The sequence below is a fragment of the Nocardia vulneris genome, assembly GCF_001613425.1.
GTDB lineage: Bacteria > Actinomycetota > Actinomycetes > Mycobacteriales > Mycobacteriaceae > Nocardia > Nocardia vulneris.
Genome location: NZ_BDCI01000008.1, coordinates 115,344 through 346,029, shown reverse-complemented (window position 1 = coordinate 346,029; position 230,686 = coordinate 115,344). Strand labels below are relative to the sequence as shown.

198 protein-coding genes, 5 tRNA genes and 1 other RNA gene (2 of these 204 only partly in view) are annotated in these 230,686 nt (G+C 68.1%); 104 read left to right on the top strand and 100 right to left on the bottom strand.

The features are described 5' to 3' along the window. A protein-coding gene (locus tag NVU01S_RS12780) for an SCO2522 family protein (protein WP_043677509.1) crosses the window boundary here: on the bottom strand, positions 1-571 show its 5' portion. It extends 443 nt beyond the left edge of the window; only the first 571 of its 1,014 coding nucleotides appear in the window; its start codon is at positions 569-571; the stop codon falls past the left edge of the window. Between the two features lie 249 nt (positions 572-820). Between NVU01S_RS12780 and NVU01S_RS12775 the strand changes: the two genes are divergently transcribed. From NVU01S_RS12775 to NVU01S_RS12760, 4 genes are all read left to right on the top strand, one after another. Further along, a complete protein-coding gene (locus tag NVU01S_RS12775) occupies positions 821-1,960 on the top strand; it encodes a Fic family protein (protein WP_043677511.1) in 1,140 nt (379 codons plus the stop codon). A gap of 70 nt (positions 1,961-2,030) precedes the next feature. After that, positions 2,031-2,732 carry a GntR family transcriptional regulator gene (locus NVU01S_RS12770; protein WP_052281069.1) on the top strand — a complete coding sequence of 234 codons (702 nt, stop codon included), beginning with the start codon at positions 2,031-2,033 and terminating at the stop codon, positions 2,730-2,732. A 46-nt stretch (positions 2,733-2,778) separates the two neighbouring features. Then, positions 2,779-4,491, top strand: coding sequence for an allophanate hydrolase (gene atzF, locus NVU01S_RS12765; protein ID WP_043677512.1), 1,713 nt, complete (start codon positions 2,779-2,781; stop codon positions 4,489-4,491). A 63-nt stretch (positions 4,492-4,554) separates the two neighbouring features. Beyond that, a complete protein-coding gene (locus tag NVU01S_RS12760) occupies positions 4,555-5,820 on the top strand; it encodes an FAD-dependent monooxygenase (protein ID WP_244467421.1) in 1,266 nt (421 codons plus the stop codon). Between the two features lie 5 nt (positions 5,821-5,825). On the opposite strand, the gene NVU01S_RS12755 is transcribed toward NVU01S_RS12760, so the two are convergent. From NVU01S_RS12755 to NVU01S_RS12740, 4 genes are all read right to left on the bottom strand, one after another. After that, positions 5,826-6,413: a TetR/AcrR family transcriptional regulator gene (locus tag NVU01S_RS12755; protein WP_043677623.1), complete on the bottom strand. Its 588-nt coding sequence runs from the start codon at positions 6,411-6,413 to the stop codon at positions 5,826-5,828. Beyond that, entirely contained in the window at positions 6,410-7,636 is a 1,227-nt protein-coding gene (locus tag NVU01S_RS12750; protein ID WP_043677516.1) for a cytochrome P450, read from the bottom strand. The genes NVU01S_RS12755 and NVU01S_RS12750 overlap by 4 nt, the downstream gene beginning before the upstream one ends. 783 nt (positions 7,637-8,419) lie before the next feature. Further along, positions 8,420-9,775 (bottom strand): serine hydrolase domain-containing protein, encoded by a 1,356-nt coding sequence (locus NVU01S_RS12745; protein WP_043677518.1) that lies wholly within the window; start codon positions 9,773-9,775, stop codon positions 8,420-8,422. 66 nt (positions 9,776-9,841) lie between these two features. Further along, positions 9,842-11,194, bottom strand: coding sequence for a serine hydrolase domain-containing protein (locus NVU01S_RS12740; RefSeq protein WP_043677520.1), 1,353 nt, complete (start codon positions 11,192-11,194; stop codon positions 9,842-9,844). Between the two features lie 310 nt (positions 11,195-11,504). On the opposite strand from NVU01S_RS12740, the gene NVU01S_RS12735 reads away from it, so the two are divergent. The 5 genes from NVU01S_RS12735 to NVU01S_RS12715 all read left to right on the top strand — a co-directional run bounded on the left by NVU01S_RS12735 (position 11,505) and on the right by NVU01S_RS12715 (position 17,787). Next, entirely contained in the window at positions 11,505-11,945 is a 441-nt protein-coding gene (locus NVU01S_RS12735; RefSeq protein ID WP_014981156.1) for a Fur family transcriptional regulator, read from the top strand. Between the two features lie 59 nt (positions 11,946-12,004). Further along, positions 12,005-13,492 (top strand): catalase, encoded by a 1,488-nt coding sequence (locus NVU01S_RS12730; protein ID WP_043677522.1) that lies wholly within the window; start codon positions 12,005-12,007, stop codon positions 13,490-13,492. 107 nt (positions 13,493-13,599) lie between these two features. Beyond that, complete coding sequence (gene bla / locus NVU01S_RS12725; RefSeq protein ID WP_043677525.1) at positions 13,600-14,520, top strand: class A beta-lactamase; 921 nt, start codon at positions 13,600-13,602, stop codon at positions 14,518-14,520. Between the two features lie 75 nt (positions 14,521-14,595). After that, the gene (locus tag NVU01S_RS12720) at positions 14,596-15,198 is read left to right on the top strand and encodes a TetR/AcrR family transcriptional regulator (protein ID WP_043677526.1); all 603 of its coding nucleotides are present in this window, start codon (positions 14,596-14,598) and stop codon (positions 15,196-15,198) included. A gap of 147 nt (positions 15,199-15,345) precedes the next feature. Next, positions 15,346-17,787: a beta-glucosidase family protein gene (locus NVU01S_RS12715; protein WP_043677624.1), complete on the top strand. Its 2,442-nt coding sequence runs from the start codon at positions 15,346-15,348 to the stop codon at positions 17,785-17,787. A gap of 45 nt (positions 17,788-17,832) precedes the next feature. Here the strand turns inward: NVU01S_RS12715 and NVU01S_RS12710 are convergent, their stop codons facing one another. From NVU01S_RS12710 to NVU01S_RS12700, 3 genes are all read right to left on the bottom strand, one after another. Further along, positions 17,833-18,867: an aspartate-semialdehyde dehydrogenase gene (locus NVU01S_RS12710; RefSeq protein WP_043677529.1), complete on the bottom strand. Its 1,035-nt coding sequence runs from the start codon at positions 18,865-18,867 to the stop codon at positions 17,833-17,835. Positions 18,868-18,870: 3 nt separating this feature from the next. Then, on the bottom strand, positions 18,871-20,136 hold the full coding sequence (locus NVU01S_RS12705) for an aspartate kinase (protein WP_014981150.1): 1,266 nt from the start codon (positions 20,134-20,136) through the stop codon (positions 18,871-18,873). 83 nt (positions 20,137-20,219) lie between these two features. Beyond that, positions 20,220-20,681: an SgcJ/EcaC family oxidoreductase gene (locus NVU01S_RS12700; protein ID WP_043677532.1), complete on the bottom strand. Its 462-nt coding sequence runs from the start codon at positions 20,679-20,681 to the stop codon at positions 20,220-20,222. A gap of 96 nt (positions 20,682-20,777) precedes the next feature. Between NVU01S_RS12700 and NVU01S_RS12695 the strand changes: the two genes are divergently transcribed. Next, positions 20,778-21,257, top strand: coding sequence for a MarR family winged helix-turn-helix transcriptional regulator (locus NVU01S_RS12695; protein ID WP_043677534.1), 480 nt, complete (start codon positions 20,778-20,780; stop codon positions 21,255-21,257). Between the two features lie 21 nt (positions 21,258-21,278). Then, on the top strand, positions 21,279-21,692 hold the full coding sequence (locus tag NVU01S_RS12690; protein WP_043677536.1) for a secondary thiamine-phosphate synthase enzyme YjbQ: 414 nt from the start codon (positions 21,279-21,281) through the stop codon (positions 21,690-21,692). A 59-nt stretch (positions 21,693-21,751) separates the two neighbouring features. Here NVU01S_RS12690 and NVU01S_RS12685 read toward each other — a convergent pair whose 3' ends face one another. Both NVU01S_RS12685 and NVU01S_RS45225 read right to left on the bottom strand, forming a co-directional pair. Then, positions 21,752-21,973: a hypothetical protein gene (locus tag NVU01S_RS12685; protein ID WP_043677538.1), complete on the bottom strand. Its 222-nt coding sequence runs from the start codon at positions 21,971-21,973 to the stop codon at positions 21,752-21,754. Between the two features lie 14 nt (positions 21,974-21,987). Continuing rightward, a complete protein-coding gene (locus tag NVU01S_RS45225) occupies positions 21,988-24,729 on the bottom strand; it encodes a helix-turn-helix transcriptional regulator (RefSeq protein WP_052281070.1) in 2,742 nt (913 codons plus the stop codon). Between the two features lie 160 nt (positions 24,730-24,889). Between NVU01S_RS45225 and NVU01S_RS12675 the strand changes: the two genes are divergently transcribed. Continuing rightward, positions 24,890-25,495, top strand: a complete 606-nt coding sequence (locus NVU01S_RS12675; RefSeq protein ID WP_043677628.1) for a dihydrofolate reductase family protein — start codon at positions 24,890-24,892, stop codon at positions 25,493-25,495. A 55-nt stretch (positions 25,496-25,550) separates the two neighbouring features. Here the strand turns inward: NVU01S_RS12675 and NVU01S_RS12670 are convergent, their stop codons facing one another. Together NVU01S_RS12670 and NVU01S_RS12665 are read right to left on the bottom strand one after the other, a co-directional pair. Beyond that, complete coding sequence (locus tag NVU01S_RS12670; protein ID WP_043677541.1) at positions 25,551-26,126, bottom strand: dihydrofolate reductase family protein; 576 nt, start codon at positions 26,124-26,126, stop codon at positions 25,551-25,553. Between the two features lie 28 nt (positions 26,127-26,154). Further along, positions 26,155-26,730, bottom strand: a complete 576-nt coding sequence (locus tag NVU01S_RS12665; protein WP_043677546.1) for a dihydrofolate reductase family protein — start codon at positions 26,728-26,730, stop codon at positions 26,155-26,157. A 58-nt stretch (positions 26,731-26,788) separates the two neighbouring features. On the opposite strand from NVU01S_RS12665, the gene NVU01S_RS12660 reads away from it, so the two are divergent. The 4 genes from NVU01S_RS12660 (at position 26,789) to NVU01S_RS12645 (ending at position 29,573) form a co-directional block, all read left to right on the top strand. Continuing rightward, the gene (locus NVU01S_RS12660; RefSeq protein WP_043677553.1) at positions 26,789-27,376 is read left to right on the top strand and encodes a TetR/AcrR family transcriptional regulator; all 588 of its coding nucleotides are present in this window, start codon (positions 26,789-26,791) and stop codon (positions 27,374-27,376) included. Between the two features lie 64 nt (positions 27,377-27,440). Then, entirely contained in the window at positions 27,441-27,626 is a 186-nt protein-coding gene (locus NVU01S_RS12655; RefSeq protein ID WP_043677557.1) for a DUF1918 domain-containing protein, read from the top strand. 174 nt (positions 27,627-27,800) lie between these two features. Next, the gene (locus NVU01S_RS12650; RefSeq protein WP_014981141.1) at positions 27,801-28,259 is read left to right on the top strand and encodes an SRPBCC family protein; all 459 of its coding nucleotides are present in this window, start codon (positions 27,801-27,803) and stop codon (positions 28,257-28,259) included. A 102-nt stretch (positions 28,260-28,361) separates the two neighbouring features. Then, entirely contained in the window at positions 28,362-29,573 is a 1,212-nt protein-coding gene (locus tag NVU01S_RS12645; RefSeq protein WP_043677629.1) for a low temperature requirement protein A, read from the top strand. On the opposite strand, the gene NVU01S_RS12640 is transcribed toward NVU01S_RS12645, so the two are convergent. From NVU01S_RS12640 to NVU01S_RS12625, 4 genes are all read right to left on the bottom strand, one after another. Beyond that, positions 29,551-30,393 (bottom strand): hypothetical protein, encoded by an 843-nt coding sequence (locus NVU01S_RS12640; RefSeq protein WP_043677560.1) that lies wholly within the window; start codon positions 30,391-30,393, stop codon positions 29,551-29,553. The genes NVU01S_RS12645 and NVU01S_RS12640 overlap by 23 nt on opposite strands. Before the next feature lie 81 nt (positions 30,394-30,474). Next, positions 30,475-32,103, bottom strand: a complete 1,629-nt coding sequence (locus NVU01S_RS12635; RefSeq protein WP_043677562.1) for a GMC oxidoreductase — start codon at positions 32,101-32,103, stop codon at positions 30,475-30,477. A 209-nt stretch (positions 32,104-32,312) separates the two neighbouring features. After that, the gene (locus NVU01S_RS12630) at positions 32,313-33,938 is read right to left on the bottom strand and encodes an alpha/beta hydrolase (protein WP_043677566.1); all 1,626 of its coding nucleotides are present in this window, start codon (positions 33,936-33,938) and stop codon (positions 32,313-32,315) included. An 81-nt stretch (positions 33,939-34,019) separates the two neighbouring features. Then, positions 34,020-34,787 carry a sulfite exporter TauE/SafE family protein gene (locus NVU01S_RS12625; protein WP_043677568.1) on the bottom strand — a complete coding sequence of 256 codons (768 nt, stop codon included), beginning with the start codon at positions 34,785-34,787 and terminating at the stop codon, positions 34,020-34,022. A gap of 238 nt (positions 34,788-35,025) precedes the next feature. Between NVU01S_RS12625 and leuA the strand changes: the two genes are divergently transcribed. Together leuA and NVU01S_RS12615 are read left to right on the top strand one after the other, a co-directional pair. Then, positions 35,026-36,819 carry a 2-isopropylmalate synthase gene (leuA, locus tag NVU01S_RS12620; RefSeq protein WP_043677570.1) on the top strand — a complete coding sequence of 598 codons (1,794 nt, stop codon included), beginning with the start codon at positions 35,026-35,028 and terminating at the stop codon, positions 36,817-36,819. Positions 36,820-37,117: 298 nt separating this feature from the next. After that, positions 37,118-38,779, top strand: coding sequence for a MinD/ParA family ATP-binding protein (locus NVU01S_RS12615; protein WP_244467423.1), 1,662 nt, complete (start codon positions 37,118-37,120; stop codon positions 38,777-38,779). A 61-nt stretch (positions 38,780-38,840) separates the two neighbouring features. Here the strand turns inward: NVU01S_RS12615 and NVU01S_RS12610 are convergent, their stop codons facing one another. Together NVU01S_RS12610 and NVU01S_RS12605 are read right to left on the bottom strand one after the other, a co-directional pair. After that, positions 38,841-40,100, bottom strand: a complete 1,260-nt coding sequence (locus NVU01S_RS12610) for a KasA/KasB family beta-ketoacyl-ACP synthase (RefSeq protein WP_043677574.1) — start codon at positions 40,098-40,100, stop codon at positions 38,841-38,843. A gap of 227 nt (positions 40,101-40,327) precedes the next feature. Next, complete coding sequence (locus tag NVU01S_RS12605) at positions 40,328-41,260, bottom strand: LysR family transcriptional regulator (protein WP_043677631.1); 933 nt, start codon at positions 41,258-41,260, stop codon at positions 40,328-40,330. Between the two features lie 136 nt (positions 41,261-41,396). On the opposite strand from NVU01S_RS12605, the gene NVU01S_RS12600 reads away from it, so the two are divergent. From NVU01S_RS12600 to NVU01S_RS12555, 10 genes are all read left to right on the top strand, one after another. Further along, on the top strand, positions 41,397-42,350 hold the full coding sequence (locus NVU01S_RS12600; protein WP_043677633.1) for an EamA family transporter: 954 nt from the start codon (positions 41,397-41,399) through the stop codon (positions 42,348-42,350). Positions 42,351-42,563: 213 nt separating this feature from the next. Next, a complete protein-coding gene (locus NVU01S_RS12595) occupies positions 42,564-44,339 on the top strand; it encodes a hydroxysqualene dehydroxylase (RefSeq protein ID WP_043677576.1) in 1,776 nt (591 codons plus the stop codon). Positions 44,340-44,400: 61 nt separating this feature from the next. Next, the gene (locus NVU01S_RS12590; RefSeq protein ID WP_244467424.1) at positions 44,401-45,036 is read left to right on the top strand and encodes a pyridoxamine 5'-phosphate oxidase family protein; all 636 of its coding nucleotides are present in this window, start codon (positions 44,401-44,403) and stop codon (positions 45,034-45,036) included. Between the two features lie 77 nt (positions 45,037-45,113). Further along, positions 45,114-46,352, top strand: a complete 1,239-nt coding sequence (locus NVU01S_RS12585; RefSeq protein WP_043677580.1) for a MurT ligase domain-containing protein — start codon at positions 45,114-45,116, stop codon at positions 46,350-46,352. Further along, positions 46,349-47,059 carry a type 1 glutamine amidotransferase gene (locus tag NVU01S_RS12580; protein WP_043677582.1) on the top strand — a complete coding sequence of 237 codons (711 nt, stop codon included), beginning with the start codon at positions 46,349-46,351 and terminating at the stop codon, positions 47,057-47,059. Before NVU01S_RS12585 ends, NVU01S_RS12580 begins: the two co-directional genes overlap by 4 nt. 173 nt (positions 47,060-47,232) lie before the next feature. Continuing rightward, positions 47,233-47,931, top strand: a complete 699-nt coding sequence (locus NVU01S_RS12575) for a DUF2637 domain-containing protein (protein WP_082032281.1) — start codon at positions 47,233-47,235, stop codon at positions 47,929-47,931. A 51-nt stretch (positions 47,932-47,982) separates the two neighbouring features. Next, positions 47,983-48,441: a hypothetical protein gene (locus NVU01S_RS12570; protein WP_043677584.1), complete on the top strand. Its 459-nt coding sequence runs from the start codon at positions 47,983-47,985 to the stop codon at positions 48,439-48,441. Positions 48,442-48,618: 177 nt separating this feature from the next. Continuing rightward, a complete protein-coding gene (locus NVU01S_RS12565; RefSeq protein ID WP_052281072.1) occupies positions 48,619-49,506 on the top strand; it encodes an ABC transporter permease in 888 nt (295 codons plus the stop codon). Further along, complete coding sequence (locus NVU01S_RS12560) at positions 49,503-50,570, top strand: taurine ABC transporter substrate-binding protein (protein ID WP_043677587.1); 1,068 nt, start codon at positions 49,503-49,505, stop codon at positions 50,568-50,570. The genes NVU01S_RS12565 and NVU01S_RS12560 overlap by 4 nt, the downstream gene beginning before the upstream one ends. Next, a complete protein-coding gene (locus NVU01S_RS12555; protein ID WP_052281073.1) occupies positions 50,567-51,367 on the top strand; it encodes an ABC transporter ATP-binding protein in 801 nt (266 codons plus the stop codon). Before NVU01S_RS12560 ends, NVU01S_RS12555 begins: the two co-directional genes overlap by 4 nt. A gap of 15 nt (positions 51,368-51,382) precedes the next feature. Here NVU01S_RS12555 and NVU01S_RS12550 read toward each other — a convergent pair whose 3' ends face one another. Genes NVU01S_RS12550 through NVU01S_RS12535 form a run of 4 tightly spaced genes read right to left on the bottom strand, consistent with a single transcriptional unit; the run spans position 51,383 to position 60,260 of the window. Beyond that, the gene (locus NVU01S_RS12550) at positions 51,383-52,441 is read right to left on the bottom strand and encodes a zinc-binding metallopeptidase family protein (protein ID WP_043677589.1); all 1,059 of its coding nucleotides are present in this window, start codon (positions 52,439-52,441) and stop codon (positions 51,383-51,385) included. 6 nt (positions 52,442-52,447) lie between these two features. Further along, the gene (locus NVU01S_RS12545; RefSeq protein WP_043677591.1) at positions 52,448-53,362 is read right to left on the bottom strand and encodes a transglutaminase family protein; all 915 of its coding nucleotides are present in this window, start codon (positions 53,360-53,362) and stop codon (positions 52,448-52,450) included. Next, on the bottom strand, positions 53,359-56,337 hold the full coding sequence (locus NVU01S_RS12540; protein WP_052281074.1) for a circularly permuted type 2 ATP-grasp protein: 2,979 nt from the start codon (positions 56,335-56,337) through the stop codon (positions 53,359-53,361). Before NVU01S_RS12540 ends, NVU01S_RS12545 begins: the two co-directional genes overlap by 4 nt. Positions 56,338-56,375: 38 nt before the next feature. Then, positions 56,376-60,260, bottom strand: a complete 3,885-nt coding sequence (locus NVU01S_RS12535) for a transglutaminase family protein (RefSeq protein WP_043677593.1) — start codon at positions 60,258-60,260, stop codon at positions 56,376-56,378. A gap of 172 nt (positions 60,261-60,432) precedes the next feature. Here NVU01S_RS12535 and NVU01S_RS12530 point away from each other — a divergent pair, with 172 nt between their 5' ends. After that, the gene (locus tag NVU01S_RS12530) at positions 60,433-60,639 is read left to right on the top strand and encodes a hypothetical protein (RefSeq protein WP_043677595.1); all 207 of its coding nucleotides are present in this window, start codon (positions 60,433-60,435) and stop codon (positions 60,637-60,639) included. Between the two features lie 21 nt (positions 60,640-60,660). Next, positions 60,661-61,305: a hypothetical protein gene (locus NVU01S_RS12525; RefSeq protein WP_043677599.1), complete on the top strand. Its 645-nt coding sequence runs from the start codon at positions 60,661-60,663 to the stop codon at positions 61,303-61,305. Here NVU01S_RS12525 and NVU01S_RS12520 read toward each other — a convergent pair whose 3' ends face one another. From NVU01S_RS12520 to NVU01S_RS12510, 3 genes are all read right to left on the bottom strand, one after another. Beyond that, positions 61,306-61,923 (bottom strand): LysE family translocator, encoded by a 618-nt coding sequence (locus NVU01S_RS12520; protein ID WP_043677601.1) that lies wholly within the window; start codon positions 61,921-61,923, stop codon positions 61,306-61,308. 92 nt (positions 61,924-62,015) lie between these two features. Then, entirely contained in the window at positions 62,016-62,624 is a 609-nt protein-coding gene (gene recR, locus NVU01S_RS12515) for a recombination mediator RecR (RefSeq protein ID WP_014981114.1), read from the bottom strand. 41 nt (positions 62,625-62,665) lie between these two features. Further along, positions 62,666-62,995, bottom strand: a complete 330-nt coding sequence (locus NVU01S_RS12510; protein ID WP_014981113.1) for a YbaB/EbfC family nucleoid-associated protein — start codon at positions 62,993-62,995, stop codon at positions 62,666-62,668. Positions 62,996-63,155: 160 nt separating this feature from the next. Between NVU01S_RS12510 and NVU01S_RS12505 the strand changes: the two genes are divergently transcribed. From NVU01S_RS12505 to NVU01S_RS12495, 3 genes are read left to right on the top strand one after another with little or no spacing between them, the layout of a single operon-like run. Then, on the top strand, positions 63,156-63,758 hold the full coding sequence (locus tag NVU01S_RS12505; RefSeq protein WP_244467425.1) for a hypothetical protein: 603 nt from the start codon (positions 63,156-63,158) through the stop codon (positions 63,756-63,758). Between the two features lie 57 nt (positions 63,759-63,815). Continuing rightward, positions 63,816-64,631 carry a MerR family transcriptional regulator gene (locus tag NVU01S_RS12500; RefSeq protein ID WP_043677607.1) on the top strand — a complete coding sequence of 272 codons (816 nt, stop codon included), beginning with the start codon at positions 63,816-63,818 and terminating at the stop codon, positions 64,629-64,631. 16 nt (positions 64,632-64,647) lie between these two features. Continuing rightward, positions 64,648-64,998 (top strand): VOC family protein, encoded by a 351-nt coding sequence (locus NVU01S_RS12495; RefSeq protein WP_043677609.1) that lies wholly within the window; start codon positions 64,648-64,650, stop codon positions 64,996-64,998. 82 nt (positions 64,999-65,080) lie between these two features. Here NVU01S_RS12495 and NVU01S_RS12490 read toward each other — a convergent pair whose 3' ends face one another. After that, on the bottom strand, positions 65,081-65,515 hold the full coding sequence (locus tag NVU01S_RS12490; protein ID WP_029894671.1) for an SRPBCC family protein: 435 nt from the start codon (positions 65,513-65,515) through the stop codon (positions 65,081-65,083). A 207-nt stretch (positions 65,516-65,722) separates the two neighbouring features. On the opposite strand from NVU01S_RS12490, the gene NVU01S_RS12485 reads away from it, so the two are divergent. After that, on the top strand, positions 65,723-67,165 hold the full coding sequence (locus NVU01S_RS12485) for an FAD-binding oxidoreductase (RefSeq protein WP_052281075.1): 1,443 nt from the start codon (positions 65,723-65,725) through the stop codon (positions 67,163-67,165). Beyond that, positions 67,162-68,478, top strand: coding sequence for a class I SAM-dependent methyltransferase (locus NVU01S_RS12480; RefSeq protein WP_043677612.1), 1,317 nt, complete (start codon positions 67,162-67,164; stop codon positions 68,476-68,478). The genes NVU01S_RS12485 and NVU01S_RS12480 overlap by 4 nt, the downstream gene beginning before the upstream one ends. Positions 68,479-68,535: 57 nt before the next feature. On the opposite strand, the gene NVU01S_RS12475 is transcribed toward NVU01S_RS12480, so the two are convergent. The 5 genes from NVU01S_RS12475 to NVU01S_RS45430 all read right to left on the bottom strand — a co-directional run bounded on the left by NVU01S_RS12475 (position 68,536) and on the right by NVU01S_RS45430 (position 80,550). Continuing rightward, the gene (locus NVU01S_RS12475; protein ID WP_043677614.1) at positions 68,536-72,093 is read right to left on the bottom strand and encodes a serine/threonine-protein kinase; all 3,558 of its coding nucleotides are present in this window, start codon (positions 72,091-72,093) and stop codon (positions 68,536-68,538) included. Positions 72,094-72,455: 362 nt separating this feature from the next. Next, positions 72,456-73,577, bottom strand: coding sequence for an esterase-like activity of phytase family protein (locus NVU01S_RS12470; RefSeq protein WP_043677650.1), 1,122 nt, complete (start codon positions 73,575-73,577; stop codon positions 72,456-72,458). 183 nt (positions 73,578-73,760) lie between these two features. After that, positions 73,761-75,896, bottom strand: coding sequence for a 3-hydroxyacyl-CoA dehydrogenase NAD-binding domain-containing protein (locus NVU01S_RS12465; protein ID WP_043677654.1), 2,136 nt, complete (start codon positions 75,894-75,896; stop codon positions 73,761-73,763). A 61-nt stretch (positions 75,897-75,957) separates the two neighbouring features. Continuing rightward, a complete protein-coding gene (locus NVU01S_RS12460; RefSeq protein WP_043677616.1) occupies positions 75,958-77,172 on the bottom strand; it encodes an acetyl-CoA C-acetyltransferase in 1,215 nt (404 codons plus the stop codon). Between the two features lie 291 nt (positions 77,173-77,463). After that, complete coding sequence (locus NVU01S_RS45430; RefSeq protein WP_373864195.1) at positions 77,464-80,550, bottom strand: DNA polymerase III subunit gamma and tau; 3,087 nt, start codon at positions 80,548-80,550, stop codon at positions 77,464-77,466. A gap of 442 nt (positions 80,551-80,992) precedes the next feature. Between NVU01S_RS45430 and NVU01S_RS12450 the strand changes: the two genes are divergently transcribed. The 6 genes from NVU01S_RS12450 (at position 80,993) to NVU01S_RS12425 (ending at position 88,820) form a co-directional block, all read left to right on the top strand. Next, on the top strand, positions 80,993-81,847 hold the full coding sequence (locus tag NVU01S_RS12450; protein WP_244467456.1) for a hypothetical protein: 855 nt from the start codon (positions 80,993-80,995) through the stop codon (positions 81,845-81,847). Between the two features lie 219 nt (positions 81,848-82,066). Beyond that, a complete protein-coding gene (locus NVU01S_RS12445; RefSeq protein WP_373864197.1) occupies positions 82,067-83,305 on the top strand; it encodes an ammonium transporter in 1,239 nt (412 codons plus the stop codon). A gap of 86 nt (positions 83,306-83,391) precedes the next feature. After that, positions 83,392-85,668, top strand: a complete 2,277-nt coding sequence (locus NVU01S_RS12440) for an MMPL family transporter (RefSeq protein WP_043678667.1) — start codon at positions 83,392-83,394, stop codon at positions 85,666-85,668. Further along, positions 85,665-86,342 carry a TetR/AcrR family transcriptional regulator gene (locus NVU01S_RS12435; RefSeq protein ID WP_043678668.1) on the top strand — a complete coding sequence of 226 codons (678 nt, stop codon included), beginning with the start codon at positions 85,665-85,667 and terminating at the stop codon, positions 86,340-86,342. Before NVU01S_RS12440 ends, NVU01S_RS12435 begins: the two co-directional genes overlap by 4 nt. A 104-nt stretch (positions 86,343-86,446) precedes the next feature. Next, entirely contained in the window at positions 86,447-87,154 is a 708-nt protein-coding gene (locus NVU01S_RS12430) for a DUF8020 domain-containing protein (RefSeq protein ID WP_043678670.1), read from the top strand. 376 nt (positions 87,155-87,530) lie between these two features. After that, positions 87,531-88,820 (top strand): ROK family transcriptional regulator, encoded by a 1,290-nt coding sequence (locus NVU01S_RS12425; RefSeq protein ID WP_043678673.1) that lies wholly within the window; start codon positions 87,531-87,533, stop codon positions 88,818-88,820. Between the two features lie 56 nt (positions 88,821-88,876). Here the strand turns inward: NVU01S_RS12425 and NVU01S_RS12420 are convergent, their stop codons facing one another. Continuing rightward, positions 88,877-90,496 carry a DUF2207 family protein gene (locus NVU01S_RS12420; RefSeq protein WP_043678675.1) on the bottom strand — a complete coding sequence of 540 codons (1,620 nt, stop codon included), beginning with the start codon at positions 90,494-90,496 and terminating at the stop codon, positions 88,877-88,879. A gap of 76 nt (positions 90,497-90,572) precedes the next feature. Here NVU01S_RS12420 and NVU01S_RS12415 point away from each other — a divergent pair, with 76 nt between their 5' ends. Continuing rightward, the gene (locus tag NVU01S_RS12415) at positions 90,573-91,745 is read left to right on the top strand and encodes a neutral zinc metallopeptidase (RefSeq protein WP_244467457.1); all 1,173 of its coding nucleotides are present in this window, start codon (positions 90,573-90,575) and stop codon (positions 91,743-91,745) included. 7 nt (positions 91,746-91,752) lie between these two features. Here the strand turns inward: NVU01S_RS12415 and NVU01S_RS12410 are convergent, their stop codons facing one another. After that, on the bottom strand, positions 91,753-92,085 hold the full coding sequence (locus tag NVU01S_RS12410) for a hypothetical protein (protein ID WP_043678679.1): 333 nt from the start codon (positions 92,083-92,085) through the stop codon (positions 91,753-91,755). A gap of 101 nt (positions 92,086-92,186) precedes the next feature. After that, positions 92,187-92,759, bottom strand: a complete 573-nt coding sequence (locus NVU01S_RS12405; protein ID WP_014981092.1) for an HhH-GPD-type base excision DNA repair protein — start codon at positions 92,757-92,759, stop codon at positions 92,187-92,189. A 237-nt stretch (positions 92,760-92,996) separates the two neighbouring features. On the opposite strand from NVU01S_RS12405, the gene NVU01S_RS12400 reads away from it, so the two are divergent. Further along, positions 92,997-93,803 carry a methyltransferase domain-containing protein gene (locus tag NVU01S_RS12400; protein WP_043678681.1) on the top strand — a complete coding sequence of 269 codons (807 nt, stop codon included), beginning with the start codon at positions 92,997-92,999 and terminating at the stop codon, positions 93,801-93,803. Positions 93,804-93,848: 45 nt separating this feature from the next. On the opposite strand, the gene NVU01S_RS12395 is transcribed toward NVU01S_RS12400, so the two are convergent. Both NVU01S_RS12395 and ffs read right to left on the bottom strand, forming a co-directional pair. Next, the gene (locus tag NVU01S_RS12395) at positions 93,849-95,138 is read right to left on the bottom strand and encodes an aspartate aminotransferase type Ic (RefSeq protein WP_043678683.1); all 1,290 of its coding nucleotides are present in this window, start codon (positions 95,136-95,138) and stop codon (positions 93,849-93,851) included. A 183-nt stretch (positions 95,139-95,321) separates the two neighbouring features. Continuing rightward, an RNA gene (gene ffs, locus NVU01S_RS12390) (signal recognition particle sRNA small type) lies at positions 95,322-95,416 on the bottom strand. Positions 95,417-95,554: 138 nt separating this feature from the next. Here ffs and NVU01S_RS12385 point away from each other — a divergent pair. After that, positions 95,555-95,642: transfer RNA gene (locus tag NVU01S_RS12385), tRNA-Ser, on the top strand. A gap of 64 nt (positions 95,643-95,706) precedes the next feature. On the opposite strand, the gene NVU01S_RS12380 is transcribed toward NVU01S_RS12385, so the two are convergent. Next, a complete protein-coding gene (locus tag NVU01S_RS12380) occupies positions 95,707-97,272 on the bottom strand; it encodes an outer membrane protein assembly factor BamB family protein (RefSeq protein WP_052281168.1) in 1,566 nt (521 codons plus the stop codon). 489 nt (positions 97,273-97,761) lie between these two features. On the opposite strand from NVU01S_RS12380, the gene NVU01S_RS12375 reads away from it, so the two are divergent. Next, positions 97,762-99,165 carry a lipase family protein gene (locus NVU01S_RS12375; protein ID WP_043678685.1) on the top strand — a complete coding sequence of 468 codons (1,404 nt, stop codon included), beginning with the start codon at positions 97,762-97,764 and terminating at the stop codon, positions 99,163-99,165. Between the two features lie 112 nt (positions 99,166-99,277). Next, on the top strand, positions 99,278-99,451 hold the full coding sequence (locus NVU01S_RS43325) for a hypothetical protein (RefSeq protein ID WP_156161866.1): 174 nt from the start codon (positions 99,278-99,280) through the stop codon (positions 99,449-99,451). 70 nt (positions 99,452-99,521) lie between these two features. Here NVU01S_RS43325 and NVU01S_RS12370 read toward each other — a convergent pair whose 3' ends face one another. The 4 genes from NVU01S_RS12370 to NVU01S_RS12355 form a co-directional block, all read right to left on the bottom strand. Continuing rightward, entirely contained in the window at positions 99,522-100,745 is a 1,224-nt protein-coding gene (locus NVU01S_RS12370) for a cytochrome P450 (RefSeq protein WP_082032345.1), read from the bottom strand. A 104-nt stretch (positions 100,746-100,849) separates the two neighbouring features. Further along, on the bottom strand, positions 100,850-101,860 hold the full coding sequence (locus NVU01S_RS12365) for a response regulator transcription factor (RefSeq protein WP_156161867.1): 1,011 nt from the start codon (positions 101,858-101,860) through the stop codon (positions 100,850-100,852). A 48-nt stretch (positions 101,861-101,908) separates the two neighbouring features. After that, positions 101,909-102,649 carry a class I SAM-dependent methyltransferase gene (locus NVU01S_RS12360; protein WP_043678689.1) on the bottom strand — a complete coding sequence of 247 codons (741 nt, stop codon included), beginning with the start codon at positions 102,647-102,649 and terminating at the stop codon, positions 101,909-101,911. Positions 102,650-102,871: 222 nt separating this feature from the next. After that, a complete protein-coding gene (locus NVU01S_RS12355) occupies positions 102,872-103,321 on the bottom strand; it encodes a nitroreductase/quinone reductase family protein (RefSeq protein WP_043678690.1) in 450 nt (149 codons plus the stop codon). An 89-nt stretch (positions 103,322-103,410) separates the two neighbouring features. Here NVU01S_RS12355 and NVU01S_RS12350 point away from each other — a divergent pair, with 89 nt between their 5' ends. Beyond that, positions 103,411-104,628, top strand: coding sequence for a saccharopine dehydrogenase family protein (locus NVU01S_RS12350; protein ID WP_043678692.1), 1,218 nt, complete (start codon positions 103,411-103,413; stop codon positions 104,626-104,628). Between the two features lie 126 nt (positions 104,629-104,754). After that, positions 104,755-105,264 carry an MmpS family transport accessory protein gene (locus NVU01S_RS12345; RefSeq protein ID WP_052281170.1) on the top strand — a complete coding sequence of 170 codons (510 nt, stop codon included), beginning with the start codon at positions 104,755-104,757 and terminating at the stop codon, positions 105,262-105,264. A 48-nt stretch (positions 105,265-105,312) separates the two neighbouring features. Here the strand turns inward: NVU01S_RS12345 and NVU01S_RS12340 are convergent, their stop codons facing one another. The 4 genes from NVU01S_RS12340 to NVU01S_RS44800 all read right to left on the bottom strand — a co-directional run bounded on the left by NVU01S_RS12340 (position 105,313) and on the right by NVU01S_RS44800 (position 111,187). Further along, complete coding sequence (locus NVU01S_RS12340; RefSeq protein ID WP_043678694.1) at positions 105,313-106,530, bottom strand: cytochrome P450 family protein; 1,218 nt, start codon at positions 106,528-106,530, stop codon at positions 105,313-105,315. Positions 106,531-106,540: 10 nt separating this feature from the next. Next, complete coding sequence (locus NVU01S_RS12335) at positions 106,541-107,824, bottom strand: cytochrome P450 (RefSeq protein WP_043678696.1); 1,284 nt, start codon at positions 107,822-107,824, stop codon at positions 106,541-106,543. 207 nt (positions 107,825-108,031) lie between these two features. Beyond that, on the bottom strand, positions 108,032-108,616 hold the full coding sequence (locus NVU01S_RS12330) for a TIGR03086 family metal-binding protein (protein WP_043678698.1): 585 nt from the start codon (positions 108,614-108,616) through the stop codon (positions 108,032-108,034). 84 nt (positions 108,617-108,700) lie between these two features. Beyond that, positions 108,701-111,187 (bottom strand): bifunctional serine/threonine-protein kinase/ABC transporter substrate-binding protein, encoded by a 2,487-nt coding sequence (locus tag NVU01S_RS44800; protein WP_052281171.1) that lies wholly within the window; start codon positions 111,185-111,187, stop codon positions 108,701-108,703. 1,001 nt (positions 111,188-112,188) lie between these two features. Here NVU01S_RS44800 and NVU01S_RS12320 point away from each other — a divergent pair. Beyond that, positions 112,189-112,674 (top strand): GNAT family N-acetyltransferase, encoded by a 486-nt coding sequence (locus NVU01S_RS12320; RefSeq protein WP_244467458.1) that lies wholly within the window; start codon positions 112,189-112,191, stop codon positions 112,672-112,674. A 184-nt stretch (positions 112,675-112,858) separates the two neighbouring features. Continuing rightward, on the top strand, positions 112,859-113,497 hold the full coding sequence (locus NVU01S_RS12315; RefSeq protein WP_244467459.1) for a class I SAM-dependent methyltransferase: 639 nt from the start codon (positions 112,859-112,861) through the stop codon (positions 113,495-113,497). Positions 113,498-114,003: 506 nt separating this feature from the next. On the opposite strand, the gene NVU01S_RS12310 is transcribed toward NVU01S_RS12315, so the two are convergent. From NVU01S_RS12310 to NVU01S_RS43320, 3 genes are all read right to left on the bottom strand, one after another. After that, positions 114,004-114,756, bottom strand: a complete 753-nt coding sequence (locus tag NVU01S_RS12310) for a DUF427 domain-containing protein (protein ID WP_043678738.1) — start codon at positions 114,754-114,756, stop codon at positions 114,004-114,006. A 305-nt stretch (positions 114,757-115,061) separates the two neighbouring features. Then, positions 115,062-116,720 (bottom strand): wax ester/triacylglycerol synthase domain-containing protein, encoded by a 1,659-nt coding sequence (locus NVU01S_RS12305; protein WP_052281172.1) that lies wholly within the window; start codon positions 116,718-116,720, stop codon positions 115,062-115,064. 120 nt (positions 116,721-116,840) lie between these two features. After that, positions 116,841-117,029, bottom strand: coding sequence for a hypothetical protein (locus NVU01S_RS43320; RefSeq protein WP_156161869.1), 189 nt, complete (start codon positions 117,027-117,029; stop codon positions 116,841-116,843). Between the two features lie 59 nt (positions 117,030-117,088). On the opposite strand from NVU01S_RS43320, the gene qcrB reads away from it, so the two are divergent. Continuing rightward, positions 117,089-118,747: a cytochrome bc1 complex cytochrome b subunit gene (gene qcrB, locus NVU01S_RS12300; protein WP_043678704.1), complete on the top strand. Its 1,659-nt coding sequence runs from the start codon at positions 117,089-117,091 to the stop codon at positions 118,745-118,747. A gap of 78 nt (positions 118,748-118,825) precedes the next feature. Here qcrB and NVU01S_RS42410 read toward each other — a convergent pair whose 3' ends face one another. Further along, on the bottom strand, positions 118,826-119,035 hold the full coding sequence (locus NVU01S_RS42410; RefSeq protein ID WP_014981068.1) for a DUF397 domain-containing protein: 210 nt from the start codon (positions 119,033-119,035) through the stop codon (positions 118,826-118,828). Between the two features lie 418 nt (positions 119,036-119,453). On the opposite strand from NVU01S_RS42410, the gene NVU01S_RS12295 reads away from it, so the two are divergent. From NVU01S_RS12295 to NVU01S_RS12285, 3 genes are read left to right on the top strand one after another with little or no spacing between them, the layout of a single operon-like run. Beyond that, complete coding sequence (locus NVU01S_RS12295; protein ID WP_043678744.1) at positions 119,454-119,939, top strand: DUF309 domain-containing protein; 486 nt, start codon at positions 119,454-119,456, stop codon at positions 119,937-119,939. Between the two features lie 48 nt (positions 119,940-119,987). Next, positions 119,988-120,905, top strand: a complete 918-nt coding sequence (gene gluQRS / locus NVU01S_RS12290) for a tRNA glutamyl-Q(34) synthetase GluQRS (protein WP_052281173.1) — start codon at positions 119,988-119,990, stop codon at positions 120,903-120,905. 47 nt (positions 120,906-120,952) lie between these two features. Further along, positions 120,953-121,669 carry an RDD family protein gene (locus NVU01S_RS12285; protein WP_043678707.1) on the top strand — a complete coding sequence of 239 codons (717 nt, stop codon included), beginning with the start codon at positions 120,953-120,955 and terminating at the stop codon, positions 121,667-121,669. Between the two features lie 70 nt (positions 121,670-121,739). Here the strand turns inward: NVU01S_RS12285 and NVU01S_RS12280 are convergent, their stop codons facing one another. Further along, entirely contained in the window at positions 121,740-122,267 is a 528-nt protein-coding gene (locus NVU01S_RS12280) for a DUF4190 domain-containing protein (protein ID WP_052281174.1), read from the bottom strand. Between the two features lie 29 nt (positions 122,268-122,296). On the opposite strand from NVU01S_RS12280, the gene NVU01S_RS12275 reads away from it, so the two are divergent. After that, positions 122,297-123,076 carry a queuosine precursor transporter gene (locus NVU01S_RS12275; protein ID WP_043678709.1) on the top strand — a complete coding sequence of 260 codons (780 nt, stop codon included), beginning with the start codon at positions 122,297-122,299 and terminating at the stop codon, positions 123,074-123,076. Between the two features lie 34 nt (positions 123,077-123,110). On the opposite strand, the gene tgt is transcribed toward NVU01S_RS12275, so the two are convergent. The 5 genes from tgt to NVU01S_RS12250 all read right to left on the bottom strand — a co-directional run bounded on the left by tgt (position 123,111) and on the right by NVU01S_RS12250 (position 129,505). Then, positions 123,111-124,355, bottom strand: a complete 1,245-nt coding sequence (tgt, locus tag NVU01S_RS12270) for a tRNA guanosine(34) transglycosylase Tgt (RefSeq protein WP_029894733.1) — start codon at positions 124,353-124,355, stop codon at positions 123,111-123,113. 176 nt (positions 124,356-124,531) lie between these two features. Beyond that, positions 124,532-126,451 carry an ABC transporter ATP-binding protein gene (locus NVU01S_RS12265; RefSeq protein WP_052281175.1) on the bottom strand — a complete coding sequence of 640 codons (1,920 nt, stop codon included), beginning with the start codon at positions 126,449-126,451 and terminating at the stop codon, positions 124,532-124,534. Beyond that, entirely contained in the window at positions 126,448-128,181 is a 1,734-nt protein-coding gene (locus tag NVU01S_RS12260; RefSeq protein ID WP_043678713.1) for an ABC transporter ATP-binding protein, read from the bottom strand. Before NVU01S_RS12260 ends, NVU01S_RS12265 begins: the two co-directional genes overlap by 4 nt. 162 nt (positions 128,182-128,343) lie before the next feature. After that, entirely contained in the window at positions 128,344-128,865 is a 522-nt protein-coding gene (locus NVU01S_RS12255; protein WP_043678715.1) for an RrF2 family transcriptional regulator, read from the bottom strand. A gap of 46 nt (positions 128,866-128,911) precedes the next feature. Continuing rightward, a complete protein-coding gene (locus NVU01S_RS12250) occupies positions 128,912-129,505 on the bottom strand; it encodes a TetR/AcrR family transcriptional regulator (protein WP_043678717.1) in 594 nt (197 codons plus the stop codon). Positions 129,506-129,706: 201 nt separating this feature from the next. On the opposite strand from NVU01S_RS12250, the gene NVU01S_RS12245 reads away from it, so the two are divergent. Together NVU01S_RS12245 and NVU01S_RS12240 are read left to right on the top strand one after the other, a co-directional pair. Beyond that, a complete protein-coding gene (locus NVU01S_RS12245) occupies positions 129,707-132,001 on the top strand; it encodes an MMPL family transporter (RefSeq protein ID WP_043678719.1) in 2,295 nt (764 codons plus the stop codon). A 202-nt stretch (positions 132,002-132,203) separates the two neighbouring features. Then, positions 132,204-134,498, top strand: coding sequence for an MMPL family transporter (locus tag NVU01S_RS12240; RefSeq protein WP_043678722.1), 2,295 nt, complete (start codon positions 132,204-132,206; stop codon positions 134,496-134,498). 51 nt (positions 134,499-134,549) lie between these two features. Here the strand turns inward: NVU01S_RS12240 and NVU01S_RS12235 are convergent, their stop codons facing one another. The 3 genes from NVU01S_RS12235 to NVU01S_RS12225 all read right to left on the bottom strand — a co-directional run bounded on the left by NVU01S_RS12235 (position 134,550) and on the right by NVU01S_RS12225 (position 135,464). After that, on the bottom strand, positions 134,550-134,804 hold the full coding sequence (locus NVU01S_RS12235; RefSeq protein WP_052281176.1) for a hypothetical protein: 255 nt from the start codon (positions 134,802-134,804) through the stop codon (positions 134,550-134,552). Positions 134,805-134,872: 68 nt separating this feature from the next. Next, on the bottom strand, positions 134,873-135,073 hold the full coding sequence (locus tag NVU01S_RS12230; RefSeq protein ID WP_029894749.1) for a hypothetical protein: 201 nt from the start codon (positions 135,071-135,073) through the stop codon (positions 134,873-134,875). Positions 135,074-135,263: 190 nt separating this feature from the next. Continuing rightward, complete coding sequence (locus NVU01S_RS12225; RefSeq protein WP_029894752.1) at positions 135,264-135,464, bottom strand: hypothetical protein; 201 nt, start codon at positions 135,462-135,464, stop codon at positions 135,264-135,266. A 149-nt stretch (positions 135,465-135,613) separates the two neighbouring features. Between NVU01S_RS12225 and NVU01S_RS12220 the strand changes: the two genes are divergently transcribed. Genes NVU01S_RS12220 through NVU01S_RS12205 form a run of 4 tightly spaced genes read left to right on the top strand, consistent with a single transcriptional unit; the run spans position 135,614 to position 137,345 of the window. Further along, complete coding sequence (locus tag NVU01S_RS12220) at positions 135,614-135,904, top strand: DUF6191 domain-containing protein (RefSeq protein WP_063048103.1); 291 nt, start codon at positions 135,614-135,616, stop codon at positions 135,902-135,904. A 48-nt stretch (positions 135,905-135,952) separates the two neighbouring features. Further along, positions 135,953-136,261, top strand: coding sequence for a hypothetical protein (locus NVU01S_RS12215; RefSeq protein WP_043681127.1), 309 nt, complete (start codon positions 135,953-135,955; stop codon positions 136,259-136,261). Position 136,262: 1 nt separating this feature from the next. After that, positions 136,263-136,880 carry a carboxymuconolactone decarboxylase family protein gene (locus NVU01S_RS12210; RefSeq protein ID WP_063048102.1) on the top strand — a complete coding sequence of 206 codons (618 nt, stop codon included), beginning with the start codon at positions 136,263-136,265 and terminating at the stop codon, positions 136,878-136,880. Between the two features lie 36 nt (positions 136,881-136,916). Then, positions 136,917-137,345 carry a hypothetical protein gene (locus NVU01S_RS12205; protein ID WP_156161960.1) on the top strand — a complete coding sequence of 143 codons (429 nt, stop codon included), beginning with the start codon at positions 136,917-136,919 and terminating at the stop codon, positions 137,343-137,345. An 8-nt stretch (positions 137,346-137,353) separates the two neighbouring features. Here NVU01S_RS12205 and NVU01S_RS12200 read toward each other — a convergent pair whose 3' ends face one another. Then, entirely contained in the window at positions 137,354-138,202 is an 849-nt protein-coding gene (locus NVU01S_RS12200; RefSeq protein ID WP_043681125.1) for an NAD(P)H-binding protein, read from the bottom strand. A gap of 62 nt (positions 138,203-138,264) precedes the next feature. On the opposite strand from NVU01S_RS12200, the gene NVU01S_RS12195 reads away from it, so the two are divergent. After that, a complete protein-coding gene (locus NVU01S_RS12195) occupies positions 138,265-138,666 on the top strand; it encodes a winged helix-turn-helix transcriptional regulator (RefSeq protein ID WP_043681124.1) in 402 nt (133 codons plus the stop codon). A gap of 151 nt (positions 138,667-138,817) precedes the next feature. On the opposite strand, the gene NVU01S_RS12190 is transcribed toward NVU01S_RS12195, so the two are convergent. Further along, positions 138,818-139,432 carry a class I SAM-dependent methyltransferase gene (locus NVU01S_RS12190; protein ID WP_043681122.1) on the bottom strand — a complete coding sequence of 205 codons (615 nt, stop codon included), beginning with the start codon at positions 139,430-139,432 and terminating at the stop codon, positions 138,818-138,820. 72 nt (positions 139,433-139,504) lie between these two features. Here NVU01S_RS12190 and NVU01S_RS12185 point away from each other — a divergent pair, with 72 nt between their 5' ends. Further along, the gene (locus NVU01S_RS12185) at positions 139,505-139,942 is read left to right on the top strand and encodes a helix-turn-helix domain-containing protein (RefSeq protein ID WP_043681121.1); all 438 of its coding nucleotides are present in this window, start codon (positions 139,505-139,507) and stop codon (positions 139,940-139,942) included. Between the two features lie 50 nt (positions 139,943-139,992). On the opposite strand, the gene NVU01S_RS12180 is transcribed toward NVU01S_RS12185, so the two are convergent. After that, complete coding sequence (locus NVU01S_RS12180) at positions 139,993-140,511, bottom strand: hypothetical protein (RefSeq protein ID WP_156161959.1); 519 nt, start codon at positions 140,509-140,511, stop codon at positions 139,993-139,995. 107 nt (positions 140,512-140,618) lie between these two features. Further along, positions 140,619-141,158, bottom strand: coding sequence for an NUDIX domain-containing protein (locus NVU01S_RS12175; protein ID WP_043681148.1), 540 nt, complete (start codon positions 141,156-141,158; stop codon positions 140,619-140,621). Between the two features lie 80 nt (positions 141,159-141,238). On the opposite strand from NVU01S_RS12175, the gene NVU01S_RS12170 reads away from it, so the two are divergent. The 3 genes from NVU01S_RS12170 (at position 141,239) to NVU01S_RS44795 (ending at position 142,309) form a co-directional block, all read left to right on the top strand. Continuing rightward, the gene (locus tag NVU01S_RS12170) at positions 141,239-141,523 is read left to right on the top strand and encodes a DUF427 domain-containing protein (RefSeq protein ID WP_043681119.1); all 285 of its coding nucleotides are present in this window, start codon (positions 141,239-141,241) and stop codon (positions 141,521-141,523) included. A 91-nt stretch (positions 141,524-141,614) separates the two neighbouring features. Continuing rightward, entirely contained in the window at positions 141,615-141,983 is a 369-nt protein-coding gene (locus NVU01S_RS12165) for a type II toxin-antitoxin system RelE/ParE family toxin (protein WP_043681118.1), read from the top strand. Positions 141,984-141,985: 2 nt separating this feature from the next. Then, positions 141,986-142,309 carry a helix-turn-helix domain-containing protein gene (locus NVU01S_RS44795; RefSeq protein ID WP_043681145.1) on the top strand — a complete coding sequence of 108 codons (324 nt, stop codon included), beginning with the start codon at positions 141,986-141,988 and terminating at the stop codon, positions 142,307-142,309. Positions 142,310-142,360: 51 nt separating this feature from the next. Here NVU01S_RS44795 and NVU01S_RS12155 read toward each other — a convergent pair. The 3 genes from NVU01S_RS12155 to NVU01S_RS12145 form a co-directional block, all read right to left on the bottom strand. After that, positions 142,361-142,451: transfer RNA gene (locus tag NVU01S_RS12155), tRNA-Ser, on the bottom strand. A gap of 61 nt (positions 142,452-142,512) precedes the next feature. Beyond that, complete coding sequence (locus tag NVU01S_RS12150; RefSeq protein WP_043681144.1) at positions 142,513-142,947, bottom strand: nucleoside deaminase; 435 nt, start codon at positions 142,945-142,947, stop codon at positions 142,513-142,515. Positions 142,948-142,981: 34 nt separating this feature from the next. Further along, on the bottom strand, positions 142,982-143,521 hold the full coding sequence (locus NVU01S_RS12145) for a tRNA adenosine deaminase-associated protein (protein WP_029894770.1): 540 nt from the start codon (positions 143,519-143,521) through the stop codon (positions 142,982-142,984). Here NVU01S_RS12145 and NVU01S_RS12140 point away from each other — a divergent pair. Continuing rightward, a complete protein-coding gene (locus tag NVU01S_RS12140; protein ID WP_209444891.1) occupies positions 143,520-144,530 on the top strand; it encodes a prephenate dehydrogenase in 1,011 nt (336 codons plus the stop codon). The two genes, NVU01S_RS12145 and NVU01S_RS12140, sit on opposite strands and share 2 nt — an antisense overlap. 42 nt (positions 144,531-144,572) lie before the next feature. Here NVU01S_RS12140 and NVU01S_RS12135 read toward each other — a convergent pair whose 3' ends face one another. The 5 genes from NVU01S_RS12135 to NVU01S_RS12115 form a co-directional block, all read right to left on the bottom strand. Further along, the gene (locus tag NVU01S_RS12135) at positions 144,573-145,190 is read right to left on the bottom strand and encodes a putative glycolipid-binding domain-containing protein (RefSeq protein ID WP_014981038.1); all 618 of its coding nucleotides are present in this window, start codon (positions 145,188-145,190) and stop codon (positions 144,573-144,575) included. Positions 145,191-145,242: 52 nt separating this feature from the next. Beyond that, entirely contained in the window at positions 145,243-147,123 is a 1,881-nt protein-coding gene (locus tag NVU01S_RS12130) for an ABC transporter ATP-binding protein (RefSeq protein ID WP_052281342.1), read from the bottom strand. Beyond that, complete coding sequence (locus NVU01S_RS12125; protein WP_043681112.1) at positions 147,120-149,009, bottom strand: ABC transporter ATP-binding protein; 1,890 nt, start codon at positions 149,007-149,009, stop codon at positions 147,120-147,122. The genes NVU01S_RS12130 and NVU01S_RS12125 overlap by 4 nt, the downstream gene beginning before the upstream one ends. Before the next feature lie 292 nt (positions 149,010-149,301). Continuing rightward, entirely contained in the window at positions 149,302-151,230 is a 1,929-nt protein-coding gene (fadD32, locus tag NVU01S_RS12120) for a long-chain-fatty-acid--AMP ligase FadD32 (RefSeq protein WP_043681141.1), read from the bottom strand. 106 nt (positions 151,231-151,336) lie between these two features. Next, positions 151,337-152,584 carry a KasA/KasB family beta-ketoacyl-ACP synthase gene (locus tag NVU01S_RS12115; RefSeq protein WP_014981034.1) on the bottom strand — a complete coding sequence of 416 codons (1,248 nt, stop codon included), beginning with the start codon at positions 152,582-152,584 and terminating at the stop codon, positions 151,337-151,339. A gap of 392 nt (positions 152,585-152,976) precedes the next feature. Between NVU01S_RS12115 and NVU01S_RS12110 the strand changes: the two genes are divergently transcribed. The 3 genes from NVU01S_RS12110 (at position 152,977) to NVU01S_RS12100 (ending at position 156,520) form a co-directional block, all read left to right on the top strand. After that, entirely contained in the window at positions 152,977-154,110 is a 1,134-nt protein-coding gene (locus NVU01S_RS12110; RefSeq protein ID WP_175068891.1) for a DNA cytosine methyltransferase, read from the top strand. A gap of 560 nt (positions 154,111-154,670) precedes the next feature. Next, positions 154,671-155,039 carry a very short patch repair endonuclease gene (locus NVU01S_RS12105; protein ID WP_029894786.1) on the top strand — a complete coding sequence of 123 codons (369 nt, stop codon included), beginning with the start codon at positions 154,671-154,673 and terminating at the stop codon, positions 155,037-155,039. A 752-nt stretch (positions 155,040-155,791) separates the two neighbouring features. After that, positions 155,792-156,520: a DUF998 domain-containing protein gene (locus tag NVU01S_RS12100; protein WP_063776067.1), complete on the top strand. Its 729-nt coding sequence runs from the start codon at positions 155,792-155,794 to the stop codon at positions 156,518-156,520. On the opposite strand, the gene NVU01S_RS12095 is transcribed toward NVU01S_RS12100, so the two are convergent. After that, positions 156,501-158,072: an esterase-like activity of phytase family protein gene (locus tag NVU01S_RS12095; RefSeq protein ID WP_307681704.1), complete on the bottom strand. Its 1,572-nt coding sequence runs from the start codon at positions 158,070-158,072 to the stop codon at positions 156,501-156,503. The genes NVU01S_RS12100 and NVU01S_RS12095 overlap by 20 nt on opposite strands. 127 nt (positions 158,073-158,199) lie before the next feature. On the opposite strand from NVU01S_RS12095, the gene NVU01S_RS12090 reads away from it, so the two are divergent. Further along, the gene (locus NVU01S_RS12090) at positions 158,200-158,592 is read left to right on the top strand and encodes a RidA family protein (protein WP_043681138.1); all 393 of its coding nucleotides are present in this window, start codon (positions 158,200-158,202) and stop codon (positions 158,590-158,592) included. A 62-nt stretch (positions 158,593-158,654) separates the two neighbouring features. After that, positions 158,655-159,386: a maleylpyruvate isomerase family mycothiol-dependent enzyme gene (locus tag NVU01S_RS12085; protein ID WP_043681104.1), complete on the top strand. Its 732-nt coding sequence runs from the start codon at positions 158,655-158,657 to the stop codon at positions 159,384-159,386. Positions 159,387-159,466: 80 nt separating this feature from the next. Here the strand turns inward: NVU01S_RS12085 and NVU01S_RS12080 are convergent, their stop codons facing one another. The 4 genes from NVU01S_RS12080 to NVU01S_RS12065 form a co-directional block, all read right to left on the bottom strand. Continuing rightward, complete coding sequence (locus NVU01S_RS12080; protein ID WP_043681100.1) at positions 159,467-160,417, bottom strand: Gfo/Idh/MocA family protein; 951 nt, start codon at positions 160,415-160,417, stop codon at positions 159,467-159,469. An 82-nt stretch (positions 160,418-160,499) separates the two neighbouring features. After that, positions 160,500-160,874 carry a hypothetical protein gene (locus NVU01S_RS12075; RefSeq protein ID WP_043681098.1) on the bottom strand — a complete coding sequence of 125 codons (375 nt, stop codon included), beginning with the start codon at positions 160,872-160,874 and terminating at the stop codon, positions 160,500-160,502. Positions 160,875-160,971: 97 nt separating this feature from the next. Beyond that, positions 160,972-161,319, bottom strand: coding sequence for a DoxX family protein (locus NVU01S_RS12070; protein ID WP_043681095.1), 348 nt, complete (start codon positions 161,317-161,319; stop codon positions 160,972-160,974). A 99-nt stretch (positions 161,320-161,418) separates the two neighbouring features. Further along, positions 161,419-162,498: a nitric oxide synthase oxygenase gene (locus tag NVU01S_RS12065; protein ID WP_156161961.1), complete on the bottom strand. Its 1,080-nt coding sequence runs from the start codon at positions 162,496-162,498 to the stop codon at positions 161,419-161,421. Between the two features lie 565 nt (positions 162,499-163,063). On the opposite strand from NVU01S_RS12065, the gene NVU01S_RS12060 reads away from it, so the two are divergent. Continuing rightward, positions 163,064-164,134, top strand: coding sequence for an alpha/beta hydrolase (locus tag NVU01S_RS12060; protein ID WP_043681136.1), 1,071 nt, complete (start codon positions 163,064-163,066; stop codon positions 164,132-164,134). Here NVU01S_RS12060 and hisC read toward each other — a convergent pair. Continuing rightward, positions 164,131-165,210 (bottom strand): histidinol-phosphate transaminase, encoded by a 1,080-nt coding sequence (hisC, locus tag NVU01S_RS12055; RefSeq protein WP_043681092.1) that lies wholly within the window; start codon positions 165,208-165,210, stop codon positions 164,131-164,133. The genes NVU01S_RS12060 and hisC overlap by 4 nt on opposite strands. Before the next feature lie 141 nt (positions 165,211-165,351). On the opposite strand from hisC, the gene NVU01S_RS12050 reads away from it, so the two are divergent. The 5 genes from NVU01S_RS12050 to NVU01S_RS12030 all read left to right on the top strand — a co-directional run bounded on the left by NVU01S_RS12050 (position 165,352) and on the right by NVU01S_RS12030 (position 167,680). Then, complete coding sequence (locus NVU01S_RS12050) at positions 165,352-166,077, top strand: dienelactone hydrolase family protein (protein ID WP_043681089.1); 726 nt, start codon at positions 165,352-165,354, stop codon at positions 166,075-166,077. Between the two features lie 91 nt (positions 166,078-166,168). Beyond that, positions 166,169-166,258, top strand: a tRNA-Ser gene (locus tag NVU01S_RS12045). A gap of 35 nt (positions 166,259-166,293) precedes the next feature. Continuing rightward, a tRNA-Arg gene (locus NVU01S_RS12040) sits at positions 166,294-166,366 on the top strand. Between the two features lie 385 nt (positions 166,367-166,751). Then, a complete protein-coding gene (locus NVU01S_RS12035; RefSeq protein WP_043681086.1) occupies positions 166,752-167,165 on the top strand; it encodes a hypothetical protein in 414 nt (137 codons plus the stop codon). Between the two features lie 305 nt (positions 167,166-167,470). Next, complete coding sequence (locus NVU01S_RS12030) at positions 167,471-167,680, top strand: hypothetical protein (RefSeq protein ID WP_043681083.1); 210 nt, start codon at positions 167,471-167,473, stop codon at positions 167,678-167,680. Between the two features lie 40 nt (positions 167,681-167,720). Here the strand turns inward: NVU01S_RS12030 and NVU01S_RS12025 are convergent, their stop codons facing one another. Genes NVU01S_RS12025 through NVU01S_RS12015 form a run of 3 tightly spaced genes read right to left on the bottom strand, consistent with a single transcriptional unit; the run spans position 167,721 to position 168,876 of the window. Further along, positions 167,721-167,978: a DUF4235 domain-containing protein gene (locus tag NVU01S_RS12025; protein ID WP_175068887.1), complete on the bottom strand. Its 258-nt coding sequence runs from the start codon at positions 167,976-167,978 to the stop codon at positions 167,721-167,723. Further along, positions 167,975-168,466, bottom strand: a complete 492-nt coding sequence (locus NVU01S_RS12020; RefSeq protein ID WP_052281341.1) for a DUF3618 domain-containing protein — start codon at positions 168,464-168,466, stop codon at positions 167,975-167,977. The genes NVU01S_RS12025 and NVU01S_RS12020 overlap by 4 nt, the downstream gene beginning before the upstream one ends. Further along, entirely contained in the window at positions 168,463-168,876 is a 414-nt protein-coding gene (locus NVU01S_RS12015) for a phage holin family protein (protein WP_043681080.1), read from the bottom strand. The genes NVU01S_RS12020 and NVU01S_RS12015 overlap by 4 nt, the downstream gene beginning before the upstream one ends. 222 nt (positions 168,877-169,098) lie before the next feature. Between NVU01S_RS12015 and NVU01S_RS12010 the strand changes: the two genes are divergently transcribed. Beyond that, positions 169,099-169,515, top strand: a complete 417-nt coding sequence (locus NVU01S_RS12010) for a hypothetical protein (protein WP_156161958.1) — start codon at positions 169,099-169,101, stop codon at positions 169,513-169,515. A 181-nt stretch (positions 169,516-169,696) separates the two neighbouring features. Here NVU01S_RS12010 and NVU01S_RS12005 read toward each other — a convergent pair. Both NVU01S_RS12005 and NVU01S_RS12000 read right to left on the bottom strand, forming a co-directional pair. Then, positions 169,697-169,781 (bottom strand) — tRNA-Ser (locus tag NVU01S_RS12005). A 24-nt stretch (positions 169,782-169,805) separates the two neighbouring features. Next, positions 169,806-170,306, bottom strand: a complete 501-nt coding sequence (locus NVU01S_RS12000) for a MarR family winged helix-turn-helix transcriptional regulator (protein WP_052281340.1) — start codon at positions 170,304-170,306, stop codon at positions 169,806-169,808. A 187-nt stretch (positions 170,307-170,493) separates the two neighbouring features. On the opposite strand from NVU01S_RS12000, the gene NVU01S_RS11995 reads away from it, so the two are divergent. Beyond that, entirely contained in the window at positions 170,494-171,483 is a 990-nt protein-coding gene (locus NVU01S_RS11995) for an NAD(P)H-quinone oxidoreductase (RefSeq protein ID WP_043681131.1), read from the top strand. 587 nt (positions 171,484-172,070) lie between these two features. Here NVU01S_RS11995 and NVU01S_RS11990 read toward each other — a convergent pair. Next, on the bottom strand, positions 172,071-173,273 hold the full coding sequence (locus NVU01S_RS11990; protein WP_029894056.1) for a cysteine desulfurase-like protein: 1,203 nt from the start codon (positions 173,271-173,273) through the stop codon (positions 172,071-172,073). 261 nt (positions 173,274-173,534) lie between these two features. Here NVU01S_RS11990 and NVU01S_RS11985 point away from each other — a divergent pair, with 261 nt between their 5' ends. The 7 genes from NVU01S_RS11985 (at position 173,535) to NVU01S_RS11955 (ending at position 179,968) form a co-directional block, all read left to right on the top strand. Beyond that, a complete protein-coding gene (locus tag NVU01S_RS11985; RefSeq protein WP_029894059.1) occupies positions 173,535-174,140 on the top strand; it encodes a bacterial proteasome activator family protein in 606 nt (201 codons plus the stop codon). 374 nt (positions 174,141-174,514) lie between these two features. Then, positions 174,515-175,342 (top strand): galactan export ABC transporter permease subunit Wzm/RfbD, encoded by an 828-nt coding sequence (wzm, locus tag NVU01S_RS11980; RefSeq protein WP_042255277.1) that lies wholly within the window; start codon positions 174,515-174,517, stop codon positions 175,340-175,342. Between the two features lie 10 nt (positions 175,343-175,352). Continuing rightward, positions 175,353-176,192 carry a galactan export ABC transporter ATP-binding subunit Wzt/RfbE gene (gene wzt / locus NVU01S_RS11975; protein ID WP_014981011.1) on the top strand — a complete coding sequence of 280 codons (840 nt, stop codon included), beginning with the start codon at positions 175,353-175,355 and terminating at the stop codon, positions 176,190-176,192. After that, a complete protein-coding gene (gene glfT1 / locus NVU01S_RS11970; RefSeq protein WP_244467529.1) occupies positions 176,189-177,235 on the top strand; it encodes a galactofuranosyltransferase GlfT1 in 1,047 nt (348 codons plus the stop codon). Before wzt ends, glfT1 begins: the two co-directional genes overlap by 4 nt. Positions 177,236-177,451: 216 nt before the next feature. Further along, positions 177,452-178,498, top strand: a complete 1,047-nt coding sequence (gene rsgA / locus NVU01S_RS11965; protein ID WP_043681411.1) for a ribosome small subunit-dependent GTPase A — start codon at positions 177,452-177,454, stop codon at positions 178,496-178,498. A 185-nt stretch (positions 178,499-178,683) separates the two neighbouring features. Then, a complete protein-coding gene (locus NVU01S_RS11960; RefSeq protein WP_043681414.1) occupies positions 178,684-179,535 on the top strand; it encodes an SDR family oxidoreductase in 852 nt (283 codons plus the stop codon). 127 nt (positions 179,536-179,662) lie between these two features. Beyond that, entirely contained in the window at positions 179,663-179,968 is a 306-nt protein-coding gene (locus tag NVU01S_RS11955; RefSeq protein WP_043681420.1) for a hypothetical protein, read from the top strand. Positions 179,969-180,051: 83 nt separating this feature from the next. Here the strand turns inward: NVU01S_RS11955 and NVU01S_RS11950 are convergent, their stop codons facing one another. Continuing rightward, entirely contained in the window at positions 180,052-181,953 is a 1,902-nt protein-coding gene (locus tag NVU01S_RS11950; protein WP_043681461.1) for a glycosyltransferase, read from the bottom strand. A 128-nt stretch (positions 181,954-182,081) separates the two neighbouring features. Beyond that, complete coding sequence (locus tag NVU01S_RS11945) at positions 182,082-182,624, bottom strand: GtrA family protein (protein WP_244467530.1); 543 nt, start codon at positions 182,622-182,624, stop codon at positions 182,082-182,084. A gap of 147 nt (positions 182,625-182,771) precedes the next feature. Here NVU01S_RS11945 and NVU01S_RS11940 point away from each other — a divergent pair, with 147 nt between their 5' ends. Continuing rightward, positions 182,772-183,764, top strand: coding sequence for a glycosyltransferase (locus NVU01S_RS11940; protein WP_014981004.1), 993 nt, complete (start codon positions 182,772-182,774; stop codon positions 183,762-183,764). Further along, positions 183,761-185,347: a DUF2142 domain-containing protein gene (locus NVU01S_RS11935; RefSeq protein ID WP_043681427.1), complete on the top strand. Its 1,587-nt coding sequence runs from the start codon at positions 183,761-183,763 to the stop codon at positions 185,345-185,347. The genes NVU01S_RS11940 and NVU01S_RS11935 overlap by 4 nt, the downstream gene beginning before the upstream one ends. A gap of 12 nt (positions 185,348-185,359) precedes the next feature. On the opposite strand, the gene rfbB is transcribed toward NVU01S_RS11935, so the two are convergent. Further along, the gene (rfbB, locus tag NVU01S_RS11930; protein ID WP_043681428.1) at positions 185,360-186,361 is read right to left on the bottom strand and encodes a dTDP-glucose 4,6-dehydratase; all 1,002 of its coding nucleotides are present in this window, start codon (positions 186,359-186,361) and stop codon (positions 185,360-185,362) included. 310 nt (positions 186,362-186,671) lie between these two features. On the opposite strand from rfbB, the gene NVU01S_RS11925 reads away from it, so the two are divergent. Both NVU01S_RS11925 and NVU01S_RS11920 read left to right on the top strand, forming a co-directional pair. Then, complete coding sequence (locus NVU01S_RS11925; RefSeq protein WP_043681429.1) at positions 186,672-187,394, top strand: DUF8020 domain-containing protein; 723 nt, start codon at positions 186,672-186,674, stop codon at positions 187,392-187,394. Between the two features lie 179 nt (positions 187,395-187,573). After that, positions 187,574-188,281: a DUF8020 domain-containing protein gene (locus tag NVU01S_RS11920; RefSeq protein WP_043681430.1), complete on the top strand. Its 708-nt coding sequence runs from the start codon at positions 187,574-187,576 to the stop codon at positions 188,279-188,281. 177 nt (positions 188,282-188,458) lie between these two features. Here the strand turns inward: NVU01S_RS11920 and NVU01S_RS11915 are convergent, their stop codons facing one another. Beyond that, entirely contained in the window at positions 188,459-189,451 is a 993-nt protein-coding gene (locus tag NVU01S_RS11915) for an alpha/beta hydrolase (protein ID WP_052281365.1), read from the bottom strand. 225 nt (positions 189,452-189,676) lie between these two features. On the opposite strand from NVU01S_RS11915, the gene rfbA reads away from it, so the two are divergent. Together rfbA and NVU01S_RS11905 are read left to right on the top strand one after the other, a co-directional pair. Next, the gene (gene rfbA / locus NVU01S_RS11910; RefSeq protein ID WP_043681433.1) at positions 189,677-190,549 is read left to right on the top strand and encodes a glucose-1-phosphate thymidylyltransferase RfbA; all 873 of its coding nucleotides are present in this window, start codon (positions 189,677-189,679) and stop codon (positions 190,547-190,549) included. A gap of 2 nt (positions 190,550-190,551) precedes the next feature. After that, positions 190,552-191,100 carry a dTDP-4-dehydrorhamnose 3,5-epimerase family protein gene (locus NVU01S_RS11905; protein ID WP_043681434.1) on the top strand — a complete coding sequence of 183 codons (549 nt, stop codon included), beginning with the start codon at positions 190,552-190,554 and terminating at the stop codon, positions 191,098-191,100. A gap of 65 nt (positions 191,101-191,165) precedes the next feature. Here NVU01S_RS11905 and NVU01S_RS11900 read toward each other — a convergent pair whose 3' ends face one another. Then, the gene (locus NVU01S_RS11900) at positions 191,166-192,629 is read right to left on the bottom strand and encodes an MFS transporter (RefSeq protein ID WP_043681435.1); all 1,464 of its coding nucleotides are present in this window, start codon (positions 192,627-192,629) and stop codon (positions 191,166-191,168) included. Between the two features lie 85 nt (positions 192,630-192,714). Here NVU01S_RS11900 and NVU01S_RS11895 point away from each other — a divergent pair, with 85 nt between their 5' ends. Further along, positions 192,715-193,140 (top strand): MarR family winged helix-turn-helix transcriptional regulator, encoded by a 426-nt coding sequence (locus tag NVU01S_RS11895; protein WP_043681436.1) that lies wholly within the window; start codon positions 192,715-192,717, stop codon positions 193,138-193,140. Between the two features lie 21 nt (positions 193,141-193,161). Here NVU01S_RS11895 and NVU01S_RS11890 read toward each other — a convergent pair whose 3' ends face one another. Both NVU01S_RS11890 and NVU01S_RS11885 read right to left on the bottom strand, forming a co-directional pair. After that, positions 193,162-194,043 (bottom strand): helix-turn-helix domain-containing protein, encoded by an 882-nt coding sequence (locus tag NVU01S_RS11890; RefSeq protein WP_043681438.1) that lies wholly within the window; start codon positions 194,041-194,043, stop codon positions 193,162-193,164. A 233-nt stretch (positions 194,044-194,276) separates the two neighbouring features. Next, positions 194,277-194,858: a DUF4282 domain-containing protein gene (locus tag NVU01S_RS11885; protein ID WP_043681440.1), complete on the bottom strand. Its 582-nt coding sequence runs from the start codon at positions 194,856-194,858 to the stop codon at positions 194,277-194,279. Positions 194,859-195,193: 335 nt separating this feature from the next. Here NVU01S_RS11885 and NVU01S_RS11880 point away from each other — a divergent pair, with 335 nt between their 5' ends. The 3 genes from NVU01S_RS11880 (at position 195,194) to NVU01S_RS11870 (ending at position 199,013) form a co-directional block, all read left to right on the top strand. Next, complete coding sequence (locus NVU01S_RS11880) at positions 195,194-195,676, top strand: hypothetical protein (RefSeq protein WP_014980992.1); 483 nt, start codon at positions 195,194-195,196, stop codon at positions 195,674-195,676. Positions 195,677-195,955: 279 nt separating this feature from the next. Then, entirely contained in the window at positions 195,956-198,142 is a 2,187-nt protein-coding gene (locus NVU01S_RS11875; protein WP_043681443.1) for a molybdopterin-dependent oxidoreductase, read from the top strand. A 238-nt stretch (positions 198,143-198,380) separates the two neighbouring features. Then, on the top strand, positions 198,381-199,013 hold the full coding sequence (locus tag NVU01S_RS11870) for a pyridoxamine 5'-phosphate oxidase family protein (protein ID WP_043681446.1): 633 nt from the start codon (positions 198,381-198,383) through the stop codon (positions 199,011-199,013). A gap of 12 nt (positions 199,014-199,025) precedes the next feature. Here the strand turns inward: NVU01S_RS11870 and NVU01S_RS11865 are convergent, their stop codons facing one another. After that, complete coding sequence (locus NVU01S_RS11865; RefSeq protein WP_082032436.1) at positions 199,026-199,481, bottom strand: GtrA family protein; 456 nt, start codon at positions 199,479-199,481, stop codon at positions 199,026-199,028. A gap of 162 nt (positions 199,482-199,643) precedes the next feature. On the opposite strand from NVU01S_RS11865, the gene dprE1 reads away from it, so the two are divergent. From dprE1 to NVU01S_RS44170, 6 genes are all read left to right on the top strand, one after another. Continuing rightward, the gene (gene dprE1 / locus NVU01S_RS11860; RefSeq protein WP_043681449.1) at positions 199,644-201,131 is read left to right on the top strand and encodes a decaprenylphosphoryl-beta-D-ribose oxidase; all 1,488 of its coding nucleotides are present in this window, start codon (positions 199,644-199,646) and stop codon (positions 201,129-201,131) included. Further along, positions 201,128-201,889 (top strand): decaprenylphospho-beta-D-erythro-pentofuranosid-2-ulose 2-reductase, encoded by a 762-nt coding sequence (gene dprE2 / locus NVU01S_RS11855; protein WP_043681452.1) that lies wholly within the window; start codon positions 201,128-201,130, stop codon positions 201,887-201,889. The genes dprE1 and dprE2 overlap by 4 nt, the downstream gene beginning before the upstream one ends. A gap of 313 nt (positions 201,890-202,202) precedes the next feature. Continuing rightward, positions 202,203-204,140 carry an arabinofuranosyltransferase gene (locus NVU01S_RS11850; RefSeq protein ID WP_373864196.1) on the top strand — a complete coding sequence of 646 codons (1,938 nt, stop codon included), beginning with the start codon at positions 202,203-202,205 and terminating at the stop codon, positions 204,138-204,140. Between the two features lie 126 nt (positions 204,141-204,266). Then, positions 204,267-206,135, top strand: coding sequence for a glycosyl transferase (locus NVU01S_RS11845; RefSeq protein WP_156522223.1), 1,869 nt, complete (start codon positions 204,267-204,269; stop codon positions 206,133-206,135). A gap of 40 nt (positions 206,136-206,175) precedes the next feature. Further along, complete coding sequence (locus NVU01S_RS11840) at positions 206,176-209,571, top strand: arabinosyltransferase domain-containing protein (protein ID WP_043680588.1); 3,396 nt, start codon at positions 206,176-206,178, stop codon at positions 209,569-209,571. A 136-nt stretch (positions 209,572-209,707) separates the two neighbouring features. Beyond that, positions 209,708-209,869, top strand: coding sequence for a hypothetical protein (locus NVU01S_RS44170; protein ID WP_167460256.1), 162 nt, complete (start codon positions 209,708-209,710; stop codon positions 209,867-209,869). A gap of 482 nt (positions 209,870-210,351) precedes the next feature. Here NVU01S_RS44170 and NVU01S_RS11835 read toward each other — a convergent pair whose 3' ends face one another. Beyond that, positions 210,352-213,699, bottom strand: coding sequence for an arabinosyltransferase domain-containing protein (locus NVU01S_RS11835; protein WP_043680591.1), 3,348 nt, complete (start codon positions 213,697-213,699; stop codon positions 210,352-210,354). A gap of 137 nt (positions 213,700-213,836) precedes the next feature. Between NVU01S_RS11835 and NVU01S_RS11830 the strand changes: the two genes are divergently transcribed. Further along, positions 213,837-214,334, top strand: coding sequence for a peptidylprolyl isomerase (locus NVU01S_RS11830; RefSeq protein ID WP_043680644.1), 498 nt, complete (start codon positions 213,837-213,839; stop codon positions 214,332-214,334). A 60-nt stretch (positions 214,335-214,394) separates the two neighbouring features. Here NVU01S_RS11830 and NVU01S_RS11825 read toward each other — a convergent pair whose 3' ends face one another. The 9 genes from NVU01S_RS11825 to NVU01S_RS11785 form a co-directional block, all read right to left on the bottom strand. Continuing rightward, the gene (locus NVU01S_RS11825; protein ID WP_043680594.1) at positions 214,395-215,939 is read right to left on the bottom strand and encodes an acyl-CoA carboxylase subunit beta; all 1,545 of its coding nucleotides are present in this window, start codon (positions 215,937-215,939) and stop codon (positions 214,395-214,397) included. Then, positions 215,936-221,305, bottom strand: a complete 5,370-nt coding sequence (pks13, locus tag NVU01S_RS11820) for a polyketide synthase Pks13 (RefSeq protein WP_043680597.1) — start codon at positions 221,303-221,305, stop codon at positions 215,936-215,938. The genes NVU01S_RS11825 and pks13 overlap by 4 nt, the downstream gene beginning before the upstream one ends. A 143-nt stretch (positions 221,306-221,448) precedes the next feature. After that, the gene (fadD32, locus tag NVU01S_RS11815; RefSeq protein ID WP_043680600.1) at positions 221,449-223,365 is read right to left on the bottom strand and encodes a long-chain-fatty-acid--AMP ligase FadD32; all 1,917 of its coding nucleotides are present in this window, start codon (positions 223,363-223,365) and stop codon (positions 221,449-221,451) included. A 194-nt stretch (positions 223,366-223,559) separates the two neighbouring features. After that, entirely contained in the window at positions 223,560-224,579 is a 1,020-nt protein-coding gene (locus NVU01S_RS11810; RefSeq protein ID WP_029894130.1) for an LLM class F420-dependent oxidoreductase, read from the bottom strand. Positions 224,580-224,767: 188 nt separating this feature from the next. Next, complete coding sequence (locus NVU01S_RS11805) at positions 224,768-225,754, bottom strand: cutinase family protein (RefSeq protein WP_043680604.1); 987 nt, start codon at positions 225,752-225,754, stop codon at positions 224,768-224,770. Next, entirely contained in the window at positions 225,751-226,287 is a 537-nt protein-coding gene (locus NVU01S_RS11800) for a DUF732 domain-containing protein (protein WP_043680607.1), read from the bottom strand. The genes NVU01S_RS11805 and NVU01S_RS11800 overlap by 4 nt, the downstream gene beginning before the upstream one ends. 101 nt (positions 226,288-226,388) lie before the next feature. Further along, the gene (locus tag NVU01S_RS11795) at positions 226,389-228,182 is read right to left on the bottom strand and encodes an alpha/beta hydrolase-fold protein (RefSeq protein ID WP_052281307.1); all 1,794 of its coding nucleotides are present in this window, start codon (positions 228,180-228,182) and stop codon (positions 226,389-226,391) included. A gap of 219 nt (positions 228,183-228,401) precedes the next feature. Then, complete coding sequence (locus NVU01S_RS11790; protein WP_373864194.1) at positions 228,402-229,436, bottom strand: alpha/beta hydrolase; 1,035 nt, start codon at positions 229,434-229,436, stop codon at positions 228,402-228,404. Between the two features lie 328 nt (positions 229,437-229,764). Further along, positions 229,765-230,686, bottom strand: the 3' portion of a protein-coding gene (locus tag NVU01S_RS11785; protein ID WP_373864193.1) for an alpha/beta hydrolase. It continues 98 nt past the right edge of the window; 922 of the gene's 1,020 nt are visible here — the last part of the coding sequence; its start codon lies beyond the right edge, outside the window; the stop codon is at positions 229,765-229,767.

Genomic DNA, 230,686 nt, shown 5'->3' with positions numbered 1-230,686 from the left:
TCGAATGCTCGCTGCGGCCGAACTCTTCCGCGGGCCGGAACGGCAGCATCCACCGGTGCTGCGGTTGTTCCCCCTCCGACGGGCGGCGGCCGTTGCACAACCAGCCGGACTCCGCGGTCGGCGGGCGACGCCCAGCCGATGACGAAACATCCGGCTCGGCAACGATACTCGCGGCGACCAGCTCCGCGAGGCTGATCGGCGCGCCCGATGGCTCGCCGTCATCGCGTGGAATCGCCGCCGCGCAGCCTGATTGGCGGGCCAGATAATCGATCCGCACGCCGGTTTCGTCCGCCGCGGTGAGCAACTTGCCGAGAATGTCGCGCGGATCGGCGTTGGGCGCGGTGTAGTCGTCGAGGAAATAGCAGGTACTCACCCGCACCCGGGAGCCGAATTCCGCCCGGGCGACGGCGATGAACGCCTCGACCAACGGGGCGATCCCGCGAAATCGGCGCAGCACCTGATCCATGTCGTGTGCGATCTGATGCACCGAGAAATGGCCGACCTCGAGCGAGAGCTGCGACAGCGGCACCTGCTCGATCCGGGCCTGTTCCCCGTGCTCGCGGTAGCCCATCACGACTCAGCACCCCATCGCGTCCCGGCGCGCACACGCCACCTCATCCAACCGGACCAGCCCCGTTCCCACGCCCGCCGACCCTAAAAGTGTGCGCCCCTTCCCACCCCCAGCCAACCCCCCGCGCACCGTTCTCGACATACGGAAGGACTGCCCTGGCCAGGCCACAGCGTCCTGTTGTCCCTAATTTTAAGACAGTTTGTAATTTCTGTCCTAAGATTAGAGACATCGAGACATGGAGGTGAGCCGTTGCTTTACACAACCCCCGAGCTGGACCCCACCGACCAGATCGTGCTCGCCGGAATCTACCGTCGTCGGGACAATCTGGCCTCGGCGATGCGGGTGCCGAAACGATGGCCCGGTTTGCTGCGCCGCAATCTCATGGCCCGCGCCATCCGGGGCTCGAACAGCATCGAGGGCTACCACGTCGAAACCGATGACGCGGCGGCTGCCGTCGACTACGAAGAGGCGCTGACCGCGGACGAACAGACCTTCGCCGAGATCCGCGGCTACCGGCAGGCCCTCGGCTATGTCCTCACCGTGGCGCAGGGCAGTGCGTCCGTCGACGAATCCACCATCAAGGCATTGCATTTCATGATGCTCGGCCACGATCTGTCCAAGAGCCCCGGCCAGTACCGCGCCGGAGCGATCTACGTGCGCGATGAATCCACCGGTGATGCGGTCTACGAGGGCCCGGGTTCAGCGATGGTTCCGGCGTTGATGGCCGAATTCGCGGACACGTTGGGAAACGAGACCGATCCGATCGTCGCTGGTGCGATGGCGCATCTGAATCTCGTGATGATCCATCCCTTTCGCGACGGCAACGGCCGAATGGCTCGCGCACTACAAACTCTCGTCGTCTCCCGCGGTGGTCTCGCCGAACCGACCTTTTGCAGTATCGAGGAATGGCTCGGCGTGAATACCGAGGACTACTACCGCATTCTGGCGATCACGGGTGCCGGCGTCTGGTCTCCGGCACGAGACGCCGGGCTGTGGCTGAAGTTCAACCTGCGTGCCCATGACATCCAAGCCCAAACGGTCGAGGGGCGACTACGGCGCACCGAACGCGCCTGGCTACGCCTCGATGAGCGGACCACCGAACTCAAACTGCCCGAAAGGGTTACCGACATCCTGTACGACGCGTTGATCGGGTTCCGCATCCGCAGGCACGGCTACCTCGTGCGCGCGGCGATCGATGAGCGCACCGCCTCGCGCGACTTCAAAGCCTTGACCGAGATCGGACTGCTGGCCGCGCGGGGCGAGACCCGCGCACGCCACTACGTCGCCGGCCCGAAGTTGCTGGAGCTCAGATCGGTCGTCCGGGCGGAGGTGCCGCGGCGGATCGTGGATCCGTATCCCAAGCTGCGGGCCGAGTTGTTGATGCTTTGAGGGCGGGGGGTTACGGGGTGCTTACTTGGGGTCATGTGGATGAAATGCGAGGTGGGTAGCGTATACAGGTATGTCGACACGGGCGGGAACGCTGGAGAGTGCGGGTGGGCGGGCGCTGCGGGATGTGGTGTATGTGGCGCTGCGCGGGGAGTTGATGAATGGGGACATCAGGTTCGGGGAGCGGCTGACCGAGCCGAAGCTGGCGGCGCGGTTCGGGATCTCACGGACACCGATTCGTGAGGCGTTGACCGTGCTCTGCGCGGACGGCCTGCTGCAACGCGAGGAGTTCGGGTTCAGCCCGGTGCGTCCGAGCATTCCGTTGATTCGCGACCTCTACGAGCTGCGAATCACGCTGGAGCTGGGCGGAATACAGCGTGCGCTGATGAATCCCACGGTGTCCCACGATCGTGCCCTGCTCGCGGCGGAACGCGATGCGTGGCTGGCACTGCGCGCCGACCCGCCGGCACAGGAACCGGGATTCGTGGTGCGCGACGAGGAATTCCACGTCACGCTGCTCACCGCCGCGGGCAACGCCGAAATGGTGCGGGCGCTGCAGGCGGTGAACTCCCGCATCCGGCACGTCCGGATGTACGACTTCATGGTCAACAACCGCATCGAGACCACCATCGCCGAGCACCTCGGCATCCTCGATGCCGTACTGGCCGAGGATCTTTCGCTCGCCTACCGGCTGCTGCACACACATATCGGCGCATCGCTCGACGTGGTCCTCGACCGCGTCACCCGAGCCATCGCCGCGATGGCCGCCGAATAGACCACGCCGAACCGGAATCCCACCAGCAGTGATCGGAGTCGACAGAATGACCACCGGCGACCCAGCCGAGACACCCACCGAACGCGTGGCCGCCGCCTACCAGCGGATCGCGGAGGTGGACCGGCCCGAGGTTTGGATCACGCTGCGCGACCAGCAGGCGGTCGCCGCCGAGGCGGCGGCGATCGAAGCGCGGCTGGCCGCGGGCGCGGCGCTGCCGCTGGCCGGTCTGCTGGTCGCGGTCAAGGACAATATCGATGTGGCTGGCCTGCCGACCACGGCGGCGTGCCCCGAATTCGCCTACACCGCACAGCACACCGCGTCGGCGATCGAACGGCTGGTCGCAGCGGGCGCGGTCGTGCTCGGCAAGACCAATCTCGACCAGTTCGCGACCGGTTTGGTCGGCACGCGCAGCCCGTACGGCGCGGTGCGCAACGCGCACGACCCGGCGCTGGTCTCCGGCGGGTCCAGTTCGGGTTCGGCGGTGGCCGTCGCGTTGGGCATCGCCGATCTCGGGATCGGTACCGACACCGCGGGTTCCGGCCGCGTGCCCGCGGCCTATCACGGAATCGTCGGCCTCAAAGCGACATTGGGCATCATTCCGGCGCACGGCGTGGTGCCCGCGTGCGCGGACTACGACGCGGTCACCGTCTTCGCCGACGATCTCGACACGGCAGTGGCGGCGGCCGCGGTGATGTGCGGGCCCGAGCCACGCGATCCGCGCAGTCGCCCCTGGCCTGCCGATGTCCGGTTGGCGGCACCGGCGGCGGCGCGCATCGCGGTACCGCGGGCCGCGGACCTCGTCGCACTGTGCGCACCGTATCGCGAGGCGTTCGCCAGAACTATCGCCGCCGCAGCCGATTCCGGTGCAAAGCTCGAAGAGGTCGACATCTCCGGCCTGCTCGAGGCCGCGCGGTTGCTCTACGACGGCGCGATCGTCGCCGAACGCCATGCCGCGGTCGGCGAGTTCCTGGCCACCGCGCCCGCCGGCGCGGACCCGACGGTCGCCGCGATCATCGAATCCGCCGGTGCGACAACGGGTCCGGGATTTGCCGCAGACCTCGACACGCTGGCACGCGCCCGTGCAGCCGCCGCCGAACTGCTGACGGACTACGACGCTCTGCTGCTGCCGACCACCACCGAGCATCCGAGTATCGCTGCGGTGCAGGCGGATCCGCTGGGTATCAACCGCCGCCTCGGCACCTACACGAACTTCTGCAACCTGCTCGATCTGGCGGCCGTGGCGGTGCCGGGCGCGCCCACCGCCGACGGCGCGCCGTTCGGCGTCATGCTGGTGACCGCCACGTTCGCCGATCAAGTCGGCATCGATCTGGCCGCCCGTCTGCTCGGCGCCGAATCGGCGCCACTGCTGATACAGAGCGGTGTCGAACTCGCCGTCTTCGGCGCGCACCTGCGCGGCCAACCGCTGCACTGGCAGCTCGAGCAGATCGGCGCGCGCTTCGCCGGAGACATCCGCACGACCGACGCCTACCGCCTGACCGCCTTGGACACCACACCGCCGAAACCCGGACTCGTGCGGCACGGCGCGGGCCTGGGCGCCCCCATCGTCGGCGAACTGTTCCGCGTCGCTACCGCCGGGCTGGGCGAGTTCCTGGCGGCCCTGCCCGCCCCCATGGCGCTGACCAGCATCGAACTGTCCGATGGCCGTTCGGTGATCGGTTTCGCGTGCACCTACGACGCCGCGCTCACCGGCACCGACATCACCGCGTTCGGCGGGTGGAAGGCCTATATCCAGCGCTGATCTCATCTGCACGCTCGTCTTGCACATTTGTACTAGACATATGTCTCAGCCTGCTGTAGACATATGTCTAAGACATTCGAGCAAGCAAGGGAACAGCAGATGAGCACCCACACCCAGCCCCGCGTCCTCGTCGCCGGCGGCGGCATCGGCGGCAATGCCGTTGCGTTGCAACTGCTTCGGTCCGGCATCCGGGCCACCGTGGTCGAGCGCGCCGCCGCACCGCGACCGGGCGGACAAGCGGTCGACCTGCGGGGGCCGAGCGCCGAGGTGGCCGAGCGGATGGGCCTGATGCCGGGCATCCGCGCCGTCCAGCTGGACGAGCGCGGCATGAAGTTCGTCGACGCCGCGGGCCGCGACGTCGTCCGGATGCCGACCGAGCTGTTCGACGGCAAGGGCGCCATCGCCGAAATCGAGATCACCCGTGGGGATTTGAATCAGGTCCTGCTCGACGCGCTGGCGGCCGAAGGCGGCGTGGACTACCGCTACGGCGAGTGGATCACCGATGTTCGCCAGGACGGAACCGGCGTCGACGTCACCTTCGCATCGGGCACGAGCGCCCGCTACGACGTGCTGATCGGCGCGGACGGTCTGCACTCGGCCACCCGCCGGATGGTGTTCGGCCCCGAGGAGCAGTTCTCCACCTATCTCGGCGGGTACATGTCCTTCTTCACCCTGCCCAGCGCCGCGGACGCGGAGGACCACTGGTTCACCATGCACTCGCTGGTCGGCGCGGCCAATATCGGACTGCGCCCGGACGCCGACCCGGCCACCTCGAAGGCGCTGATCACGGTGCGCATGCCGGCCGACCCCGCGCTGCGCCGCGATGTCGCGGCCCAGCAGGACCTGCTCCGGCGCAAGCTGGCGGGCGGCGGCTGGGAGGCGGCGCGGATCGCCGCGGCGATGCCGGAGGCGACCGACTTCTATTTCGACGAGCTGGCGCGCATCGATATGCCCGCCTGGTCGCAGGGCCGGGTCGTGCTGCTCGGCGACGCGGGCTACTGCGGCTCGCCCCTGTCCGGACAGGGCACCGCGATGGCGTTGCTCGGCGCCTACGTGCTGGCCGGTGAAATCTCCTCGCACGCCGCAGATCCCGAGCTGGCGCTGACCCGCTACGAGGAGGTGCTGCGCCCGTTCATCGCGAAGGCGCAGGAACTCGCCCCCGGCGGCCTGAAGGCCATGACGCCCCAGACCGCGTTGGGCATCCGCGCGGGCCAGACGCTCAGCAAACTGATGACCTCGAAGGTGCTGCGGCCGTTGATGATGAAGATGTTCACCAAGACCGAATCCTACGAGCTGCCCGACTACCCGGCACTCAGCACCGCCGGGTAGTCGGGTTACTCGACCACGGTCCGCTCGTCCAGCAGAAACGGCAGCACGAAGGTACGCAACATGATTCGCTCTTCGTCTGCACCGTCCCCGGGCAGTGTCAGCAGCGAGACCATGGCCCGGATCACCCACTGGCCGACGCGTTGCGCCGCCTTCGCGGGCAGGTCGGGGCGGAATCCGGACACGAAGTCAGCGGCTAGCGCGTCCAGCACGGCGGATGAATTCGACAGCTGCGCAACGATTCCGGCATTCTCCGCAGCGAACCATACTGCCAGGTGCGGGGTCTTGCGCACCTCCGCGAGCAAGGCGGTGAGCCCGTCGAGCAGGCGGTCCGCCGGGTCCGTCGCCGCCGGGCGGGCCGGATCACGCCACACCCGTTCGACCACCTGGCGCGCCTCGCGCCCGGCGAAGGCCACGTACAGCGCCTGGCGATTCTCGAAGTAGCGGTAGAGCGTCGCCCGCGAACACCCTGCGGCCTCGGCCACTTCGGCCATGCCGATACCGCTGACGCCCTTTTCGATGAACAGTGCGCGGACCGCGTCGAGGATGCGCTCACTCGCCAGTTCCGCGCGATCGTCCGACAGCCAGCCGCTCATGCCGCGCACCGGAACGCAAGGGTGGTCGGCCGCCGGACGTATGGTCCGGGCGCGTATTCGACCGAATCCCTGTCCACCACATAGTCGGGGAAGCGATCGAGCAGTTCCTCCAGCGCGACCCGGGCCTGCATACGGGCGACCGCGGCACCGAGGCAGTGGTGGGGTCCGTGGCCGAAGGTGAGGATGCGCTGCGGATTCCGCTCGATGTCGAGCTGGGCGGCGTCGGCGCCGAACGCTTGTTCGTCCCGGTTGGCGGAGCCGAAGACCAGGAGCACCTTGCGTCCGGCGGGAATCTCCTTGCCGCCCAGCTGAAGTGGCCGCGTCGCGGTGCGCGCCAGACACTGCACCGGCGCGGTGAGCCGGGCGAATTCCTCGATGGCCGTGCGGATCCGGTCCTTGTCCGCGACCAGCGCGGCCCGCTGGTCCGGATGTTGTTGCAGCAGTTGGACCGCACCCCCGAGCAGGCCTGTCGTGGTGTCGTTGCCCCCGGCCACCATGGTCCAGGTGTAGGCCAGGATCTGTACCAGGCCACGGACATCGGCATCGTCGGCCGCCATCCCCGCCTGTACGAGCAGCGACACCGTATCGTCGCCCGGATCGGTTCGGCGCCGCTTGATCAGCTCGGCGAAGTAGCCCATCATCGCCATCGAAGCGGGCATCGCCTGGGTACTCGCCCGATCGGTACTGCCCGCGACGACGGCGTCGGTCCAGCCGTCGAACCGGCCCCGGTCTGCGGCGGGCACGCCCAGGTAGTGCGCGACCACCATGCTCGGCAGCGGTTTGAACAGCCGCGCGACGATATCGCCGCCACCGTCGGCGGCGAGGCCGTCCAGCCGTTCGCGCACGAACTGCCGCACCACCGGCTCCACGTCGCACACCTGGCGCGGCGTGAAGCCCCGGGCGACGAGTTTGCGAAAGTCGGTGTGCTCGGGCGGATCCTGCATCACCAGCGGCGGATTGTCGGTGAGGCAGATCTGTTCCAGTTCGCCGTATTCCACGGTCAGTCCGTCGCGCGAGGAGTAGGTCGCGCTGTCGCGGGCGGCGGCGTACACGTGCTCATGGGTGGTCAGCACCCAGTAGTCGTCGGCCGGGCGGGCCGGCGGCACCACGTGGTGGACCGGATCCTGCTCGCGCAGTGCGGCATACATCGCCCAGGGCGAAAGCCAGGTGGGGCCGGAGCGCAACTCGAAGACCGGAGCCGGACGATACGCATCGATCAACATGTAGTGACGGTAAGACAAAATCGCAAAAGTGTCTAGAACAAGTTCCAGTCGCGCTGCCCGGACCGATCACCCTCCGAAACCGGTCCGGCCGCCCGTCCGACCCGGGACCGGCGCCTGCGCACCCCGTGGTTACCTTCGGCAGTGGCAACACCGAGTTGCCCGCCAGCTCCGGGAAGAGCCATCGAAGGCGTATGCCCGCGTCCCGAGTGGCCTACCGAGCCGGTCACCCCTCGTGGACCGGCCCGGCAGGCACTCTCAACCCCCGGGACCCGACCTGCCAACCCCTCGAAGACAGGTCGAGCCCCGTTCCCCACCCCCGGTGGTGGCTCTGCACCCCGTCAACCGGAGCACCCGGTGTATTCGGTGTGACTCAAACAATGCCGTCGGCGGCTTAGCACGCACTTAAGAACACCTTGTAGGGGAAAAATTGCAGGTGATGGTGCCGATACGGCGACGAATGTGCGGAGTTTGTAGCACGCGGTCCCGGATAGCCGATGATGGAGACAAGTGCGCCAAGGAGATTGGAACGACGATGGAAACCGTGGTGGTCTGGGTATTGGCCTGTGTGCTGTATTGGTGGGGTCTGCTGTAGCAGTCGGCCGGAAAGCCTGGTCCACCCGGACCAGGCCTACTACATGCGGTCGTAGGCGTTCGCGCCGAGACCGACGCGAGTTGCCGCGGTGCACCCTCCGCAGCAGGCTGCCCCTTCCACCGAACCACGTTGCCCCACCCACCCGCCGAGCGAACCCCTGACCGCACTGCGCCTAGCGGATCGAACGAGCGCTACCTGCGAATGCCGGGTGCGCCGGGGCCCAGGCAGACCATGATGGCGCAACCCGGCGCGGTGTCCCAGAATGGCGGCGCGAGTGGCGAATTCAGGCAGGACAGGACGTTGCAGCCGGGATAGGCGAACGGCCCCGCGCCGAAAACCGCCAGCACGAAGTTGAAGTCGACGAACTGGCCGGGGTTGAGCCGGATCGGCGGTTCGACGTACGGCCCCGGGTCGGGGATCGGCGGCTCGTGAAATGCCGCGAAGAGCCTGCGGAAGAACTCGTACGGCAGTTCCTGGGTGTTCTGGATTACGCCGGACAGACCGTACTGGCTGACGTTGCCGTAGAACCCCGTCCACACCACCGTGAGATCGAGACTCGGCATGATGAAGACGTTCTGCATGCCGAGTCCGGCCATCATGTACACATCGGACGGCAGAATGGCCGCGGACTCGGCGCAACCCGGCCCGAGCCAGAACAGATAGCCGTAGCAGCGGTTGGTCGCCGACGGTGTGCGCGCCTGCCGCAGATACTCCCGCGAGACGAGTTGCGTTGTGCCCCAGCGCCCGTCATTGCTGACGAGCAGTCCGAGCTTGGCGAAGTCGTTGGGCGGGATCATCAAGTGGGCGTAGCCGTAGGTATGTCCGGAACGGTCCCGCGCCCAGTAGTAGTCGCCGCGTTCGATGCCGAGCGGGTCGAACAGCTCGCGCTGCGCGAACTGCTGGAGCGGTTCGCCGATCGCCAGCTCCATGACGTAGGTGAGCAGATCGACGTTGCGCTGGCTGTAGCTGAAAACGGTGCCGGGCGGGTTGTCCAGCGGCACCCCCAACGCCTGCACCGCGCTGTTCGGATCGATCGGAATCACCGCGGTGGCACCCTCGGTCAGCACGCCGACCTTCATCCCCGAGGTCTCGGTGAGCAGATTCGCCACGGTGATCGAGCGATGCTCGGCATCGCCGAGGCCGGGCGGCAGGTACCGGTCTATGCGGGCGTCGATATCGAGCTTGCCCTGGTCCCAGGCGATTCCGGCGAGCAGCGAGACCACACTCTTCGTGGCACTCCAGATGTTCCACGCAGTATCACCGGTCTGCGCGTTCGTCGGCCCTTCGCCGATCAGGCAGTTGTGCCGGAACACCTGGACGTTCAACCGGTTTCGGGTGGCGGCGAACTGCAATGCGGCACTGAGCCGTTGCCGGTCCACGCCGACCTGCTCCGGTTCGGCCCTGGCGAAATCGCGACCGGACGACACCGCACAACTCGCCGTCTCCGATATCCGGTCAGGCGCCGCCTGCGCGCTCGCGACGACGCCGTGGCCCGCCACCAGCGATAGCGCAGCGAACCCGATCAGGAATCCACCGAATCGCCCCATGGACACGAGGTTATCGCGTGCGTCCAGGACAGACCCGGGAATGACGGATGCCGGCCGGGCCGAGATTCAGCGAATTCCTGGCGCACCGGGCCCGAGGCACAGCAGAATCGCACAGCCCGGCGCGGTATCCCAAAAGGGCGGAGCCAGTGGATAGTCCAGGCAGGAGAAGACGTTGCAGCCCGGATAGGCATTCGGGCCGATGCCGAACACCGCGAGCAGAATGTCCTCGTCGACGTAGGTCCGCGGGTCCAGCCGCACCGGCGGCTCGACGAACGGGCCGGGGTCGGGCAGGGGTCGATCATGGAAGGCGGCGAAGAGTTTCCGGAAGAATTCGTAGGGCAGCTCCGCCTGATTCTGCAGGGTGCCGGTCAATCCGCCGCTGCTCTTGTTGCCGAAGAAACCGGTCCAGACCACCGTCAGATCGAGGCTGGGGATGCCGAAGACGTTCTGCATGCCCAGCCCGTCCATCATGAAGATGTCTTCCGGCACGTTGTAGAGCGGTGCCGCGCACTCGGGCCCGAGCCAGAACAGGTAGCCGTAACATTCGTTCGGCTCGGAGGGCCGCAGTGCCGCGCGCAGGTACTCGGTCGAGACGATTTGCTGTGCGCCCCAACGCCCGTCGTTGCTCACCAGCAGGCCGAGCTTGGCGAAATCGTTCGGCGGGATCATCAGGTGCGCGTAGCCGTAGGTGTGCCCGGCACGATCCCGGGCCCAGTAGTAGTCGCCGCGTTCGATACCGAGCGGGTCGAACAGCTCGCGCTGCGCGAACTGCTGCAACGGCTCGCCCACCGCCAGCTCCATCACATAGGTGAGCAGGTCGACATTGCGCTGGCTGTACCGGAACGTGGTGCCCGGCGGGTGATCCAGCGGCATGCCCAAGGCCTGCACCGCGCTGTTCGGATCGATCGGGATCACGCCGGTGATGCCCTCGGTGAGCGCGCCGACCCGCATGCCCGAGGTTTCGGTGAGCAGATTTTCCACGGTGATCGAGCGATGCTCGGCGTCCCCGAGTCCCGCGGGCAGGTACCGGTCGATCGGCGCGTCGAGATCGAGTTCGCCTCGATCCCAAGCGATTCCCGCGAGCAGTGACACGATGCTCTTGGTGGAGCTCCAGATGTTCCACGCGACGTTGCCGGTCTGTGCGTTCGTCGGGCCTTCGCCGATCAGGCAGTTGTGCCGGAACACCTGCACGTTGAAACGGGCCCGGGTGGCGGCGAAGGTCAACGCGTCGGCGAGCCGATCGCGGTCCAGGCCGACCTGCTCGGGCTCGGCGCGGGCGAACTCGCGACCCGCCGACACCGCACAGCGCACGTCGCCGGACGCACGGTCCGGGGCCGCGTGCGCGGCGCCGGTGCACAGGTTCCCGGCCATCAGTGCCAGCGCGGCGAACCCGACCAGGAATCCACTGCATCGCCCCATGCGCACGAGGCTATCGCCGTACTCCCCCGGATCGGGACAGCCCGGCTCGGCGCGTCAGAAACCACAAACGCCGCCAGGTCCTACGACCTGGCGGCGCTGAGTCGCCGGACGCCACGCCAGCGTCACGACTCGTGTCGACGTCCCACAAGCGCCTCTCGGCGAGTGGTCGCACGCAGCGACAAAGGGTGAGGCCCGGGGCTGTCCGGACGCCGACAGTGGTGATCAACGACCACCGCCCCGGAAGTATTCCAGGCATGACGCACCCCTTCTTTTCTTGACTCATTCCAGAAAAGAGGGGAGTATCGGAGTCATGCACACCAACCACACCGACGCCAAGGCGCAGCTGCGCGCGGCCGGTCTGCGGGTCACCGCCCCGCGGATCGCGGTGTTGGACGCGGTCGCGGCCGCACCGCACACCGATGCGGATCGCGTGGCCGCCACCGTCCGGCAAGCGCTGGGTTCGGTCTCCACCCAGGCCGTCTACGACGTCCTGCGGGCCTGCGTACACGCCGGGATCCTGCGCCGGATCGAGCCCGCCGGATCGGCGGCGCTGTACGAGACCCGGACCGGAGACAACCATCACCACCTGGTGTGCCGCAGCTGCGGCACGGTCGTGGACATCGACTGTGTCGTGGGCGCAGCCCCGTGCCTGGAACCCGACGACGCACACGGGTTCGCGATCGACGAGGCAGAAGTCGTTTTCTGGGGTCTGTGCCCGCAATGCCGCACATCCACGCGGCAAGAATCCTGATCGAGTCCCGGGGGACAGCCCACCCCTGGGACATTCGCACCGACGAGGAGGCTTCGACCATGACCAAGCCGACAACGACGAACACCGGAACCCCGGTGGAGAGCGACAACGAATCGCTCACGGCGGGCACCCAGGGCCCGATCCTGCTGCACGATCACTACCTGATCGAGAAGCTCGCCCAGTTCAACCGGGAACGGGTGCCGGAGCGGATCGTGCACGCCAAGGGCGCGGGCGCCTACGGCGAGCTGGTCGTCACCAACGACGTCAGCCGCTATACCAAAGCCAAGCTGTTCCAGCCCGGCGCGCGCACCGAGTCCCTGGTCCGCTTCTCCACCGTCGCCGGTGAGCAGGGCAGCCCCGACACCTGGCGCGACCCACGGGGTTTCGCGGTGAAGTTCTACACCGAAGACGGCAACTACGATCTGGTCGGCAACAACACCCCGGTCTTCTTCATCAAGGACCCGATCAAGTTCCCCGACTTCATCCGTTCGCAGAAGCGCTTGCCCGGCAACGGACTTCGCGACCACAACATGCAGTGGGACTTCTGGACGCTGCGCCCCGAGACCGCGCACCAGGTGACCTGGCTGATGGGCGACCGCGGCATCCCGAAGACCTACCGGCACATGAACGGCTACGGCTCGCACACCTACCAGTGGATCAACGCCGCGGGCGAACGCTTCTGGGTGAAGTACCACTTCAAGACCGACCAGGGCGTCGACTACCTGACCCAGGCCGACGCCGACCGGATCGCCGGTGAGAACGCCGATTACCACCGCAAGGACCTGTGGGACGCGATCGAACGCGGCGAGTTCCCCAGCTGGACGCTGCACGTGCAGGTGATGCCGGTCGCCGAGGCCGAGAGCTACCGGTTCAACCCGTTCGACCTGACCAAGGTGTGGTCGCACAAGGACTACCCGCTGATCGAGGTCGGCAAGTGGACGCTGAACCGCAACCCGGCCAACTACTTCGTCGATATCGAGCAGGCCGCCTTCGAGCCGTCGAATGTCGTTCCCGGCATCGGCTATTCGCCCGACAAGATGCTGCTCGGCCGCGTGTTCGCCTATGCCGACGCGCACCGCTACCGGATCGGCACCAACTACGCGCAGCTGCCGCCGAACCTGCCGCGGGCCGCGCAGGTGAACTCCTACTCCAAGGAGGGCGCCATGCGGTACTTCTACAACGACGCGAATGTGCCGGTGTACGCGCCGAATTCGTTCGGCGGGCCGCACGCCGATCCGGCGCAGGCACCCGACGGCGGACTCTGGGACTTCGAACCGACCATGGTGCGAGCGGGCTACCTCGAGCACGCCGAAGACGGGGATTTCACCCAGCCGGGCACCCTGGTGCGCGAGGTCTTCAACGATGAGCAGCGGGATCGCCTGGTGAGCAACGTCGTCGGGCATGTGCTCGGCGGCGTGCAGGAGCCGGTGCTGAGCCGCGTCTTCGAGTACTGGACCAAGGTGGATCCCGAGATCGGCAAGCGGATCGAGGATGGGGTGCGCGCCGGGCTCGACGGCGCGCCGACACCGCCGCCCGCACAGGGCTGAGTGCCTGGTCGCGGGGTGCGCACATGCGCATCCCGCGACCATTTCCGCAGGTCAACCGGACCGCGGTCGCAGTTGCCGGATGATCACCCGCCTGCAAAAGTGGTGGGATGATTCGGTTCACACGTGATACCCGGGTGGCGCTGGCCGCCGCCGCGCTGGTCCTGCCGCTGCTGGCCGGCTGCGGCACCGATTCCCCTGCGGCACACACCGAATCATCCGCGGCGAGCACCGCGGCGGTCGCCCCCACCGCCGAACTGACCGCGCTGGAACAGCAGTACGACGCCCAGCTCGGGCTGTTCGCCGTCGACACCGGCAGCGGGAAGACGCTGACCAACCGCGCCGACCAGCGCATGCCCTTCCTGTCCACCTTCAAAGGACTCGCCGCGGGCGCGTTGCTGCAGGCACACCCGCTCGCCACCGGATACTTCGACAAGGTCGTGCATTTCACCGAAGCCGACCTGGTCACCTATTCGCCGGTCACCAGCACCAAGGTGGCCGAGGGCATGACCATCGCGCAGATCGCCGATGCCGCGATCACCCAGAGCGACAACACCGCGGGCAACCTGCTGCTGCGCGAACTCGGTGGGCCGCAAGGACTCACCGCCTTCCTGCGCACCCTCGGCGACCAGGTCAGCCGCCTCGACCGCTGGGAACCGGATCTCAACACCGCCCTGCCCGACGACGAACGCGACACCACCACCCCCGCCGCGCTGGCCGCCGACTACCGCGCCTTGGTCCTCGGCGACGCCCTGGGCGCTCCCGAACGCGAACAGCTCACCAAGTGGCTGAAGACGAACACCACCGGCGACAAGCGAATTCGCGCGGGCGTTCCGGCCGGCTGGACCACCGGTGACAAAACCGGCACCGGCGACTACGGCATGGCCAACGACGCCGCCGTCACCTGGCCCGACGGCGGCCGCGCACCCCTCGTCCTCGCCATCCAAACCCGCAAATCCACCAAAACAGCCGAACCCAGCAACGACCTGGTGGCTGCCGCCACGAAACTCGTCGTCGACAAGTTGCACTGACCGGCGGGTTCCGTGACCGGTTCGCCCGCGGTCGGGATCGAGGGCACAGCGCGACCGCCGGATTAGGCTCGGGCGGTGACTGAGGGACGTGGAGGTCGGGCGGCGCAGGCGGATCGGCGGCGGGAGGAGATTCTCGAGGCGGCGCGCGAGGTCATCGCGGAGCGGGGATATCGGGGGGCTTCGCTGGCGGCGGTGGCCGAGCGGGTGGGGCTGACGCAGCCCGGGCTGCTGCACTATTTTGCGAGCAAAGAAGAACTACTGGTCGCGGTGCTGGAGGCCAGGGATCGCTGGGATACCGCGGCGTTCCTGGCCGGGCCCGCGGCGGGTTCGCAGTTGTCCTCGATCGCGCAGTTGGTGGAGTACAACGCGATGCGGCCCGGGGTGGTGCAGACGTTCACGGCGCTCGCGGCCGAAAGCGTGACGGGACAGCATCCGGCCCGCGCCTACTTCGTCGAGCGGTACGCGAACGCCAGGGCGAAGGTCACCGAGCTGCTGCGAGCGGAATTCGGGGACCGACTCGCGGGCGGGCGCACTCCGGAACAGGTCGCGCCGCTGCTGCTCGCGGTGATGGACGGTTTGCAGACGCAATGGCTGCTCGACCCGCAGACTGTTGACATGGGTGATTCCTTTCGGGACTTCATCGCTCTGCTCGGACCGGGCGCCGACCCCGCAGACTGAGCAAAAGGTAACGAAATCATAACTTCACCTACTATGGATTAGGTGAGCATGGCGGCGGCGCCCGCCGCCCGCTCCGCCCGACGTGGCGACCGCCGACTGTTTCGCGACCGCCACGCGCATTGTCATTGCGAGACAGAGGAGTTCACCATGACCCAGCTCGACCCGGCCCGCGAGGAAGTCGTGGCGGCGGCCATCGGCAAACTCGACCTGGACGCGAAGGCCCGGCTGCTGATGGGGCAGGACATGTGGTCGTTGCCCGCCCTGCCGGAGATCGGGCTGCGTTCGCTGGTGATGTCGGACGGGCCGATCGGGGTGCGCGGGGTGCATTGGACGGCCGACGATCCCTCGATCGCGCTGCCCTCACCGACCGCGCTCGCCGCGAGCTGGGATCCGGAGCTGGCCCGGCGCGCGGGCAGGCTGCTCGCGCAGGAGGCGCGGCGCAAGAGCGTGCACGTGCTGCTCGCGCCCACGGTGAATCTGCACCGATCTCCGCTCGGCGGAAGGCATTTCGAGTGCTACTCGGAGGACCCGTTCCTCACCGGGCAGATCGGGACCGGGTACGTCCGCGGCGTGCAGGACGGCGGAATCGGCACCACCGTCAAACATTTCGTCGCCAACGACGCAGAGACCGACCGCTTCACCGTGAACAACGTGGTGTCCGCGCGCGCTCTGCGCGAGCTGTATCTGGCCCCGTTCGAGGCGATCGTCCGCGACGCGGGCCCGTGGGGCATCATGGCTGCGTACAACCGGGTGAACGGCCCGACCATGACCGAGCACCACGCACTACTCACCGGAATATTGCGCGGCGAATGGGGTTTCGACGGTTTCGTCGTCTCCGACTGGACCGCCGCCCGCGCGACGGTCCCGGCGATCACCGCCGGACTCGATGTCGCGATGCCGGGACCGCGGGGCGTGTACGGCGCGGCGCTGGCCGCGGCGGTGCGCAACGGCGAGGTCGCGGAGTCCGTGGTGGATGCCGCGGTACGCAACGTGCTGCGGCTGGCGGCGCGGGTCGGCCTGCTCGACGGGGCCGAGCCCGCGGTCACCGCGCTGCCGGACGAGATCGACGGCGTCGCGCTGGCACACGAAATCGCCGCTCGCGGTTTCGTTCTGGTGCGCAACGAGCCGGTCGGCGAACAGCCCGCGCTGCCTTTGGCGAAGGACGGCACGAAGGTGGCGCTGCTCGGGCTCGCCGCCCGCGACGCGCGCATCCTCGGCGGCGGCTCGGCGACCGTGTTCCCCGCCTCGGTGGTCTCCCCGCTCGACGGACTGACCGCGGCGCTGCCGCCCGGCGCCCTGACCTACGCGATCGGCGCCGCCCCGAGCGACGAACTCAGCGCCGCCGACCGCGGATTCGACCTGCGCGCCCGCATTTTCGACGCCGACGGCGCGCTGCTCGGCGAGAGTTCGCTGCCCAACGGCATGGTCAACTGGCTCGGCGAACTTCCCGACGGCGTCGCCTACGCCGACCTGCACACGGTCGAGGTACACGGCACCTTCACGCCCGAGGAGACCGGCGCGCACGCGTTCGGCACCAAGGGAATCGGCGATTTCCGGCTCACGGTCGGCGGGTCGGTGCTGTTCGACGGGGCCGAAACCCTCACCGGCTCCGATCCTTTCGAAGCTTTCTTCGGCACCCCCACCACGCGCGGCACCGTCGACCTCACGGCCGGGACGACGGTCGATGTGACGATGACGCACACCCCGATGAAGTTCGCCGACATGCCCATCCAGGCTGTCCTTTTCACGCTCGGGCACGCCGATCCCCGGCGCGACCCGGACGAATTGATCGACGAGGCCGTCGAGACGGCACGCAACGCCGACGTCGCGGTGGTCGTGGTCGCCACCACCGAGCAGGTGGAATCGGAGGGCTTCGATCGCACGAACCTGCGCCTGCCCGGCCGACAGGACGAGCTGGTGCGCCGCGTGGCCGAGGTCAACCCGCACACCGTGGTGGTCGTCAACGCCGGCTCACCGGTGGAAATGCCCTGGCGTGACCAGGTTTCGGCAGTGCTGCTGAGCTGGTTCCCCGGCCAGCAGGGCGGGGCGGCGCTGGCCGAGGTCCTGCTCGGCGGCACCGAACCGGGTGGACGGCTGCCGACCACCTGGCCGGTCGCCCTGGCCGATTGCCCGGTCGCCGAGGTCACGCCGACCGACGGCGAATTGGTCTACCGGGAGGATCTGTTCATCGGCTACCGCGCCTGGGAGCGGGCGGGCAGCACGCCGGCCTACCCGTTCGGGCACGGATTCGGTTACACCACATGGGAATACGAGTCGATCGAGCGGGAAGCGACGACGGTGACCGTGCGGCTGCGCAATACCGGCGCCCGCCGCGGCGGTGAGGTGGTGCAGGTCTACCTCGCGCCCGTCGCGGATTCGGTGGTCCGACCAGCCCGCTGGCTGGCGGGGTTCACGCGGGTGGAAGCCGATCCCGGCGAGCTGGTCGAGGCGCGAATCACCCTCCCGGACCGGGCCTTCCAGATCTGGGACGAGGACAGCGACACGTGGCGTCCGGTACCCGGTGTCTACCAGATCGAGGCAGGCCACTCGTTCGCCGAACGTCGGCTGACCACGCAGATCGAAGCGTAGGCGAACCGGTCCGCGGCCGTGCGCGAGCACGGCCGCGGCACCGGGTCAGCGATTGCTGAGCAGGACCTCGGCGATCTGAATGGTGTTGAGCGCAGCGCCCTTACGCAGGTTGTCGCCCGAGATGAACAGGGCCAGGCCACGGCCGTCCGGCACGCCGGGATCCTGCCGGATCCGGCCCACGAGCGAGTCGTCGGCGCCCGCCGCCTGCAACGGCGTCGGCACGTCGACCAGCTTGACGCCGGGCGCCTTGGCCAGGATCTCCTTGGCCTGCTCGACCGAGAGCGGCTGGTCGAATTCGGCGTTCACCGACAGCGAGTGCCCGGTGAACACCGGGACGCGCACGCAGGTGCCGCTCACCAAAAGGTCGGGGAGCCCGAGGATCTTGCGGCTCTCGTTGCGCAGCTTCTGGTCCTCGTCGGTCTCGCCGGAGCCGTCGTCGACGAGCGAACCGGCCAGCGGCAGCACGTTGAACGCGATGGGCGCGACGTACTTGTTCGGAGCCGGGAAGTCCAGGGCGCCGCCGTCGTGGGTCAGCTGCTCGGCGTCGTCGATCACCGCGCGCGCCTGCGTCGCGAGCTCTTCCACGCCGGCCAGGCCACTACCGGACACCGCCTGGTAGCTGGACACGATGAGGCGGCGCAGTCCCGCGATGTCGTGCAGCGGCTTCAGCACCGGCATCGCGGCCATGGTGGTGCAGTTCGGGTTCGCGATGATGCCCTTGGCCAGGTTGCGGGTCTGCTCCGGGTTGACCTCGCTCACCACCAGCGGCACATCGGGGTCCTTGCGGAACGCCGAGGAGTTGTCGATCACGGTGACGCCCGCGGCCGCGAACCGCGGGGCCTGCACGCGCGACATGGTGGCCCCGGCGGAGAACAGCGCGATATCGAGTCCGGCCGGATCGGCCAACTCGGTGTCCTCGACGACGATCTCGCCGCCACGCCACGGCAGCGTCTTACCCGCCGAACGCGACGAGGCGAAGAAACGCACCTCGTCGGCCGGGAAGTTGCGCTCTTCCAGCAGTTTTCGCATGACGGCGCCGACCTGACCGGTCGCGCCGACAACGCCTACTCGGATGCCCATGGCTTATCGTCCTGTTCCCGCGTGCACCACGGCGACCTCGTCGCCGCCCAGTTCGAAGGCCCGGTGCAGCACCTTGACGGCCTCGTCCAGTTCGGTGTCCTTGACCAGCACCGAGATCCGGATCTCGGAGGTGGAGATGAGATCGATGTTCACGCCCGCGTCGGCCAGCGCCTCGCAGAACTTGGCGGTGACGCCGGGGTGGCTCTTCATGCCCGCGCCGACCAGCGACACCTTGCCGATGTGGTCGTCGTAGAGCACCTGGGAGAAGCCGATCTCGTCCTGCTGCTTGGTGAGCATCTCGACGGCGCGCGCGCCGTCGGTCTTGGGCAGGGTGAAGGTGATGTCGGTCTTGCCGGTATCGATCTTGGAGATGTTCTGCAGCACCATGTCGATGTTGATCTCGGCGTCGGCGACCGCGCGGAACACCTTGGCGGCGTAGCCCGGCACGTCCGGCAGACCGACCACGGTCACCTTGGCCTCGCTGCGATCGTGCGCGACGCCCGTGAGGATTGCTTGCTCCAAGGGGATGTCCTCCATCGATCCGTAAACGTAGGTGCCCGGCTTGTCGGTATAGGACGAACGCACATGCACGGGCACGTTGTAGCGGCGCGCGTATTCGACGCAGCGCAGCATCAGCACCTTCGCGCCGCAGGCCGCGAGTTCCAGCATCTCCTCGTAGGAGACCTGCTCGAGCCGCTGCGCGTCCGGCACGATCCGCGGGTCGGCGGTGAAGACGCCGTCCACGTCGGTGTAGATCTCGCAGACGTCGGCTTCCAGCGCTGCGGCCAGCGCGACCGCGGTGGTGTCGGAACCGCCGCGGCCCAGCGTGGTGACGTCCTTGCTGTCCTGGCTGACGCCTTGGAAACCGGCGACGAGCACGATCTGTCCGTCGTCGAGCGCCTGGCGCAGCCGGCCCGGCGTCACGTCGATGATCTTGGCGTTGCCGTGCGCGCCGGTGGTGATCACGCCGGCCTGGGAGCCGGTGAACGAGCGAGCCTCGGCGCCGAGCGAGTGGATGGCCATCGCGACCAGCGCGTTGGAGATGCGCTCACCCGAGGTGAGCAGCATGTCCATTTCCCGCGCGGGCGGCGCGGGCGCGACCTGCTGGGCGAGGTCGAGCAGTTCGTCGGTGGTGTCACCCATGGCCGAGCAGACGACCACCACGTCGTGGCCCTGCTTCTTCGTCTCGACGATCCGTTCAGCGACGCGCCGGATACGCTCGGCGGTTGCCACCGAGGATCCTCCGTACTTCTGAACAACGAGAGCCACGACAGGGTCCTCCAAGATCGACAACCAGCTGCTAACAGCCACCCAGCGTACCGGCCGTGGTCCAGCGGATTGCCGCTACCTCCTCAGCCGGCCGCCGCGCGGGAGCCGGCGCGCTGGTCGGACTTGGTCGCGAACTTCGCGAGCAGCCAGTGATATCTGGTGTTCTGGAAGGCCGCGATCCGCCATTCGCCGTCGGCGCGCACCACGATCGTGGTCTGCACCTTGGTGTTGCGCAGCGTGCGCCGACGCCTCCCTTTGAGCACCGCCCCGCGCCCGTGCACCACCGCGACATCCGGGGTGAGGAAACGGAAACCGGTGATCTCCCCGTCCAGGCGGGTGTTCTTCAAGTACTTCTCGAAGACCGGGAGGTGGGACTCGTAGATCTCCCGGCGGCCCTTGCTGTGCGTGCCGAACCAGGTGACGTAATCGGCGTCCTCGGCGAAGACCGAAGCGAAGGCCGCGGCATCGCCCGCGCCCCACGCCTCGGCCTGACGGTCGAACAACGCGTGGATGGCGGCCTCGTCTGTGTGCTGCGTGCTGGACATCGCGAACTCCTCGAAAAACCTGACCAGTTCATTAACTGCGCCAATCAATAATTGAGTTAGTAAGATATTGCCTGAGTGAGACTAAGGTGTCAAGCCATGCCAGAGAACGCGGAATCCAAACGAGCCGAGCTGAGCGCGGCGCTGACCGTGGCCGCCCAGGTCAGCGCGACGGACGCGGTGATGATGCACCAGGCCGTCGCCGACAAAGCCGGGTTGCACGTGACGGATCTGCGCTGCTTGAACATGCTGCGACTGGGCGGCCCCGCGACCGCGGGTGAGCTGGCCGCCGCCGCCGGACTGACCACCGGTGCGATCACCCGGATGATCGACCGGCTGCTGCAGGCGGGGTATGTCCAGCGCGAACACGACGCACAGGACCGGCGCCGGGTGATCATCACCGCGGTCCCCGCCCGGATCGACGAGCTGGCGCCGCACTACGAACTGCTGGCACAGGAATTCGGCGCGGTGACCGCCGGCTACACGGACGAGCAACTGGAACTCTTGCTCGAACTGTTCGGACGGCTGCACGAGACCTCGGTTCGAGTCACCAAGGCCTTGCGCACCGCCGAGGACTGAGCGATGGCGCACGATGGAGTGATGAAGAGCACGGTATTAGCGGTGACCACCGGACGGACCGAGGTCGTGCAGGACATCACCGGCGAGTGCGCGTCGTTCGTGCGCGAAGCCTCCGGTGGCGGTGACGGACTGCTCAATGTGTTCGTGCCGCACGCAACGGCCGGGGTCGCGGTCATGGAACTCGGCGCGCGCAGCGACGACGATCTGCTCGCGGCGCTGCGCGAGCTGCTGCCCGCCGACGATCGCTGGCGGCACGCGCACGGATCGCGCGGACACGGACGCTCCCACGTGATGCCTGCCCTGATCGCGCCCTACGCCACGATCCCGGTGATCGACGGCGCGCTGGCCCTGGGCACCTGGCAGTCCGTCGCAGTGGTCGACCTGAATATCGACAACCCCGACCGCCAGGTGCGCCTGTCCTTCCTCAGCGACTAGGGCCTGTCTCGCAGTCCGGCCGGACCGCGGAAGCGCCAATGGGACTGCGCGACAGGGGCTTAGGCCCGGAAGAGGCGGAAGAAGCCGCGCACCTGCTCGACCAGCGACTCCGGCTGCTCCAGCGCGGCAAAGTAGCCGAGCGTTTGCGGCCGGGTCGCCTGGATCGCCGAGTACCCCCGGCCGGTGCGCTGCATCTCCTTCTCGGCCTCGAGGTTCGCCGACTCGGCGGGCGTCGGATCATCGAACACGCCCGCCGCGACGGAACCCAGGTTCAGGTGCACGCCGGCGCCGCGGCCTACCGGAGCCGGCGCAGCCCACGTTGCGGGTCGGCCGCGGACAGCCGGGCGAGTTCGGTGCGATTGGCCACGCCGAGTTTGGCGTAGACGTGCGCCAGGTGAGTCTTCACCGTGCCGCGCCCGATGAACAGACGCGCGGCGATATCGGGGTTCGACAGGCCGGCGACCGCGAGATCGACCACGGAACGTTCCATCGGGGTGAGGCTGGCCCAGCCCGACGCCGGGCGGTTGCGTTTGCCGCGTGCTTTGGTCGCGTAGTCGATGGCCGGTTCGAGTCCCATGGCGCGGCCACGTTCCCGTAACTCGGTCGAATCCGATACGGCGACAGCGGAATCCAGCAGTGATCGAGCGACCTCGGCGGACGGCCCAGGGGCCGAACCGGTGTCGGCGCGGGCCCGCTCGGCCGCACCGAGCAGCACCGCGGCCGAATCGGCGGTGCCCCGCCGCGCGAGGGCCACCGCGAGCGACTCCAGGCTCGTCGCGCAGCCGAGTACCAGGTCGTGTGCCGAACGGATCCGCAGCGCGTCGTGATGCAACCGCAGCGCCTGCTCGATATCGCTGTGGTGCAACAGGAATGCTTGCTGATCGAGCACCTCGGCGTGCACCGAGGGCAGTGCGCGCAGCATCGGTGTCGCGGCCAAGGCCTCGAGTAGCGCTGCGGCCGAATCGGTTTCGGCCGGGCTCGCACCTTCGGGCCGGTCCGGCGCGGCTTCCGCGCGCAACCGCAACGCGGTCGCCAGCACCACCTGGGTCCACGGCGTCAGCACCCCGTCGGCATCCGTGCCGGGCGTCCTTCCCTCCCGGCGGCACCACTCGATCGCCTCCTCCGGACGCCCCGCCGCCAGCGCCGCCAACGCGTGCACCCGCTCCCAGCCGGGCACGAACGGCGTCGCCTCCCCCTCGAGCAACCGATCGATCGGCTCGAGGGCCGCGGCCGCCGCGTCGAGTCGCCCCTGCCGCACCCGTATTTCGGCGAGCGCCGCCCGCGCCGAGCCCAGGTGATGGAAGTCGTGCAACGGGGCCGCGGTGGCGACGGCCTGCTCCGCGATCTCGGCGGCGCGAGTCAGCGCGCCCGACTGCGCGGTCGCGGTGGCCAGCCAGGTCAGTGCGAACGAGGCGAAGCCACGGTCGTTGCGCTTGCGCATGCCGACCAGCGCCGCGTCGAGTTGTTCGACGGCCGCGCGATATTCGTCGCGGAACAGGTGGATCAGGCCGGTCAGCGCTTGCATGGAGTCGGCTACAAACCCGTCCGCGGCGTGCGCGGCCTCCCGGTGCAGCGCTTCGGCGTCGGCGTAGGCCCGGTCCAGGTCGATACCGAGTTGCTCTACCGCGCACAGCGAGCGGGCCAGCCGACCGACCGGCTCGGCACCGATCTCGGCGGCCAATTCCGCTGCGGCACGGGCCGATTCGTATCCGACGAAACCGTAGACACCGGTGTCGCAGACCAGCGCCAACCCGGCCAGCACCCGCGCTTGCAGCTCGTCGCGCGCCCCGGCTCCGCGAGCGACGGCGGTGCGCAGCACCCGGACGCCCTCGAGGCCGCGCGGTTCGAGGTACCAGAACCAGGCCATCGCGGCGGCGAGCCTGCGCCCCGCGGTCGGATCGTCGCGATCCAATCCCCAGTCGAGAGCGGCACGAATGTTGGGCAGTTCCTCGGTGATTCGGGCCCGCCACGCGTCCTGATCGACGTGACGCACGGCTTCGGCCCCCTCGACCATTGTGAGGTAGGTCGCGAGGTGGCGGTCGCGCAGTTGTTCGGTTTCGGCGGCCTCGGCGAGGCGCTGCAACGCGTAATCCCTTACTACGCCGAGCATTCGGTAGCGAGCCACCGGGCCGGTGGTGTCGGCGGAAACCAGTGACTTGTCGATCAACCCGCGTAGCGTGCGCAGCGCACGGCCCGGCCGCTCGTCCAGCGCGACCACCGCCTCGGCGGCGAAGTCCGGCTCGAGCACCCCGAGCCTGCGGAACAGCACCCGCTCGTCGTCATCGAGCAGGTCGTGGCTCCAGCGCATGGATTCCGCGAGCGTCTGTTGCCGGAACGGCGCCGTGCGCGCGCCACCTTCGAGTACCGCGTACGGCTCGTGCAGCACGTCCGCGAGTTGTGGCAGCGACAACGTGCTCGCCCACCCCGCGGCCAGTTCGAGGGCGAGCGGCAGCCGGTCGAGCCGATCGCAGATCCGGCGAGCCGCGGTGCGCACCGGCGCCGACGCCTGCGCCGGTTGTACCCGTTCGAGCAACAGCGTCAACGCGTCCGCCAGCGCGAGGGCGGGCACCCGACGCACCTGCTCGCCGCGGACATCGAGCGGTGCGCGGCTGGTGGCGAGCACGCCGAGCCGTGGGCAGCGGCCGAGCAACCCGGTGACCAGCGCTGCGACAGCGGCGCCGAGCTGCTCGCAATTGTCCAGTACCAAGAGTGTTTCGCGGTCGGTCAGCCCGCGCGCCACCGTCGCGACCGGATCCGCGCCGACCGGCACCGGCACGCCGAGCGCCGCGGCGACTCGATACGCGACGGCGGCATCGTCGTGTTCGTCCTCCAGCGCGACCCAGCAGACGCCGTCCGGCCACGCGGCCGCGACGGTGCGGCAGACCCGCAGCGCGAGCCGGGTCTTGCCGCAGCCGCCGGGCCCGGCGAGGGTGACGACCCTGCCCGGCGCGACCACAGCGGTGATCGCCGCGAGTTCTTCGGTCCGGCCGACGAACGAGGACAGCTCGGCGGGAAGTGTGTCGATGGCGGCTGACATTGCGTCAGCAGTCTGACACGCCGGTCCGGCGGGTGCGAGCCACGAGCTGTGCCGTCCCGCCTTCCGGATATCGGCCAGCTGGCAGATGTTCCGCGGCCCGCGCGGCGGAAGTATTCATGCCAACGACGCGGACAGCGTCACAGACCAGAAGGAACAGACCATGACGAACACGGGAAACCGCCGGGTAGTCGCCAATATCACCCTCTCGCTGGACGGCCGGACCAACGGCCCGGGCGGCGACTACGACATGAGCTGGATCGTGCCGCACGCGGTGAGCGACACCGCGCGCGACCGAATGGTCCAGATGGCCGAGGCAGCCACCACCGCCCTGCTCGGCCGCAAGAACTACCAGGGTTTCGGCGGCTACTGGCCGGTCGTCGCCGCCGACGCGGACGCCGACCCGCGCGACCGCATGTTCGGCCAGTGGCTCGACAAGGTGGAGAAGGTCGTCTTCTCCAGCACGCTCACCGAGGCGGCGTGGCAGCATTCGCGGATCGCCGACACCGATCCCGCGGCGGCCGTCCGGCAGTTGCGTACCCAGCCCGGCGGCGACATCGTCGTGCTCGCCAGCAACAGCATCATCAAGGCGCTGCTCGCGGCGGACGAGGTCGACCGGATCACGATCACGCAGTGTCCCGAGGTGGCCGGTGGCGGCGCGCGCCTGTTCGAGGACGGCTTCCCCGCGACGAGCTGGGCGCTGACCGATCTGTCCAGCACCGAGACCGGCGCGCTGTACCTGATCTACGACCGGGTTCGCGGGGTGTGAACGGCCGAAGGGCGGTGGGCGCAGCGAAAAACGCTGGGCCACCGCCATTGTCGGGTCAAGCGCGGGTGAGCCAGGTGACCTGGTTGCCGTTGCCGAACTCGCGGCGGGCGGTCGGGGTGAACAGCGTCGGCTGGAACGCGCCGTCGAAGGCGCGCACGCCCTGACCCGCGACAACCGGGTAGCTCTTGATCACCAGCTCGTCGATCTCGGCGAGCAACGCGGCCGCCAGTTTGCCGCCGCCGGCCAGCCAAATGTCCTTGCCCTCTTCCTTTTTGAGCTGCTGAACCAGCGCGAGCGGGTCGGACTCGACCAATTCCACTGCGGGATCATCGATCCGGCCGAGCGTGCTCGACACCACGTACTGCCGCATATGGCCGTACGGGTTGGTGAGCCCCACGGCCAGGGCCGGTTCGTAGGTACCCCGGCCCATCACCAACGTGTCGAGCCGCTGGTTCGGCGCGTCGACGGCGACACCGAAGTGCGGCCGGGCGTGCGTGGGCAGGGTCTCGGGGTAGTCCTGTCCGATCCAGGCGATGAAGTCCTCGGGCAACGGATAGAAGCTGATGTCGCCGTCGGGTGCGGCGATGTAGCCGTCGAGCGACATGCCGACGAAGTAGGTGAGTTTTCGCATTACAGAGCCTCTTTCGTAGGAGGAGCGATCAGGCGCGGGTGAACCAGGTGACCTGTGCGCCGTTGTCGAATTTTTTGCGCCGGGCCGGGGTGAACAGCGTCGGCTGGAACGCACCGGCGAAGGCCGAGATCCCGCTGCCCGCGACCACCGGGTAGCTCTTGATGATCAGTTCATCGAGTTCGCCCAGCAGCTGCGCGGCGAGGCTGCCGCCGCCACACAACCAAATGTCGCCGCCCTCTTCCTTTTTGAGCCGTTGAACCAGCCCGAGCGGGTCGGACTCGACCAATTCCACTGCGGGATCATCGATCCGGCCGAGCGTGCTCGACACCACGTACTGCTTCAGATGGGCATACGGGCTGGTCATGCCCACGGCCAGGCCGGGTTCGTAGCTGCGGCGACCCATCAGCACGGTGTCGCACCGCGTGTTCGGTTCATCCACAGCCATGCCGACCTGCGACCGGAACCCGGTCGGGACGAACTCCGGGTACTCCGCGTTCAACCAGCGGCCCATCTCGTCGCTTTGCGGATAGAAGTCGTACTCCCCCGCCGGACCTGCGATGTAGCCGTCGAGTGACACGGCGACGTAGTAGACAAGCTTTCGCATTCCGGTACCACCTAAACTGTTGTACTCTCTTTGTAGTGGTCAGAATGTAGTACTACGGATGGAGTGGTGTCAAGTGCGGACCAACAACGAGCGCCGGCAGGCGCTGCTCGACGCGGCCATCGAGGTCCTGGCCAGGGACGGCGCACGCGGCCTCACCTTCCGCGCGGTGGACAAGGACGCCGGGGTGCCCGCGGGAACCGCGTCGAACTACTTCGCCAACCGCGACGATCTGCTCACCCAGGCCGGCGGTCGCTTCTACGAACGGCTGCAGCCGAGCGAGGCCACCATGGCCGAACTCGCCACGGGACCGCAGACCCGCGAGCACATCGTCACGTTGATGAAGGAGGTCGTGGGTCGTATCGAGGCTTTCCGCACCGGCTATCTCGCGCTGCTGGAGTTGCGCCTGGAGGCGACGCGGCGGCCCGAGCTGCGGGCGGTGCTCACCGAGCGGGTGCGCGCCGACATCGAGTTCAACGTGCGCAATCACCTCGACGCCGGCCTGCCCGGCGACGAAAAGTCGGTCCTACTGCTCTATCTCGCGTTGAACTGGCTGATCGTGGACCGGCTCACGCTGCCCGAGGTGTTCACCGAGGAGCAGAGCCAGGACCTCATCGAGGCGGCGGTGGATCGGGTCATCCGGGGCTGAGACCAAACGGTCGCAACGACCGGAAACCCGGTGAGCGCCGTCACACCCATTCGATAATGAGTCGATGATGGCGAAGGTCGGCGACCGGTTGCTCGTGCACGGACACGTGGTGGGGCGGGGTGATCGGCAAGGGGAGATCATCGAGGTGCGCGGCCCGGACGGGTCGCCGCCCTACCTCGTCCGCTACACCGACGGGCGCGAATCCCTGGTCTATCCGGGACCGGACGCGATCGTCGAACCGGCGGACTGACCACCCCCGAATCTTCCACGCGGAAGCTGTACACCGCGTAGTCGATCTTCACCTCGATCACATAAGTGCACGTCGCAGGTGTGCGCGAACCACCAATCCGTACCAGAAGGTTGACGGACCGAACCGTGCTGGAGAGAATCGGGCCGTTGTCCATCGGGGGTCGGAAGGTTTTTCATGCGCACCAGAACCGATATCCGATTCGTCGTCGACGCCGATTCCGCACAGGTACTCGATGCCCTGGCCGCCGTGGAAATGCTGCCGGAATGGTCGCCCGGATATACCGATGCCCGCGTCGCGTCCCGCGACGACGCGCGACGACCACTGCGGGTATTCGTGAAGACCGAAATCCTGGGCAGCTCCGATATGCAGGTACTGGAATACGATTGGGCCGAGGATCGGGTGTCCTGGCAGGTCACCGACAGCACCAGGAACGCGAAGGGCGGCGGCTTCTTCGAGATCTCCGAGGGCGCGGACGGCACCCGGGTCTGGTATCACGCGGAGATCTACTTACCCATCCCGGTGCCCGGCCTACTACTCAAGCGCACCGTGCGAAAGCTCAACGAGACCGCGGTGCAGAATTTCATCGAGTTTGCCGAACGGTTTCCGGAAACGGAAAACTTTCAAGCCGTATAGCCATGACGAATAACCACGCCCGCGTGCGCCCTGAGTGAAATCGCCGCCACGCGCGCCCCGCCTGACCGGCATCGACGGCGTCCGGGTGCGACGATGTGCACCATGATCGGTTCCAAACGGGTTCGGCTTCAGCCGGTGGCCGAGGGTGCGTCGGTGACACAACTCGAGCTGTTCTTCGACCTGGTGCTCGTATTCGCGTTCACCATGGTCACCGACCTGGCGGCGGAGGAGACCAGCGCGAAGAACCTGTTGCGCGCCTTCCTCGTGCTCGCCCTGATGTGGTGGCTGTGGATTGCCTACTCGTGGCTGGGCAACGTGATCCGCGCCGACGAAGGCTTCGCCAGGGTCGCGATGTTCACCGCGATGGGCGGTGCGTTTCTCGCCGCGCTCACCATCCCCGAGGCATTCCACGACATGGCGGGCGGCTGGTACGGCCCGCTGGTCTTCGCCATCGCGTACCTGGTCGTGCGGTTGGTGCACGTCTTCATGTTCTGGCTGGCCAGCGCGCAGGACGCGCAGTTGCGCAACCAGGTGCTGCGCTGGTCGCTCGGTTCGATCACGATCGGCACCACGCTGCTGGTGATCGCCGCGATGACCGAGGGCAGGGTGCAGATCGCGCTGTGGATCGCCGCGATCGCGGGCGACTATCTGTGGACCCTGCTCGCGGGCACCGACTGGCGGTTGAACTCGGCGAGCCATTTCGCCGAGCGATACGGACTGATCATCATCGTGGCGCTCGGCGAATCGATCGTCTCGATCGGCATCGGGGTGGCCGGGCTGCCGATCTCCTGGCCGATCGCGGTGGGCGCGCTGCTCGGCCTGGCCATCTCCGGACTGCTGTGGTGGACCTATTTCGACGTCGCCGCGCTGTCCATCGAACACGAGCTCAAACATGCCGACGGCGCCCGGCAGATCAAGATCGCGCGGGGCGCCTACACCTTCTGGCATTTCCCGATGATCGTCGGAATCATCGGGCTCTCACTGGGTTTGAAGAAGGTGCTCTACTACGTCGGGGACGCCTCGCATCACACGCTGAGCGACGCGCTCTACGGCATCCCGTTGTTCGCATTGTACGGCGGCGTGGTGCTGTACCTGGTCGCGCTGATCGGAGCGAAACACTATGCGACCGGAGCGATCAGCGTGCCGCGGGTGCTCACCGTGGTGCTGCTGCTCGCGCTGATCCCGCTCGCCGCGGCCCTGCCCGCATTGATCTCGCTGACCATGCTCTGCGCCGTGCTCGCGGCGCTCACCCTCTTCGAGACCGTGCGCTTCGCCCAGCCCCGCGACCAGATCAGGCACGGCGTACCTGACTGAGTTTGTGCGCGACCCCGTGTTCGGCCGCCGTCGGCCCATACGCCGACGGCGCCACCCGGACCCCGTCGCGCACCGCGTCGCGGATCTGATCGATGTTCTCCCGCAACACATCCGAGACGAGTTCGTCGGTGCGCGGATCGGCGAGCACCTGGAAGACGATGCGGAACGTGGTGTCGGCGATCAACCGGATGATCTCGTCGTGGAACGGGATGTAGCGCACCCGGCCGGCCTGCGGGTCCTTCTTGATCAGCTCGAGGATCATCTCGTCCATCTCGGCCCGGTTCTCCTCCAGCGCCGCCGCGATGTTGCGGGTGTAGTGGCCGGTGCGCAGCACGTGCGCCACCTCGTCCATCACCGCGATCGTCATCGGGCGCTTGATCACGTCCACGATGGTCGTCACGAACCGGTTGACCACCGCGGCGGTGATCCGGTCGCCGAAGATCCGGTCGGCGACGCGGCCGAGCCGGACCAGGATCACCACGATCCGCAGTAGCCGGAACCCGCGGAAGAACGGACTGGTCACCGGGATCATGCCGAGGACCTCGTACCAGTAGACGAACGGGAACGTCCACGGCCAGCCCGCCCGGCGCCAGCGCCACAGGAACTCGGCCGCGAAGATTCCGCAGATCGACCAGTCGACGAGCACGATCACCCGATGTGTCTGCGCGGCGACCGGGAAGAAGGTGATCCAGACGACCAGCACCACCGAGACGATCGCCAGCGCGAGCATCACGAAATCGGTCCACAGCGCGGGCGGCTTACGCGGGTAATCGCCCTCCGGAAGCTCCTCGCCGACCGGAGTGGGGCTGACATAGGCCACGACGCGGATCCCTTTCGACACTGAATGGTCAGGCCGAGGGTAGTACGCGGCCCGCGCGACGGCACGGACCGCGAGCCGGCGCTACTTCCCCTGGCGGATGATCGCCTCGATATTGCGTTCGGCGAGCGCGGCGATGGTGAGCGACGGGTTCACCGTGCCGGTGCTGCCCGGGATCGCGGCGCCGTCCATCACGTACAGACCGGGATGGCCGTGCACCCGGCCGTAGCCGTCGGTGGCCCGGCCGAGCACCGCGCCGCCCAGCGGATGCGCGGTGAACAGGGCGTTGGCGTCGTAGCCGAGCGCACCGTATTCCAGTACGGCATCGGCTCTTTCGGCGATCCGGTGATCGACCGCGCGGGCGGCCGCCACCATCTCCGCGCGGTTCTCGGCAGGCCAGCTCAAGCCGACCCGGTTCGCCGCGCGGTCGTAACCGAACCGCGAGCGCGTCCCGTCGAGCACCATGCCCAGCGAGGCCAGCGCGCCCGTCTCGAACGGGATACCGGGGATGTACCAGCTCTCCAGGGTGAGCGGCGCGCCCGATTCGTCGAAGATCCGGCTCGCGCTCGGCACGCCCTGCCCGAGACCGGCCAGCGCGCTCGCGCCGCGCCCGAGCACCACGTCACCGTTGGTGCCCCAGCCGTCGCCGATGTGCTCGTTGAGGTTGGGCAGGGTGCCGGTGGCCTGCGCGCGGACCAGCAGTTCCGAGGTGCCGACCGAACCGGCGCCGAGGAACAGCTGATCGCAGGTGAGGGTGCGGGTGCCGAGCACCTCGCCGGTCGGCGCGAGCTTCGTCACGGTCAGCGAGTACCGGCCGCCCGGCTCCTGCGCGATCGACTCCACCTGGTGGCCGGGGAAGATCGCGGATCGGCCGGTGTCCTGGGCGTAGCGCAGATAATTCTGGTTCAGGTCGAACTTCGCGCCGTTGGAGTTGCCCAGGTTGCTGCGCGCCGCGGTGCCCGACGGACGGGAACCGCCGCCGAGTTCGGCGCGCAGGATGTCCCAGTTGAAGATCGAGTCGTTGGGCAGCGGCTGGTAGCCGGCCTTGCGCACCTGGTCGTCCCAGGCCCGGGAGTGCGTGAACGGCGTCGAACCGTAGATGTCCTGCGGCATCGTGTTCAGCCGCAACATCTCCCGCACCCGCGGGTAGTAGACGCGGTCCAGCTCGCCGTAGTCGACGGTGCCGCCGAAGACGTGGTCGAAGAAGCGGCGCTCCGGGGCGACCATCGCGCCGGTGAAGATCACCGAGCCGCCACCGACCGCCGCCGCCCGCCAGACATCGATGCCGGGGTAGCTGGTGCAGTCGAGCACGCCGCCGAAGCTCGCGAAATGCACCGGCACCTTGGAGACGCCGGTGAAGCTGGTGCGATGCCAGAAACCACGGCCGTCGGGCAGGTCGTCGCCGGTGAAGATCTCCCGCCAGGGATCGTTGGGCCAGCGCGAGCCGCGTTCGAGCACCGTGTTGGCGATACCGGCCTCGGCCAGCCGCAACGCGGTGACCGCGGCGCCGAAGCCGGAGCCGATCACGATCGCGGGCGAATGCTCGGGCGGATCGGGCAGCGGGGCAAAGATTTCCGGCACCCAGGCCTGGAACAGCAGATTCCAGACGGGGTCCGCGGACCCCACACCGGCCGTCAGCGACGAAGCCGAACCCGCGGCAGCGCCCAGCAGGGCGGCTGCACCCGCAGCTTTGAAGAAGGCGCGTCTACGCACCCAGCCACCTCCCTCATCACGCATGGCCGAGCGCAGATTACCGGTATTCCCGTGCGCTGAACAGTCGTTCACGGGCCGTCACCGGTTGTCCACCTGCTATTGCCCTGGCGGACTTCCGCATTCGGGTGCGCGCCGCGGGCAACGGCCAGGTGACGCCCGGGCAACGAGCCGGGTCGACCCCGGTTGCCGGCACGGTCGCCGAGCCGGATTCACCGCGCGAACGGCGCCGCGTCCGGCTCGCAGGTGGCGCCCGGCGCCGGCAGTTGCTGATCGATGAGGTAGCGCTCCTGCAACCGCCGGGTGCAGTCGGTGGTGGTGTCGTGGCCATAGCCACCGTCGATGACCACCAGGCGCGCGTTCACCAGGGCCTGCTGCGCGGTGCGGGCCGCGGACAGCGGCGTCACCGGGTCGTATCGGTTGCTGAACAGCAGCGCGGGCACGTCCGAGCGCATGATCCAGGGACCCGCGTACCGCTGCGGATAGCCGCCCTCGGGAATCGGCCACGCGGCGCACGGCTGCCGGATGGCCAGCCAGAACGCGCCGAAGATCGGACTCTCCGCACTCAAATCCCTTGCCATCGCGGGCCATTGCGCGGGGTCACGGGGAAAAGTGTTGTCCGCGCAGGAGATCGCGGTGAACGAGTCCAGGAACCCGGGCGGCAGCGCGCTCGCGGCCAGCACCGTGCGGACCACATCGGGGTTGCCCTCCGCGCCGCGCTCGAGTTCGGTGAGCAACTGCGCCAGTGCGGGCCAACCCTTTTCGGAGTCGTACAGCAGCAGCGCGTGCGGGGCGATGACCTCGTGATAGGTGACCGACCGGGCCCGGTCCCCGGTCCCGACCGCAATCGGCTCCTGCCGCAACCGGTCCAGCAGTGCGTTGTCTCTGGCCTGCAGATCCGCACCGCCGGTCGGCTTCTGATCGGTGCGGATCTGGCCGACCGGGTCGGCGGTGGCCGGCTTACCGGCGCTCGCAAAAGCACAGCGCGGCTGGCCTGCCTGCGCGCACAGCCGGAAGAATTCCGCGAGCACCTCCTCGGTGCCCGCCGCCGAGTTCGCGACCTCGGTACGGGTATCGGACGTGTAGGCGTCCGGGTCGATCATCGAGCCGAGGCTCAGCGCCCGCACCCGGTCGCCGAAGAGCGCGCCGTACACCTCGCCGAGATAGCTTGCGTAGGAACCACCTTCGAAGGTGAGCTGGCGGTCGCCGACCGCGCGGCGCAACAGGTCGAGGTCACGGGCGGCGTCGACGGTGGTCAGGTGCGGCAGCAGGGCGGCGCTGTGCGCGGCGCAGCCCGCGGCCAGGTCGCGGCTGGCCCGCGCCTGCTGCGCCGCCTGCTCGTCGGTCACCGGCGGCAGCCATGCGGCAGCCCAGAAGCGCTGCTGCTCTTCAGGATTCGCGAAGCAGCGGACCGGTGCGCTGCGGCCGGTACCGCGCTGATCGAAGGTCACCACGTCGAAGCGGCGCGCGATCTCGCCGGGGAACATCTCGCCTCGTGCCGCCCACTGCAGGCCCGAACCACCCGGGCCGCCCGCGGCGGTGAACAGGGTGCCGATCCGGCGCGACTGATCCGTCGCGGGCTGGCGCACAACCGCGAGTTCGATCGTCTCCCCCTGCGGCTGCGCGTAGTCCAGCGGGACGGTCGCGCTCGCGCATTGCAGTTTGCCCAACGCCTTGTCCTGGCACGACGCCCAGTCCAGCCGCGGGGTCGCGGCGGCGTCGGCCTGTCCGGCCAGGTCGGCCACGGCCTGTTCGTGCTCGTCCGGGGTGCCGCAGCCGCTCAGCGGCGCCACCACCAGGGCGAGCGCAGCGACAACGACGATCCTCCACCCACGCATATCGATTATCTTGTGCCGCGCGGACGCGGCCGTCGTCCCCCGCAGGGATGAATTGCACCCTGAGCCGGCACTGACCACCTCCTAGGACATCAACAGCCGGACCACCGCGATGGTGCCGACCACGACGATGACCGCGCGCAACACGTTCGGCGGCATCCGCCTGCCCATCTTCGCACCGAGCTGACCCCCGATGATCGAGCCCAGCGCGATCAGCCCGACTGCCTGCCAGTTCACGTCGGCGATCACGATGAAGATCAGCGCGGACACGCCGTTGACGATCAGCGCGAGCACGTTCTTGACGCCGTTGAGCCGCTGGATGTCCTCGTGCACGAGAACACCGAGCAAACCGAGCAGCAGCACACCCTGGGCAGCCCCGAAGTAACCGCCGTAGATGCCGGTCGCGAAGACCGCGACGAACAGCACCGGCCCGCCGTGCTGCGGCGCGGGCCCCGCCCCGTCCGCGCGCCGCGCCTTCACCCAGCGCGACAGCCGCGGCTGCACGACGACGAGGACCAGCGCCAGGATGATCAGCACCGGCACGATCGCCTTGAACGCGTTCGCGGGCAGCGTCAGCAGCAGGACCGCGCCGGTGATGCCGCCGAGCAGCGACGCGGTACCCAGTCGCACCAGGCGTTCGCGCTGTCCGGCCAGCTCACGGCGGTAGCCGTGGACGCCGCTGATGGCCCCCGGGACCAGGCCGATGGTGTTGGAGACGTTCGCGGTCACCGGCGGCAAGCCGAAGGCGAGCAGCGCCGGAAAGGTGATCAGGGTGCCCGACCCGACGATCGTGTTGATCCCGCCCGCCGCGATGCCCGCGCCGAAGATGGCGAGCTGTTCGAGCCATGTCATAGGAAAATCCGTTCCTTGCTTCTTTGCGGAACGCTAGCGCCGACGTCGGATGACCCGACGACGGGACCGGGCTTTCGCCCGTGTATTGCCACCCGGTAAACTCGCCGACATCATGCAGCGGGCACTTCTTCTCGGCCGCCGCGACGGGTTCTGATTGGACCGGCTCCCGTCGCGGGGTTTTGCCGCGCCGGTCGACCCAAACCTTTGGGAAACACCACACCCCCTCGGAGAAATCGCCATGTCCCCCGCTGACGCCTTCGTATCCGGCTCCCGCACCATCACGCCGCCGTCCAAGCCCGCGCCGGCCGACCAGCCCGCCTGGAACGCGCAGAAGAACTCGTCGATGCCGACCTTCCGGTACCGTCCGTTCGCCGAGGAGGTCGAGCCCGTCACGGTGCCCGACCGCACCTGGCCGGACAAGATCATCGACGTCGCGCCCGGCTGGTGCGCGGTCGACCTGCGCGACGGCAACCAGGCCCTGATCGACCCGATGAGCCCGGCCCGCAAGCGCCGCATGTTCGACCTGCTGGTGCGGATGGGCTACAAGGAGATCGAGGTCGGCTTCCCCTCGGCCAGCCAGACCGATTTCGATTTCGTCCGCGAGATCATCGAGGACGGCGCGATCCCGGACGACGTCACCATCCAGGTGCTGACCCAGTGTCGCGCCGAGCTGATCGAGCGCACCTTCGAGGCCTGCTCGGGCGCGCAGAACGTGATCGTCCACTTCTACAACTCCACCTCGATCCTGCAGCGCAAGGTGGTCTTCCGGGCCGACCGCGCGGCGGTCAAGAAGATCGCGACGGACGCGGCCGCGCTGTGCCTGCGGATCGAGCAGCAGTACCCCGACACCAACTGGCGCTATGAATACAGCCCGGAGTCCTACACGGGTACCGAGCTGGAGTACGCCAAGGAGGTGTGCGACGCGGTCTCCGAGATCATCGCGCCCACCCCGGCCAAACCGCTGATCATCAACCTGCCCGCGACCGTCGAGATGGCCACGCCGAACGTCTACGCCGATTCGATCGAGTGGATGAGCCGCAACCTGGCCCGCCGCGATGCGATCGTGCTGTCGCTGCACCCGCACAACGACCGCGGCACCGCGGTGGCCGCCGCCGAACTGGGTTACCAGGCCGGCGCGGACCGGATCGAGGGTTGCCTGTTCGGCAACGGTGAGCGCACCGGCAACGTCTGCCTGGTCACCCTGGGGATGAATCTGTTCTCCCGCGGCGTCGATCCGCAGATCAACTTCTCCGATATCGACGAGATCCGCCGCACCGTCGAGTACTGCAACCAGCTGCCGGTCGCCGAGCGGCACCCCTACGGCGGCGACCTGGTCTACACCGCGTTCTCCGGCAGCCATCAGGACGCCATCAACAAGGGCCTGGACGCGATGAAGGTCGCGGCCGACGACGCGGACGCCGATGTGGACGACATCATCTGGGCGGTGCCCTACCTGCCGATCGACCCGAAGGACGTCGGGCGCACCTACGAGGCCGTCATCCGGGTCAATTCGCAGTCCGGCAAGGGCGGCGTCGCCTACATCATGAAGACCGATCACGGCCTGGCGCTGCCGCGGCGGCTGCAGATCGAGTTCTCCCAGGCGGTCCAGCGGATCACCGACGGCGAGGGCGGCGAGGTCACGCCGAAGGAGATGTGGGACGTCTTCGCCGACGAGTACCTGAGCCCGATCCGGCCGCTGGAGCGGATCCGGCAGAAGGTCACCGCGTCCGAGACCGACGGCGGCACCGACACCATCGCCGTGGTGGTCAAGGTCGACGGCGTGGAGCAGGAGATCACCGGCACCGGCAACGGCCCGCTGGCCGCGTTCATCGACGCGATCGCGACCGTCGGCTTCGACGTCCGGGTGCTGGACTACTCCGAGCACGCGATGTCCGCGGGCGACGACGCGCAGGCCGCGGCCTACGTGGAGTGCGCGATCGGCGACAAGGTGGTGTGGGGCGTCGGCATCGCCACCTCGATCACCACGGCATCGCTGCGCGCGGTGGTCTCCGCGGTGAACCGGGCGCACTGACCCGCGACGCGAGCGGCGGTGTCCTGGGTCAACCTGGGCACGCTGATCGCGCAGGTCGAGTACGGTGAGAGCCGGGCGCGACGGTCGTTGATCGACCGGGCGCCCGGCTCTCGATCTTGCTGTCGGAGACCAGATATCGGCGGCGTGTCATCCGGGCGCGTCCGCCGTCCATAGTGCGTTTGCAAGCGAAGTCCGGCGGCCGCACACGGCGACGCGAGCCCGCGAACCCCGTGCTAGCGTTGGTTTCGCACTCAAGCGCCGAGCTCTCTGCTCGAAGTCCCGAGCAGATGGGGGAACTGTGACAACTAACGACCACAACCCGACCTCACCGCCCTGGCTGCAGAGTCAAGCGGTGGACACGGCCGACGCCACGGAGTCGGAGAAATCCGCCGAGCAGTCGCCCGAGCAGACCGGTGACGTGGAAGTGCCGGCGGCCGAGGCGGAGACGCCGGACCAGCCGGAGCAGGATCCCGCGCAGCCCGACTTCAGCGGTTCGACGGACCAGACCGTGTCCTACCCGCAGGCGTCCGCGCCGCCGCAGCCCTACGGTCCGCCCGAGGGTTTCCCGCCGCCCGGCCCGGCCGAGCAATACGGCGGCTACGCCCCGCCGAACGCCGGTCCGTTCGCGCCGCCTGGCGCATATGAGCCATATCAGACCGGCGCGTACCAGCCGGTGGCCGGCCACAGCGGCAGCCACCAGGTCGCGGAGGCGCCGAACCCCGGCTACGGCGAGTACCGCCAGGAGATCGGCCCCGACGGCCTGGTCCGGCGGGTACCGGAGCAGCCGGAAGCGCCCGCGCCGCAGCCCGAGCCGCAGGCCGCGCCGATCTACAGCTGGGCCCCGCCGCCCCCGCCGGTGTCGCATCAGCCGCCGCCGGTCTACCAGCAGCAGCCTCCGCCGCCGCAGCCGATGGGCCAGCCGCCCGCGCCTAGTTGGCAGGGTGGGCCGAATCCGCATCAGCCCGCGCAGCCGTTCCAGCCGCAGCACGTGCCCGCGCCGGGTCAGCCCGGTCATTCGGTCAACGACCTGAACCTGCTCAAGCGGGCCAGGCGGGCCCCGCGCAGCGGCTGGCGCCGCGCCGTGCACAAGGCCACCGGCGGCATGCTGAACCCGGGCGAGTCCGCGGCCGACGTGGTCTACCGCGACCTGGTCGACCGGGTGAACCAGCCGGTGCGCGGCGATTACCGGATCGCGATCCTCTCGCTCAAGGGCGGTGTCGGCAAGACCACCACCACGGTCGGTCTCGGCTCGACGTTCGCGTCGCTGCGCGGCGATCGGGTCATCGCGATCGACGCCAACCCCGACCTCGGCACGCTCGCGCACCGGGTGCCGCGCCAGACCCGCTCCACCGTGCGCAACCTGCTCGAAGACCAGCACATCAGCCGGTACTCCGATGTCCGCGCGCATACCTCGCAGGCGCCGAGCCGCCTGGAAGTGCTTGCCAGCGAACAGGATCCGGCGGTTTCCGAGGCGTTCAGCGAGGCCGACTACCGCAAGGCGATCGGCATCCTGCAGTCGTTCTACAACATCATCCTGACCGACTGCGGCACCGGCCTGATGCACTCGGCGATGGCGGGCGTGCTCGATATGGCCAGCTCACTGGTGCTGGTCACCTCGCCCGCGATCGACGGCGCGCGCAGCGCCTCGGCCACGCTGGACTGGCTCGATCACCACGGCTACGGCAAACTCGTCGAACGCACCGTCGTGGTGGTCAACGCGTCCCGGCGCGGCGCCTCCACCGTCGACCTGGATCAGCTGCGCAAGCTGTTCCTCGACCGCACCCGCGCGGTGCAGGTGGTGCCCTTCGACGACCACCTCGCCGAGGGCGCCGAGATCGATCTGGAACTGGTGAGCAAGCCGACCAGGCGGGCGCTGCTGGAACTGGCTGCGATGGTCGCCGACGACTTCGGTTACGTCGGCGCCCAGCAGTACCACCACCCGGGCCCGATGGGTCACTGAAAACCCTGAAAAACGTTGCGGCCCGGTACTTCTGTGCCGGGCCGCAGTCGTTCGCCTGACCTCAGTACTTGCCGAACAACACCGCGGAGTTGTGCCCGCCGAAGCCGTACGAATTGTTCATCACGTACTGCACGTCGGTGTATCTGGTTGCGCCGCTGACGATGTCGAGATCGATCTCGGCGTCCTGGTGGTCCAGGTTGAGGGTCGGCGGGATCGCGCCGTCGCGCAGCGTCAGCACCGAGATCGCGGCCTCCAGCGCGCCCACCGCGCCGACCGAGTGGCCGAGCGCCGACTTGGGCGCGTAGATCGACGGATGGTTGCCGATCGCGGCCGAAACCCCTTTGGCCTCGGCCACATCGCCGAACGGCGTGCCGGTGGCGTGCGCGTTGACGTGGTCCACCTCGGTGCCGTCGACACCCGCGGTCTCCAGCGCGCGCCGCATCGCGCGCGCGTTGCCCCGGCCCTCCGGGTCCGGTGCCACCAGGTGGTAGCCGTCGGCGGTCAGGCCCGCGCCGAGCAGCCGGGCGATCGGCCGCGCGCCCCGCGCCAGCGCGTGCTCTTCGGCTTCCAGCACAAGCAACGCCGCCGACTCGCCGAAGACGAACCCGTCCCGGTCCCGATCGAACGGACGCGAGGCACGTTCGGGTTCCCCGACCCGCGAACTCAACGCCCGCATGTTCGTAAAGCCCGCCAGCGCAAGGGCATTGATGCGACCTTCGACGCCGCCCGCGACGATCATGTCGGCCTCGCCCAGAATGATCGAGCGCCACGCGTGCACCAGCGATTCACACCCCGACGAACACGCCGACACCGGCGTCACGACGCTGGCCCGAGCGCCGAGTTCGAGTCCGAGCACCGCGGCCGGCCCGTTCGGCATGGCCATCGGGATCGCGAACGGCGAGACCTTGCGGTAGCCCTGATCGCGCAGGATGTCGTTCGAATCGACGATCACCTCCGCGCCGCCGACGCCGGTGCCGATCGAGACGCCGAGCCGGTCCTGGTCCACCTCGGGCGCCCCGAGGGTTTCCCAGATGCGTTTGCCCATCACGTAGGCCACCTGCTGGACGTAGGACATGCGCCGCTTCTTGACCCGGTCCAGCTCGGCGGTCGGGTCGACCTTGAACTTCGCACCGATATCGATCGGTAAGCGTCCGCTCTCGACCTCCGGGTCGTCGAGTTTCCGCACCCCACTCTCGCCCGCGAGGAGCCCCTTCCAGGTGGACTCGGCGTCGGCGCCGAGCGCGGAGGAAACCTCGACCGCGGTCACCACCACGCTCCGGAATCCTCCGTTGCGGGTGGAGAACTCGGTGATATCGCGCATTGCTGTCGCGTGTCCTTTCGTCTTACCGGATAGCCTGTCCTGCAATCTATTTGGCCGATCGGCGGCGCGTCATGTGCGGAACACTCACAGCCGGGCGCGGGAGTTGTGCGAAGTTACCAACGACGCCGACGCGTTCGCCGCCTAAGCTCGGCACTCGACCCCGGTACCAGTGGCTTCGCCGAGCCGGACCCGAACGGCCGCGAAACCACCTGTCAGAACTCGACAATTCACCGCAGGCCGGTTCGGCTCCCATCCGGCGGCGGGGAATCGGCGGTGACGGTGGTGACCGCATCGCGGAACGCCGCCAGCACCGCCGCGATGGCGGGACGGTGCTCGGCGCGGCGGCGGGTGGCCAGTTCGTAGACGCGGGCGGCGCGCACCCCGGTGAGCCGAAGCACCGACAAGTCGGGGTGCGAGACCGCGTAGCGCGGCATCAGCGCCACGGCGTAGCCGGACGCGACCACCGTTTCGATGAGATGGAACTCGTTGAGCCGCTGCGCTATTCGTGGTCGCACGCCGGTGACGGTGGCGATCGAGCGCAGCACGTCGTCGATCGGGAAGCCGCCCTTGACGCTGAGCCAGGTCTCGTCCGCGAGCTCCTCCGGGGTCACCGCGGAGCGCCCGGCGAGCCGATGGGTCGGCGCGACCACGACATCGATGGGCTCGCGCATCAGCATGTGCACCGAGATGCGCGAGTCGGCGACGGGCGCGGCGCGCTCGTCGCGGTGGGTGAGCACCACGTCGTTGTCGGCGAGCAGCCGGGGCAGGTCGGCGGGCGGCAGGTCCCAGTCGGTGGCCACCACATCGACGCCGCTGTCGGTCATCGCGGGCAACACCAGGGGTAGCAAAAGCGCTCCGCCCGAAGGGAATACGGCCACCCGGACCCGGCCACGGGGCGAGCCGCGATAGTGCGCCATCTCCGCCACGGCCCGATCCATCGCCGCGAGCACCTCATCGGCGCGCACCACCAGCGCCTGCCCCGCGTCGGTGAGCCGGACCCGGCGGCCGTCGGGTTCGAGCAACGCGACGCCCGCCTCCCGGGCCAGCACCTTGAGCTGCTGCGACACCGCCGAGGGGGTCATCGAGAGCGCGGCGGCGACGGCGGCGATGGTGCCCCGGTCCGCGAATTCGCACAGCACCCGCAGCCGGTCCAGCGACATCGGCGGGCCGCCGGGATGCTCAGCCACCGACGCCCGTGCCGATCGGGGGCCGGGCAATGATCATGAAGCAAAACTACATCAATGATCCGTATTTATTCGATTGTTCTGATGGTTAGCCGAACGCACGATGGACCACGTGACCGCTCGTGATCGACTGCTCGGATTTACCGTCATCCTGCTCTGGGGCCTGAACTTTCTCGCCATCCGCGTGGGACTCGATCACTTCCCGCCCTTCTTCTTCGCCGCGCTGCGGTTCGCGGTCATCGCGGTTCCGGTCCTGCTGTTCGTCCCGCGACCGCGGGTGCGCACCCGCTGGCTCCTGCTGTACGGCACCGGTTTCGGCATCCTGCAGTTCGCCTTCCTGTTCACCGCGATGCGGGTCGGCATGCCGACCGGGCTCGCCTCGCTGGTGCTGCAATCCTCCGCGCCGTTCACCGTGTTGCTCGGCGCCCTGTTCCTGCGGGAACGGATCCGGTCGAGCCAGGTCGCGGGCATCGTGGTCGCGCTGGCGGGCATGGTGGTGATCGGCTGGGACCGGCTCGAACACGCCACCCTGCTGCCGGTGCTGCTGACCCTGGCCGGCGGTCTCGGCTGGGCCTTCGGCAATATCGGCGCGCGACAGGCGACGGTCGAGTCGCCCGGCCTGAACACCCTGCACCTGACGCTGTGGCTGGCCGTGGTCCCGCCGCTGCCGTTGTTCGCGCTCTCCGCCGCCGCCGAAGGCCCGGCCACCGGCTGGCACGCACTGACCGGCTCCTTCTCCGCGGCCGGTTGGCCTGCCCTGGTGGCACTCGCCTATATCGCGGTGCTCGCCACGGTCATCGGCAGCGGCATGTGGACCTACCTGATGAGCCGCTACCCCGCCGGCGTCGTCGCACCGCTGACGCTGCTGGTCCCCGTCGTCGGAATCGCCGCAGCCTGGGCGTTTCTCGACGAAACCCCCACCCCCCTGTCCCTGGTCGGTGGCGTGATCGTCATCGCGGGTGCGTTCGCCGCCACCTCCGGCAAGCGCACCGCGACCGCCACCGGCCAGGCCGCGTCCCCCGACGCGGCCACCGATCGCCCCCGTCCGCAACTGATCGAGGCCTGAAACCTGCCCGGATATTCATGTGTGCCAAAGGGTTCTGGCAACCGTCGGCACAGGTTCGCCTATCCCCGCGCCGATATCGCTATGCTCACAGCCATTGTCCGAGTCAGCGTTCCCTCGGGCGAGGCACGGGGCGGGTACGCCGGTTCGGGACCTGCCGCTTTACAGTAGTGACAACATGTAACAAAGGTCCCGAGGCTAGGCACAGAGCGGCGCATGGCAGAAAATCGGTGGACCGTATCGCGCAGGAATGTTCTTCGCGGCACGGTGACGGCGGGGGTAGCAACAGCGGGGGCACTACTGACCGGCGCGCTCAGATCCGGGCCTGCCGCCGGTGCTCCGGGCGGCAGGCGGGTCGCGGTACTCGGCGGTGGCGTCGCGGGTTTGACCGCGGCGCACGAACTGATCGAACGTGGTTTCCAGGTCACGATTTTCGAGCGACGCGCCTGGGGCGGCAAGGCGCGCAGCGTGCCGGTTCCCGGCACCGGTTCCGGCGGCCGGCCGGATCTGCCCGGCGAGCACGGTTTCCGCTTCTTCCCCGGCTTCTACCAGCACGTGCCCGACACGATGCGGCGAATTCCGTTCGGCGACAACCCGAATGGGGTGTGGAACAACCTGGTCGCGGTGCCGGAGGCGCGCTTCGCCCGGCGCGGCGGCGACGATTTCCGGGTGCCGCTCGGCTTCCGCGCACGCGGCCCGTTCAGCCCGGAGGCCTTCCGCGAGACACTCGGCGCGGCCCTGTCGACCGCGTTGAAAATGCCGCCCGCCGAGGGCATGTACTTCGCCGACCGCCTGCTGGTGTTCAACAGCAGCTGCGATGCCCGCCGGGACGGCCAGTGGGACAACACTTCCTGGCACGACTACGTCGGCAACCACGCGCGCTCGCACGAATTCCGCGCGCTGCTCTCCCGCACGCTGACCAGCATCATGGTCGCCGCCAAGGAGAACGTCGCCAGTGTCCGCACCATCGGCAACATGGGCGAACAGTTCCTCGGCAACCCGCTGGAGATCGGCAACGACGGCGGAATGGACCGGGTGCTGAACGGGCCGACCAACGCGGTCTGGATCGAGCCGTGGCTGGACCGGTTGCGCACGCTGGGTGTGCAATTCGTGCTCGGCGCCGAGGTGCGCGAGCTGGAACTCCGAGACCGCCGGATCAGCGCCGCGCGCATCGTCGACGAGCACGGCACGCCCCGCACCGTCGAGGCGGACTACTTCGTCGTCGCGCTGCCCGCCGAACGGGCCCGCATGCTCTGGTCGCCCGCGGTGCTCGAGGTCCGTCCCGAACTGGGCGCCATGGACAAGCTGGTTACCGATTGGATGAACGGCATCCAGTTCTACCTGCGCAGGCCCGCCGATATCTCGCGCGGCCACGCCGCCTACATCGACGCGCCGTGGGCGCTCACCTCGATCAACCAGGATCAGCTGTGGACACGGAAATTCGGCGAGTTCGGCGACGGCACCGTGCAGGACTGCCTTTCCGTGGACATCTCCGACTGGAACACCCCGGGCCTGCTGTACGGCAAGCCCGCCAAGGAGTGCACGCACGAGGAGATCGCACGCGAGGTCTGGGCGCAGCTGGCGGCGCATCTCGACGACCGCGGCGACGTGCTGCGCGAGGCCGACCTGCACTCGTGGTTCCTCGATCCGGGCATCACCTGGCAGGCGGACAAGGGCCGCAACGCCAACGCCGATCCGCTGTTGATCAACACGGCCGGCTCGTGGGCGCACCGGCCCGCGCCGCACGGTGCGCTCGAAAACCTGTTCCTGGCAGGCGATTACGTGCGCACCAATGTCGATCTCGCGACAATGGAGGGGGCCAACGAGTCGGCCAGGGCCGCGGTGAACGCCCTGCTCGACGTGGCAGGCTCGACCGCCGAACGCTGCCGGATGTACACCCTGTACCGCGCGCCCGAACTGGAACCGTTGCGCCGCATCGACGCCGACCGCTACGCGGCGGGCCAGCCGAATCTGTTCGACGTCCCGATCTGAGCGATCGATCACCGTCGGACCGAAGCGGATCGCCGCGCCCGCGCAGATGCTTGAATCAGCTGTGGGCGAAATCAGCGATCAGATCACCGACCCGGCGGACCTGCGGCGACTACTCGGCGAGGTCACGCCGCTCGCGGCGAACAAGGAGCGCGTCGCGCTGCACCCCAGGGATCGGGACTGGATCGCGGCCACGCCGTTCCTGGTGATGAGCACCAGCGACGCCGAGGGCAACTGCGACGCCTCCCCCAAGGGCGACCCGGCCGGCTTCGCCAAGGTCCTCGACGACCGGACCCTCGCGATCCCCGAGCGGCCGGGCAATCGACGGGCCGACGGCTATCTGAACATCCTCGCCAACCCGCACGTCGGCCTGTTGTTCATCATTCCGGGGCGGCCGCAGACCCTGCGGATCAACGGGCGGGCCAGGCTGGTGCGCGACGCACCGTACTTCGACGACATGGTGGTGCGCGGCCACCGCCCGATCCTGGCCGTCGAGGTGTCGATCGAGCAGATCTATTTCCACTGCGCCAAAGCGTTCCTGCGCAGCCATCTCTGGCAGCCCGAGCAGTGGCCCGACGACGGCCTGCCCAGCTGGCCGCACCTGGTCAAAGAGGTGCAGAGCGAGGTCACCGCGACGATCGAGCAGCTCGAACAGCACTATGCCCCCGCCAACTACAACGCCAAGCTCTACCAGGGCTGATACCGGCCGAACGCGACGAATACCGGTCGGCGACAGCTGACGGAGCCGGTTGCGCCGGTCGACACTAGACTCGCGGCGTGGCAGACATTTCGGTGCGCGGGCGAATCGCGCTGCGAGCCGCGGCGGCAGCGTCGTGGGCGTCGCAGCGGGCGGGACGCGGTAAGGGATCGATGATCGGCGGGCTCATCGCGCTGCAGATCGACAAGACGATCATGGACCAGCTCGGGCGCGGCAAGCGCACGGTGCTGATCACCGGCACCAACGGCAAGTCGACCACAACCAGGATGACCACGGCGGCGCTCAGCACGCTCGGCGCGGTGGCGACCCAGGCCGACGGCGCGAACATGGACGCGGGCATCGTCGCCGCGCTCAGCGCGCACCGCGGCGCCCCGCTGGCCGCGATCGAGGTGGACGAGCTGCATCTGCCGCACGTCACCGATTCGCTGAATCCGGCGGCGGTCGTGCTGCTCAATCTGAGCCGCGACCAGCTGGACCGGGTCGGCGAGATCAACATGATCGAACGCAGGCTGCGCGCGGGCCTGGCGCGCCACCCCGGCACGGTGGTGATCGCGAACTGCGACGACGTGCTGGTGACCTCGATCGCCTACGACCACCCGAAAGTGGTGTGGGTGGCCGCGGGCAGCGGCTGGTCGATGGACGCCACCAGTTGCCCGCGCAGCGGCGAACCGATCCGCTGGGAGGGCAGCCACTGGCGCAGTACCGGCGCGGATTTCGAACGGCCCGAACCGAATTGGTGGCTGGACGGCAACGATCTGGTCGGTCCCGACGGGGTACGGCTGCCGCTCGAGCTGGCCCTGCCCGGCCGCGCCAATCGGGGCAACGCCGCACAGGCGGTCGCCGCCGCCGTCGCGCTCGGCGCCACCGCGGCCGACGCGGTCGCCGCGACCGGCACGGTGCGCGAGATCGCGGGCCGCTACCGGACCGTGCAGGTCGGCGAGCATGCCGCGCGACTGCTGCTGGCCAAGAACCCGGCGGGCTGGCAGGAAGCCCTCTCGATGATCGAACCGGCCTCGGCCGGACTGGTCATCGCGGTGAACGGACAGGTGCCCGACGGCGAGGATCTGTCCTGGCTCTGGGACGTGCGGTTCGAGCACTTCGAAGGAGTCCAGGTGGTCGCGTCGGGCGAGCGGGCCACCGACCTCGCGGTGCGCCTGACCTACGCCGGTGTCGAACACACGACGGTGCCGAATCCGGTGCGCGCCATCGCCTCCTGTCCCGCCGGGCACGTCGAGGTGCTGGCCAACTACACCGCGTTCCGTGACCTCAACCGCGACCTCGACGGACGGACGGCATGACCGAATCCACAGTACGCATCGGGCTGGTCCTGCCCGACGTGATGGGCACCTACGGTGACGGCGGCAACGCGCTGGTGTTGCGCCAGCGGCTGCGCCTGCGCGGCTACGCCGCCGAGATCGTCGAGATCACCCTGGCCGACCCGGTACCCGACTCGCTGGACGTGTACACCCTTGGCGGCGCGGAGGATTCGGCCCAGCGACTGGCCACCCGGCATCTGCAGCGCTACCCCGGGCTGCAGCAGGCCGCCGCGAAAGGCGCTCCGGTGCTTGCCATCTGCGCCGCGATCCAGGTGCTCGGCCAGTGGTACGAGACCTCCTCGGGTGAGCGGGTCGACGGTGTCGGCATGATCGACGTGACCACCTCGCCGCAGGCCGAACGCGCGATCGGCGAGGTGACCACCACGCCGCTGCTGCCCGGCCTCACCGCGGCGCTGACCGGTTTCGAAAACCACCGCGGCGGTACCAAACTCGGCGGCGACGCGACCGGGCTGGCGCGGGTCACCCGCGGCATCGGCAACGGGGTGGGCGACGGCCTGGAGGGCGTGGTACAGGGTTCGGTGCTCGGCACCTACATGCACGGTCCCGCGCTGGCGCGCAATCCGGAGCTCGCGGATCTGCTGCTGATGCGGGCGCTCGGCGTCTCGGAGCTGGCGCCGCTGGACCTGCCCGAGGTCGAACAGTTGCGCAGGGAGCGGCTGCGCGCCTAGGCGATACGCCGGGCATCGATATATCGCCCGGCCGCACGGAATTCCGGCCCGATGTGCACGCAACGCGCATCGGGCCGAATTCATTCATCGCGCCGAGTCCGTAATTGAGTGCATTCGCGACTCGAACCATTCGCTCCGTCGGATAACGCGTCGCGCGCGCTACGCTCCCCGCTATGACGACGATCACGCCGGGCGCTGCTGCCGAATCAATAAAGCAGCCGGCCCGTCCCGCCACGTGGCCGCGGGTGCGCAGCCTGCTCCGGCCGCGTCCGTTGTATCTGTCGCTGCTCGTTTCTGCCGTGGTGGCGATGAAAGCGTTCGAAATGTCGTTTGCCGCGCTCCATCATCTCGCCGTGCGGAATCTGGTGGAACCCGGCCTGGCCTCGAATGTGCCGATCGCCATCGACGGCCTGGTGGTCGGCTCCATCGTGGCCACCGCGTCATTTCCCAAACGCAGCCCGGGTTGGTGGTATGCAACCGGACTATTCGTTCTTTCCACCCTGGTTTCGGTCGCCGGGAATATCGAATACGCGCGGGAAATCGGCGGCGGCCCGGTGTCTTTGATCATCTACGCCGGAATGCCGCTCACCCTGCTCTTCGCGGTCCATCTCACCTTGATCCTGCTGGCCCGCAGCACCGCGCGGCCCGCCCCCGTCGTCGCACCGGTGCGCTCGACCGAGCCCGACGAGGTCGTCGACCCGGTGACCTCGCCCCAGCTCAATGGCCACGAGCCCCGGCTCGACGACCACGCGGCGATGGCCGCCGCGGCCCTGGCGAGCCCCGCACCGCCCGGTGGGCCGCGTACCCCGCTGCGCTTCAACGGTTTCGAGGCCGCGAACGGCCGCACCCTGCTCAACTCCAACAACCGATAGACAGGCCTCGCTGAAAATACACCCGCGCTCGACTACTTCGATGGAGTAAACATGGCTCTCACAGTCTGGCAGGACCAAGACGTCGATCAGTTCCGGGAAGTCGCGAGCAGGCTCGCCTCGGTGATCCAGAGCAGTGTTGATCGATCGGGCGCATTGAGCCAGCTCACCGAAGCCGTGGAAAGCGGGGACGCGTTCACGGACCTGTTGATCGAATTCGCCGGCCGCTGGTTCCACGAAACCGGCGGGCAGTCGGTGCTGATCGGACCGGAATTGTTCTGGCTGCTCTCCGAACCCAGCCTGCGCAAAGGGATCAGCAACGCCGTGCGCGGTCCGGAAACCGCGCCGGATCTCGAATACTCGGTGAGCAGGCGCAGCCGAAAGTTATTGCTGATCTGTGTCTTCGAGACGCTGGCGCAGAACCAATGGCTGGCCGGCAACATCAGCGAGCACATCAATATGAGCGTGACCCCGAACGCGGCAATCAACACCAGCATGAACGGGGTCGGCTGAATCGTTCGGCTGGGCGCGGCCGCGGCGTCGGACGTCCGGCCGCGCCCGAATTATGTTCACGGCGTTCTTAACTCTCCCCCGCCCCGGCAGGCCCGGATAACGTCGACCTTTGCCGTGCTGGGCGGTGAATCGTGAGGAGAGTGTCGTGTCCGACGTTGGCCTGCTGGGCAGGGCCGGATGACCGCGATCAGCCCACCGGAGACGCCGGCGATCGAGGCCGGGACGGCCTCGGTGCCGGTACGACGCCCGCACCGCTCTCGCCGCTCGATCCGGCCGGTGCTCACCCGCGTCGCGGCGCTCGGCCTGGTGCTCGGACTCTGGACGGTGATCACCGCGGCGGGCTGGGTCGATCCGCTCTACCTGCCCTCGCCCCGCGCGGTGTGGGATGCGTTCGTGCGGGCCAACTCCCGGCACCGGATCGCCGCCGGCGTCGACCGCACGGTGATCGGCGAACAGAACTATTACCTGTGGGAACACCTGGTCGCCAGCTTGCAGCGGATCGCCGCCGGAGTGGGCCTCGCGATCGTGGCCGGGCCGCTGGCCGGCTTCGTGATGGGCATGCTCACACCGGTGCGCCTGATCACCGAGCCGATCCTGAACTTTCTGCGCTCGCTGCCGCCGCTCGGCTACATCGGCCTGCTGATCGTCTGGTTCGGCATCGGCGACGTCGCCAAGATCTGGCTGCTGTTCCTCGCCGCCTTCCCGCCCATCGCGATCGCCACGCTCACCGGCGTCACCGGGGTCAAACAGGACTACCTGAACGCGGCGCGCGCACTGGGCGCCGGTCGGGCGCAGGTCATTTCGCGGGTGGTGCTGCCGGCGACGCTGCCGGAGGTGATCGGCGGTATCCGGATCGCCACCGCGTTCGCCTGGACCACCGTCGTCGCCGCGGAGCTGAACAACGGTATTCCCGGCATCGGCGGCCTCGCCTACATCGCGGGCACGCAACTGAATACGCCGCTGACCATCGCGTGCATCATCGTGATCGGCTGCGCCGCACTCGTACTCGACTCGGTCATCAAGTTTCTCGGTGCCAAAGCAGTTCCGTGGAAAGGCAAGGTATGAAATCCGCTGTGCGTCGTGCCGTCACGACCGGGTTCGCCGTCGCGGCCGTCCTCGCGACCACGGCGGGGTGCGTCGAATCCGGCCGCGGCGACACCGGCGCGACGGGCGCACTGGCGAGTTGCCCGTTCGCCCCGGACCCCGGCGTCACCACGACGGCCCGGATCGGCTACCAGGCCATCCCCAACGCCGACCTGCTGGTGAAGGATCGCGGGCTGCTCGCCGCCTGCCTGCCGAACGCGAAGGTCACCTGGAGCCAGTTCGCTTCGGGCGCCGACGTGGTGCAGGCGTTCGGCGCGGGCGGCCTCGAGATCGGCACCCTCGGCTCGGCGCCCGCGACCAAGGCGCTCTCGGCACCGCTGAATCTGCCGGTGCGGGTGCTGTGGATCCACGATGTCATCGGCAAGTCGGAGTCGCTGGTCGCCCGGGACGCCGCGGTCACCGACCTGGCCGGGCTGCGCGGTAAGCGCGTCGCGACGCCGTTCGGCAGCACCGCGCACTACAGCCTGCTCGCCGCGCTGGGGCGGGCCGGTTTGGCCGCGGATGTGCAGCTGATCAACCTGAAACCCGACGCGATTCCCGGCGCGTGGACCGGTGGCCAGATCGACGCGGCCTGGGTGTGGGATCCGACGCTGTCGAAACTGCTCGAATCCGGTGGGCATGTCGTCACGTCCAGCGCCGACACCGCCGCGGCGGGTGCGCCCACCTTCGATCTGGCGGTGGCGCAGCGGCAATTCCTGGACCAGCACGCGCGCTTCGCGGTGGTCTGGGCGAAACTCCAGGACTACGCCGTCCAGCAGCTGCGGACCGCGCCCGCGGACGCGGCCGTCTCGATCGGTGCCCAGCTCGGCATCGACCCGAAGCTGGTCGGGCCGCAGCTGGCCGGATACACCTATCTCGGCGCGGCCGAACAGGCCGACCCGAAGTATCTCGGCGGCGGCTTCGGCGGTGATCTGCGCAAGACGGCCGAATTCCTGTTGAGCCAGGGCGGCATCGACGCCGTCGGCGACGAAACCGCTTACCGCGACGGCATTTACGTCGACGCCGCGAAGGGCGCTGGCTCGTGACGGTGCTCGGGGAGGCCGACCGGCGGCACCGGGTCACCCTCACCGGGGTGAGCAAGTCCTACCCCGGCGACGATGGTCCGACGCAGGTGCTCGCCCCGACGGATCTCACCCTCGAGAGCGGCGAATTCGTCTGCGTCGTCGGCCCTTCCGGCTGCGGCAAGTCGACGCTGCTGAACCTGCTCGCCGGTTTCCTCGAGCCGAGCGAGGGCACAATCCGGGTCGGCGACCGTCCCGTCCTCGGACCCGATCCCGAGCGCGGCGTCGTCTTCCAGCAACCGAACCTCTACCCGTGGCTCTCGGTCCGGCAGAACGTCGAGTTCGGCCCGAAAGTCCGTGGCGTGCCCAAGGCCCGGCGCGCCGCCGAGGCGGAGCGGATGCTGACCCTGGTCGGCCTCGATCACCTCGGCGGTCGCCGTCCCTACGAGCTGTCCGGCGGGCAGCAGCAGCGCGCGCAGATCGCCCGCGTACTGGTCAACGATCCACAGATCATCCTGATGGACGAACCGTTCGGCGCGCTGGACGCGCTGACTCGCGAGCGGCTCCAGGGCGAATTGCGCACGCTGTGGCGCGATCGCCGCAAGACGGTCTTCTTCGTCACGCACAGCATCGATGAAGCGCTCCTGCTCGGTACCCGGGTCCTGGTCATGGGTACCCGCCCAGGCCGGGTGATCTACGACCAGCCCACCTCGTTCAAGGCCGATCTCGTCGAGCCGGGATTCGCTGCCATCCGCGACCGGGCCGGGTTCGCCACGATGCGCGACGAGGTCTCGGCCCAGATCTACGCCGCGCACGAATAGCGCTCCGGGACAGGCTCACCCGGCCGAACGCGCGCAGAGCTCGTGGGCCAGGCGCATCTTGTCGAGCACGCGGTCCGGGAGCACGAACGGGTAGAGGTCGGGGTGTCCCATGGAGCGGTTGACCATGTTGAGCGACCAGGCCAGGGGCAGCCAGAGGTCGATGATCTTGTCGAAGCCGGCGCGGCCGACCTGCGGACGGTCGAGGCTGGCGCCGGCGGGGGCGATACCGAACGCCGCCGCGGTGTCCAGAGTGTCGCGGATGTGCAGGTAGTGCGCGAAGGTCTCGGCCCAGTCCTCGGCGGGATGCATGGTGGCGTAGGAGGATACGTAGTCGGACTCCCAATTGGGCGGCGCGCCTTCGGCATAGTGGCGCTCCAGCGCGGCCTGATAGTCGGCGTCGGGATCGCCGAACAGGTCCCGGAAGCGCCGGCGCGCCTCGTCGTCGTCGACCAGCACCATGAAGTAGTAGTGGCCGATCTCGTGCCGGAAATGCCCGAGCAGCGTGCGGTACGGCTCGTCCATCTCGATGCGCAGTTGCTCGCGGTGCGGATCGTTGGCCTCGGCCAGATCCAGCGTGATCACGCCGTCCTTGTGACCGGTGATCACCTGCTTGTCGACGCTGGAGAGCAGGTCGAAGGCCAGGCCACGGGCCGGATCCCGGTCACGTCCGACGATGGGCAGGCCCAGCTCGGTCAATTCGGCGATCAGCCGGCGCTTGGCCGCTTCGGCCTCGGCGAACGCGGCCAGCCCCGCGGCGTCCAGATCGTTCGGACGGGTCCGGGTCAAGCGGCACGACACGCACAGCACCGGCTGTCCGTTGCCGTCGCCCGCCCCGTCCTGCGGCACCTGGACCAGCCAATTGCACTGCGCCACATGGAGGTTGTCGCACAACCGGAACCGGCTCGCGTCCACCACGCCGGCGGCCGCGTCGACCGCGGCGTCACCCGGCGGGTCACCGATCACCACCAGGCTGAGCGTGCTGAGACTGAAACCCAGTGGGCTGGAACAGGACAGGCACACCGAGTTCTCGAAGGCCAACTGCTGGCCACAATGGGGACAGGCGAAATCACGCACGCTGGCTCACACCTCCACCGGAGAGACGTCGACCGAAACGGTAATTGTGCTCTCTTTGGCGTCGGTATAGATGATGCCACGCAGCGGCGGCACGTCGGCGTAATCGCGGCCCCAGGCCACGGTGACGTAGCGTTCGTCGCCGAATTGGTCGTTGGTGGGGTCGAAGTCGATCCACCGCCCGGTGCGGTCGTGCGCGTCGGCGCCGGGCACCCACACGGCGGCCCAGGCGTGCGTGGCGTCGGCGCCGACCATGCGCTCCTTGCCCGGCGGCGGGTCGGTGGCCAGGTAGCCCGAGACGTAGCGGGCGGCCAAGCCATGAGAGCGCAGGCAGGCCACGCCGACCCGGGCGAAGTCCTGGCAGACACCCGTCCGGGCCGCGAACACGTCGGCGACCTTGGTGGACACCGTGGTCGAGCCGGACCGGTAGGCGAAATCCGCGTGGATCCGGCTGTTCAGTTCGGCCACCGCCGCCAGCAGCGGACGCCCGGGGGTCAGCGATTCGGCCGCGTACGCCGTGACCTCCGGGGTGATCTCCGGTGGGCGCAGATCGAGGGTGAACTCCACGGCCAGCGGACCCGTCGCACCGGTCGGCCGGGCGGTCTCCCACGGCCTGCTCGCCGGGCCCGCCGCGGCGTCACCGGGCCGGTCGACCTCGACCAGCGACTCACCGGTGACCACCAGGGTCCGATGTTCGGCCGTGACATGGAAATACGACGTGGTGTTGCCGTAGACATCCGAGCCGATGGACTGGTCCGAAGGCACCGGATCGACCGACACGTCGTGCGAGAGCAGCCGCTGCCCCGGGAATTCCCGCGGCGTCAGATACGCGCGGCCATAGGAGCTGGTGACCTCGTCGGAGTACCGGTAGGTGGTGCGATGGGCGACGCGATACCGCCGGGCCGCACCGTTGCGCTCGCTCATCCGACCACCCGGGTGCTGCCCCACAGCGGCTGGAAGCCCGCGGGCAGCGCCAGTTTCGCGGTCTCGAACGATTCGGCCAGCTTGCGCAGGCGCAGGTGCACACCGTCGAGCAGTTCGGCCAATTCGGTGCGCCTGCCCGCGTCGTCGGTGACCTCCAGATCGTCCGGATCCACCCGCCGCAGCATGCGTTGCGCGTCGGCGAGCAACCGCTGCGGCCGCGACGATCCCGAGGCGCCGGGCAGCGCCCGCAGATCGGCGTCGAGCCGGTCCAGCTGATAGGCCAGCGAGCGCGGGTTGGCGGTATCGAAGAGCAGCAGCCCGGCGACGGCCGCGATGCGCACCGAATCCCGGTGCCGCCGTCGGTAACTCACCTGCGATTCGGCCGCCCGCAGCACCGACTCGGTGACCACCCGCTCGGCCTCCTCCGGGTAGGTCTGGGTCAGCGCCGCCGACATCAGCGCGGTCAGCGCGAGCCCGCGCTCGATGCGTTTGCCGATATCCATGACGTACCAGCCGGAGTCGCGCACCAGCGACTCCGCGCCGATCCCGGACAGCGACAGCAGCGCGGCCAGCGTGAGCGAATGCACCGCCGACAGCGCGGCTTCGCGATCCTCGCCGAAGCCACGGTATTCGGCCATGGCGCGGTCCACCGCGCTGAGGATCATCCAGGTGTCGTTGGAGAGCTGGTCGCGCACGGCCCGCGCGGCGTTCGCGTAGCGATCGACCGCAAAGGCCAAGGAGCCGGGCAGATCTCGGTCGACGGTCAACGCCACCAGGTAGTCGTGCCCCTCGCGGGAGGCCCCGGCCACCGCCGGCCGGGCCGGCGGATCCACCGGATCGGTACCGGTGTCCGCCATCCCCGCCGCGGTCGCGGCCGCGGCGATCGCCTGGCCGAGCACGCCCGCCTCCGTCGTGCCGGTCACGATTTCGGAATCCGGCTGGGGCTCAGGCGAATCGGCCGCGGCGGGTGCGCCCATCGACTGCGACTGTCCTGAGTCGCCTTGCGCGGCCGCCCTCGCACCCGACTGGGTCTGGGTCTGACTGCCTGCCGAACTCGTTTGCGTCGCAATGCGATCCGGCGTCAGGCCCGCTCCGGTGTCCGCGGGTGGCAGCACATCGTCGGCCGGGGTGCCGAACAAGACCGCAGCTGGTGCGACGGTCGCGGTAGCCCGCGCCAGCGCGGCCATCAGCACCGGCACCGCCTCCGCGCCCTCCAACCACGGCCGGTACCGGAAGTCCTGGTACCGCTCGTGGGTGGCCATCAACAGCCGAGCCGCGGCTTCGGCGCGCTCGCTGTAGCGGCCCATCCAGAACAGGTCGTTGAGCACGCGCGGCGAGCTGATCGCCGCCACAATCGGCAGCCGCCGCGAAACCCGCTCCTCGTGCGGGGCCTCGGTGCCGACCGCGGGCGCCGGTGCCTGCGCGGCTCGCACCCAGATGTCCTTGGCGGCGATCTTGATCACTACTCGATCGGGCAGCGTGCGCTGATGCAGCTGGCCGAGGCCGCCCGCCATCGCCGTGTAGCCGCCGCGCCGGGCCATCGAGAACAGCCGCATGCCCACCGGCGCGGGGGTCAGTCCGCCGTAACCCTCCACCGCGGGGGCGACCGAGAACTGCGCGGGCTCCTGGCCGACCCACTGCCAGCCGGTGGCCTCGATCCGCGCACGCAAGTCCGCCCGCTGCCGGATGGACAGCGCGGGGCCGAAGATCGTCGCACCGTCGATGGCGGACCGAATGATCAAGCGGTGCAGGTTCTTTGTCAGATGGGCGCGTTCCTTGTCGTCGCCGCCCCAGAAGCTCGGCGCGCTCTCCAGCAGCAGATCCTCGCCGAGCAGCGCCTTGGCCAGGCGCGGCAGGAAACCGGTCAGCGCCGGGTTCTCCAGCAGGCCGCTGCCCAGGGTGTTCACCACGGTCACCGCGCCCCTGCGCAGGACCTCCACCAGACCGACCACGCCCAGCCGGGAGTCCGGCCGCAGGTCGAGTGGATCGGAGAACTCGGCGTCCACCCGTCGCAGCACCACGTCGACCCGGCGCAGCGTGCCCAGTGAGCGCATCCACAGTGCGCCGTCGCGCACCACCAGGTCCGCGCTCTCCACCAGCGGGAAGCCCAGCATGGACGCGAGATTGGCTTGGTCGTAAGCGGTTTCGGAGTGCACACCCGGGCTCAGCACCACCACCACGGGATCGTCGGCCTCGCCCTCGGGGGCCGACTCGATCAACATCAGCCGCATCGCCCTGGCGAACGGGGTGAGCGGCCGGGGATTCGAGTGTTCGAAGGCCTCCGGGATCGCCGTCGACACCACCCGGCGATCGGCGAGTGCGTAGCCCGCGCCCGACGGCGCCTGGGCCCAGTCGGCGGTGACCCGGAACCGGCCGTCGCTCCACCGGCTGATATCGCAGGCGTGCAGGAACAGCTGATGCCGCCCCGGCACCGTGATGCCATGTGCGGCACGGACATAGCCGCTGTAACCGAAGATCACCTCCGGCGGGAGCAGCCCGTTGGTGAGCATCCGGCGCGGGCCGTACACATCGGTGAGCACCTCGTCGAGCACCCGGGACCGCTGCACCAGACCGGCTTCCAGCCGGGTCCAGTCGTCCGCGGAGATGAGCAGCGGAATCGGGTCCAATCGCCACGGCGTCGTCACCGCCTGCTCGCCCGACCCGGTGACCTCGGTATAGGTGATGCCGTCGTCCTCGATCAGCCGGCGCACGCGGCTGTCCAGCCTGCCGAGGCCGGTGGTGCCCAGTTCGACGAAATCCGCGGACAGCTCCGACCACATCCGGCGCACCCGGCCGCCGGCGTCGACCAGTTCGTCGTAGTACCCCTCGGTGGGCCGGCCGCATTCGTCGTAGGGGGCGGTTTCCACCCCGCCGCTGCGGTAGCGCGCGAATTGCTCGGCCACCTGCTCGCGCACGCCGGGTGCGGCGCTCGTGGCCCGCCGCGCATCCCGCGACGACGCTTCGGCTTCGCGCATTGTCACCGCGCCGACCTCGCTTCCCCTGTCAGACGTGCCTATCGGTCGCCGACCATGCCCCAGACGGTCCGCGCGCGGCGCAGATCGAGCACGCCCGCCACGCCGCCGTCCAGCGACTGTGCTGCCATTTTCGCACGTAGTTCCCCGGGATCCACGCGTGCCGTGGTGTGCCCCGCCGCCTCGAAGCGCCGGTTGCGGCGCGATTGCGCGGCCACCGCGTTGACCGGAGGCTCGGCGTAGGCCATGCCGCCCGGGTGCGCCACGTGATAGGTGCAGCCACCGCGCGAGAGCCCGGTCTCGGCATCGATCAGGTCGAAGACCAGCGGCACGTCGACGGTGATCGACGGATGCAGCGAATTCGGTGGCTGCCACGCCCGATACCGCACCCCCGCCACCTGCACCCCGGCCTTGTCGGTGGCCAGCAGCGGGATCGGCATGCCGTTGCAGGTCACCACGAACCGCTCGCGATCCGCGCCGACCACCCGCACCTGCAGCCGCTCCACCGACGAGTCGACGTATCGCGCGGTGCCCGCCGCGGTGGCCTGTTCGCCGAGGGTGTGCCACGGTTCGATGGCGCCGCGCAGTTCCAGTTCGACGTCGCCGAGCACGACCGTGCCGATGCGCGGAAAACGGAACTCGGTGAACGGATCCAGCCAGCTGACATCGAAATCGACACCGTGTGCACGCAGGTCGGCGGCCACCTCGGCGATATCGGCGAGCACGAAATGCGGCAGCAGGTACCGGCCGTGCAGATTCGCGCCGTGCCGAATCAGCGGTGCGCGCAACGGTTCGGCCCAGAATCGCGCCACCAGCCCGCGGACCAGCAGCGACTGCACCATCGCCATCTGACAGTGCGGCGGCATCTCGAAACCGCGCAGTTCCACCAAACCCATTCTGCCCCTGGCAGTTTCGGGACTGTAGAGCTTGTCGATGCAGAACTCGGCGCGGTGGGTGTTGCCGGTGAGATCGGTGAGCAGGTGCCGCAGCGCACGGTCGACATGCCAGGGCGCGTGGCACCGCTCGCCGGATCGCGTGAGCCGGGCGATCTCGGCGAACGCGATCTCCAATTCGTACAGCGCCTCCGCGCGGCCTTCGTCCACCCGGGGCGCCTGCGAGGTCGGCCCCACGAAACGACCGGCGAACAGATACGACAGCGCGGGATGACGCTGCCAGTACGTCAGCATCGACACCAGCAGGTCCGGCCTGCGCAGCAGCGGCGAGCGGGCGGGCGTCGCGCCGCCCAGCGTGATGTGGTTACCGCCGCCCGTGCCCCCGTGCGTGCCGTCGACCTCGAACGATTCGGTGCTCAACCGGGCCAGCCGGGCCTGCTCGTACAGCGTCGACAGCAGCTCGGACTGCTCGGCGAAGGAGACCGTCGGCTGCACGTTGACCTCGATCACGCCCGGATCCGGCGTCACCGAGAGCGTGCGCAGCCTGGGATCCGCGGGCGGCGGGTAGCCCTCGAGCACCACCGGACGGTCGAGCGCGACCACGGCGGCTTCCACGCGGCGGATCAGATCGAGGAAATCGTCGAGTTGTTCGGTGGGCGGCAGAAATACGTGCAGCCTTCCGTTGCGCACCTCACCCACCAGGGCGGTGGTCGGTTCCCACTCGGCGGACTGCACCACCGCGGGCGGCTCGGCGGGCGCCGGTGCCCGCGGCCCGACGAACAGCGGGTCGGCGTCGGGGCGCGGGCGCGGCGGATGCCAGGACACCGAGTCGAGCGGCAGGCGCAGTCCGGCCGGAGAATCCCCGTCCGTCAACACGATTCGCCCCGCGGGCTGCTCCGCGCACATCCCGCGGCGCAACCGCCAGTCGGCGCTCGCCCAGCCCGCGCCGTCGTCGCGCCGGTACAGCGACAGCACGTAGGCGGCCGGCTCGGTGACCGCGGCGTCGAGCCGCGCGAGCAGCTCCGCCCGGGCCCGCACCGAATCGTCGGCGGGATCGATATCGTCCGGCGGTGCAACCGGAACACCTTGCGGCGCACGGGCTTTCCCGGCCAATCGGAGCAGCGGATCCTCGTACGCCGGACGGACCTGGGCGTCCGGCAGACCGAGACCCGTGGCGACGTGCGCGATCACCGCCCGTGCCGCATCCGGCCGCGCCGGACCGTACGCACGCGGCCGCAATACCGCCTGCGCATTGGCCGGCTGCACCGCCGACACCTGCGCCCCAGCAGCCCCGCCCCCTCCGGGCTCGGCGGACGCCACCGACGCCGCAGACGTTGTGGGGGCCGCAGACGTTGTGGACGGCGCGGCTGCCCCGGACGATGTGGGGGCCACGGAGGCCGCAGGGGCCACGGAGTCCTCGGACGCCACGGACGATGTGGGGGCCTCGGACGCCACGGACGCCACGGACGCCACGGACGATGTGGGGACCGCGGGGACCGCGGACGATGTGGGGGCCGCGGATGTCGCGGTCGCCGCGGGGGCCACGGACGTCACGGGAGCCATGGACGTCACGGGGGCAACGGACGACAGTGCGGCATCGTCGCCGCGACGTTGCGTGCCCGCTGCCGTGCCGCCATCGCCGCTCACCGAAACACTCGACAGCTCAACATCATTCGCCAATGCGATGGCCCCCGTGCCGGAGGCCGAGGCACCACCGGGGGCGGGCGCGTCCGGCTGCGGCCACGCGGTGCCGACCGGCGTCCACGGGTCGGCGAGCAGGTCTTGGCGCGTCCACAGCGGCGTCTCGTCGGCCCGCCAAACCACCGCGATCTCCCAGCGCGGCAACGGTTCTCCCGGATACCACTTGCCCTGCCGGTACTGGGTCAAGCCGGTCGGCGCGTAGATCCGCCGCAACCGGTCGGCGAGGTCGACCGCGCGTTCGCGCTTGTGCGCGCCGTCGGCCTCGGTGGTCCATTCGGGCGCGGTCTGGTCGTCGATGGAGACGAAGGTCGGTTCGCCGCCGACGGTCAGGCCCACGTCGGCGGCGGCCATCCGCGCGTCCAGCGCGGCACCCGACTTTCGGATCCGCTCCCACTGAGAGCTGGTGTAGGGCAAGGTGACCCGCGGATCCTCGTGGATGCGCCGGACGGTGTTGCTGAAGTCCATGGTGGCGCCGGTGGGCCCGGTCGCGCCGGTGATCGGCGCGGCCGACACGGGATGCGGCGTCGCCGCCAGCGGAATGTGCCCCTCACCGGCGAACAGGCCCGAGGTCGGATCGAGCCCGACCCAGCCCGCCCCGGGCAGGTACACCTCGGTCCAGGCGTGCAGATCGGTGAAATCGGCCCGCGGCCCCGACGGGCCGTCCAGCGACGGCACGTCCTGGGCCAGCTGCACCAGATAGCCGGACACGAACCGTGCCGCGAGCCCCAGCTCGCGCAGGATCGACACCAGCAGCCAGGCCGAGTCACGACACGACCCGAGCCCGGCCCGCAATGTCTGTCCAGGCGTCTGCACGCCCGGCTCCATCCGGACGGTGTAGCCGACGTCGTGCCGTAGGGCCTGGTTGACCGACACCAGGAAGTCGATGGTGCGTGGCCGCGCGGTGCTGGTGTGCGCGGCCACCCAGTCGCGCACCGGCGCACCGGGCCCCGACCCCGGCTCCGCCTCGTCCACCGGCCGCAGGTACGGCTCCAGATCCGCGAGCAGGTCCGCGCCGTAGCGGAACGGGAAATGCTCGGCGTAGTCCTCGATGAAGAAGTCGAACGGGTTGATCACCTCGAGGTCGGCGATCAGCCCGACGGTCACCGACAGTTCCCGCGCGGGCTCCGGAAAGACCAGCCGCGCAAGGAAATTGCCGAAGGCGTCCTGTTGCCAATTACAGAAATGCCCGGCCGGCGTCACCCGCATCGAGTAGGCTTCGATCTTGGTGCGGGAGTGCGGTGCCGGGCGCAGGCGCACCACGTGCGGATGTACCTCGACCAGCCGGTCGAAGGTGTAGACGGTCCGGTGTTCGAGCGACACCTTGATGCCCATGCAGCAAGTTCACCACACCCGGCCGCGGCATGGACGTGGAGTTCGGCGAGAGTCGCCGCACCGAGGCCGCCGCGCGACACACGGCGCCGACGTCCCCCGCCGCGCGGCTCGGGAGTGCTACACACGAAATGACGGACCGATCTCAGCCCTTCGTCCCCGCTGCGAGGTAGCAATGCGCGAGCTGGACTGTTCATGCTGCGAATCCGCGATCGACCACTGCCACGGCACCCTCGTCGTGCACTCCACCAGGCGCACCGAATGCACCGAAGCGGGCTGCGTCGATCTCGACTACGCCCGGCACACCTTCGTCGTCGACTGCGGCGACGTCGCGGGCGGCTGTCCCTGCGCGGAGCCCGACGTAGCCCGTCGCCGCGCCTGAGCAGACCCGTACCCTATTCGGGTGAGCTATGACCACGTGTTGTTGCCGTCCGGTGTCGCGTCATCGATCCCCGAGGTCGACGCTTACCTGAGCACCCAGCAGGGAGCGCAGGAGTCGGAGGTGGTCGCGCAGATCGCGACCGAGCTGAACAAACGCAACGACGAACTGCCCGCGGACGACAGCTTCCTCAGCAGCGCCCCGGTCGGCGGCGCCGCCACCGGTGCGGCGTTGCAGGTGTCGTGCCCCTACGACGCGATCGGCTTCGTGCGCCAGTTGCTCTTCTCGGTCGCGACCCCGCTGGACTACGCGGTCTACGATCCGCAGCTGGCCTGGCTCATCGACCCGGCCGGGCACGTGCCGGCCACGGTCACCCACGGCGGCGCGGGCGAGTTCCCCTATTTGACGAAAACCCTGGCCGACCAATGGGTTTCCGAGCTGGCCCCGCCGAACCCCTACCTGGTGGTGGAGCGCGACGACCAGGTCTACATGCAGACCTACCGGGAGAAGACCGGTGCGTTCACCCTCGAATACCGGGACGGTTCGGCCGAGAAGCACTTCGGCACCACGGTGCTCGACGCCGCCACCGTCTCGGCCCTGATCTGGGACTGGGCCACCGACAATCGCGACCGCATGCAGACCCTGCCTTGGTCGCGCGTGGAGCTCTGACTACTGGTTCTGCACCGCGAGTCGGCCCGCCAGCGCGAGAAAGGAAGCGCCGAACACGCGTCGCATCCAGGTGACCACCACCGGGCGGGTGATGACGTGGTTGCGCAGCGCGGCCGCGCACACGCCGTAGATCGCGAACACGACGAACGTGGCGAGCATGAACACCGCGCTCAGTTCGAGCATGCGCGCCAGCGCGTTCGGTGAACCGCTCGGCACGAACTGCGGCAGGAACGCGAAGGCGAACAGGGTCAGCTTGGGGTTGAGGAGGTTGAGCAGCACAGCCGACACGATCACCTTGCGCGCCGACTGCTTGGTCTGCTCGGGCTCGTCGGGCACGGCGAGCGCGCCCTTGTCGCGGAACGTGCTCCACGCCATGTAGATCAGGTACGCGACACCGAAATACTTCAAGGTCTGGAAGGCCATCGCGCTCGTGTTGAGCAGCGCGGCCAGGCCGGTGATCGCCGCGAGCAGATGCGGGACGGTACCGAGCGTGCAACCGAACGCCGCGACCAGGCTGGCCCGCGTGCCCCGGGAGAGCCCGGCCGCGAGGGTGTACAGCGCGCCGGTACCCGGGGTGACCACGATGACGAACGTGGTCAGCAGGAATTCGATGCTCATTTCCGACACAGTAACCCGCGCCACAGCGAGCGCAACCCCCGGTGATTCGGGGCTGGCCCCGCCGGTCACGGGCTGAATCGGCCCGCTGCGGGCTAGAGCGCGCGGCGTCCCGACAATGCGCGCCCGAGGGTCAGCTCGTCCGCGAATTCCAGGTCGCCGCCCATCGGCAGACCCGAGGCCAGCCTGGTCACGCTGAGCCCGGGGAAGTCGCGCAGCATGCGCACCAGGTAGGTGGCCGTCGCCTCGCCCTCGGTGTTCGGGTCGGTCGCGATGATCACCTCGCTGACGTCCACGCCGTCCTGCTGGTTTCCGATGCGCGCCAGCAGTTCCCGGATGCGCAGCTGGTCGGGCCCGATGCCGCTGAGCGGGTCGAGCGCACCGCCGAGCACGTGGTATCGCCCACGGAACTCCCGGGTGCGCTCGATGGCCTGCACGTCTTTCGGCTCCTCGACCACACAGATCATGGTGCGGTCGCGCCGCGGGTCGGCGCAGATGCGGCACAGTTCGCCGTCGGAGACGGTGCCGCAGGACACGCAGAACTGCACGCCGTCGCGCACCTTCTGCAGGGCAGCCTGTAGCCGGTCGATCTCCGGTGGCTCCACCTGCAACAGATGAAAAGCGATGCGCTGCGCGCTCTTCGGACCGACACCGGGCAGCTTGCCCAGCTCATCGATCAGATCCTGAACCGGACCCTCGTACAACGGCTACGTCCTCTTCGCCTCTGCGGCGCTCGTGGTGGTGGTCAGAAGTTCGGCAAGCCCGGCATGCCGCCGCCCGAGAGCGGGCCCAGGCGCTCGGCCGCGAGCTGCTGAGCCGTGGCCATCGCGTTGTTCACCGCGCCGATCACCAAGTCCTGCAGCGTATCCACGTCCTCGGGATCCACCGCCTTCGGATCGATGGTGAGCGCGACGATCTCACCGGTCGCCTTGACGGTCACCTTGACCAGCCCGTTGCCGGCCTGACCTTCCACTTCGGCCTCGGCGAGCTCGGCCTGGGCTTCCATCACTGCCTGCTGCATCTGCTGCGCCTGGGCGAGTAGCTGCTGCATGTCGAACTGACCACCGGGCTGCACGGCATGTCCTCTCTGAAGAAAGTGTCACTGATCAGCCTAGTCCCTGGGCGCGCGGCGCCGACGGGAGCCGCCCGCGGCGCATGACAGGTAACAGGTTGGGTAGTTCCAGCTAAACCGGATCAAGATCGACCTAACATCGGAGGCAGGTCGGGAGACCGGTATGGCAGTTCTGGAGATAGCTATGCACGCGATCCGAGCACGTTTCCTGAGCACGCTGGTGCTCTCGCTGGGTGTTCCCGGCATCTTCCTCGGCGTCGGTGGCCCGGTGGCTGCCGCCGATCCGGGTGTCACCGAGGCGGCCGCCGACTACGGCGGCGGCTGCGTCCTCTACCCGGACAATCGGGCCGCCACCATCGACGCCCTGCGCTTCCGCTGCGGGCCCGAGCAGCAGGACGCGATCTTCCGGGACGCGCCACGCGGGGCGGTGCCGACGGGCGTGAAAGACGGCTGGGTCACCAGACCGCCCTCGATCCAAGGCATTTCGTCCGCGTTCTGGATCGGCAAGATCTTCTACACCGGCCCGGACGGCGGCACCCTGACCAACCGCGTCACCGGCGCCGGTTACGAGGCCTGGCCCGCGTACGTGTACACCGCGCCTGCCCTGCTGGACGGCAACCCGACCTGGGCCCTGGACTACGCGCCCGCCCCCACCCCGCAGGTCTACGACGAGATCCGCGAGGTCACCCCCGGCGTCTGGTTCGGCTACTCGTGGTGGCGCGGCGGGGTCCAGACCACCATGCTGCTCACTTTCGTGCTGACCTGACCGGCCCGATCCGGAAAAGTTTGACTCTCCCCCCGCTGGAGGGTGTTCGCTGAAGGCATGACAGCGACCGTCTCCATCGGGGAGTTCGCCCGGCTGACGTACCTGACCGTGAAGACGCTGCGGTACTACCACGACATCGAACTGCTGGCGCCCGTCTCGATCGACGTCGGCTCCGGGTACCGGCGCTATTCCACCGATCAGGTGCCTCAGGCGCATCTGATCCGCAGGCTGCGCCAGCTCGACATGCCGCTGCCCGAGATCAAGGCGGTGCTCGCCGCGGCCGACGAGGACGCCCGCAACGCCGCGCTGCGCGCCCACCTCGCACGGATGGAAGCCGAACTGGCCCGCACCCGTGACGTGGTGGCGTCGCTGCGTTCGCTGCTGACTCCCGGCGCACCGCTCGCGGTCGAATATCGCTCGGAATCCGCGTTCGCGGCCCTCGCCGTCGCGGAGGTGGTCACCCGGACCGGCATCGGCCCGTGGTGCGAAGCGTCGTTCACGTTGCTGCACCGGACATTGGGAGCGGCCGGGCTCGCGCCGGACGGTGTGGACGGAGCGACGTATTCGACGGAGTTCTTCGCGAACGACGTCGGCGAGGTGGTCGCCTTCGTTCCGATTCCCGCGGACGCCGAGATCGCACTGCCCGAACGGGTCTCGCGCATCGAGCTACCGGCGCGCCGGTTCGCCGTGGCCCGGCACGACGGGCCGTTCGACGATTTCGACCGCACCTACGGCGCGCTCGGCAGCCACGTCGCCGAACACGACGAGTCGCTCGACGAGCCGATCCGTGAGCGCTACCTGGTCTGCCCGGAGAGCACCGACGATCCCGACACCTATCGCACCGAAGTCTGCTGGCCGATCGGCCTGCTCTGAGAAAGTGGAGAAACCCATGACACTGTCGCTCGCGAGCGTCACCATCGACTGCACCGACGCCGCGGCTCTCGCCGGGTTCTGGTCCGAACTGCTGGCGGTCCCGGTCGACGACGAGGCCTCGGCCGAGTTCGCCACCGTCGGCCGCGCCGCGGGCCACGCGCCGATGCTGATGTTCCTGCGGGTTCCGGACAAGACGCCGGGCAAGAACGTGATCCACCTCGATCTGCTCGCCGAGGACTGGAAACAGCACGTCGAACGCGCGATCGGCCTCGGCGCCGAGCACATCGGCGATTTCGACGAGTACGGCCAGCAGTGGAGCACCCTGGCCGATCCGGAAGGCAACCTCTTCGACATCGGGGCGAAGTAGACCCAGACGACGAACCGAGCCCGGCACCTCGCGGTGCCGGGCTCGGTTCGTCTGTGCCGGTACGTTCGTCGGTGCCGGTACCTCAGGCGAGTTCCTTCTGCAGGTTGCCGAGCACCTCGGCCTGGATCTTCTTCAGGCCCAGCGGCGCGAAGATCCCCTCGAAGATGCCCTTGACCCCGCCCGCGCCCTGCCAGGTGGTGCGCTGGGTGACCTGCGAGCCGGTGCCGTCCGGGGTCACCGTCCAGGTGGTGACCAGGGTGGAGTTCGAATCACGCTCGGTGACAATCGAATCGGACACCGTCACGACGGCGTGCACATTGCGCGAACGCTTCTCGGTGGCCTGCAGCGTCCACTCGGCCACGGTGCCCGCGCCCTTGCCGCCCTCGACCACCTTGTAATCGCGGTAGTGCGCGGACAGAATGCGCGGCCGCACCGTCTCGTAGTCCGCGATGGCTTCGAGGGTGCGCTGCGGGTCCGCCGCAACGGCGATCGAACTGCTGGCGCTGACCTGTCCCACAATGAGCTCCTTGTCCGGGTACGGTAACTCGACCGGTGTACATCCTGCCCTGTAGCGGCCGCCACGCCGTATACCGGTGCAGCCGTGTGGCGAACTTCTCTACCCGGGCCGATATTCCGGTTCGCAACATATGCGTGACATTTCTCCCCGGACCCCGCCCTCGCGGTGGTCTGACAATGCGGTGCGTACTAGCGTCGAGGGGTGGCAGTGAGTCTGTTGGGCAAGGCCGGACGCGCGCCGGTCGCACGCGAATCCGGGTTTACCGCGCACCACGCTGGGGTCGAGCGACTCTTGGCGAGTTATCGCGCTATTCCCCGGAACGCAAATGTCCGTTTAGCGAAGAAAACCTCCAATCTCTTCCGAGCCAGAGCCAAGAACCCCGCGCCGGGGCTCGACGTCTCCGGCCTCACCGGGGTCATCGCGGTCGACCCGATCGCGAAGACCGCGGACGTGGCCGGCATGACCACCTACGAGGACCTGGTCGCGGCGACCCTGCCCTACGGCCTCGCGCCGTTCGTGGTGCCGCAGCTCAAGACGATCACCCTGGGCGGGGCGGTGACCGGCCTCGGCATCGAGTCGACCTCGTTCCGCAACGGCCTGCCGCACGAGTCCGTGCTGGAGATGGACATCCTGACCGGCACGGGCGAGATCATCACCGCCACGCCGGACAACGAGCACGCGGATCTGTTCCGCGGCTTCCCCAACTCCTACGGCACCCTGGGCTATTCGGTCCGGCTGAAGATCGAGCTGGAGACCGTGCAGCCCTTCGTGGCCATCCGGCACCTGCGCTTTCACGACCTGCGTGAACTCGAGCGCACGCTCGCCGACATCGTCATCGCACGGTCCTACGACGGCGAGCGTGTGGACTACCTCGACGGGGTCGTCTTCACCGCCGACGAGAGCTACCTGACGCTGGGCCGGCAGACCGACGAGCCCGGCCCGGTCAGCGACTACACCGATATGGACATCTACTACCGGTCCATCCAGCACGACGACGCCGCGCCCAAACGCGACCGGCTGACCATCCACGACTACCTGTGGCGCTGGGACACCGACTGGTTCTGGTGCTCACGCGCCTTCGGCACGCAGAACCCGAAGATCCGCCGGTTCTGGCCGAAACGCTACCGGCGCAGCAGCTTCTACTGGAAGCTCATCGCACTGGACCACAAATACGACATCGCCGACAAGCTCGAGGCGCGCAAGGGCAACCCGCCGCGCGAGCGGGTGGTGCAGGACATCGAGGTGCCGGTGGAGCGCACCGCCGACTTCGTCGATTGGTTCCTGCGCGAGATCCCGATCGAGCCGATCTGGCTGTGCCCGCTGCGCCTGCGCGACACCGGCGACACCTCCGGCCGCACGGAACGCACCTGGCCGCTGTACCCGCTGGAGCCGAACCGGACCTACGTCAACGCCGGATTCTGGTCGGCCGTGCCCACCGTCCCCGGCGCGCCGGAGGGGGCGGCCAACCGGGCGATCGAGCGCACCGTGACCGACTTCGACGGACATAAGTCGCTGTACTCGGATTCCTATTACGACAAAGATGAGTTCGCGGCGCTGTACGGCGGCAATACCTACACCGAACTGAAAAAACGCTACGACCCGGACCAGCGGCTGCTGGATTTGTATTCGAAGGCGGTGCAACGCAAATGACGACATTCAAGGACCGTTCTGACGTCTTAGCCGATCTCGGGACCAAACTCAGCATTGCCGAGATCTTCGAGACGCTGATCGAGGGCGAAGTCCCGATCCGGCTGACCGCCTACGACGGCAGCACGACCGGCCCGGCGGACTCCAAGTACCAACTCGACATCAAGACGCCGCGCGGCATCAACTACCTGGCGACCGCGCCCGGCGATCTCGGCATGGCGCGCGCCTACATCGCGGGCGACATGACCGCCGAGGGCGTGCACCCCGGCGACCCGTACGACATCCTGAAGGCGATGGACAGCCTGAAGTTCCGGCGTCCGTCGGCGCTGGCGCTGCTCGCCATCGCCCGCTCGCTCGGCTGGGAACGGCTCAAGCCGATCGCGCCGCCGCCGCAGGAGACGCTGCCGCGCTGGCGCCGGATCGCCCTGGAAGGCCTGCGGCACTCGAAGACTCGCGACGCCGAGGCCATCCACCACCACTACGACGTCTCGAACACCTTCTACGAGTACGTGCTCGGCCCCTCGATGACCTACACCTGTGCGTGTTACGAGAACGAGGAGCAGACCCTCGAGCAGGCGCAGGAGAACAAGTACCGCCTGGTCTTCGACAAGCTGCGGCTGAAGGAAGGCGACCGGCTGCTCGACATCGGCTGCGGCTGGGGCGGCATGGTGCGCTACGCGGCCAAGCGCGGGGTCAAGGTGATCGGCGCGACGCTGTCGGCCGAGCAGGCCGAATGGGCCCAGGCCAAGATCGCCGAGCAGGGCCTGTCCGAGCTGGCCGAGGTGCGGCACTCCGACTATCGCGACATCCCGGAGTCCGGCTTCGACGCCGTGTCCTCGATCGGCCTCACCGAGCACATCGGTGTGCACAACTACCCGTACTACTTCGAGTTCATCCAGGGCAAGCTGCGCGACGGCGGCCTGTTCCTGAACCACTGCATCACCCGGCCGGACAACACCAGGACCACCAAGGCGGGCGACTTCATCGACCGCTACGTGTTCCCCGACGGCGAACTGATCGGTTCCGGCCGGATCATCTCCGAGATCCAGAACGTCGGACTCGAGGTGCTGCACGAGGAGAACCTGCGCGAGCACTACGCGCTCACCCTGCACGAATGGTGCAAGAACCTGGTGCAGAACTGGGATGCCTGCGTCGCCGAGGTCGGCGAGGGCACCGCCAAGGTGTGGGGCCTGTACATGGCCGGTTGCCGGCTCGGCTTCCAGCGCAACGTGGTTCAGCTGCACCAGGTGCTCGGCGTCAAGCTCCCGCCGGACGGCACCTGGACCGTGCCCCTGCGGCCCTGGTGGACAGCGTAAGCGCGACGAAACCCTCGCTGACCCGAAGTTCGGCGTCCCGCAGTTGAATTGCCCGCCCTAGTCCAGGAGTTCGTCCAGGAACCGGGCGGGCAGTTCTATGTCGCCGGTGTGCGCTGCGGCGGAGGGCATTTCGGCGCGCAGCACGCGCAGGATGGACACGACACCGGGGCCCGCGTCGAGCAATGGCCTGGTCCAGCCCAGTTCGGCGCAGGTCGCGGCCGCGGGCAGGAGCAGGCCGGTGGCCTCGCCCACCCAGCCGGCGGCGGCGAGACATTCGGCGAGCAACAGCGCCGCGTCCAATTCCGCACGCGGGCGGTGCTTGTCGACCATGCGGGCATACAGGGCGCGTGCTCGCCGCACCGAGCGATCGTCCGAGCCGAGGCTGCCCTCGGCCAGCAGCGTACGGATGGCCGCGATCTCCTCGGCCTCGGCGGCGAGCACGGCGGCACCGGTCATCCGGTGGCCCGGATGCAGCGCTCCCGCCGGTGCTTGCGCGGACTGGCCGTCGCGTTCCAGCGCGAGTCCGAGGCGGACCCGTTCGGCGCGGATATGCGCGCCGAGCCGGGTCAGCCGGTTGTCGGCGGCGATCCGCGCGCCCTCGTCGAGCCGGGCCGCGGCCGTGAACAGGTCGCCCAGTACCGCTTTCACCCGCGCACCGACCACGAAGGTCGCGATGAGGAAATCCACTGGGCCGACTCGGGCGACCAGCTGGTGGCTTTCGTCGAGCAGCTGGTCGGCGACGTCCAGATCGCCGCGGCGGTAGTTCAATTCACCGAGCAGCGCCGCCGCGACCCGCACCGCGTGCGAGCGCGGACCCGAACGCGCCTTCGCGACCTCCCACGCCTCCTGGAAACACTGTGCCGCCGTGGGAATGTCGAGCTGCTCGTAGGCGGCCGCGCCGCGCCCGCACAGCCCGAACACCGCACCGAGCGGATCCTTGGACCGCGCATGATATTCCGCCGCCCAGTCCTGGATGGACCGCGCGCCGTCGAAGTCGAACTCGCACAACCGCACGAACGAGGTCAGATTCGCCGCGGTCGACACGGTCCAGGCGGGCAGGTCCGCCGGACTCTGCAGGCAGTCCGCAACCCGATCGAGCACACCTTCGGTCCGGTCCCTGGCGATCTGATCGGCGGCGCCGAGCACAGCGGCCTGGCAGCGCTGCTGTTTGACGTCCTCGTCGGTGGCCGCGCCCCGCGCGAGCAGATTCGACAACCGGCCCAGCGCCGTCCGCGCCGCACCGGACTGCTGCAGATTCACATTCGCCCGCGCCACCGCCATCAAGAGCTTGGACCGCGACGCCACCTGCTGCATCGGCAGTTTCGAGACCGTGCCGAGCAGCGTGGCCAGCCGGGACCGGTCGATGAGGTCCATACCGCCGACCTCGAGCAGGTCCAGCGCCATCTTGAGATCGGTGGCCGCCAGCGCGTGATCCACCGATTTACGCAGCAGCTGGTGTTCGGCGTACCAGCGGGAGGCCTTGCGGTGCAGGGTTTTCGACTTCCCCGGCTGCGCGCGCTCCAAGCGGGCCCGCAGATGCTCGGCGAACAGCGGCTGCATCCGGAACCATTCCGGGTCGTGCTCGATCCGGCGCAGGAACAGTTCCCGCTGCTCGGCCTGGATGAGCAGCTGTTCGGCGTCCTCGTCCGCCGACAGCGCCGAAGCCAGTGAACCGCACACCCGCTCGGTCACCGCGATCGACATCAGGAAGTCGAGCATCCTGGGTTCCAGTGTGTCCAAGACGTTTTCGGCGAGATACTCGCGAATGCCGTGATTACCCCCGGACAGTTGCGCGAGCAGCTGCACCGGATCGGTCTTGCCCCGTAGGGACAAGCTGACCAGCTGGATGGCGGCGGGCCAGCCGTCGGTGGTCCGGTGGATCTCCGACACCTGAGTGTCGGTGAGCGCGAAACCGTGCCGCTGCACCAGGATCTCCCGGGTCTCCGCCACGGTCAGGCGCAGTGCGGCGGAACCGATTTCGACCAGTTCGTCGTGCACCCGCATCCGGCTGGTGGGCAGGCCGGACTGCTCCCTGCTGGTCACCAAGAAGCGCAGATGGTGACAACCGTTGTCCAGCAGCGCGTCCATCGCCCGGTGCGCGCCCGCGTCGGTGACCCGGTGCCAGTCGTCGACCACCACGACCAGGGTGCTGCCGCTCGCGTGGATCTCGTCGATCAGCGTGGAAATCACGAAAGCGGCTGCGTCGGCGGGTCTTTCCTCCAGCACCTGATCCAAGCCGTTGCCGATATCCGGGCGCACCCGGCGGATCGCCTGGATCAGGTGCGCGAGAAACCAGATCTCGTTGTCGTCACCGTGGTCGACCCCGAGCCAGGCGACCGGGATACCGCGCTCGGTCAGGTCGGTACGCCACTGCGCGGCCACCGTGCTCTTGCCGAACCCGGCGGGCGCGTGGATCACGGCCAGCCTGCGCCGGCCGCCGGCCCGCAGCACATCCAGCAGGCGCGGGCGCGGCACCGGCTCCCGAGCCGGGGTCGGCGGCCGGAACTTCGTGGCGGCCGTGGGCGGGAGGGTCGCTCCCGTACCCGCCTGCCGTCCACTGCCGGTGTGCTGAGACACCGCGGGCCGCAACGTCAACGGCCAACTGCGCCGGGCGGTCACCGCGGGGCGCGACGACGAGGTCTCCGCCGGACGATCGATCGGCTCGGGCGCGGCGACGGTTTCCAGCAACGCCATCTCGTCGGGCATGTGGTCGTGATCGCGCTGCACCGAACGCAACAGCTGGCCGAAGTCGTAGGCCGTCGTGGGGCGATCGGCGGGATCGGTCGCCATCGCGTGCTGGATCACCTCGGCCACGTCGGCGGGAATATCGTGCTCGCGCAGATCGGGCACCGGCTGGGTGGTGATCCGCAGGAACTGCGCGACCACCTTCTCCCCCGCCTGCCGCTCGAACGCCGCATGACCGGTGAGCAGCGCGAACAGGGTGGCGCCCAGGCCGTAGACGTCGGAGCGGATGGTCGGATCGTCGCCCTTGAGCACCTCCGGCGCGGTGAACGCGGGCGAGCCCGTGATCATGCTGCTGGAGGTCTGGAAACCGCCGGGGATGCGGGCGATCCCGAAATCGGTCAGCTGCGGTTCGCCGTAACCGCTGAGCAGCACGTTCGCCGGTTTGACGTCGCGGTGCAGGATCTGAGCCCGGTGCGCGCTCTCGATCGCGCCCGCGAGCTTCACCCCGGCCCGCAGCGAATCGGCCCAGGTGAGCGGGCCCTGATCGCGGATGACCTGCTCCAGTGAGCCACGGGTGCAGTACGGCATCACGATGAACGGCAAACCGCTGGGCGTGACGTCGACCTGCAAAATATCGACGATGTTCGGATGGCCGGACAGTCGGCCCATGGCCTGTTCCTCGCGCAGGAAGCGCTCGCGGCTTTCCACCTCGATCTCCGAGGAGAGCACCTTCACCGCGACGACGCGCTCGAGCGCCCGCTGCACACAGCGGTACACCACGCCGAATCCACCCCGGCCGATCTCCTTCGCATCGGAGAGCCCCATCGCCTCCAGCTCGTCGGCGATGCCGAGCAGCGGGTGGCGCTGGGTGTCCGAGTCGGCGGGGGTCGAGTCGGGACCGACCTCGTCCGAACGCGTCCGTGGATTCATGTGACCACCTCGAACTCACATCGAATCGGCGTCACCGGCGACCAACTGGCGCGCCGACCGCGGACAGCACGAGAAACCCCGCGATGTCCGATATGTCTGCGCATACTCCAACGTAGCGCGGCCCGGCATCGGTCGGCAGAAGTTTCGAATCCGCATGATTTCCACCACCACCCTCCGGATAATTCTGCCCAGGTCAGTGCCACGCGGCGGGGACTCGCCTCCGATGCGCACAGAAACGAGAGCCGCTCCATTACATTCTGACGCCTGGCGTGGGCGAAACGCGGCGATCCGCTACCGACCGGCGGCGTCGGCTCGGCACGCTGGACAGCGGCCGGGGCACGCGGAGGCTACCGGCGCGGCCCCTAGCGCACGGCGAGGGCGATCAACTGGGTGATCTGGTTCGCTGCGAAGTTGTTGTCGCTCACCAGAACCAGGGTGCGCTCGCCCGAGGGTAGACGCGGCCCCCAGGTCATGCCCTCGACATTGTCGATGGCGGGCAACCCGACGTCGGCCAGGTCGACCAGCAGCCGCTTGGTCACCGGGCGGGCATTGCCGATCGGGGCGTCGAGCACGTTGGTCGCGCCGCCCAGATCGGCCTCGTAGATCCGGATCTTGTTGCCGACCCCGACCACGAAGGCCCGTTCGAGCACCAGGATCTTCGACGGATCGTAGGGATCGGCCGCGAGGATCGACGCGATGCCGTTACCGCCCTGGCCGGGCGTCGGCCGGGACTCGGCGAACACCGGCTCGAGCGGGTACACGTACTGGGCCAGCAGCGCACCGGTCCTGGCCTGCACGGTCAGGCGGGCGGGCGCGCCCGCGGTGGTCGTCGGCTCCGGGCCGTCCTGCAGCAGCGGGGCCTCCACCGAGGTCACGAACAGCGCGCCACCGGCGGCGAAGGTCGCGCCCTCCAGCACGCTGTTCTGGCGCGGACCCGAATTCGGTTGCATCCGTTCGTTGTCCGGGATCGGCAGCTCGCCCGCGAAGGCGCCGTCGGGCCGGGACACGCGCACCGAGGGGTCGGCGAGCACGGTGGCGGTACGCTCCCCCTCCTGCGTCCAGAAGTAGTTGCCGGTCCACGGATCGACCCGGATCTCCTCCGGATCCACCGACTTCGGACCGTACGGCGCGCCGTTCGCGGCCAGCAGCGGGTGGGTGCCGGTGAAGCTCACCGGGCCGAGACCGTCGGGACCGACGGCGAAGCGGGCGGTGTAGCAGCGCGCCGAGTTCCGCTCTGAGCGGTCGTCGCTGATCAGCACGTAATCGCCGGTGCGCGAGTCGAAGTCGATCCCGGACAAACCACCGACCGCGGTGCCCTGGAAAACCAGGTCGTTCGGTACCACCTGCGCGCCGAGCAGCCGCACCGCCCCCGCGCCGGGCCCGGCCTCCGCCTCGGGTACCGCCCGCGCGGCAGGTACCGCGCCGAGCGCCACCGCCAGCGCCGCGATCACCAACGTCTGCCCGCGCACTACCCGTCGTCCCATCCGCATCACGCTAATCACCGCACGGTACCGGCGGGTGAACACCGCATAAACCGGCGAATTCCGTTATCCCGGTGGTCTTTCCGTCGCCGATTTGCGGTGCACCGGGCGGTGCGGACCCGTCAAGCCCCGAAGACGGCGAAAGCCCGCCACCGCGAGTTGCGGTGGCGGGCTTTGCCATTCGTACTACTTGCGCAGCGAGGCCGGAACCTCGAAACGCTCGCCGTAGGTCTTGGCGAGGTAGTCGGCACGCTCGACGAACGCCGCCTGGCCACCCGGGTAGCCGACGATGAACTGGTGCACACCACCGGTCCAGGCCGGGAAGCCGATGCCGAAGATCGAGCCGATGTTCGCGTCGGCGGTGGTCTCCAGCACGCCCTCGTCGAAGCACTTCTGGGTCTCGATCGCCTCCGCGAACAGCATGCGGTCGATCAGATCCTGCAGCGGCACGGTGAAGTCCGCCGTGGTCTTGAAGTGCTCACGCAGGCCCGGCCACAGACCGGTGCGCTTGCCGTTCTCGTCGTACTCGTAGAAGCCCGCCTTCTCCAGGCGACCCGGACGACCCTCGCCGACCATGTAGTCGATGACGTCCTGCGCCGGATGCCGCTTCTTGCCCATCGTGGTGTCGCCGTGCTCGGCGGCCTCGATGGTCTCCTTGGCGATCTTCTGCATGAGCTTCATGTTCAGCTCATCCGACAGCTGCAGCGGCGCGGCCGGGTAGCCCGCCTGCAGACCGGCCTGCTCGATGGTCGCGGGCTCGATGCCCTCGGTGAGCATGGCGATCGCCTCGTTGACGAAGGTGCCGATCACGCGCGAGGTGAAGAAGCCGCGGCTGTCGTTCACCACGATCGGGGTCTTCTTGATCGCGAGGGTGTAGTCGAACACCCGGGCCAGCGCCTCGGGCGAGGTCTTCTCGCCCTTGATGATCTCCACCAGCGGCATCTTGTCGACCGGCGAGAAGAAGTGGATACCGATGAAGTCCTCTTCGCGCTTGACACCCTTGGCCAGGCCGGTGATCGGCAGGGTCGAGGTGTTCGAGCCGAGCAGCGCGTCGGGGGTGACGATGTCCTCGATCTCCTGGAACACCTTGTGCTTGAGCTCGGTGTTCTCGAAGACGGCCTCGATCACGAAGTCCACGCCGTCGAAGTCCTTGGCGTCGGCGGACGGGGTGATCCGGTCGAGCAGCGCCTTGGACTTCTCCTCCGTGGTCTTGCCGCGGGAGAGGGCCTTGGCCTCGATCTTCTCGGAGTAGTTCTTGCCGCGCTCGGCCGCCTCGATGCTGACGTCCTTGAGCACGACCTGGTAGCCCGCCTTGGCGGAGACGTAGGCGATGCCCGCGCCCATCATGCCCGCGCCGAGCACGCCGATCTTCTTGATGTCCTTCTTCGGCACGTCCTTCGGCCGCGAGCCACCGTTGTTGATGGACTGCAGATCGAAGAAGAACGCCTGGATCATGTTCTTCGCGACCGGGCCGGTGAGCAGGTGCACGAAGTAGCGCGACTCGATCAGCGAGGCGTTGTCGATGTCGACCTGCGAACCCTCGACCGCGGCGGACATGATCGCCCGCGGGGCGGGCATGTTCGCGCCCTTGATCTGCTTGCGCAGGTTCGCCGGGAAGGCCGGCAGGTTGGCCGCGAAGGCCGGGCTGGACGGGGTGCCGCCGGGGATCTTGAAACCCTTGACATCCCAGGGCTGCACGCCCTTGTCCGGGTTCGCCTTGATCCACGCCTTGGCGGCCGGAACCAGCTCTTCGACGGTGCCGACGACCTCGTTGACCAGGCCGATCTCCTTGGCCTTGGCCGGCTTGTTGCGCTGGCCCTGCAGCAGCACCTGCATGAGGGCGTTCTGCAGACCGAGCATGCGCACGGTGCGGATCACGCCGCCACCGGCGGGCAGCAGGCCCAGGGTGACCTCGGGCAGGCCGATCTGCGAACCCGGCACGTCGGCCGCGATCCGGTAGTGACAGGCCAGCGCGATCTCCAGGCCGCCGCCGAGCGCCGCGCCGTTGATGGCGGCGACGACCGGCTTACCCAGGGTCTCCAGGCGACGCAGCGCGCCCTTGATGGTGCCGAGCTCGTCCATGACGCCCTGGCCGTCTTCCGGGCCGACCTTCATCATGTTCTTGAGGTCGCCGCCCGCGAAGAAGGTCTTCTTCGCCGAGGTGATCACCACGCCGGTGATGCTGTCCTTCTCGGCTTCGAGCTTCTCGACGGTCGCCGTCATCGACGACTTGTACAGCTCGTTCATCGTGTTGGCGCCCTGGTTCGGGTCGTCCATCGTCAGTACGACGATGCCGTCCGAATCCTGCTCCCAACCGATCATGTTGGTTTCGGTGCTGGTCACAGCTCTGTGTCTCCTTGAATTTCGCAGCTGCCGGTTGGGATTAGACGCGCTCGATGATGGTCGCCACGCCCATGCCGCCGCCGATGCACAGGGTGATCAGGGCGTAGCGGCCGTTGCGGCGCTCCAGCTCGTCGACCATGGTGCCGGTGATCATCGCGCCGGTGGCACCCAGCGGGTGGCCCATGGCGATCGCGCCACCGTTGACGTTCAACTTCTCGTCCGGGACGTTCAGGTCCTTCTGGAACTTCAGCACCACGGAGGCGAACGCCTCGTTGATCTCGACCAGGTCCATGTCCTCGATGGTCAGACCCGCCTTGGCCAGCGCCTTCTTGGCGGCCGGGGTGGGGCCGGTGAGCATGATGGTCGAGTCGGCGCCACTGGTCGCGGTCGCGACGACGCGGGCCCGCGGGGTCAGACCGGAGGCCTTGCCCGCCTCCTCGGTGCCGACCAGCACCAGCGCGGCGCCGTCGACGATGCCCGAGCTGTTGCCGCCGTGGTGCACGTGGTTGATCTTCTCGACGAAGTAGAACTTCTGCAGCGCGACGGCGTCGAAGCCGCCCATCTCACCGATCACGGCGAAGGACGGGTTCAGCTTGGCCAGATCCTCGGACGTGGTGCCCGGCCGCATGTGCTCGTCCTTGTCCAGCACGACGATGCCGTTCTGGTCCTTGACCGGGACGATCGACTTGGCGAAGTAGCCGCCGGTGGTGGCCTTGGCGGCCAGCTCCTGCGAGCGCACCGCGTAGGAGTCCACGTCCTCGCGGCTGAAGCCCTCGATGGTGGCGATCAGGTCGGCCGAAACACCCTGCGGCACAAAGTAGGTGTCGTAGTTGGTGGCCGGGTCCAGCGCCCAGGCGCCGCCGTCGGAGCCCATCGCGACCCGGGACATGGACTCGACGCCACCGGCGATCACCAGATCGTCGAAGCCCGAGCGCACCTTCTGCGCGGCCAGGTTGACGGCCTCGAGGCCGGAGGCGCAGAAGCGGTTGAGCTGGAAGCCGCCGACGGTGTCCGGCAGACCGGCCACGGTCACGGCGGTGCGAGCGATGTCCATGCCCTGGTCACCGACCGGGCTGACGACACCGAGGATGAGGTCGGAGATCCGATCCTCGTCGAGGTTGGGGAAACGGCCGCGCAGCTCCTGGATGAGACCAACAGTCAAGTCGATCGGCTTGACCGAATGCAGCGAGCCGTTCTTCTTGCCGCGGCCGCGCGGAGTGCGGATGGCCTCGTAAATGTAGGCCTCTGTGGTCATATCGGAGTGTTCCTTCCTTAAAGGTGCGGCGGCCGGACGTGGTCCGCCCGAGCGCTCTGTGCGCCTACCCCGCGCGATGCGGCGTAGGCGCGGGTAACCTCGCCGACCGGTCCTGCGACCGACCGTCCTGACGCTGTACAAAACGCGGCATGCGACGGCGGACGCAGGTTCCGATCGCCCATACGCCTGGGCTTACCATAGAACCTCGTCGTACCGGAGCTCACGGCCACCCGTTCATATTAGCGTGGCGTGCGAACTCCGGTTAACTTAACGTCGTGACGGCGGTGGTTGTCAACCACTCAGGCGTGTGGCCCCCAGCTCACTCTTCAGCAATTCGAGGGCGACCTCGTCGGGGTCGCGGCGATCCTCGGGCGCCACCGGCACCGCCGCGGCGCGGATCATCTCCTCTTCGTCCTCGGGGGTGTCGACCGGGACCGCCCGGTCGGCGGTCCAGCCGTTGCCGCTGCCCGTGTCACTTCCGGTCGGAGGCTGCGCCGGCTCGGCCGGCGCACCGTCAAAAGGGCCGGGATCATCCGGTAGATCGGGGAAGTCCGGCGGCGGAATATCGTCGTCGCCGAACGACCGCGGCCGGTTCGCGGCCTTGTCCGCGGCGGCATTCTTGGCCTGGCTCGGCCGGGAGAAACGCGGCGGCGCGGGCGCGTCCGAGCCCCGCCCGCCCGCGGCACCGGCCTCGCGACCGGCCGATTGACCCGCCGCACGCTGCGGTTTCGCCTGACCCGTCGCCCGCTGCGCGGCCGCGGGCCGGGTCGCGGCACCCCCGGCCTCCCAGCGCACATCCAGCTCACGTCCCAGCACCGCGCGCACCGCCGACCGCACCGCGTCCACGTTGCGCGGATCGGACAGTCGCTGCGCGAGCGGCGCATGCTGATGCGCGAACACGATGACATCGCCTTCGATCCGCGCCACCGAAGCCCCCGCCAGCATCGCCTGCACCGCAGCCCCGAACTCCCGCACCTTGGCCCGAATATCCCCCCAAGAACTTTCCACTTCCCGCAACAGATCCCCGTCCTGCCCGGACTGCCCGGCAGGCGCGGACTGCCCGGCAGACGCGGACTGCGCGGCAGGCGCAGCTTGTGTGGCAGGCGCGGACTGCGCGGCAGGCGCGGCGGGCGCGGACTGCGCGGCAGGCGCAGCTTGTGTGGCAGGCGCGGACTGCGCGGCAGGCGCGGCGGGCGCGGACTGCGCGGCGGGCGCAGCGGATTCGTCCAGGGCGGTTGGCGCGGCGGCCGCGGACTGCGCACCTTGCGCATTCGGCGCAGCCTGCGCGCCGGCTACCTCCTGCACGGTAGGTGCTCCCTGCGCGGCGGATGCACCCGGTGTGGCAGCAGCACCCTGCGGGGCTGACGTCGGCTGCGCGGCGGGTCCGCCCTGCGCTACCGGCGCGGCCGACTCGGCAGATGCACCATGTGCGGCAGGCGCGCCCTGCGTCGTGGGGCCGGACTGCACAGTCGGCCCATCCTGCGGGGCAGACGTCGGCTGCGCGGCGGGCCCGCCCTGCGCTACCGGCGCGGCCGACTCGACGGGCGCGCCTGGCGCGGAATGGCCGGCGGGCTCGCCCTGTGTGGTCGGCGCGGCCTGGCCGGAGACCACGCCCCCCGCTGTGGTGGACCGCGCGGCGGGCGCGTGGTGGTCGGCAGCCCCGCCAGGTCCCCCGTGGATATCGCGCGAAGTCGCATCGCGGCTCGGCGCAGCAGCCGATCCCTCGGCGCTGCCATCGAAACCGTCCGCCGCTCCGGCGGCGCGCGGCCCGTCGCCCTGCGCGGACCGGGAAACATGCTGCGCCACTTGAGATTCAGCGTGTTCGGCAGTTGCGCCGCTCGGGGTCGCAGGCACCTGGTCGGCAGCGGACTCGCTCGACCGATCGGCCGGTCGCTCAGTCTCGGGAACGCCAGCCGTCGCGTGCGCGCCCGACCCGGCAGCCGCCCCGTCGACCTGTTGCGACCGCACCGCATCGGCCGTGGTGGTCGACGCGTCCACCGAGGAGCCTTGCGTTCCGCCGGTGCTCGGATCGGGGGCGACACCGTCGCGGGGTGCGCCGGCGGCACCCTTGCCTGCGGCTTCGCGGCGGATGGCGGCGAGAGCTTCGGCGCCGCGGCGGCGGTTCGATTCGGGGCCGGAGCCGGGGGCGGGGATCGGGGCGGGGGCTGGGGTGCCGGCTGCAGGGGCGGGGTTTGTGGTGGGGGGCGCGGGAGGGACGGCTCCGCCGGCGAAGCCGCGTTCGAGGCGTTCCAGGCGTTGCAGGGTGGCCGATTCGGCGTCGGAGACCGAGGGCAGCAGCATGCGGGCGCAGACGACCTCGAGCAGCAGGCGCGGGGAGGTCGCGCCACGCATTTCGCCGAGGGCCTCGTGCAGCAGTTCGGCGTAGCGGGTGAGGGTGGCGGGCCCGAGCCGTTCGGCTTGGTCGCGCATCCGATCGAGCACGTCGCCGGGCCCGGAGACCAGGCCGCGGTCCACCGCGTCGGGGACGGCGCGCATCAGGATCAGATCGCGCAAGCGCTCGAGCAGGTCGACGGCGAAACGGCGCGGATCGTGCCCGGCCTCGACCACTCGATCGACGGTGCCGAACAGCGCGGCGCCGTCGTCGGTGGTGAGCGCGCCGATCGCGTCATCGATCAGCGCGACGTCGGTAACGCCGAGCAGTGAGACCGCCCGGGAGTAGGTGACGCCCTCGGGGCCCGCGCCGGCCAGCAACTGGTCGAGCACGCTGAGGCTGTCGCGGGGCGAACCGCCGCCCGCGCGAATCACCAACGGGTACACCGCTTCTTCGACCGGCACCTGCTCCTGATCACAGATCTTGCCGAGCAGGCCGCGCATGGTCGCGGGCGGCAGCAGCCGGAACGGGTAGTGGTGGGTGCGCGAACGGATGGTGGGCAGCACCTTGTCCGGCTCGGTGGTGGCGAAGATGAAGATGAGGTGGGCGGGCGGCTCTTCGACGATTTTCAGCAGCGCGTTGAAACCCGCCGTGGTGACCATGTGCGCCTCGTCGACGATGAACACCCGATACCGGGATTCGGCGGGGGCGTAGAAGGCGCGGTCGCGCAGTTCCCTGGTGTCGTCGACACCACCGTGGCTGGCGGCGTCGAGTTCGATCACGTCCAGGTTGCCGGGGCCGCCCGGGCCGAGCGCGACACAGGACGGACAGGTGCCGCACGGCGTGGACGTGGGCCCCTCGGCGCAGTTCAGCGAGCGCGCAAGGATGCGGGCGGACGAGGTCTTACCGCAGCCACGCGGCCCGGAGAACAGATAGGCATGACTGATCCGCCCGGTGTCGAGGGCGGTGCTCAGTGGGTCGGTGACGTGCTCCTGACCCACTACCTCAGCGAACGTTGCCGGTCGGTACTTCCGGTACAGAGCCACGGGCAGAGGTTACCGGCGTGCACCGACAAAGAACATTCCCGCTCGTCGTGGTGCTCGGCGCGGCGGAAACTCGGCAACGCAGCGCAATAGATGTGATCTAACTCACAAGATTCCGAGACCCCCATTAGACCCCGTCGACCCACGACAGCATTGGCAACGTACCGGCAATCACGGATGCGACACCGGTCGCGACGGGGAAACTACCGCCCAATTCCCCCAAGTAGACCGGAAAATAAGACTCATCCCCCGATTTGCCGCAGGTTTATGGAGATAACGAAAGCGTCAACACGGATGACATCGACGCAATCGTCTGGCTACCGTGGCAATCGGCAACTTCGGTAGCCAAACCTTCATCAGGTTGGTTGCCCCGGCCGGTCCCTCATCCCGACCGGGGCACAACCGAAGTGCACAGTTCAGCACCCAAAGGTTCCAGCGCCACCGAGTGCCACGTCCATCGGAGGAACTGCTCACCGTGTCGCCCGACGACATCGCCGCCGCGTTGCTCGCCAGCACCGATTTCGCCGGCAATCCATCCGCTGTAGACCTGCTGAGTCGCGCGATCAGTCCGCAGGACTTCGCGATCAAACGCGATTCGCTCCCGGTGACCGCCGCGGCCGATCCCGCCACCTCCACCGCCATCCTCGAACTGCTCGAGCGCGGCCAGGTCCCGACGATGGCCGCGATCCGCACCCTCACCGCGCAGAACGAGATGCGGCGCGAGGCCGAACGCATCGAGCGCCTCGGCCGCCGCGCCCAGCGCAGCATCGATGACTTCGGCCGCGCGCTCGCCGTGCTCGCCGACGCGCACTGGACCGCGCACGGCATCGGCCCGACCCGGCGCGACGTGTTGTCCTCCGACGAGGTCATGTCGCTGATCCGAACCCGGATCGGCGATATCGCGCCCGCTGCCGTCAAACACCTGTGGCTGATCGAGCGCGCGCAGCGGGCCGGCTGGATCGCCTCCAACGCCAACGCGGGTTCGCTGTGCGCGGGCCGCCGGTTCCACGCCGATCAATACGGCAACCGGGTGTCGCTGCGCCCGGTCAACACCATCGGCACCGCCGTAGCCGCCTACCTCGCCGACTACCGGACCGAGCACGGCCGCGCCCCGCGCTGGTGCACCGTGGCCCAGGAGTTGCGCGACGACCGGGGCCGCCGGGTCTTCCACAACACGGCCGACGCCCGGGCGCAGGAGCTCTGGCTGACCACCGCCGACTGGGTAGCCCTGGAGGACGAGTTGCCCGTGCCGGGCAAGCGCGGCCAGCGCGCGATCGCCCGCAAATCCCGCGCCTCCTGAGCCCTACCGACTGGTAGCAGGAGCGGCCCTGATCCCACAGTGCGGGCGAAACATCCCATGTCCAGAACCCTGCGCAATACGCGGACCAGCGCATATCCGGTGGTGACCGTTCGGTAATTTCCTTGCAACGCATCCTGCGTGGAAGGAGCTACCGTGCCCACACCCCTCGATCCCGCGGCCACTGCCTGGCTGCTCGTCAGCACCGCCCTCGTGCTGCTGATGACCCCGGCGCTCGCGCTGTTCTACGGCGGCATGGTGCGCTCGACCGGCGTGCTCAACATGCTGATGATGAACTTCATCGCGATCCCGCTGGTGACCGTGGCCTGGCTGCTGCTCGGCTACAGCATGGCCTTCAGCGACGACGCGGGCGGCGGCCTGATCGGCAACCTGGACCACTTCGGTATGGCGAACATCGATCCGGGCACCGTGCGCGGCGCGGTACCGGAACTGTTGTTCGCCACGTTCCAGCTGACCTTCGCGATCCTGACCGCGGCACTGGTCAGCGGCGCGATCGCGGATCGGGCGAAGTTCGCCGCGTGGATGGTGTTCGTGCCGGTGTGGGCGCTGGCCGTGTACGCGCCGATCGCACACTGGGTGTGGGGTCCGGACGGCTGGCTGGCCTCGTTCGGCGCGCTGGACTACGCGGGCGGTCTGGTCGTCGAAATCGCTTCGGGCGCTTCGGCACTCGCGCTGGCCCTGGTGCTCGGTCCGCGCATCGGGTTCAAGACCGACGCGATGCGCCCGCACAACCTGCCCTTCGTGCTGCTCGGCGCGGGCCTGCTCTGGTTCGGCTGGTTCGGCTTCAACGCGGGCTCGGCGCTGTCCGCGAACGGCATTGCGGCAGCGGTCTTCTTGAACACGCTGGTGGCGGGCTGTCTCGGCATGCTCGGCTGGCTCGCGGTCGAGCAGATCCGTGACGGCAGGCCGACCACGTTCGGCGCGGCCTCCGGCGTGGTGGCCGGGCTGGTCGCGATCACCCCGTCCTGCGGCTCGGTGAACACGCTCGGCGCGCTGCTCGTCGGGCTCGCCGCGGGCGTGGTGTGCTCGTTCGCGGTGGGCTGGAAATTCAAAGCGGGCTATGACGATTCGCTCGACGTGGTGGGCGTGCACTTCGTCGGCGGCATCGTGGGCACGGTGCTGATCGGCCTGCTCGCCACTCAGGTGATGACCGGCGGCGTCGACGGTCTGTTCTTCGGCGGCGGTTTCGCCCAGCTCGGTAAGCAGCTGGTCGGCGTGCTCGTGGTCGCGGCCTACGCGTTCCTGGTGACGTTCGCGCTCGGCAAGCTCATCGACCGGATCATCGGCTTCCGGGTGAGCAAGGAAGACGAGACGGCGGGCATCGACTTCGCACTGCATGCCGAGACCGCCTACGCCGAGGGCGTGCACGGTCACGCGCCGCGCCGATTCGGCGAGGGCGGCCACTTCGGCCACGGCACTGCGGGTGACCGGGATCACTGACCCGGTACCGGCTCCCTCTGTCGGCGCAGGGTTAACGGCGTTACGCTAACGCCGTTACCTTACTGCGCCGAGCGAGGGAGCCGCGCATGCTGATTCGGATCGCACAGCTGGTCACGCGGTATCCACGCGCCATCCTGATCGCCGCGGCCGCGCTGGCGATCGCCTGCGGCGCGTTCGGCGCGACGGCGGCATCGCACCTGAAGTCCGCGGGCTTCACCTCGCCCGATGCCGACTCCTCCGAGGTCACCCGGCTGCTCGCGGACAATTTCGACGGCGCGGCACCCAACTACATCCTGTTGGTCAGCTCCGACGCGGGCGCCGACGCACCGGCGACCCGCGCCGTCGGCACCCGCCTGGTGGACACGCTGCGAGCCCGCCCCGACGTCAAGGGCGTGCAGTCCTATTGGACCGCCCCGCCCGCCGTGGGCTCCGCACTGCGCAGCACCAGCGGCAAGGACGCGCTCGTGCTCGCCTACCTGACCGGCGACGACACCGAGGCCCAGCGCACCGCGGGCGAGCTCACCGAACAACTCGCGGGCAGCGCCGACGGCATCACCGTCCGGCAGAGCGGCATCGCGTCGGTCTTCCACGACGTGAACAAGCAGATCACGCACGACCTCGCGGTGGCGGAGGGGGTGGCGATCCCCATCTCGCTGATCGTGCTGATCCTGGTGTTCGGCAGCGTGATCGCCGCCGCCCTGCCGCTCACGGTCGGCATCTTCGCGATCCTCGCCACGCTGGCCATCCTGCGGATGTTCACGCTGATCACCGACGTCTCCATCTACGCGCTGAACATGACGACGGCGATGGGTCTGGCGTTGGCGATCGACTACAGCCTGTTCATCGTCAGCCGGTACCGGGAAGAGCTCGCCAACGGCCTCGATCCGGTGCGCGCCACCGTCCGCGCCGTGCAGACCGCGGGCCGCACGGTGCTGTATTCGGCGCTGACCGTTGCGCTTTCGATGTCCGTGCTGAGCATCTTCGACATCTACTTCCTGCGCTCGTTCGCCTATGCCGGCGTCGCCGTGGTCGTCGCGGCCGCGGCGGCGGCCATCGTGATCCTGCCCGCGGCGCTCGTGCTGCTCGGCCATCGGGTGAACGCGCTGGATATCCGAATTCCGTTGCGCCGCATGTTCGGCCGCCCCGCGCCCGATCCGCTGAAAGTCCAACGGCCGGAACAGAGCTGGTGGTACCGCGCGGTGACCTGGGTGACCCGGCGTTCGGTACCGGTGGCCCTGCTGCTCGTCGTCCTGTTCCTGGCCCTCGGATCGCCTTTCCTCTCAGTGAAATTCGGCTACCCGGACGACCGCGTACTGCCGACCTCGGCGGCGAGCCGGCAGGTCGGCGATGTGCTGCGGGCCGAGTTCCCTGCGGCCAACTCCGGTAACAACACCACGATCGTGTTGGACGGATATCACGGCGGGCCAGGGCCGATCGGCGACTATGCCACGGGTCTGTCTCGGGTGGACGGCGTTTCGGCGGTGCTGTCCAGCGCGGGCATCTACATCAAGGGCGCACGGATGGCGAGCGGCCCGCCCGGAATGGCCAACGACACCGGCGAATACGTGAGCGTGGCGACCCGGCCGGACCCGTTCTCCCCCGCGGGCAAGGCGCAGTTGCTCGCCCTGCGGGACGTGCCCGCCCCCGGCCCGACCCTGTTCGGCGGCGCCGCCGCGGTGAACGCCGACGCCCTCGATTCGCTGAGCAAGCGCATGCTGCCCGCGGTCGCCCTCATCGCGCTCGCCACCTTCGTCGTGCTGTTCCTGTTCACCGGTAGCGTGCTGCTGCCGCTGAAAGCCATTGTGCTCAACACGCTTTCGATGGCCGCCGCGTTCGGCGCGATGGTCTGGATCTTCCAGGACGGCCATCTGGCGGACCTGCTCGGGTTCACGGCGGTGGGTTATCTGACGCCGACCACCCCGATTCTGATGTTCTGCGTCGCCTTCGGCATGTCGATGGACTACGAGGTGTTCCTGCTGTCCCGGATCCGGGAGGAGTGGCTGGCCTCGGGCCGGGTCGTCGACGGCGTCGTCGTGCGCACCGCCGAGGACAACGTGCACGCCCTCGCGGTCGGCATCGCGCGGACCGGCCGGATCTACACGGCCGCGGCCGTGCTCATGGCGATCGTGATCGGCGCGATGATCACCTCGAAGGTGTCGTTCATCCAGTTGATGGGCCTGGGCCTGACCTTGACCGTGCTCGCCGACGCCACCCTGATCCGCACCATGCTCGCGCCCGCGCTGATGAAACTGATGGGCACCGCGAACTGGTGGGCGCCCAAGCCGCTGGCCCGGCTGCACGCCCGGATCGGCCTGCGCGAGGAGAGCGAGCCTGCCGAACCCGTGCTGGCCGGGCGCAAATGATCCGTGCCGGTCGATCCCGCTCGGCCCGTGGCGCCGGTGCTCAGCTTCGCACCGAAATCCTGGACGCGGCAACGGAATTGCTGACCCGCACCGGGCACGCCGATGCCGTGTCGATCCGCGCGATCAGCCAGCGGGTCGGAGTCAGCGCGCCCTCGATCTACCGGCACTTCGCCGACAAAGACGAGCTCATCGGGGCCGTCGTCGTGCAAGTTTTCGAGAATCTGGACGCCGCGATCGTGGCCGCGACCGATCCCGCCGCCACGCCGCTCACCCGGATGCAGCAGCAGGGGTTGGCGTACGTCCGGTTCGCGCGCGAACATCCGGAGCAGTACCGGCTGGCGACCCTGCCCACCGAATCGAGCAGCGCGGTCGATCAGGTGATGACCAGCGGTGCGTTCCAGCACTTTTCGCAGACCGTACAGGACTGCATGGACGCGGGCGTGTTCACCTCCGGCGACACCCTGCCGGTCGTGCTCGACCTCTGGGCGGCCGCGCACGGCATCGCCTCGCTGCTGATCGCCAAACCGTTCATCCCGTGGGGCGATACGGAGGAGGTGGCCAATCGCGTGCTGCGCGCGGCGTGCATCGGCCACGTGGTGGTCGACCTGATCGGCGCGGATCCCGCGCCCGCGGACCTGATGGATTGGCTGGCCGGGCAACGCCGGTCGCACTGACGTCGCCAGTTGGAATCTGCCTGCGTTATTCCCTCGTTCTCCTGCGCTTTCTGCTCGATGCTTCGCCAGGAGAAACGCACATCGAGATCGAGGGAATGCAGTAGATGAGGATGAGGAAGCTGGCCGTGGTCGCCGCGTTGGTGATCATGGCGACCGGAGTGGCCGCGGGCACCTCCGTCGCCGCGCCCGAAACCGCCCCGGGCCCGGTAAATTTCACCGCGCGCACCACCGACACGTCATCGATCATCGAGACCGACGCCGGCTCGCTCGTGGTCGAAGACGGTGCCTTCAAGGTCAAGGCCGCCGACGGCACCACCGTGGCCGCCACCCCGCTGACGCTTCGCATCGACGAGTTCGAGTTCCCGATCGCCGCGCAGATCTCGCAGCGCACCGCGACGCTCACCCCGCAGCTCGACCAGGCGCACGCCGTCTACAAGCCGATCGCGCTGCCGTTCGAGGACAAGGCGCCGTGGAAGAACGAGTACGACCGTGAGCAGGCGGCCTGGAGCCGCTTGACCAGCACCATCAGCGCGGGCGCCACGATCGGCACCCTGGTCGGCGGTCTCGGCGGCGCGGCCGTCGGCTGCGTGCTCGGCGGCATCGCCGGCGCCACCGTCGCCTCGGCCACCATCATCGGCCTGTTCGGCCCGTTCATCCCCGCGGCCGCCATCGGCTGCCTCGGCGGCATCATCGCCATCGGCGCCCTGGGCACCGTCGCGGGCCAGATCTTCGTGACCGCCCCGGTCGCCATCGGTGCGGCGATTCAGTACTTCACCACAATCAACCAGCCGTTCGTGGCCCCGCCGAAGTAGTCCACAACCGCTCCGAGAGACCCCGCCCAGCCCCGCTGAGCGGGGTTTTTCTCGTAGCAGGCGGAGAAAGCGGTCGCCGCCGCGCCCGTCGCAGCCGCGTGACCTGCGGAAATAGTGTGGGTGAGAACACAGCGGCAGTTTGAGGCTTGGTGAGTCGCGCCAACCGGTGTTAATTTCTTTTACATGTCTGCCAGCCGACCGACCGCCCTGCGGGTCACCTATGTGACCGCCGCGCTCGGGCTCCGGCTGCCTTTGACGCGCGAACTGTGTTGTCGCCCTTGCTGCAGCTGAGCAGCCTTTTCGGCTCGTTCACTGCCCAGTCGCCCACGTAGGCACGTCCCGCCCCGGTGCGGGACCTCGGCAAGGAATCTGCACTATGTCCCTCCCTACCCTTGAACGCTCCACCGCCAGGGTCACCAACGGTCGAGCCCGGGTCCAGCGTCCCGTGGTCGCACCCGAACTGCGTCTCGGCGACAACCCGGCGGCCGCGGTATTGCGCGCCGCGACCGGCGGCCCTGTCTCGCGCGACAATGCCGCGCGCACAACGGGTTTGAGCATCGCGACGGTCAACCGCCAGGTATCCGCGCTGCTCGCCGCCGGCCTGCTGCGCGAACGGCCCGACCTCACGGCCTCGGGTGCGGTCGGACGGCCCCGGGTGCCCTTCGAGATCGATCACGAGGCGTACCTCACCCTCGGCATCCACGTCGGCGCCGCGGTGACCAAGATCGTGGCGGCCGACCTGCGCGGCCGCATCCTCGGTGGACTGGCCATCGCCACCCCGCAGACCGGTCAGGAATTCGCCACCACCACCGTCGCCCGCAGCGCGAAGGCGTTCCTGCAGCGCTGGCATCGGCGCAAGCCGCTCTGGGCGGGGGTCGCCATCGGCGGCCGGGTCGACCCGGTCACCGGCGTGGTCGATCATCCCAAGCTGGAGTGGCAGGGCGCGCAGATCGGCGCCGTGCTCGGCGAGGTGCTGGAGCTGCCGGTCTCGGTGGCGCCGCACGTCGAGGCGATGGCGGCCTCGGAATTGTTGCTGCCCACCATCGAAGCGCGCGACGCCGCGGCCGGCCGTACCGCGGGCCCGGAACGCGGCAGCAGCCTCTACTTCTATGTCCGGGAAACCGCCGGTGTCGCAGTGACATTGGACGGTCGCGTGCACACCCCGAGCAACGGGCCCGGCTCCATCGCACACTTGCCGACCGGCTCCGACGTGGAATGCACCTGCGGCAGGCGTGGCTGCCTCGAGGTCACCGTCGGCGACCGCTCGCTGCACTCGCGGGCCGTCGGACGCGGAATCATCCCGGCGCACAACGGAACCGCGGGCTCTACGATCGCCGATCTGTACCGAGCCGCCGAGTCCGGGTCCGAGCCCGCGCGCGAACTGCTCGCCGAGCGCGCCACCATCCTCGGCAACACCGTGGCGATGGTCCGGGACATGCTCAACCCCGACCGGGTGATCCTGGGCGGCCAGGCCTTCACCGGCTACCGTCCCGCGGTCGCGCATGTGGCCCGCGCTTTCAACCAGGGTTCCAGCCTGCCGCCCACCGATATCCGGATCAGTGGATTCGGCGGCAAGGTCCAGGAATTCGCCGCCGTGGTCACCTCGCTCAGCGTGCTCTACGCGGACCCGCTGGCGGCGATCCGCCGAACCACGCTGGCCGACTGAGGATTCCGGCCGCTCGTTTCCCGCACACGGTCTCCTGTGTGCGGGAAACGGCGCGCTCAGCGCTCCGGTGCGAACAAGCCTTCCAGCGCGGTGATGAAGAACGGGAAGTGCCCGGCGAAGCGCTGCAGGTTGCGGTCGCGTTCGAAACCGCCGAACCAGTACAGCCCGGGCTGCGCGTCGGCGGACGGGTTGAGATCGCGGAAGGCCCGGATCCAGTTGTCGGCCCGGCTGCCGATCACCATGAACGGCAGCGCACGGGAGAACACCGTCTCCTGATCGATCGGCGGAACCTGTTCGCGCCGAGTCGCTTCCAGCCCACGCTGCAACGCGCGGATCTGCCCGGACAGGGCTAGGCCGTGCGCGGTCCGCACCGGCAGATACTTCGGCAGCAGCACCGTGGCGATACCCGCGAGCGCGATCGCCACGCCGACCAGCGCATGTCCGGCGGTGAGCGCGAGCCCGATCGTGACGGCGATACCCGCGACGATCAACGCGCCGCCGAGCCAGCCGGCCAGGCCGAGCCGCCGCCGGTCGGCGAAGGTGCCGCGAGCGACCGCGTCGTCGAGCAGTGCGGTGCGCACCGGACCGGACTGCACCCGTCCGGGCGCGCGCAACTCGGTCATCGTGACGGCGTCCGTGCCCTCGGGCAGCAGGGCCAGATAGACCGCTTTCTCGTAGCCGCGCAGCTGGTCGTCGGGCGTATTGACCCGGGTGATCCGCCAGTCGGTATCGCTGAGCGGCAGCACCCGGATATAGCGGCGCACCGCGAGATCGACCACTGTCGCGGCGATGTCGACCGGGTCGACGTGCTCGTCCAGCAGCAACCCGGCCTCGCCGGGCAGCACACCGTCGGGCGAGACGAACTGGACCCGATCACCCTCGCGCAGCAGCGGATCGAGGGTCTGCGAGCCCGTACCCGCCGCGGCGTTCTGCCGCCGCGCACGCAACGCGAAGACGGCCAGGCCGATCAGCGCGAGCACCAGCACGCCGAACGCGATCAGCACCGGCGTGGTGAACGCGAACGGACCCGCGGCGCTGTCGTCGCGCACGTCGGCATTGCTCGGCACCGTGTTCGGCGGCAACTGCAGGGTGAGGTCGATCCCGTCGCCCTTGTGCAGATCCGTCTGCTCCAGGTAGAGCACGCCGTCGACCTCGGTCTTCACGTCGGCGCAGGCCCTGGTGTTGCCGGGCGGGCCGAGTTTGCAGTCCACGATGCCCATTTCGAAACTGGGACTGATCAACGTGGCGCTGATCGCGGCGATATCGCTGCGCACCACCCCGATCCAGTTGAACACCTGGCTGCCCGGGGCATCGCTGACCAGGTTGTGCACCGAGTAGGTGAAGGTCGATGTGCCGGGCTTGGCCTCGATGGTGAACTGGTCGTTGGCGACCGTCGCGGTGCCCGCGCCCTTGGTGTCGACGTCGGTGACCTTGAAGCGGCGCTCGACATCGTCGCGTACCTGCAGCCGCAGCGGCAGCGACATCTGGAACGTGCCGTCCGGCGGCACCTCGACCTGCTCGACCACCTCGAGCACGCCGTCGCGGTTCAGCTTCAGATCGGCGGTGATCGTCACACCGCTCGGCGCGGGCTCCGGGTGCGCCGCCGGGGCCGTCGCGAACAATCCCGCGGACGCGAGTAGCAGCGCGCCTACGGCGGCCCCCCGAAAAGTCAGCATGGCAGCCTACTTTAGACAGCTTGCTATTCTGCGTCATCGGCTGTCGGCGATCACTGAGACGAGGGGGTACGGGGGCGTGACACAACCACCGTACGGATACGGGCCGGTTCCGCCTGGTGGGCGACCGGTTCCGCCCCCGCCCGGCTATGGCCCGCCGCCGGGGCAGGGTCAGCCGCCGCCCGGCTACGGCCCGCCACCGGGCTATGGTCCGCCACCCGGCTACGGTCCCCCACCGGGGTACACCCAGCCGGGATACGGTCCGCCACCGGGTTATTCGGCACCGCCCGGCTACGGTCCGCCGCCCGGCTACCGCGCACCGGCGCCGCCGCCGATGCCGTACGGCCCGCCCGGCCGTCCCCCGTACCCGCCGCGCCGGCGTTCCGGTGGCGGCGGCGCGTGGATCGCGCTGCTGGTCGTCGTGGTGTTCCTGGTGGTGGGCGGCTTGGTCCGCAACGCGATCTCGGTCGGCCGCAACGACAGCAGCCCGTCGACGGTCACACCGAGCCTCACCTTCTCCCCCGACGGTTCCACCGGCCCCGCCGAGACCGGCGCGAACCCGCTGCTCGCCGACCCGAGCGCGACGCTGATCCCGGCCCGCTGCCCGTACTCGCCGTGGGGTACCCAGGTGGATGCCGCGCGCAAATTCTTCGAGAGTGCCGCGTCGTGCCTGGAGGCGGCCTGGAAACCGGTGCTGCAGAAGGCGAATCTGCCGTTCCAGCCGCCGACGTTGCACGTGAGTGCCACCACCACCGGCATCACCACCCCCTGCACCGGCACCACCAGTAATTTCGCTGCCTTCTACTGCCCGGCCAACAAGACCATCTACATGCCGGTCAGTCAGTTGCAGACCGATTTCTTCAAGGACAACTGGGTGGTCTACCTGTCGGTCTTCGCGCACGAGTACGGCCACCACGTCCAGGCCATGTCCGGGATTCTGCGCAAGGCCAACAGCGAACGCGCCGACGCGGGCCCGCGCAGCACCCGCGGCCTCGAGCTGTCGCGCCGAGTCGAGTTGCAGGCCAACTGCTTCGACGGCATGTACATCGCGTCCTCGTCCGGCGGTGGTTCGCTGACCAACTCGCAACTGAATGTCGCCCGCAAGGACGCCTACGGACGCGGCGACCAGGCGGGCGACATGCGTGACCACGGCACCGCCGAGAACGGTGGCCAGTGGTTCGAGACCGGACTGGACAAGAACCGTGCCGCGCAATGCAATACGTTCACGGCACCGGCGAGTTCGGTCAACTAGCGCAAGCTCACGCGCCGTCGGCTAGGGGCGGCTGGAGGGGCCGGGCATAGGTGTATTCGGGCGCGACAGTGATCACGTCGCAGATCTGGACTAGCTGTTCGGGAATGCCACCCTCGAAATGCGCTGTGCCGGGGACGATTACCGCGTCCACCCCCAGTCGCTGCGCCACCGTGGTCAATCTGTGCAGCACGTCGTCGGTTTCCGCACCGAACACCACGGTCTTCGCCAGGTCGTACCCGAACCGCTGGGCCAGGCTCCGGATCAGAACCTCGTCCCACTGTTGCCGGGCACCGGATACATCGCGGCGCAGATATCCGATCGCCGCCGGTCGTCGCCTCATCGAAACCACTCCTTTCGCCCAGAACAATCCCGGTAGACCACGGTCCCCGGCAATGCCCGTCCGCTGCCAGTTCCCCGCCACTGGCTCGGAGCGGCCCCGCCCTACTTCTTGGCGGCGGCCTTCGCCTGTTTTTTGAATTCCCTTACCTGAGCCAGGGTTTCGGCGTCGGTGACGTCGGCGACCGAACGGCGTGATCCTTCGTCACCGTAGGCGCCCGCCGCTTCGCGCCAACCCGCCGGCTGCACGCCACGCTGCTTGCCGAGCAGGGAGAGGAAGATCTTCGCCTTCTGCTCCCCGAAACCGGGCAGGTCCTTCAATCGGCGCAGGACTTCCTTCCCGTCCGGCTTGTCCTTCTTCCACAGGTTCTCGGTCCTGCCGTCGTAGTTCTCGATGATGTAGCGGGCGAGGTCCTGGGCGCGGCGCGCCATCGAGCGGCCGTACCGGTGGATGGCGGGCGGGGTGGCGCAGAGGTCTTCGAACTCCTGCTGGTCGGCTTCGGCGATGCGGTGGATGTCGAAGCCGCCCATCCGGTCGGCGATCTTCTTCGGGCCGCGGAACGCGTGTTCCATCGGGTATTGCTGATCGAGCAGCATGCCGAGCAGGGTGGCGAAGTGGTCCTCGGTCAATAGCTCGTCGGCTTCGACATCCTGTGCCAGGCAAAGCTTGCGACTCATCGCCGTTCCTTCCCACCGTTACCGAAACTGCTCGGACGGCTCGATCATCTCATTAGTGCCGACGCCCCGGGCGCACACTATTCATCGCACGCGCACCCGCCCGGCAGTGAGTCAGGTCACAGGGGTGGAGTGCGGGGCAATACGGCCGCGCGTAGGCTCCAGCGCATGCCTCAGACGACGGCAGTACCTACATCGGCGCCCCACACGACGGGGTCCGCCAGAGATGGAAACGGGAGCATGGACACCTACACGTTGCGCCCGGATCGGTTCGACCGAGCAGGCCAGGACCAGCTCGTAGACGTACGCGATCTGCAAGCCGCACTGCCCGGGATCCGCAGGTTGCGGACCTGGGCCCAGGACGCGCTCGCGCTGCGTCCCGGCGAACGCGCGGTCGACATCGGCTCCGGCACCGGGTCGGAGGTGCTGGCCTTCGCGGACGTGGTCGGTGCGGACGGTGTCGCGGTCGGCGTCGAGCCCGACCCGAACCTGCTCGCCTCCGCCGAACGCCGGGCGGCCCAGACCGGCTCGATCGCCAAATTCCATTCCGGCGACGCCTACGGCCTGCCGTTCGGCGCGGACAGCTTCGACGCCGCGCTGTGCGAGCGGGTGTTCCAGCATCTGACCGCGCCCGCCCGCGCCGCCAACGAGATCGCGCGCGTGCTGCGGCCTGGCGGCCGGGTCGTGGTGGTGGACAGCGATTGGGGCACGGCGATCGTGCATCCGGGCGAACGGTCGGTGGTGCGCGAGGTGATCGACACGCTGGTCTCCGCGACCACGAACCCGTTCTCCGGCCGCAGGCTGCCCGGTCAGCTGACCAAGGCGGGGCTGGTGATCGACGAGATCGGCTCGCACGCGCTGGTGCAGGATCGCACCGTGGGCGCGGGCTCGCTGGTCAACCGCATCTCGGCGATGGCGGTGGCCCGCGGCGTGATCACCGAGGAACAGCGCGACCGGCTGCTCGAGGATCTCGAGGCGGGCGCGGCCAGCGGCGACATCCACCTCTCGGTGACCATGTTCGCGGTGCTCGCGCACAAGCCCGAATAAGCGCACAGCGGGGCGCGTACCGAAGTACGCGCCCCGCTGTTCCCGCTACTTGCCGAGCAGCTTCTCGGTGGCCGCGAGCAGTACGCAGGTGGCCAGGCCGTCCATCGCCTTCTCCAGCTCCGGCAGCTTCGGGAAGCTCGGCGCGATCCGAATGTTCTTGTCCTCCGGATCGTTCCGCAGCGGGAAGGCCGAACCCGCGGCGGTGAGCGCGATACCCGCGTCCTTCGCCAGCGCGATCACCCGGCTCGCGGTGCCCTCCAGCACGTCGAGGCTGACGAAGTAGCCGCCCTTCGGCTCGGTCCAGGACGCCACCTTCGAGGCGCCCAGCCGGTCCTCCAGAATCCGCAGCACCGCCGCGAATTTCGGCTCCAGGATCGCGCGATGCTTCTGCATGTGCGCGCGCACGCCCTCGGCGTTGCCGAAGAACCGCACGTGCCGCAGCTGGTTGATCTTGTCCGGGCCGATCGATTTCTTCGACAGGTGCTGCAGATACCAGTCCAGGTTCGCCGTCGAAGCGCCCAGGAAACTGACCCCGCCGCCGGCGAAGGTGATCTTCGAGGTGGACGCGAACACCAAGGGCCGGTTGGGGTTTCCGGCCGCGGCCGCGAGACCGAGCACATCGAGCACCGGCGCCGCGGTATCGGTCAGCGGGTGCACGGCATACGCGTTGTCCCAGATCAACCGGAAGTCCGGTGCCGCGGTCGGCATCGAAACCAGTTCCCGGACAACCTCTTCGGAGTAATTGACGCCGCTCGGGTTGGCGTAGTTCGGCACCACCCACATGCCCTTGATCTGTGGATCCTGCGCCACCAGTTCGGCGACGGCGTGCGCGTCCGGGCCGTCGGGCCCGAGGGGCAGCGGGATCATCTCGAAGCCGAGCGTCTCGGTGATCGAGAAATGCCGGTCGTAGCCGGGGCTCGGGCACAGGAACTTCAGCTTCTCCTCCGCGGCCCACCGGCGCTCGGAGTCGTTGGTGCCGTGCAGCATCGCGAACGCCAGCACGTCGTGCATCAGCTCGAGGCTGGCGTTGTTGCCGGCGATCAGGTTGTCCACCGGGATGCCGAGCAGTTCGCCGAAGATCGCGCGCAGTTCCGGAAGACCCTGCAGGCCGCCGTAATTGCGGCAGTCGGTGCCCGCGGCATCGCGGTAGTCGCCCTCGCCGGGCAGGGAGAGCAGGGCCGCGGACAGGTCGAGTTGTTCCGGAGAGGGTTTTCCGCGCGTCAGGTCCAGCGTGAGCTTCTCGGTCTTGAGCGTCGCGTAGTTCGCGTTCTGAGTCTCGTGCTCGGACACGAGTTCCTCGTGGCTCATCAAACCGATCTGCGTTTGCCGGGGCATCCTGGGCAGCCTTTCGAAGCTTGCGGGGACGTGGGGTGTCGGCCGGACGATGTGCGGCGGCCGGGCATTCGATCCGTCTGGCGCATGCGCAGACGAACCGTGTTCACGTTACCCGTGTGTTGCTCGGAATTGGAGGCGTTATCCGTCAGCCGGACGAGGTCCGTGCGCAGCCCCCGAGAAAATATAAGGGGACCCCGCGCACCCGGCAGAGCCCATTGACCCTTGCTGCCTTCCGGCCCTGGGGGAGTTCACAGGATGCGCGCCGCGCGGGATCCGTCGGCCAGTGTAGCCGCTCCCGCGCCCACCGTGCTTCCCCGGGGTCCCCGAACCCGCCGACAACAGCCCGAGCAGGTACTTCCGCCCTCCCCCCGCCCCCATTTGGCGTCCGCCCTCCCCCTACCGGTATGCTGCTCCACGGAGGATTCGCCTAGTGGCCTATGGCGCTCGCCTGGAACGCGGGTTGGGTTAACGCCCTCAGGGGTTCAAATCCCCTATCCTCCGCCACGAAAGACCCCGCCGGTTCAGCCGTGCGGGGTCTTTCGCATTCTCCGTGCACTGCGGCGGTTGCTCACAGGCCGAAGGCGAGCAGGACGTTGCCGGGCATGCCGGTGGTGATCTGGCGGCCGTAGCCGGAGTTGGTGAACAGCATGCCGTTGGCGATCACGGCGCCGTGGCCGTTGATGCCGCCGCCGACACCCGGGACGCCGTTCACGGTGTGGAAGAAGCGGGCGGTGTTGTATTCCCAGAGGATGGCGCCGGTGTCGGCGGCGAAGACGCGCATCTTGCCGTCCATGCTGCCCTCGAAGACCAGGCCCGGGGTGGTGGAGACGGCGTTCGGCATGGCGAGCTGGCACAGCGGCAGCATCGGCAGCGGCGGCGGGTCGAACAGGCAGCCGTGCGCGGGATTCGGCGTACTCCAGAGGACGTCGCCGGTCGCCGGGTGCAAGGCGAACAGGGTGCCCGGCGTGCCCTGGTATGTGGCGACGTACAGGCGTTGGCCGTCGTAGCTGGCGCCCCACTGGATACCTTGCAGCGACTCCGAACCCGGGATGGGCAGCACCGGGACCGGCGTGTTCAGCCTGGTCTGCCAGATGATCTCGCCGGTGACCGCGTCGAGCAGGTGGAACACCCCGCTCTTCTGCCCGGCGCCGACGACCAGCCGGTCACCGATCTCGAAAATGTTCGGCTGCGAACCGAAGTCGAAGTCGTGGCCGGGATCCGGGCAGTTGCCGCCCGGCGGCGGGTAGGTGCAGCGCCCGTTCCACGGCGCGTCTCCCGGCGTCATCCGGCGCACCCACCGGGTGGTCCCGGTGTCGAGATCGAGCGCGCCGATCGCTTCCGCCCCTTCGGGATAGCCGGTGTAAGGGTTGCCCGCGGTGTAGTACAGCGTGCGTGACTCCGGATGGATCGTGGGCGACGACCACACCGGCGCACCACTGGGCGCGAACGGCGGCGACCCGCTCGGCGTCGGCTCCGGCGGCGGAATCGTGTAGTGCTGCCACCGGATGTCGCCGGTCGCGGCGTCGAGCGCCGCCACACTGCCGCGGAAGGTGCAGCACGGGTAGTGGTCGAGGGTGGCACTGCCGAGTTCCTGGCTGGAGACACCGACATAGATGTGGCCGTCGAAGGCCAGCGGCGAGCCGGTGATGATCGCCAACCGGTGCGCATCCAGCTGGCGGACCCAGCGCAGGGCGCCGGACTGCGCGTCGAGCGCCCACATCCTGGCCGAGTTGTCGCCGAAGAAGACCATCCCGTCCATGACCGCGGGCCCGTTGCGCAGTCCGTAGGTCGGCAGGTTTCCGCCGAGCGGCGTCTCGGCTTGGAACGACCACCGCGTCGCGCCGGTGTTCGCGTCCAGCGCATAGAAGGTCCCGTTGCGGCCGCCGACATAGACGGTGCCGTCCACCACGGCCGGCTGGCTGGACGCGGCGATCGTGTCGGGAAATGCGAAGGCCCACTTCAGTTTCAGCGATCCCACCGTGGCCGGGGTCAGCGCGGTCTCGTGCGGGTTGTAGCGCGAACCGGCGAGATCGAACTGCCACATCGGCCAGTCACCGTCGCCACCGTCGGCACCGGCAGGCGGCGCCCCGATCAACAAGAGCACAGCCGCGCTCATCACGACCGCGAGGCGCACCCACGCACCCCTACGAGCCCTGACCCCGCCGGCAACGATCGTCCAGTCCATAACCGAGCCCCGTCCCTTGACGACCGCCAAGCGCCGCCGAAGTGTGACCCGAGTTACATTACGCGCCACCCACCGTCGCTGTCGCCACTCGATTCCACTAGACGAACCACCCCGAGGTCTCGCGCATTGCAGAGCCGTCCAGCCCTACCGCGGTGTACAGCAATCACGATCGTGCGGCTTCCACTGTCGGGGACACGCGGGGGTGGATGATGGCTCGGGTTCGTCTTGCGGTGGGGGTACATGAGGCATGCAGTATCAGGTAATGCCAGGTCAGTCTGTCTATTTGCTGGTAGAGCGGCGATCTGCGTAGGTGGAGTCGCAGGGTCTTTGGCGCGGATCGGCATTGAGCCGTCCGAGACGGACTATTGCTCGTCGGCAAATGCCGGGGTAGGTTCGGCTCAGATGTGAGTCGACGTGGTCTCACAATGGGTTAGGGAGATGACCGTGTTGACGAAGTGGTCTCGGCGGTTGGTTGTGCTGGCGGTGGCGATCACGGCGTCGGCGGCGACGTTGAACGCCGGTATCGCGGCGGGGGCGCCGGCGGGGGCGGTTCCGGTTCCGGTGCAGCCGGCCGCGCCGGTACCGCTGCCGCCGGAACTCGATCCCGGGTTCTACCGCCCGCCCGCCGAGGTGGTCGCGGCGAAAGCGCCGGGTGAGATCATCGCGGCGCGGCAGGTCAATGTCGCGAACGCGGGACTGATCCCGGTCAATGTCGACGCCTGGCAGGTGTCGTACCGGTCCAACAACAGCCGCGACGAGCCCATCCCCGCCGTCGCGACGGTGCTGAAGCCGCGCGGGTCGGCGCCGGACAAGCTGGTCTCGATGCAGATCGCAGAGGACTCGCTGGCCGCGTATTGCTCGCCGTCGTACGCGGTGCAGCAGTGGTCGCTGGCCACCTTCGTCGGGCAGATCGTCGCCCCGCTCGAATTCGTCATCGCGCAGGGCGCGCTGCAACAGGGTTGGGGCGTGGTCATTCCCGATCACCAGGGCCCGGACAGCGCGTTCGCGGCCGGACCGTTGGCGGGCCGGATCACCCTCGACGGAATAAGGGCCGCAAGGGATTTCGAACCTATGCGATTGACCCCTGACGCCCGCATCGGCATGTACGGCTATTCCGGCGGCGCGATCGCGACCGGGCACGCCGCCGAACTGAAGCAGACCTACGCACCCGAACTCAACATCGTCGCGGCCGCGGAGGGTGGCGTACCCGCCGATTTCGGCGCGGCGCTGGAGAACGGCAACGGCCAGTTGTGGGCGGGCATGATCATGGGCGCCGTGCTCGGCATCGGACGCGAGTATCCGGAGTTCGGCGCGCTGCTCAACCGCGACCTGGATCCGCTCGGTCAGGTGCTGTCCGTGGTCAAGGGCGGCCTGTGCGTGCAGTACAACACCGGTCTGTTCCCCTTCGCGAATCTCAAAGGGATGCTGCGGGTTCCGGAAGGCGACCCGATGCGCAACCCGGTGGTGCGTGACACCCTGGACAAGACCCGCATGGGTAAAGCGGTGCCCGACATGCCGATGTTCATCTACCAGGCCAACCCGGACGAGCTGATTCCGGTCGGCCCGGTCAACACCCTGGTGGACACTTACTGCCAGAGCCCGGACGCGCAGGTCCAGTACGTCCGCGAACACCTCGGCGAGCATGTGACGACAGAGGTTTCGGGCGTCGCGACCGCGCTGCTCTGGCTGCGCGACCGGCTCGACGGCAAACCGGCCGCCCCCGGCTGCAGCACCTCCGACGCGGGCTTCATGGTCCTGAATCCCGAGGGCTTGGGGCTGCTCGCGCAGACCTTCGGCGAGACCGTGGCCTCGTTCTTCGGCAAGCCGATCGGCGTCAAATAGGCACACAGCACGCTGCGCGTGCAAACCGTGACCGGCCGTTGCTTCGAACGGCCGGTCTCGGTAACGCTCGGGTCCAGTACGCACTACACGTCCGGACCGCGAGGAGGCGGCAATGCCCGACCACGAACACTGGTACCTGGTCTACGAGCGCGACGTGCTCGGCGAACCCGGCAGACCCTGGCCGACCCGCCCGCGATCCAGACCGCCGGTCGAGGACACAACCCGCTCCGCCTCCCGGCTCCGCATCTTCCGCACCCTCGTGTCCCGCCACCGCATCGAAGAGTGAAGCGCCCCCGGATCTTTCGCGATCCTGCCGTGGTCGTCGCCGACCAGACCCTTGAATGCGCAGCCCGCGATCACGGGGTCCGGGTTTCGAAGCGCAGGGGCAGGGTGCGTGGGCCGGTGGGGCCGAGGGTGGGGCCGGGTCGGCTGGGGGCGGCGAGGACGGGGTGCGGGAGCCGGCGGGCCAGAATCGGGAGGGCTTCGGCGATCTCGGCGCGGGCCAGTGGTGCGCCGAGGCAATAGTGGATACCGCCGCCGAACATGAGATGCGATGCGGGTCTGGTTGCGGTGATATCGAATTCGGCGCCACCGAAGACGGCGGGATCGGTATTCGCGGCATTGGTCAGCATGTTGATGAAGCTGCCCGCCGGAATGGTGAGGTCCTCGAATTCGATGGTCTCGTCGGTCATCCGCCAGATCGTGTTGACCGCGGGCGCGACCCGCATGATCTCCTCGACCGCCTGCGGTGCGATCGAGGGATCCTCGGCCAGCATCCGCCACTGCTCCGGATAGTCGAGGAAGGTCTGCATCGCCAGACCGATCTGCTGACGGGTGGTGTCCTGTCCCGCGAAAAGCAGCGCACTCGTCATGGCGCGCAATTCGATTGGCGAAAGACGGTCGCCCGCTTGCTCGGCAGCGATGAGATCGGTCAGCAGATCGTCGGACGGGGTGGTGCGGCGCTGCTCGATCAATTCATCGATCGCTTCGTGCAACGTCGCCAAGGCGGTCTCGATCCGATCCAGCTGCGCGACGGCGGAAACGCTGAACAGTAAACCGATTTCGCTCGGCAATCGGCGGAAGTCCTCCCATCGTTCGCGCGGCACACCCAGCAGCTCACACAGGATCCGTGCCGGATAGCGGTCCGCGAAGTCCGCCATGAACTCGCACTCGCCCGCCGCGACGATCGGCGCGATGAGTTCCTCGGTAACCGAACGCATTACCGGTCGCAACCGATCCACCGAGGCTCGGTTGAACGCCTTGCTCACCAATTGCCGCAATCGGGTGTGATCGGCGCCTTCTACGCTCGGCAGCACCGAGCCGATCCATGCCACCGCGGGGCCTTCGGTAATGCCTTGCGCGGCCAAGGATTCCACGCCGCCCCAGCGCACGCGCCGGTCCGCGAGCAAGGCCGCGGCCTCGCGATGCCGCAGCACCGCGAACCCGATCGGCGTGCGGGCGTACCAGTTCGCGGCGCGGGCGGCGGCGACCTCCGCCGAATCCGGCCGGAACGCCGGATCGAGCACGTTCAATTCGACGACTCCGCCTGCGGAGCCCACCTCGTGTCCGGCCATCGACATCCGAAATCACCCTTCCCACCGGAACGGTCCACCCGGGACCTGATGCCAAGGACGCTACGGACGGCCGACAGTCCGGCCTATCGCAGATTTCTCGTATTTCCGGCCTAGTCGCGCCCGTACAGCAGGCCGGTGAGCTGGCGTCTGCTGCGGATGCCGGTTTTGGCGAAGATCGCGGTGAGATGGGCCTGCACGGTCAGCGGCGAGATGAACAGCCGTTCGGCGATCTCGCCCGTACTGCAGCCCTGGACGACCAGCTCGAGGACTTCCCGTTCCCGTGCGGTGAGCCCGAAGGCGGCGTAGAGCAGCGGCGCGACGACGCCGGGGTGCGCGGCCTGCAAGACCAGCGCGACCTGGGTATCGGTGGCCGAGGCATGCAACGACACCCACCGCCCGGCGCTTCCGCGCACCCGGGCCGATGCCTCCTGTTCGGTGCGCGCCCGCTCGGCCAGGGCGAGCACCGCGAAGGGCAGTGCGTCGTCGGCCGAGCCGAGTTCGGCCAGCCAGGACCGTGCGGGCTGGGAGATCGAGAGGATCTGCCCCGCCGCATCCAGCACCAGCACGCCGGGCCACCGCAGCTCGTGGTCGGGCGCCGAGCGGGCGAGCACACCCGCGGTGCGCAAACCGCGGCCGAGCACGGCGGCGAGATCGTGCGCGAAATCGCGTTCGTCGGTGGTGAAGTCGTGCGGCCGCTCCCGGAACAGCGAGATATTGCCCCAGCAGGCACCGTCGATCACCAGCGCGGTGCGCAGCTCGCCGGTCATGTTGTTGGGACGCAACAGTTCTCGATAGCGAATGCTGCGATCCAGCTGTCCACCGGTCTCTTCGCTCAGCACCCCGCTGTGCCGTTGGCCGAGCGCGAGGGCGACGAAGGAGTTGTAGTCGTCGGGCAGGTACGCGAACCGAGCCACCTCCGCATCAGGAGGCGGCATATCGAACGATCGATAGCCCGTCTCGACCATGCTGTCCGGGTCGGTGGTGTGCCAGCAACCGGAGTCGTGCGGCACCGCCGCGGCCAGCAGCACCGCCGCCTCATCGATCAGATCGGCCGTGCTCAGGCCCGCCGCGGCCAGCCCGAGCATCCGCTCATACGTTCGCTCCCGGAGGCGACTGCTCACCTCCCCAGTGTCGCGCGCAACCCTCGCGCGGCCAACCCCTTATCGGTGTCAGCGGATGGCGGCCACCAACGCGTCGGTGACCGAGCGCCAGACCACACCCGCTTCGAGGAAGCCCGCTTCGCGCAGTTCGGTGAGGTGCCATTCGACGGGATGGGTCTCGCCGGTGACGTGGGTGCTCAGGATTTCCCGGCTGGCGGCGACGTCGGCGGCGAGCTGCGGGTCGGCGGCCGCGGCCACCCACCAATCCGCCCAATCCAGCGTGCCGGCCTCGGTGACCCGCTGCTGATGCGCCTGCTGCACCGTCTCGTCCAGGGCGTTCAGCAGCGGCGTGGACGGGTCGGGCATGTGGTCGGCGTTGAGGAAAATGCCGCCGGGACGGAGCAGTTTGCCGAGGTCACCGTAGAGGCGAACCAACGGTTCGGCCTTCAGCCAGTGCAGCGCGGTCGCGGTGACGATCGCGTCGAACGGCTCATCGGGCAGCTGCGACATCCAGTCCGGCGACTTGATGTCGGCGGTCACGAAGGTCATCCGGGCGTCATCCGCGAAGGTGCCGCGGGCGATCGCGAGCAGGGCCGGATCCCGATCGATGCCGACCGAGATGGCCTCGGGCAGCCGCGCGAACAGCCGCCTGCTGATGGTCGCGGTGCCGCAGGCCAGGTCGAGCACCCGCGGCGCCGGTCCGGCCACGGCCTCGACCATGTCGAGCATCACCCGGAACCGCTCCTCGCGGTCGGGCATATAGAACTCCTGCTGCCGATCCCAGCTTTCCTGCCACTGCTCCCAATCCATGACGCCTCCGAATGAGTAGGAACTGTCATCGCATATGCGTTCGGCAATTTCGCTGCGCCGGAATATGCGGAGAATCGCGTCGGGCGATAGGGCACTGTTTTCCGGGAGACGAGCAGCCGAGGGAACGATACCCGCTGGACACCGGGATATTGATGAGCGACGGCAGGCGTTGATTTTCAGGAAACAATTACCGGAATCAGCGCTCGGTCAGCTGGAAACGGGTCAGGCGGGCTCGATACGGAACACCGCGATCCGCTCGGCCGCCTCGGCCAGGGCCGCCGGGCTTGCCTCCGCGACCAGTCCGGTCTTCACGAACCATTCGTCCAACCGCGCCGGGCCGTGCGCGATATGGGCACGCAGCAGCGTACGGCGTTCCGCCACCGGCAATTCCACCATTCGCACCACCGACGAGCGCCGGCCACGGGACAACGTGACGGTGGACGCCGCGCGCACATTCGCCACCCAAGCGGACTTCCCGTAGGCCTGGAACACGTAGCGCTCACCGGCGATCGGCAGCACCGACAGCGGGACGGTCCGCAATTCGCCGCTGCGACGGCCGGGGACCGACAGGATGTGCATGTCGCTGAACGAGATTCCCAGTTTCTGCAGCAGCTTGACCAGCCCGTTGAGTTTGTTGATCCGACGGCGCAGCCGCACCGGGTCCTGAGCCATGCCATCCACAGTACTGCCGATGTGCTGCCTGCAGTGGCCGGGACCGCGAGCTGCTGTCACGATGGTGGGCAGTCCGGGGAAGGGGAGCGATGCGAATTCTGGTGCTCGGCGGCGCGGGACAGATGGGGCGGGTCACCGCTGCGGTGCTCGCCGGTGACGACGCGGTCGAGCGGGTGGTGGTAACCGATCTCGACGCACGCAACGCACACGCGGTCGCGGATCGGTTGGGGCCCAAGGTATCCGGCATCGGACTGGACGTGCTGGACGAGACCGCGCTGGCCACGGCGCTACGGGACTGCGATCTGGTGGCCAACGCGGTCGGGCCGTTCTTCCGATTCGGCGTGCCGATCCTGACCGCGGCGATCGCGGCCGGCCGCGACTACGTCGACATCTGTGACGACTGGGAACCCACCCTGCAGATGCTCGAATTGGACGAGGCGGCACGGCAGGCCGGGGTCACCGCGCTGGTGGGCATGGGCGCGAGTCCGGGCATCGCAAACCTGTTGGCGTGCACCGCCGCCCGCGAACTCGACACCGTGGACGACATCATCACCGGGTGGCACATCGCCGGATCCGCGCCACCGGCGGCCGTACCCGGGACCCCGAACGCGGCTGTCGCGCACGGGATCCACCAGATCACCGGCACCATTCGAGTACTGCGCAACGGCGCCCTCGTCGATCGGCCCGCACTGGAACAGCGCAGGTTCCACTACCCGGGCATCGGTCCCGCGCGCGGCTGGACCTTCGGTCATCCGGAGGCGGTCACGCTGCACCGCGGCCATCCGCACGCGCGGGAGAACGTCAACCTCGTGATGGGTCAGCGCTGGACCATCGCGTTGCTCGCGGCCCTGCGCTACAGCGTGGATCACCGGCTCCTCTCGGCGAACAGCGCCGCCCGCATCGTCGAAGCGGTGGAACGCCGCGCGCCCGCGCGCCCGGCGAGTGTCCTGCGTCCGGGTGCGCCGCCGCCGATGTTCGCGGTGCTCAGCGGCACCCGTGCCGGTGTCCCCGCGACCGTCGCAACCGCACTGGGGCAGGTCCCCGGCCTGTCGATGGCCGAGATCACGGGCGTCCCGCTGGCCGTCGCCGCACGCCTGCTGCCCACCGCGCCCGGTGTGCACACCCCCGAATCCCTGCTCGACCCCGAGGCCTTCTTCGCCGCACTGGCCCCGCACTGCCTCGGCGCACCCGCGCCGCACACCATGACGATCACCACGCGCTCCTGGGTCGACGATCACACCAATGCCGAAAGCCTTTCCGCGGCTTTGCTCACCGCGCTCTTGGTGCCGCCACGGCCCTCGGGGTAGCGGTTGCTGCGGATGCGTGGTGGCGCGTCGCGCAGTACTGTCCAGCGCGGCAGACCCGCCGCCGACCGACTCGGAACCCGGTTCTCCTGACCTCGGCGCGGCCGCAGTGCAAACGATTGGCGCACCATGACCACCCCACCGCATGTCCCGCAGCACCAGCCGCCGGACCGGCCGCCGCGACTACCGACCTGGCTGTGGGTGCTGCTCATCGTGGTGACGCTCGTGGTCGGCGGCGGCGTGGCCACGGCCGCCGTGGTGGCCACCAAGGACGCGAGCGGCTCCGCCACCGCCGTGCAGGCGACGTCGCAAACCGCCCGGCCGACGACGGTGCCGCCCACCGGAACTCGCACCGGACTGCCCACCGACCCGAAACGGGTGCGCTACGAGGTCATCTCGTCGACCGGAACGGTGCCGCGGCTGCACTACATCGATGACGCGGGTCCGCATTCCGAGACCAAGGTCGCCTCGCCGTGGTCCAAGGAGGTCCTGACCTTGCAGAAAGACGTGCTGCTGACGCTCACCGCGCAGGGCGGTAAAGACGCCGATCTGATCTGCCGCATCACCGTCGACGGCACGGTGCGCACCGAACGGGCGGCGAAGGCGCCACAGGCCAACGCCATCTGCACGCTCGATTGACCTGCCGCCGGACCGCGCACGCCGGTGCGTGCGCGATCCGATCCGCGGCTACGTCAGGTACACCGGCAACGTGCGGTGGCCGTTGGAGATGAAGCTGCCCACCGGTTCCAGCTCGGCCGGGTCCACGGCGAACCTGAGCTTCGGGAACCGCTCGAACAGCGCGGGCAAGGCGATCGTGGCCTCGAGCCGAGCCAGCGGCGCGCCGATGCAGTGATGTGCGCCGTGGCCGAAGGACAGGTGCTCCTTGTTCACCCGGTGCACGTCGAAGGTGTCGGCCGTCGCGCCGTGCACCTGCGGGTCGCGGCCCGCGCCCGCGTAGGACGCGAGAATGGCCTCCCCCTTGGGAATTCGGATCTCGCCGAGCTCGATGTCCTCGACCGCGTAGCGCAGCGGCAGGTGCGCGACCGGCGCCTCGTACCGCAGCGTCTCCTCCACCAGATCCGACCAGGGCACTCGGCCGGCCAGCACGTCGGCGCGCTGGTCGTCGTGCGTCAGCAGTGCGAAGATCGCCTGATCGAGCAGGTTGACCGTGGTCTCGTGCCCCGCGTTGATCACCAGCATCAGGGTGTCGACGAGTTCCTTCTCGACGAGTTGCGAACCGTCCTCGTCGCGGGTGGCGATCAGCACGCTGGTCACGTCGTCGCCCGGCGTGGCCCGGCGGAACGCGACCAATTCGCTGATCAGACCGTACATTTCGAGGTAGTTGGCCTGGGCCTGCTCGGCGGTGAACGAGGAGTCGAAGAAGCCGTCGACGCACTTGTGCAGGCCGGGGCCGAGATGTTCGGGCACACCCATCATCTCGGTGATCACCTTGATCGGCACCGGGTACGCGAAACGCGCACGCAGATCGACCGATTCGCCCGGCGGTGTCGCCGCGAGCGCGTCGAGCAGCGTGGTGGTGACCTCCTCGATGCGCGGGCGCAGGGCGGTGCTGCGCCGATGCGTGAACGCGGGCGAGACGAGCCGGCGCAGCCGGCGGTGATCGGTGCCGTAGGCGGTGAACATGTTGTCCACCGCCACCCACGGCAACAACGGCCAAGCCTCGGTGATCTCCCCGTTGATGAACGAAGACCAGTGCCTGCGCGGATCTTTGGAGACGCGCGGGTCGGCCAGCAGAGTCTTGAGCAGGACGGCATCGGTCACCGACCACGCGGGCACACCGCCGGGTAACGCCACCAGGGCGACAGGTCCGCGCGCGCGAATCCTGGCGGATTCGCCCTGGATATCGACACCCGTCGTGTCCAGGACCAGTGGTTCATGCTCCATCGGACGCTCCTTACATCATGTTCAACGGAGGGGACTTGGGGAAAATGACCGGAAGCGACGCCAGTGCGCGGTGGAAAGGCCCCGGCCGCCAGCTCAATTCGGCGACGGGGACGGCGAGCTGCAGCTCGGGCAGCGCGTCCAGCAGCTGATCGATGGCGTCCTGCACCACCAGGTATGCAACGGATTTCGCGGGGCATGCATGCGGTCCGGCGCTCCAGGCCAGGTGCGAGCGGTTACCGGTACGGTCGCCGCCGCGGATCTCCGGATCGTTGTTGCACCCCGCGAGGCTGATCAGCACCGGCTGATGCGCGGGCAGCCAGTTGTTGTCGATCAGGATCGGCTGGCGCGGATAGGACGTGCAGAAGTTCGCCATCGGCGGATCGTTGAACAGCACCTCGTCCAACGCGTCCCGGGTGGACAGGCTGCCGCCGAGTACATCGCCGCCGAAACGGTCGTCGGTGACCATCAGCAGCAACGTGTTGATGATCAGGTTCTGCTGCGGCTCGATGCCCGCTCCGTAGAAACTGATCAGCTGCGACAGCATCTCCACATCGTCCAGCTCGGCCGGGTGGTGCGCCAGCCGTGAGGTGACGTCGTCACCGGGTTCGGCCCGGCGCAACTGGATCAGCTCCATCAGCGCCTCGCTGAGCATCTGCATGCCTTGCGCGGCATTGACGGTGTCGAAGAGCGCAGCCATGCCGGTCGCCACCCGCTGGCCCAATTCGGCCGAGCAGCCGACCATTTGGTTGAGCACCTCGAACACGAGCGGAAAGGCGTACTGGGTCACCAGATCCGCGGAGCCCGCCTGACAGAACGTGTTGATCAGCGGGATCGCGATCTGCTCGACGGTGGAATGCAGTGCGTGCAGGTCGATTCCGTCGATGGCCGCGGTGTAGGCGTGCCGGTAGCGGGCGTGCGCCGCACCGCTGTTGCGCAGCGCGTTCGGGTACCACTCCATCATCGGCTTGACCGGCGAGTCCTCGGGGATGTGCTGCTGCCAGGTGCGCGGGTCGGCCGGAAAGTGCTCCGGGTCGTTCAGGATGCGCAGCGCGGCTTGATAGCCGACCACGAGGGTCGCCGGGACGTCGGGCGCTACCTCGATCGGCACCAAAGAGCCATAGCGCTCGCGCATCTCGGCGTAGGCGCGGTGCGGGTCGGCGGCGAACTCGGCGGTGTGCAGCAGCACCCGGGGGCCGTCGGTGTCGATCGGCGATCCGTGCTGCACCGGGCAGGCGCCCGGCAGTGCGGTGGTGGCTGCGGTGGTCTGCGACGTGGTCAAAACAGTGAGCTCCATACGGTGTAAGGCCGGTCACGCACCTCGGTCACATGCGGCTGAAAGATCGGAGGTGTATCAGGTTCCAGCCGACCATAAGTGACTATATGTGGATGATGCACATCGAGGGACGGAACTCGGTGTGGCGAAGGTGGATTCGCCGTGGTCACCGCACAGTTATTGCCCAGCACCCGATTTCGATCGGGGTAGCGCCCGGTTCGCCGGAGTTCAGTACCCGGACGCCGTCCCGGGCCACCGCGGGTCACGACCGGTGACAGCGACGATTCGATCGATCAGCGCGGCATCGTCGGAGGTGTCCACGGCGGGTCCCCACAGTTGCGGGACCGGAGCCTTCGGCACGAAATCGACTACGTGGTCCAGGCACGCCCGCAGGGTCGCGGCGGGCAACTCCAGCGGGCGACCGGTCGCCCTGGCCAGGTCCCAACCGTGCACCACGAGCTCGGTGAGCACGATCCTGCCCCAAACCTCGTTCGGCAGCGCCACATCCGGAGACGGTGCCGTTGTCCCCTGCCAGGCTTCCGGTCGGTCCCAGGCCAGCGTGAGCGCGTCGACCAGCTCGGCTGTCTCGCGACGGCGCGCGGCGTCGAATCCGCGCGGGATGCCGGCGGGATCATCCGGATGTTCGGAATCCTTGCGCGCCATCGCCGCGAACCCGACCGCAACCTCCCGGATATGCCCGATCAGTTGCGCGACGGTGTACTCGCTGCACGGGGTCGGCCGGTCCAATTGCTCGTCCGTGGTGGCGTTCAGAAGTTCGATCACGGTGGCACCGGCCGGTTTCAGGTCGAGCACGGTGGTCCTCCTTCGAGTCGACGCGGCAGGTGTCCCTCTTCCGTGCAGACGACTCGGCGCACCGGAATTAATCGGTCGCCGGAGTCAGTCGACCTTGTAGAGCCAGATGTGCGGGGCGGCCGGTTCCCCGGTGGCGGTCCAGCGATAGGCGCGCGCCAAACCGGTGCCCTCGTAGTTGTGCAGGTAGGTCAGGAGTTTCGGACGGGTGGCCTGGCCCGCGGCGATACCCTTCAGCACGATGGTGGTCAGGTCATAGGCTTCGGCGGAGCCCGGACCCGGCGGCTGACCGTTGAGTGCCTCGTAGTCGGCCGCGAACCGGCTGACCACCGGCCCACAGGAGCAGGAGATCAGCGCGCCCGCCGCCGAATCGCCTGCCGCGGCAACGAAGTCCGCGGTCACGGTGCTTTCGGCGGAAACAAAAGGTGCCGTGACACCCGCTCCGCGCAGCTGTTGCAGCAGTGCGGCGGCTTCTTCGTACAGTCCCGAATAGAAGACCGCGTCCGGTTTCACGGTCGCGATATCGGCGACCACGGTGGCGAAACCGCGTTCGCCCCGTGCGATTTCCGCGCCACACCGCGCATCGGCCGCGGCACCGATACCGGCGACGACGCTGCCCGCCAAACTCCTGCCGTACCCCGACTTGTCCTCGACCACACAGATCTTGCGGAAATGCGCGGTACCGACCAGGTATTTCGCCAATGCCGCGCCCTGCACGTCATCGGCGGCGAGGCCACGGAAGAAGCTGGACCAGCCGTTGGTGGACAGCGTCGGATCGGTGGCCGACGGGGTCAGGAACGGCAGTCCCGCCTTGTCGAAAACTGTACCTACCGTGCGAATTTCGTCGGACAGCATCGGACCGACCAGCGCGACGGTCGACTGGTCCTGCACGATCCGCCCGGCGGTCAGCGCCGCCGCGCCGCCCGCGGTGTCGACCTCCCGCACCGTGACCGTGCACCCCGGGTTCGCCTTGGTGAACCGGTCCACCGCCAGCTTGACGGCGCCGTAGGTATAACGGCCCGGCCCGGTCGCCGCGATGGTGACGGGCGCGCAAGTCGCCTTACCGTCCCCGGCAGGGTCCGCGGCCGCCGCCACCCTGGGCAGCTCCTGGCCCTGCACGCCGACCTGAGCCAGCGGCGCAACGGTTCTCGGCGCGCCTGCGGTCCCCGGCGCGATCGCACCGGCCCACTCGATGCCGGCGGTGGCATCGCCAGGGGCTTCGGCCTCGCCATCGAACCCGCCGAAGGCCCACACCGCCCCCACCGCCGCCGCAGTCGCGACCACGAGCAAGGAGCCACCGATACCCGTCCGCCGCAGCGCGCGACTCGCCGCAGGTCGTGCGGCATCGATCTCGTTGCGGGACAACGCATCCGACGTCTGTCGCCGCGAATCCGAGCGGGCCGATTCAGGCTGGTTGTCCCGCGGTTCCGGGATCGCCGCGGTTCCATGCGTCCCCGACGCTGGAGACTCCTTCTCGGACAGCGTCGCTGACCAGTCGGCGGGACGGGTTTCGGAATGTGAGCTTTGGGCTGGTGCAGACCGGGTTTCCGGAAGCGTCGGCTCAGGTTCCTCGCGAGGTTCAGGTGTTGCCGCGGGCGAGGCGGCCGCTGGGCTCGCTGTTCGGGTCTCCGCCTGGGCGTCGCCTGCTGATGCGGGCGAACTGGCTTGTCGCTGTGGCGGTTCGGCGGGCGGCACCCAGGCTTGCGGGGTGGTAGGCGGAGCCGCGAGTTCGTTCGGCGCAAGGTCGGAGCTGGCATGCAGGGCCGCGGTGGCGAACTCGGTGCACGAGGCGAATCGTTCGGCAGGGGTCTTCGCCAATGCCTTGGCCAGCACCGTGTTCAGCGCGGGCGGCAAGCCCGGACGCCGGTCGCTGACCGCGGGCGGTGGTTGTTGCAGGTGACCCGCGATCAAGCCCGCCGGACTGTCCGCGGCGAACGGAGCCGTACCGGTCAGGAGCCAGAACAGGGTGCAGGCCAGCGCGTATTGGTCGGATCGGTGGTCGACGGGGCCGGCGGACAACTGCTCCGGTGAGGCGTACGCCAGTGTCGCGGCGAACATTCCGGTGCGGGTCAACTGCTGGGACTCGTCCCGCAGGCGCGCGATGCCGAAGTCCGTCAACAGGATTCGTTCGTCCTGGCCCGCCGTCGCCCGGGCCAGCAGGATGTTCGCCGGTTTCACGTCACGATGCAGCACCCCGACGGCGTGCGCGTAGTCGAGCGCCTTCGCCGTCTCGGCGACGATCTGGATGGCGCGCCGCGGCGCCAGCGAACGCGGGTCGAGCGCGCCCGCGTCGGTGCCGTCCACATACTGCATCGAGATCCAGCGCGTGTCGTCGTCGATACCGCGGTCGTACACCGCCACGATGTTCGGATGGTCCAGCCGCGCGACCAGTTCCGCCTCGCGCTCGAACCGCGCCAGCATCTCCCTGTCGGCGTGCAGGTTCGAGCTGAGCAGTTTCAACGCGATCCGGCGGGGCAGTCGCGGGTGCCGCGCGAGATACACCGACCCCATCCCGCCTCGGCCCAGCCGGCGCTCGACCACGTATCCGGCGAAGATCTCACCAGCGCGCAGCATTCCGTCCTCTCCCGCCCAGGGTCCCCCGACCACCGGCCCGGTCATCGTAACCTGCGAATATGCCGCGGTCCCCGCGCCGACGCAGCAGTCCCCCGGCCCCACCCAGCCGCCGTCCGCCGCCTGTGGACGCCAAGCCACGAACCCCGCACACCCACACCGCAATCCGACGTTCATACCCGCAACACGGATCCCCCTCCGCCGGGGACCTGAGCGCCGCGAACACCCGGACCCGAAGTTGTGCACAGCCATCCACAGTTCGGCTCCACACCCAGGAACCGCGCCCGCTCCACCACGCGAATCCGCCCCACACAGCGAGCACTCGACCTCCGACTCCCGGAACCCGCGCCAGCATGCGAATCCACCCTCGCAGCGGGCACGTCATCACCGCCGTTGCCCTCAACGACCAGACAGACCTGACCAGCAAGCGCCTAGATCCGCGGCGACGCCTACCGCAGCAGAAGATCTCGACCGCAATATCGATGACTCATTTCGGCCCGACAATCACCCACAGCTCGACTCCGCACCCGACACCCAAGCCCTCACCCCTAGTCGAATCCGCCTTATGCATCGACCAAACGCAGCAGCAGCGCCCACATGCACGGCGACGCACGCCGCAGACGGTCCCTCGCGCAACATCACCGATTGATCCGGCCCGGCAGTCATACACAGTCATCCACAACTCGACCTCCACTCCCGGAACCCGCGCCGCGCCAGCACGCGAAACCACCCACAGCAGGCACATCATCACCGCCGCTGCCTCCAGCGACCACGTATGCCGCAGACTGCCGCTAGCGCAATTCCACCGATTCATCGGGCCCGGCAGTCACGCACGAATGCCCGTCGAGCACCAACCGTCGACTACCGCGAGCAAGGGGTTCGCTGTGCATGGAGCCACCGAGTCGTCAGCTCGATCGACTCCTAGCGGAGCACGGCCGCGACGAACGGATACCGCGACGGAAATCCGTTGACCGCGTTGTCGCTGATCGTGCAGGCTCGCGGTTGTGCACAGGAATCCAGAGGTGGTGGGGCTCGAGCCGTTGACGGAGGAAAATCTGCGGCTGCTGTTGGCGGCGGCGGTCGCGGATGCCGATCCGCTCGAGGTGATGCCGCCGGTAGCCGGGTCGACCGGCTGGGACGCGGCGAGTGAGCAGGCGTTCCTCGACTTCCATCGAGGTCGCGCGCTGCGACCGGACACACCCGTCGAGCACACGTATGTGATCACCGTGGATGGCCGGGTAGTCGGGGCCGCGCGGCTGGAGCCGGGCGAACACGGGGTCGAAGCGGGCGTATGGATCGGCCGCTCCCAGCGCGGGCGCGGCGTCGGCAGGGCCGTCGCCGAGCAACTGCGCGCGGCCGCCACGGCGATCGGCGCGCGGCGCATCCACGCGGTCACCACGATCGGCAACACCGCGGCCCGAAAGCTGTTGGCCGCGGCAGCACCCGCCATCGACGGAGACACCGTCACCGCGACAGTGGATCTCGGTTGAGTCCGACGGTGCACGGTTGACTTCACGCCGTCGCCCTGTGGATGGTGTGCAGGCCCGCCGAGCGGAATCGATGAGGCCCACAGAGGTTGTGCACAGTTCCCACAGGGACTCGCCGAACGACCCGCCGGTGCCTCGTGCAGAAGGTCTGTGAGGTCGGCATGATCCTCGTGGCAGAGTGGATGCGGTGACCGGAATCGACTGGAACCACAACAGTTTCTACCACCGGCTCCTGCTGCGTCAGTTACCGAAGAACATGTCCCGCGTGCTCGATGTGGGTTGCGGGGCGGGTGCCTTCGCCGCCGTGCTGGCCCGGCAGGCGGAACGGGTCGACGCGCTCGATCAGTCCCCGGTGATGATCGACGCCGCGAAACAGGTGGTACCGGCGAACGTCACCTGCATCCTCGGCGACATTCTGGACCAGCAGTTTCCGCCCGCGACCTGCGACGCGATCGTCTCCATCAGCACGCTGCACCACCTGCCGCTCGACGAAGTGCTCCCGGTCCTGGCCGACGCACTGCGCCCCGGCGGTGTGCTCGCTGCCGTCGCACTGCCCCGCACCGACCTCCCCCGCGAATTGCCCACCGAATTCCTTGCCGCACTTGGGCATCGCGTACTCGGCGGCACCTTCGCACTACTGCGCACACTCGGCCTCGGCGACCGGCACGCCCTCGATCCCACGCACGCCGACATGCCGGTCCGTCTCGACCCACCTTTGACCACCCGCCAGGTACGCGACCAAGTGCGCACCCTGCTCCCCGGCGCACAGGTCCGCCGCCGCCTCTTCTGGCGCTACTCCTTGGTCTGGCACAAACCGCATCCGTAGGCCGAATCTTCCGGTCCGGAGATCCGGATCAAGCTGCTGGACGCCGGGGGCCTGCGCGTTCGGCATCGCCGAGACAGCCTGCTGGATCTGCTGATTGAGCTGCTGGACCGGTGCCTCGTATTCCTGCGGGACAGGAACATCGAAGTTGCCGACACCGGGAAGGTTGATGGACGCGGCCATCGCCGGGAAGAGCCCCGGTCGTTGCGGCTAGCGCGCCCATCACGACGGCCATCCGGCAGCCGCCACGTTCGGTTAGTCACCCGCCACGTTCGGTTGGGCACCCACCGCATTCAGCTAGGCACCCACCACGTTCAGTTGGGCACCCACCGCATTCAGCTAGGCACCCACCACGTTCTGTTAGGCACCCGCCACGTTCAGCTCGGTGGCGACGAGATCACGACCCCATCTGGCCGTTGAACGTAGACCGTGCTCCCCCAACCACCGGACGTCACCGGCGACGCGGCGGAACCGGCCGACGGTTCCGCCGACCACAGGAGATCGGGCCATCACTCGAACAGTGTGGGCGGGCGTTCCTGAAGTTCGCCGTCGAGATAGGTATCGACCAGCCCGTTGTAGAACGCGATCAGCCCGGCGATCTTCTGGCTTTCCGGGAGCGGGGTGCGGTAGCTCCAGGCGACGTGCCGGTACTCGTTGTCGCCGATGCGCACGGACCAGTAGTCGGCGATGCCCCTGTACGGGGACGAATTGTGCGCGGCGCTCGGGGTGAGCAGGTCCATCCGGACATCGGTGGGCGGTAGGTAGTACCGCACGGAGCGCCCGGTTTCGAAGACCATGTGTGGGGTGTGCGAATCGGCGACCGTGACCCCGTCGATCTCCACCCGCACATGCCTGGAGCTGGCGAGGATATCGACACGGACGTACGGATCGCGCGGGCGAGCGTAGGACCGCTCGTCTTCCTCGAACCATTCGTCCATCAGGTCGAATCGCAGCCGGACGAGGTCGATCAATTCGGGCACCACCGGGTCGAGGTAGCGTGCCGCCGCACCCGCCGCAACGGCACCGTCCACCACGACGTCGTAGAAGGTCGCCTCGCCCCTGCTTTGGCAGTATGTGGTCTCGCCGTTCGGTTCCAGTTTCGCGTGCAGGTCGGCAACCGGCAGGTAGTAGACCGGGTGGTGCCAGGTCTGCCAAACCAGCACCGGCCGAGACGAATCGGCCACCAGCTGCCCAGCGAGGTAGACCCGTACCCGCTTCTGACCCGGCTCGATTCTGCCGCGCCGCTCTTCCGGTTCGATCACACCACCCGAGCGTACGCCGCACCCGCTAATCCCTTTGTCGGCAAGCATTTTCAATGCGCCGAGCAGTTCGACCACGCCCCCGGCGACGAGCCCGCCGATCCGCATACGGGAGTGGCGATCGCGCTCGGTTCCACGCACACACTCCAGCGCGACCACCAGGACCTCTCCGAGAACATCTGGCCACGCCTGCCGGCGCGCAGATCGCCGCCCATAGCCGCCAAAGGCACAGCCCGAACCTGGACAGTTGATCACCAGGTAATGGTGGCGGAGGGCTCTCGGCCGATGCCGCCACCATTACCTGGTGATCAGTCGACCAGTTCCTCTTTAAGTCCGCGCGTGACCTCGTCCAGGGCGACTTGGAGCAGGTCCGTGTAGACATCGAGGTCCGGGATGGTCGCCTGGTCGGCGTGGATGGAGAGGGTGATGGTGTCGCCGAGGCCGTGCACACCGTGGGTGAGGTGCATGACAGAGCCGATGGCGGGGAAGCCGGCGGTCCAGCGGACGCGGCCGCCGCCGCAGGTGAGGTCCGCGGGGCCGCGGTGCACGCTGGAGACCACGGTGTGGCCGGCGATGGTCTCGGGGACGACATCGAGCGGATAGCGGGCGATATCGCGGCGGAGCAGCGGTGCGGGGACGACCTCGGTGACCCGATCCTGCGCGGTGAGCAAAGGGTGTTGCGCGCGGACGCGACGGTCGCGCAGCGTCGCCGCGATCTTGTCGGCACGCTCACGCAGGTCGGCGACGTCGGTACTCAGGTCGACGCTGAGGCTGCGATAGTTGTTGTGCGCCTGCGCTTTCGCAGTATCCGACAGCGCCATCGGCACCTGCGCGCCGAGCCGATCCACCTGCTCGCCATGGGATTCGAGGTAGCGGGCCAGCGCCAGGGACACCGCGGTCAGCACGACGACGGTGACCGTCTGCCCGGGAACGCGCAACGCCGACGCCTCGCACACAAGCATCCGAACACGATGCACGGCGGCACCGCTTGCCACGATGCGGTTGACCCGGTTCGGCACGAAACCCTCGCCGGGCTCCGGCAATTCGCCCGCCGCCGTCAGGGCCGCAAGTTCCCGCTGGGCCTGGAACGCTCCGTATCCACGATACGCCGTCCGCACCATTCGAATCGGCAGCCATGGCACCGCGATCGCCGCGTCCGCCCAGCGTGCGGACACCCACGTCGCGAGGGCCGTCTCCGCAACCGAACGAGCCGCGGCTCTGGTGGAGACCGCCTCCCGCTGTCGGTCCGCCACGCTGCATCCAGCAGACGCGTGTTGCGGGCGGAAGGACCGATAGCTCCGAATTCCGTTCTCGGCCACATGAACCGGTAGGCGAATCAGGGCAGCCGCCGCTGCCGTGACCTTCCGGACCGACGTGGGCATCCTGGTGACAGGGTTGTCGCGACGCGGAGTGTTCGCTTCTGAACGCACCGCGCCGAGCGCCCCCGGCGTCTCGCGGACAACCGGCAGGCCACCGACGGTCTCCCGCTCAGAGAACAGCTCTCGCGCGATCTCGGCAGCGCGCCGACCATCGGCCAGCGCGTGGGACATCTGCAGCACCGCCACCAGCGCAGGTCCGTGCGCGATCGGCGCTTCCCCGTCCCGCCGATCCGCGAAGCCGACGATGCCCCGGAAGACATGTAACCGCCACGGGTGCACGCCCGCATCGAGCACGCTGCCGACCACCTCCCCCAACGCCGCTTCGAGATGCCGCCGATCCGGTTGTGCCAGTTGGTGTTCTACGACCTGGTCCACGTCGAACTCGGTGGGTACCCAGGACGGATAATCGAGATCGCCCGGCACATCCCGGGCCCGCACGCGCAGCGCGTCGATGGTTGCGACGCGCTGCGCGATATCCGCACGGAGTCGCTCGAACGAGTGCCCGGCGTCGTCGAAGCAGTACAGCAGGAACAGGTCGTTACGCGTGCGGCCCGCCAGCCAGTACATCGTCGCGTCCTGCGGGGCCATCCTGCGCACCGCCCGACAGTAACGAAGCCTCCGGACCACCGCTCTCCCGAGTCCGGAACCTCACTTCCAGCACCCGCGGAAGCACAAATAGCGAACCCCGAATCGAACCTGACATAAAATTCACGAATTGTTTGACAGCACAAGACGATACCCACTTTTAGCGCGTACAAACGGCTGCCCGGCCGCGATCTTGGCCCAACTGCGCCGAACCCCGGAAAACCGCACGGTATCGCCCTGTTCGCCGGTCTGCGAAGCCTGCGAATGATCTTGATTTACAAGATCATCCGGGAAAACCATCGATTCGGACACGATCCGTTGCTACCGTCTGTAGTAGAAGCAAATCACTTCTCGTGGGCGGGGTGTCGGATATGGCAACTCAACTTGGTAACAAGGTCAGCGCACAGGCGGACTCCGCCGACGAGCGATATCGCGCCGCCGCGTTCCTGAAGCGGTCGATCAACAAGGTCTTCCCGACGCACTGGTCGTTCCTGCTCGGCGAGATCGCGCTGTACAGCTTCATCATTCTGCTGCTGTCGGGCATCTACCTGACCCTCTACTTCGATCCATCGATGACCGAGGTCGTCTACGACGGGTCCTATCAGCCGCTACGCGGCGTCACCATGTCGCGGGCGTACGAGACGGCGCTCAACATCTCCTTCGAGGTGCGCGGCGGTCTGTTCGTCCGGCAGGTACACCATTGGGCCGCACTACTTTTCGCGGCATCGATCATCGTGCACCTGTTCCGCGTGTTCTTCACCGGTGCGTTCCGCAAGCCGCGTGAGGCGAACTGGGTGATCGGCTCGCTGCTGCTGATCCTGGCCATGTTCGAGGGCTACTTCGGCTACTCGCTGCCCGACGATCTGCTCTCCGGTACCGGCCTGCGCGCCGCGTTCTCGTCCATCACCCTGGGCATGCCGATCATCGGTACCTGGCTGCACTGGTTGATGTTCGGTGGCGACTACCCGGGCACCATCATCATTCCGCGCCTGTTCATCGCGCACGTGCTGCTGTTCCCCGGCATCATGCTCGCGTTGATCGCCGCGCACGTCGCGCTGGTCTGGTACCAGAAGCACACCCAGTTCCCCGGCCCCGGCCGCACCGAGAAGAACGTCGTCGGCGCGCGCATCGTCCCGGTGTTCTCGCTGGATCAGGGCGCCTTCTTCGCCTTCACGCTCGGCATCGTCGCGATCATGAGCGGCGTCTTCCAGATCAACGCGATCTGGACCATGGGCCCCTACAACCCCGCCCAGATCTCCGCGGGCTCGCAGCCGGACTTCTACATGATGTGGACCGACGGCATGATGCGTTTGATCCCGCCGTGGGAGCTGTATCTGGGCCGCTACACGGTGCCCGCGCCGGTTTGGGGCGCGCTGCTCATGGGCGTGGTGTTCACGGTGTTGATCGCCTACCCGTGGATCGAGAAACGGCTCACCCGCGACACCGCCCCACATCACAACCTGCTGCAGCGTCCGCGTGACGTGCCGGTGCGCACCGCGATCGGCGCGATGGCGATCGCCTTCTACGTGGTGCTCACGCTGTCCTGCGTGAACGACATCGTCGCCTACAAGTTCGACATCTCACTGAACGCGACCACCTGGACCGGCCGGATCGGCCTGCTCCTGCTGCCGCCACTGGCCTATTTCATCGCCTACCGCGTCTGCCTCGGCTTGCAGCGCAGCGACCGGGCAGTGCTGGAACACGGCGTGGAGACCGGCGTGATCAAGCGACTGCCGCATGGCGAATACATCGAGATCCACCAGCCGCTCGGCCCGGTCGACGAGCACGGCCACCCGCTCCCGCTGGCCTATCAGGGCGCACCGGTCCCCAAGAAGATGAGCAAGCTCGGCCTGGCCGGCAAGCCCGGCACCGGCAGCTTCCTGCGGGCCGACCCCTGGCAGGAGTCGGAGCGCAATCACGAAACCGATCACGCCGAAGAACACAAACAACTCGCGGTGCTGCGCGATTACCAGGAACGAGATCGGCGCAACGGCAATGGTTCCCACGGGAACGGTTCGTCCGATAGCTGAGATGAGGCAGGCAATGCGAAGGCCCCGAGTCCGTACCGACCCGGGGCCCGTACTGCCTAGTTGGGTGACCTGCGGTTATCAGGCGCGCCCGAACTCCCCCTGCGCAACTCCGGTTAGGAACGCATCCCACTGTCCCGGGGCAAACGCGAGCACCGGGCCATATCCGTTGTCCTTGGTGTCTCGGACCGCGACTTCGCCGTCGATCAGAAATGCGACTTCTACACAGTTTCCGTCGGGGCCACTGTATGTGCTCTTGCGCCACACAGCATCAGTCAAATCAACTTCCACGGCACTAGCTCCTTTGCTGCGTCGAGAACGAGATTCCTTCTGACATCGTTCTAACTAGCACCGGCACTCGGCCAGAACGCCGAATCCCCTGTGCGCCTGGTGGAAGCGCGCAACTCCACGGTGCGTCGTCATCGCACGGTACGTTCGGGGCCAATGCGCCCCACGAGGTTGCCCCCGCGCGCTAAACAGTAGCAGGTCTATCGAAAGTTTGCCCGATTCTTGCTTTTTAAATCATCGCATCTGCCACGTTTGCGAAGATGACCAGTTGCGGAAACATTGCCAGCTAGTTGTAAGCATTCCGGTCGGCACTGTTCGGGTAACTTTTGGGCTGATGTAATTGCTCCGTGATCCGTCAAATGTCCTTTCTTTGGACAACGTCTCATCGACGACATCGTCGGGACCGGGCATGATGGAAGGCATGGTTGACCGCGATCGCGACGACGCAGGTCGCGCCCGGAACTCTCGTCCGCGAGACCGGTTGGGGCGCCCACTGCCTTCCGGAAGTGTCGGAGTTGCCCGAATTCCCGATGATCTTGAATTACCCCCGCAGCAAACACTCACCTTCGCTCAGCAACTGCTGGACGACGGTTTGGCATTCAACGCGCACGAGGTATTAGAGGCAGCGTGGAAGAACGGGCCGTTCGCCGAGCGGATGCTGTGGCAGGCGCTCGCGCAGCTCGCTGTCGGTGTCACACACATCCAGCGCGGTAATCCAAAGGGCGCGCGCACGCTGTTGACCCGGGCGGTGATCCGCCTGACCGAGTTCCGGCCCGAGGGCGACGCCGACGCCCCGTACGGCATCGACCGCGCCGGGCTCATCACCTACGCCGAGGCGCTGCTCGCCGCCGTCGACGCGCACCGTCCGATCGCACCCGAGGAGCTCAAGCCGCGGCTGTGCGGCTGACCTCTACGATGGCGTGCGTGCCGACGTCGTTTCTGACAAATCGGGCTCGTGCCTGAACCGGGTGCGGGCCGCTACGCCCCGAGCCCGTCCGGGGACCTGCACGTGGGCAACCTGCGTACCGCCCTGCTCGCCTGGGCGTTCGCCCGATCGACCGGTCGCGGGTTCCTGATCCGGGTGGAGGATCTCGATCGGGTGCGAGCGGGCGCCGAGCAACGTCAGCTGGCCGATCTGGCCGCGATCGGCCTGGACTGGGACGGCCCGGTGGTCCGGCAGTCCGAACGGCTCCCGCTCTACCAGGCCGCGATCGATCGGCTCACCGCCGCCGGACGCACCTACGAATGTTTCTGCACGCGAAGAGAAATACAGCAGGCGGTGACGGCGCCGCACGGGCCGATGGGCGCCTATCCGGGCACCTGCCGCACGCTGACCGCGCAGGCACGAGCCGCGTTCCTGGCCGAAGGACGGTCGGCCGCGCTGCGGCTACGGTCCACGGCGACCGAATTCGAGATCGTCGACGAACTGCACGGGCGCTACCGCGGCGCGGTGGACGACGTGGTGCTGCGGCGCGGCGACGGCGTTCCCGCATACAACCTCGCGGTGGTGGTCGACGACGCGGCGCAGGGCGTCGATCAGGTGGTGCGCGGCGACGACCTGCTCTCCTCCACCCCGCGCCAGGCCTATCTGGCGACGCTGCTCGAGCTACCGGTCCCGCGCTACGCCCACGTCCCGCTCGTGCTCAATACCGAGGGCAAGCGCCTCGCCAAACGGGACGGCGCGGTGACCCTCGCGGACCAGCTGGCCCTCGGCAACACGCCCGAACAGATAGTGGCGGCGATCGCCGACTCGCTCGGCTACGCGGCGACCTCGTCGGCAGAGCTCCTCGACAGTTTCGACCCGGCACATCTGCCGCGCGAACCGTGGATACTCGACGGGAATGGGTTGTTGCAACGCAGTCGATGTCCGTAACGTACGCATTCGTCCAACTACTGATCACTCGACGAGGACAAACAACTATGACAAGCGGTGGGTACGACCCCAACCAGTATCCGCAGGGCGGGCAGCCGTATGGGCAGCCGTACCCGCAAGGCGGCCAGCAATATCCGCAAGGCGGTCAGCAGTTCCCGCAGGGCGGCCAACAGTTCCCCCAGGGCGGTCAGCAGCCGCAATACGGCCAGCAGCCGCAGTACGGTCAGCAGCCCCAGTACGGCCAGCAGCCGCAATACGGCCAGCAGCCCCAGTACGGCCAGCAGCCCCAGGATCCGTACGGCCAGTACCCGCAGCAACCGGGCGGCTTCAACAACTACGGCGGCCAGCCGGGTGACCTCGGCACCCGCATCGGCGCGCGTGTCATCGACGCCCTCATCCTCTACATCCCGTACTTCATCATCTACATCCTGGTGAAGAACAGCCTCGGCCTGACCATCGGCCTCGGCCTGCTCTGGACCCTGGTTCAGCTCGGCTACTTCGTCGGCATGGAGACCTCGCAGGGCACCACGCTCGGCAAGAAGGTGCTCGGCCTGAAGGTGCTCGCGCCCGGCGGCGCGGCCAAGATCGATCCGGTCACCTCGCTGAAGCGCAACGTGTTCGTCGCGGCGAACATCATCCCGTGCGTCGGCGGTCTGGTCTCGCTGGTGCTCGCGATCTACATCATGGTCACCATCTCGCAGGACCCGAACAAGCAGGGCTGGCACGACAAGTTCGCCGGCGGCACCCAGGTCGTCAAGGCCTGACGCCGATCGGCCGCAGTACGCGAGCAGGGGCGCACCCGATATCCGGGTGCGCCCCTGACGTTTTCGCGGGTCAGGCCCCGCTGACCCCCGCGATGATCACGACGACGAACCACAGGACGGCGAGCACGATCATGCCGACGCCGATCCAGATGCCGGCCAGCGCCATGCCGCGGCCTTCCTGACCGGTCTGCTTGATCTGCCCCAGCGCGACGACGCCGAGGATGATGCCGACGATCGAGCCGATACCGCAGGTGAAGAAGCCGACCAGCGAGGAGATCAGCGCGCCGATCGCCATGCCGTTGGTGCCCTGCTGCTGCGGCATCCCGTACGGCTGATACGCGGGCTGGTACCCGTAGTTCGGCTGCGGCTGACCATAGGGCTGGGCGGTCGGCTGCTGATACCCCGGCTGGTACTGCGGTTGCGGTGGGGGTGTCATCGGCTGGGCGGGCTGCTGCGGGTATTGCGGCGCCGACGGGTATCCGGATGGTTGCTCAGCGTTCGGGTATTGCGGAACCGAGCTGGACGCCCCCGATTCCGGCGACACGCCTTGGCCACCGTACTGTTTCCACCATTCGTCGGAATCGCCGGGATTCGTCATTGCTACAGGGTATTCCACAACCTGGTTGGATGAAGCCCGTGAGTCAGCTCAATGAAACCGAAGTCCCAGAACCTGGGCACCCCGCACCGGAACATGCGGCGTTTGCCCAGGTGGCGCGGGGGTACTACACACCGATCGTGGCGTTGTTCACGGCAACCCTGATCATCTCCAATATCTGCGCGACCAAGGGCGTGCAGTTCTTCACCGACCACTCGGTGAAAATCGGCCCGATCGAGGTGCTGCCGATCAGTACCGACGGCGCCTGGTTCCTGTTTCCCCTCGCCTACATCCTCGGCGATGTGCTGAGCGAGATCTACGGCTTCAAATCGGCCCGCCGGGCCATCTACTACGGCTTCGGCGTCCTGCTGTTGACCGTGGTGTGCTTCAAGATCGCGATCGAGTTGCCCGCCGCGAGCTTCTACGAGAATCAGGACGCGTTCCGCACCGTCATCGGCACCACGCCCCAGCTCGTCGCCGCCGGCCTGGCCGGCTACTTCGTCGGCGAGATGCTGAACTCCGCGACGCTGGTGCTGATCAAGGAAAAGACCAAGGAAAAGCACCTGTGGGCGCGGCTGATCGGTTCCACCGTGGTCGGCGAATTCGGTGACACCCTGATCTTCTGTTCGATCGCCGCCACCGCCATCGGCATCGACTCGTGGAGCCAGTTCGTCAACTACGTGATCGTGGGCTTCCTCTGGAAGACCCTCGCCGAGGTCATCGTGCTGCCGATCACCTATCGCGTCATCGCGTGGCTGAAGAAGCACGAGCCGACCTACGCGCCCAGCGAGACCTCCGCGCTACTCAGCTGATTCGTCCTCGGCCGCGCGGTCAGGTGCGCGCACGTCACGGCGTCGCGATCCGCCCCTTCCAGCGGCCGAGGGTTTCGGCCTTGTGCTCGTCGAAATATCCGCCCTCGATGCTGGCGCGGATGCGGTCGACGAGCCGGATCGTGTAGCGCTCGTTGTGGATCGTGCAGAGCGTGGCCGCGAGGATTTCCTTCGCCTTGAACAGATGGTGCAGGTAGGCGCGGGTGTAATTGGCGCAGGTGTAGCAGTCGCAGGTCTCGTCGATGGGCGTGAAATCGCGGCGGAAGCGCGCGGTGTTGATATTGAACCGGCCCTCGGCCACGTAGATGGCGGCATTGCGCGCGACCCGGGAGGGATTCACGCAGTCGAAGGTGTCGGCGCCGTTCTCCACGGCGGTGAAGATGTCCTCGGGCTCGCTGATACCGAGCATGTGCCGCGGCTTGTCCTCGGGCAGTTCGTCGCAGCACCAGCCGACGATGGTGCCCAGGTTGTGCTTCTCCAGCGCGCCGCCGATGCCGTAGCCGTCGAAACCGGTGCCGCCGCTACCGCGGATCGCCTCCAGTTCGCGACAGGCCTTGCGCCGCAGGTCTTCGTACTGCGCGCCCTGGATCACCGCGAACAGTGCCTGGTACGGACGGTGCGTGCGGGCCGCGGTCAACCGCTCGTGCTCGTCGATGCAGCGCTGCGCCCACTCGTGCGTGCGCTGCAACGACTTCTCTTGGTAGCCGCGGGTATTCAGCAACGTGGTGAGCTCGTCGAACGCGAACATGATGTCGGCGCCCAGCTCGTGCTGGATGCCCATCGACACCTCGGGGGTGAACCGGTGCTTCGAACCGTCCAGGTGCGAGCGGAAGGTGACGCCGTCGTCGTCGACGGTGGCCAGCCGCTCCTTACCCTTCGCGATCACGTCGTCGCTGCGGACGTCGACCGCCTCCATCGCGAGCACCTTCTTGAACCCGACGCCCAGCGACATCACCTGGAAGCCGCCGCTGTCGGTGAAGGTCGGCCCCGGCCAGTTCATGAACTTGCTCAGCCCACCGGCCTCGTCCACGATGTCGGATCCCGGCTGCAGGTACAGGTGGTAGGCGTTGGCGAGCAGCGCCTGCGCCCCGATCTCCCGCATCGTCTCCGGCAGTACGGCTTTCACCGTCGCCTTGGTGCCCACCGGAATGAACGCAGGCGTGGCGATCTCCCCGTGCGGCGTGCTGATCACACCCGAGCGGCCGTGCCGCCCGTCGAGGCGGTTACCGACGGTGAACGAGAAGTTTCCGGGATCAGACACCCCGACATCTTCCCAGGTGCACGCACCCCGCTGATTTGCCGCACCCGTTCTGTGCCGACGCACCCGTTTCGGCAGGGCAGAGCGGGTGCGCGAGCACGAGAGGGTGCGGGAATCGGCAGGGCAGACGCGAACGCGCCGCACAGCGGACGGGTCTGCTGTGCGGCGCGGTCGGTGGGTTACGCGTCGGCGGCGGCCGCCGCGAACTGCGCGTTGTACAGGCGGTAGTACGGTCCGCGTTCCTCGAGCAGGCGCTCGTGCGTGCCGTGTTCGACGATGCGTCCCGCCTCCATGACGACGATCAGGTCGGCGTCGCGGATGGTGGACAGGCGGTGCGCGATGACGAAGCTGGTGCGATCGCGGCGCAGGGCCGCGGTCGCGTGCTGCACCAGCAGTTCGGTGCGGGTGTCGACCGAGCTGGTCGCCTCGTCCAGGATCAGGATGGACGGCTTCGCGAGGAACGCCCGCGCGATGGTGATCAGCTGCTTCTCACCGGCGCTGACGCCGGAGCCCTCCTCATCGATGATCGTGTCGTAGCCCTCGGGCAACGCGTGCACGAACCGGTCGACGTAGGCCGCGCGCGCCGCGGCGAGGATGTCTTCCTCGCTGGCGGTCGGGCTGCCGTAGGCGATGTTCTCCCGGATGGTCCCCTTGAACAGCCAGGTGTCCTGGAGCACCATGCCGATCCGGGAACGCAGGTGATCGCGGGTGATCCGGGTGATGTCGACACCGTCGATGGTGATGGTGCCGGAGTCCAGTTCGTAGAACCGCATCAGCAGGTTCACCAGCGTGGTCTTGCCCGCGCCGGTGGGGCCGACGATGGCGATCACGTGCCCGGGCTCGGCGATCAGCGAAAGCCGTTCGATCACCGGCTTTTCCGGTTCGTAGCGGAAGGAGATGCCCTCGAACTCGACCTCGCCGCGATCCACCGGGCGAACGTCGGGCTGCTCCGGATCGGGGCTCTCCTCCTCGGCGTCGAGGATCTCGAAGATCCGTTCGGCGGAGGCGACCCCGGACTGCAGCAGGTTGGCCATCGCGCCGATCTGGGTGAGCGGCTGGCTGAACTGACGCGAGTACTGGATGAACGCCTGCACCTCGCCGAGCGAGAGCTGACCGGTCGCGACCCGCAGACCGCCGACCAGCGCCACCAGCACGAAGTTCACGTTCCCGAGGAACATGATCGCGGGCATGATCAAGCCGGAGATGAACTGCGCCTTGAAACTCGACTGGTAGAGCTGCTCGTTGCGCTGGTCGAACTCTTGGCCGACCTCGCGGCTGCGGCCGAACGCGGTGACGACCTCGTGGCCGGTGTAGGCCTCCTCGACCTGGGCGTTCACCATGCCGGTGTACTTCCACTGGTCCACGAAGTGCGGCTTGGACCGCTTGGCGATCTGCGCGGTGACGATGATCGCCGCGGGCACCGTGAGCAGCGCGATCAGGGCGAGCAGCCAGGAGATCCAGAACATCATGCCGAGGATGCCGATCACGGTGAACACCGAGACGATCAGCTGGCTCATGGTCTGCTGCAGACTCTGCGACACGTTGTCCACGTCGTTGGTGACCCGGCTGAGCACGTCGCCGCGCGGCTGCGAGTCGAAGTAGCGCAACGGAAGTCGATGGATCTTGTCCTCGATGTCGCCGCGCAGCCGCTTCACCGTCCGGTTGATGACGATGTTCAGCAGGAAGGCCTGCAGCCAGCCGAACAGCGCCGCGCCGATGTAGAGCGCGAGCACCACCATGAGCACCCGGCCGACCGCGTCGAAATCGACGCCGACGCCCGGCACCACATCCATCGAACTCAGCATGTCGGCGAAAGTGCTGTCACCCCTGGACCGCAGGAACTCGACCGCCTGCTCCTTGGTGGTGCCCGGCGGGAACTTCAGCTGCTTACCGACGACCCCGTCGAAGACCAGGTTGGTGGCTTTGCCGAGCATGTACGGTCCGAGGGTGTTCAGCACCACCGAGGCGATGGCGAGCACGACGACGGCCCAGACGTATTTCTTTTCGGGTGCGAGCCTGCGCAGCAGGCGCTTCAGGGACGGTCCGAACGATTTCGCCTTGGCGTCCGGCGCGCCCGGACCGGGCATTCCTGGCCTCATCGAACCTCCTCCGCGCTCAGCTGGGATGCGACGATCTCCTGATATTCCTTGCAGTCGCGCATCAGCTGCTCATGGCTGCCGACGCCGGCCATCTCGCCGTCTTCGAGCACCACGATCTGGTCCGCGTCGCGAATGGTCGTGATGCGCTGGGCCACGATGATGACCGAGGCGTCCTTGGTCACCGCGCGCAGCGCGTCGCGCAACCGGGCGTCGGTCGCCACGTCGAGCGCGGAGAACGAGTCGTCGAACAGGTAGACGCGCGGCGCCTTCACCAGCGCCCGCGCGATCGCGAGCCGCTGGCGCTGGCCGCCCGACACCGTGGTGCCGCCCTGCGCGATCGGAGTTTCCAAGCCCTGCGGCATTTCTCGCACGAAGTCGGCGGCCTGCGCGATCTCCAGGCAGCGCCACAGTTCGTCGTCGGTGGCGTCGGGATTGCCGTAGCGCAGATTGCTGGCGACGGTTCCGGAGAACAGATAAGCCTTCTGCGGAATCAACCCGACCTGCGCGCGCAACAGTTCCAGATCGACATGCCGGACATCGGTGCCGCCGAGATACACCGCGCCGTCGGTGACATCCATCAACCGCGGAATGAGGTTGAGCAGTGTGGTCTTTCCGGAACCGGTCGAGCCGACGATCGCGGTCGTGGTGCCCGGTTTCACGTGGAAGCGAATGGCTTTGAGCACCGGCTTCTCCGCGCCCGGGAAGGCGAATTCGGCGAACTGGAATTCGACGTCGGCCGGGTCACCCGCGAACGGCTGCGGCAGTTTCGGTGGCACGACCGACGATTCGGTCTCGAGCACCTCGCCGATCCGGTCGGCCGAGACCGCGGCGCGCGGCGCCATCATGGCCAGGAACGAGGCCATCATGACGGCCATCAGGATCTGCATGATGTAGGACAGCATCGCGGTGAGCGAGCCGATCTGCATGGTGCCCTCGTCGACGGCCTTGCCGCCGAACCAGATCACCGCGACCGCGGTCAGGTTGCTGATCAGCATCACCGTCGGGAACATCAACGCCATCAGCCTGCCCACGCGCAGCGCGGTCTCGGTGAGTTCGTTGTTGGCGACGCCGAAACGCCAGGTCTCCTGGCGTTCCCGGACGAAGGCGCGGACCACCCGGATGCCGGTGATCTGTTCGCGCAGCACCCGGTTCACCTCGTCGATGCGGGTCTGCATGTCCCGGAAGCCGGGCACCATCCGGCTGATGATGAAGGCCATCGACAGGCCGAGCACCGGCACCGCGATGAGCAGCAGCCAGGACAGGCTGAAGTCCTCGCGCAGCGCCATGATGATGCCGCCGATGCACATGATCGGGGCCATCACCAGGATGGTCGCCGACATCGCGATGAGCAGCTGCACCTGCTGAATATCGTTGGTGTTGCGGGTGATCAGCGACGGCGCACCGAACATGCCGACTTCGCGCGCGGAGAAGGTGCCGACCCGGTGCAGCAGCGCGCCGCGCAAGTCGCGGCCCGCGCTCATCGCCGCCAGTGCGCCGAGATACACCGAGCAGGCCGAGGCGACGATCTGCACGCCGGTGACCGCGAGCATGCGCAGTCCGGTGCTCCAGATGTAGCCGATATCGCCCTTGGTCACGCCGTTGTCGATGAGGTCGGCGTTGAGGCTCGGTAGATACAGCATCGCGATCACCGAGATCAGCTGCAGCACAACGACCCCGGCCAGCTGGGTGCGATAGGGGTACAGGTAGGTGCGAAGCAGTCGGATCAGCATGATGGACCGCAGGTTACCCGGCTGCCGTGACGCGCGTCACGATGACTCCTGAACAGCATGAATACCCTCCCGTCGGGGCGCTTTTCGCGCCTAAGGTGGTGACGTGCAGCGGCTATTTCGCTCGTTCTAATCCAGCCGGCGCCGATCCCGAGTCAGCGGATGCTAGGTCTGATTCAGCGGACGCTCCCTGCGCGCCCATGCGCCCGCGTCCTCGGTGAGCGCATCAATGAACCCAGGCAGCCTACCGTCGGCTATGTCATCGATCGACACATTTTCCAGTACCGCACGAATATTCACGCGCAGCGCAATCCACACGCGTTGCAAAGATTCGGCAGCGCCAGAATAGGTCACGTCCTCCGGACGCTCACCACGCACCGACGCGAGCGGGCCCTCGATCGCGCGGATCACGTCGGCGATGGAGATCTCGGCGGCCGGGCGAGCCAGCCAGTAGCCGCCGTCCGGCCCGCGTCTGCTGATCACGAGTTCGGCGCGGCGCAGGTCGCTGAGCACCGTCTCGAGCACCTTGGGCGGGATGCCCTGCGCGGTCGCGATCGCGTCCGCCTTCACGACCGGCGCCGCCGGTGCGGCGGGCGCGGGCCCCGACGGAGCCTGACTCGACTGCGATGCGCGGGCGATCTCGAGCAACGTCCGCACCGCGTAGTCGACCTTCGCGGTGATGTGCACAGCGACTCCTGGCGATGTACGGCGTTTCCGGTCAAGTAGCTGCAATCTACGCGCAATCTCGCGCGGTGAGTACGCACGTCGCCGCGTCCAGCAACGTGGCTTCCACCAGGCTGTCGTCGGCGCCCGGCGCGAACTCCTTGGACATCAACGCGACCCCGAGCATCGCGAGCGCCGCGCTCGCGCGCAGCTTGGCCTCGTCGGTCGGGTCCGGGCCGGCCAGCCACTCGCGCAGCGTCTGGTCGTCGTCGACGAGATCGGGATGCCGGTCGGCCACCGCGTTGACGATCGTCACGGTGTCACGCAGCACCAGCGCGCCGGCGTCGCGGTGCGACACCATGCCACGCAGGTAGATCCGCAGCACGTCCCGGATGGTGTCCGGGTCGTGCGGTCGCTGCTCGATGTCGACGACGACCGAGCGCAGGTGGTCGATGATCGGATCGATGATGGCGTGCAGCAATTCGAGCTTGGAAGCGTAGTGATAGTAGAGCGATGCCTTTGTGATTCCCACCGCATCGGCGACCTCACGCAGACTCGTCTGTTCGAATCCTTTGTCGCCGAAAAGCTTCACCGCGGCATCGCGTATCGCGGATTTAGTGCCCCGACCAGCAACGATGCCGTTGGGGGTGGAACGGGCAGCCATCGGATGATCCTCTCACCACTAGTGCGCCGGGCTAACCATGCCGGAGAAATTGAGGTTGTACCTCCGCTTATCGCTCGGATAGTCTACCTACCGCACGGTAGGCAGAAAGCGTCAGTGGAGGCGGGGCCGGCAGGGCAACCCCGCGAGTAGCTGTCTCCGGCTCTGAATTCATCACGCCTCAGCACCGCTAGGAGACCCTTCGTGTCCGTGTATCTATACAGATGGGGGAAGTTCGCCTTCCGCCGGAAATGGATCGTGCTACCCGTCTGGCTGCTGCTGTTCTTGCTGCTCGGCGGTCTCGGCGCGCAGCTGAGCAAGCCGATGAGCAATGACTTCAGCATGCCGGATCTGCCTTCGGCGCGCGCCAACGACATTCTGGACAAGCACTTTCCCGGCGCTTCGGCCGCCTTCAAATTCGACGCGGTCACCGGCACCTACGTGATCGGCGCGCCCGCGGGGCAGAAGCTCACCGACCCGGCCAACCGCGCCGCGCTCGACGCGTTCATCGCCAAGCTCGGCGAACTCGACATCGTCGATCACAGCAAGCCGGTCATGAATCCGGTCGAGGCGGCCGAGAAGATGGGCTGCCTGGCCAACCCCGACCCCGCGACCTGCAGCGGCGCACCGCTGAACGTGCTCAGCAAGACCGCGCCCGACTCGGTCGCGGTGCTGAATGTGCCGTTCACCATCAAGAAGTTCACCGACGTCACCGACAAGGAGCGCGACGCCGCCTACGCCGTGGCCTCCGACGCGCGCAATGCCGGGCTCGACGTCGAGATGAGCGGCTCGATCGCGATGAAGCAGCAGGCGCCCAGCGGCAAGTCCGAGATGATCGGCATGGGCGTCGCGCTGATCGTGATGATCGTGGCGTTCGGCGCGATCGTCGCCGCCTTCGTGCCGATCGTGACCGCGATCGTCGGCCTCGGTGCGGCCACCTCGCTGATCATGCTGGGCACCTCGGCGATCGAGATCCCGAGCTTCACCACCTTCCTCGCCTCGATGATCGGCATCGCGCTGTCCATCGACTACGCGCTGTTCATCGTCTCGCGCTACAAACACGAACTGGCAGTACAGGATTCACCGGAGGAAGCGGCCGGAACCGCACTCGGCACCGCAGGGTCCGCGGTGGTGTTCGCCGGCCTGACGGTGATCATCGCGCTCGCCGGGCTGAGCATCGTCGGCGTGCAGTTCCTGACCTTCATGGGTCTGGGTGGCGCCATCGCCGCCGGATTCGCGGTGCTCACCGCGATCACGCTGATGCCCGCGCTGCTCGGCGCGTTCGGCCGGTTCCTGTTCAAGCCTAAGTTGCCGCTCATCGCCCAGCACGACCCCGAAGACGACAACTCGGTCACCATGGGCATGCGCTTCGGCCGGTTGATCGGCAAGGCGCCGTGGGTCGCGTTGATCCTGAGCGTCGTGGTGCTCGGCGCGCTCGCCGCACCGGCCGCCGGACTGAACCTCGGCCTGCCCGGTGACGACAGCCAGCCGAAGACCTCGACCATCCGCAAGGCCTACGAGCTGCGCACCGCCGGGTTCGGCGAGGGCAGCAACGGCGTGCTGAACGTGGCAGCCGACCTGTCCAACGTGCCGGTCGAGGTCCGGGAGACCGCGGTCAAGGCGTTGCGGGACAAGCTCGCCGCCTACCCCGGCATGGACTACGTGACCGCGCCGAAGTGGAGCGAGGACAAGCAGGGCGTGCTGCTCGACGGCGTGCCGAAGTCCGGTCCGAACAACCAGGCCACCAAGGATCTGGTGAGCGACGCCCGCGATGCGGAAGCGCAGCTGAAAGCCGAATTCGGGGTGGAGTACGGCATCACCGGCAGCACGGCGATCTACGCCGATGTCGACCACGTGCTGCTCGGCAAGATCGTGCCGTACCTGGCGATCGTCGCCGGTGCCGCGTTCGTGCTGCTGATCCTGGTGTTCCGTTCGATCCTGGTGCCGCTGACCGCGGCGCTCGGCTTCCTGCTCTCGATGGCGGCCACCTTCGGCGCCACGGTGCTGATCTTCCAGCAGGGCAAGTTCGGCCTGATCGAGGACCCGCATCCGCTGGTCAGCTTCCTGCCGATCATGTTGATCGGCTTGGTGTTCGGCCTCGCGATGGACTACCAGGTGTTCCTGGTGACCCGCATGCGCGAGGAGTTCGTCAAGGGCAAGTCCCCGACCGAGGCGGTCGTCGCCGGTTATCACCACGGTGCCCGCGTGGTGACCTCGGCCGCGGTCATCATGATCTCGGTGTTCGGCTCGTTCCTGCTGGAAACCGACGTGACGGCGAAGTCGTTCGGTTTCGCGCTGGCGGCGGGCGTGCTGTTCGACGCGTTCATCGTGCGGATGATCCTGATCCCGTCACTGCTGGTGCTGATGGGCAAGTGGGGCTGGTGGATGCCGAAGTGGCTGGACCGGATCCTGCCCGATATCGACGTGGAGGGCACCAAGCTGCGCGAGTTGCAGCAGCGCTCGGCCACCCCGGCGAAGGAACCCGTCGCCGTCAGCTGACCTGGTCCGATTCGGCCCCGCATGCGAATTTCGCGTGCGGGGCCGAGTCATATCCAGCGGCGGTTCTTGATCTTGTGACTGGTCCGCAGCAGACTCAGAAGAAGTTCGACTCTCCAGCTCGGTAGTTCCGCGGGCGCTGTCGGCCCGCGCGCTTGTCGCTCGATCCGATCCGGCACGACCCGATCACCGCGAGGAGAACCCTGTGTCCGTGTATCTATACCGGTGGGGAAAGTTCGCCTTCCGGCACAAGTGGCTGGTACTGCCCATCTGGATCGCCCTGTTCCTGGTGCTCGGCGGGCTCGGCACCCAGCTGAAGGAGCCGATGAGCGACGACTTCAGCATGCCGAACCTGCCCTCGGAACGGGCGACGCAGATTCTCGACCAGCACTTCCCCGGCATGTCGGCGGCCTTCAAATTCGACGCCGTCACGGGAACCTATGTGATCGGCGCGCCACCCGGGCAGAAGCTCACCGACCCGGCGAACCGGCAGGCCATCGGCGCGCTGCTGGACAAGCTGAACCAGCTCGACATCGTCGACCACAGCAAACCGATCGCCGATCCGCTCACGGCCACCGAGCAGCTGGGCTGCCTGGTCGCCCAACCGGACCCGGCCAAATGCAGCGGCGCACCGCTGAACGTGCTCAAAAAGACCGAGCCCGAGACCGTCGCCTTCTTCAGCGTCCCGTTCACCATCAAGGAATTCACCGAGATCACCGCCGACAATCGCAAGGCGGCCTACGACGTGGCCGATCAGGCGCGCGCCGCCGGATTGACGGTGGAGATGAGCGGCACCATCGCGATGGAGCAGCAGGCGCCCAGCGGCAAGTCCGAACTCATCGGCATGGCGGTGGCGCTGGTCGTGATGATCGTGGCGTTCGGCGCGATCGTCGCCGCCTTCGTGCCGATCATCACCGCGATCGTCGGGCTCAGCGCCGCCACCTCGCTGATCTTCCTCGGCACCGCGTTCCTGTCGATCCCGAGTTTCACCACCTTCCTCGCCTCGATGATCGGCATCGCGCTCTCCATCGACTACGCGCTGTTCATCGTCTCCCGCTACAAACACGAACTGGCAGTACAGGATTCACCCGAAGAAGCCGCGGGCACGGCGCTCGGCACCGCGGGTTCGGCGGTGGTGTTCGCCGGGCTGACGGTCATCATCGCCTTGGTCGGGCTGGCCATCGTGGGCGTTCGATTCTTGACCTTCATGGGTCTCGGCGGCGCGGTCGCCGCCGGGTTCGCGGTGCTCACCGCGATCACGCTGATGCCCGCGCTGCTCGGCGCGTTCGGCCGGTTCCTGTTCAAGCCGAAGCTGCCGGTCATCGCGCAGCACGACCCGGAAGACGACGACTCGGTCACCAACGGCATGCGCTTCGCCCAGCTCATCGGCAAGGCGCCCGCGGTGGCGCTGATCCTGAGCGTGGTGGTGCTCGGCCTGCTCGCCCTGCCCGCGGTGCATATGAATCTCGGGCTACCCGGCGAGGACAGCATGCCGAAGACCTCGACCGTCCGGAAGGCCTACGAACTGCGCACGTCCGGGTTCGGCGAGGGCAGCAACGGCGTACTGCAGATCGCCGTCGATCTGACTGGCGTCGCGCCGGACAAACGCACCGACGCGTTGAATTCGTTGCGCTCGGAACTCACCTCGTACCCGGATATGGACTACGTGACCGAGCCGCAGTTGAGCCAGGACGGTCAGGGCGCGCTGATCAACGGCGTACCCAAATCGGGCCCGAACGACCAGACCACCAAGGACCTGGTCCGGGACGCGCGCGACGCCGAGGGCAGGCTCGAAGCGGAATACGGGATGAAATACGGCATCACCGGTACCACCGCGATCTACGCCGATATCGACCACGTGCTGCTCAGCAAGATCGTGCCGTACATGGCCATCGTCGCGGGCGCGGCGTTCGTGCTGCTGATCCTGGTGTTCCGCTCGATCCTGGTGCCGCTCACCGGCGCGCTCGGCTTCCTGCTCTCCATGGCCGCCACCTTCGGTGCGACCGTGCTGATCTTCCAGGAGGGCAAGCTCGGCCTGATCCAGGACCCGCGCGCGATCGTCAGCTTCCTGCCGATCATGTTGATCGGCTTGGTGTTCGGCCTCGCGATGGACTACCAGGTCTTCCTGGTGACCCGCATGCGCGAGGAATACGTGCACGGCAAGCCGCCTAAGGAGGCGATGATCAGCGGCTACCACCACGGCGCGCGGGTGGTCACCTCCGCCGCGGTCATCATGATCTCGGTGTTCGGCTCGTTCCTGCTGGAGGCCGACGTCACCGCGAAGATGATGGGTTTCGCGCTCGCGGCGGGCGTGCTGTTCGACGCGTTCCTGGTGCGGATGGTGCTGATTCCCTCGCTGCTCGCGCTGATGGGCAAGTGGGCGTGGTGGATGCCGGCCTGGCTGGACAAGATCGTGCCGGACATCGATGTGGAAGGCGCCAAGCTGTTCGCTTTGCGCGGGCAGGAGCACCCGAGCACCGTGAAACAGCCGGTCGGCTGATCGGTCCCGAGGCGCCCCCATCCGGTGGCCGGGTGGGGGCGCGCCGGTGCGCTACTGGCTGGGTTCGGGCAGGACGCAGTCCGACACCTTCGGATTCACGCCGAAGTAGTTGAGCGGGCCTGCGATGGTGGTGACGGCGATCGTGCCCCAGCCCGCGCAATTCGTCGGGCCACTCTGGAAATAGTGGCGCTGGCCCGCGGCCAGCAGGCCGATGACCAACCAGATGAGCAACAGCGTGCTGAACAAGCGGGTACCCGTACGACGGGAGCCCCGTGTACGGATATCGCGGGTGTCGCGCTCGCGCATGGCATCGCTTCCTTCCGTGCTCCCCACCTGGAGATACCCGGGCGCGACCCACTTATGCTGGGCTTTTCCTACTGGCTCGGCTGCGGCACGTTGCAGTCGGGCACCTTCGGGTTCACCCCCACGTAGTTGAGCGGGCCCGCGAGCACGGTGAGCGCTATGTTGCCGAAGCCCGCGCAGTTGATCGGGCCGCTGTCGAAGTAATGGCGCTGGCCCGCGGCGATCACGCCGATCACGAACCAGAGCACGACGATCACGCTTCCAAGTCTCATTACTGCCTCGTTCGTCGGCGCATCTCGAGCAACGTCATTATCTGGCGCTCCGCCGCGACGCGCCCAACACGACAGGACGGTCTGTTGTGTCGCCGAGACGCAGCCGACCTCGCACCCGGAAACCGGATGCGAGGTCGTCGCCGCAAGGTCTTGCCGGTGCGCGCCGGCTCAGTGGATCACGGTCGGTGGATTACGGACTCGGTTGCGGCACATTGCAATCGTCGACCTTCGGGTTCACGCCCATGTAGTTGAGCGGACCCGCGATCACCGTGACCGCGATGGTGCCGAAGCCCGCGCAGTTCACCGGGCCGCTGTCGAAGTAGTCCCGCTGGGCCGCGGCGATGACGCCGATCAGCAACCAGATCAAGACAATAATGCTTCCGATTCTCATATTTCTCTCGCTCATCGGTCTCGAGCGGACAGTTCGACGGCGCATACGGCATCTCGTCCTTCCCGCAACTTGCTACCCGGCGTATACCCCGGTTCGCCCGAAATATCCGCTCCGCCCGAACTATTGCTCGCCGGCTCGATCCCGCAGCCGTGTCCCGCTTTTCGGCGCAGGTCAGCGGGGTTCGGGTGCGGCGATCCGGTGACCGGGAACACGCACGACACTACGAACTGGTGCTGGGCAAGCGGCGCACCCGCGTGTCGGGCACGTTCACCGACGAGTCCACGGCGATGTTCTACAGCACCGAGCGGATGGATCTCGACCATCGCGCGTCCGACACCATGTTGCGCGACGAGGAAGAACGGTGCGCGCCATCACTGCTCGGGATCGATCTGCGCCGGCGCACCGTCGTACTGCGACCGAATCCGCCAAAAGACGAGTGACTTTCCGATAGCGGGGCGCACTGCGCACCGATCGATGAGAATGAGTCGATGGACGAAAAGTGGCGGCAATTCGGCGAGCACTTGATTTCCTCCCCCGGCCAGTTGCCGAGCGAAATTCGGCGAAAGATCAGGCAGCGCACCGCCATCGGTGACAGCGCCGGCGATATTTCGGCCGAACTAGCCGACTTCGCCGAGCTGGTCGCGCAGCACTCGTACCGATCCACCGCGGACACCATCGCCGGGCTCACCGCGGCGGGGCACAGCGACGACCAGATCTTCGAGGCCGCGGCTCTGGCGGCCTACGGCGCGGCCGATCGGCGGCTACGCGCGGCCCGGCGCGCCTGGGAGGGGCACTGAAATGTGGCTCAGCGCAGTCGAATCCGGACATGACCGGGTAACGCGGACCGTGCTCGGCGGTATCCGGCGGTCCAGCCGAATGGAACCGCCCGCGGTGCTCAAGCTCCTGTTCTATCGGCACCGATTCTTCGGTACGCCGCTGTCGGACATGTTCCAGCAGTCGTTACGCGGTCCGTCGTTCTGGACCGTGGCCGAACGCGAAATCTTCGCCACCGCAACGTCGGAGGCGAACGAATGCCCGTTCTGCTACTCCGCGCATCACGCGATCGCGGGCGCATACATCGACATCGGCGTGGTGGATCGCGCGCTGACCGCCAACGGGGATTCGCCCCTGCGCCCCGAAGCGCAGGCGATGATCGAATTCCTGCGGCGGATGACCCGCGATCCCGACGGCCTGACGCCGGCCGACGCCGACAAGGTGCGGCAGGCGGGCGTCTCGGCCGAGGCCTTCGAAGAGGCCGTCTGGGTGGGCACGTTCTTCAACGTGATCAACCGGATGCTGAACACCTTCGGCGCCCCGGCGCTGGACGAGCGCGGATCCCGGGTCGGCGCCCGATTCATCAAATCCTTCGGTTACCGGGTTCCGGCGCCGATTAGGCTCTTCTCACGCGGTACCTGATCGCCCGTATACCCACCCGTCCGAGGAGGTAGCACGATGCGTAGGTCCATTGCCCGAATTGTCGTGAGCGGTGTCGCCCTGACCGCCTTCGGCGCGGTGCTCGCGGTACCGGCCACCGCCGACGTGGCCGATGTGAGCGTCGCCGCCGGCGCCGAAGGTCTGCTGACCGGGTGCCGCTACACGGTCACGGCGGGGGTCACCGACGCGGTGATTCCGCCGGGCTCGGTGTTCTTCGTATTGTCCGGCGGAGTCATTCCCGGCAACGGGGAGCGCATCCCCGGCGAGGCCGTGCACCATCCGGAGAACAACACGGTGACCGCCACCTGGACGCCGACGCGGGTCGGCCGCCAGAACCTCGTCGCCATCCAGAGCGAGCCCGGCCGCTACACCTCGACCAAGTTCACCTCCATCGAGGTGATCGGCACCGGACTCGACACCGGCAGTTCCTGTCAGCGCATCTCCTGACAGCCGGGTCAGCGGAAGTCGGCGACGTGATCGGCCGCCCACTGCGCGTACGTGCGGGCGGGCGATCCGGTGACCCGCTCCACCGTGGTGGTAGCCGGGCCCGGCTTGTCTACCATCGCGGCCAGACCCGCCAGCACGAAGTCGGCGTATTCCGTTGGTAGCCAGGTCATTTCCCGCCTGGCCTGTTCGGGTGTGATCTCTGCCCAGGACAAGGTGCGCCCGAGCGCCCGGCCGATGGTCGCGACCTGCTCGATGCGGGTGGCTGCCGACGGACCGGACAGCTCGTATTTCGCCCCGAGATGGTCGTCGGTGGTCAGCGCGCGCACCGCGACCGCCGCGATATCGGCCTCGTGCAGCAGCGTCATCGACGCCGCGCCGTACGCGCCACGGACCGTGTCACCCGCCCGGATCTGTGCCGCCCACTCCAGGGTGTTCGTCGCGAAACCGTAGGGGCGCAGGAAAGTCCACTCCGAGCCGGACGCCACGATCGGCCGCTCGATGGCGGCGTGCGTGGCGCCGATCGGATTGTCCTGCTCCTCGAGGTCGTCGCGGACCGCAGCGGAGGACAGCAGGACGATGCGACGGGCGTGCGCTGCGATCACCTCGATCGCCGGTCCGGCGTGCTCGACCGATAGTGCGGGCCAGGTCAGATAGACCGCGTCGATATCGGCGAGGGCGGCCGCCAGTGTGTCGGGGGCGGTCAGGTCGCCGGGGACGACCTGCACGCCCTCGGGTAGCCGCGCGGCAGCCGGGTTGCGAGCCACTGCGCGCACCTGCTCCCCGGCGGCCACCAGTTGCGAAACCACTTGCCCGCCAACGTGACCGGTCGCGCCGATCACCAGATATTTGGATGCCATACGGCCACCGTACAAAGCGGGCTTACCTCAGGTAAGTCCCTACCTCGAGGTAAGCTCAGGGCGTGGCGGTAGGTTTCCAGGCAGAAAGTCATCCCTCCGACCCGCAGCGTGACGCATTCGACAAAGACTGCCCCGCCCGGACGATCCTCGACAAGATCACCAGCCGCTGGGGTGTCCTGATCCTCGCGGCCCTGCGCGACCGGCCGCTGCGCTTCTACGTCCTGCGCGATCGGATCGACGGCATCAGCGAGAAGATGCTCTCCCAAAACCTGCGCACCTTCACCGATTACGGCTTCACCGAACGCATCGTCGAACCGACCATCCCACCCCGGGTCACCTACGCGCTGACACCGATGGGCGCCGAATTGGCCGAGCAGTTGCACGGTCTGCTCACCTGGGTCGGCGCGCACGCCGAAGGCATCGTGCGATCCCACTCCGATGGATCGAATTCACCAGCGACCTAACGGTCGTGCGCGATCGCTGTGCAGGCTGCGGCACCGCCTGATGTAGTCGTAACGGCCGCTCGGCCTTCCGGGCGGGAACTCCTCGCCGCCGAAACAAGTCGAGGGCCGCACCTTCGGAGCTGGGCCGCAAGGTTGCAAAGCCGGTCCGGCCTCACGGACGGGTCGCATGGACTGCCCACAGGGCATAGCGGCCCATGACCCGGTGTTCGACCTGCACATCCGTGAAATGTGCTGCGCGGCAAAGGTTCGCGAAGGCCTCGGCTTGTTCCCCGGTCCATCCGTGGCTGCCCAGGCCGGTAACCTCGGCCTGCACCGCCCGCTCGACCGTGAGGAATCGGCCGCCGGGTTGCAGCACGCGATACGCCTCGGACAACCCGCCGGTGACATCGGGCCAGTGATGCACGGTGGCCACCGCCCATGCCGCGGTGACCGCGCCGTCGGATAGCGGGAGATGCTCCGCGACTCCCGTCGCCCAGCGAATGGTCTTCCCGCGCACGAAGACTCGGGCCAGGCGCAGCATCGACGCGGACGGATCGACGCCGGTCACCCGCGCCCCGCGGCGCGCGGCCGCCTGCACCGCGCCGCCGGGCCCGCACCCGATGTCCAGGACGTGGTCGGCCTTCGTCACCGCGGCCAAGTCGGCCACGATGCGGGCACGGCGACGACCCAGGGCAAGCATGACGAATCCCATGGCGAGGCCGATCGGTCCGGCGAAACCGCGGTGGTCGGCGTGATGGTTGACGACGGGAGCCAATGGGGCATTCATGGTGGATCTCCTCGGAAGTGGTTGTCTCCCGCCACCTTGCAGGTTCAAGTCGACTTGAAGTCAAATAGTGGGATGGATCTGATCCCGATCGGTCAGGCCGCGGCGATGCTCGGCATGACCACGTCGGCACTGCGCTACTACGACGAACGCGGCCTGGTGTGCCCGACCACCCGCACCGGCGGCAAACGGATGTACAACACCGACCAGATGCGCCGTCTCGCCTTCATCAAGGTCGCGCAAAGCCTCGGCCTGCCCTTGGACACCGCCGGCGCCGTCCTCGACGCCCCCAGCCCCGAATGGCGCGACCTCCTCGCCCAGCAGATCACCGACCTCGAACGCGTCATCACCCAAGCCCGAACCGCCCAAACCTTCCTCACCCACGCCCTGCACTGCCCCGCCGACCACCCCGCCCGCGAATGCCCCACCATGCGCACCGCCCTAGACCAACTCCTAGCCGGCACCCCCCTCTCCCAACTCACCCCCGAAACATCTAGTCACCATGGGCCATGATCACGCGGCAGCACATCCCGCGTCGCCCCGCTCTGCCGTGGCCGGCTGATTCACGCAGGCGGCCCTGACACGACCAACCCGAGACCCATTTCCTTTCGCGCAGCAGCGACGAACGTATCCTGCGACCGCCACAGCTCCCTGAACAACGCCGGCGGAATCTCCTCTGAACCGTGGTTCGCTCGAGCTGCAGCGACTTGTCGGGCGGACGTGAGTACTCTGAGGCCCGCGTCCGCGGTCTCCACCGAGTCGAAGACAAGCCTCGCCCCGGTCCAGGCAGACTCGAGCCGCTCCTTGTACGGTCTACCGACTTCGTCGAAATACGGCACCAACTCATGAGCGATCCACGGATGCGGGACAGCGGAGATGCGCGCGGACGGCTCGAGTGCAAAGGCCACATATTGGCGGTACGCGGCCACGAAGTCGTGGTAGGCCGATAAACGGATATCGCGCCACTCACGCTGGTGGTCCCGCCGCCACTGACGGTCCTGATTCCGGGTGGACAGCCAACCGCCGAGTACCACTCCGCAGAGTACGGCTAATGCCGACATAGCGTTGCCCCAGATATTCATGTGTTCCTCCCACCGTCTGTCCAACAGCATGCGGCTCGAACGGTGCCGAGTGCGGGGAGTCCACCGGATTGCAAAAGAAACGATGCCGCTGCCCGAGGCACCCGCTGCTACCACCCCTCCAGACTGAGTGCCCGATACACCGCGACGACCGTTGCAGCGCCGATGATTTCGCCTCGGTCGATCATCACGAGCGCATCGGCCAGCGAAATCCACCTGATGTCCTCGGCTTCGTTGACATCAGGTGGAGTATCGGTCAGGTCTGCTCCGCGAGCGAGGAAGATCTCCTGCGGCTGGTCCAGGCTTCCGATCGACGGTTGATAGGTGACCAGATGTTCCATCGACTTCGGCCGCCAGCCGGTCTCCTCCTCGACTTCCCTCGCCGCGGCGGCGGCAACATCCTCGACACCGTCGACGTAGCCGCCAGGCAGCTCCCACACCCAGCGGTCGATGATGAACCGGTGTCGATACATCAATAGAATCTCACGACTATCGTTGAGCACCAACGTCATTGCGCAACGAGGCATTCGAATGACGTACTGTGTGAACTTCACGCCGTCAGGCAACTCGATGTCAACGGTCGACAGCCTGATGTGCCGATTCTCGTCGACGACGTTCTCACCATGAATCGTCCATTGGGTTCGGCTCACCAGTTCGACGCTAGCGCTACCGCACCCCTGCGACATCGCGATCCGTGCATGAACCGAGAGAAACCGGCCATAGTGGAGTCATGGCTACTGCTACCTGGAACGGCACTGTGATCGCGCAAAGCGACAAGACCGAGGTCGTCGAAGGAAACCACTACTTCCCGATCGACTCGGTCAAGACCGATCTGCTCAGGGACTCCGACACGCACACCATCTGCCCGTGGAAGGGCACCGCCAGCTACTACACCATCGAAGTCGACGGCGAACGCAACGAAGACGCCGCCTGGTACTACCCCGAAACCAAAGACGCCGCCAAAAACATCAAGGGCTACATCGCCTTCTGGCGCGGCGTCCACATCGAAGACTGACCCGACGAAGATCGTGTCGCCCGCATGCCTCGGCCAGCGGGCGGCACCGTCCAGAACGCCGACTATCACATGTACGTGATATCCTGAGGTAGTGGAGCTATTCGAGATCTATCTTGACGACGAAGTGCTCGAATTCCTCGATACCCTGTCGATTCTCGACCTCGCCCGCGCTGATACCGCTGCCGGGTACCTCGCAGAACATGGCCCGACGCTCAGCGAACCTCACTGCCGCTATCTCGGCGACGGCGTCCGTGAACTCCGCTTCCGGCTCAGCGGTGACCGGGCGACCCGCATGACGTACTGGTTCCCGCCGAAAGCGGGGCCGTTGGCGATCCTTCTCACCGCCTTCCGCAAGACCAAACAGGTGGAGAGTCAACAGGTCATGAGGGCGAAGCACGCACGCAAAGTCTGCGAGACCGAGCATGACCTCAGCTTCCACACCACGTTCGAAACGGAGTGATCGTGACAGCCACAGAGACCAAGACCAAAACCACCGCGAAGAAGACTCGAAGCGAGCTCACGGCCAGTCTCGCCGCCAAACGAGCCACTCCCGAATATCGGGCGGCAGCAGCAGCATTCCGACTGGCTGCCGAGATCGGTGACGCGGTCCGGGCTGCTCGAGAGGCGCGCGGCTGGACCCAATCGGAGCTCGCCGAGCGGGCTGGATTGAAGCAGCACGCGGTGTCCCGGCTGGAGTCCGGCGACGTCGTGCCCACCTTGAAGACTCTGCTGCGGGTTTCAGACGCCCTCGAGGTGGAGATCGTCACCGTCAAGCACGTGGCCTGAACGGGCCGTCGAAACAAGAAGCCCCGCACCTGTCGGAACAGGGCGGGGCTTTGGCGGTGGCGGAGGGATTTGAACCCTCGGAGGGGGGTTACCCCTCACACGCTTTCGAGGCGTGCTCCTTAGGCCGCTCGGACACGCCACCGCCGACAACCATACCGGACCCTGGGCTGATCGTTAAATCCGCAGGGAGAGGGGGTGGGGGGTCAGCGTTGGGTGTGGAAGAAGGTGGTCAGGAGGGTGGTGCAGTCGGACTCGAGGATGCCGCCGCGGACCTGCGGGCGGTGGTTGAGGCGTTGGTCACGGACCACGTCCCAGAGCGAGCCGACGGCACCGGTCTTGGGTTCCCATGCGCCGAAGAGGAGACGGGACACCCGGGCCAGCACCAGGGCCCCCGCGCACATGGTGCAGGGCTCGAGGGTGACGGCGAGGGTGGCGCCTTCCAGACGCCAGCCGTCGCCGTGGATCTCGGCCGCGCGACGCAGCGCCAGGACCTCGGCGTGCGCGGTGGGATCACCGAGCGCCTCCCTGGCATTCGCTGCGCGGGCGAGTTCCCTTCCGGCGGAATCGAATACGACGGCACCGACGGGGACGTCGCGGGGGTCCGCGGCGGCGGCCGCGGCGATCGCGGCGCGCACCATGTCGGTGTCGGAAGGGAAGGGTTCCGCGGCCACGTCAGCGCGGCAGCTTGTCCAGCACCGCCGAGAGTTCGTCGGCGAAGCCGAGCCGTTGGGCGATCATGCCGAGCTGCTCGTCCGGGTAGAGGTCGGTTTCGGCGAGGATCACGCTGAGCACCGGTTCGGGCAGACCCAGATCGGCGAGCACGCCGAGGTCGCCCTCCTCCCACGGCTCGATGTCGTCGAGCTCGTCGGGATCGATGTCGGGGATTTCCACGTTCAGGGCTTCGAGCACGTCGGCGGCGATGTCGTAATCAATGGCGGCCGTCGCGTCCGATACCAGCATCCTGGTGCCACTCGGCGCGGGGCGAACCACGATGAAGAACTCGTCGTCGATGTCGAGCAGGCCGAATACCGCACCCGAGCTGCGCAAAGCCTTCAGTTCGTTTTCCGCTGCGGACAAATCGGTGAGTGCCGCCTGGCTCAGCGGGCTGCACCGCCATTTGCCGTCTTCGCGGACAACCGCCACTGCGAACCCTTCTACGTCGTCGTAATCGTCCGACGTCGCCCTATTCGTGCCCGAGCGCTGTGCTGCCATGGCCGCAACGGTAGTCTGCTCGAGCGGAAATGTTGAAGTCGTATGCGAATCTGTTGGGGTGACTGCTGCCCCGAAAGCCTCCGTTTGTGTCCTCGGAACCGGTTTGATCGGCGGTTCTCTGCTGCGTGCCGCGGTCGCGGCCGGCTATGACGCTTGGGGTTTCAACCGTTCGGCGACCGGCGCGGGCGCGGCGCGGGCGGACGGATTCGATGTCACCGAAGATCTGCCCACCGTCCTCACCAGGGCCGCTGCGGCCGACGCGCTGCTGGTTCTCGCGGTGCCGATGCCCGCGGTCGGCCGGCTGCTCTCAGCCGTCGCGACGTTCGCGCCGCACTGTGCGCTGACCGACGTGGTGAGCGTCAAAGCCCCGGTCGCGGCGGCGGTGCGCAAGGAAGGACTGGCGGCCCGCTACGTCGGCGGTCATCCGATGGCGGGCACGGCCGAATCCGGCTGGGCCGCTACCGATCCCGAGCTCTTCCGGGACGCCGTCTGGGCGGTCGGCGTGGACGAGGGCACCCGCGCCGAACCGTGGACCACGGTGACCCGGCTGGCCCTGGACTGCGGTGCGGTGGTCGTCCCGGTGGTCGCCGACGAGCACGACCGCGCGGTGGCCAGGATCTCGCATCTGCCGCATGTGCTGGCCGAGGCGCTGGCGGTGGCCGGCGCGGCGGGCGGCGATCTCGCACTGGGGTTGGCGGCCGGTTCTTTCCGCGACGGCACCCGGGTCGCGGGCACCGCACCCGATCTGGTGCGCGCCATTTGTGAACCGAATTCCGGCGCCCTGCTCGACGTGCTCGACGAAACGCTCACACTGCTCGGCGCGGCCCGCGACTCGCTGCGCGCCGACAATTCCCTGGCCGAGCTGGTCGAGGCGGGACACGACGCCAGGCAACGCTACGAAACCGCGCAACGCTGGGAAATCACCGATATCCACCCCGGCGACCACAATTGGCTGGCGAAGTTGCGCGACGCCGGACAACGCGGCGGCGTCATCACCCGACTGAACTAGTGCCGTGTCCTGGAGAGCAGCGAATTGCCGGACTCCGGATTATCAGATGCGTTCGGCCAGGCCCGGGTAGTCGAGCAGGAAACCGTCGGCATCGACGGTGACGGTCGCGCTGGACACCGGCGACAGCACGCTGATGCCGTCGGCCGCCGCGCTGTAGGTCAGGCTGGCTTCCTGGACGAGCAGGTCCGGCAGCCGCACATAGACCACCGGCACCTGCACATCATGCACCGCGTGCTGCAGGTCGAAGCGCCGGATCGGCAGCGTGTTGAAGAACGGGCTGAGCACCACGTCCACGTCGAGCGCGCCCGCGAAGGTGGAGCGGACGTGGCTGCCGCCCGCGTCCACCAGCCAGTAGTTCTCCTCGTCCCGGGCGATGGACGCGTGCCGTTCGCCCGCGGCCGTGGTGGTGCGCAGCGAGAGGCGTTTGGTGGCGCCACTCTCGTCGGTCACCAGGTCGTAGGACGCGCTGAAGGCCGGGTGGTCGTCGCACGCGCCGCCGATCATGCGACCGGCGGCGCGGATGCGGTTGCCGTTGAGGGTCACGCGCACCGATTCCATCCGGGACGCGTTGTGCGCGCGCCAGGTGAGAATCGCCGGCCAGCGGGAGGCCGGTGGCGTCTCGTTGCCGGTGGCTTGGCTCTCGGAGGCTGGGATCGTCACATCTCTACCGTAAGCGACGCCAGGCCGTTGCCCGCACCACACCGGGCCCGCATCACACCAACGACTCGCGCCACGCCGCGTGCAGGCTGGCGAACTTGCCGGTGCCCGCGATCAGCTCACCGGGGGTGCCGTCCTCGGCGACACGGCCCGATTCCAGCACCAGCACCCGGTCGGCGATGGCCACCGTGGACAACCGGTGCGCGATGATGATCGCGGTGCGGTCGCGCAGCACCGTCTCCAGTGCCCGCTGCACCAGCCGCTCGCCCGGGATGTCGAGGCTGGACGTGGCTTCGTCCAGCACGATCACCGCCGGGTCGGCGAGGAACACCCGGGCGAAGGCGACCAACTGCCGCTGACCCGCGGACAACCGGCCACCCCGCTTGCGCACATCGGTGTCGAAGCCCTCCGGCAGCGCCTGCACGAACTCGTACAGACCGACCGCGCGGGCCGCCGCGAACACCTCCGCGTCGGACGCGTCGGGCCGGCCGAGCCGGATGTTGTCGGCCACCGAACCGGAGAACAGGTAGGACTCCTGGGTGACCATCACGACATTGCGGCGCAGGTCGGTGTCGGTGATCCGGCGCAGATCGATCCCGTCGAGGGTGACCGTGCCGCTGGACGGGTCGTAGAACCGGGTCAGCAGCTTGGCCAGGGTCGACTTGCCCGCGCCGGTCGCACCGACCAGGGCGACGACCTGTCCCGCGGGGATATCGAGACTGAACTCCGGCAGCACCTCGCGCTCGCCGTAGCCGAACGACACCCGATCCATCCGGACCGCGCCGGTGCCCTTGGTCAGCGACACCGGCTCGGCGGGTTCGCGCACCGAAGGTTCTTCCTCCAGCACGCCGGAGATCTTCTCCAGCGCCGCCGCGGCGGACTGGTACGAGTTGAACACCTGCGCGAGTTCGTCGAGCGGACCGTAGAACTCGTTGAGGTACAACAGGTATGCCGCGAGCACGCCGAGCGCGAGGTTGCCCTCGATCACCAACCAGGCGCCCACCACGATGATGATCACCCGGGTGATGTTGCCGATCACCCGGGTAAGTCCCGCGTAATCGCCCATGCCGCGCATCGCGGCCGTGGTCGCCCGCTGGAATTCGGCGTCCTCGTGCGCCAGCACCGACTCGTTGCGCTGCTCACGCCGGAACGTCTGCACCGCGCGCATGCCGCCCATCGACTCGACGAACTGCACCACCACCTTCGCGATGGCGCCGCGGGTCCGGCGGTATCCGGCGCGCTGCCTGCGCTGGGCCCAGCGGGTGACGAGCACCAGCGGCACGAAGCCGATCAGCACGATCGCGGCCAGCGTCAGGTTCAGGTAGATCAGCAGCACCGCGATGGTGAGCACCGAAAGGATCGCGCTGAGCGCCTGATTCAGCGCGCTCTCCAGCAGCTCCTGCAGCGTCTCGATGTCACCGGTGAGCCGCGCGACCACCTTGCCGGAGGTGTACTTCTCGTGGAAGGCGACGCTGAGCCGCTGCATATGCGTGAACGAGCGCACCCGCAGGTCGAACAGCACGCTCTGGCTCAGCCGGCCGGACACGCGCAGGAACAGGAACGTGGTCGCGACCCCGAGCAGGACCGCGCCGAGATACCCGCCGACCGTCCAGGCCAGCGGGGTCCAATTGCCTTTGCGCCCTTCGCTGATGCCGGTGTCGAGGCCGTGCGCGACGAACAGCGGCGCCGAAACCATCGCGGCGTTGTCCACCACGATGAGCACCAGCGCCAGCGCCGCCAGCTTGCGGTACGGCCGGATCAGGTCGAGCAGCAGCCGCCGGGATCGACCGGCCAGCACCAGGTTTCCGGCCTGGGTGACCTCCTTGTCCTCGCTCGCGATGCCGCGCCAGTCGGCGGCCTCGTCCCGCGCGGGCGGGGTCACGGACGAATCCGGCTCCGGTACCACGTCTTTCGACGTGACGGTTTCTGTACTCATTGCTGCTCACCTCCCATCAGTTCGCGATAACGGCTGCTGCTGCGCAGCAGTTGGTCGTGGGTGCCCTCGGCGACGATCCGGCCCTCGGCGAGCACCGCGACCCGGTCGGCCAGCGCCGCCGTCGACGGGCGATGGGCGACGAGCAGGGTGGTCGCGCCGGCCAGCACCGTGCGCAGCCGCTCCTGCACGCGTTCCTCGGTCTCCACGTCCAGCGCGGACAGCGGGTCGTCGAGCACCATGATCCGGCTGCGGCGGTGTTCACCCACCCCGTCGCCTCCTGCCGTCTCGCTGTGCGCAGCATCAGCTTTGCCTCCGCCCGCGAGCGCACCCGCTCCGCTCAGCACGGCGCGGGCCAGCGCGAGCCGCTGGCGCTGGCCGCCGGACAGGCTCAGGCCCTGCTCGCCGATCCTGGTGTCCAGGCCCCAGGGCAGTTCGTCCACGAACTCGCTTGCCTGGGCGACGTCGAGCGCGCGATGCACATCGGCGTCGGTGGCCGACGGGTCGCCCAGCGCGACGTTCTCGCGCACGCTCGCAGAGAACAGCACCGGCTCCTCGAAGGCCACCGAGACCAGCGACCGCAGGTCGGCCAACCGCATGTCCGCGATGTCGATGCCGTCGATGGTGATCGCGCCGCCGGTGACGTCGTAGAGCCGTGGGATCAGGTTGAGCAGCGCGGTCTTGCCGCTGCCGGTCGCGCCGACCAGCGCGACCGTCTCACCCGGCCGAATTCTGAGCGAAACATCTTGCAGCACTTCTGCTTCTGCGTCGGGGAAGCTGAATTTCACGCCGTCCAAACGCAGTTCGCCGACGATCTGCGCGGGCAGCTCGACCGGATCGGCCGGGTCGGTGATGTCCACCGGGGTATCGATGATCTCCCAGTAGCGGTCACCCGCGGTGCGCGCGTCGTTCCACTCGGCGAGCAGGAAGCCGGTCCAGATGATCGGCCACTGCAGGAAATTCGCCAGTGTGATGCCCGCGACCAGGGTGCCGAGCGTCATCGTGCCCTGCACCACCGACCAGGCGCCGAAACCGAGCGCGAACACGATGGCCAGCTGCGGCATGCCGGTCATGGCCGACCACAACCGGGCGTCCAGCCGGACCTTGTACAGCTCGGTCTGCTGCAACTCGCGCGACTGCGCGCGGAACCGGCCGCCGAAGAACACACCGCGGCCGAACGCCTTGAGCACCCGCACGCCCTGCGCCGATTCCTCGGCGGTGGTCGCCAGGTCGCCCGCCTGGTCCTGCGAGCGGCGCGACGCCTTGGCGTACTCCCGCTCGAACCGAACGGCGATGTAGGTCAACGGGATCGAGATGATCAAGAACAGCAGGCCGATCTGCCAGTTCAGCCACAGCAGGGCGAGCAGGCCGACCGGGATCAGCACCATGTGCAGGATCAGGAACGGACCGGCGAACGCGACGAAGCGGCGCATGGTGGCCATATCGTCGACCGCGCGGGACAGCAGCTGACCCGACTCCCACGCGTCGTGCCGTCCGATCGCCAGCGTCTGCAGCTTGCGGAAGATCTTGGCGCGCATGGTGATCTCGAACTCGGTGGCCGGCTTCGCGACCAGCCAGCGCCGCCCCCACACCCCCGCGGCGTCCAGCAGGCCGAGCACGAGCACGAGCAGCGCGGGCCACAGCGCCCCGCCGAAATCCTTCCTGGCGATCGGGCCGTCGACGATCCGCGCGATCACCAGGGGAATGGCGATCGCGGTCAGCGACGAGAGGATCGCGAGCACGGTCGCGCCGAGCAGCGCACGCCGGTGCGGGCGCACATACGGCCAGAACCGCCGCAGCGAATCCAGGCGGCCCGGCGCCGATGCGGCGGGCCGCTGCGGTCTGTCGGCCTCCGGATCGGCTGTCGCGACGTCCAGTGCGACTGACATAGCTCCCCCTAGAGGTCTGTGGCTGGCGATGGAAAGAGACGGGACGCCCGCTGATGATGGCATCGGGGTCCGACAATCCAGGGTGGCATCAACATCCACATCAGCCAACCGATTTTCCGCGCCGGCCGATCCCCGCACATCGGCCTTCGTGCTGGATATCACCCCCGCCGCACACCTTGTCGCCGTCATGAACCCAGTCAACAACCCGAAGTAACCTCGAGGTCAAGAAAACCGGCCGGGCCGCTGTCCGTGATGGACAGCGGCCCGGCCGGTCGGGGTGTCGCGCAGCGGGTTAGCGGACGCCCGCGCTTTCGGCCTCGCGCTCCTGCGGTGCGTCCGGGAACGCCTGCTGCTGGTATCCGCCGCGCAAGGTGCCGTCCAGATACGCGGCGCGGCAGGCGCGCCGCGCGATCTTGCCGCTCGACGTGCGCGGGATGGAGCCCGCGGGCACGAGCAGCACGTCGCGCACCGTGACGCCGTGCCGCTGCGAGACGGCCGCGCGCACCACATCGGCGACCGGCTGGGTCTCGAGTTTGCCCGCGCCCGTATTGCGTTCGGCGACGATGACCAGCTGCTCGGAGGTGTCGTCGGCGTCGAACCGGAGCCCGGAGTGGCTGTTCTTGTCGAAGACCAGCGCGGGCAGTTCGTTGGCCGGCACCGAGAACGCGGCCACGAAACCCGGCCGCAGCGCGGTACTGGACTCCTGCGCGGAGAACTCCAGATCCTGCGGGTAGTGGTTGCGGCCGTCGACGATCACCAGGTCCTTGACCCGGCCGGTGATGTAGAGCTCGCCGTCGAGGTAGGCGCCGTAGTCGCCGGTGCGCATCCAGTTCGCGTCCTCGGCGGTACCGGTCGCGTGGCTGCCCTCGGGCAGCCGGGCGGTCAGCTTGGCGCGGAAGGTGGCGGCCGTCTCCTCCGGACGCCCCCAGTAACCGATGCCCATGTTCTCGCCGTGCAGCCAGATCTCGCCGACCTCGCCGTCGCCCCGCTCGACCCCGGTGCTCGGATCGACGATCGTGGCCCACTGCGACAGCGCGACATAACCGCAGGAGACCTGCGCGATCGAGTTCTCCGCGCCCTCCTCGACCTCGACCATCCGGCCCGAATTCAGTTGCGCGCGATCGACGTACACGACCCGCGCCTCGTCCTCGGCCTTGGTCGCCGAGACGAACAGCGTCGCTTCCGCCATGCCGTAGCAGGGTTTGATCGTCGTCTTCGGCAGCCCGTACGGGGCGAACGCCTCGTTGAATTTCTTCATCGACGACACCGAGACCGGCTCGCTGCCGTTGATCAGGCCGATCACGTTCGACAGGTCGAGTTCCTCGCCCGGCTTCGGCTTGCCGCGGGCCGCCGCGTGTTCGAACGCGAAATTCGGTGCGGCGGCGAAGGTTCCGGCGCCATCCGAGGCGGCGGCCAATTCTTTGATCCAGCGGTACGGCCGCCGGACGAACGCGCTCGGCGACATGATGGTGATGAATCCGCCGCCCACCGTCGGCAGGATCACGCAGAGCAGGCCCATATCGTGGAACAGCGGCAGCCAGGTGACGCCGCGGGAATTCTCGGTGACGCCGATGGCGTCGATCATCTGCAGCAGGTTGGTGCCCACCGCGCGGTGCGTGATCTCCACGCCCGCAGGCGTTCTGGTGGAACCGGAGGTGTATTGCAGATAGGCCACGCTGTCGATATTGATATCCGGGCGCACCCAGGTCGCGCCGACGCTGTCCGGAATCGCTTCCACCGCAATGATTCGCGGCCGCTGCGGCGCGGGCAGGTGTCGGAAGAAGTTCCGCACGCCCCCGGCCGCGGAGCCCACCGTGAGAATCGCCGCCGGCGTGCAGTCGCCGAGCACCGCGGTGAGCCGATCGGTATGCCCCTGCTCCTCCGGATCGAACAGCGGCACCGCGATATTCCCCGCGTAGACGGCCGCGAAGATGGACACGACATAGTCGAGTCCCTGCGGCGCCAGAATCGCCACCCGGTCGCCCGGCTCGGTCACCTGCTGCAAGCGTGCCGCGACGGCACGCAATCGGACGCCGAACTGCCGCCAGGTCAGCTCGTGGTACTCACCGTCGCGTTCCCGCGAATAGTCGATATAGCGGTAAGCGAGGTCGTCGCCGTTCTCCGCACTGTGTTTGTCGACGAAGTCGATGAGGGTCTTGTCACCGCGGATCTTGATATTGCCCTGGTCATCCAAATAGTCGTCGAAAGTCTCGTCGATCATCGCCTTATCCTTTTGCCAAAGCACGCACTCAGGCCGTGCAGTTACACCGAACACAGGTCGATAACGAAGCGTCGGGAAGGCTAGCAGGTGCGCCGCCTTCCGTCGCTCAGTACCGCCCGAAGGCGATCGCCACGTTGTGTCCTCCGAAACCGAAGGAGTTGTTCACGGCGTAATCAATCCGCCCGGTCCTGGCTTGGCCCTTGACGACGTCGAGGTCGATTTCCGGGTCCTGATTGTCCAAATTCAGTGTGGGCGGCACGATCCCGTCGCGAATGGACAGCACGGTGAGCACCGATTCGAGCGCGCCGACCGCGCCGATCGAATGTCCGAGGGCCGACTTGGGCGCGTACACCGAGGTGTGATCGCCGACCGCGGCCGCGATGGCCTTCGCCTCGGCGGTGTCGCCGATCGGAGTCGCGGTGGCGTGCGCGTTCACATGCGTGATGTCGCGCTTGGACAGCCCGGCCTTCTCGATCGCCTTGGTCATCGCTCGCGCGGCACCCTTGCCCTCGAGCTCGGGCGCGACCAGATGGAACGCATCGGAGGTGATGCCCGCGCCCATGATGCGCGCGTGGATCGTCGCACCGCGTGCCTTCGCGTGCTCCTCGGTCTCGATCACCATCATCGCGCCGGCCTCACCGAAGACGAACCCGTCGCGGTCCTTGTCGAACGGGCGCGAGGCGTTCTTCGGGGCGTCGTTGCGGGTGCTCATCGCGCGCATCATGGTGAACGCCGCGATCGGCACGGCCTGGATCGAACCCTCGACGCCACCGGTGACCACCATGTCCGCGTCACCCATGACGATCATCTGCCAGGCGTTCGCGATCGCCTCGGAGCCGGAGGAGCACGCCGACACCGGAGTCACCACACCTGCCCGCGCCCCGAGTTCCACGCCGACACAGGCGGCCGAACCGTTCGGCATGATCCGCTGGATGGTCAGCGGCGAAACCTTGCGGTAGCCACCGTGTTCCAGCCGGTCCCTGGCCCCGACCAGGTATTCGCTGCCGCCGATGCCGGTACCGATGGACACGCCGAGCCGGTCCTTGTCGACCTCCGGGCTGCCCGCGTTGCGCCACACCTCGCGGCACAGCACGGTCGCCATCTGCTCCACGTAGGACAGGTTGCGCACCTCGTTACGGGTGAGGCAGTCCGAGGGCGAGACCTTCAGGTGCCCGCCGATGCGCACCGGCAGCTCGAACTGGTCGATGAAAGTGTCCTCCAGGACATCGATGCCGCTCTCCCCGTTGAGCAGGCCTTTCCAGGTCGAATCGACGTCACCGGCGATCGACGTGGTGGCCGCCAGGCTGGTGACGACCACGTTGGGAAAGCTCCTGTTTTTCGAAGGTACCTGCATGTTCGCTCACTTTCCCTAGCGTGACGACTAAGAAATCTGTCGAGCCGAAAACCTGGTGGAGCAATGGCATTTCGTCCGCGGACGCGCCGGAGAAACCGGGGCGGCATCCGCGCGGAGCACGCATGAACGCAGGCAGAAACGCCCGCCGAGCCTGTCATCAGGGCCGCACGTGATCGGCCGATGAGCATTATCGAGGAGCAGCAGACCGATCATCTTGCTGACACGCGGACCGTACCAGGCGCACCACCACCGGTGCCGTCCGCTGCCCGTCATCGCGTTGTTCGCGGACGGCGCCGGGCAACTCGAGTAACCTGCTACCCCGGGCACGGGGCGCGAGGTCGGCGCGACCCGGCCACTGAGGCGAGGAAGGACGGTCGGTGACGGGCGCGCGGATGGTCGGGCTGTTCGCCGGGATCGGCGGGCTCGAGCTCGGTCTCGGGCACAACGGCTGGCAGACCGAGCTGCTGTGCGAGGTCGACGCCGGCGCGCAAGGTGTACTGGCCGCGCAATTCCCTGACGTGCCGCTGCACTCCGACATCACCACGCTGCGCGCGATCCCCGCGGGCACCGAGCTGGTCGCGGCCGGGTTCCCCTGCCAGGACCTGTCCCAGGCCGGCCGGACTGCGGGTATCACGGGGAAACGCTCCGGCCTGGTGGACGAGGTGTTCCGGTTGGTGCGGCGCAAACGCGGGCCGCGCTGGCTGTTGATCGAGAACGTGCCGTTCATGCTGCAACTCGGCCGGGGCGCGGCGATGCGGCACATCACGACGGCGTTGGAGGAGCTCGGTTACACCTGGGCCTACCGGGTGGTGGACGCGCGCGCGTTCGGCCTGCCACAGCGGCGTCAGCGGGTGCTGATGCTCGCCTCGCGCACCGAGGACCCGCGCGGGGTGCTGTTCGGCGACGACGCCGGGCCGCGCATCGTCGGCGACGCCGACCACGACCCGTGCGGCTTCTACTGGACCGAAGGCGTACGTGGCCTGGGCTGGGCGGTGAACGCGGTACCGACGCTGAAGGGCGGCTCGGCACTGGGGATCGCCAGCCCGCCCGCCGTGCGCCTGCCCTCCGGCGAGATCGTCACGCCCGGGCTGGTGGATGTGGAACGGCTGCAAGGCTTCGACCCCGACTGGACCGCGCCCGCCGCGGACGTGCCCGGGGTGCGCAAAGGACATCGGTGGAAGCTGGTGGGCAACGCGGTGAGCGTCCGGATGGCCGGCTGGGTGGGCACGCGGCTCAGCGCACCGCTGGACCCCATCCCGGGCGATCAGCCGCTACCACCCGGAACACCGTGGCCCGCCGCAGCCTGGGGACACAACGGCGTCGCCTACCGCGTGCCGGTCTCCACCTGGCCGGTGCACGAACCCTACGAGGACCTGCGGAACTACCTCACCGACTCCCGCCTGCTGTCCGCCCGCGCCACCGCCGGCTTCCTCCGCCGCACCACCATGGGCAGCCTCCGCTTCCCCCCAGGCTTTCTCGACGACGTAGAAAGCCACCTCCACCGCATGGGCGGCTGGGCCGCATGAGCCCGGATCCGGCAGACAGGCGCACACCGAGCACTCCCCCGCCGGACGATTCACCCACAGGCGTCACCCCCAAGCCCGCGGAGCACGGCGAACCACGCGAACAAGAAAGGACCGCCGCGCATACCGACAGCGGGAGCGGTGCGAAACACGCGCGTGCTACCTCTGCGGCAGACAACGAACCGCCGCGCGCGGGAAATCGCACGCCGCGCGGGGACTCGCCGACTGACACGCGCGCGGGGAGCGAATTGGTGCGCGCGGAGGGGCGCGAACCACGAAAACGAGCGACGGCGTCCACCCACGCGGACAGCCAGGACGACGTCAAAGAGAACGCGCCACCCACGCGATCACCCGCCAACCGCGCGGGGAGCGAAACGGCACGCGCAGAGAACGGCGAGCCGCACATGCGGACGCCGACCGACGTCCACGCGGACAACGAACCGCCCCGCGCGGGAAATCGCGCGCCGCGCGAGGAATCGCCGACTGACACGCGCGCGGGGAGCGAAACAGTGCGCGCGGAGGGTCGGGGGCGTCCGGTTACGGATGCGGCGACCAGTGCGCGGATGGCGCGGCAGCGGCGGAGTGGGACCAAGCCGGAGTTGGCTTTGCGCAAGGAATTACATCGGCGGGGGCTGCGGTACTTCGTCGATCGGGCACCGATCCGCGGGCAGCGGCGGCGAGCCGACCTGGTGTTTCCCCGGCTACGCGTCGCGGTCTACGTCGACGGCTGTTTCTGGCATCGGTGTCCGCAGCACGCCACCGATCCCCGCAACAACGGCGAGTGGTGGGCCGCGAAACTGGCCGGGAACGTGGCGCGCGATCGCGCCACGGACGCGGCGCTGACCGAGGCGGGCTGGCAGGTCATCCGCGTGTGGGAACACGAGGACGCAGTCGCCGCAGCGGACCGCGTCCAAGCGGCCCTGCGCAGCTGAACACCGCGACACACCGTCCAACGGAGGACGCCGTACGCCGAATCCTGGCGGGTCGAGTACACGAGGCCGTGCGTTCGCGGCAATCGCTGGCCGCCGGAATCGCTGGGCCACAAGGCCACAAGGCCACAAGGCCACAAGGCCACGGATGCTAACCCTGGTGCTGGTCGAGGGTGACGGGCGCGAAGCGCAGCACCGTAGCTCCAGGACCCTTCAAGATCAGGGGGAACTGGTGGCGGTGGCTTCTTGGGCGATGCCGCCACCAGTTCCCCCTGATCTTGGTCGCTCAGCAACCCGGCATACGCGCGGTAACGGGCCGTCGAGCGGCACGGCGGTAGGCCGTCACTGGGCGCAGCGGCGAATCGTGACGGTCTACTCACCGGCAGACCGTCACCCGGCGTAGCGGCGAGTCGGCAAGCGACGCGGCGGGCCGCCGAGGACGGGCGCGGCGGGGTGAGCGAGGGTTGCCGACAGGCCGAGCCAGGCCCTGGGGGTCAGCGGTTGCGGACTCGGACGAGGGTGCGGGGCGCGTGGGCGGCCACGTAGCTCGACGCCACCATTACGGACATCACCGCGAGGGCGGCGGCGGCTGTTGCGTAGCCGATCATGGGAACCTCCTTGGGAACGCTTCCCTGCCCAGGGTGGCCACCGAACCTGACAAGAGCCTGTGTATCGCTTGGCAATGCCGTGTGACAGCCGAGACACGCTGGCCTACCGTTGGTCATCGGTCCAGCGGCAGGCAGGAGAATGGTTCCGTGACTGGTAGCCGGAAGATCGCCGAACGGCGCGTGCGGGTGGCGTCCTTGGTGATCGCGGCGGCCATCCTGATCGCGGGGCTCTGTTATTCGTCCTGGGTGCTCGAGTTCTTCCTGAAGCTCGATATCGACCCGGTCAACTCGTTCCTCAGCGAACTGGACGCCGAAGGCAAGCCCTACCGGCAGGTGTTCGCGACCGCCGACAAGATCGTCGGCGCACTGCTGATTCCCGCCGCGATCGGCGGTCTCCTGCTGTTCCCGCGTCGCCGGCTCACCACCGTGGGCTGGGTCGCCCTGTTCTGTTTCGGCGCCGCCACCATTGCCGATGTGCTGTTGCCCTTGCGCGATTGCGCGAAGGGCGACACCACGTGCGGCGGGGGCGGCAGCGAGTTGTTCCCGCAGTTGCACCAGCCGCACGCGCTGTCCAGCACCATCGCGGTGACGTCGATCGCGGTCGCGACCTTCGCGTTCAGCTTGGCCGCTTTCCGCTACCACCGCTGGCGGATCCTGCGCGAGTTCGGCCTCGTGGTTCTCGTGCTCGGGTCGGCGGCCACCGTGTGGATGCTGGTAGCCGACAACTTGCCCGGCAACTATGCCTTGGGCATCGCCCAGCGCATCCAGGTCAGCTCGATGTCACTGTGGCTGATCACGCTGGCCGCCGCGGTGATCTTGGAAGGCCGGGAATGGACCGACCCGGACCCCGACGAAGTTACTTCACCGTCAGCTTGATCGTGTGGCTGTCGGTCTTCGCCGGCAACTTGGTGGTGTCGACGAAGAGGATCTCCCCGCTGTCCTGCACGCCGTTCGGCAGCGTCTTCGGCTTCAGCCCGAAGGGCGGCTGCTCGCCGGTGCTCGCGGCCAGACCGAAGTCGCTGTCATTGGCGATGTAGAGCGTCTTGCCGCCGTCCGTGGTGGCGACGCCCTCGATCTTGTCGTGGCCGAAGAACTTTCCGTTCGCGTCGAGTTCTTTCACCAGGGCGCCGAGATCGAGATTCTTCGGCTTGGCCGCCGGGGTGATCCCGGCCTTGGTGAGCGCGGCGACGCCCTCCGCGGTGGTGACCGAACCGACCAGCGCCTCCGGCGACTTGCCGTCGACCTGCAGCCCGCGCTCCGGGTCATACTGCGCACCAGGAACTTTCGCGTCGGGACCGATATCGGTCGCGGCCGCGATGTCCACCGTCCACAGCTTCTTGTCGCCCTTCGGCGCCAGATTCCCGTCCCGCTCATCGATCAGGAACGTGGTGGCACTGAGCGCGGTGATCTCCGAGTCGGCGACCTTGGTGCTCTTCGGGTTCTCCAGCGGGACCACGAATTCCTTCAGCGCCTTCGTCTTCAGATCGACGGTGACGATGCGGGTCAGCGGAATCTCCTTCGCGGAGCCGCTGAGGCCGGGAGTGTTGAGCGCGCTCTGCATCAGGCCGACAAGGGTGCTGCCGTCAGGGGTGACCGTCAGACCCTCCATGCCCTGGTTCGGCGTGCGCAGCGAAAGCTCCTTGGGCAGACCGGAACCCGGGGCGAGGCGTTCGATCTCGGCCCCCTTCGCATCGAAATGCACCAGGAACGGACCGTATTCGTCGGACACCCAGAAGGTGCCGTCGGGCAGTGCGACCAGACCCTCCGGATCGAGGCCGTGATCGGTGGGCGGCAAGACGTTTCCGGCGAGATCCTTGATCGTCTCGCCGGTGCTCGCGGCCACATCGACCTGGCCATTGAACGGGACACCGGCCTTGGTGCGCAGCTCGATCGTGGATTGCAGCACCGCGCGGGTGCCCACCAACGTGAATCGGCCGATCTTCGGCACGAAAGCCGGTGTCGGCGAGAGCTTCTCGTTCTTGCCGGGACCGTCCACGTTCGGCCCGCGGTCGGTCAGCCCGTAGAACTCGTCCGTGCTGCCCGGCACCGGCGTCCACGCCGAGCCGAAGCCGCTGCCCTGCACCGTCGTTCCGCCGAATTCGCCGAGCGCCGGAATGTCGGTGGTGTACAGGCGAACCGCGTCGGTGGTGGTCACCTCGAAGGTGTCGGCACCGGTGAAGCCGGGGTTCGGCGTGTACACGAGCGCACCGTCGACGCGACGACTCAGTGTGCCGTGCGCCGGGTCGGCGAGTCCGACCGCGGCACTGCCGCCCGTCTTGGCGAGCAGGTCATCCAGCGAGATCACCAGCGGCTGCCCGGCGGTCGCGGTGAAATCCACCCCGCTGTCGGAACTGGAGCAGCTTGCGGCCAGTACACCGGCACAGAGGACGGCAACGGCGGTGATGCGAGGACGAGATCGATCTTTCACCCGGAATGCCTACCGCGCCGATCCGAAATCTGGACGACGCGCGGGTGACAACTCGGTGCCGGTTTCCGCTCGGCTAACCCCGAAAAAGGCGATGACCGTGCCGATCGCACCGTGCGATGCTGTCGCCATGACTGCTCGCGTGAACATCGCCTCCGGCTCTGAATTCGAAGATCGCGTCGGCTACAGCCGCGCCGTCCGGGTAGGCAACACAGTCGCGGTGAGCGGCACCACCGCCTCGGTCACCGGCGGCACCGCGGTCGGCGGTGACGATATCGGCGAACAGACGCGCGAGGTGCTGCGCCGTATCGCCGCCGCCCTCACCGAGGCCGGGGCGAGCCTGTCCGATGTGGTGCGCACCCGCATCTTCGTCACCGATATCTCCCGCTGGGCCGAGGTCGGCAAGGTGCACGCCGAGGTGTTCGGCGAGATCCGGCCCGCCACCTCGATGTACGAGATCAGCGCGCTGATCACGCCCGCACTGCTGGTCGAGATCGAAGCGGACGCGATCATCGGCGGGTAGCCGGGCGGCCGCCCGCCATCATTTTTCGGCGGTCCGCGAGCACGGTCGCTAGGGTCGCAACTGTGACCAGCGACGCTGAGCAATCCCCAGTTTCACTCGACGTACTCGCCGAGGCGACCGACCGTCTCCTCGACACCATCCGCAAGCTGAGCGACGACGACCTGACCGGCCCGTCGCTGCTGCCGGGCTGGACCCGCGGCCATGTACTCGCCCATCTCGCGCGCAATGCCGACAGCGTGCTCAACCTGCTGCTGTGGGCGCACACCGGGGTGGAGATCCCGCAGTACGCCAGCATGTTCCTACGCGACTTCGATATCGAGGCCGGGGCGCCGCGACCGTTGGACGCGCAGCTCGCCGACAACGAGGCCGCGGCGAAACGCTGGGCGGCGGTGGCGAATTCACTGACCGATGCGGCCTGGCACGCCGAAGTCCGTACCCGGCAGGGCCGTCCGATTCCGGCGACCGAGGTGCGCTGGATGCGCCTGCAAGAGGTGGAGATTCACCACGTCGACCTCGATGCCGGGTTCTCGCCCGCCGATTGGCCCGCCTCGTTCGTCGCGCGCATTCTGGCGCAGGCCACGGTCGACATGAACCGGATCACCGCCGCGGCGACCACCCCCACGCCCACCTTCGAGATCCGCTCCACCGACACCGACTTCGTCGGCTTGGTCGGCACCGCCACTCCGTCGAGCACCATCACCGGCACCGCCGCCGCACTGGCCGCCTGGCTGCTCGGCCGCTCCCCCGGCGCCGATCTCTCCGGCGAACTGCCGCCCCTGCCGGACTGGAAGTAGCTGCTGGACAAGCGATCACCAGGTAATGGTGGCGGCGGCCTCTCGACCGATGCCGCCACCATTACCTGGTGATCTTGTGATCAAGTCCGATGGAAGTGCTCCACCGCCTCCTGCACGCGCAGTCCCGCCGCGAAGTCTGCGAGGGTCGAGGCTTCGCCGCGGATGGCGGCGGCGAACGCGGTCAGCCGCGTGTGCTCGGTGCCGCGTGCGCCGTCGAGCGGGTGCTCCTGCCAAGCGGTGCCGGTGCTGACCTCGAGGCGGGACCAGTCCGTGAGTCGATAAGAACGCTTGGTGCCGTACAGGATCCACTCGTACGTTTCCGGCGCGGCCGCGACCAATCCGGTGATCGTGACCGGAACCGCACCCGCGGTGTACAGCCCGTGCGCGCTGAGTTCGGCGTCCGCGCCGTAGGCGATTCGGGTATGCGCCGGCGTCAGCGGACCCAGCAGCCGGTCGGTCAGGAAAAGAAAGTGCGAACCGACCTCGCGCAGTAGTCCGCCCTGTTCGCGACCCGCGACCCAGCGGGCATCGCGCTGGAAGGCGCGCGGCCATTCCGGGAACGTGAAACGCATATCCACAGCGACGATTTCACCCGCTTCGCCGTCGTGCACGGCTCGCAGCACCGCAACGGCCGCCGCTCGATCGGACAACGTGAAATTGAGCGCGTTCACCGCACCGGTTTCCGCCGCGACCCGCACCATGTCCGCGCCGTCGGCGAGCCGCGCCGCGAGCGGCTTCTCCGAGAACACCGCCTTGCCCGCGTTCATGGCCGAGATCGCATAGGACGCATGCGTATTCGGCGGCGCCGCGATGTAGATCGCGGTCAGGCGATCATCCTGAACCAGCGCCGCGGGATCAGGTCCGACCGCGACATCGGGATACTGCGCGCGAATCCGTTCGACCGTCGCCGCGTCGGGATCGGCCGCCGCGACGACGTCGAACTCCGGATGCCGGTGCGCCACTTCGAGCATCTCGGTGCCCATTACGCCGAGGCCGATGATGCCCAGGCGGATGCGGGAATTGTTGACCATCTCGCCAGCCTGGACGGCATTCTCGGCCGGGGCAAGCGGGGGCGGGACGGGAAAATAAAGTTCAGCGCGCCGGTGACGTCGGTCAGCGGAAGGTTTCGTACAGTCGCGCGTCGACCATGATGCCGAAGTGGCCGGTGATGAACTCGTTGCATTCAGCGTGCGGATGGGTCTGGGTGGCATCCATTTCCGGATGCGGGCCCGCGTAGGCGTGCCGCTGACTCGACTGCCGGTAGGGGCCGATCCCCGGGTTGCGGCCGATCGAAATGCCGATGCAGTCCGCTTCCACCGTGAAGAAGCCGTCGCCACCGGGACAGAAGCCCGTCGCGCCGGTCAACGTGCGATCGAGCGTGCAGTCTCGCGGTTCCGCGGCCGCGGGACCAGCGGTGACGATGGCCGAGGCCACCGCTGCCGCGAGCAAGGTGGACCCACTGATGAAACGAACCCAGCTGCCTGTCATTCGAAACTCCTTTTCTACGGGTACCGCGTCAACCTAGCGAAGCCCCGCCTTCGAATATTTCGAGAGCGGGGCTTTGCTGGATGAGCGATGGGGGTGTTCAGACGGCGGCTCCCAAACCTGCGGCGATCAGCGCGGGGATCATGTACATCAGCGGGAACGGAATGTGCGCGTAGGCACGGGCTTTGATGTTGGTGATCACCGCTCCACCGAAGTAGAGCACGATCCCGATAGTAGCGGCGATTCCGATCACAGGAAAGAACAATCCGGCGACAAGTCCCACGGCGCCGGCGGCTTTGGCGATGCCCAACCAGGTCCACCACGACTGCGGCACACCGTATTGCACCAGCGGATCCACCACCCAGGCGGCACGGAAGAAGATCGACGCGGCCGAGAAGCCCACCCAGGCGGCGGCCAGAATCGTGACGATGACATAAGCGGCGTGCATTGGTTCGTGCTCCTCGTGCGGTGTTCAAGGTCGGACACCGAGTAGACGAAGCACGGGAACCATGTGTGACATGCCGCCCGGATCGTCAGTGCGCGGACCTCACGCTTCCCCGCTGAAGTCGCGGCGGACGAAATTGGGGCGGATGTCGAGATCGGGTGGGTCGTAATAGCGGTGGAACGTGGGGGTCAAGCCGGAAGACAGGGGCGGGTTGATCCAACTCCAGTCGGTGGGACAGGCACGGCCCGCGGACTTTTCCCGTTCGACGTGATCGCAGAACTGTTTCGCCACCGTGTGATGGTCGACCAGGTACACGCCCGCCTTGCGAAAGCTGTAGAGGACCGCGCGGTTGAGCTCGACGAGGGCCAGATCCCGCCACAGGTTGCGCTCGGATCTGGTATCCAGGCACATCATTTCGGCGATGAGCGGCAGCATGTTGTAGCGCGTGGTGTCACTGAGGTTGCGCGCGCCGATCTCCGCACCCAGGTACCAGCCGTTGAACGGGGCGAAGGGATAAGTGACACCGCCGATTTCGAGGTTCATGTTGGAGACGGCGGGGACCGCGTGCCAACGCAGGCCGAGGCCGGCGAACCACTCGAACTCCGGGTGCTCCAGCTCGACTTCGCGCGCCAGTTCGGGCGGGACGTCGAACCAGCGTATCGGTTCGTCGGGCGTGCTGATCAGCAGCGGCAGAATGTCGAAAGGTGTTCGCGCGCCGCGCCACCCGAGTTTCATCGCGAACTCGGTGAGCGTGATGTTGGCGGCGTCACCGGTGACCGTGCCGTCGCCGTTGCGGTACCCCGCGTACCGGATGAGCTGCGGGCTGACGATGCGGAACTCCCGCCCGTCTGCTTGGCGCGGTGGGCCGACGGTGATCATCGACTGAATGGCACCGCCGTTGGTGGCGACCCGCAGGTGCTCCCAGCAGACCTCGGCCAGGTCGCGCGCGGAACGCACCTGCCGGGCGTCGAGCAATTTCAGTGAGCGCCAATGTTTTCGGCCGACACAGCGGGCGTGGTTGCGCCACGCGAGCTTGGCTCCGATCAGGATTTCCTCGGCGGTTTGCAGATAGCAACCGGTCTGTTCCAGGTGGTGCAGCACGGTGCGGCGGCGCTGTGCCGGTAGGTGCGCCAGCTCGGGCATGCGGAAGAATTCGTCGCACTCACGAAGTCTGCGCTTCAGATCGTTGCTGAAAGGCTTTGTGTCAGCGGTGGTTTCGAGCGGTGACGCGGGTAACACAGGGTTCACGGTTTTCTCCGGTCGGGCATAGATACTGCGGTGAAACAGACAATTTCGAGCAGGAGAATTCGCGCAGACGCGCAGCCGATATCGCCTACCCCGGCGGCCCACGCAGACAGGTCGGCGCGCTGATGCCGCGAAATAGCTTCAGCCGTGCAGCCACACCCATGTTCGTCCTCATTCATGCCCGGAAAAGGCCCGGACAGTAGCGTACGGCGGGTGTGCTGGCAGTGTGCCCGGATTTGCTCGATTTGCCACGTCGGCCCAAGTCGGCGGCGAATGAGCGCTGTCGAGCGCCGTTGACATGGTGATCTAGACAACACCACCATTGAGCCCTGCCGACCCCGATAGGGCGACCGCACCGGCACAGTACGCCCCGGCTATGAGCAAATCTGCTGGCAGTACCGCCACATTCGGCACAGGCGAGTAAACGTGGCCCTGGTCACACATTATGGCCAACCGCTATGGCTTCCGAGGCGAACCGGGCGTTTCTGGCAGGATGGGTCGCATGCTGTCTCGGCGTGGGGTGCGGCGCTGGGTGTCCAGCGTCATGGTCAGCGTGGCACTGGTTTCGGGTGCCGCGACGTTCGGCGCTCCCCAGGTGTCGGCCGAACCCGGGGACCCCCAGCAGCCCAGTACCGGTTCTTCCGATGGCCCGGCTCCGGCCCCGGCCACAACGGAACGACCCGTCAGGCCGCGGATCGACCGGATCGAGCCGATCGACGATCGGTGGCTGCGGGTGTTCGTCGCCTCCCCCGCCATGAGCCGCACCGTCGAGGTGCAGGTGCTGCTGCCGCGGGACACGTCGCACCCGCGGCCCACCATCTACATGCTCGACGGTCGTGAGGCGAACCCGACCACCAACAACTGGACCGAGAAGGGTCACGCCGACAAGTTCTTCGAGGACAAAGACGTCAACGTGGTGCTCACCGTCGGCGGCCCCGCCAGCTTCTACACCGATTGGCAGCAACCGGATCCAGTACTCGGCACCAACAAGTGGGAGACCTTCCTGACCCGCGAGCTGCCGCCGCTGATCGACGCGAAATTCCAAGGCAATGGGCGCAATGCGGTGATGGGTGTCTCGATGGGCGCCGAGGCCGCCATGATGCTGGCGTTCCGGCAGCCGCAGCTGTACACGGCGGTCGCGGCGCACAGCGGCTGCTTCTCGATGGGCACCGATCTCGGTCAGGCTCAAGCCAGAGCGGTCGTCGCCACCTATAAAGGCGAGCCGGACAACATGTTCGGCGCGCAGGACGACCCGGCCTGGCTCGACCACGACGTCACGCTGCACGCGGAAGCGTTGCGCGGCAAGACGATCTACATGTCCGTGGGTAGCGGCCTGCCCGGCATCCACGACGTGCCGGGCGAACCGGACGTCGACCTGCCCACCGCGATCACCTTCGGCGGTCCGCTGGAGGCGGCGACCAACGTCTGCACCCGCCGCCTCACCGATCGGCTGCGCGGCCTCGACATCCCGGTCACCGCGCACTTCCGGGCGACCGGCACCCACGCGTGGCCCTACTGGGCCGACGAGTTGGTGCGGTCGTGGCCGGTCATCTCGGGCGCGCTCGGGGTCTAGCCCAGGAAGCGCGCCACCACCGCGGGATCAGTGGCGAAGCTGAGGAACAGGTCGTTCTCGTGCGGGTCGCCGGTGGTGACCCGCACGCCATCGGTGCCGTAGGGGCGCACCAGCACGCCCGCCTCCGCGCTCGCCTCGCCGTATTCGGCGCTGCGCGCGCCGAGCGGCAACCACACGAAGTTCGTTTCGCTCGGCGGCACCCGGTAGCCGGCGGCGAGCAGGGCCTCGCGCATCCGATTCCGTTCGAGCACCAGCGCTTCGGTGCGGTCCAGCAATTCGTGCCGCGCCTCCAGCGAGGCGATCGCCGCCGCCTGCGCGAGCCGGTTCACGCTGAACGGGATATGCACCTTGTTCAGCGCCGTGATCACCGCCGGATCGCCCACCGCGTAGCCCACGCGCAGCCCGGCGAGCCCGTAGGCCTTCGAGAAGGTCCGCAGCACAAGGACATTCGGCCGGGTGCGGCCCAATTCGATACCGTTCGGGTAATCCTGCGGCGCGAGCCGCATGTACTCGAAGTACGCCTCGTCGAGCACGATCAGGATGTGGGCAGGCACCGAATCGAGGAAGCGGGTCAGTGCGGCCTGCCCGACCGCGGTACCGGTCGGGTTGTTCGGGTTGCAGACGAAGATGAGTTTGGTGCGCTCGGTGATCGCCGCGTGCAGCGCGTCCAGATCGTGCACCAGGTCCGGGGTGAGCGGTACCTGCACGGCGGTCGCGTTACCCACCTTGGTGACGATCGGATACGCCTCGAACGAGCGCCAGGCGAACAGCACCTCGTCGGTCGGGGTGTCGCAGGTGATCTGCACCAGTTCCTGGCACAGCGCCACGCTGCCGCAGCCGACCGCGATGTTGGCCTGCTCCACACCCAGGAAATCGGCGAGCGCCGCCCGCAATTCGACGGCCTGGTTGTCGGGGTACCGGTTGGCCAGCTCGGCCGCCTCCGCGATGGCCTTGGCCGCCGAAGGCAGCGGGCCGAAGGTGGTTTCATTGCTGGCGAGCTTGACCGCGCCGGGGTGGCTGCGGCCTGGGACATACGCCGGAATCGCATCGAGGTCCGGCCGGGTTGACGCTGTCACCCCCCAACCATATGTCGCGAAGTCATGGGATCTTCTGGGTATCACGCACAAAGCCGGGCTTGCGTACCGAAAAATATGCGGCCGATAGGCTCTCAGCAGCAATTTCTACCGCAGAGCACGAAGTCGCCCTACCCTGGTTTCATGTCGGGCACTTACAACGACCTTGCCCCCTTACGCGGTGACGAGCCGGCACCCGAACATCGAGCCGCGCCCGCGCATCCGTCCACCGACACCCAGGTGCCCATCATCGTGGTGGAACCCGAAGGCAACGCGCGCGGCGGCATCGTGATGCTGCACGAGTCCCGCGAGTTCACCGGCGCGCTGCTCGCCCTGATGAGCGCCCTGGCCTCCGAAGGCTGGACCGTAGTGGCGCCCAACCTCTTTCACCGGACCGGGCACGAACCGGCGCAGGAGGTGTTCGGCGACGAACTCTTCGACGACTTCGACGCCTGCTTCGACTGGCTGACCCGGCGCGGTGTCTTCCCCGACACCATCGGCGTGCTCGGCTTCGACACCGCAGGCACCGCCGCGTTCCTCGTCGCCACCAACCGCCCGGTCGGCGCCGCCGTCAGCGTCGCCGCGCCCGGCATCGTCGAGCCGCTCACCGAACAGGCCGACGCACTGGTCCGGGTAGCTCCGAGTCTGCAAGCCCCGTGGCTCGGGCTGTTCGGCGCCGACGACCCGGCCACGCCGCCCGCCGAGGTCGAACGACTCCGCGACGCGACCGGCCGGGCCGCCGTCGCCAGCCTGGTCGTCAGCTATCCGGGACTGCGGCACCGGGCCGACCATCCCGACATCGACGACGACAGCACACTGGTCGATTCACAGACCCGTATTTTCGACTGGTTCGACAGCAACTTACGCTGATAACCAGCCGTTTTGCGATCTGGACAGCAGCTCCTGTAACCTTCATGCTCGGCGGTTCGAAAGGACCGGTGCCCTCGAAGAGAAGGCTCCAGGAGGCGTGCCAGAGCGGCCGAATGGGACTCACTGCTAATGAGTTGTCCCTTCACGGGGACCGGAGGTTCAAATCCTCTCGCCTCCGCCACACCCGGGTAACCGGGTACACAACTGAATACCCATGCGGCTGTAGCTCAACGGATAGAGCATCTGACTACGGATCAGAAGGTTAGGGGTTCGAATCCCTTCAGCCGCACAATTCAGAACAGCCCCTCCCCGCGGAGGGGCTGTTTTGTTGTCTGGGCGATCGTGCGCATCTCGGTGCGAGTCGCGCACTGTGCGGATTCCAGGGCGCTCGACTCGGCGCGGTTTGCTCTTGCCGCTTCGGTTTCGGAGTGATCTCGGGATGTGAGCGGGGTGGTTGCGAGAAGCTGCGAGAAGCACTGAGGGCGAAAGCTTTTCGTTTAGAGCAGTGTTATGCGTGGACTGCTGGCGGCCACGGCCGGTGTCGAAGCCTTCCCGTTCACCCCACCCTCTAGAACACGTTTCAGATAGCGTGCGGGGCGGATGCGGCGCAGCCGTAGGCCTGTGTAGAACTGGGAGATGAGGGGGAACTATCCGTGGTCAGAGCTTTTTCGAGCATGCGCCGACTCGGGCTCGGCGCTGCGGTCGCCGCGGCGGTCACCGTGCTCGCCGCGCCCACCGCCGCCGCGGCCGAAGCACGGCTGACGATGACCTCCGACAACGGCACGTACTCCGTGTGGTCGACCTATGCGTTGACGATCACGGTCGACCCGCCGATGGAAGGGACGGCCACTTTCTGCTACAACGTCGATCGCATAACCAACTGCCTGAAGCCGATCGCGTCGACGAACGGCACCGCGACCGTGCAATGGATGCCGGTCAAGCAGGGCACGTATGAACTCGAGGCCAAGTACGTCTATACCGATCCGAAGGGTCCGAACGGGAGCTACGGACTGCGCGACTACAAGACGATCAAGGTCTATTGCCCGGGGCATCAAGGGCAGTCGTGGGATTGCTCCCGACGTCCCTGAACTCGACTCGCCGAACAGCCCCTCCTCACGGAGGGGCTGTTTTGCAGCCTGGGCGGCGGTAACGGGAGTTCGCGGTTTGCCGATCTTCGGGCAAATGGGACGTTCGAGGCTGCATCGGGAGGAGCGGGATGAAGAACTGGGTCGCGGGGATGGTGGCTGCGTTGGGGCTCGGGGCGGGGCTATCGATGGCGGGCACCGGTGTGGCGAGTGCTGCACCGGAAGGTTGCGGGGTTGATCGCAGCGTGACGGCCGCCACATCGCACTGTGGCGGCGGGGACGGGGTACATCGAGCGGGGGTGCGCTGCGTGGGCATCATGCCGCTGATCGCGGGTCCCGTGACGATCCCGTTCCCCGGACAGTGGTCGGCACCGGGGCCGACGGTGGCGCCGGGCACCCCGTCGACCGCCTCGTGCGCGGATGCGCCGATGGAATTCGGCATCGTGATCGACGCGTGGGCCGATTGCGGGACGCCGCATCCGCAGTGGAGCCACTACATCGACTGGCGGCGTTGCTGAGGCCCTCGAAACGGCATGCGGGCCGGGGCTTTTCGAGTGTCTACTCGGGCCAGGTACCGGTGAGGGACTGGTAGGCGGTGGCACCCGCGCGATCGATGGCCGCTTTGACCAAGCCGAAAATCGCGCCTTGCAGGGCCGCGGCGAGCAGCACTTCACGCCAGGTGTGGTTGCGCGCGGTGGCGGTAGGAGCTTGATCCTCACCGCTCACGGCACGCCACACCCGGATGAACGCCGCGTTGGCCGCCAGGCCGCCGACGATGCTCACCAGCATGCCGAGCGGCTTGTAGAGAGTTTTCACGCCTGCCGCCTCCGCACGAGCCACCACACCAGCACGGCCGCGAACGCCGCCGCCACCGCGACCGGAACCGGCTGACGCCGGGCGAAACCGGCCGCCTGCCTGCCACCGGTCACCACAGAGTCGGGAGTCGCGGCCTCGGCCCGGTCCGCCAATCGGCGGGCCTCGTTCTTGGCCTGGTCCGCGGCGATGCCGGCGACCTCCTTCGCCTCCGACGCCTTACGGGACACGAGTTCCTCTGCCTGCGCGGTCTTCTCGGCCGCGGTGGTCTTCGCGTTGTCGGCCACCGAGGCCGCCTTCGCGCGAGCGTTGTCGGCGGTATCGTGCAGCTTGTCCTTGGTCCGCGCCTTGACGTCGAGTTTGTCGGTGAGCTCCGAAACCGTTTGGCCCAGTTGCTCTCTCGTCTCGTCCCGGTCCTGGCGCAACGCTTCCTCGTCGATCGGCCCGCTCACGATCGGATCCTCGGCCTTGGCGCGTTTCGAGTCGCTCATGAGTGGCTCCCGTGCTTGATGGTTTCGATGTCCTTTTTGACGCCCGCGGCGGCTTCCTGCGGCACCGGCGGAACCGCGCGCTGGACGTCCTTCTTGCCGAGCACCGCGAACAGCGCGGCAGCGATCAGCAGCACCGCACCGACGATCAACGCCGCCGCCCACCCGGGCAGCGGAATCGCCAACGCGAAAACGGCCGCCGCGACCAACGCCGCGCCGCCGTACAGGCCGAGCACCGCGCCGACCCCGGCAAGCCCGGCGCCCCGGCCGATCAACTTGCCCTTCTGCTGCACCTCCAGCCGGGCCAGCTGAATCTCGTCCCGCACCAGCCGACTCACCTGCGCGGTCGCGTCGTTGACCAGCTCTGCCACGGACCGGGTGTCACCCGGCGCTCCGGTATGCGTTTCTGTCATGGTGAGACCTCCCAGTCGACGGCCGGGTACCCGGGGTATAGGGAGACAAACTCGTTCGCCACACGACTACGTGCGCAGATGTACAAGCAAGGTGCCGTTCGTGGGATCGGGTGACAGCTACATCGAGGCCGCGCTACCGATTCGCTGCGCGAGGTGCCAACTGCCGAATGTCCGTCGAATGATCGACAGTGTGCCCAGCTCAGACCCGGGATGATGACCTTCATGAGCATGGCGGAGGAAGCTGCTCGGCGCAGGCGCGAACTCGGCCTGGTGGCGCGCGACACAGAGGAGGCCGGTCGAGAGTTCTGGCGTGCGCTGGCGGAGCAGGCGGACGAATTCTCGAACACGGTCACTACGGCCGGCGTCCGGACGAACTGGGAGTATCCGAAAGGTCTGTTCCGATCCGGATACGGGTGGCGAGTGCCTTTGGGCTACCCCTACGAGCTGCGCGTCAAGGCCGATGGTGGCTGGGAGATCCTTCAGCCTGCGGTGGGTGAAAGCGGCGAGTCGAAAATGGGCTCGAAGGCCAAAGGGCTTCTCCGCGCGCCCATTCCGTCGACATTCGACAGCCTCCCCACACTCGGCGACATTCGAAAGATGCTGGTCGACTTCATCGCCAGTCGTAGCCAGCAGGGCTGAGCGATAACGCGAAACCTTTGATCAGAGCGATCGGCGCTAAAGGATAAGGGTGCAACCTTTGATCTCGAGACTTCTCGTCAAGGGATAGCGCCAAAGGTTTGACCGCGGCAAGACGGCGAGTGCCTGTTCGGCTCGAACGCGTGCACACCCCAGGTCAATGGCTTGACCTGGGCGTCTGTTGCGGAGACGGAGGGATTTGAACCCCCGGTCGCTCTCGCGACGCTCGCTTTCAAGGCGAGTGCATTCGGCCGCTCTGCCACGTCTCCAGGATCACGATGGTAGCGGACGGGTCAGAGGGGGCGCGTTCCGATTTCCTGATCGATGCGGGCGAAGACCTCGGCGATGACCTCTAGCTGGTGCGGGGTGAGCAGGTCGACGAAATCGCGGCGGACGGCGTCGACGTGGCCGGGGGCCGCGGCTTCGAGGCGGCGCATGCCTTCGTCGGTCAGTTCGGCGAGCACACCGCGACCGTCCTCGAGGCAGGTGTTGCGGCGCACCATCCGCTCGGCTTCCAGCCGCCGGATCTGGTGGGTGAGGCGGCTGCGGGAGGAAAGCACGCCGTCGGCCAGTTCGCTCATCCGCAGGGATCGGCCGGGCGCTTCGGAGAGCAGGACGAGGATGCGATATTCGGGGACGCTCAGGTCGCTGTCCCGTTGCAATTGCCGGTTCAGCGCGGTCATCAGGCGCTGATGTCCGTCCATATAAGCCCGCCAGGCTCGTTGCTGCGCCGGGGTGAGCCACCTCGGTTCGGCCGCAACGGGACTGCTCGATTCGGGGTGCACGGTGCTCATTCTAAGCCGGGCGAACTGGGGAGATCCCTGGTGCGGGAAAGCCATACCGGACTACCAACGGAGTAGGTCTGCAGGCCGTTCGCCACAGCAAGATTTTGTGCCATCGCACAGATCGAAGCGCGAGGTTTGCGGTGCGGCGACCGGGGCCGCCGCCCGCGCGGGCAGGCACAGGGGCAGTATGGGTCTCGTGCATGCGATCAATCTGAACGGTTTCGGCGGACCCGAGGTGATGGTGTGGGCCGAGGCGCCGGATCCGGTGCCCGGCCCCGGCGAGGTGCTGATCGAGGTGACGGCGGCCGGGGTGAACCGGGCCGATCTGCTCCAGCGCCAAGGGCACTACCCGCCGCCGCCGGGCGCGAGCGAGGTGCTCGGGCTCGAATGTTCCGGTGTCATCGCCGAACTCGGCGCCGGCGTGCAGGACTGGCAGGTCGGCGACCGGGTGTGCGCGCTGCTGTCCGGTGGTGGGTATGCCGAGAAGGTGGTCGCGCCGGCGGCGCAATTGCTGCCGGTCCCCGAGGGGTTGGATCTCGGCGCGGCCGCGGGACTGCCCGAGGTGGCGGCGACCGTGTGGTCGAACCTGGTTATGACGGCGGGCCTGCAAGCCGGTCAGCTGCTGTTGGTCCACGGCGGGGGCAGCGGCATCGGCACCCATGCGATCCAGGTGGCCCGGGCGCTCGGCGCGCGCGTCGCGGTGACGGCCGGCTCGGCGGAGAAGCTGCGCCGGTGCCAGGAACTCGGCGCGCAGCTGCTGATCAACTACCGCGACGACGATTTCGTCGCCGCCGTGCGCGCGGACGGTTCAGGCGCCGACGTCATCTTGGATCTGATGGGCGCGGCCTACCTGTCCCGCAATGTCGAGGCGCTGGCGAACTTCGGCCATCTCGTGGTGATCGGGATGCAGGGCGGCGCGACCGGCGAGCTGAATCTCGGTGCGCTGCTGCGGAAATGGGGCAGCGTGCACGCGACGAACCTGCGGAACCGACCGGCCACCGGCGTCGGCAGCAAAGCCGCGGTCATCGCCGAGGTCCGGCGCCACCTGTGGCCGCTGATCGCCGACGGCAGCGTCGTCCCCGTCATCGACGCCGAAGTACCGGTCGCCGAAGCGGGCGAGGCCCATCGGCTGCTGGAATCCGGCGACGCGTTCGGCAAGGTCACCTTGCAGATCCACAAGCCCTGACTCCCGCGCGCGATTTGTCGCGCCGCGCGCGGATTCGTCGGCGAATACGTGCGCGGCGGGCAAATACGTGCGCGGCGGGCAAATACGTGCGCGGCGGGCAGATACGTGTGCGGCAGGCAAATACGTGCACGACAGGCAAATACGTGCACGACAGGCGAACACGTGCACGACAGGCGAACACGTGCACGACAGGCGAACACGTGCACGACAGGCGAACACGTGCACGACAGGCGAACACGTGCACGACAGGCGAACACGTGCGCGGCGGGCAGATACGTGCGCAGCAGGCAAATGCGTGCACAGCAGGCGAACACGTGCGCGACAGGAAATCACTTGCACGGCAGGCGAACTTGCACGCGGGCAGGCGAGTACGTGCACGGCGAGCAAATACGTGTGAGGCACGCGAACACGCGCACAGTACCCGAACACCTGCACGGCGAGCGAACACACGCACAGCACGCAAACACCTGCACGGCGAGCAAATACGTGCGCAACAGGCAATTACGTGCACAGCAAGCGAACACCGGCGCGGCAGGAGATCACCTGCGCGGCAGGCTAATTCGCGCGGCGCGCACCACCTCGCGGACTCACTCCAACGCGACGAGCGCCCGGCCCAGCTGATCGATCTCGAATTTGGTGGTGTAGGGCGCGAGACCGATGGTGACCGCCCCACCTTCGTCGTTCACGCCGAGCGCGTCGAGCAGCCTGCTGCCGCCGTGTACCCCGCTGACCGTGCCGATCCGGTTGTCGGCCAGCTTGGCCGCCACCTTTTCGGCCTGCATGCCCGCGAGAGTGAAACTGACGGTGGGGATTCGGGTGGAGGCGCGGCCGATGACGGTCAGGCCGGGAATCTTCTCCAGCACATCCATCAGATGTTCGAACAGCTGATCGTGGTAGTCCTGCAGCGATGTGATCGACATTTCCAGGCGCTGGCGCCTGCTGCCGCGCGCCCGCTCGTCCAGGCCGGCCAGGAAGTCGATCGAGGTGGTGAGCCCGGCGAGCAGGGCGTACTGGTGCCCGCCGACCTCGAGCCGCTCGGCACCCTTCGCGTAGGGGTTCAACGACATCGACGGAATCCGGTCCAGGAAGGCCGGGTCGCGGAAGACCAGCGCACCGATCTGCGGGCCGCCCCAGGCGGGCGCACTGAGCGCGACCACGTCGGCGTTGAGTTCGTCGATGTCGATGAGCGCGTAGGGCGCCGCGCCGAACGCGTCGGCGACGAGCAGTCCGCCCACCTCGTGCACCCGGTCGGCGGCCACCCGGACCGCGGGCGCGGAGCCGACGATCGGCGAGGCGGCGGTGAGCGCGACCAGTCGCGCGGTGGGGCCGATCAGTTCCTCGAACTGCCAGGAGGGCATCTCGCAGGTTTCGATCTCCACCTCGGCCCAGCGCACGTGTGCGCCGTAACGATTGGCGATACGCAGCCAGGGGGCGACATTCGCTTCGTCGTCCAGCCGGGACAGCACGATGCCGGTGCCGAGTCCGAGCCGTGAGCTCAGCGATTCGGCCAGCCAGGCCAGCAGGACCGCGCGGTCGGGCCCCAGCACGACGCCCGCCGGATCGCCGCCGACCAGATCGGCCACCGCCTCGCGCGCCGCGTCCAGGATGGCGGCGCTGCGCACCGCCGCGCCGTTACGGCCGATATGCGAAAAAGAGGATGTTCGGAAACCTGTTGAGACCGCGCGGGATACCGCATCGGGCACCAGCATGCCCGCCTGCGGGTCGAGATGAATCCAGCCGTCGCCGAGGGACGGTATCAGGCCCCGAACCCTCGCGACGTCGTAAGTCATGTTGGCCACTCTAAGGGCAGCGGGCGAGCCTGTGTAACCGTGTTCCCCTCCGCTTCCGCACGGGGGCACAGCGACCTGGGACTCAGCATGGCAACCGACTTTCAGCAAATCCGAACCACACGACCCGAACAGAATAGAACGCCGCCGCGTCGCCAGGGCGGGGACCGGGCACACCGGTGCGACAGCTCGTCGCGCCGCCGCGCGCGACGCTCAACGCAGCCCCTTTAGCGCGTTCGGCGGCAACGCGACATGATAGGGACCATGACGCAATCGGATGAGTCACCGGACCACATCGTCGTCGTCGGACCGGACGGCCGCCCGTTGGTCATCCCGGCGGAGGCCGCATCGGACGCGCCCTTCACCGCGCAGGTGGTGACCGACGAGGACAAGAAGGGCGAGTCGGACGATCGCGACGACGCGGGCGAATCGCTGGCCGACATGGTCGAGCAGCCCGCGAAGGTCATGCGGATCGGCACGATGATCAAGCAGCTGCTCGAAGAGGTGCGCGCCGCTCCGCTCGACGACGCGAGCCGCAGCAGGCTCAAAGACATCCACAAGTCGTCGGTGCGCGAGCTGGAACAGGGCCTGGCCCCGGAACTGCGCGACGAACTCGAGCGGCTCACGCTGCCGTTCACCGACGACGCCATTCCGTCGGACGCCGAGCTGCGGATCGCCCAGGCCCAGCTGGTCGGCTGGCTGGAGGGGCTGTTCCACGGGATCCAGACGGCGCTGTTCGCCCAGCAGATGGCCGCCCGCGCCCAGCTCGAGCAGATGCGCCAGGGCGCGCTACCGCCCGGCATCCACGCGGCGGACCCGCGCGGCGGGCCGGCGAATCATGTCACCGGCGGTTCCGGGCAGTATTTGTGAGTCCCGCATCACGGCTGTGAGAGGCACCGGCCCGTGTGTGCCACGCGGGTCGGTACGAATGTCCAAGGGTAGGCTCGGGCACCGTGCCCGCCGCTGCCGCTCGCCCCGACTCGAATCAGAGTCCGGGGCGTCGTGAAGAGAGCTCAGTGCGTTCAGATGACAGCTCAGTGCGTTCAGAAAACCCCGAGCGTTCCGATGAGTCCGAGCGTTCCGATGCGTCCGCGCCACCAGACGCCGACGCCGCTGTGGCGCGCGCGGACAGCCCGCCGGAAGCAGACTCGGTGAGCGCCGGGGAGGCTCCGGCCTTGTCGAAGGAGACCGCGGCGGACGAGCAACCGGCGGCCGCGCCGACCGAACCGGTCGACGACGCGCCGATCACCTCGGATTCGCAGACCTTCCAGCGCGCCTTCAAGGACTTCCGCGTCGGCTTCGGGCAGCGCGAACTGTGGCTCTCGCTCGGCTGGCAGGACATCAAGCAGCGGTACCGCCGTTCGGTGCTCGGCCCGTTCTGGATCACCATCGCGACGGGTGTGCAGGCGGCGGCGATCGGCCTGCTGTATTCCGCGCTGCTCGGCCAGCCGGTCAAGGACTACCTGCCATACGTGGCGGTCGGCATCATCGTCTGGAATGTGATCAACGCGAGCATTCTCGAGGGTTCCGATGTCTTCATCGCCAACGAGGGTCTGATCAAACAGCTGCCGTCGGCGCTGAGCGTGCACGTCTATCGCCTGGTCTGGCGGCAGTTGCTGTTCTTCGCGCACAACATGCTGATCTATTTCGTGGTGCTCGTCGCGTTCGGTGTGTGGGAAAAACTGCACTGGACCGCGATATTCGCGATTCCGGCACTGGGACTGCTGTTCCTCAACGCGATGTGGGTGTCGATCGTGTTCGGCATCTTCAGCACGCGCTACCGCGATATCGCGCCGATCCTCGGCAGCCTCACGCTGATGCTGTTCGTGCTGACCCCGGTGATGTGGAATACCAAGAGCCTCGAGGCGCAGGGCGGGCAGGTCAGCGAGCGCGCGAAGCTGGCCGAGATCGTGCCGACGTTCCACTATCTGGAGATCATCCGCGCCCCGCTGCTCGGCGACGACCAGCACCTGTATCACTGGCTGATCGTCGGCGCCATCACGGTGGTCGGCTGGATCGTCGCCATCTTCGCGATGAAGCAATTCCGTTCGCGCGTGCCGTACTGGGTTTAGGAGCGGATCGATGACCGAGCATGTGAGTATCGAAACCCGCCAGGCCTGGGTCGAATTCCCGATCTTCGACGCGAAATCGCGGTCGCTGAAGAAGGCGTTCCTCGGCAAGGCCGGCGGCGCGATCGGGCGCAACAAGTCCGACGTGGTGGTGGTCGAGGCGCTGCGCGACATCACGCTGTCGCTGAAGGAAGGCGACAAGGTCGGCCTGGTCGGACACAACGGCGCGGGCAAATCGACACTGCTGCGGCTGCTTTCGGGCATCTACGAACCGTCGCGCGGCAGTGCGCGCATCCGCGGCCGGGTGGCGCCGGTGTTCGACCTCGGCGTCGGCATGGACCCGGAGATCTCCGGCTACGAGAACATCATCATCCGCGGACTTTTCCTCGGGCAGACGCGCAAGCAGATGCTGTCCAAGATCGATGAGATCGCCGATTTCACCGATCTGGGCGAATACCTGTCCATGCCGTTGCGCACCTACTCCACCGGTATGCGGGTTCGCCTCGCGATGGGCGTGGTCACCTCGATCGACCCCGAGATCCTGCTGCTCGACGAGGGCATCGGCGCGGTGGACGCGGAATTCATGAAGAAAGCTCGGCTGCGCCTGCAGCAATTGGTGGCCCGATCGGGCATCCTGGTATTCGCCAGCCATTCCAACGAATTTCTCGCACAACTCTGCGATACCGCGCTGTGGATCGATCACGGCGAGATCCGTTTGCGCGGCGGTATCGAAGAAGTGGTGCGAGCCTATGAAGGTCCGGACGCGGGCAACCACGTCGCGACCGTGCTGCGCGAACTGGAAGCCGAACGGGCCATGGAAAACGGACGAGAACTGGAGCGGAACCAGGTATGAGTGAGCCGACCGGGCAGGACACCCCGATCGAGACAGGGGCGGCCGCCCAGGTCGACTCCGCATCGAAGACGCCCGGTGCTGCCGCCGCGGAACCCGTAGTGGGCGGCTCTGATTCGAGCGCGGTGACCCCCGCAGGCACGGGACCGGACGCGCGCATCGTGGCCGTGGTGGTCACGCACAAGCGCCGCGAACTGCTCGCCGAGTCGCTGAAAGTCATTGCCTCCCAGTCACGTCCGGTCGACCACCTGATCGTGATCGACAATGCCAACGAGGCCGAGGTGGCCGAGCTGGTCCGCGATCAGCCGATCGAGTCCACCTACCTGGGTTCGGCGCACAACCTCGGTGGCGCAGGCGGTTTCGCGCTCGGCATGCTGCACGCGCTGAGCATGGGTGCGGACTGGGTCTGGCTGGCCGACGACGACGGCCGCCCCGACGGCGCGGAAGTGCTTGCCACCCTGCTGGATTGCGCGCGCCGGCACGGCCTGGTCGAGGTGTCGCCGGTGGTGTGCGATATCGACGAACCGGACCGGCTGGCCTTCCCGCTGCGCCGCGGCGTGGTGTGGCGGCGGCTGCGCTCCGAACTCGGCGACGAGGATTTCCTACCCGGCATCGCGTCGCTGTTCAACGGTGCGCTGATCTCCGCCCAGGCCGTCGACGTGATCGGCGTGCCCGACCTGCGCCTGTTCGTGCGCGGCGACGAGGTCGAGGTGCATCGCAGGCTGGTGCGCTCCGGGCTGCCGTTCGGCACCTGTTTGCAGACCGCGTACCTGCATCCCAACGGCGCCGCCGAATTCAAGCCGATCCTCGGCGGGCGGATGCACACTCAGTACCCCGACGACCCGGTCAAGCGCTACTTCACCTATCGCAACCGCGGCTACCTGATGTCGCAGCCCGGCATGCGCAAGCTGCTGCCGCAGGAATGGATCCGCTTCTCCTGGTTCTTCCTGGTCACCCGGCGCGACCCGGCCGGGCTGCGCGAATGGTTCCATCTGCGCTCGCTGGGCCGGCACGAGCAGTTCGGCAAACCGGACCCACGCGGGTAGCGGCACGGATTAATTCGGTTGCGTGCCCTCGGCACGCATGCGATGGTGAGGGCCAACTGCGAGAGAGACGAGGAGGTGTGGACCGTGGCTAGGACTGTTCGGATTGCCGTGCCCGGACGAGCTGTGCGCATGCACGCCGCCACACGGACCTCCACCCTCATCTCCAGTCGCTGAGTCCGGTACGGGCTCGGTGCCCGACGAAGGATTCCCTCCATCATGGTCGAGTACGACCTTCTTGTCCCTTACGGCTGGACCGAAGCCGTAGCCGAGGAATACACCGCGCTGATCGAAGAGAACTGCGTGCCCGCCCGAGTGATTCGGATGGACCGCAGCGAATGCGATGTGGCGACACCCACCGGGCTCGCGCGGGCCCGTTGTCCACGAGCCGATGCCGAGGTCAGCGGCCTGTGCACCGGTGATTGGGTGAGCGTCGACGCCGACGCCGCGGTCCGGCGGCTGCTGCCGCGCCGATCGGTGATCATGCGGTCCTCGGTCTCCGGCCGGTCCCACGGACAGGTGCTGGCCGCCAATGTCGACACGGTCCTGATCTGCACGGCAGCCGACGCCGATGTCGATCTCGGACGGATCGAACGGATGCTCGCGCTGGCCTGGGAGAGCAACGCCCAACCGGTCGTTCTGCTCACCAAAGCCGATGCGGCAGTGGATATTCCGCTGGACGCGGTGCAGGCGGTCGCGCCCGGCGCGACGGTGCTCACGGTGAGCGCCGAGACCGGGGCCGGGCTGGATGTGCTCGCCGCGGTACTCGACGGGACGGTCGCGCTGATCGGTCCGTCGGGTGCCGGGAAATCCACCCTCGCCAATGCACTGCTCGGGCAAGAAGTGTTCGCCACCAACGCCGTTCGCTCCGCGGACAAGAAGGGCCGGCACACCACCGTGCATCGGGAGCTGCGACCGCTGCCCAGCGGCGGCACGCTCATCGATACACCTGGACTGCGCGGGGTCGGCCTGTGGGATGCCGCCGAAGGTATCGAGAAGACCTTCAGCGATATCGAATCCCTGGCCGCGCGATGCCGTTTCGGCGATTGCGCGCACAACGGCGAGCCCGGGTGCGCGGTACTGGCGGCCATCGACAGCGGCGAACTGACCCAGCGCCGGTTCGACAGCTATCGGAAGCTGGCCAAGGAGAACGCCTGGATGGCGGCGCGCACCGACCGGCGGTTGCAGGCGGAGCGGCATCGCCAATGGCGGGAGATCACCAAACAGCAGCGGCAGATCTATCGAGAGCGCGGATCGCGCCGCTGAACAGTGGCCGGGCGGGTGATGCAGTCGGCGATCGGCACCACCCGCCCGGTCGACCTGTCGTGAGAGAGGAAGTTCACGCACTCCCCCTATGCAACTGGTTGCATAGTAATGGGGGTTACGCTTAGTGTGCGAAGTGCGGAAGGCCGCGGGGCCCACCTGCGGCATGGACGACAGGAGCAGGTCACATGACGGAATCGGGATCGAAGCCGCTCGCGGGCGCGACGATGATCATGTCCGGTGGTAGCCGGGGCATCGGCTTGGAAATCGCCAAGCGGGCGGCGGCCGACGGCGCGAACATCACGCTGATCGCCAAGACCGATCAGCCGCATCCGAAGCTGCCCGGCACCATTCATACCGCCGCGGCGGAGCTCGAGCAGGCCGGCGGCCAGGTGCTGCCGTTCGTCGGCGACGTGCGCAGCGACGAATCGGTCGCGGAGGCGGTCCGGCAGACCGTAGAGCGGTTCGGCGGCATCGATATCGTGGTGAACAACGCGTCGGCGATCGACCTGTCCCCCACCGATCTGCTGCCGATGAAGAAGTACGACCTCATGCAGGACATCAACTGCCGCGGCAGCTTCCTGCTCGCCAAGCTGAGCATCCCGCATCTGCGCGCGTCGGCGGCGGCGGGGCGCAACCCGCACATCCTCACCCTCTCGCCGCCGCTCAACCTCGACCCCAAGTGGGCCGGGGCGTCGCTCGGCTACACCATCGCCAAGTACGGAATGTCGCTCACCACACTGGGTTTGGCGGAGGAACTGAAGAACGACGGCATCGGCGTCAACTCGCTGTGGCCGCGCACCACGATCGCCACCGCCGCGGTCAAGAACCTGCTCGGCGGCGAAGAAATGATCGCCACCTCGCGCACCCCCGACATCTACGCCGACGCCGCCTACCTCGTCCTCACTTCCCCCGCCAAGGACACCTCCGGCAACTTCTTCATCGATGACGACGTCCTCGCCACCCACGGCATCACCGACCTCGACAAATACCGCGTAGTCCCCGGCGACGGCCCCCTGACCACCGACCTCTTCCTCTGACGCACTCCCCCAGGCCACCTTCAGCCTTCCAACCCAGCTGAAGGTGGCCTTCCGGTCGTTATCACTGCGGCACCGCGCTGGAGCAGAAAGGTGGGTATACGAACGTGTATCCGGGTGGTAAGTCGCGATGAGTGGGGTGGGCGAGGTGGTGGTGGAGGCTACCGGGGTTACCTATTATTCCGCGCTGGATGAGGCTGGGTTCTTCGGGTGGCTCGACCGGATTCGGTGTGTGGAGTCTTATCGCGGGGAACTGCGCACGCTGTATTTGACGGTGCGGCTCGGGGCGGTGGATGAGGACGGGTTGCGGGAACTCGTTGCGCTGTATCGGAGATACGAGATCGATCTGAAGCAGTTGCGCGTTCTCGATGCCGAGCGCGTGGGGCCGTGGTTCAGCGACCCCGAGCGCTGGTGGCATGCGGACGTTTTCGGGTAGCGACGAATCGAGGCCGACGTCAGTGCCTGAACGACCGCGAGCCGCCCGGCAGAGGTGCGGGGCGGCTCGTGGTGGGGTGCTGGCTATTCGGGGGTGATGCCGTAGAGGCGTTCCCAGTTGGCGCGGCTGGTGAGGTCGGGGACGGCGGCACGGTATTGCTGTTGCAGGGTGGGGAGTTCGCGGCGCAGGCGGCGCAGGACGTGGAAGGTGCGGCGCAGGAGTTGGCGGGCGCGGGCCTTGTCGCGCTGCCGGACCCGGACACCGGACTGGGAGGCGTCGGTGACCACGACATGATCGAACAGCGAAACATGCCACCAGTAGGCATCTTCGCGGGTGACGCCGATGACACCGTGCTGGGTGCGGCCGAACCACTGGTTGATCGCCCGTTTGATCAGCACGAGCAGCGGACGGCTGGGTTCGCCGGTGGCACGGCGTAATTGGATGTCACCGGAACGCACCGGCGGCGTCGAAGCGGGATGCTTCTTGGTCTCCGCGTAGTCGCCGCGACTGGTGCGGGCCGCCGCGAGCGCGGCGATACCGCCGTCCTGCAACACCTTCGGACCCTGCAAGAAATCCTCGATACCCTGCAGCGTGGTGTGCACCAGACCGTACTGCATGGCGACCAACTGCTCGGACAGTTCCCGGAACAGCTTGCGGGTGATCGCTTTTCCATCCAGATCGGTGTGCAGAGCGCCGACGATCAGCGAGTTACGCGTGCTGAAGTAGCGCGCCCAGTCGTCGTAGTCCTTCCAGTAGAAGTCCGCGTGCCACACCGCCGCGTTCGGCAGGGTGACCGTGACGAAACCGCTCTCCCTGGCCCGGATGCCGTATTCGACGTCGTCCCACTGGAAGAAGATCGGCACCGGCAACCCGATCTCGGCGACCACCTCGGCCGGGATCAGGCAGGTCCACCAGGCGTTGTAGCCGGCGTCCACGCGACGTTCCTGGTTGCGCTTGAGCATGCTGGTGTTGCGCAACGCCTTCGGCACCTTCTGCCCGTGTCGCAGATCCTGCAGATGCACCTCTTCGGCGCCGACGTTCAGGTAATCGGGGTTGAGCAGGAACAGCATCTGCGCGCCGACCAGGGTCGGTTCCACTGTCATGTTGGCGAAAGCGTTGAGCCGCAACACGGTTTCGGGTTCGCACAGGATGTCGTCGTCCATCAGGATGACGTCGGCGTGCTCGTTGGCGGCCGACACCTCGTAGAGCCCGCGGGTGAAGCCGCCCGCCCCACCGAGATTGGGCTGGCGGATGTAGCGCAGCTTGTCCCCGAAGGTCGGCGCCACCTCCTGATAGAGCGGCCGGTTCTGCACCAGGTCGGTGCCCTGGTCGACGACGTACACCGCGTCGATCGCGCCGAGCACGACCGCGTCGGAGGCCAGCGCCGCGACGGTGTGCGCGCAATCCTCGGCGCGGTTGAAGGTGCAGATGGCGATGGCGACGGGGCGGATGTGGTCCGGCGCCGCACTGGTCCAGCTGACCTCGGTGATACCGAGATCGCCACCGACAGCGTCGAATTCGAGCCAGATCGCGCCACCGTCGACGTATTGGTCGAGCGTGGCCGAGAGCGTCACCGGACCGCTCGCGGTGACCTGCGCGGTGTCGATGATGCGACGGTGCCCCGCGATATCGGAGGCGACCAGGCGCAGCTTCGCCTTCTTGACCACATCGAGCACCATGGTGACGCGCACGTCGGTGACGGTGGTCCAGCGCTGCCAGTAGCTGGCGGCGAAGCGGCCGAAGTAGGTGTTGGTGTGCGCGGCGGCGCCTTTTTCCAGCCGCAGCGCCTGACGTTCCCGGTGGGCACGTCCCTTCACGACGGCGTACAGCTCGTCGCTGACCTTGGCCGACGGGCCGGTGAAGATGCCGCGCTGCAGCACCAGCCGGTCCGGCGCCCGATGGTCGGAGCGCAGCGAAGCCGGGGCGTCAACGGCCGTCGCTCGATCTTTCGTTTCGGTAACGGCCTGGGTAGCCGACTGCTCCATGAAGTCCTCGAAATCGTTATCGTGCCGGACGGGACAGACACGCCCCTGGATGCCGTTCGCGGCGGGGGTGAGGATATCAATCACCCTCGGTAGCTGCCTGCTCAGGCGCTGCGCCGCCGTGTCCCATGCTATTGCTGGGAATTCGCTGCGCCGTCACCGTCGGTCGCTTCGGCGCGCTGGCCCGCACCGGTGAAAACGAACTTGTCGTAGGCCCAATACCGGAAGACCACGGCCACGATCTGCCCGATGAGCGTGCCGGAGATGTTGTCCGACAGCGGCGAGGAGAGGTCGAGCACGTACCGGGAGAAGCCGAGGCACCCCAGTTGCAGGCCGATCGCGACGACATTGAACACCGCGTACAACAGATATTCGCGCCCGGGATTGTCGGTCTTCTTGTGCGCGAAGGTCCACCACTTGTTGCCGAAATAGGTGACCACCGTCGCGACCGCGATCGCGATGATCTTGGCGGGCAGCGGGTAGTGATAGAGCAGACCCTCGCCACCCCAGAAGACCAGGAGGTTGTAGGTGCCCGCATCGACGAGAAACCCGATCGCGCCGACGACCAGGAACGCACTGCCCTGCCGCAATGCGGTCAGCACCTTCCGGACCATCGATCCCTCGGCGGCGGACACGGTCTGGCCCGCCTGCGCGGTCGACTCACTGGTTGGCACGGCCCGACGGTACCGCAGGGCGGCCGTCACCGACCGCGCCGCAAAATTCCTCGGTCGCAGCGGTGAGGTCGGGCACGCGTCGCCGGTGCGTTCCCTGTACCCTCCCGGTGTTCCCACATTCACCACCGATCGCGAGGATTGACCCGGGTGGACTCCACCGAGCTTCGTATTGCCGCAGTGGTGCCGTGCCACAACGAAGAGGCTTCGGTCGCCAAGGTCGTCGCCGACCTTCAGGCTGCCGTGCCGGGGATCGTTGTCTACGTCTACGACAATCTGAGTACGGACAAGACAGCCGAACGCGCCCGCGCCGCGGGGGCGATCGTGCGCCACGAGTACACCAAGGGCAAAGGCAATGTGGTCCGCCGCGCCTTCGCCGATATCGAGGCCGATGTCTATCTGATGATCGACGGCGACGACACCTATGAGGCGTCGGCCGCACCGCTGATGATCAAGACGCTGCTCGACGGCCCGTATGACCACGTACTCGGCGTGCGCAAGCAGGACGAGAGCGGGTCGGCGTACCGGGCCGGTCACGAGACCGGGAACAAGGTGCTCAACGGCGTGGTCGGGCAGGTTTTCGGCGAGAACGTCGAAGACATGCTGAGCGGCTTCCGGGTGTTCTCCCGCCGTTTCGTGAAGAGCTTCCCGGCCGTCTCGCGCGAGTTCGAGATCGAGACCGAACTGACCGTGCACTCGCTGCACCTGCGGGTACCGCGCACCGCGGTACCGGTGGGTTTCCGCGACCGCCCGGCCGGCAGCGAGAGCAAGCTGCGCACCTACCACGACGGTTTCAAGATCCTGGCGCTGATCATCGGGCTGGCCAGGCACGAACGGCCGGTCGCGTTCTACGGCGTGTTCGGCACGCTGAGCTGGCTGGTCTCGATCATCCTGAGCATCCCGATCGTGGTCGAGTTCTACAACACCGGCGAGGTCCCGCGGTTCCCGACGCTGTTCCTCGCGTTCACCTTGCTGCTGCTCGGCAGCCTGGCCTGGACCGCGGGCCTGATCCTGGACGGCATCCGGCGCTCCCGGCACGAGGCCGCGCGACTGGTCTACCTGCGCTACTCCGCGGTGAGCGCGGACGACTTCCATCCCAACGGCAACGGCGGTGACGCCCGCACCGGCGGGGCCGGACGGTGACCACTTCGGCGGACAGCGCGACGGCTGAACACAGCGCAACGACGCAGGCGCCGGACGAGACCGCGCCCGGCGCAACGCCGACAGCGCGACCCGATCTCGCAGGCGACGAGCCGAAAACTGGCAAGGCCGCGGTATCCACCGCGGGCGCGCGTCTGGTGGTGCGTTTCGGCGCGGCGACCATCGCCTTCACCGTGCTGGTCGCGATCTTCGGCGGGTTGTTCACGGTGCTCACCCCGCCGTTCTGGGGACATGACGAGATCACCCAGTTCGGCCGCGCCTATCAGGTCGCGCACGGTGGGTTCCTGCCGCAAAAGATCCACGACGACCGCGGTGTCGCCTACGGCGGCGAAGTCCCGACGAGCATCACCGCCCTGATGGGCTATGCGCTGAAGGACTACACCACCAACCCCGACGAGCCGGACCGCATGGTCGCCGACCCCGGCGCCTACGATCGGCTCGGCGGTGCCGCGGTGTCGGAGGCGACCGAACCGGTCTGGTTCACCAACACCGCCGCCTATTCGCCGGTGCCGTATATCCCTGCCGCCGTTGGCATTCGGCTGGCCGAGGGGTTCGGCTTGGACGTCGGCGGGATGGTCGCGCTGACCAGGCTGGCCGGGCTGCTCTGCTATCTGGCCGTGGTCGGCTTCGGGTTGTACGCGCTGCGCAAGCATCGGGTGCAGTGGCTGGCGTTCACCGTCGCGGTGCTGCCGATCGCGGTGTTCCAGGCGGGCACCGTCACCGCGGACACGATGACCAACGCGCTGGCCATCATGGTCTCGGCGCTGCTGGTGAAGGCGCTGTTCCTCGGCGACCGGCTCGGCCGGGTGGAAACCGGTGCGCTGCTGGCCGCTACGGTGCTGCTGCCCGTCAGCAAGCCCACCTACGTGCTGCTGGCGATGCTGGTGGTGCTCGTACCCGCGCAGCGGTTCGGCTTCACCGGTTGGCGACGCACGCTCCCTTGGGTTTTCGCGGCGCTGGGCGGTATCGCCTTCGCCGGGTGGATGAAGATCGCGGCGCCCACCGGCGACGGCATGGGCCTGATGCGGCCGGAGCACCAGTGGCGCTCGGTGCGACCGGGTGACCAGCTGCACGGAATCCTCACCGACCCAGGGCATTTCCTCAGCGTGTTCGGCGAGAGCATCGCGCTGCGGGACGAGCGGTGGTTCAGCCAGTTCTTCGGCGAGCTCGGCTTCGCCTACATCGACGTGCCCGCCCTGACCATGCTGGCCTGCCTGTTCGCCTTCGCGGTGAGCATCGGCATCGCGGATCGGATGAGCGCCGCCACCTTCCGGCGCACGCTGCTCGTCGCGCTCACCGTCGCGGCGAGCGTCGCGATGATCTACGTGACGCTGTACATGTCGTTCACCCCGGTCGGCTACTACATCATCGACGGCGTACAGGGTCGCTACTTCGTGCCGCTGGCAATCGTCGCGTTCGCGGTGCTGTTGCGCTGGATGCCGTTGCGGCTCACCAACATCGCCGGGCGGACCCCCACGGTCGGCCCGGCGGTCACGGTCGTCGTCGCCACCGTCGTCGCGCTGATCGGCGCGGTCTGGAAGTACTACGAGATCGTCTGGGGCTGAGACCGCGCGGGACTACAGCGTCTGCTCGCCGGCCGCGACGTAGGCCCGCTCGGTGATCGCCTTGTGCGGACGCCACCAGGCTTCGTGGTCGCGGTACCACTGGATGGTCGCGGCGAGGCCGGCCCGGAAGTCGCCGTAGCGCGGGGTCCAGCCGAGTTCCTCGCGCAGCAGGGTCGCGTCGATCGCGTAGCGCTGGTCGTGACCGGGGCGGTCGGTGACGTGGTCGAAATCGTCGGGGTCGCGGTCGAAGGCTTCCAGGAGCATCCGCACGACCGTCTTGTTGTCGAGTTCGCCCTGCGCGCCGATGAGGTAGGTCTGCCCGATTCGGCCGCGCTCCAGCACATCCCAGACCGCGCGGTTGTGGTCGTCCACGTGGATCCAATCACGCACCTGATGCCCCGCGCCGTAGAGCCGGGGGCGCACGCCGTCGATCAGGTTGGTGATCTGGCGCGGGATGAACTTCTCCACGTGCTGATACGGCCCATAGTTGTTGCTGCAGTTGGACAGTGTGGCGCGCACGCCGAACGACCGGGTCCACGCCCGGACCAGCAGATCGCTGGCGGCCTTGGTGGCCGAGTACGGGCTGGACGGGTTGTACGGGGTCTGCTCGGTGAACGCGGGCGCCTCGGCGGTGAGGTCGCCGTAGACCTCGTCGGTGGAGACGTGGTGGTAGCGCACGTCGTAGCGGCGAACCGCCTGCAGCAGCGAATAGGTGCCGACGATATTGGTCTGCACGAACGGCCACGGTTCGGCGAGGGAGTTGTCATTGTGGGATTCGGCCGCGAAATGCACCACCGCGTCGACGCCGCTGACGAGTTCGTCGACCAGGTCGAGATCGGCGATATCCCCGTGCACGAAATCGATGCGGTCGGCCACTTCGTCGAGTGAAGCCTTATTTCCGGCGTACGTCAGCGCGTCCAGTACGGTCACGGTGGTGTCGGGATGATCGACAACAGTCGACTTGACGAAGTTCGCCCCGATGAATCCGGCTCCGCCGGTGACAAGCAATCGCACCCCACGACTCTACGTCGGCGGGCGCGACAAGTCGGGTTCTACGCGAAGAACTGGCAATCCACGCAAAAAATTGCCACAGTTGCACTCTGTGACCTTCGTCTCTTACCGTCCGGTAGATGCCGAACGCCCAGTTTGGTTCACGGCCCAAAAACCGTTCAGGCGTGCACATTTCGGACATCTCACCACCGCACGAGTCACCAGGGTGAACAAAATTTGAATTAACGGTCACAACCGGTTCACCACTCGTTAGCTGGTCTAGATTTCCATCGTCTAGTCCCCTCCGAACGCTTCACATCGAGGTTCTCCACAAATGCTGATGAGGAAATTCGCCGCGACTTCGGCCCTGTTGATCGCCGCCCTCGGCGTCACCGCAGGCACCGTCAATGCGGCTCCGGCCACCGAGGCCGAGAACGGAGCCGTCAACTTCACGGCGAGCTCCACCGACACCCAGACCACTATCAAGACCGACGCCGGCTCCATGGTCGTCGAAGATGGCGCGCTCAAGATCAAGGCCGCCAACGGCACCACGATCGCGGGCACCGATCTGCACTTCCGCGTCGATGAGTTCGAATTCCCCATCGCCGCCGACATTTCCGATCGCACCGCGACGCTGACCCCGCAGCTCGACATGACGAAGGCCACCTACAAGCCGGTCGCCCTGCCGTTCGAGGACAAGGCGCCGTGGAAGAACGAATACGACCGTGAGCAGGCGGCCTTCAACCGGATGAAGGACACCATCGCGATGGGCGCCACCATCGGCACCCTGGTCGGCGGTCTCGGCGGCGCGGCCGTCGGCTGCGTGCTCGGCGGCATCGCCGGCGCCACCGTCGCCTCGGCCACCATCATCGGCCTGTTCGGCCCGTTCATCCCCGCGGCCGCCATCGGCTGCCTCGGCGGCATCATCGCGGTCGGCGCCCTGGGCACCGTCGCGGGCCAGATCCTGATCACCGCCCCGGTCGCCATCGGCGCGGCCATCCAGTACTTCGCCACCACCAGCGGCCCGTTCAACGCGCCGCCGGCCCCCGCGAAGTAAGCCACGAAGTTCCTTCTCCCACAACTGAATTCGCATAACTGAAGAGAAGCGAGCCAGGAGACCCCGCTCGACCGTCCAGTCGGGCGGGGTTTCCTCAGCCCGGCCGAGTTACTGAAAGTTTGCGAACTCAGGTTCTTCGGCCCCCACCCTGCCACAAGCACCTGGATGAGGACCCAGAAATGATTATCAAGAAAATAGCTACCACCTCCGCGCTGCTGATCGCCGCGCTCGGCGTCACCGCGGGCACCGTCCACGCCGCCCCCGCCGCCGACGAGGCCGTCCACTTCACCGCCGAGTCCGTCGACTCGACCTCCATCATCAAGACCGATGCCGGCTCGATGGTCGTCGAGGACGGCGTCTTCAAGATCAAGGCTGCGAACGGCACCGTGGTCGCGGGTGCCCCGTTGACGTTTCGCGTCGACGAGTTCGAATTCCCCATCGCCGCCGACATTTCCGATCGCACCGCGACGCTGACCCCGCAGCTCGACCTGTCGAAGGCCACCTACAAGCCCGTCGCCCTGCCGTTCGAGGACAAGGCGCCGTGGAAGAACGAGTACGACCGTGAGCAGGCGGCCTGGAGCCGGATGACCAGCACCATCAGCATGGGCGCGACCATCGGCACCCTGGTCGGTGGCCTGGGCGGCGCGGCCGTCGGTTGCGTGCTGGGCGGCATTGCCGGCGCCACGGTGGCCTCGGCCACCATCATCGGCCTGTTCGGCCCGTTCATCCCCGCCGCGGCCGTCGGCTGCCTCGGCGGCATCATCGCGGTCGGCGCCCTGGGCACCGTCGCGGGCCAGATCTTCGTGACCGCCCCGGTCGCCATCGGTGCGGCGATTCAGTACTTCGCCACGATCAACCAGCCGCCGGTGCCCGCGCCCGCCAAGTAGGCGAACCCGCACGCGCACAACCGAATACCGAGATACCCCGTCCGGCCGACCGCCGGGCGGGGTATCACCGTTTCCGAGCGGGCGACGAATCCTCCTGCCGCCGAACGGGTCCCGACATGCGCGAGCCCCGTCCCGGCCACAGCGGAACGGGGCTCGCCTTGGACAGGCCGGGCCGCTCTACGCGGTCCGCGCCTGCTGGCTCTCTTCGATCCTGGCTCGGACGAATCGCGACACCCGGGCCAGCGCGGCCCGGCTCTCCGGCAGGTTCGGCGCGATGCTCATGAAGGCGTGCACCTGGCCGCGCCACAGCTCCACCGCGTTCGGCACGCCCGCCGCGGTGAGGCGTTGGGCCATCAGCTCACAGTCGTACCGGAGCACCTCGTCTTCGGCCGCGATGAGCAGCACCGGCGGCAGCCCGGCCAGTATCCCGTTCACCGGCGAGAGCAGCGGGTCGAGCTTGCCGTCCACCTCCGCGCCGATCCGGACCACGGCGGCGAGCGCGAGCAGTGGAATATAGGGATCGCGACGCACATTGACGTGTCCGCGCTTGGCCGCGTAGTCGAGATCGAGCAGCGGGCTCAGTCCGACCAGACCGGCGGGCGCGGGCAGGCCCTCGGCCAGCGCGCGCAGCGCGGTCGCGAAAGTCAGGTAGCCGCCCGCCGAATCACCGGCAAAGACGATGCGGCCCGGCTCCGCCCCGTGCGCGAGCAACCATCGATACGCGGTGAGACAGTCCTCGACCGAATCGGTGATGCGCCGCCCTGGCAGCTGCCGATAGTCGACATTCACCACCGGCAGGCCCGTACGCCGGGCCAGGCTCGCGGCCACCGGACGGTGCGTGCGCAGGCCACAGACTGCGAATCCGCCGCCGTGCATGTACAGCATGGCGCCGTGCCGCAGCGCCCGCGCCGCACCCGCGGGCCGGATGATCTCCATCCGGAAACCGTTGAGCGACACCCGTTCCCGATCGATGCCCGTCGGCTCCGGCCGCAACCGTGCCAGCGTGTCGATCGCGGCGGCGCCGATCGGGATGGTGGCGCGGGTGATCGGCGCCGCGCGCAGCGCCGGACGGATCACGCCGAGGCAGGCCGCGAGCAGCAGGCGTGCGGGCGCGCTCAGATTTTCCGGATTCATGACCATGCCGGGATCGCCGACTCGACTGGCAGCCATCGCGCACCTACCTCACCACTGGCGCGCCGAGTCCCGACCGGACGGTCCCAGGCGAGCTGTCGGCGCTGACAACTCACACGATGTTGTTTCAGAACAACATGTGTTGTGTGACCTAAGCAACAGAATCTCCCCACGGCCCGCCCGCGAAACCACGAAGGCCGATTCCGTAATCAATTCGAAAGGCCGCCCGTACCGAAACGGCAGTCCCCTGGCAGACTCCTCGGCATGCGCGGAATCATCTTGGCGGGCGGCACCGGTTCGCGGTTGCACCCGATCACGCGCGGCGTGAGCAAGCAGTTGGTCCCGGTCTACGACAAGCCGATGATCTACTACCCGCTGTCCACGCTGATGCTCGCGGGCATCCGGGACATCCTGGTCATCACCACGCCGGGCGATGCCGCCGCGTTCACCCGGCTGCTCGGTGACGGCACCCAGTTCGGCCTGTCGATCAGCTACGTGGTGCAACCGGAACCGGACGGGCTGGCCCGGGCCTTCGTGCTCGGCGCCGATCACATCGGCACCGATACCGCCGCACTGGTGCTCGGCGACAACATCTTTCACGGACCCGGTCTCGGCACCAACCTGAACCGCTTCACCGGCATCGACGGCGGCGCGGTGTTCGCCTACTGGGTGTCGGACCCGACCGCGTACGGCGTGGTGGAGTTCACCGGGGGACGCGCGGTCTCCATCGAGGAGAAGCCGAAGACGCCGCGCTCGAACTACGCCATCCCCGGGCTGTACTTCTACGACAACGACGTGGTCGAGATCGCCCGCACGCTGCGCCCTTCCGCGCGCGGCGAGTACGAGATCACCGATATCAACCGCGCATACCTGGAACAGGATCGGTTGCAGGTGGACGTGCTCGCGCGCGGCACCGCGTGGCTGGACACCGGCACCTTCGATTCGCTGCTGGACGCCGCCAACTACGTGCGCACCATCGAAGAACGACAGGGGCTCAAGATCGGCGTGCCCGAGGAGGTCGCCTGGCGGATGGGCTACATCGATGACGAACAGCTGTGCAAGCTGGCCGAGCCGCTGGTCCGCTCCGGCTACGGCAGCTATCTGCTCGATCTGCTGCAGCGCGGACGGGATTGGTGAGCATGGAGTTCCGTGAACTGGCCGTGCCGGGCGCGTGGGTGATCACCTCGCGCCAGTTCGGCGACGACCGCGGCATGTTTCTCGAGAGCTTCAAGGCCTCGGAGTTCGAGAAGGCGACGGGCCGGGCGCTCGATCTGCGCCAGGTGAACTGCTCGGTGTCCGCGGCCGGCGTGCTGCGCGGCATCCACTACACCGAAGACCCGCCGGGACAGGCGAAGTACGTCACCTGCGTGCGCGGCGCGTTTCTCGACGTGGTGGTCGATCTGCGTCCCGGTTCACCGACCTACGGGCGGTGGGACAGCGTGCTGCTCGACGACGTCGATCGGCGTTCGATGTTCCTGTCCGAGGGGCTGGGCCACGCCATCCTCTCGCTGGAGGACAACTCCACCGTCACCTATCTGTGCTCGCTGGAGTACACGCCCGAATTCGACCGGGAGATCGACGCTTTCGATGCCCGGCTCGGCATCGACTGGCCGACCATCGGCCGGGACGGCAACCCGCTCACGTTCGTCCGATCCGCCAAAGACGCTGCGGCACCGCCCTTTTCCTGACCACCGAAACAGCCGACCGGCACCACCCCGCGGGGCGGTGCCGGTCGGTCTGCACTCGTGCGGGATCAGCCGACGAGTTCGAGCTCCGGTTCCGCGACCGGCTCGGCCTGCTTGCCGCGCTTCCCGAAGAAGGCTGAAAGCGCAACCAGCGCACCGACGATCGAGACCGCCGCGGCGAAGATCAGGCCCGGACGGTAGGTGTCCAGCATCGCGGTCGGCGAGGTCCCGCCGTGCGCACCCGAGGCGATGATCGCGGTGGTCACCGCGAGCACGATGGCGGCACCGACCTGCATCGAGGTCTGCAGCACGCCGGCCGCGAGGCCCTGTTCCTCGTCATCGATCCCGTTGGTCGCCTGAATGTTGATGGCGGGGAAGCCCACCCAGCCGATGCCGATCAGCATGATCGCGGGCAGCAGCATCGTCCAGTAGGACGGCGCGGTGTCCAGTCGCAGGAACAGCAGGTAGCCGACGGCCATCACGGCCATGGTGACGCCGATGATCGGGCCGGTGCCGAAGCGGTCGACCAGCTTGTCGGAGAACACCGCGGACAGCGCGACCATCAGGCCCACCGGCAGCAGCGCCATCGACAGCTTCAGCGGCGACCAACCCAGGGTGTCCTGCATGAACAGGGTCACGATGAACTGCCAGCTGAAGTAGGAGCCGGCCACCGCGACGATCGCCAGGCTGGCCCGCACCAGCGACACCTTGCGCAGGATGCCGAGCCGGACCAGCGGGTGCTTGACCCGCTTCTCCACCGCGACGAACGCGGCGAACAGCACGAGCACCGCGGCGAACGAACCGAGCGTGCGCGCCGAGGCCCAGCCCGCTTCCGGCGCGGTGACCACGGTGTAGACCAGCAACAGCATGGCGGAGGTGGACAGCAGCGCACCGAAGAGGTCGTGGCCGCCTTCTTCGGCGGGCTTGTCCTTCGGCACCAGCACCCACGCGGCGGCCAGCGCGGCCAGCGCGATCGGGACGGGCAGCAGGAAGGTCCAGCGCCAGCCGACGCCGGTCATCAGACCGCCGAAGAGCAGACCGGACGAGTAGCCGCCCGCGCCGAACACGGTGTAGATGGACAGCGCCTTGTTCCGGGCCGGGCCCTCGGCGAAGTTGGTGGTGATGATCGACAGACCGGTCGGCGCGGTGAACGCGGCGGCCAGGCCCTTGATGAAGCGGGTGAGGATCAGCAGCGGACCCGAGCTCACCAGGCCGCCCGCGAGCGAGGCCAGGGCGAACACGCCCAGTGCGATCAGAAAGACCTTGCGGCGGCCGAACAGGTCGGCGGTGCGGCCACCGAGCAGCAGCAGGCCGCCGTAGCCGAGGATGTAGCCGCTCACCAGCCACTGCAGGGTGGACGTCGAGAGATCGAGTTCATTGCCGATGGACGGCAGCGCGACGCCGATCATCGACACGTCGAGGCCATCGAGGAACAGCACGATGCACAGCGTGATCAGCATGCCCCACAGGCGGGTAGTCCATTTGGTGGGATCGGTCGCGGATGCGGCCGCCAGGGTTGCTGGTGAAGTCATGCGGGGTACGTTACATGCATGCGCATTAAATGCCAACACATCTAATGCAGTTGCATAGATTGCTGCGGACCACTAGGATGGGGCCATGTCGAAGCCGTCGACAATCGAGACAGCCCGGCGCACCGTCGCGCCGACCGGGCTGGTGGGTGAGTGGCGTGAGCTGCTGGACCGGCACGCGACGGTGAGCTGCGCCATGGAAAAGGCGCTACAGGGACAGCACGGGATCGGACTCAGCGAGTTCGAGACGCTGGACCGGTTGATCGACGCCAACTGTGGCGACTATCGAATGAGCGATCTGGCCAATGACATCTACCTGAGCCAGAGCGCGCTGTCCCGCGCGGTCGCCCGGCTGGAGCGCGACGGCCTCGTCGCGCGCACCATGTGCCAGGACGACCGGCGCGCGGTCTTCGTCTGCCTCACCGAGAAAGGCCGCGCGGCCTACGAGCAGGCGCTGCCGACCCATCGTGCGGTGCTGGCGGACACCTGGGGCGTGCCCGGCCAAAAGTGCTGAGGCACCAAGAGATTCCCGCCCTCAGAACACGCGGCTGCTGCGCGCCTGCTCGATGTCGTCGCGCGCGTCCACGGCGACCGATTTGATGCTCACCAAAGCCCTTCGGTACCGGTCGATCTCGTTCTCCTTGTCCAGATACACCGGACCGGTGAACGATTCGACGTAGACCACCGGCGGTTCGGGCGACTCACCCGCCCGCAGCTCGGGGAACTCGAGCATGACGAAACGGCCCGAATCCATGCCGTCGTGGTAGCCGGAATCCGTCGGCGCCACCTGGATTCGGACGTTCGGCAGGTCGCACATGCGCCGCAGGTGCTCGAGCTGCGCGGCGGTGACCGCGTCGCCGCCGATCCGCCGCCACAGCACCGACTCGCTGATCACCACGTCCAAGTGCAGGGGCGCGTGCGCGCGGGTGACCAGCGCTTGGCGCGCCATGCGCAGCTGCACCCGCCGATCGAGTTCGTTCGCGGGCATGTCCGGGCGCGCGGCCGTGAGCAACGCCCGCGTGTAGTCCTCGGTCTGCAGCAGGCCGGGCACCAGCTCGTTCTCGTAGGTCGACAGCCGGGTGGCCGCCTCCTCCAGGCCGATGTAGACCTCGAACCCCTCCGCGATCACGTCGCCGTACGCGGTCCACCAGCCACGGGCCTTCGTCTCCCGCGCCAAAGCCGTGAGCGGACCGATCAGGTCGGACGGTGCACCGTAGACCTTGCACATCGCCTCGACGTCGAGGCTGCGCAGCGAGGTCTGGCCGGTCTCGATCCGCCAGATCTTGGCCTCCGACCATTCCAGCTGCTGGGCAGCGGTTCTGGTGGTCATCCGCGCGCGATTACGCAGGTCGCGCAGATGCCGGCCGAGTTGACGCCGGGGCATGGTCGAACCGGTCGTCCCCTGCGGTAATGCCATAGGTGTTCCCCCCTTGTAGCCGAGCAACCGGGCACCCCGACCGAACCCTTGGCGAAGGCCGGCAGCGTGACCCTTCTCTATCAGACACCGTCCCAGCCGGAGCTGGAGCATCCAAACGGCATTGTTTCACAGCAAAACAACCCCCGGTCACTATGGGCGACACCACAACCCGGGGGTGGGCAGATTGCCGAGAAATCCGCCGCGCGCGTTGTGCACTCGGCACCGGAGCGGACCTAGCGCCGGGGACCACGCTTGCGGAACCGCCAGAACTGCACCGCGCGAACGTCTTCGGAGAGCTGGTTCACCGGTTCGGCGACATCGGAGAGGGCCTGGAACAGATCGTCGGCCAGTTCGCTGATGTGCTCGACCCGGGTGGCCAGCCGCGACGCGTTCACCAGGAACTCGAGCATCAGCCGGACCGCGGCCGCGATGGTCAGTCCCAGCGGCACGCCGAGCAACGCGGCCAGCACGCCCAGTACGGCCGACACCCGCCACATGAGCACGGTGAGCGCGATCGGGACGGCGACGGCGAAGGCGAGTCCGAGAATGTAGGCCAGCGGCAGCAGGGTCCGAGTGGCCGGGCGGTGGAACTGCACATCCAGCAAACCGCGGGCGGCCTCGACGCTCCACTGCCCGAAGGCGCGCGGGCTCTCGAACGGCTCCGGCGGCTGCTCGGTCGCGGCGGTCTCCGTGCGCGAGAACCTGCGGGCCGCCGATTCCTTCCACGTGATCCAGCGGGATTCGGCTTCGAACTCCTCCGGGTCCGGCAGCGGACTCCCCTTTGCCGCACCGGTTCCGTTGGACTCATCGCTCATGGCAAGAAATCCTCCCCGCAATCGCGCGTCCGGGCCAGCGGGGATTCGCGAGCGGACCCATACGTCACATCATCCTCACACCGCGGTCACATCATTCCCAGGTTCTGCTCAGCGATATCCCAGGGAAAGAACAGGTCAGCGCCTGAAAGTGGCGGCAGCACAACGATTCCGGATGGAAAAACCCAGGTTATAGCGAACAGCTTTTACGCCCCCGCAGAAGAGACGTGAGCAACAGTCGTGAAGAAGTTTTGAAGATCGCGTAACGCTGCGGACGGCCACCACCGATACGACCCATGAATGCAGGACCCAGATCTACCGGGGAATGGAGAAAGACAGTGCGCACCACGTTTCCGACTTCCGTCTCGGCGGCTGCCATGACCGCCGCAGCGCAGGAATACACCCAGCGCGGATGGACGGTCGCCGAAACGGCCAACGGTCTTTGCCTGATCACCGATGACGAGCTTTCGGCCATCGAGGTCAGCGGCGAGCTGGCCGGTCAGGTCCGCCGCTTCCTGCGAGCGAACAACCTGTCCGGGCCGGTCATCGAGATCCCGGGCACCGAGCGTCGCGAGATCCACTTGGTCACCGGCGTCCGCAAGGCCGCCATGGCGCTGGCGGCGCTGACCGCCGCGGGCGCTGTCGTCCACACCGACGGCGCGGGCGTCCCGTTGCCGCCCACTCAGCTCTCGGCAGGCTCGGCCTGCTGGGGGGTCGCACCCACCGAGGCCCGCTGGGTTCCGCCGGTGGTTGCGCTCAGCGCGGCCGTCCGGGCCGCGACCGCACGCAGCAAGACGCAGCTCACCAGCGTCGCCTGCTGACACCGCACAACCTGCTGAACACAGACCGGGACTGGGACTACCCGGACTGCACGACCGATATCCGCCACCTAGCCGGCCTGCACCGGCGTGCGGATATCGGTCGTTTTGCGTGGACGGCCGTCTGTGACGCCGATCTCGATTACGCTATGGATTGAGACACTCGGGACGTCACGACTGAATTGCGCGTACGTGGGTCAGCCCGGCCGATGCGCCACCCCGCCGCGCGGCAGCCACCGGCGCGACGCTCGAGCCCGGAACACGCGAAAGAGGCGGACGAGCATGGCCGACGTCACCGAACAGCGGAACCTATTGCGCACCTGCCCTCTGTGCGAGGCGGTGTGCGGACTGGAGATCACCCTCGATCCCGAGGATCATGTGATCGCGGTGCGCGGCGACAAGGCCGACCCGTTCAGCAAGGGGTTCCTCTGTCCCAAGGGCGCGAGCTTCGGTCATCTCGACGAGGACCCGGACCGAGTGCGCGAGCCGATGATTCGCGACCGGGCCACCGATACCTGGCGCACCGCGTCGTGGGACGAGGCGTTCGACCTCGTCGCGCAGCGCTTCCCCCAGATCGTCGCCGAGCACGGAAAACAAGCCGCGGCAGCGTATCTGGGCAATCCCAACGCGCACACCGTGGCGGGCGCGCTGTACGTGCCGGTGCTGCTGCGGGCGTTGAGCACCCGCAACATCTTCTCCGCGAGCACCGCCGACCAGATGCCGAAACAGGTGGCCAGCGGCTTGATGTTCGGCGATCCGCTCACCGTGCCGGTGCCCGACCTGGATCGCACCGACTATCTGCTGATGCTCGGCGCCAACCCGCTCGAATCCAACGGATCACTGTGCACCGCACCGGATTTCCCCGGCAGGCTGAAGGCGCTGCGCCGCCGTGGCGGCCGCTTCGTGGTGGTCGATCCCCGCGTGACGCGTACCGCGAAGCTGGCCGACGAGCACCTGTTCATCCGGCCGGGCAGCGACGCGTACCTGCTGTTCGGCATCGTGCACACCTTGTTCGCCGAGGACCTCATCGATATCCGGGTCGAGGTCGCCGGCGTGGACGAACTGCGTACGGCCGCAGCGGCGTTCAGCCCGGATACGGTGGCGACGCGCACCGGCGTGCCCGCCGACACCGTGATCCGGCTCGCCAGGGAGCTGGCCGCCGCGCCGACCGCGGCCGTCTACGCCCGGATCGGCACCTGCACAGCGGAATTCGGCACCATCACGCAGTGGCTGGTGGACGCGATCAACGTCTTGACCGGCAACCTCGACACCCCGGGCGGCGCGATGTTCGCGACCGCGGCGGCGGGCGGCATCGTCCGCAGCAAGCCGTTCCGGCCCGGCCGCTGGACCAGCCGGGTGCGTGGCCTGCCCGAGGCGATGGGTGAGCTGCCCGTCGCGACCTTGGCCGACGAGATCGACACCCCCGGCGAGGGGCAGATCCGCGCGCTGGTGACGGTCGCGGGCAATCCGGTGCTCTCCGCGCCGAGCGGCGCCCGGCTCGACACGGCCTTCGCCCGGCTCGACTTCATGGTCAGCGTCGACCGGTATCTCAACGAAACCACCCGGCACGCCGACGTGATCCTGCCGCCGCCGCGTCCCGTGCAGTCACCGCACTACGACTTCGCATTGCTGCAATTCGCGGTGCACAACTACGCGCGGTATTCGCGGCCGCTGGTGCCGCTGGGCGACCGGCCGTCGGAGTCGGCGGTGCTCACCAGGCTGGCCGCCGCGGTGTCGGGTATGCCGCACGCGGGCACCGACGGCGTCGACCCGCTCACCGGCGTCGACGAACTGATCATCGCGGGCATGCTGCACAAGGCCGGAATGACCGAGCGGCGCGGCGAATTGATCGGAGCCGACACCACAGAACAGCGCATCGACCTGATGCTGCGGCTCGGGCCCTACGGCGAATGGGCCGGTGGACACCTGAATCTGCAAGTGCTGCTGGACAATCCGCACGGCGTCGACCTCGGGCCGTTGCAGCCCAAGCTGCCCGGCGCGCTGCGGACCGAGTCGAAGAAGGTGGAACTCGCGCCGCGGCAGCTGCTCGACGACGTGCGCCGGATGCGGGCCCGGCTGGCCGACGCGGCGCCGGACGTGGTGCTGATCGGGCGGCGGCAACTGCGCTCGAACAACAGCTGGATGCACAACGTCGCCACGCTGGTGAGCGGCTCGAATCGCTGTACGCTGCAGATCAATCCGGCCGATGTCGCGCGGCTCGGCCTGCACGAGCACGCGGTGGTGAAATCGGCGGCGGGCATGCTGACGGTGCCGCTGGAGCCGACCGACGCGATCATGCCGGGGGTGGTGAGCCTGCCGCACGGCTGGGGCCACACCGACAGCGCACAGAGCGTCGCCAAGGAACACGCCGGAGTCAACGCGAACGTGCTGACCGACGATTCGGTGGTCGACGTCCCGTCCGGCAACGCGGTTTTCAACGGCGTCCCGGTGACCTTGACGCCGGCCTGACGCGCGCGGAAAATCGGACTGTTTCCGGTAGGCCGTTCGGGCGAAAAATTCCGGCCGGTCGGAATGCAGCTAATCCGTGGAAACCCTTGCGCTAATTACGCATTCAGTGCATTCTCAACGTGGATTTCGTACTTTTGCCAAGCCGAATCGGACTAAAATGGGCAGGATTTCGGTTTAGTCGCGGGCGCGATCTCGACCCCTCGACGGAACCCGATTCCGCCTACCAGAGGGGGCACGAATGCCCGGCGCGCAGCACGGCAGCGACGGCGAACGCGAGCTACAGGATCGGTACGGCACCCAGGACAGAGCCGCACGCTTCTACAACGACCAGGTGCTCGATCATCTGAACCACACCATGATCGAGTTCATCGGCCGGATGGAGATGGCGTTCATCGCCACCTCGGACAAACACGGCGAATGCGACTCCAGCTTCCGCGCCGGCGAACCCGGCTTCCTGCACGTGATCGATGAACGCACGATTGCCTACCCCGAATACCGGGGCAACGGCGTGCTCGCCAGCCTCGGCAACATCCTGGAGAATCCGCACGTAGGCATCCTGCTAATCGATTTCGTGCGCGATCTGATCGGCCTGCACGTCAACGGCTCGGCCCGGATCATCGCCGACGACACCCTGCGCAAGATCACCCCGGGACTGCCCGCCAACGCCAAGGGCCGCGCGGCGGAGCGCTGGGTCGTCGTCGACATCGAAGAGGCATACATCCACTGCCGCAAGCACATTCCCCACCTCGTCCCGGCCGACCGGGAACAGCGCGACTGGGGCACCGACAACACCCGCGCGAAGGGCGGGGACTACTTCGGGGCCAAGGCACAGGGACGCGAACTGGCCGCAGCCCTGCGCACGAACGGCTGAGCGGCCGAGCGCTCACTTGATCTTGAAGATCACCAGGCGCTGGACGACGAAGTTGATGACGGTGGCGGTGCCCTGCGCGACGACGAAGGCGAGCAGCTGGCGCCACGGCGCGTCCGGCAGCGCCTCGTACAGCACCGCGTTGATGCCGACCTGCACGGCGAAGGTGACCGCGTAGAGGATCACCACCGCGACGAAACGGGCCCGGCTCGGCGGCGCCTGGAAGGTCCAGCGCCGGTTGATCAGATACGCAGTGGTGGTGCCCGCGATGAAGCTGAGCGACTTGGCCGCCTCGCGCGGCAGCCCGATCAGGTTGAACAGCAGGCTGTACAACCCGAAGTCGACGATCGCCGACAGGCCGCCGGTCAGGGTGAACCGGACGATCTGCGTCTTGAGGTCGACATCGGTCCCGCCCGGCTCGTCGACCAGCGGCAACTCGACCGGCAGCGGCAGGTGGGGTTCGGCAGGCACGGGCACGAGCGTAGCCGGGGTCCGCCGCGGCGGCGCGCGGACCGGCCGAGCCCGGGAACCGGCGATGTGGGCGGCGGGCGTGTCCAGCGCCATAGCGACGGATATGTCACTACTCCGGAGTAAGAGACATCGACCGGATGTCCGGTCATACCTGTAGCCTCTATGCCGATGTCCACGAAAGCTCCGACCGCCACCACGACGACCGGGAACGAGAACGGCGCCACCGTCACAAACGGGGACGCCGACGCCGGGAGCGCGTTCGCCTTGCCGACGCAAACCCGCACGTTGACCGGGTGGGGTCGCACCGCACCAACCTCATCCGAAGTGCTCTCGACCGGCGATCCGGAACTGATCGCCAAGGCCGTCGCCATGGTCGCCGAGGACAACGACAGCAAGCCACCACACCTGCGCCGCGGTGTCATCGCGCGCGGGCTCGGCCGCTCCTACGGCGACCACGCGCAGAACGCGGGTGGGCTGGTGGTCGACATGACGGCGCTGAACAACATCCATCGGATCGACCGCGACACGCGGATCGTCGATGTGGACGGCGGGGTCAGCCTGGACCAGCTCATGAAGGCGGCGCTGCCGTTCGGGCTGTGGGTTCCGGTGCTGCCCGGCACCCGGCAGGTGACGATCGGCGGCGCCATCGCCTCCGACATCCACGGTAAGAACCATCACAGCGAAGGCAGCTTCGGCAATCACGTGCGCTCGATCGAGCTGCTCACCGCCGACGGGCAGGTGCAGCACCTCACGCCGAAGCGCAACGCCAAACTGTTCTGGGCGACCGTCGGCGGCAACGGCCTCACCGGCATCATCCTGCGCGCGACCATCGAGATGACGCCGACCGAATCGGCGTACTTCCTCAACGACGGCGTGAAGACCACGACGCTCGACGAGACCATCGCGGCGCACAGCGACGGCAGCGAGGCCGACTACACCTACTCGAGCGCCTGGTTCGACGTGATCAGCCCGCTGCCGAAGCTGGGCCGCGCCACCATCACCCGCGGCAGGCTGGCCAAGGTCGACGAGCTACCCAAGCGCCTGCGCAGCAAGCCGCTGAAATTCGATGCGCCGCAACTGATGACGGTGCCGGACATCTTCCCGAACTGGACGATGAACAAGCTGACGCTGCGCTCCATCGGCGAGGCGTACTACGCGATGGGCGGCAACTACACCGGCAAGGTGCAGAACCTGACGCAGTTCTATCACCCGCTCGACATGATCGCGGAGTGGAACCGTGGCTACGGCTCCAACGGATTCCTGCAGTACCAGTTCGTGGTGCCGACCGAGGCGGTCGAGGAGTTCAAGCGGATCATCATCGACATCCAGGCCTCGGGTCACTACTCGGCGCTCAACGTGTTCAAGCTGTTCGGCGCGGGCAACCCGGCGCCGCTGAGCTTCCCGATGCCGGGCTGGAACATCTGCGTCGACTTCCCGATCAAGCCCGGGCTCAACGAGCTGGTCAGCGAGCTGGACCGGCGGGTGCTGGAGTTCGGCGGGCGGCTGTACACCGCGAAGGACTCGCGCACCAGCGCGGAGACCTTCCACCAGATGTATCCGCGGATCGACGAGTGGATCAAGATCCGCCGAAGTGTCGATCCCACAGGCGTTTTCATGTCCGATATGGCGAGAAGGCTGGAGCTTCAGTGATCAATGCCGTGGGAAACCCGCAGGCCATTCTGCTGCTCGGCGGTACCTCCGAGATCGGCCTCGCGATCTGCGCGGAATACCTGAAGAAGGGGCCCGCGCGGATCATCCTGGCCGCCCTGCCGAATGATCCGCTGCGCGACGAAGCCGTCGCGCAGATGAAGGCGGCGGGTGCGAGCAGTGTCGAGCTGTTCGATTTCGACGCGCTCGACACCGACGGCCACCCGAAGGTGATCGACGCGGCCTGGGACGGCGGCGACGTCGATATCGCGATCGTCGCGTTCGCGCTCGACGGTGACCCGGAAGAGCTGTGGCAGAACCAGCGCAAGGCCGTGCAGGTCGCCGGAATCAACTACACCGCATCGGTTTCGGTCGGCGTGCTGGTCGGCGAGAAGATGAAGGCGCAGGGCTTCGGGCGGATCATCGCGATGTCCTCGGTGGCCGGTGAGCGGGTCCGGCGCACGAACTTCGTCTACGGCTCCACCAAGGCCGGCCTGGACGGTTTCTACCTCGGGCTCGGCGAGGCGCTGCGCCCGCACGGGCCGCGCGTGCTGGTGATCCGGCCGGGCATGGTGCGCACCAAGTTCTCCGCGCACGTCAAAGAGGCGCCGCTCACCGTGGACAAGGAAGTCATTGCCGAGCTGGCGGTGTCGGCCGCGCAGAAGGGCCGGGAACTCATCTGGGCGCCGGGCACCTGGCGCTACGTCATGATGATCCTGCGCCACATCCCGCGCCCGATCTTCCGCAAGCTGCCCATCTGACGCACGCTGCCCGCACCGGTCCGCGCCGCTGTGCCGGGCGCACCGGTGGCGCGCGGGCCTGCGCGAAATCAGGCGTCACCGGCATGGGTCGCCACATCCGGCACCGGACCTGGCAGCATGTTCGCGGATCGTCCGAACGCCGCGGTGCGGGCGTCGTGACGCCGACGTGAAAGCCGAGCCCGAACGAAGCCGGAGATGCCATGCGAGTGTTCGACTGTGACGACTGCGGAGCGCCGCGGTGACCACCGCGACCGCACCGAGCGGTGCATCGACGGAGCACGGCGAGTCGGCGCGGACGCCGGGTAAAGGGGCGCTGCTGGCCCGCCACCTCGGCTCCGGGGTGGGCGAGGCGCTGCCGGCGGCGGTGGTCGCCACGGTGGTGACCGGCGTTGGGCTGGTGGCGTTCTCGCGGGTGCAGTGGCCCGCGTTCAACTCCTCCAACGTCACTCGGGCGCTGACCACGGTCGGACAGGTCGTCGCGGCGGTCCTGCTGATCGCGGCGATCGCGTTGCTGCGGCGGCAGCGCTGGCCCTGGGCGGCGAAAATACTGTCCTGGGTGGGCGTTTCGACCTTCGTCACGTTCACCCTGGGAATGCCGCTGGCGGCGACCAAGCTGTATCTTTTCGGCGTCTCGGTGGACCAGGAGTTCCGCACCGAGTATCTGACCCGGCTCACCGACACCGCGGCGCTGCGCGATATGACCTATGCCGACCTGCCGCCGTTCTATCCGGCGGGCTGGTTCTGGATCGGCGGCCGGGTCGCCAACGTGCTCGGCCTCACCGGGTGGGAAACCTTCAAGCCGTATGCGATCGGCTCGATCGCGGTCGCGGCGGTGATCTCACTTGTGCTGTGGTCCAAGCTGATTCGCGCGGACTGGGCGGTCGCGGTGACCGCGGCGGTGACCGCGCTCGCGGTCGCCTACGCCGCGCCCGAGGCCTACAGCGCAGTGATCGTGATCCTGCTGCCGCCCGCACTGGTGCTCGCCTGGGGTGCGCTGCACCGGCCCCGCGACGCGGGCAAGACCCTCGGCGGCTGGGGCGCGGTGCTCGGCACCGGACTGTTCCTCGGCTGGTCCGCCACGTTCTACACGCTGTACGCGGCGTTCGCGGCCTTCGCCGTCGCGCTGATGGGGCTCATCGCGGCCGGGCTCGCGGTGCGCGAACACCGGGCCGCCGCCCATCCCCGGCGGGCGCGCGGCGACGCCGAGACCCGGCCGGCCTGGCGGGCGGCGGTTCCGCCGCTGGTCCGGCTGGCGGTGATCGCCGTGCTCGCCGCGCTGGTCGCGCTGCTCGTGTGGCTGCCGTACCTGCTGAAGATGCTGAGCGGCAAGGTCGCCACCTCCGGTTCCGCGTTCCACTACCTGCCCGAATCCGGGGCCGAACTGCCGTTGCCGATGGCCGAGTTCTCGCTGCGCGGCGCGCTCTGCCTGGTCGGGCTGCTCTGGCTGGTGGTGCGGGCCGCCTCGTCGCGGCGGGCGCAGGCGCTGGGCATCGGGGTGCTGGCCGTGTACCTGTGGACGCTGCTGTCCATGGCGGCGACCGCGGCGGGGACCACGCTGCTCTCGTTCCGGTTGGAATCGGTGCTGCTCGCGCTGCTCGCGGCGGCCGGCGCGTTCGGTTTCGTGGAGGGTGCGCGGGCGATCTATCAGGCGTTGAACGAGCCGCGGCAGTTCCGGATCGCCGTGGTCGCGGTCGCGGTGGTCGGCGCGCTCGCGTTCACCCAGCACATCCCGCACATCCTCGCGCCGGAGATCACCACCGCCTATACCGACACCGACGGCAACGGGAACCGCGCCGACCAGCGCGCCCCGTCGGCGGTCGCGCACTACCGCGCGATCGACGCGGCACTGCTCGCGCAGACCGGCCGGCCGCGCTCGGACACGGTGCTGCTCACCGCCGACACCAGCTTCCTGTCCTTCTACCCGTACTACGGCTTCCAGGCGCTCACCTCGCACTACGCGAACATGCTCGCCGACTTCCCCGGCCGGGCCGCGACCATCGAGAGCTGGAGCAAGCTGAAGTCGTCCGCGGCGTTGCTCGACGCGTTGGCGGCCTGCCCGTGGCGGGCCCCGGACGCCTTCCTGTTCCGGCGCAGCGGCGACACCTACACCCTGCGCCTGGCCAAGGACGTCTACCCGAACGATCCCAACGTGCAGCGCTACAGCGTGGCCTTCCCCAAGGAGCTCTTCGCCGATCCGCGCTTCACGAGCACCGATATCGGCCCGTTCACCCTGGTCACGCTGCGCAAATAAGATCCGGGCAGGCCCCGGCCGGCCGGGTCCCGTTCGTCACATCCCTACCCGACTGCCAGGCAGAACACAGGGTTGCCGGGTAGGGTCGGCGGCTGAGTTTCAGCTAGGCCGAGGAGAAGTTTGCAGGTGGTACGGGCACGACAGGCCGATCCGGTGGTCACCGACGGGTCGGCGGTAGGGATCGCGGAACGGGAAACCACCGCGATCGGAGTGCCCACCGCGGAGCCGTCGGCTCCGGCGCGCCGCCGAAGACTCCCCCGGATCCGGGTGCACCGGGCCGACCTGCTCGTCACGGTCGGTTACCTGGCGCTGGCCGCCACGGTGCTGTCCGGGCAGTGGCGCAACACCCAGAGCGGGTATCTGATCAAGAGCGGTCAGGACCAGACCATGTGGGAATGGTTCTTCGCGGTCACCGCGCACTCGGTGGCGCACCTGGAGAATCCGCTCGGCACCGATCTGCAGAACTTCCCCGCCGGGGTGAACATGATGGCCAACACGGCCATGTTCGGGGTCGGCGTGCCGTTCACCCCGATCACCCTGCTGTTCGGGCCCACGGTGACCTTCGTCCTGGTGCTCACGCTCGGCCTCGCCACCACCGCCGCGGCGTGGTACTGGCTGTTCTCCCGGGAACTGGTCGAATCCCGGGTTGCGGCGGCGATCGGCGGGCTGTTCTGCGGTTTCGCGCCCGCGATGATCTCCCATGCCAACGCGCACCCGAATTTCGTTGTGCTGCTCCTGCTTCCGATCATGGCCGGACTGTTGATCCGGATGGCGAGGCGGGCGACCCTGCGCGACACCGACGCGCGGCGCTGGCGCGTCCGCGACGCCGTCTGGCTGGGATTCCTTGTCGCCCTGCAGATCACGCTCGGCGAAGAACCGCTGTTGATCTTCGCGCTGGCGTTCGGCTTGTTCTCGGTCGTCTATCTGCTGCACACGCCCCGGCACGGGCTGCGCGTGCTGCGCGGGCTGACCCCCGCGCTGCTGCTGGCGGCGGTGATCGCGCTCATGCTCACCGAAATCCCGCTGTGGTGGCAGTTTTTCGGACCGCAGAGCTACCGCTCCATCGACCACGGCCCGATGGGCAACGATCTGAAGGCGATCGTGCAGTTCCCGTCCGAATCCCTCGGCGGCCTCTTCGCGCCCGGACAGAACGTCGCGATCAACGAGACCGAGCAGAACGCCTACTTCGGCTGGCCGTTGCTGCTGGTGCTGACCGCCACCCTCGCGCTGCTCTGGCGCGAACGGGTGGTACGCGCGGCGGGCGTGGTGATCGCGGTGTTCGGCGTGCTCTCCCTCGGCGCGGTCGCCATGTTCGGCAAGCAGGACACCGGCATCGAATTGCCTTGGCGCTGGGCCGAACACGTCCCGCTGCTGAGCACCGTGCTGGAGACCCGGCTCACCATGGCGGCGATCCCCGCCATCGCCGCGGTGCTGGCCCTGGCCACCCAGCGGGCGATCGGCTGGTGGCGCGAGTCGCCGGGCGACTGGCGGCCGCTGGCCTGGTTCGGCGCGCTGCTGTGCGCGCTGCTGCCGTTGACGCCGACCATCCTGCCGGTGGTCCAACGGCCCGCCACCCCCGCGTTCTTCGCGGACGGGACGGTACGCGACTACGTCCACGGCGGTTCGGTGGTGATGGTGCCGCCGCCGCGACCGCTGGACGCGGGCGCACTGCGCTGGCAGGCCGACGCGGGCTTCGACTTCCCGCTCGCCGGAGGGTATTTCGTCGGTCCGACCGGCACGCAGAAGAAGGGGATCTACGGCCCCGAGACGCGACCGACCACCGCGCTGCTCGTGCAGGCGCAGGAAACCGGCACGGTGCCGCCGATCACCGAGGAAACCCGCGCCGCCGCCCAGGAGGACCTGATTTTCTGGCAGGCCGACGTCCTGGTGCTGCCCGCCACGAAGAACGGCGACACGCTGCGCACCACCGTGACCCAACTGCTCGGCTTCGCCCCGGCCCGCGTCGACGACGTGTGGCTCTGGAAGCTGAGGTGATCATCGGCAGCGGGCGGTCGAGTAGCTAGCATCAACGACCGTGCGAGCGGACCGAGCAACTCGAGCGTTCACCCGTCCCGGCGACAGCGACGGGGCCGACGGTGGTCGGCGCCGGGATCGGGCCGCTCGATATCGCCTGATCGCCATCGTCGCCGGGCTGCTCGGGTTCGTGCTGGCGCTGCTCACCCCGATACTGCCGGTGAAACAGGACCGGGCGACGTTGGACTGGCCACAGGCCGGGACGAGCAGCGTCGAGGCGCCGCTGGTGTCCTACGTGCCGCTGCGGATGCACGCGACGCTGCCGTGCGCGCTGGTGCGGGCCGTGGGACCGGCGGGCACCGTGGTGTCCACCGCGCCCGTCGCGTCGGGTCAGGCGGCGACCAAGGGCCTGGTCGTCTCGGTCGCCGACGGCGTGCTGTCGGTGATCCTGCGCGATGTGCCGCTGCTGTCCGCGCCGGTCGAGGAGATCACCGCGGGCACCGGCTGCACGGCGCTGACCATCGATTCGACCGCCGCCGCGACGAGCACCGAGATCACCAGCGTGACCCGGCAGGACGGAACGCCGTTCCGCAACACCGTGACTCGCGACATCCGGCCCCAGATCGTCGGAGTCTTCACCGATCTGGCGGCCGACCGGCTCGACGGCGCCGCGGTGCACGCCGATATCGACTCGCGCTTCTCCTCCTCCCCCACCGCGCTGAAACTGGCCGCGATCGTCGTCGCGGCGCTGAGCACCGTCGTCGCGCTGCTCGCGCTGCATCTGCTCGACACCAGTGACGGGCGGCGAGCCCGGCGCTTCCTGCCCGCCCGCTGGTGGCGGTTCGGCGCGACCGACGCGGTGGTGCTCGGCACGCTCGGCCTGTGGCATTTCATCGGCGCCAACACCTCCGACGACGGCTACATCCTGAACATGGCGCGGGCCTCCGGGCACGCCGGGTTCATGGCGAACTACTACCGCTGGTTCGGCGTGCCCGAGGCGCCGTTCGGCTGGTCCTACGAGGTGCTCGCGTGGATGACCCGGGTCTCCGACGCCAGCCCGTGGATGCGCTTGCCCGCGCTGCTCGCGGGCATCACCTGCTGGCTGGTGATCAGCCGGGAAGTGCTGCCGCGCTTGGGCGCTCGTGTCCGGCGCAACAAGGTCGCGTTGTGGACCGCGGGCCTGGTGTTCCTCGCCTTCTGGCTGCCCTACGACAACGGCCTGCGGCCCGAACCGCTGATCGCCGCCGGTGCGCTGCTCACCTGGTGTTCGATCGAACGCGCCATCGCCACCGGGCGACTGCTGCCCGCCGCCATGGCCGTGCTGATCGCGGGCTTCTCGCTGGCGGCCGGCCCGACCGGGCTCATCTGCATCGCGGCCCTGATCGCCGGATCGCGACCGGTATTGCAGATCATCATCAAACGCGCCCGCGGCGTGGTCCCCGCACCGGGCGGCGGCGTGGCCGAAAGCCCCACGGCCGCCGCCGATACCGGCACCGCCCAGGTTGCCCGGCGAAACTCGTTGCCCGCCTCGATCTTCCGTTATCTGGCGCTGCTCGCGCCGGGCCTGTCCGCCGGAACCCTGGTGCTGGTGGTGGTTTTCGCGGACCAGACGCTGTCCACCGTCCTGGAGGCGACCCGGGTGCGCACGCTCGTCGGGCCGAACGTGGCCTGGTTCGACGAACGCACGCGGTGGGATTCGCTGCTGATGCTCTCGCCGGACGGCTCGCTGGCCCGACGCTTCGGCGTGCTCGTCATGCTGCTGTGCCTGCTGGTCTGCGTGTTGCAGGTGCTGCGCAAGGGCCGCATCCCCGGCACCTCGCGCGGGCCGTCGGTGCGGATTCTCGGCATCGTGTTCGCCTCGCTGTTCCTGATGATGTTCACGCCGACCAAGTGGACCCACCACTTCGGCGTGTACGCCGGGCTGGCCGGCTCGCTCGCCGCGCTCGCGGCCGTCGCGGTCGGCACCGAAGGGATTCGCTCGCCGCGCAACCGGGCTCTGTTCGCCGCCGCGGTGCTGTTCCTGCTCGCGATCACGTTCACCGGATCGAACGGCTGGTGGTACGTGTCCAGCTACGGGGTGCCGTGGTGGGACAAGGCGCCGCTGGTGGCGGGCAAGGGCTTCTCCACCCTGTTCCTCGGGTTGAGTGGCGTCGCGCTGCTCGTCGCGGTGTGGGCGCACTATCGGGAGCCGTATCGCCGGGATCGGTTGACGCCCAGGCGCTTCGACCGGTTCGCCAGCGCGCCGTTGACCATCGCCGCCGCGGTGCTGGTGTTGTTCGAGGTCGCGTCGCTGGCCAAGGCGGCGGTCGCGCAGTACCCGGCCTACTCGATCGCCAAGTCGAATCTCGAATCCCTGGCCGGTGATTCGTGCGCCCTCGCGAACGAGGTGCTGGTCGAGACGGATACGAAGAACTCGTTGCTGCTGCCGCTCACCGGCGCTCCCGCCGACGGTTTGGCCGCCGAGACAAAGGGATTCACGCCGAACGGGGTCGCCGGCGACCTCACCGCCGATGCCGAGGAGACCGTCTCCGGCGGCGCCAACTCGGTGAACAGCGACGCCAAGAACAAGACCACGAAGACTACCGGCGCGGGAACCGGCGGCGGCACCACCGCCCAGACCGGCATCAACGGCAGCACGGTCGCGCTGCCGTTCGGGCTCGACCCGGCGACGACCCCGGTCCTGGGCAGCTACCAGGAGAACGAGCAGCAGCAGGCCGCGCTCACCTCACAGTGGTACGGCCTGGACCTCACCGACAGCATGCGCCACGACCCCGCCTACCAGGTGCTCGCGATCACCGCGGCGGGCCGGATCCGGCACATCGACGCCGACGGCGTGCTCACCTACGGACAGGAGCTGCACCTCGAATACGGCGTACGCGAGGCAGGCGGCGCGGTACGCGAACTCGGCTCGATCGACCCGCTCGACATCGGGCCCGCACCGTCCTGGCGCAACCTGCGGGTGCCGCTGGACCAGTTGCCGGTCGAGGCGAACGCGGTGCGCTTGGTCGCGGTGGACAACGACATCACGCCCAAGCAGTGGCTCGCGGTGACCCCGCCCCGGTTGCCCAAGCTGGCCGCGCTGAATTCCGTTGTCGGCAGCAAGGATCCGGTGCTGCTCGACTGGCATGTCGGGCTCGCGTTCCCGTGCCAGCGTCCGTTCGACCACCACGACGGTGTGGCCGAGATGCCGCGCTGGCGCATCCTGCCCGACCGGGTCGGCTCCGACGCCTCCAACGCCTGGCAGGACGATATCGGCGGTGGACCGCTCGGCTGGACCGGGCTGCTGCTGGAATCCGAGACCGTCCCCAGCTACCTCGAACACGACTGGTCACGCGACTGGGGTTCGCTGGAGAAGTTCACCCCGTACGACCCGAATGCCCGGCCCGCCGTGATCGGCGGCACGGTCGAAACGCGCAGCGGTTTCGCCGAGGACGATCCGATCCGCGCACGCGGCTGAATGGTCGCCGCCGCGCCCCCGAACCGACCGGTTGGGTGTTGCGGCGGCGAAAAAATATCGTAAACAGACCGGTTGGACGGCAAATTCACGGTGCGATCACAGGACGAGTTCAGCGAAAAACCGTAATCTGTGCAGTATGACGTCGGCTTTCGATCAGATGGATCTGCGCGATCTCGTCGGTCTCCTCACCGAGGACGAACAACGGGAACTGCGCCCCGCGATCCTGCGCGTACTCAACCGCTTGCCCTCCCAAGAAGTGCTCCGCCGCGAACTCGGCCTGCGTATGACCAAGGTCTGAGCAACCCCCCGGCTAGCCCGATCCGCGCCCACACCCCCGGCCCGCGTCAGCCCCGCCCGAACGTACCCGGCCCGGATCGCAACCCCAACGAAATCTCTTGCCCACCACCGCTGCTCACCCCCAGCGGCAATCGTCGGCAACCCCGAACCCCCGCGCCCCGCATCACCCGCCCCGAACCCGATGCGGGCGCACCACTTTCACCCCGCGCTCGGCCACCACACCTCACCACACAGGTCCGAATGCCCGGCGGTAGCCCATGATCGGCCCATTGAGCCACAAGTCCCAAACAGGCCATCAAAACAAAATCATCCCGCGGTCGAGCGGACTACCCGAGCAGTGATCTGCTCCGGTATCCACCGGTACCAGTCGGTCGGAGCGCCGCTCGTCATGCGCCGAGCCTACCCGGAGTGACCGCGCCGGACCCCTGTACGCCCGCAGGCCCGGCCGAGCGTTGCTCGGCCGGGCCTGCGGGGTCTCAGGGGCTAGAAGACGCGGAGTTTTCCGGGGGTCCAGAAGCCTGAGCGGGTGGCGGTGCCGGTGTCGAGTTTTGCGGGGGTGGCGCTGCGGTCGTACTGGTCGTAGCGCTCCAGGGAGCCCCAGTCGCGGGCGTAGTTGTCCTTCAGGTAGGTCGGGACGGTCACCGACTTCGCCAGCATCTGGGAGAAGCCGAGGATGCCGCCGAACTCCTCCGCCTGCCAGGTGTTGGTGGAGCTGATGGCGAGCGGGCGGTCCGGCAGGATGCGGTACCCGGGAACCTCGGCCACGCCGTTCTTGTGGTTGAACGGACGCTGGCAGGGGAACTGGAGACCGACGGCCCAGTCCTCGAGCACCGGCTGCTCGGAACCGATGAAGGTGTTGAGCGACTGCAACTTCGGCATCCGCGGCGGGGTGAACGCCAGCCACTGGTCACCGATCAGGATCGGGTCGTTGGCGACGATGCGGACCGCGTCGGCCTCCGGCGCGATCTCGGCGAGCGGGACGCGCAGGTTACGCCAGGACGGGAACGGGCCGATATCGCGCGGCAGGTAGGTGCCGAGCTTCTCGACGCTGCCGTCGGGCAGCTTCCGGCCGTAGTCGACGGTGAGCGACTGGCCGTAGCGGGTGTCCCCGGTGTCGTCGACGGACAGGATGCGCCCGGCCGCGCTGATCACCACGAGCGGGCTGTCCGCCGACCGCGGCGAGAGCCCGTACCAGCTCGAGGTGAGATGCGCGGGCTGCTGCACGCCGTTCTGGTAGCTGCCGAGGATCGGCGTGGTCGCCGGGTCCAGCCCGAACGGCAGCGCCACGGTGCTGCCGTTGACGCCACGCGCGCCCTGGCCACCGCCGGTGCCCGCGCTCTGCCCCTCGGCGAACGCGGCGCCGACCGACTGGGTCGAGGTATTGCCGGTGCCCGGCTTCACCTCGACACTGTCGGCGGACAGATCGTTGGGCACGCCGTTCGGATCGAATCCGACCGGGTCGACGCCGGCCAGCGGATCACTCGAATCGGTGAGCGCCGGATCGGGGATCGGCTGCAACCGGCCGCCGTTCGGATCCGCTTCCACCAGAACATCATTGGCGAGGCCGCAACTGTTGCCGCCGAGCGCGTCGAGGTTCGAGCGGGCCAGCGAGTATGCGGGGTACTGCGAGACCGCGCCCTTGACCAGTGAGAGCACCTCGAGCGCGACCATCAGCGCGGCGACGACGGTGAGCGGGATGGCGGCGAACTTGCGAATCCGTTTGCCGCGCGCCGACCGTGGTGAGGCCTCCGGCTTCGCGTAACCCTCGCGCAGGGAGTGCCAGGCGACCAACGCCAGCGCAAGCCCGAACAGGCCCAGCATCAAGGTGTTCGACTGGTAGCCGTGCAGCGAGATGCGCTTGTCGAACCACGGCACACCGAAACTGGACACGTACCAGTAGCCGTTGATGCCGGAGAACGCCAGCGCGAGCACGAACAACAGCCCGGCCAGGAAGATCGCCCGGTTCTTGCGCGCCCGCAGGGCCGAGGCCGACACCGCGACCGCGGTCACCGCGGCCAGCGAGCCGGCGATGCCCGCGTACGCGCCGAAGTGGTGCGTCCACTTGGTCGGGTTGAACATCATGAAGAAGATGGTGCCGAACACGACGCCCATCAATCGCCAGGTCGGCGCGCTCGCGATGCCGGGCACCCGCCGGCGCCGCAACAGCACCAGCATGGTGGTGAACAGGCAGAGCAGCATCACCAGGAACGCGAAGCGGCGCGACAGCGAACCGTCGACGGTCTCCACGAACAGGTAGTAGTAGCGCAGGTAGTCCTCGTACCAGGCGAGGTTGGGCCCGGTGACCTGACGGACCCGGTTCGCCTCCTGGATGCCCGCGAACGTCTGATCGCTGTACACCACGATGAGCACGAGCACCCCGGCCGCCGCGATGGGGGCGAGCAACGGCAGTGTGGCCCACCACTTTCCGCCCTGCTCGGCGAACTGGCGCCGCTTGCGCACCACGATCCAGATCAGCGGGCGGATACCGGCGAGCAACGCCGCCACACACATCAGGCCGGTCGGTGCGGCCGCGAGGGTGAACGCGGCGACCAGGACCGCGACACCGGCGGGCAGCAGCCTGCCGGTCGCGATGGCCCGCTCGATCGACACCCAGGTGAGCAGCGCGCCGAGCGCGACGATCGGCTCGGACCGCAGGCCGTTGTCGAACGGCAGCCAGAACGCCAGGAACACCAGGCCGCCGGTCCACAACGCCACCTTGCTGTTGCGCACGCCGCGCCCGAGGCGGGGCACCACCTCGCGGCTGATCACCAGCCAGCAGAGGATGGCGCAGAGCAGCGCGGGCACCCGCACCCAGGCGCTGGCGGTGGAGAACTCCGCGAAGAGCTGGATCACGTAGTAGTACCAGCCGAACGGCGCCTCCGGGACGCCGTACCAGCGGAAGTAGTTGGCCATGTAGCCGGCGTGCGGGGCGACCCGCACCATGCTCAGGATGTAGCCGTCGTCAGAAGTGTTGGCGCCGACGAAATGCCACACCAGCAGCGTGCCGACGATCGCACCGTCGGCCCAGGTGGGCTTCAGCCAGTTCGACGGCAGGAAGCGGCGATGCCCGCGCCCGTCACTGCCGTCGAGCCGGGCCAGCGCCGCGAGCGCGACCAGCGTGCACAGCACCGCCGCGATCATCGCGATCAGCTTGATCAGGGTGGGGCTGGTGGAGAACCGGGTGTCCACCGTCATCGTGAAGCCGAGACCGGCCGGCGCCGCGCCCTTGAGGTCGGAGAAGACGCCGACCACCTGTGGCCGCAGGTCGCCGTTGAGCGAGCCCTCGACCGGCACCTGCACCTGCTCCTCGGCCCCGCCCGCGACCGGCTTGGTGACCGTGGTGGTCAGCCCCTCGAACACCGCGCGCGTGCGGTCGTGATCGGAGGTGAGCACCAGCGACGAGCACTGTTCCATGTCCGCCCGCGGCGCCGACACCACCACGGCATTGCGATCGATCACGTCGACCGAGGTCTCGGACACCCGGATGAACAGGGCCTCCAGCGCGGCCCGGTCACCCTGCGGTGGCGCGGTGGCCAGCAGCATGCCGCCGCGTTCGGGCAGCTGCGCCACCGTGCTGCACGGAATCGTGGCCTTCAGGTCGATCGGGACCTGAGACATCAAGGGCGCCTGCACGTTGCCGAGCGTCGCGGTCTGCGGCCAATTCAACACCGCCGTGGTCTGGGTGACCGGCAGAAACGGGGTCGCAATGGCGAGCAGCGCGCCGAGCAGACCGGCGACCAGCGCGATTATTCGCGCGGTCCGGAAATCGGCCGGAGAGGCCGCCGGAGCGGCGGGCGGTTTCGTCAGAACAGCGGTAGCGGCGTCGGGCACGATTGGCAATGCTAGCTGTGTTCAATATGCCGCGCCCGCAGCACGCCATTGTTCGTAAATGCGCGCCGTGATGGTCAAGGGGGGCTATACACACGACCGGGAAAAGGCGCGCGGGAGCGGGCTGGCAAGGTGTGGGTATGACCAAGGTGAATCTTCAGACCAACTTCGGCCCGATCGTCCTGGAACTCGACGACGAGAAGGCGCCGACCACGGTGCAGAACTTCGTGAACTATGTGAAGGCCGGGCATTACGACGGCACCATCTTCCACCGCGTCATCCCGGGCTTCATGATCCAGGGTGGCGGCTTCGAGCCGGGCATGCGGCAGAAGCCGACGCAGGCGCCCATTCAGAACGAGGCGAACAACGGACTGAAGAACAACAAGTACACCGTGGCAATGGCGCGGACCAACGATCCGCACTCGGCCACCGCGCAGTTCTTCATCAACGCGAGCGACAACGACTTCCTCAACCACAAGGCGCCCAACCCGCAGGGCTGGGGCTACACCGTGTTCGGCGCGGTGGTCGAGGGCCAGGACGTGGTCGACAAGATCGAGGGCGTGGCCACCGGCAACAACGCCGGGCACCAGGACGTGCCGAAGGACGACGTGGTGATCGAGTCCGCCGGCCTCGCCTGAAAACCCGCAACGGTTGAATCGGGCTGCGTCTCAACGGATGCGGCCCGATTCCGCGGTTAACTACAGCGGCAGCAGGTGGTGTTTGCGCGGGTTGCGCGCCTGCGTCTTGTCCCGCAGCAACTGCAGCGCGCGGCGCAGCTCCAGCCGGGTCGCCGACGGCTCGATGACCGCGTCGATGTAGCCGCGCTCGGCGGCCACCCACGGCGTCGCCATGGTGGCGTTGTAGAAGTCGATCATCTGCTGACGCACGGCCGCCCGCTGCTCCTCCGGCGCGGCCTCGATCTGCTTGCCGCCGATCAGGCTGACCGCGCTCTCGGCGCCCATCACCGCGATCCGGGCGGTGGGCCAGGCCAGGTTGACGTCGGCGCCGAGCTGCTTGGAGCCCATCACCGCGTAGCCGCCGCCGTACGACTTGCGAATCACCACAGTCACTTTCGGCACGGTCGCCTCCACGAAGGAGAACAGGAACCGGCCGCCGCGCTTGATCACGCCGATCTTCTCCTGCTCCACGCCCGGCAGGAAGCCGGGGGTGTCCACCACGAAGACGAGCGGGATCTCGAACGCGTCGCACAACCGCACGAAGTGCGCCGCCTTGTCCGAGGCGCGGGCGTCCAGCGCACCGGCGTACACCATCGGCTGATTGGCGACCACGCCGACGCTGCGACCGTCCACCCGGGCGAACCCGGTGATGATGTTGCGCCCGGCCGAACCGCCGACCTCGTGGAACGCGCCGTCGTCGAAGATCCGCAGCAGGATGTCGTGCATGTCGTACGCGGCGTTGTCCGAGTCCGGCACAAGGGAATTCAGTTCCAGGTCGCTGTCGGTGCGCTCCGGCTCGAGCCCCGGGTTCACGATCGGCGCGAGCTCCTGACAGCTGGTCGGCAGGAAGCTCAGGTAGTCGCGCACCCAGTCGAAGGCGGCCTTCTCGTCCGCCGCGACATGGTGGATGTTGCCGTACTCGGCCTGGCTCTGCGCGCCGCCCAGCTCCTCGAGACTCACGTCCTCGCCGGTGACCTCACGAATCACCTTGGGGCCGGTGACGAACATGTACGCCTCTTCGGTCGCCACCACGACGTCGGTGTTGATCGGGGCATACACGGCACCACCGGCGCACTTGCCGAGGATCATCGAGATCTGCGGCACCAGACCGGACAGCGGCTCCTGGCGACGGCCCAGCTCCGCGTACCAGGCCAGCGAGGTCACCGCCTCCTGCACCCGGGCGCCGCCGGAGTCGTTGATGCCGACCACCGGGCAGCCGACCTTGGCCGCGTACTCCATGATCCCGGCGACCTTGCGGCCGAACATCTCACCGACCGAACCGCCGTAGACGGTCTGGTCGTGCGAGAACACCGCCACCGGCCGGCCCTCGACCAAACCGTGCCCGGTGACCACACCGTCGCCGTACAGCGCCGTCGGGTCACCCGGTTTACGCACCAGCGCACCGATTTCCACGAAGGTGCCCGGATCGAGCAGCATGTTGATCCGGTCGCGGGCGCTGGGAATCCCCTTCTTCGCCCGCTTGGCCACCCCCGCTTCACCCGCCGGTTCCTGCGCTAAATCGAGCCTTTTGCGCAGGTCGGCGAGCTTCTCGGCAGTCGTAGTCACTGAGCCCCTTTCACATCGATGGCAGCGAGCTTCGCGGTGAGGTCGGCTCCGATCTGCTGGATCCGCGGCTCATCGATGATCTGCAGGTGGTCACCCGGGATATGGATGACCTCGAGGTTAGGAATGTATTCGTCCCAGCCGCCGTTCGGGCGGCGATCGGCGAAGCGCGGCTCCAGCTCGATCATGCCGTCCTGGTACCGCTCCGCCAGATACAGCACGACGTCACCGTCGTAGCGGGTCGGCTGGGTCTTGGCCAGGTGCCTGCTCTCGATCCACGAGGTGCGCTGATGCTCGAGCACGCCGCCCGGGATCTTGGTGCCGCTGATCTTGATCAGGTCGCTGATCATCTTGAACTGTTCCTCGTCGGAGGCCGCGGCCAGCGTCTCCAGCTGCTCGCGATCCAGCTCGCCCTCGACACTGTAGGTCTTCTTCGCGAAGACCTGGTACCGCTCGATCCGGCGCACCCGCTCCTCGGGACTGTTGTCCTCGTCCTCGATCGGCAGCGCCAGGTCGATCAGGCCGACCAGCCGCACGTCGGCGCCCTCGGCCCGCAGCAGCTGCGCGACCTGCAACGCGAACACCGCACCCAGCGACCAGCCGTACAGCACGTATGGGCCGTCGCCCTGGATCTTGCGCAGTTCGGTCAGGTACTGCTTCGACCGCTCCAGGATGTCGCCCTCGACGCGTTCGAAGCCGTACATCGGCGTGCCCTCGGGCAGCCGCTTCAGCAGCGGTTCGTAGACCAGCGTGTTACCGCCGGACGGGTGGAACACGAAGACCGGCAAGGCATTCGAGCCTTCGGCGCGCGGCCGCAGCGGCCGGATGAAACCGTCCACGTCGGCACCGCTGTCCTGCAGGTTGCGCACGATATCCGCCAGCTGCTCGATGGTCTCGCAGTCGAGCACATCGTCGACGGTGACCTCGGCCTTGACCCGCTCGGTGAGCCGGGCCGCCAGCTTCTCGGCGACCTCTTCCTCGAGGATCGGCAGGGTGTTGAAGATTCCGCCGGCGGACTTACCGGTCACCACCGCCCAGGTGGCGAAGGTCAGTCGTTCGGCGGCGTCGCGCGGCGGGACGTCGTCCTCGTCGGCGGACTGCTGACCACCCAAGGCCGGGGCGGCGGCAACCGGCGAAACAGGTTCGGCCACCGCTGGTTCCGCCGGTACGACAGGCGTCTCGGCGACCGGCGCGGCGGCTTCGGTAGCCGGCGCGGCGGTCTCGGCGTCCGCGTTCGACGGCGAAACAGCCTCGGGTGCAGCGGTATTCGCGGCGGCAGCGGCGATCGCGGCCGGGTCCTCGCCTGCGGCGACGGCCGCGCGAGCCGCCTCGATGAAGCCGGCGTCGACGGTGACCTCTTCGCCCGCAGCCTGTTTCGCGGCGACCGCCTGCAACTCGTCGCGGTGTTCCACCGCGTAGCGCAGCACCTTGCCGACCTCGTTGAGGTTGGCGTCGCGCACGGCCTGGATCTGCAGTTGCGGGATGTCGAATTCGTACTCGACGCGGTTCTTGATGCGCATCGCCATCAGCGAGTCGAGGCCGAGCTCCATCAGCGGGATCTCCATCGGGAGATCCTCGACCGCGTAGCCCATCGACTCGGCGACGATCAGCGCGAGCCGATCCTCGAGCTTCTGGCTGCCGTTCGGATCCCAGCGGTCACCGAAGGTCTCGATGACCTCCAGATCGGTGCCCGCCGCCGGCTCGACCGCGGCGGCCGCCGCCGGAACGAGCTCGGCCACAACGGGTTCGGGCAGCGGTGCACCGGAGGTGACCACGGCGTCGAAGAGCAGCCGGAAGCTCGCGCCCTCCTTGGCGTGCACCTGCACCGACGCACCGCCGGGGTGCGGGGTCAGCGTGGTGGTCAGCGTGCCCGACGCCGGAACAGTCGCGTGCACGATCGAGGCGCCGAGCGAGACCTCGCTGAGCACCTGCGCCGCCGCGGCCTGCACGAGCGCGGCCAGGTCACCGGCCGACGCGGCCTGCACCTCCCAGGCGTGCCTGCCGTCCGGCAACGCCACGTGCGCGCCGGGCACCCTGGTGTTGCCGCCGCCCGCGGACAGCGACGCCTTCGGCCAGTACTCCTTGCGCACGAACGTGGTTCGCGGCACGTCGGCGTACGCGCCGGGGGTCAGCAGGGAGGACAGGTCCACCTTGTGCCCGTGCACGTACAGCTGCGCCAGCGCGCCGATCACGCCGGCCGCCTCGTCTTCCTTGCGCTTGAGCGTCGGAATGAGCTGCGCGTCGTGCAGACCCGCGGCGAAGGTGGTGCCGAGCACCTGCATCAGCGCGACCGAGTTCGGCGCGAGCTCCAGGAAGGTGGTGTGGCCCGCGTCGACCGCGAGCTGCACCGCGTTGGTGAAGTACACGCTGCCGCGCATGTTCTTCACCCAGTAGTCCTCGTTGTGCACCGGATCGGTGCCCGCGCGGTAGAACTCGCCCTTGTGCACGGTCGAGTAGAGACCGGTCTTCAGCTTGGTCGGCTCGATGCCGGCCAACTCCGCGGCCAGCTCGCCGAGCAGCGGATCCATCTGCGAGGTGTGGCCCGCGCCGCGGGTCTGCAGGATCCGGGCGAACTTGCCCTCCGCCTCCACCCGCGCCACGATCGCCTCGACCTGCGCGCGCGGGCCGCCGATCACCGTGTTGGTCGGGGCCGCGTACACGCCGACCTCGACGTCCGGGAATTCGGCGAGCAGCTGCTCGATGTCCTCGGCGCTGTACTCGACGAGCGCCATGTTGCGCACGTCGTTGTCGGTGAGCATCTGCTCGCCCTCGTACATCAGGCGCGAGCGGGCGCAGATCACCCGGACCGCGTCTTCGAGCGGCAGGCCACCGGCGATGTACGCCTCGGCGACCTCGCCCATCGAATGTCCCACCACCGCATCGGGTTCCGCGCCGTGCGCGCGCAGCAGCGCGGCCAGGCCGACCTGGATGGTGAAGATGCCGACCTGCGAGGTGCCGACGTTGTAGTCCTGGCCGTCGTCGAGGAACATGTCCCGGATCGAGTACCCGGCCTCGTCCTGCACCAGCTCGTCGACCTGGTCGACGGCCTTGGCGAAGATGGAGTTCTCCAGGTACAGCGCCTTGGCCATCTTGCGGTGCTGGGCACCGAAACCGGAGAGCACCCACACCGGGCCGACGGCAGCGGGCGCGTCCGCGGTGAACACGCCGTTGCCCGGCTTACCCGCCGCGATGGCACGCAGACCGGCGACGGCCTCCTCGTGCGTCTTGGCGAGCACCACACCGCGCGAACGCCAGTGGCTGCGCTTGGCCAGCGACCTGGCCACGTCCTCGAGCGAAACATCGCGGCCCGCTTCGGATTCCAGCCAGTCGGCCAGTTCACCGGCGGCGCGGCGGCGGCGCGAAGGCATGTAGCCGGAGATCGGCAGCACGACCGGGAGCGGCTCGGTGCGCTCGGCGGTCCATTCCGCAACCGTGGCAACAGTTTCCGCAGCCGCAGCCGCGGGCTCGGTAGCAAGCGCTGTGGTCTCGGTGACGTCTTCGCTTGCTTCGGCGACGATCGCATCCGCTTCCGCGATCACGTCGGTCGACTCGTCATCGAGCTCGGCGTCGAGGGCAGCGACATTCGCATCAACCGCTGCGGCCTCGGGCGCGGCTACCTCGGGGGCTGCCGGGACCTCGGCCGCGGCCGGAACGTATTCCTGCACCACCACGTGTGCGTTGGTCCCGCCGAAGCCGAAACCGGAGATGCCGACGGTGGCGGTGCCGCTGTAGCGCGGGAATTCGGTCGGCTCGTCGACGACCTTCAGGTGGGCCTGGTCGAACGGGATGTACGGGTTGGGACCGGCGAAATTGATGTTCGGCGGAATGACGTTGTGCTGCAACGCCATCACGATCTTGGCGAAGCTCGCCGCACCCGCGGCCGATTCCAGGTGGCCGAAATTGGATTTCACCGAGCCGAGCAGCGCGGGCTGGTCGTCGGCCCGACCGCGACCGACCACCCGGCCGAGCGCGTCGGCTTCGATCGGGTCACCGAGCAGGGTGCCGGTACCGTGCGCCTCGATGTAGTCGACGGTCGACGGCACGATTCCCGCGTCCCGGTACGCGCGGCGGAGCACCTCGGCCTGCGCATCGGGGTTCGGGGCGACAATGCCGTTGGAGCGTCCGTCGGAGTTGATCGCGGAACCCTTGATGACGGCCATGATTCGATCGCCGTCACGTTCGGCGTCGGCAAGGCGCTTGAGCACGATGAGACCGGCGCCCTCGGAACGAACCATGCCGTCGGCATCGGCGGAGAACGCCTTGATCCGGCCGTTCTTCGCGACCGCGCCGACCGAGTCGTAGCCGAGGGTGACCATCGGCGCGAGCAGCATGTTCACGCCACCGGCCAGCGCCAGGTCGGCATCGCCGTCCCGGAGCGCGCGCACCGCTTGGTGCACGGCGACCAGCGTGGACGAGCACGCGGTGTCCACCGCGACGGACGGGCCGCGGAAGTCGTAGAAGTAGGAGACGCGGTTGGCGATGATGCCGGAGGACGCGCCGGTGATGCCGTACGCCGCGGCGGAGGCGGGCAGGTTCGGATCCTGGTTACCGACGCCGAGGGCGGCGACCAGCATGAAGTCACTGGTGGACGTACCGATGAAGACACCGACCGGCGTGCCCTTGAGCTCGCTCGCGGGAATCCTGGCGTGCTCCAACGCTTCCCAGGTCAGTTCCATCATCAGGCGCTGCTGCGGATCGACGTTCTCGACCTCGAGCGGCGACATCGCGAAGAACTCCGCGTCGAAGCCCTTGACCACGTCCTGGTCCAGATAACCGCCCAGGGTGTTGGCCGAGGCGATGGCGGCTGCCGCACCCGGGTCGGCGGCGAACTCGTCCCACCGGCCCTCGGGCAGATCCCGGATCCCGTCCCCGCGATTGATCAGGAACTCCCAGGTCGACTCCGGCGTATCGCCCGCGCCGGGCAACCGGGTCGACAGGCCGACGATGGCGATGTCGTGCGCCTGGCCCGGCTGGTAGCCCGCGGTATAGAAGGAGTCGTCGGAGACCGCGTCCGCGCTCTCCGGCTCGCCGTTGATGACCACCTCGGCCAGCGACGCGATGGTCGGATGCTGGTAGACGACGGTCGCGTTCAGCACCACGCCGGTGAGTTCCTCGATGTCGCCGCCGAGGGCGAGGGCGTCGCGCGAGGCGAGCCCGAACTCTTCCATCGGCCGGTCCACGGTGATCGCCTCGATCGACTGCCCGGTCGCGTCGGCGACCCAGCGGCGCAGCCACTCACGCAGCTCGGCCACGGACAGATCGGTCCGCGCACCGCTCGTGGCGGCAGCGGTCACCGGCGCGGGCGCCTGGTCGGCACCCTGCTCGGCGGGCAAGTTATCGGTCGTCTGGGTGGACTCGTTGTCGGCCATCAATTCCTCAAGCTACCTGTCTGCGTGCGGTTGCGCGGCGGGGATTGACGGCCCGGATCACTCGGTGTCGTTCCGGCACAGGCCGGAACCGAGTGGCGAGCCAGACAACCACTGTTCCGACCTGATCGAGGCGGGAACTTCCGTCATTCTTCCTCGGGTGCATCGGGGAAGGCCTGCTGGGTGTAACCACCCCGCAGTGTTCCCTCCAGATAGGCGGCCTTGCAGGCGCGCCGGGCGATCTTGCCGCTGGAGGTGCGCGGGATCGAGCCCGCGGGAACCAGCAGAACGTCACGAACGGTGACACCGTGGCGCGCGGCCACCGCGGCCCGCACCTCGTCGGCGATCGGCAGTGGATCGGCCTTGCCCGCGCCGGGGCCGCGCTCGGCCACGATCACCAGCTGCTCGGAGCCGTCGTCGGCGTCGAACTTCAGGCCGGAGTGGCTGCCCTGATCGAAGACGAGCGCGGGCAGCTGGTTCGCGGGCACCGAGAACGCGGCGACGAAGCCGGGGCGCAGCGCCTTGGAGGCTTCCTGCGCGGAGAACTCGAGATCCTGCGGGTAGTGGTTGCGGCCGTCGACGATCACCAGGTCCTTGACCCGGCCGGTGATGTAGAGCTCGCCGTCGAGGTACACGCCGTAGTCGCCGGTGCGCATCCAGTTGGCGTCGCGCTCGGTGCCTTCGGCGTGACTGCCCTCGGCGAGGCGATGCGGCACCTTGTTCTGGAAGGTGGCGGACGTCTCGTCCGGGCGACCCCAGTAGCCGATGCCCATGTTGTTGCCGTGCAACCAGATCTCACCGACCCGGCCGTCGGGCAGTTCCTGGCCGCCGTCGGCTTCGACGGTTTCCGGATCGACGATCACGGCCCACTGCGACAGCGCGACGTAACCGCAGGAGACCTGGGCGATGGCGTTGTCGGTGCCCTGCTCGACCTTGACCATGCGGCCCGCGTTGAGCTCGTTGCGATCGACCCAGGTGACCTTGGCTTCGTCCTCGGCCTTGGTCGCCGACACGAACAGCGTCGCCTCGGCCATGCCGTAGCACGGCTTGATCGCCGTCTTGGGTAGGCCGTAGGGCGCGAAGGCCTCGTTGAACTTCTTCATCGACGAGGTGGTCACCGGCTCGCTGCCGTTGATCAGGCCGATCACGTTGGACAGATCCAGTGACTCGCCGTTCTTCGGCAGACCACGCGCGGCGGCATGCTCGAACGCGAAATTCGGTGCGGCGGCGAAGGTTCCGGCGCCGTCGGACTGCGCGGCCAGTTCCTTGATCCAGCGGTACGGCCGCCGCACGAACGCGCTCGGCGACATGATGGTGATGAACTTGCCGCCGACCGCGGGCAGGATCACCGTGAGCAGGCCCATGTCGTGGAACAGCGGCAGCCAGGTGACGCCGCGCGAGTTCCAGTCCAGGTTGATCGAGTTGACCATCTGCAGCAGGTTGGTGCCGACCGCGCGGTGAGTGATCTCCACACCGGCCGGGGTCCGGGTCGAGCCCGAGGTGTACTGCAGGTAGGCGATGTCATCGATGGCGATATCCGGACGCACCCAGCCCTCGCCGACGCTGTCGGGGATCGCGTCCACCGCGATGATGCGCGGGCGCTGGGCAGCGGGCAGCGAACGGAAGAACTGACGCACGCCCGCCGCGGAGGAGCTCGCGGTGAGGATGGCGGCAGGCTCGCAGTCGCCGAGCACGGCGTGCAGGCGGTCGGTGTGACCCGGCTCGTCGGGGTCGAACAGCGGCACCGAGATGGTGCCCGCGTAGATCGCGGCGAAGAAGGAGACCACGTAATCCAAGCCCTGCGGCGCCAGGATCGCGACCCGGTCGCCCGGGTTGGTCACCTGCTGCAGTCGAGCGGCCACCGCGCGCAGCCGAATGCCGAACTCACGCCACGTCAGTTCCTGGGCCTCACCATCACGCTCACGCGAGTAATCGATGTAGCGGTACGCCAGAGTGTTCGCGTCGTTCCGGGTGTGCTTCTCGACGTGATCGACCAGGGTGTGATCCTCGGGAATTCGGATGTTCCCGGTCTCGTCCAGGTAGTCGTCGAAAGTCTCTTCCATTCCTTCTTCTCCTCCGAGGCACACGCAGCAAGACGGCGACTACGCCGCTGTTACCTGTGAGGCCCCGACTCGCTTTCGCCCGCTGGCTGCTCCCACTGTGCGGAGAGTCAGCTTGCAGATTCTGGGCGGTCTGCGCGGTGACCGCTATCGGCTAGATGTACTCAAACCAGGGTTATGTTACAGAGAAGGCCCGGTCACTCGTCTCGCAGCAGGGGAATAACGGGGGCGAATGCGTCCATCTGGGTGGGAAATACCCCGACATACGACATCGAGGTGAGTTGGCGCACACGCCGGATCTGCTCGGCGATTTCCTCGAACGTTCCGATGGCGACGTAGGGCGACTCGAGGATCTCCTCGACCGAAAGCTTCACGTCCACCTCGAGATCCGGGTGCAGGCCCCGATCGATCGCGGAAAGCGCCATCTCAGCGGTCTTCTCGCGATCGTCGGTGATGACGATCGCGGTGATGGCCCAGTTCAGCTCGATATCGGCGAACCGATCGCCCGCGGCCTCGCGGATCAGGTTCACCTTCTCGATCGTCTTGGCCATGGTGATGCCCGACAAGAGGCCTTTACCGTGCTTGGTGGTGACCGGGACGACGGAGATGATGTCGGCGTGCTTGGCGGCCAGGCGCAACATCTTCGGACCGCCGCCGCCGGTGCAGATCGGCGGGCGCGGACCCTGCCGCGGGCGCGGCGTGCCCTTGACGCCGTGCACCTGGTAGTGCTTGCCCTCGAAGGTGCACTCCTGACCGCGCAGCAGCACGTCGAGAATGGTCAGCGCCTCGTCCAGCTTCTCCAGGCGGACGCCGGGCGTCTCGTAGGGGATGCCCGCGGCGGCGAACTCGTCCTGCTTCCAGCCCGCGCCGAGACCGACCTCGAGCCTGCCCTTAGACAGCACGTCGATGGTGGCCAGATCCTTGGCCAGCACCACCGGGTTGCGGAAGCCGTTGGCCAGCACCGAGGTTCCGAGCCGGATCCGCTCGGTGGCCTGAGTCAGCGCGCCGAGCGCGGCGATCGGGCCGATCTGGTCGCCGAGGTGGTCGGGCACGACGAAACTGTCGAAGCCGTACTCCTCGGCCTGCTGCGCCGTCTGGATGAACTTGCGGGCGCCACCTTCTTGCTTGTTTCCCTCACCAGCTGCCGCGAAGCGGAAGCTGCGCAGCGGCGTACCCAGCGCGGTCAACTCACCGGCCGGGGCGGCGGCTTCTGTCATGAACTCATGCTCCTGGCTGTAAGGAAATCCGGGCGCGACAGTGCGGGGCGGTCATACCCGACACTCGGTACGGGTTACCCGCGTCGCGATCACCAGCGCACTTTACAGCGTCGTGTCCAGCCGGACGCGCGCTTGCTCCGGCACCACTGGGTGTACTGGGCACGCACCGGAGTACGGCCTGTGAGATCTCACGAGTGCGGCGGATGCGGGGCCGACTCGATAAGGCCGTTCGCCCAGTTCGCGGTCCACTGGGTGGAGGTGGTGCCGTTGTCGTCGACGACGAATCCGTTGTACAGCGCGTGCACCGGATTGCCCGCCGCGCGCACCAGTGCGCCGACGCTGCCCATGATGTTCCACGGACTCAAGGCCTCTCGCGGCGCGTCACAGATCAGGTCGCCCTGCGCACAGATGGTGAAGGTCCGCTCGGCCAGTTCGCCGAAGCCACCCGGACGCGGACCGGTCATCGTGATCCCGGGCACATTGAGACCTTTCAAGGCCACCTCGGCGCCCACGCCGGCGGGCACCGCACCGATCTGCACCGCTTGACCGGGACCGGTGTCGCCGGTGCGGCGACCGTCCGAGATCAGTGTCACGCCGAGGATCCGCTTCGCCGGGACCGGGCCCTTGCCCGCGGCGATCTGACTGGTGACGTCGCCCGCGATGACCGCGCCCTGGGAGAAGCCGGCGATCACGTAGTTGGTCAGCGGACACCTGCTCGCCCGCTCCTGCATGGCCTTGACCATGTTCTGCGTGCCCTCGGTCCGGCTGTTGTTGTACGACTGCTGCCCGTCCGGGGGAATCGCGATCGGATTGGAGAACTGCGCGACATAGGGGACGGTGTAGACGTCGAGCCGCTCCTTGGGGAACTGCTGCGCCACCGGTCCGGAGATGTTGAGCATCAACGAGTTCGGGTTCGCCGTCGGGTTGTGCGGATCGTCGTTGCTGTTCGACTCCCAGGTGCCGGGCACCGAGATCATCTGCACGTCCGGGCAGTCCGCGGGCTGGGAGGTGGGCTCCTCCGGCGGCTTGGGCCCTGGCTTGGGCTGGCGCAGCGGTCCGGCGAGCAGGTACCACAGCAGCAGCACCACGATGATGATCAGCACCGGGATCGCGAGCAGCAGCAGGCATCCCGCCGGCCGGGACCGGCGGGACGTCGTTCCGCGGCGCGGGCTCACTGGCAGTACGTCTGCTTAGCGGCGCTGACGTAGATCTGCCCGGCCTTCTCCACCGGCATCTTCGCCGGATCGAAGGACGGGTCGGAGCCGGCCATCGCGGTCACGAAGGTCATCAGGTCTTGATCGGACGCACCGGAGGCGATGCCCTGGCAGACGTAGCCCGCGACGCTGAGCGCGATATCGGGGGTGGACGGCGTGACCCCCTGCTGCTTCAGCGCGTCGAGGTACTTCTTGTCCTTGTCGGTGAGCTTCGAGGTGTCCGCGGGCGGCGCGGACTCGATCGGCTCCGGCCGTTCCGGTGCGGGAGCCGGCGCCTGCTCGGATTCGGGCGCCGGAGCCGGGGCCGGAGCAGGCGCCGGGGCCGGGGCGGCGTCGCCGGGGGTGGACGAGGCGGGCGGCTGCGTTGCCGCCGTGGTGCGGGTCAGCGTCGGCGTGCTCGACGCGGTGGAATCGTTGCCACCACAGGCGGCGAGCAAGCCGGTCGCGGCGATCGCCACGACAACGCCGAATACCTTGCCACGGGTCCTCTGCATGAATTCTGTCCTCGATCTGTTCGCAAACGGGGGAGGTCGCCCACCAGGCTAAAGGAAAGTCGGCCTGGAGCGCGGCCGGTCAAGAAACAGACCGGTCCGTACTAAAGGCCGTGCACCTCGGGCTTGCCGTCCTTCACGACGATGTAGCCGGCTTGGAAGTTCTGCTGCACACCACCCGGAACGGGGAACTCGTCGCTGATCGGATACCCGAGTTTGCCGTTCTCATAGCCGAGTACCTGCCAGGCATCCATGAGCGGGCCGTTCTTCACCGCCCAGGCGCCCGACAGCGGGCTCCAGTAGATATTGCCGCCCTCGAAACGGCTGTACCGGCCGAGATCCTTCAGCGGCTGCTCCTCGGTGGCGGGGAAGCCGAGCCAGCTGTTCTCGTAACCCATTTGGGCGAACTTGTCCAAGATCAAGCCCTGCACCCGGTGCACCCCGGTCTTGGCGTTGTAGTAGAACGGGCCGTGCTCGAACGCCTGCACCGCACCGTCCCGGTTCGGCGTCTTGACCTCGGGCGCGATCGGGTAGCCCGCCGGGCCGCCCTCGTAACCCTGCCTGCCCCACTCGTCGAGGATCGCGCCGCGCACCACCTGGGCGCCGGTCTGCGGAGTCCAATACAGGGCGCCGTGCTGGAACGACTGCATGCGGCCGCGGCCGTCGGGCAACCCGCGCTCGTCACCGGTCGGCAACCCGAGCGGCCCGGCCGGGCCCTGCGCGGCCTGGTAACCGCCGCCGATCATGCCGCCGACCGGATGTGCGCCGTCGGCCTGCGTGTAATAGACCCGGCCGGACCGGAAGTCCTGGGCCACACCGCCGGCCACCGGATACTCCGGGGACTGGCATTCGCCGAGCCAGGCGTTCGCCGCGGCCACCGGCGCGATCGAGCCACCGACACTGCACGGACCCTTGCCCGCGTCCACACCGAGCGCGTTGGCGGCCTGCGCCCAGGACTGGCGCATCTCGAAATCCCAGTAGGGCCACGAATGCGTGCCGGACGGGCGGTAGTTCACCTGTGCGGGAATGGCCAGCCTGCCCAGCTTGGTGACGAAGTTCTGCGAGGTGAGCCGGGACAGGATCTCCAGCCCCATGCCCGCGTAGTTGGTGCTCACACCGGGGATGGCCGACGCCTGGTCGAACGGGCCGGTGGCCCCGCTGCCGCTGGACACGTACAGCGAGACGCCCTTCAGCTTCTCGGCCTGGGTGTACGGGTCGTGCGCGGCCCACTCCGGGCCGCCCGCCGGGCCCCACATGGCGCCGACGTCGTAGCCGCCCGCGTCGCGCATGGCGAACTGGATGGCCTGCGGCATGCCGATGGTGGTCGTGGTGAGGAAGCCGGAGTAGGAGGCCGCGTATTTGACGAAGCCGGGGTTGCGGGCGGCCAGGAACATGGCCGCCGTGCCGCCCATCGAAAGTCCTTCCATGCCACGGACATCCGTGGCCCGCCACTGCCCCTCGAGCAGCGGCGGCAATTCCTTGGTCAGGAAGGTTTCCCACTTGTAGGTCTTGCCGTTGTTGGGCTGCAACCAGTCCGAGTAGAAACTGGACTGCCCGCCGATCGGCAGCACGACGGTGACGTTCTTGTCCGCGAAGAAATCGACGGCGCCCGCGTCCTTGGTCCAGCCGCTCTCGTCGTCGGTGGCGCGCAGACCGTCGAGCAGATACAGCACCGGGAACCGGGCGTCGGGACGGGTGGCCCAGTCTCGGGCGAGCAGCAGTTGCACCTGGATCGGGGCCGCCATCGAGGGTGAATTGATCCACAGCGCGACCCGGCGGTCGGTCAGCCAGATCACCTTCTGCACGGTCGCTCCCGCGCCGGGATCCACCGCGGGTGCGGGCTCAGGGACAGGTTGGGCGGCCGCCGGCGCGATGCCTGCGGCGAGCGGGATGACCATGGCGGTGGCGAACAGCACCGACCGCCCGCGCGCCGGACGACTGCCGCGACGCTCGCGTCGCCCCCATCTGCCGCGCCGAATCCCTGCCACAAGAGCTTTCTACCCCCGTAACGGCCAGGTTTCCGGGAGACACGCGCAGGACCACGCGAAACCACCTGTCCCGAAAAGCAACTCGGGCCGCACCCGAGAAGGGTGCGGCCCGAGCCGTCGGTCAGCAGGTCACCAGGCGCCGGTGGCGTCCAGGATCTGGTTGCGGGAGGCGAAGAGCTGGCCCTCCCAGTACTTCCAGGAGTGCGTGCCGGTGGCCGGGAAGTCGAACCGGGCCGGGATGCCGAGCGACGCCAGGCGAGCCTGGAACGCACGGGTGTTCACCAGCGAGAGCGCCTCGAGCGCCATCGCGTTACCGGTGTTGAACACGCCGACCGCCGAGTTCGGGTTGTCGTACTGGCCCGGCAGGCCGCTGGCCGCCGAGATGTACATCGGCAGGCCCTTGAGCTGCGGCGCGAACACGAACGGGTCCATCCGCAGCCACGCGGGGCTCCACGGGGCGGCCATCGAGTCGACGTTGAACTTGCCCGCGTCGAGCATCGCGATGCGGATCGCCTCACGCATGCCGGGCGCGGAGATGTTCAGGTAGCCCGAGTAGGAGGCGGCGAACTTGAACTGATCGCGGTGGTACGCAGCCAGCGCCAGGGCGCCACTGCCGCCCATCGAGAGGCCGGCCACCGCGTTGTTGGTGCGCGAGACGCCATAGCCCTCGAGGAAGGCGGGAAGCTCCTTGGTCAGGAAGGTTTCCCACTTGTAGGTGGTCTTCTGGCCGTTGGTGTTGCTCGGCGCGTACCAGTCCGTGTAGAAGCTGGACTGGCCGCCGACCGGCATGACCAGGGTGATGTTGTCGTTCGCGAACTGCTGCAGCGCGTTCGTCTCGAACGACCAGGCGTTGCGGTCGTCGCGAGCGCGGAGTCCGTCGAGCAGGTAGAGCGCCGCGTTGCCGCCGCGCGAGGCCCACTGCACCTGGACCTTGATCGGGCCCATGCTGGACGGGACCATCAGATCTTCGAAGCCGCCTGCGGGGGAACGCAATACCGGTGCCTGCGCCGGTGCCGCGGTGGCGATCGGGGCCGCCACACCGGCGGCGATCGGTAGCGCCAGCGCGGCGGCACCGACAGCCAGAATTCGTTGGCGCCAACTACGAGGTGCGCCGCGCCGGCCCGACTTGGTTCTCATCGGCGCGGCCGCCCTGCCGAAACGCATGAATCCTGCTCTCTTTCTGCTTTTCTGCCTGTTGTGGTGCGGTCCGCGACCCGGGGAGGGCGCAACCACACCAGTGCTGCCAACGAGACGCACGCCGCGCCACACCGGACCCCGACTTTCCGGCACAGCCGACCGCGCTACAACGATCTGGTCACACTTGCGCTCGCTGGACGATATTCGACGCCCGAAGCCTTAGCAAGGCCGAGGCAACCAGGTGGCCGAAATCCGCCCGTACGCAATCTGTGATGGTGCGGTGACCCTATCGCGTCAGCGCGGTGATTGTCGTGCCGGAGCACCAAATTTTCACCTGATGGCCGGAAGTGTCAGCTCACCCCAAATTCGCGCTCAGGTCGGGCAGCATCTGGAACACCTGGTCCTGCCAGTAGTTCCAGCTGTGCACACCCACCGGTGTGTAGACGAAGTTTGCGTTGCTCGGGCCGAGACTGTTAAGCCGCGCTTCAAAGGCGCGAGTGTTCGCCAGTGCGATCGTTTCCAAAGCCATCGCATTACCGAGGTGGTAGACGTCGATCGGCGAGTTGATCACGTCCCGGGGTCCGTTGACGCCATTGCCGGTGGCGATCCAGAGCCGAGTTCCGTTGGCACGCAACAGCGGCGCGAACATGAACGGATCGTTGCGCAACCAGCGCGAATCCCAGGGCGGACCCCACATGGCGTCGATGTTGAAGCCGCCCGCGTCGAGCATGGCCAGGCGCAAGCCCTCTTTCATGGCGGGCGCGGAAATGTTCAGATAACCGGAATAGGAAGCGGCATAACGAAACTGGTCGGGATGATAAGCGGCCAGCGCGAGCGCGGCACTGCCGCCCATGGACAGGCCGAACACCCCGTTGCCGTGCGGTTGGAAACCCAGTCGGTCGCGCAACGCCCAGCGCAGATTGTGCGACAGGAAGCGCTCCCACGCGTAGGGCTGCTGCTGCCCGTTGGTATTGCTCGGCGCGACCCAGTCCGAATAGAAGCTGGACTGCCCGCCCACCGGCATCACGACGTTGATGTTCCAGCTCGGCAGCACCCGCGAGATGTCGGTGTCGATTTCCCAGCCGCTCAGATCGTTGCGGGCGCGCAGTCCGTCCAGCGCATAGACGACCCGGCGGGTGTTGCCGTCGGCGGCACGGAAGATCCGGGATTTGATCGGGCCCATGCTGGAGTCGACCCAGAAGTCGAAGCCCGCGGGGTCGAAACCGGCCCGCGCGGCCGGGGCGAGACCGCCGAGCGCCGCGCCGAACGGCAGGGCC

Excerpts from the sequence above, each read along its gene's own strand:
- NVU01S_RS12275 (WP_043678709.1), top strand. The coding sequence starts at position 122,297 with ATGAAGCCCGTGAGTCAGCTCAATGAAACCGAAGTCCCAGAACCTGGG.
- NVU01S_RS12015 (WP_043681080.1), bottom strand. The coding sequence starts at position 168,876 with ATGACAGAAACGCATACCGGAGCGCCGGGTGACACCCGGTCCGTGGCA.
- NVU01S_RS12035 (WP_043681086.1), top strand. The coding sequence starts at position 166,752 with ATGCGCCGACTCGGGCTCGGCGCTGCGGTCGCCGCGGCGGTCACCGTG.
- NVU01S_RS12355 (WP_043678690.1), bottom strand. The coding sequence starts at position 103,321 with ATGGCTCAGGACCCGGTGCGGCTGCGCCGTCGGATCAACAAACTCAAC.
- NVU01S_RS12740 (WP_043677520.1), bottom strand. The coding sequence starts at position 11,194 with ATGGGGCGATGCAGTGGATTCCTGGTCGGGTTCGCCGCGCTGGCACTG.
- NVU01S_RS12375 (WP_043678685.1), top strand. The coding sequence starts at position 97,762 with ATGACCGTGTTGACGAAGTGGTCTCGGCGGTTGGTTGTGCTGGCGGTG.
- NVU01S_RS12020 (WP_052281341.1), bottom strand. The coding sequence starts at position 168,466 with ATGAGCGACTCGAAACGCGCCAAGGCCGAGGATCCGATCGTGAGCGGG.
- fadD32 (WP_043681141.1), bottom strand. The coding sequence starts at position 151,230 with ATGATCGACGAGACTTTCGACGACTATTTGGATGACCAGGGCAATATC.
- NVU01S_RS12215 (WP_043681127.1), top strand. The coding sequence starts at position 135,953 with ATGGACGAAAAGTGGCGGCAATTCGGCGAGCACTTGATTTCCTCCCCC.
- NVU01S_RS11920 (WP_043681430.1), top strand. The coding sequence starts at position 187,574 with ATGATTATCAAGAAAATAGCTACCACCTCCGCGCTGCTGATCGCCGCG.
- NVU01S_RS11870 (WP_043681446.1), top strand. The coding sequence starts at position 198,381 with ATGCCCGGCGCGCAGCACGGCAGCGACGGCGAACGCGAGCTACAGGAT.
- NVU01S_RS11950 (WP_043681461.1), bottom strand. The coding sequence starts at position 181,953 with ATGGAGCAGTCGGCTACCCAGGCCGTTACCGAAACGAAAGATCGAGCG.
- NVU01S_RS12105 (WP_029894786.1), top strand. The coding sequence starts at position 154,671 with ATGGCGCGGCAGCGGCGGAGTGGGACCAAGCCGGAGTTGGCTTTGCGC.
- NVU01S_RS12700 (WP_043677532.1), bottom strand. The coding sequence starts at position 20,681 with ATGTCCAGCACGCAGCACACAGACGAGGCCGCCATCCACGCGTTGTTC.
- wzt (WP_014981011.1), top strand. The coding sequence starts at position 175,353 with ATGACCGAGCATGTGAGTATCGAAACCCGCCAGGCCTGGGTCGAATTC.
- NVU01S_RS12075 (WP_043681098.1), bottom strand. The coding sequence starts at position 160,874 with ATGACAGGCAGCTGGGTTCGTTTCATCAGTGGGTCCACCTTGCTCGCG.
- NVU01S_RS43325 (WP_156161866.1), top strand. The coding sequence starts at position 99,278 with ATGCCCGACCACGAACACTGGTACCTGGTCTACGAGCGCGACGTGCTC.
- NVU01S_RS12280 (WP_052281174.1), bottom strand. The coding sequence starts at position 122,267 with ATGACGAATCCCGGCGATTCCGACGAATGGTGGAAACAGTACGGTGGC.
- NVU01S_RS12180 (WP_156161959.1), bottom strand. The coding sequence starts at position 140,511 with ATGAATATCTGGGGCAACGCTATGTCGGCATTAGCCGTACTCTGCGGA.
- NVU01S_RS12080 (WP_043681100.1), bottom strand. The coding sequence starts at position 160,417 with ATGGTCAACAATTCCCGCATCCGCCTGGGCATCATCGGCCTCGGCGTA.
- NVU01S_RS11890 (WP_043681438.1), bottom strand. The coding sequence starts at position 194,043 with ATGGCATTACCGCAGGGGACGACCGGTTCGACCATGCCCCGGCGTCAA.
- NVU01S_RS12675 (WP_043677628.1), top strand. The coding sequence starts at position 24,890 with ATGACGAACACGGGAAACCGCCGGGTAGTCGCCAATATCACCCTCTCG.
- NVU01S_RS12655 (WP_043677557.1), top strand. The coding sequence starts at position 27,441 with ATGATGGCGAAGGTCGGCGACCGGTTGCTCGTGCACGGACACGTGGTG.
- NVU01S_RS12465 (WP_043677654.1), bottom strand. The coding sequence starts at position 75,896 with ATGATCGGTTGGGAGCAGGATTCGGACGGCATCGTCGTACTGACGATG.
- NVU01S_RS12190 (WP_043681122.1), bottom strand. The coding sequence starts at position 139,432 with ATGAATGCCCCATTGGCTCCCGTCGTCAACCATCACGCCGACCACCGC.
- NVU01S_RS12735 (WP_014981156.1), top strand. The coding sequence starts at position 11,505 with ATGCACACCAACCACACCGACGCCAAGGCGCAGCTGCGCGCGGCCGGT.
- NVU01S_RS12145 (WP_029894770.1), bottom strand. The coding sequence starts at position 143,521 with ATGGCAGCACAGCGCTCGGGCACGAATAGGGCGACGTCGGACGATTAC.
- NVU01S_RS11885 (WP_043681440.1), bottom strand. The coding sequence starts at position 194,858 with ATGAGCGATGAGTCCAACGGAACCGGTGCGGCAAAGGGGAGTCCGCTG.
- NVU01S_RS11960 (WP_043681414.1), top strand. The coding sequence starts at position 178,684 with ATGACGGAATCGGGATCGAAGCCGCTCGCGGGCGCGACGATGATCATG.
- NVU01S_RS12505 (WP_244467425.1), top strand. The coding sequence starts at position 63,156 with ATGGCAGTTCTGGAGATAGCTATGCACGCGATCCGAGCACGTTTCCTG.
- rfbA (WP_043681433.1), top strand. The coding sequence starts at position 189,677 with ATGCGCGGAATCATCTTGGCGGGCGGCACCGGTTCGCGGTTGCACCCG.
- NVU01S_RS12520 (WP_043677601.1), bottom strand. The coding sequence starts at position 61,923 with ATGAGCATCGAATTCCTGCTGACCACGTTCGTCATCGTGGTCACCCCG.
- qcrB (WP_043678704.1), top strand. The coding sequence starts at position 117,089 with ATGGCAACTCAACTTGGTAACAAGGTCAGCGCACAGGCGGACTCCGCC.
- NVU01S_RS12205 (WP_156161960.1), top strand. The coding sequence starts at position 136,917 with ATGCGTAGGTCCATTGCCCGAATTGTCGTGAGCGGTGTCGCCCTGACC.
- NVU01S_RS12340 (WP_043678694.1), bottom strand. The coding sequence starts at position 106,530 with ATGGAGCATGAACCACTGGTCCTGGACACGACGGGTGTCGATATCCAG.
- NVU01S_RS12360 (WP_043678689.1), bottom strand. The coding sequence starts at position 102,649 with ATGGATTGGGAGCAGTGGCAGGAAAGCTGGGATCGGCAGCAGGAGTTC.
- NVU01S_RS11915 (WP_052281365.1), bottom strand. The coding sequence starts at position 189,451 with ATGGCTGCCAGTCGAGTCGGCGATCCCGGCATGGTCATGAATCCGGAA.
- NVU01S_RS12730 (WP_043677522.1), top strand. The coding sequence starts at position 12,005 with ATGACCAAGCCGACAACGACGAACACCGGAACCCCGGTGGAGAGCGAC.
- NVU01S_RS12715 (WP_043677624.1), top strand. The coding sequence starts at position 15,346 with ATGACCCAGCTCGACCCGGCCCGCGAGGAAGTCGTGGCGGCGGCCATC.
- NVU01S_RS11830 (WP_043680644.1), top strand. The coding sequence starts at position 213,837 with ATGACCAAGGTGAATCTTCAGACCAACTTCGGCCCGATCGTCCTGGAA.
- NVU01S_RS12235 (WP_052281176.1), bottom strand. The coding sequence starts at position 134,804 with ATGCGCGAGCGCGACACCCGCGATATCCGTACACGGGGCTCCCGTCGT.
- NVU01S_RS12480 (WP_043677612.1), top strand. The coding sequence starts at position 67,162 with ATGACGACATTCAAGGACCGTTCTGACGTCTTAGCCGATCTCGGGACC.
- NVU01S_RS11800 (WP_043680607.1), bottom strand. The coding sequence starts at position 226,287 with ATGCAGAGGACCCGTGGCAAGGTATTCGGCGTTGTCGTGGCGATCGCC.
- NVU01S_RS12125 (WP_043681112.1), bottom strand. The coding sequence starts at position 149,009 with ATGTCAGTCGCACTGGACGTCGCGACAGCCGATCCGGAGGCCGACAGA.
- NVU01S_RS12170 (WP_043681119.1), top strand. The coding sequence starts at position 141,239 with ATGGCTACTGCTACCTGGAACGGCACTGTGATCGCGCAAAGCGACAAG.
- NVU01S_RS12605 (WP_043677631.1), bottom strand. The coding sequence starts at position 41,260 with ATGTCGCTGGACCGGCTGCGGGTGCTGTGCGAATTCGCGGACCGGGGC.
- NVU01S_RS12760 (WP_244467421.1), top strand. The coding sequence starts at position 4,555 with ATGTCTAAGACATTCGAGCAAGCAAGGGAACAGCAGATGAGCACCCAC.
- NVU01S_RS12460 (WP_043677616.1), bottom strand. The coding sequence starts at position 77,172 with ATGACCACAGAGGCCTACATTTACGAGGCCATCCGCACTCCGCGCGGC.
- NVU01S_RS11895 (WP_043681436.1), top strand. The coding sequence starts at position 192,715 with ATGTCGAAGCCGTCGACAATCGAGACAGCCCGGCGCACCGTCGCGCCG.
- glfT1 (WP_244467529.1), top strand. The coding sequence starts at position 176,189 with ATGAGTGAGCCGACCGGGCAGGACACCCCGATCGAGACAGGGGCGGCC.
- NVU01S_RS12150 (WP_043681144.1), bottom strand. The coding sequence starts at position 142,947 with ATGGTGCGCGCCGCGATCGCCGCGGCCGCCGCCGCGGACCCCCGCGAC.
- NVU01S_RS11990 (WP_029894056.1), bottom strand. The coding sequence starts at position 173,273 with ATGACTTACGACGTCGCGAGGGTTCGGGGCCTGATACCGTCCCTCGGC.
- rsgA (WP_043681411.1), top strand. The coding sequence starts at position 177,452 with ATGGTCGAGTACGACCTTCTTGTCCCTTACGGCTGGACCGAAGCCGTA.
- NVU01S_RS12295 (WP_043678744.1), top strand. The coding sequence starts at position 119,454 with ATGGTTGACCGCGATCGCGACGACGCAGGTCGCGCCCGGAACTCTCGT.
- NVU01S_RS12200 (WP_043681125.1), bottom strand. The coding sequence starts at position 138,202 with ATGGCATCCAAATATCTGGTGATCGGCGCGACCGGTCACGTTGGCGGG.
- NVU01S_RS12710 (WP_043677529.1), bottom strand. The coding sequence starts at position 18,867 with ATGGGCATCCGAGTAGGCGTTGTCGGCGCGACCGGTCAGGTCGGCGCC.
- fadD32 (WP_043680600.1), bottom strand. The coding sequence starts at position 223,365 with ATGGAAGAGACTTTCGACGACTACCTGGACGAGACCGGGAACATCCGA.
- NVU01S_RS12580 (WP_043677582.1), top strand. The coding sequence starts at position 46,349 with ATGACCGAATCCACAGTACGCATCGGGCTGGTCCTGCCCGACGTGATG.
- NVU01S_RS12370 (WP_082032345.1), bottom strand. The coding sequence starts at position 100,745 with ATGTCGATGGCCGGACACGAGGTGGGCTCCGCAGGCGGAGTCGTCGAA.
- NVU01S_RS12225 (WP_029894752.1), bottom strand. The coding sequence starts at position 135,464 with ATGAGAATCGGAAGCATTATTGTCTTGATCTGGTTGCTGATCGGCGTC.
- dprE1 (WP_043681449.1), top strand. The coding sequence starts at position 199,644 with ATGCCGATGTCCACGAAAGCTCCGACCGCCACCACGACGACCGGGAAC.
- NVU01S_RS12665 (WP_043677546.1), bottom strand. The coding sequence starts at position 26,730 with ATGCGAAAGCTTGTCTACTACGTCGCCGTGTCACTCGACGGCTACATC.
- NVU01S_RS11875 (WP_043681443.1), top strand. The coding sequence starts at position 195,956 with ATGGCCGACGTCACCGAACAGCGGAACCTATTGCGCACCTGCCCTCTG.
- pks13 (WP_043680597.1), bottom strand. The coding sequence starts at position 221,305 with ATGGCCGACAACGAGTCCACCCAGACGACCGATAACTTGCCCGCCGAG.
- NVU01S_RS12305 (WP_052281172.1), bottom strand. The coding sequence starts at position 116,720 with ATGGCCCCGCAGGACGCGACGATGTACTGGCTGGCGGGCCGCACGCGT.
- NVU01S_RS44800 (WP_052281171.1), bottom strand. The coding sequence starts at position 111,187 with ATGCTGCGCGCTGGTGAGATCTTCGCCGGATACGTGGTCGAGCGCCGG.
- NVU01S_RS12090 (WP_043681138.1), top strand. The coding sequence starts at position 158,200 with ATGACTGCTCGCGTGAACATCGCCTCCGGCTCTGAATTCGAAGATCGC.
- NVU01S_RS12335 (WP_043678696.1), bottom strand. The coding sequence starts at position 107,824 with ATGGAGCTCACTGTTTTGACCACGTCGCAGACCACCGCAGCCACCACC.
- leuA (WP_043677570.1), top strand. The coding sequence starts at position 35,026 with ATGTCCCCCGCTGACGCCTTCGTATCCGGCTCCCGCACCATCACGCCG.
- NVU01S_RS12440 (WP_043678667.1), top strand. The coding sequence starts at position 83,392 with ATGCTGATTCGGATCGCACAGCTGGTCACGCGGTATCCACGCGCCATC.
- NVU01S_RS12010 (WP_156161958.1), top strand. The coding sequence starts at position 169,099 with ATGAGCATGGCGGAGGAAGCTGCTCGGCGCAGGCGCGAACTCGGCCTG.
- NVU01S_RS12650 (WP_014981141.1), top strand. The coding sequence starts at position 27,801 with ATGCGCACCAGAACCGATATCCGATTCGTCGTCGACGCCGATTCCGCA.
- NVU01S_RS12745 (WP_043677518.1), bottom strand. The coding sequence starts at position 9,775 with ATGGGGCGATTCGGTGGATTCCTGATCGGGTTCGCTGCGCTATCGCTG.
- NVU01S_RS12575 (WP_082032281.1), top strand. The coding sequence starts at position 47,233 with ATGACGACGATCACGCCGGGCGCTGCTGCCGAATCAATAAAGCAGCCG.
- NVU01S_RS12060 (WP_043681136.1), top strand. The coding sequence starts at position 163,064 with ATGCTGTCTCGGCGTGGGGTGCGGCGCTGGGTGTCCAGCGTCATGGTC.
- NVU01S_RS12755 (WP_043677623.1), bottom strand. The coding sequence starts at position 6,413 with ATGAGCGGCTGGCTGTCGGACGATCGCGCGGAACTGGCGAGTGAGCGC.
- NVU01S_RS12670 (WP_043677541.1), bottom strand. The coding sequence starts at position 26,126 with ATGCGAAAACTCACCTACTTCGTCGGCATGTCGCTCGACGGCTACATC.
- NVU01S_RS12110 (WP_175068891.1), top strand. The coding sequence starts at position 152,977 with ATGGTCGGGCTGTTCGCCGGGATCGGCGGGCTCGAGCTCGGTCTCGGG.
- NVU01S_RS12395 (WP_043678683.1), bottom strand. The coding sequence starts at position 95,138 with ATGCCCCGGCAAACGCAGATCGGTTTGATGAGCCACGAGGAACTCGTG.
- bla (WP_043677525.1), top strand. The coding sequence starts at position 13,600 with ATGATTCGGTTCACACGTGATACCCGGGTGGCGCTGGCCGCCGCCGCG.
- NVU01S_RS12400 (WP_043678681.1), top strand. The coding sequence starts at position 92,997 with ATGGACACCTACACGTTGCGCCCGGATCGGTTCGACCGAGCAGGCCAG.
- NVU01S_RS12230 (WP_029894749.1), bottom strand. The coding sequence starts at position 135,073 with ATGAGACTTGGAAGCGTGATCGTCGTGCTCTGGTTCGTGATCGGCGTG.
- NVU01S_RS12560 (WP_043677587.1), top strand. The coding sequence starts at position 49,503 with ATGAAATCCGCTGTGCGTCGTGCCGTCACGACCGGGTTCGCCGTCGCG.
- NVU01S_RS12140 (WP_209444891.1), top strand. The coding sequence starts at position 143,520 with ATGGCCGCAACGGTAGTCTGCTCGAGCGGAAATGTTGAAGTCGTATGC.
- NVU01S_RS12115 (WP_014981034.1), bottom strand. The coding sequence starts at position 152,584 with ATGCAGGTACCTTCGAAAAACAGGAGCTTTCCCAACGTGGTCGTCACC.
- NVU01S_RS12265 (WP_052281175.1), bottom strand. The coding sequence starts at position 126,451 with ATGAGGCCAGGAATGCCCGGTCCGGGCGCGCCGGACGCCAAGGCGAAA.
- NVU01S_RS12435 (WP_043678668.1), top strand. The coding sequence starts at position 85,665 with ATGATCCGTGCCGGTCGATCCCGCTCGGCCCGTGGCGCCGGTGCTCAG.
- NVU01S_RS12540 (WP_052281074.1), bottom strand. The coding sequence starts at position 56,337 with ATGCGCGAAGCCGAAGCGTCGTCGCGGGATGCGCGGCGGGCCACGAGC.
- NVU01S_RS11900 (WP_043681435.1), bottom strand. The coding sequence starts at position 192,629 with ATGACTTCACCAGCAACCCTGGCGGCCGCATCCGCGACCGATCCCACC.
- NVU01S_RS44170 (WP_167460256.1), top strand. The coding sequence starts at position 209,708 with ATGACGTCGGCTTTCGATCAGATGGATCTGCGCGATCTCGTCGGTCTC.
- NVU01S_RS12625 (WP_043677568.1), bottom strand. The coding sequence starts at position 34,787 with ATGACATGGCTCGAACAGCTCGCCATCTTCGGCGCGGGCATCGCGGCG.
- NVU01S_RS12000 (WP_052281340.1), bottom strand. The coding sequence starts at position 170,306 with ATGAGCACCGTGCACCCCGAATCGAGCAGTCCCGTTGCGGCCGAACCG.
- NVU01S_RS12660 (WP_043677553.1), top strand. The coding sequence starts at position 26,789 with ATGGAGTGGTGTCAAGTGCGGACCAACAACGAGCGCCGGCAGGCGCTG.
- NVU01S_RS11905 (WP_043681434.1), top strand. The coding sequence starts at position 190,552 with ATGGAGTTCCGTGAACTGGCCGTGCCGGGCGCGTGGGTGATCACCTCG.
- NVU01S_RS11985 (WP_029894059.1), top strand. The coding sequence starts at position 173,535 with ATGACGCAATCGGATGAGTCACCGGACCACATCGTCGTCGTCGGACCG.
- NVU01S_RS12500 (WP_043677607.1), top strand. The coding sequence starts at position 63,816 with ATGACAGCGACCGTCTCCATCGGGGAGTTCGCCCGGCTGACGTACCTG.
- NVU01S_RS12130 (WP_052281342.1), bottom strand. The coding sequence starts at position 147,123 with ATGAGTACAGAAACCGTCACGTCGAAAGACGTGGTACCGGAGCCGGAT.
- NVU01S_RS12645 (WP_043677629.1), top strand. The coding sequence starts at position 28,362 with ATGATCGGTTCCAAACGGGTTCGGCTTCAGCCGGTGGCCGAGGGTGCG.
- NVU01S_RS12570 (WP_043677584.1), top strand. The coding sequence starts at position 47,983 with ATGGCTCTCACAGTCTGGCAGGACCAAGACGTCGATCAGTTCCGGGAA.
- atzF (WP_043677512.1), top strand. The coding sequence starts at position 2,779 with ATGACCACCGGCGACCCAGCCGAGACACCCACCGAACGCGTGGCCGCC.
- NVU01S_RS12260 (WP_043678713.1), bottom strand. The coding sequence starts at position 128,181 with ATGCTGATCCGACTGCTTCGCACCTACCTGTACCCCTATCGCACCCAG.
- NVU01S_RS12420 (WP_043678675.1), bottom strand. The coding sequence starts at position 90,496 with ATGCTGACTTTTCGGGGGGCCGCCGTAGGCGCGCTGCTACTCGCGTCC.
- NVU01S_RS12495 (WP_043677609.1), top strand. The coding sequence starts at position 64,648 with ATGACACTGTCGCTCGCGAGCGTCACCATCGACTGCACCGACGCCGCG.
- NVU01S_RS12750 (WP_043677516.1), bottom strand. The coding sequence starts at position 7,636 with ATGTTGATCGATGCGTATCGTCCGGCTCCGGTCTTCGAGTTGCGCTCC.
- NVU01S_RS12185 (WP_043681121.1), top strand. The coding sequence starts at position 139,505 with ATGGATCTGATCCCGATCGGTCAGGCCGCGGCGATGCTCGGCATGACC.
- NVU01S_RS11810 (WP_029894130.1), bottom strand. The coding sequence starts at position 224,579 with ATGACAGAAGCCGCCGCCCCGGCCGGTGAGTTGACCGCGCTGGGTACG.
- NVU01S_RS12430 (WP_043678670.1), top strand. The coding sequence starts at position 86,447 with ATGAGGATGAGGAAGCTGGCCGTGGTCGCCGCGTTGGTGATCATGGCG.
- NVU01S_RS12690 (WP_043677536.1), top strand. The coding sequence starts at position 21,279 with ATGAAGAGCACGGTATTAGCGGTGACCACCGGACGGACCGAGGTCGTG.
- NVU01S_RS12250 (WP_043678717.1), bottom strand. The coding sequence starts at position 129,505 with ATGGCTGCCCGTTCCACCCCCAACGGCATCGTTGCTGGTCGGGGCACT.
- NVU01S_RS11795 (WP_052281307.1), bottom strand. The coding sequence starts at position 228,182 with ATGGTCATCCCGCTCGCCGCAGGCATCGCGCCGGCGGCCGCCCAACCT.
- NVU01S_RS12595 (WP_043677576.1), top strand. The coding sequence starts at position 42,564 with ATGGCAGAAAATCGGTGGACCGTATCGCGCAGGAATGTTCTTCGCGGC.
- NVU01S_RS11790 (WP_373864194.1), bottom strand. The coding sequence starts at position 229,436 with ATGCGTTTCGGCAGGGCGGCCGCGCCGATGAGAACCAAGTCGGGCCGG.
- NVU01S_RS12610 (WP_043677574.1), bottom strand. The coding sequence starts at position 40,100 with ATGCGCGATATCACCGAGTTCTCCACCCGCAACGGAGGATTCCGGAGC.
- NVU01S_RS12425 (WP_043678673.1), top strand. The coding sequence starts at position 87,531 with ATGTCCCTCCCTACCCTTGAACGCTCCACCGCCAGGGTCACCAACGGT.
- NVU01S_RS12410 (WP_043678679.1), bottom strand. The coding sequence starts at position 92,085 with ATGAGGCGACGACCGGCGGCGATCGGATATCTGCGCCGCGATGTATCC.
- NVU01S_RS12770 (WP_052281069.1), top strand. The coding sequence starts at position 2,031 with ATGTCGACACGGGCGGGAACGCTGGAGAGTGCGGGTGGGCGGGCGCTG.
- NVU01S_RS12050 (WP_043681089.1), top strand. The coding sequence starts at position 165,352 with ATGTCGGGCACTTACAACGACCTTGCCCCCTTACGCGGTGACGAGCCG.
- NVU01S_RS12470 (WP_043677650.1), bottom strand. The coding sequence starts at position 73,577 with ATGGGACGACGGGTAGTGCGCGGGCAGACGTTGGTGATCGCGGCGCTG.
- NVU01S_RS12345 (WP_052281170.1), top strand. The coding sequence starts at position 104,755 with ATGACCACCCCACCGCATGTCCCGCAGCACCAGCCGCCGGACCGGCCG.
- NVU01S_RS12695 (WP_043677534.1), top strand. The coding sequence starts at position 20,778 with ATGCCAGAGAACGCGGAATCCAAACGAGCCGAGCTGAGCGCGGCGCTG.
- NVU01S_RS12565 (WP_052281072.1), top strand. The coding sequence starts at position 48,619 with ATGACCGCGATCAGCCCACCGGAGACGCCGGCGATCGAGGCCGGGACG.
- NVU01S_RS12545 (WP_043677591.1), bottom strand. The coding sequence starts at position 53,362 with ATGAGCGAGCGCAACGGTGCGGCCCGGCGGTATCGCGTCGCCCATCGC.
- NVU01S_RS11925 (WP_043681429.1), top strand. The coding sequence starts at position 186,672 with ATGCTGATGAGGAAATTCGCCGCGACTTCGGCCCTGTTGATCGCCGCC.
- NVU01S_RS12285 (WP_043678707.1), top strand. The coding sequence starts at position 120,953 with ATGACAAGCGGTGGGTACGACCCCAACCAGTATCCGCAGGGCGGGCAG.
- NVU01S_RS12350 (WP_043678692.1), top strand. The coding sequence starts at position 103,411 with ATGCGAATTCTGGTGCTCGGCGGCGCGGGACAGATGGGGCGGGTCACC.
- NVU01S_RS12210 (WP_063048102.1), top strand. The coding sequence starts at position 136,263 with ATGTGGCTCAGCGCAGTCGAATCCGGACATGACCGGGTAACGCGGACC.
- NVU01S_RS12530 (WP_043677595.1), top strand. The coding sequence starts at position 60,433 with ATGCGCGAGCTGGACTGTTCATGCTGCGAATCCGCGATCGACCACTGC.
- NVU01S_RS12535 (WP_043677593.1), bottom strand. The coding sequence starts at position 60,260 with ATGGGCATCAAGGTGTCGCTCGAACACCGGACCGTCTACACCTTCGAC.
- NVU01S_RS12445 (WP_373864197.1), top strand. The coding sequence starts at position 82,067 with ATGACCCCGGCGCTCGCGCTGTTCTACGGCGGCATGGTGCGCTCGACC.
- NVU01S_RS12475 (WP_043677614.1), bottom strand. The coding sequence starts at position 72,093 with ATGAATCCACGGACGCGTTCGGACGAGGTCGGTCCCGACTCGACCCCC.
- NVU01S_RS45225 (WP_052281070.1), bottom strand. The coding sequence starts at position 24,729 with ATGTCAGCCGCCATCGACACACTTCCCGCCGAGCTGTCCTCGTTCGTC.
- NVU01S_RS12070 (WP_043681095.1), bottom strand. The coding sequence starts at position 161,319 with ATGCACGCCGCTTATGTCATCGTCACGATTCTGGCCGCCGCCTGGGTG.
- NVU01S_RS12405 (WP_014981092.1), bottom strand. The coding sequence starts at position 92,759 with ATGAGTCGCAAGCTTTGCCTGGCACAGGATGTCGAAGCCGACGAGCTA.
- NVU01S_RS12630 (WP_043677566.1), bottom strand. The coding sequence starts at position 33,938 with ATGCGTGGGTGGAGGATCGTCGTTGTCGCTGCGCTCGCCCTGGTGGTG.
- NVU01S_RS11955 (WP_043681420.1), top strand. The coding sequence starts at position 179,663 with ATGAGTGGGGTGGGCGAGGTGGTGGTGGAGGCTACCGGGGTTACCTAT.